Here is a 230686-nt window from a genome sequence, read left to right as displayed (position 1 = left end):
CCTCCGGATCATCGATTCCGCAATCGATTCTGTGGACCTCCCTTGTGGAGATATCCCGCTGCTGTCGAGTGCGGATCATCGCCGCATCGACGGGATTGCCAGTGGTGGAACCGGGTTGGTGCACGGAGCTGTGACACTTGCTTCCGAGTTTCACGCACAGGTCGGGATCAGTCCGGACGCACCCGCGATCACCTCTGGCGATGAGACGCTGAGTTACGCGCAGATGCAGCAGCGGGTGTGCGCGCTGGCGCGGTATCTCGTCGAGCTCGGAGTTGGGCCGGAAACTCAGGTGGCAGTTGCTGTTCGGCGTTCGATCGACCAGGTGATCGCGATGTACGCGGTGGTCGAGGCGGGCGGCGCCTACGTGCCGGTGGAACTCACGCAGCCCACAGAGCGAGTTGCGCTCGTGTTGGACACGGCTGCACCCAGCGTGGTGGTGACCGCAGGTGGTGCGGACGGAGTGGGCAGTGGAAGTTGGGTGGAGGTCGACCTTCATACACTCGATCTGAGCGGTCATTCCACAGGTGCGATGACCGATGTCGAGCGCCGCGCGCCGTTGCGTGGTGATCACCCGGCATACGTGATTTTCACGTCCGGGTCGACGGGTGTACCCAAGGGCGTCGTGGTACCTCATGCCGCGGTGGTCAATCAGTTGCGCGGGATGCAGCAGGAATACCCGATGGACGCGTCGAGTGCTGTGCTCGTCAAGACGTCGGCAGGCTTCGATCTGTCGATCTGGGAGTACTGGTGGGCGCTGCACGTGGGTGCCAGACTCGTGCTGGCACCGCAGGACTCGCAATTCGAACCCGAGGTGTTGCTGTCGGTCATCGAGAAGGAGTCGATCACCGACGTACATCTTGTTCCTTCGATGTTGCTGATGCTTACCGCAGCGGCCGACACCGGATTCCCCGAATGCGTGCGGAATGTGCTGTGCATCGGTGAGGAATTGCCGGTATCACTTGCAGCGAGGTTCGGCGCTATATCCCCTGCGAGCCTGCATAATCTCTACGGTCCCACCGAGGTAGCGGTCAGCGCCACTCGGCATCGGGTGTCCGGCGCCGACACCCGCGCGATACCTATCGGCCTGCCCGAACCGGGTGTGTCTGCGTACGTTCTGGACTCTCGTCTGCACCACGTTCCGGACGGAGTAGCGGGCGAGCTCTACTTGTCGGGAATTCAGTTGGCACGTGGATACCTGGGTCGTTCGGCGCTTACTGCCGAGCGCTTCGTGGCGGATCCGTTCGGTGCCCCGGGCGGTCGGCTCTACCGCACGGGCGACCTTGTCAGTCGTCGCCGCGACGGCTCGCTGACTTATCTGGGCCGCATCGACCTGCAGCTCAAGCTCCGTGGATTCCGCATCGAGTTGGGAGAGATCGAGTCCGCACTGGCCGGCTATCCCGGTGTGGGAGAAGCAGTGGTGAGCGTCTACTCGCCGAACGGTGCCGACGCGCGACTCGTCGCCTACGTGAGCGCACCGAGTTCGGATCTGTTCGATCTCGAGGAGCTGGACAAACACCTTCGGTCCCGGCTGCCGGGATACATGGTGCCTTCCGTCGTCGAGGTGCTCGAGCAGTTGCCGCACAATGCAAACGGCAAAATCGACCGCGGCCGTCTGCCCGAGCCTCGAATCCCGCAGCGGGAGTTTGTTGCGCCCACGAATGCAACGGAACGATTGGTTGCTGCCACGGTTGCCGACGTGCTCGAACTCGAGAGCGTCAGCATGAATGACAACTTCTTCCAGGTCGGCGGAAACTCTTTGCTGGCAACACGAGTGGTTGCACGGCTGCGAGAGTCCGGTTCGGCAGAGATCGCGGTCCGGTCTGTCTTCGACGCGCAGACCATCGCCGAACTGGCGGTTCTCGTCGGCGCCGCGGCGAGCAGTGCCGACCGTGGACCCGATTTGGTGAGGCGTCCGGCGGGCGCGGTAGTACCCCTGGCGCCTGCGCAGGAGCGAATCTGGGCGGCAAATCGCGCCCAGCAGGGCAGTGATTGGAATGTGCCGATTGCGTTGCGTCTACGGGGCAAGATCGACCACACGGTGCTGGCTGCTGCCGCTACCGATCTCTTGACCCGCCACGAATCGCTCCGCACGATCTATCCGCCGACGCCGGACGGACCCGTTCAGGTTGTCGTGCCGGTGGCCGACGTCTCCCTGGATCTGCAGCCGAAGCAGGTGTCGGAGTCGGAGTTGGCTGCGGTGCTGCACGGGTTCCTCTGGTCCGACTTCGACGTGACCACCGACCTTCCGTTCCGAATGCAAGTGCTGCAGTTGGGAACCGAGGAGTTTGTTCTCGCCATCGTTGTGCACCACATTTCCGCGGACGGGTATTCAATGGGGCCGCTGACGCGTGATGTTCTGATCGCGTATGCCTCACGTAGCGCCGGCCTCGAACCCTCGTGGCAGGAATTGCCGGTTCAATTCGGTGACTACTCGGTCTGGAAGCACAAGATTCTGGGTTCGGCGCTCGATCCGGACAGTGAACTGAATCGACAGGTTCGTCACTGGCAGAACGTTATCGGCCGGGAACCGCGTCCTATGCTTCGACTCGATCATCCCAGGCCGGCGGTGTGGCAGACGGCAGGCGAGACCGTCGAGTTCGACGTCGATTCGCAGTTGCATGCTGATTTGACGGCGTATGCGCACGACCGGGGCGTCAGTCTGTTCATGATTCTCCAAGCCGCGTTTGCCGTTCAACTGAGCGCCCTCGCCGAGAATCCCGACGTTCGGGTAGCGACGGCAAACGCCGGTCGTGGCGATCGGCTTCTCGACGACATGGTGGGTAACTTCGCCGAAGACGTACTCATGCGGATACACGTCGACAAGGGGATCGCGTTCGATGATGTTGTCGAGCAGGTTCGTTCGTCGTTGCTCGACGGTTTGGCTCATCCCGACATCTCGGGCCCGCGGTTGATCCATGCGCTGGGCTTGCCGGAGTCGGAGTCGATGAATGTGCTCTTCCCTGCGACGCTGATCCTCCAACGTGCCGAAGCCGGAATCGACATCGACGCCCATGGCCTGTCGGTTCGATCCGAGCCCTTCTCGAACTGGGTGGCGAAGCATGAATTGGAATACGCGATCACCGAACACTTCTCGGATAACGTGCCGAGTGGACTGACTGGAGCCCTGATCTATCCGGTGGCGTTACTGCGTCGCAGTAGTGCCGAACAGATAGTGCGGGACTACATCCGGATAGTGGAGTCGGTACTCTCGGCCGAAGGTCGTACTGTCGAGGAATTGGGGAGACAACTCACATGAGTAGCCATGTGGGGAGAAATTCGGCAAGGTCGGCAGGCTCAGCAGAATCCATCTCGGTGGTGATTGCAGCCTTCCACGCGTTGCCTCTCCTCGACGAGCAGTTGCACGCACTGGCGGGTCAGGACTTCGACGGCCGTTTCGAAGTGGTGATCAGCGACAACGCGGGTGAGTCCGCGCTGCGTACACATGTAGAGGGGCATCCGCTTCGCGATCAACTGGCACTTCGCTGGGTCGATTCCTCGTCGGTGCCGGGAACGTCGTCCGCGCGTAACGTCGGTACGCGGGCGAGCCGGTATCCGTTTGTGGCGTACTGCGATCAGGACGATCGCGTCCATCCGGGGTGGCTCACCGCTATGGCGTCGGCGTCGGCGTCCTTCGATCTTGTTGGTGGCCCACTGGAGAAACACACCCTGAACGACCCGGTTGTGGCACGTTGGCGTGCGTTACCGGAACCTGACGAACTTCAAGTGCTCGGTCGTTTCCTACCGATCACCTTCGGCTGCAACCTCGGCATCTGGCGCGAGGTATTCGACGATATCGGGGGCTGGGACGAGAGCTATCCGGCAGCCGGAAGCGATGTCGAGTTCTGTTGGCGCGCGCAGATAAAGGGCTACACCTTGGGTAACAGCCCCGAAGCGATTGTCGCCTACCGCTTTCGGACGGGTATGCGCGAGTCGTGGCGTCAGGTGGTGAGTTACGCCGAGGAAGAAGCCAGAGTGGCGCGGCAGTACGACGCTCCTGGCCGCGCCTGGTACTGGCCGCTCGTGCATGCCGGTGTCGTGGTGGCATTGCTGCCGGTGTGGCCTTGGGCATGGTCACGTAGTCGTCGGGGCGAATGGGTATGGACCACCGGTAATCTGGTGGGCCGGATCAAAGGCAGTATCAAGTACCGCATCGTCTATCTCTGACTTTCAGAGGTAGTAGACACGGTTTTCGATGCTGCCACGGATGCGTCCGTAGAGATTGGCGAGGTGGAAGAGCCACATTCCCGTGGTGTTTCTCCGGACCTTCCTCGGAATCAAGGGATTTCGGAAGACAATGTAGGCAATCGTGTCAGCCAGCGCAATGGGCGATCGGCGAGGCATTCCGTGGTCGCGGAAACTCGCGTAGAGCTTGGCATCGGCACGTCCGCCCGCCACGTTCTGTCGCCAGTGTTCGAGGTACGAGTCACGCAGGCGGTAAGCGGTCACGGCGTCGGTGGCCTGTCCGAGAGTGAAGCCCCGCAATTGAAGTCGAACGCAGAACTCGAAGTCTTCACCGGAACCGGTGAATTCCTCGTCCCATCCACCGAGCTCGTCGATGAGGGACCGTGGCGCGGCAAAACTGCAGCCTGCAGTGACAGGGAGAAATCCGGGGATGTTCGGCAATGTGCCGCTTGTCGGAAGTGGGCGCCAGGAGGCGACGGCAGCAGAGTTGATCGACGCCGTTTCGAGTGTGCCGCCCACTGCGTCGTAGCGCGTGCATGCTTCCACCATCGCGCTGAGCCACCCGGAGTGGACGCGGTCGTCGGCGTCGGCGAATGCGATCAGCTCGCCTTTGGACTGTGCCACACCGGCATTGCGGGCGTGCGCCGCACCGGGCTTGTCGCTGCTGTCGATCAGCCGTAGCGCGAGCGTGGTCGCGTGGGGATAGTTCTCCAGGTGCCGCCGAAGACCGTCGGTAGAACCGTTGTCGCTGACGATCACCTCGAAGCGGCCTACGTAATCCTGTGCGGCCAGCGCGTCCAGCTGTTCGTCGATCAGTTCGGTGGCGTTGTACGCGGGTATGACAACCGACACCAAGTCCGGGAGTGGGCTGGGCATCTGACCTCCGAATAGTGGGGACCCGAGCAGGTAGAGCCCGAGCGCGCCTCCACTCTATTCGGTTGCCGCGAACTTATGGGCTGTCAGAAAGATGGGCGTTCAGAGAAGCTCGTCCGCCTCGTCGCGTAGGGCGGCGCGCCTCTGGTGGCGTTTTACACCCAGGACGGCAGCCGTGAGTCCGATGAGCGCACCGACTCCACCGCCGGCCCAGGTCGCGATTCCCTCGCCCGGCCGAGCCATCAGTTGTGCGACGACGCCGATCAGTGCGATCACGTAGACGGACCCGGCCACGAGTACTCGGGGCTCGAGACCCCTCATGCTCGCGTAGACATCGACATCGTGAGCCTGTGCGTAGCGCAGCACCACCATCGAACAGACAAACCACCCGATGATCAGTCCGAATGAAATCCACGCGCCGGTTCGTCCGGCAACCCACGGCAGAATCGCGGCGGCGATCAAAGCGATCCAGTACGCCAGTTGGAACCCGACCGCTGAGGCTTCGTTCCACACGTCGCGTTGGCGCTCGTCCTTGTAGAAGTCGTCGTCCAGATCGCCGACGAACCGCAGTGCCTTCATCATCGTGCTCATACTGTCTCCTCGGCATGTTCCGGTAGCGGGAAGAGTGTTTCGACGGTGGTTCCCAGCGCTCCTGCCAGCCGTATTGCCAGGTAGACACTGGGTGCGTAGTCACCGCGTTCGATGGAGACGATGCTCTGCCGACTCACCTGGCCAGCTGAGGCCAGCTGCGCCTGGGTGAGCCCAATGAGGCGTCGGTGCTCACGCACTCGGTTGTCTCCGGCTCTTTCGACCATGGAAAAAGTAAAGGACACTTGTCATTCAATGTCAAGTAGACTTGTCATAGCGCTACACCTCGATCGGCGGATGCAATCTATCCATCGTCCACTGCCGATTGCGCCGGGCGGCAAGCGAACTGGCGGTCAGTGATGCGATCAGAACCCCGCTGAGCACCGCGATGGACACCCAGAGCCTAGAGTCGATTCCGCCTACCGTGAGCTGGCGCAGACCGTTGACGGCGTACGTCATCGGATCGAACGGATGAATGATCTGGAAGGGTTTGGCTGTGGTTTCGACGGGATAGATTCCGCCGGCCGAAACCAGCTGCAACATCAGGAACGCCAGGGTGACAACGCGTCCGACGGACACACCGAATATCGCGTTGAAGGCTTGGATGAGTGCCATGTAGGCGCCCGTGATGAGAATGAGGAATCCGACGGTGCCCGCGATATGCGTGGCATGCAGTCCCACTCCGAAGTGCACCACCACGTACATGACGATCACCTGGCAGACGCCGATCAGCAGCGCCGGCCAGTACGACGCCAACACAACGCGCAGCGCTCCCAGTCCGTTGGCGATCGGGCGGTTCTGTAGTGGCTTGAGCAACATCCACGTGATGATGCCGCCCACGAACAATGCGAGAGGCAGGAAGAACGGAGCGAAACCGGTGCCGAAGGTGGCGGCTCGGTTCTTGTAGGTTTCCTGCAGTTCGACCGGACTGGAGAGCGTTTGCGCTGCCGCGGTGCGCTGCTCGTCAGTCCAACTCGGCACCTGCCCGGAGCCTTCGGTGAGCTTGGTGGCAAGTTCGGACGCGCCGGCCTGCAACTTCGGGGTTCCCTCGGCGAGCTGAGCAGCGCCGTCGGAGAGTTCGATACTGCCGTCGGTGAGCTGTACGAGACCACTGCTCAGTGTTTGGGCGCCGGCATTGACCTGTTGGCCTCCGTCGCGTAGCTGGACGAGTCCGCTGCGCAGTTCGCCGCCGCCGCCGACTGCCGCGCTCAGGCCGGCACGGAAGGTGCTCGACGGATCTCCGAGTTGATACGCGAGTTGCTGTGCGCCGCTTTTGAGCTCGGCCAGTTGTCCCATGGTGGATTCGCCGAACCCTTGGGTGCGCAGGATGTCCTGGGCGGGTGCCAACGCGTTGGCGATCTGCTGCGAAACGGGATCGGGATTCAGGCGCAGTGCTGCCACGGCTTGGCCCACCAACTGTGTTGCCTGAGCTTGCGTGTCGCCCAGAACATTCAGGGTGTCGACAACCTGGGTGACGCCGCCGCTGAGTTCTGTTGCGCCGTTGCCCAGTTGACCGGCACCCACATCGAGTTGTCCCAATCCGTCGGTGAGCGCCAGGATTCCACCGGTTGCGGTGTCGATTCCCGCCGATAGTTGCGCGGTACCGTCGGCAAGGGTGGCGGCGCCGTCGCGGGCGGTCACCATGTTGTCCGCCAAAGTCTTCGAGCCACTGGCAAGTTGGGCTGCGCCGTCGTTTGCGGTTGTCATGCCTGCGGAGAGTTGTTGTGCTCCGTCAGCGGCCTGTTTCAGCCCGGCGCCCGCGTCGGTGAGTCCCAGCAGCACGGTCTCGACGGATTGTGCGCCGATCGTGGCGCCCACCTGGTTGAGAATCTGCTGGGCGGCATTTTGGCCGATGATCGTGGCCAGGTAGTTGTTCACGTCGTTGAAGGCGAACTGCAACTGGGCTTTACGTGGGTTGTCGGACGTGGGCGAGGCGACCGCTTCACTGAAATTCTCGGGCAGTGTCAACGAGAAGTAGTACGTGCCGTCCGAAACGCCCTGCGCTGCTTCGTCAGGGGAGACGAGGTGTAGGTCCAGTTCGCCGGAGTCGAGGAGGGCTTGGCTCACCTGGTCACCCGCGTTGAGTTCTTTCCCTTGAACCATGGCGCCGCGATCGATGTTGACCAGCGCGACCGGAACCTTGTTGACCTCGCCGAACGGATTCCAGAACGCCCACAAGTACATTGCGCCGTACAGCAGTGGCATGAGGATGATGGTGACGAGTGCGATTCGGGGCATGACTCCCCGGGAGAACCGCTTGAGTTCGGTTCCGAGTGACATTCCTGCAAGCATCGCCGCTACCTCGCGCCTTCTTGATCGGGATAGGTGACATCGTCGCGCAGAGTGAGCACATCGACCGGTGACCCTTCGGGCAGCGGATTCACCGTGGAGCAGATGACGGTCTGATATCGCCCGAGGTCGGCGAGTCGCTCCACCAGGTAGGCGCGCTCGTAATCGCGTCGTACCTGCTCGAGGTCGTCGATGACAAGCACCGCGGTCTTCTTGGTGTTCGCGACGGCGATCCGCAGCAGGGTGGCTTCGAGTTCACCGAGATCGCTGACGTATTGACCCAGACGCGGTAGTGGGTGATCGCCGAACACCGGCCCGCAGACGGCGGCGAGTTGCTCGTCACCGGCGCGGCCGATCAATTTGTACCATGGTGCATCCCAACGGATCTGCTCCGTGACGAGGTCGCGAACGGTGACCGACTGTGCCAGTTCGTCGATGTCCTCGAAACCGGCGATGGAGCAGATGTCGAAGATGTCGCGCGGGCGGGTACGTCCGAATACGCTCAGTGACCCGGAACTGGGCTTCAATCGCCCGCTCAGTGCCAGGAGCAGTGAGGTGCGTCCGGATCCGGCCGAGCCTTCGATGACGGTGACGCCGCCGGCCCCGATGTCGAGGTCTACCGGGCCGAATACCGGGCCCCACGGTCCGTCGAGGCGTAATCCCCGCGCTGTTACTGCTGTCTCGCGCGTGTACTCGGGCTGAGATTCGTACGCCTCGTGCGGAGCGGCCACGGCGATCACCTTTTCGGGTTGGAGTCGGCAGTGCTGGTTCAGCCAACCACAGACAACCCGAACTGGTGCCCCGAGTGGGCGGCCGATCGTGAAGGTTTTTGCTCGCTGCGCGAGTAAAAACCTTCACGATCAGCGAACTGAAACGGGTCCGGCCGCCGAGGGAAAACCCTCAGCGGCCGGACCCGTCAGTAAATCAGAATGCAGCTTCGTCGATCTCCATGATGTCGTTCTCCGTGTTGGCGATGATCTCGCGTGACGCGGTGAGCTCCGGCAGTACGTTCTTGGCGAAGAAGGACGCGATGGCGACCTTGCCCTCGTAGAACGCCTTGTCCTTGTCGGAAGCGCCGTTGTCCAGCGCTGCGATAGCGATCTCCGACTGGCGCAGCAGCTGCCAGCCGATGATCAGGTCGCCGACAGCCATCAGGAAGCGCACCGAGCCGAGTCCGACCTTGTACAGCTCGGAAGGCTGCTCCTGAGCGCCCATGAGGAACCCGGTGAGGGTTGCCGCCATGGTCTGGACGTCTTCGAGGGCGGTAGCAAGCAGTGCGCGTTCCGCCTTGAGGCGACCGTTGCCTGCTTCACTGTCGATGAACGTCTTGATCTGTCCGGCAATGTGAGCGAGGGCGACACCGCGGTCACGAGCGATCTTGCGGAAGAAGAAGTCCTGCGCCTGGATGGCGGTGGTTCCTTCGTACAGCGAGTCGATCTTGGAGTCGCGGATGTACTGCTCGATCGGGTAGTCCTGCAGGAATCCCGAGCCGCCGAGGGTCTGGAGGCTGTCGGTCAGGTACTGGTACGCGCGCTCGGAGCCGACGCCCTTGACGATGGGGAGCATGAGGTCGTTGACACGGAACGCGGTGTCCTTGTCGGCGCCCGAGACATGCTTGGCGACGATCTCGTCCTGGTGCGCCGCGGTGTAGAGGTACACCGCACGCAGGCCTTCGGCGTATGCCTTCTGCATCGCGAGGCTACGACGCACGTCGGGGTGGTGCGTGATGGTGACGCGCGGTGCGGCCTTGTTGGTCATCTGGGTGAGATCGGCACCCTGGACGCGCTGCTTTGCGTAGTCGAGAGCGTTGAGGTAGCCGGTGGAAAGGGTGGAGATAGCCTTGGTGCCCACCATCATTCGAGCGTGCTCGATGACGTCGAACATCTGCGCGATGCCGTTGTGAACCTCGCCGACCAGCCAGCCCTGGGCGGGGACGCCGTGGCCACCGAAGGTGAGCTCACACGTGGTGGATGCCTTGAGGCCCATCTTGTGCTCGACGTTGGTGACGAAGACGCCGTTGCGCTCGCCGAGTTCGTTGGTCTCGAAGTTGAAGTGCGTCTTCGGGACGAAGAACAGGCTCAGACCCTTGGTGCCGGGGCCGGCGCCTTCGGGGCGAGCGAGGACGAGGTGGAAGATGTTCTCGAACAGATCATCCGAGGTTGCGGACGTGATGAAGCGCTTGACACCTTCGATGTGCCAGGAGCCGTCGTCCTGCTTGATCGCCTTGGTGCGGCCGGCGCCGACGTCGGAGCCTGCGTCGGGCTCGGTGAGGACCATAGTGGCGCCCCAGCCGCGTTCGACAGCAGTGGCTGCCCAGCTCTTCTGCTCTTCGGTGCCGTTGTTGAACAGCACGTCGGCGAAGGAGGGGCCGGCCTGGTACATGAATGCGGCCGGCTGCGCGCCGAGGAGCATTTCGGCGATCGCCCACACGACCGTGCGGGGGACGGGAACGCCGCCGACCTCTTCACTCAGCCCCATGCGGAACCACTCGGCGTCCCACATGGTGCGGAAGGACTTCTTGAAGGATTCGGGAAGCTTCGCCTCGTGGGTCTCCGGGTCGAAGACAGGCGGGTTACGGTCGGCGTCGGCGAAGGACTCGGCGAGCGGTCCCTCAGCCAGTCGTGCGACCTCGGCCAGCATGCTGCGGACGGTGTCGGCATCGAGATCGCCCCAAGCGCCTTCGCTCAGTGGCTTTTCCAGTCCGAGTACCTCGAAGAGGTTGAACTCGAGGTCCCTGACGTTGCTCTTGTAATGGCCCATGTCTGCTTCTCCCAGTGAGGTGGTGCGGTCCAGCACTCCTAGTACCGCCCGAAGTTTATTACTCGTCGGTAACTTAATACATGTTACTAGTCGTTCTTTCAACTGCCAACATCGAATTTCCGTCCGATGACAAGTGCGTCGATCGCGATTCCCGTTTCGGTGTGTCTGTGCGGATTTCCGGCGATCTCGAAACTGAGCCGGTTTCCGAATTCTTCCATCAAATCCTCTGGCGTGTAGAGGATTTCGGGATCCTGTGGTCCGCCGACGCCGTAATCGACGTTGCTTCGGTCGTGACCCAAAATCATGAGGATTCCGTCAGGTTTCAGAGAATTTATGGCACGGTTCACAACCAACGTGCGCTGTGGTGCCGGCAGATGGAGGTACAGAACGAGCGCAAGATCGTAATTGTGGCCGTACTCGACCGTGGTGACGTCACCGCAGCGGTAGTCCAGTCGATCGACCACGGAGCGTGGGGATCGGGAGGCGATCGTGCGGGCCTTGTCGATCGCGACGGCCGAGTAGTCGATGCCGGTCACTTCCCAGCCTCGTGTTGCCAGCCACAACGCGTTGCGGCCCTCTCCGCAGGCCAGGTCCAATGCCTTGCCGTGGGGGAGGGCCGTCGCGTATTCCACCAGAAGCTCGTTCGGGGGAGCGCCCCAGACGAGTTCCGATCGTTCGTACTTCTTGTCCCAGTCGGCCGCGTCCATAAGTGACGACGGTAGTGGCACTCAGTTCTTGCGCAGTGCCCCCCGCGTCGGGACGGCGATCGACAGGAATCCCAAGGCGGCAGTGACGGCAACGATCGATCCGTAGACCGCCGGCGAGACGGTGGGTACCGGCGCGCCGGAGACGGCTATCGCGATCCCCACCAGCGGAGGTATGGCGATCAGCGTCCCGACCACAATGGCGATACCGACCACCATGACGGATTCGATCCGCATCATTGCGCGAACCTGACTGGTTCTGGCGCCCACGAGTTGCAGTAGGGCAAACTCTCGCGCGCGTTCCGCCGTGGCCGCGACCAAGGTGTTCACAACAGCGACAGCCAGATAACCCAGCAGAACCAGGACCGCGAGGATGCTCACCCAGGACTGCATTCGACGCTCGTCGGCGCCGGCGGCCCCGAACTGGTCCTGGTTCATTGCCGAGATAGAGGAGAAGGACTGCAGTGACTGCTGCACCTCATTGATGCGTCCAGGTTCGGCGCGCACCAGAACCGTGTCGATCAGCGCATCGGTGGAGTGTGTCCGCAGCGTGTCGACCGGCAGAGTGACGTCGCCGAAACCGAGTCCGCGACCGTACTTCGCGACAACCAACGGATGTATCACTGTGCCGTCGCCGAGATGGAGATCGATGCGACCACCGACGCGGGCACCGAGGGCGAAGGCACCGTCGCTGCTCACGGCAACGGTGTCGTCGGTCAGATCGGCCAAATCTCCCTCGACGACATCGAGGTCGAGAGTGGACGCGGCGTGAGCGGCGTCGATTCCTTGCGCGGAGATCGGGGTGACCGCTGCGCCTGCCTCGTCACCACTCGTCACCGGCAGGACCTGACTGCGGACGACGGGGTTGGCGCCGCTCACTCCCGGAATTGCCCTGACGGAATCGACGAGCGCGGGTGCGATGCCGGCCGGAGCGCCCACGATCAGATCTGCGGTCACTCCCTTGATCGACTGATCGGTTGCCTCCGCGGCAACGGTTGACTGGCTGAAGAACTGCACGGAGCCCAGGGCGATGGCCAGAGCGAGCGGCACGATGGCGGAGGAGAGCCGACGCGAATGAGATTCGGCATTTGCGGCAGCCAGAACTCGCGGCGCTCGGGTGCTACGGCGCAGTGGCCCGCCGACGGCCCGGATGATGGCGCGCACGAGCAGAGGACCAAGCAAGGCGACGGAGAAGATCAGCAACAGCGCGCTGCTGCCCGCTCCGGCAGCTGCAGCCTCGCCGGGCAGGAACGCCGGGAGTACGGACATACTCAGACCGAGCACGCCGAGCACGGCTCCGGTGACAATCCGGGGCCTACTCAATTCGGCTGGGCCGCGCTCGGATTCGCGCAGCGCCTCGGTAGGTTCGAGTTTTGCCGGGCGGCGGGCAGCCACCGCCGCTGCGCCCCGCGCGGTCAGAACGCAGATGACAAACGCGCCCAAAGCGGGAATCGGGCTGTATACCAAGGCGAAATCGGGAGGGATGACGCCGGCGCTCGCGAACTGTGCGCCCAGAACTTTCGCGAGCAGGAAGCCGGGGATCAGCCCGAGGGTGGCTGCGGCGGTAGCGACGAGGAGCACCTCGCGTCCGATCATCGTGTGAATCTGGCGCGTGGTCGCGCCGATTGCGCGCAGCAGAGCAAATTCTCGACGGCGTGCGTTGATCGAGAGTGACAGCGTGCTGGACACGACAAACATGGCGACCATCAAAGCGAGACCCGCAAACGACGCGCAGAGCGCGATCAACTGGGTCCGCGCAGCACCGGCGTCGAGGAATTCGATGCCGCCACGCGCGGTGCCGGCCGAGATCTCAGCGTCGGTGCCGGACAGGGCCTCGCTGGCGAGAGCGGCTGCGTTCACGCCTTCGGGTGCGATCACACCGACGGCGGTGACCGAGCCGTGATGCGGCCACAACCGTTGCGCCTCCTGGTCTTCGAGGAAGACGAGTGCCGGACGGTCCGGTGATGCTTCCGAATCCGAATCGGCTGTGCCGACAACGGTGTACTCGTCCACTATCCCGCCGTGCGCCAGCGTGATTCGCTCACCGACGGCAGCGCTGGTAGTGGAGACAACTTCATTGCTGTTCTGCGGTGCGCGTCCTTCGGTCAGCGAATATGGTGCCAATTGCGCTGTACGCCAAGGATGTGCGTCGAGTACGACGCCGTCGGCGGTGCTGACGGGGACGGAGATATCGGGAACGACGGTGGCATCGAGTGCATCGAGCTTGTGAACCACATCGCTATCGAGCAGAACCCGCTCGGCAAAGGGCTGATCGGCGTCTTCCTTGACCGCCAATGCCTGCGGCGCACTGACGACGGCATCGGCTCCGGCGTAGAGGTGCGGCGAGACTCCGCCTCGCACTCCCGATTCCAGCAGAACGCCCAACGCGCAGGTGAGGAGGGCGGCGCAGAACACGGATACGAATACGGCGATGAAGCCGGAGCGATGTGCCTTCAGATGGGCAACGGTATGAGCTTTCACGGTCACCAGTCCCCGAGGTGCGTCATGCGCTCGGCGACCTGCGCCGGAGTGGGCCGGTCGATGTGCCCGACCAGTTTTCCGTCGGCCAGAAACAGCACCCGGTCGGCATACGACGCGGCAACGGGATCGTGGGTGACCATGACAACGGTCTGATCGAACTCGGCAGCGGTGTGGCGCAGAAGTTCCAAAACCTGCTTCGCGCTGCGTGAGTCGAGCGCGCCGGTGGGTTCGTCGGCAAAAAGCGCGTCAGGTCGGGTGATGAGTGCCCTGGCGATGGCAACTCGTTGTTGTTGTCCGCCGGACAGTTCGGCGGGTGCGCGATTGCGCAACGCACCGAGTCCGACGGCCTCCAGAACGAAGGTCAGATAGTTTTTGTCGGCGGTGCGTCCGGCGAGGAGTAGGGGGAGTGTGACGTTCTGTTGCACGGTCAGCGCGCCGAGCAGGTTGTACGCCTGGAAGACAAAACCGACATGATCGCGCCGGAAGATGCTGCGGGCCTTCGGCTTCAGTCGTGATATGTCGGTGCCGCCCAGCCAGGTCGATCCGCTGGTCGGGCTGTCGAGACCGGCAGCGCAGTGCAGGAAGGTGCTCTTGCCCGAACCGGACGGGCCCATGACCGCGGTGAACGTGCTGCGGGGCAGGGTGAGGCTGACATTGTCGAGAGCAGTGACGCCGCCGCCCTTGCCGTAGACCTTGCCGTAGACCTTGCTGACTCCCTCGAGACGAACAGCCGCAGTGGTCGCCGTCGGAGCGGGGGGATTGAGGACCGCGTGTCGATTCTTCATGAATTCAACGCTATGGAGATTCGGCGCGTCCCGACATCCTGCAGAGTCCCGAATCAATGGTGTAGCCAGCTGTAGTGGATCTGCGCGGTGAGTGCGGCATGCTGGGACGGTGAAGCAGAGATTGCGGGCGGTGCGCTACGTACTCGTCGAAGGTTGCGCCGGCGTGGTGTCCCTGGCTTTGGTGATAGCCGGCATGGTCCTGCTCTCGCTGTCGGTGCTGATCGTGGGGTGGGTGCTGGTTCCGTCGTACGTGCGCGTGTTGCGGTGGTGGGCGGATCTTGCCCGTGCTCGTTCGGCTCGCTACTCGGGTTCTGCTGTTCCCCATCGCTATCCGCCCATGCCGGCCAATCCGGGGATCGGGGATCTGCGTCGACTGCTCACCGAACGGTCGACGCGACGCGACGGCGGCTGGTTGGTTCTCCATGCGATGGGAGCACCCGTTGCCGGACTTCTCACCGTCGCGTTGCCACTGGGCGCGCTCAATACCTTTGCGGTTCCGTTCTATTGGCAGGCGATGCCCGCCGACGAGCCGGTGTCCAATCCTTATCCCGTGACGTCGTGGTGGGGCGCGGCCGGCATGCCCGTCATCGGTGCCCTGTATTTGTTGTTGGCGTGGTGGCTGATTCCGGCGATGGCGCGGTGGCTCGCTATGTTGGCGTCGTCTCTCCTTGCGGATGATGCCCGGGCGGATTTGTCGCGGCGGGTGAGCGAATTGACCGCAAGTCGTGCGGCGGCGTTGGACGCACACTCGGCAGAACTCAAACGTATCGAGCGGGATCTGCATGACGGTGCCCAGAATCGTCTGGTGGCGGTGGTGATGATGCTGGGAATGGCCGAGCGGGCCCTGTCGAACAATCCGGATCAGGCGCTTCCGCAGGTGCATCGGGCACAGGCAGCGGCCACGGAAGCGCTGAGCGAGCTACGGGCGCTTGTTCACGACATCTACCCGCCGATTCTCGACGAACTCGGTCTGGACGGTGCGGTGTCCGCTCTTGCGGGACGTTCAACCGTGCCCTGTGTGCTCGAGATCGAGAACCTACGACGCGCTCCGGCCGCGGTGGAGGCCGCTGCCTACTTCGTGGTGGCCGAGGCGCTGACCAACGTCGCCAAACACAGTGGAGCACACGCCGTCACTGTGCGAGCGGCCACGAAATCCGATCCTGAGACCATGACAATCGATGTTCTCGACAACGGACACGGCGGCGCGAGCGAGCGCCTCGGGGGCGGTCTCGCCGGCATCAGGCGTCGGGTCGAAGCATTCGAGGGAACTGTGGTCCTGGACAGTCCGGCCGGTGGGCCGACAACGATGAGGGTGGAACTGCCGTGCGGATACTGATTGCCGAGGACGATGCTTTGCTGCGTGAGGGACTGGCGCTGCTGTTGCGCGGGGAGGGCTACGAGGTCGTCGCGGTGCCGGACGCGGACCAGTTCCTGTCGGTGTTCGAGGAAACGGCCCCAGACGCCGGTGTCCTGGACGTGCGGATGCCGCCCACGTTCACCAACGAGGGTCTGCGGGCCGCGATAGAGGTTCGCAAGGCACGGCCAGGCTTCCCCGTTCTGGTCCTCTCGGCGTACGTGGAGGACCGCTACGCCGGTGAGCTGCTCGCGGGTGGCGCCGGCGGTGTGGGATACCTCCTGAAGGAACGTGTCGGCAAGGTCGCCGAATTTGTCGACGCTCTCGAGCGGGTGATCGGCGGCGGAACCGTCATGGATCCCGAGGTGGTATCCCAACTGATGAGCCGTCGTCGCGCCGACGATCCCATTCGCGCACTCACTCCGCGGGAATCGGAAGTGCTCGGTTTAATGGCAGAAGGGTTGGGAAATCAGGAAATCGCGCACAAACTGGTTGTCAGCGACACTGCTGTGAGCAAGCACATAGGAAATATCTTCGCGAAGCTCGGCCTGTCGACTTCCCAAAGCGGACATCGTCGGGTTCTAGCTGTTCTAGCCCATTTGCGGGCTTGACCGAACATCTGGACGGCGGACGCGCCGCAAGCGTAATGTGAGCCAGCCTCATGTTGTTGTCGTAACCTAACGGTGACCTGAGAGGCGTGGGCGTATGTCCGCTACGTAACGTGTGATCTCGGAAACGAGTCAAGCACCTGAAGCAACGAGGAGATCGATCAATGGGTAAGCCGATTGCCAGTGTGGCCGGAGGTCGGCAGTCCGTCCTTCTCGGGCTCGGCGTTCACCGCCCTGAGCGGGTTGTGACCAACGACGAGATCTGCGAGACGATCGATTCCACGGACGAGTGGATTCAGACCCGCACAGGCATCAAGTCGCGCCGCTTTGCCGGCGACGGCGAAGGCGTCGTCGCGATGTCTCTCGGTGCCGCACGTGGCGCCCTGGCTGCCAGTGGCATCGCTCCCGAGCAGATCGGCGCTGTCATCATCGCCACCTCCACCTACGACCTGCAGACGCCGCAGGCCGCATCGGTGATCGCTCACGAACTCGGTATGAACGGTCCGGCCGCATTCGACCTGGCTGCCGGCTGTGCCGGATTCAGCACCGCACTCGGTGTCGCCAACGACCTGATTCGCGGCGGAACTGCCGACTACGCACTTGTCGTCGGCGTCGACCGCATGAGTGACACCACCGAGCCGACCGACCGCAGTGTGCGCTTCATCTTCGGCGACGGCGCCGGCGCCGTCATCGTCGGTGTCAGTGACACCGTGGGAATCGGCCCCGTCGAGTGGGGTTCGGACGGAAGTCAGTCCGACGCCATCAAGCAGGAGCCGAGCTGGCTCGAGTTCATCGAGAAGCCCGAAGGCGCTCGGCCGTGGATCAAGATGGCCGGCACGGCCGTATTCCGTTGGGCTGCTTTCGAAATGGGCAAGGTTGCCACGCGCACGCTCGAGAAGTCGGGGCTGACCATCGATGACATCGACGCGTTTGTGCCGCACCAGGCCAACCAGCGCATCAACGAGGTCATCGCGCGCAGCATGAAGCTGCCCGAGGGATTCCCGGTCTCCAACGACATTGCCGAGACGGGCAACACGTCCGCCGCTTCGGTGCCGCTGGCCATGGAGCAGATGCTCCGCGACGGCCAGGTCAAGCCGGGCGACAAGGCCCTGTTGGTCGGCTTCGGTGCCGGACTGTCCTACGCCGGCCAGGTTGTCATCCTGCCGCCGCTCGGAACTGATCCGAACGCCTGATCTTCCTCACAGACGAGAGCCCGCGAACCGAACAGGTTCGCGGGCTCTCGTTATGTTTGGTTCGGCTCAGCGGGTCGGCGACGACAGTAGTGGGATCAGTAGTTCGTCCGGTGTGAGGGCGCCGTGCTGACCGGGCAGCCCGGCCAGGCCTGATTCCACCGAGCGGCGCACCACAGCAACATCGTCGGTGGCGATGGCGATGACGTCGCCGATTCGCCCGTGAAACGCGGAATGTACTGAGGGGCCGAATAATCCGGCGACAATGCCCTCGGCCCGTGTGCCGATCCACATCCGGTCGCCGAGTTCGGCTCGCCACCGCGCAGCCACGTCGGCTGCCGCACCTTCGCGGGTGTGGATGTGCCGGCAGCGTGGTTCGCCGGCGAGCGCGAGGACGTCTTTGGACAGGACCGGCGAGTTGTCGTAGTCGATTTTGTTTGCGTCGGTGATCTCGACCATTCCGTGGTCGGCGGTCACGATCAGAGTCACGTCCGGACCGAGAGCAGCGGCGAGTTGTTCGACGACACGATCGACCAGTGACAGTTGCTGGAGCCACGGCTCCGATTCAGGTCCGTACACATGCCCGAGGGCGTCGATCTCGCTGATATAGCAATACGTGAACGTGCGCTCCGCGGATTTTGCGACGGCAACCGTGCGAGCCACCAGATCGCCGTACGCCTGAATGCCGGCAAAAGCTGCCCCGCGCATGCCCGCGCGAGTAAGTCCGCTGCCGTCGAACTTGGACGGGACAACCGTCGTCACAGTGATGCCTGCGGCCTGCGCCCGGTTGAACGTCGTGGCTTCCGGTTGAAGAACCTCGGGGACGATCGAATCGGCGTACGACTCTTTTTTCCCGGTGGGATGCCATCCGAGCCAGTTGAACACCGCATCGGCTTCCTCGACGTACGACTGGTAGCCGGTAATGCCGTGCGCGCCCGACGGGAGGCCGGTTCCCAGGGACACGATGCTGGTGGCCGTCGTCGTGGGAAATCCGGCGCGGATGGGGGAGCCCACCCAAGAGTTCAAGTACGGGGCATGCTCGGCATTGCGCGCCAGGAGATTGGCTCCCATACCGTCGACCAGCAAGATCACCGTTCTCTTGCTGGGTGGCAGATTCAGTCGATTGGCCTCGCCGGCAACTCCCAGCGAGGCGAGAATTGACGGCGCAAGGGTCGACAGTGTCGGTTGTGAGTACACATCGAGGAGAGGTGCGGGGGCGGGCATCCCATGAGATTAGGCGGTGAACGCCGAAAACTGCATACCTTCTGGGCATGCGTTCAAATTGGGGGCGAAGCCCCCGTGCGCCTTTTTGGTAGTCGGCGCTACCGGAAAGGCGCACAGGGCCGCAGGCCCTCAGCCCACGATGGTCGAAATACGGAACGCCGCCCCTAGTGGATCTGCGACACCCGCCAGGCGTCCGAACGGGGTGTCCTCAGGGGCCGCGATGACGCTGCCACCGAACTCGACGACCTTCGCGACCGCGGCATCGGTGTCGTCGGCGCCGAAGTACACCTGCCAGAAGGACGGCACCTCCGTCGGCAGGAACGAACTGGCATCCATGACGCCGGCAATCGCGGGGCCTCCCAGCTTGGCCTGTGAATAGCGGAACTCGTCCGTGTCACCCATCGACTCGAACTGCCAGCCGAACACATCCGCGTAGAACGGCAGAGTCGCCGTGTAATTCTTCGACATCGTCTCGTGCCATACCGGAGCGCCGGGAACTCCGACCACACCGAATCCCTCATGCTGATCGGGCTGCCAGATTCCGATCACCGCACCGGCCGGATCGCCGACAATCGCCATGCTCCCCTGATCGCCGACCTGCATGGACGGCATCATGATCGTGCCGCCGGCAGCCTCCGCTTTGGCGGCCGAGGCAGCCGCGTCGGAGGACGAGATATAGGTGGTCCAGATGTTGCCGTACGGATTGCCCTCCTGCTGGGGGCCGAGACCGGCAATGGGCTGCCCGTCCTTGCTGAAGATGGCGTATCCGCCGTACTGCGGATCGTCGTTGCCGTCGACCTGCCAGCCGAACACGTTGGTGTAGAAGTTCTTCGCGACCTCGGTGTCCGAACTGGTGAGGTCGATCCAACAGGGAGTTCCGTCGAGCATGAGTTCCTCCTGGGCGTCGTTGTGGTGGTTGACGCTACCGAAAAGACTCACGGGGCGGCAGGTCCTTCAAGGAGTCGGGCACGCACCTCCGCATCAGTTGCACAGTCGATCGCCGTCCACGCCAGTCCCAGCGCGCCGTCCAGGACGGCTTTGTCGCCGGTCTCGGAGCGGCAGTACGCAGTGAACTCGGGCTGGTGATTGCCGGCGCCGTTGCATTCGATCCCGATGATGGGATGGATGGTGGGGATGCGGTGCGAGACATTGCCCATGTCCGTCGACCCGGCCGCCGGACCGTTGTAATCGAAGAACGTGCGACCGAGAGCCTCGAGGTTCTCCTGGTAGAGGACGCTCAACTGCTGATCCCACCGTGACTCCGCGTATGCGGGCGACGGTGACGTCATCGCGATGTCGCAACCCGTCGCGATGGCACCGGCGGTGAAGCACTGCTCCACCTTGGGCTGGGCTGCCTCGACGCCGCCCAGCGTTTCGGCTCGGACGGCGTACGTTCCGTGGGAACTACCGGGAATGACATTGGGTGCGACTCCGGCGTCGCTGACGTAGCCGTGAACTTGAACGTCCTTCGGAAGGTGCTGTCGCAGTAGACCGATGCTCACCTGGGCGACGGTGAACGCGTCGGCCGCGTTGACGGCGCCGACGGCAAACGACGCGTGTGAGGACACTCCGGTGTACTCGACGTCGAGGTGCGAGATGGCAAGCATGTTGGGGGCGCGCAGGTCTCCCGCGCCGGGGTGCACCATCATGGCGCAGTGCAGTGAATCGAAGATGCCTTCCTCGAGCATGACGACCTTTCCGCCGCCGCCCTCTTCGGCGGGAGTTCCGAAGACGGTCACGGTGATTCCCAATTCGTCGGCCAACGGTGCGAGGAGCAATCCCGCGGTCACAGCGGCCGAGGCGATGATGTTGTGCCCGCAGGCATGTCCGATGTCCGGGAGCGCGTCGTACTCGGCAAACAGTCCGATCACGAGTTCGCCGTTGCCGTACGTAGCGGCGAGTGCGGTCGGGAGTCCGGCAACACCGCGCTCGACCGCAAAACCGGCACCCTCGAGCATGTCCGCGACGGCGGCCGACGCGTTGTATTCGGCAAACGCGAGTTCGGGATCTTCATGGATCTGGTGACTCAGTGCCAGTGCGGCATCGGAGATGGTGTCGAGGTGCTTGGCCGCGCGATCTTTTGTCGTCATCGTCTGAGACTGCGTTCGCGCTGGGATCTGCGGACCAAAATGCAGTATTTGTGTACTAATTTATTTCTTCATGCAGGATTCGATAGTTTTGGACGAGATCGATCTGCGAATCGTCCACGCGATGCAGGTACAGCCGCGCGCACCGTGGGCGTTGATCGGCAGCGTTGTCGGGGTTGATCCGGTGACCGCTGCGCGTCGGTGGAGATCTCTCACCGACTCGGGCACTGCCTGGATAGCGGCGTACCCGGCCGCCGACGCGGGATCGGTGTTGGCATTCCTCGACATCCGGTGCGAACCTCGATCACGCAAACGGATCGTCGACGAACTCGTGGCGCACGCGCATGTGATGAGCGTGAACGTTCACTCGGGTGGTTGCGCAGTCATGGCGGAAGCGTTGTTTGTCGGCACCGATGCGCTGGCTCGATACGTACTCGACGATCTGCAACTTCAGGACGGGGTGACCGACGTCGTGGTACATCCTGTCACCAGGGTATTCACCGAGGGAAGCCGTTGGCGGCTGGGCACTCTCGAACCGTCCGGTGTTCGGACGCTGCGTGAATCCGGGGTGGCGCCGCCGCCGCTCGGCCGCCGACATCCGTTGGACCGGGCAACGGTCGCCGTGATCGACGTTCTCGGACGCAGACCGCGCGTGTCGGTGACCGAACTGGCTCATGAACTCGAGATCAGCACCTCGACTGCGCGTCGACGGCTGGGCCGCGCTCTGTCGCAGCACACCCTGTTGCGTTGTGAATTGGCGAGATTCGCGACGGGGCGGCCGATCCGGGTACTGTTCACGGCTCGGATTCCAGTGCTCGATGCGGAGCGTGCGGCGCGAATCCTGCGGGCCCGGACGGAGATTCGTCTTGTTGCCTCCGTCGCCGGCTCGAACAACCTCTTCTTTGCCGGGTGGTTTCGTGCACTGCCTGACCTCGCGGCACTCGAAGCGGACTTGGCTGTCCGGGCGCCGACGCTCGAAGTGGTGGACCGGCGAGTTGTTCTGGACACGCCAAAACTGATGGGGCACTTGCTCGATCGGGACGGCCGATCCATCGGTGTGGTTCCGGTGAGTGTCAGGTCGTGATCAGGCTCGTGTGCGAGAGCCATGCCAGGACATGACGGTTGAACTCGTCGGGTAATTCAAGCTGGGGAGTGTGCCCGGTGTCGCCGAGGATGATCGTGGTCCAGTGCGGATGTGCTGCGGCGGCAGATCGTGCCGCCGCTACCGAGACGAGGCGATCACGCTCGCCGTGCAGCAGGAGGGTGGGAGCACTGATGTCGCGCAATGCTTTTCGATACTTCTGTGGACGGGCCAACACGGTGAGCAGTGATCGTGCGGCTTGCAGGAAGTCTGCATCCTGAGTGGCGAATTCACGCCTGATCTTCGCCAGGGCCGCGCCTGCTGTAGCCACCTCGGAGTCGGCGCGGGTGGGGTCCACGAAGCAGAGGTTGGTCATCTGCGTGGCCAACTGCTCGTCCGTCATCGTCCGTCGGCCAAGGCTCATTGCCCGTTCCCCCACATAGGGCAGCGCGTACACGAGGAATTGGGTAGCGATCACGGGGTCGGGGATCCGAATCGGAAGAGGCAGTGCCGGGTCGACCAATACCAGACCGGCCACCGAATCAGGGCGGGCGGCGGTAGCGAGGGCAGATACCATTCCGCCCATCGAGTTGCCGAACAGAATGACCGGTTTCCCGACAACGTTGTCGATAAACCGGTTCAGGAGTGCGGCATTTGCCTGAATGTGTGTAGTGCGACCGAGAGCCTGGGTGAGGCCGAAGCCAGGCAGATCCACCGCGTAGACACGTGTGTGCTTCGCCAGGGTGGGCGCCACCCGGACCCAGTTCAAATGCGAGCCGCCAAGTCCGTGAACCAGGACGATCGGTGTCGAGCCTTCCGGTCCACCGAAGTCTACCCAGTGCATGTCCCCGTCGAGGTCGGCGATGTTGCTGATTCCGCCCCACGGGGCACTGAGCGCAGCGTCGACGGCTTCCACGGCGGAACGGGGCAAAGTCATCCCTCCAGAATGCCCTGTATTTGTTGATCGTGTGAGCGCCCTGTGCCGTCGATCACGCAGTGTGTTGTAGCGGCGCCGAACGCCACTGGTCTATTGGACTGTGGCAGAAACGGTTTCGCAGTTGTCCGGTTTGCCCGATCTCATTCGGGCACTTGTCGCCGCAGGCGCACGGTCGGGCATACTGGCAGCCATGTGGTGGATGGTCGGGTTAATCATTCTGACTGTTCTGAGCCTGTCGTCCGCTTTGGTGGCATTTGTATTTCACCGATCAACGGCTGAGGACAGGACATTGCTGGGTGATCGTAGTAAAAGCACAGTCGAACGGCCCTGAATCGGTAATCGATCCAGGGCCGCTGACAGTTCTGTCATCCCCAGCGGGACTGTCCACCGTCGAGCGGGATTGTGGCACCGGTCAGGTAACCGGCATCGGGTCCGACGAGGAACGCGACGGCAGTGCCGATGTCGTTTTCGCAGTCACCGATGCGGCGCATCGGAATGCTGGCAACGAAGGCCGCTGCTTCCTCGGGGCGAGCCTCGGCCCACCGCTGCAAACCGGGCGACGACGCGTGTGGCGCGACAGCAAGAACACGGATCCCGTCCACACCCCACTCGCAGGCTGCTGCACGCGTGAGCGCACGCACGGACTCCTTGACGGCCGCGTACCCGCCGTAGCCGCTGGCGTCCCACCGAACGGCCACCGAGCTGACCATGTTGATGATCGCGCCGCCGCCACGGGCCTTCATCGACGGGTAGCACGCCTGCATCGTGCGCAGAGTTGCCACGGGCCCGGACTCGAGTCCGGCAGCCAGCTTCTCGGGCGTCAGATCCAGAATGTTGCCCAAGGGGTTCAGGCTCGCGTTGTTGACGAGGATGTCGACGCCGCCGAACAGTTCGACGGTTCGGTCAACAGCAGCGGTGATGGAGTCTCCGTCGCTGACATCGGCCAGCACCGGCTCGGCGCGGCCACCACGGTCGGCGATTTCCTTGCACGTGTCCACGAGCTTCGATTCGGTGCGACCGACAACTGCAATGGACGCACCTTCCTTGGCCAGGGCAAATGCGACTCCCTGCCCAACGCCTTGGCCGGCGCCTGTGATGAGCGCCACTTTTCCGTCCAATTTGCCCACTGTTGTTCTCCTGCTCGTCATTTAGCGGTCCCCGAATGGTTGCCTCCTCCGCGCAGTATTTCTCCTGGCTTCTTACTGGTCGGGATGTGATCTATATCCCACTCAGTGGAACCGCTTTTAAATTCGGCCGTCTTACAGCTAATGTGAGCGCGGTTACACACCGGGCGCGCGGCACGCGTACACATTCCATGATGAGGAGTTAGACATGGGTTCTTCTGACGAGACCTTGGCGGCACTTGAGGTTGCAAAGCCGATCATTCAGGCACTCGCAGGTGTTGCTACCGGCGCAGCTGCACTGATTGGCCTCAACGCCATCATTTCGGGCATGCTCTGATCCCGTAGTTGTTTCTCCGGCCCGCGAACTGGCAACAGGTCGCGGGCCGGAGGTCTATCTGCCGTTCCAATATCTGTGTCTTGCAGACACATTCATTGGATGCGGGCCTGCGGAACTTCCAGACTTTCGGCAGTGTCCGGCCGGGTGTAGTTCTTCTTCGGCGTGAGGTCGAGGACTGCCTCGCTGCCGCGGTAGTGACGGAACCAGAAGAGCGAGCGGTCCGGTGTGATGCGGGTGTCTTCCCCCGTGGTTTGCCAGTACCAGTGAATGTCGGCCTCGAGAACTTCCGACAGGCGAACGATGTTCTTGCAGCCGTACTCTTGCAGCCCTTGGCATGTGAGGCTTCGCAGTTCGCGTGGTTCTCCGCGGCTGGTCCAGCGTGATTCGTAGACCAGTGCGTCGAGTTGGATGCGGTGGCAGTCCTGTTCCGATGCAGCGTGCAGTAGGTCGTCCCAGTTCAATCCCGGTGCGTGCTGGAGGTATTCGTCGGCGTCGATGAAGGCGCTCCAGGCGACAGTGGTGCGAAATCTCGTGATGTAGTCGACGTATGCCTCGACCTGGCCGTGCACTATCCGGCCTTCCGTATTCCGGGGTTGCCATTCGACGACCGTGACCGGGAGGCCCTGCAGTTCGCGGCGAAATGCTGCTTGAACGTCACTGTCGGACAGTGTTTCGGTGTACGCGCCGTAGGAGTTTCCGCGCTTGTCGACGCTTCCTCCGTGCCACCGGTTCAGGCTGAAGGCGCTGCTGCGCCGCGACGATCCAACGGAGCCGGTGTTGTCGTACAACACGATGTCCCATCCCTGTTCGATGTGGTGCACGCACCAATCGCGGATAAAGGGCAGGTGTTCGCGGGGGAGGAGGACTGCGACAACGGTGCGGGTCTTGCTGCTGGAACTGTGCTCCGTGCTCATGGCAACACGATAATGCGGCGGATGCATCCCATGAGCACCAAGCATTGAACACCAAGCATTGACATAATCATGATTCTGTCTCATAGTCGAGGCATGACGTCATCTGTGTCACACTTGCCACGGTTTGTTCCGTCGACGGGGGAATCCTGGCGATCGCCCTGGGCGATGTACGACGCCTTGCGTGAGTACGACCCCGTTCATCATGTGGTCCCCGAGGCGCCCGGCGATGACTATTGGGTTCTCACGCGCCACGAGGATGTCTACAACGCAGCGCGGGATTATCAGACGTACTCGTCCGCCAAGGGTCTGACCACCGTCTACGGCGAGCTGGAACAGATAGGTATGCAGGACAATCCGCCTTTTGTGATGCAGGATCCGCCGGCTCAGTCGGAGTTCCGCCGCATGGTCTCCAAGGGATTCACGCCCCGCCAGGTGTCTGCCGTCGAGCCGATGGTTCGGGAGTTTGTCGTCGAGCGCATCGAGGCACTGAAAGCTCGCGGCGGCGGTGACATCGTCGTCGAACTTTTCAAGCCACTGCCGTCGATGGTTGTTGCGCACTACCTGGGGGTTCCGGAATCCGATCGCGACCAGTTCGACGGGTGGACGGAGGCGATCGTTGCGGCCAATTCTGCCGGGGGTGCGCTCGCCGCAGCAACAACGGCGCAGGCCGCGACCGGTGAGTTGATGATGTACTTCGCGTCGTTGGTCGAGCGACGCAAGGTGGAACCGGGCGACGACACGATTTCACACCTTCTGGCGGCAGGACTCGGCGAGGAGGGGGACATCAGTGGTTTGCTGTCGATCCTGGGATTTGCGTTCACCATGGTGGCAGGCGGAAACGACACCACAACAGGGATGTTGGGCGGTTCGGTGGCGATGCTGACCGAGCGAGTCGACCAGCGTCAGCTTCTGATCGACGATCCGGAACTGATCACCGACGCGGTCGAGGAACTGTTGCGACTCACGTCGCCGGTGCAGGGTCTTGCTCGAACCGTCACCCGCGATGTGAGCTTGGGTGGCAAGACTATTCCGGCCGGGCGCAAGGTCCTGTTGATGTACGGAGCAGCTAATCGTGACCCGTCGAAGTACGGCCCCGATGCCGGTGAACTCGATGTGCTGCGCAAACCGCAGAAGATCTTGACGTTCAGTCACGGAGCACATCACTGTCTGGGTGCGTCGGCTGCTCGTATGCAAGCACGAGTTGCGTTGGAAGAGTTGCTGGCTCGCATTCCCGACTTCCACGTCGACATCGACGCGATGACCTACGCACCGGGAAACTACGTCCGCCGTCCGCTGACGGCTCCGCTGTCGGTGAACGCGTCGTGAGCAGCGACTGGCTGGGGGACGGCCGGGCCATTGCTGCTGCCGAGAAGATTCTCGACAGCGCGGCATTGTTGTTTGTCGAGAAGGGCGTAGGCGCGGTGGGAATGGCTGAGATAGCCTCTGCTGCAGGTTGTTCCCGGGCCACTCTGTACCGCTATTTCGAGAATCGGCAGGCCCTGCACGTTGCGTTTGTTCACCGTGAGGCTCGCACGCTGGGTGCTGCCATTGCCACGACTGTTGCGCCGATCACCGATCCGCGCGAGCGACTCGAAACGGCGATTCTCTCGGCGGTGGCCGCGGTGCGCAGTACCCCGACCCTGGCGGTGTGGTTTTTGCCGGGCGATGCGAGTCTGGCCGGTGAGCTTGCGAATTCGTCGGAGGTCATCAACGGATTGGGCGCCGCGTTCCTCGGCAGCAGTGCCGACGCGGCTCAGGCGAAGTGGACGGTACGAGTCATTCTCTCGCTCCTCATGGTGCCTGGCGTCGACGCGCGTGACGAGCGGGCTCTGGTGAAGGCGTTTGTTGCCAGTGTCCTGATTCCCACCTAGGAGAGCGGATTCAGTTGCGGCACTGAATTTCTCGCGCGACCCCGTTGCCGGTCAGTGCGGCAGCCAGGATCGCGACCGTCACCGCGGCAAACACGACTGCGGCCGCCGTCGCAGAAGCAGCAGTCCCGACGCCGATCGTGATGGCGATGCCAAGCTGAACAGCAAAGCCGGCCAGCGCAATCCATGTTGCCCGCCGCAGTCCTGGGCGGGCGGCCTGATGGGCCTGCTGCCAAGCTTCGGGGCTCGACATTGTTGCTTTGGTGCGTATTCCCATCACGGAGTTCGGCTCGTCGCCGGGAAACTTCGCGATCAGCGATGCAACGGCCACCAGGGTTATGGTGCCGATCGACAATCCGAGTACAGCGCCGACCAGATCCTGAGATTGCGACATGAAATCGAAGCGCTTACTCGAAACGTGACGGGTCGCCGCCGCCGACGCGGACAACCTCCGGTGCACCGGACGAGAAGTCGACGACAGTTGTCGGTTCTGTGCCACAATCGCCCGAGTCGATAACGGCGTCGAGCTGGTTGTCGAGTTCTTCCTTGATCAGCCAACCATCCGTCATGGGTTCTTCTGCACCGGGCAATATCAGGGTGCTCGAGAGCAGCGGTTCGCCGAGTTCGTGCAAAAGGGCACGCACTACCGGATGGTTCGGGATTCGCACGCCGACGGTTTTCTTCTTCGGATGTGCAAGGCGCCGCGGCACTTCCTTGGTTGCGGGCAGGATGAACGTGTATTGCCCTGGCGTGGCAGCTTTTACAGCGCGAAACGCGGCGTTGTTCACATGCACGAAGTGGCCGAGCTGTGAGAAGTCCGCGCACACCAAGGTGAAATGGTGATCGGAGCGCAGCGCCCTGATGTCGCGAATCCGATCAACGCCACCGTGGTTGTCCATCCGGCTGCCCAAGGCGTAGCAGGAATCTGTCGGGTACGCGATGAGGGCATCGTCCCGAAGCATTGCGACGATCTGGCTGATCGCACGCGGCTGCGGGTCGTGCGGGTGGACATCGAAGTATCTGGCCATGTGTCCAGCCTAGTTCAGGGACGCAGTTGTGCCGGGAACTCTGCCGAAATCGGTGCTGCGAGCACTGCCGTCAACTCCTCGGCGTAGGCAAGCTGTTTGCGCAGGTGGTTGCAGCTGTCCTCGGCGCGCGTATGGCAGGCCGAGATGAATTCGGTTGCCGTGGTCCGCGATAGGGGATCAGCGGCGTCGTCGGCCAGGATCGACAAGGATTCGAGCAGCTGTTTCATCTCGTCCAGGGTGAATCCGAGTGGCTTCATCCGCCGAATCACGAGCAGGCGTTCGACGTCGGATTCGGTGTAGAGCCGGAAACCCCCGCCGCTGCGCTCGGATGGCGTCACCAACCCGACATCGTCGTAGTGGCGAATGGTTTTGATCGACAATTCGGTGCGCTCGGCAACCTGGCCGATCCTCATGGGCTTGTTTTCCATGTCAGTGACCTGCTCCCATCCGGCCGGACAAGTGGACGTGACGTTCCGCGGATGCGGCGTCCAGGCCGACGATCTCGACGTTCTTGCCACGAGCTGCATATTTTGTGGTGATCGCGTCCAGCGTAGCGACGGTGGACGCATCCCAGATATGGGCGCCGGAGAGATCGATGATCACGTTCTGCGGGTCGCCGGCGTAGTCGAACTGGTAGATCAGGTCATTGCTCGACGCGAAGAACAGTTCGCCGCGCACCGCGTAGACCCGCGTGTTCTCGTCGGGATGCGCAATGTCGACCACCTCGGTCAGATGAGCGACGCGACGGGCAAATATCACCATGGCTGTGATGACTCCGACGATGACGCCGTACGCGAGGTTTTCCGTCGCTACCGTGACGGCGACGGTCACGAGCATGACGACGGTCTCGCCAAGGGGCATGCGCCGCAGAGTTTTAGGATTGATGCTGTGCCAATCGAGGGTGCCGACGGACACCATGATCATCACTGCGACCAGAACAGCCATGGGGATCAAGGCCACCACATCGCCGAGGCCGACCACCAGGATCAGCAGGAACACTCCGGCCAGAAAGGTGGAAATCCGGGTTCGCGCTCCTGAGACCTTGACGTTGATCATCGTCTGTCCGATCATTGCGCAACCGCCCATGCCGCCGAAGATTCCGGTGACGATGTTGGCAACTCCCTGCCCCCAGCCCTCGCGAGTCTTGTTCGAGTGAGTGTCGGTGATGTCGTCGACAAGCTTTGCAGTCATCAATGATTCGAGAAGTCCGACCAATGCCATGGCCAGAGCAAACGGCGCGATGATCGAGAGCGTGTGCATCGTCAGTGGGACGTCGGGGAACATCAAAGTCGGCAAGCTCGACGGAAGTTCGCCCTCGTCACCGACATTGGGCACGTCGAACGAGAAGACGGCTGTTACCGCGGTCAGCACGACGATGGCCACCAGCGGCGCCGGGACAGCGGTGGTCAGTTTGGGGAGGAATATCAGAATCAGCATGGCGCACACAAGAAGTGGATAGACCAGCCACGGCACACCGATCAGGTGGGGAATCTGGGTGATGAAGATCAGGATCGCGAGTGCGTTGACAAATCCCACCATCACACTGCGCGGAATGAACCGCATCAGTTTTGCCACCCCGAGCAGACTCAGCACGATTTGCAGGACTCCGGCCAGCAGAACAGTGGCAATGAGGTAGTCGATGCCGTAATCCCGCGTCAGGGGCGCTACAACCAGTGCAACTGCGCCCGTGGCTGCCGAGATCATCGCCGGACGGCCACCGACAATCGCGATGGTGACGGCCATGGTGAACGACGCGAACAGACCCACCCGCGGATCCACACCGGCGATGATCGAGAACGAAATCGCCTCGGGGATAAGTGCCAGGGCAACAACGAGGCCGCCGAGCACTTCGGTTTTGAGGCGCCGGGGCGAGCGCAGCGCAGACCGTACGGTGCCGTCGTCGGCGGTGGTGTCGAGTGTGGTTGCAGCCATCAGGGTTCCGTCCTTACGAGATCGTCAGACCCTACCCTCCCGGGAGGGGAGAGTGTGAATCTGCTCGTCAGGGGCCAGGCTGCCGTGCGAGTATCGAACGATGAGCAAGGGAACCGTCTCGATCTGGAACGGCGAGCAAGGTTGGGGCGTGATCGAATCCGCTGATACGCCCGGCGGCTGCTGGGCCTTCTACTCCCATATCTGGGCCGACGCGTTGCCTGAACTGAAGCCCGGCCATTCGCGGATGATCCGTGGCGGATACAGGGAACTGTTTGTCGGTGAAACCGTCGACTTCACCTGGGAGATCACGCAGCAGGACGGCTACTCCTACCGCGCGATCAGCGTCACGCCGCAGCGGGAGCATCCTCAGTGGACGATCGAGGACACACCTGGCTGAGCGTTACTTCCCGCAGGCGGTTACTTCTCGCAGGCCACGCCGTCGCCGTCGCCGTCGAGGTGGGCACCGTAGCCGGGGTCACCGATACGTACGGGAGCTGCGCCCGCAGCTTTGGCCGCCGCGCAGTTCTTGAACGGCGCGGTCACCGCCGCTGCCGGAGCCGAGGTGACAATCGGCTTGGACGTGACAAGTGGCGGGGATGTGGCGGGCTGCACCGGAGCAGTTCCCGTGCAGTCCTGGAGGATTCCGGCGATGGTGTCGTGTTCGGCCTGGGTCACCCACAATCTGTACGCGGCTTTTACCTCGACCTGCGCAGCGACGTACTGGCAGCGGTATCCCCGGTTGGGCGGCAGCCACGACGAGGCGTCGGAATCGGATTTTTGTTGGTTGGCGGGACCGTCGACGGCTCGCAGGTTGCGTGGGTCGTTGGCGAGGTTGGTGCGCGTCTGCGTGTCGAGTTGTTGAGCGCCCTTCTGCCAGGCGTCGGACAGCGCTACGACGTGGTCGATCTGGACTGCTGACGACGTGTCTTGACCACGGGTGAAGGCAATCGTGGTGTTGGTGTACTGATCCTCGAGCGTTCCGGTCTGCACCGTGCACCGGTTGCCGTCCTTGTACGTGAGGGCAGTCAGGTCGCGGGCCAGGATGTCGTTACGGGTGTCGCAGCCGTTGTGGCCGAACTCGACGTCGACATCGTCGGTCCAGGCTGTGCCGAACAACGCGCGGTCGTATCCGGTTTTGGGGGCGCGTCCCTTGATCGGAATTTGCGCCAACAGTGCGGAAGCGGCGGATACAGCAGCATTGTCGCTCGTGAGCACCGACGAGCTGGTGGTGACACCGGATCCGATACCTGAACCGAGACTGCCGGTTTCGGCGGCTGACGAGCTGGAACACCCTCCGAGGATCAGTGCGGCAACAAAGCCGATCGAAACAGCAGCTGCGCTGCGCCTGCTGATTGCCGTGCGTGACATGTGTCGAGAGCTCATTTCTGTTTAGAGACGAACTACAAGTATGTCATTCGCGACATTTCGGTCTGAAGCGGACGAAGTGGACCGAAACAGACCGAGCGAACGCACCTTTCGTCGCCTTGGATGCGCCGAGAGGTACGTTCGCTCTGAAACAGGGAGTCGGGCGGAGCGCCGAAGCAACACAAAGGCCCGGAAGTCGGTATCGACTTCCGGGCCTGTGGAACGAGTTGCTCAGATCTCGATCTTGGGAGTCTGCTCACCCAGCTTGTGGCGAGCCAGTGCCAGGTTCGCGCGCGTGCGTTCGAGGACGAGGTACACGAAGAGTGTGGACATTCCGGGCGTCTCGATCACGCGGATGAGATGGTACTGGGTGGTCAGGGTGATCAGGATGTCTTCGAGGGTGTCGGTAATTCCCAGGTTACTCATCGTGCGGAGCTTTGCGCGCACAACTTCGGAGTTTCCGGCACCGGCGTATTCGAGGCTGAAGGACGGGTTTCCGGCCATGCCGAGAACCATGCCGCTGTCGGCGTCGACGACGGCTGCACCTGTGGCGCCGTCGATACGCATCAGTTCGCCGAGGACCTTGTCGATGTTGCTCATTGCTTCTCCTTTATGGGGTGCGGGGTAGGGCGCAGGCGAGCGCTGCGACTCGAGTTGATGCTTCGGCGGCGAAGTCATCGGTACATTCTTCGGCGGGGATTGAGGGCGGGTGGGATCCAGCGCGCGAGGGGTTTGTCCTGCTTGTGAGTTTTGCGAAATAGGTCCGTAATGCGCAGATAGAGACACATTTATTGTTTCGTCCTCACCGATACGATCGGCGGTCAGCCACTCGCCGGCGGAACCGGAAAGGGGTGGCGGAACCACTGTCGGTGGGTCGAGCGGGGGCGGCTGAAGTTGCGGATAAACCGGGGACGTCAGTGGCCGTTTGTACGGGATAGGTTGGCCCTCCGAATCGGATACGTTCGAGAACCACACGGCATACCCTGGGTCTTCGCGATCGAGGCTCGCCTCACGATCGTCGTCTTCTTCTCGGGATCCGCGCTTACGAAAGAGTCCCACAAGCCTCTACCCCTTTTGAGACGAATCTCTTCTACGGTACATCCCGCTCGAATCGAGTAGGAGACTGCGGAAACCCGCCCCTAGTTACCTTGCAGCTACGTAAGACTATCACGGTGTCGCGATCGGGGCCGGGGCTCTGCGGCTCGGCTGCCCAGTCAGCTCTGGCATTCTGAAGAGATGAAGAAAACGATTGTCGGGTTCATCGGAGCCTGTTCATTGATAGCGCTGGTGGCCTGCGGTTCCGACGGCGGGACGCCGACCGAAGTGGGGACTCTGACGTCCACTGCGCCGGCGACCGATACAGATGGCGTTACCGCTACCGAGGGCACCGCGGTAGCGGGGCTTCCGCGCACGTACGAGCAAGCCTGCAACGACGTCCTCAAGTTTCTCGACGGATATCAGCAGGCGATCGACGAATCAGGCGACGACATCGGACTGACCCGTGAGTCGCTGGCGAACGACATGCTGACGTCGATCCAGGCTTACCCGGAATGGTCGACTCTGTCCGCCGACGAGCAGGCCGAGGTAACGCGCGGATTCGACGCAGCGGTCGCCGGAAGCTGCTGAAGGCAACCTTCACACGACCGTCAGAACAGTGATTCCTGAATTGCGACGCCCGGAGAGTCGAAGTTGCCCACCGTGACGGTACGTCCGACCAGTGCCGAGATGTCTGCGACAAAGTGAGGGGATTCCGGGTCGGTATCGGTACGGAACAGTGCCACCGGCCCGGTCAGGCCTTCGAGGTATAGAGAGTGCTCACCCGATTCGAAGGAATGGGGATACATCAGCGCCGGGGTGGCGTCGAAAACGATCTGCGAGCAGGCCGGTGGTGTCCAGACCTCGGGCTGTTCGAAAATCTCGATGCCCTCGATCCCGGATCCGATGTAGGACAACTCTTCTCGGTTCGAGACAATGAACTGTTGCAACTCGTTGCGCAACGCAGCGGTGTCGATTCTGTTTGTCAGTGCCTCGAGTTTGCGGGATGTGCGGATCGCCTGGCTCAGGTGAAACTGCCTCGACACGTCAGCTTCGAGAGTTCGAATGTTGTAACCGTCCGTCGAACCGGCGACGTACAGGGCGGCTGCGGCGCCTTGCTCCGCGACGCGCGGGTACTTGCGGAACTGCGACGCCGTCCCCACCTTCATCCGGCCACCGGCGAAGATGTCGATATACAGCCATTGTGGCTGGGTGAGGTAGGTGCGCACATTCGGGTGAATGTGCGCACCGTTCACGTGAGCCTGGTGAACGCTTGTGAATCCTTCGCGATTTCTGCACCGGTCACATTGGCGTCCGCTGGTCACCTTCGCGCCTCGATCGCACGGGAGGTAACCGGGTCCGTCGGCCGTCATGTCGCGCCACCCGAGGCACCGCCGTCCCCGGCGCTCGTCCACAGAAAACCGGAATACCGACGTGTGCGTGAAGAACGTGGTGTCGCCGGTTGTGTCGTCGACGAGGCGGATACGAGGAGCTGCCGGATCCGACCATTCGATACCGCGCACGAGCAAGGTCATGATGGAAGTGCCGGTTCCTTTTTTCGGATGTACGAGGAACCACTGATGTTAGTGCGTCGGATATCAGTGCGTCAGCTGCCGGGCAACCCAGGGTAGTAGGTGCCTGCCGACCAACCGCCGTCTACGGCCAGCTCGGCTCCTGACATGTAACTTGCGTCGTCGCTGGCAGCGAAGGCCGTTACCCGGGCCACCTCGTCGGGGAGCCCGATTCGCCGCAGCGGAACCTGACCGTACGGCTTCTGCAGGTCGTCGCCCGTGCGGCCCATCGGGTTGCCCAGCTGGGTATCGACGCCACCGGGATGTACCGAGCAGACGCGGATGCCCGACGGTCCGAGTTCGAGTGCCTGAGTTTTGGTGAGTCCACGGACCGCCCATTTGCTGGCGGTGTAGGCGCTCAGGCCGTTCACTCCGCGCAAGCCGTCGACGGACGAAATGTTGACGATCACGCCACGCGCGGCTTTCTTCATCACGGGAACAACAGTCTTCGCGCCCAGCATTGCGCCGATGACGTTGACGGAGAACAACTTTTCGACGGCAGCGACGTCGATGTCCTCGACAGCGGCAAAGGCAAGCATGCCCGCATTGTTGATCAGGACGTCCACAGTGCCGAACTGGGAAGTCGTGTCTTCGACGAGGCTCACCCAATCGGATTCGCTGCTGACATCAAGATGGTGGAAGACGCCGCCGATATCGGCAGCGACCGCGGCGCCTTTCTCGTCGAGCACGTCGCCGATGACAACCGTCGCGCCTTCCGCTGCGAGGAGTCGGGCGGTTGCTTCTCCCATTCCCTGAGAACCGCCGGTGACGATCGCTACCTTGCCTACAAATCTGTTCATGCACCGATTCTGTGGCGGTAGCGCCGGGTCCGTATCGGGCAGTCCCGCTGGCCGGAAATGTCCCGATGACGTGCGACTGACCTCGGGCCTGCTTGTGATCGCCTAGGCTCGTGGCATGGCTATTGTCTGGACAGTTCCGCGTGGTATCAGCCCCACCCTGCTCGTAGCACCGTTGATCAAGGAGTTTCTCGCCGAGGGCGAAGGCACCCTCGACTCGAGGCTGAGCGCGGTCGGCATTGTGTGTGCCTCGCTCGAGAAGCAGGTCGGTCGCACGTTCACGTCGATCAGTTCGGCGTCGGCAGCCATCTTCTCGGGCGCCGCAGCATCGTCGAGTGTGCCCGATGCGCTCAGGCTCGCGGTGATGCGGACGCTGTCCACCGAGGTGCTCGTCCGTAAGCCGGCTCCGCAACCGTTCTCCGAGAAGGTCGGAAAGCGCTTGGGAGAGTATGTGTTCGCGTTGCGTGACCCGCGTAACAACCAGGTGTTCCATGTCGGCCACGGCACCGGAAACCAGGTATTCGCTTCGGTTTTCGAGGCACTCGGTGAACTCGACAACCTCGAAGGAGCCTCCGGGGCAGCGGATACACCCGGAGTGACCGCTGCAAAAATCTCACGCATTCGTGAGATCTACGACGCCGGTTCGGCAGTCGAGCACTACGTTCTCATCCGCAGCGTATCCGGTGCGGATGCAAGCGGCACGGCAGACGCCGTGGTCAGCGGCATCGTGGAGACGCTGCGGATCAGTGAGGCGGGTGAGAACCTGACCAACCTTGCGGGTGAGGTCACTGACAAGGATCTGCGGGCAACCCGCGTCGAGGAAATCGCCCTCCGCTATTCCGCAGATCCGGCACCGGAATTGCCGACACCCAGTGTGGTGCTGCATGTTCCGGGTTCTGCTCGCGCCGGCGCCACCGCAGAAGAGATCTACGAACTCGCCCGCCAGGAATGGGCGGCCGGCGCCGCAGTGCGTGCCGAAGCCGGGATTCCTGTACTCGTCTTCGCGGACAGCATCATTCGTGGCGCTTTCCGCGCGCAGTCGTGGGAGGTGTCCACTCGTAACGCCGACGGCAGCATGCTGTGGCGCTTCACCGGCGACGTCGACGAGGAGCTGGCGGCCAAGTACGTCGGCACCGAAATCACACCGCACAACGTCGGACTCAAGAAGTGGCCGGTCAGCGGTTGGGTTACCCGACTGACCACCGCTCGCCCCGGTGCGGCGATGCCGGGTCCGCGTAAGAAGTAAGGTCCGCGTAAGAAGTAAGACGAGGTTGGGCTCCGGAGTTTTCGGAGCCCAACTTCGTCTATTTCAGTAGTCCACTGCCGAGGTAGTCGTTTTCCTCGCATCCGGGCGGAATGAGATAGACGGCCGAACCGATCGGCGTTGTCCACTCGTTGAGTGCGTCGAAGTCACTCAGTCGCTGCTGAACGGGCAGATACTGCGCCGCGATGTCCCGCTGGAACGCCGCGAAGATCAGCCCGGAGTTGGACGTTTCCTCGCCTTCCGGTGGGTCGTCGTAGTTGTAGGCACGACGGAAGAACTGCTCTCCCTCGTGCATTCGATGCGAGCGTGCGATGTGTGATCCCGGCGGAATGACCGGGATACCGAACCTGTCGGTAGCGGTGAAATCAGCCTCGTCGAACTCGTCGGTGCCGGTCAACGGAGCGCCGTTCGACAACGTGCGACCCATCGTGAGTTCACGCGCCGGTCGATCCAGTTCGTCCCACGTATCCATTTCCATGCGAATTCTCCGAAGCACCAACGACGTTCCCCCGGCTAACCACGGCTGATCGGCGCCGTCGCTCCATACGAGGGAGTCGAAATCCGTGGTTCCCGGCGCCGGGTTGACGGTACCGTCGACCTGGCCCATGAGGTTACGCATAGTTGTTCCCTCGGGCGCGGTTCCCCGTGCGCTGCGAAACCCTTTCTGCGTCCACCGAATTGAGGTCAGTGAGCGAGCGTTCTTGGTCAGTACCCGTACCGCATGCGCGACGGTGACGGGATCGTCGCTGCAGATCTGAAGGAGAAGATCCGTTGCGCCCCAGCGATCTTCGAGTCGGTCGATCGGGTAGCTCGGTAGCGGAGCGCACCACGCTGGTGCCCGATCCTGTAACCCCAGAGCGGTGAACAGTCCGGGCCCGTAGCCGACGGTGATCGTCAGCCTCGACGGATCAACCGCCAGTTCCTTCTCGGTATCGGCCAGAGCGGGCATTCCCGCAGTGAGGCGAGCAGCGTCGGCTGTCCACATCTTCATGATTCCGATGACGGCGGCCCGGTCGACTCCTGGTCGCAGATCGAAGCCGACAAAGGTGGCGTGTGCTTGCGGCGGGGTGCTGACGCCTCCCTGATGAACGCCATGGAACGGAACGACGGCTTTACCCGGAGACGGTTCATCGGCCTGCGCCAGAGTCGCCGCACCCCACGTTGTTCCCGCGACCGCAAGCGCGGCGGCGCCACCTCCGAGGAGACGCCGCCGGCTCAGTCGCAGGTTGCTGTTCTCAGCCACCGTGATTGGGGTCGTAGTTCTCCTGGTTACCGGAGAAGTCGCGGATCTGGGCTGTGAAGGTGGAACTGGAACCGTCGTCGTAGATCAGGGTGACGTCGGTTTCGGCGCCGGGGAGGAGCGGGCCGGCGAGTTCCATGAACATCAGATGATCGCCGCCTGGCGCAAGGCTGGCGGAACTGTTCGCGGGAACCCGAAAACCACCGTCCTTGGGGCGCATGGTCATTGTCCCGGCGTCTCCGGTCACAACTTCGTGCAGCTCGACGCGAGCGGACGCCGGACTGGTGGCCGAGACGACGCGTACGTCTTTGTCGCTGGAATTAACGAGCTCGGCAAAGGCCGCGCTCATGCCGCCCGGCGCGGCCTTGACCCATTGATCCTCGATCGTGATGGATTGTGCCGCTTCGGTTTCCTTGCCGGACTCCGATGAACAACCGGTCAGCGTCAGGGCTGCTGCCAACGCGGCGGCGGTGAACAGTGTGGTGCGAACAGACATGTGTATCTCCGTAGTTCGAGTATCAGGTGGTTGCGCGGCGTCGGAGTGCCGCGACAGAAAGGTCGATCAGGAGGAATGCGATCAGGCTGAGGCCGAGCAGCGGAACTAACCAGCCGATCAGGGCGGTGCAGGCGATCAGTGCAACAACGCTGATCGGAGCGAGTTTTCGGATGCCACCGCGTGTGGGTGCTCGGCCTACAGCCCACTCGGATCCTCGGATGGGTCGTCGACGCCACCACATGATGTAGCCGCGAATGACGATGCTCGCCAACGCAACGGCGAGTGCGGCGAGCGCGATCTGATTGGCGAGACCGAAGAGAAGTCCCATGTGCAGCTGGATTCCCCAGGCCGAGAGTTTTGCCGCGATAGGCCAATCCGCGAACCACAGCTCGTCGGTGACCTTCTGTGTTGCTCCGTCGATTGCAATGGTGTTGTTGCTCATAACCCAGGGCTGACGCGTCTGGGCGACGGTGAAAGCGGTGTGTGCATCAGCTGGGATCGACACCTCGACGGGGCCGGTGATGCCGCGATACCTGGCGATGCCGAGGACCGCGTCGACCCGTCCGACGTTCGTGTCCGTCAGAGTGCCGGTGGCGATCGGGGCCATGTCGTGACCGTCGTGTCCGCCGGACGGCTGCGCGGGAGCGCCGCCAAGTGTCTTGACCACCGAAGGGGTGGTCCAACTCAGTGCGGTTCTCATGTTGCTGACGTTCTCACCGGCGTATGTCGACCACGTGAGCCCGGTTGCCGAGAGAAACACCAGTGCTACTGCGATCCAGATGCCGACAACTCCGTGCCAGTTCAGGGTTCGGTTACGCCCGGCGGACGTTCGATCCAGGGTGAGCAGACGGGCGTTGCGAGAGGTTCGGTACCGGCGGAACCACAGGTAGACACCGCCGAGGGCAACCACCCACATCCACGACGCGGCCAGCTCGCTGTACAGGCGTCCCGGTTCGCCGAGATGAAGGTTGCGGTGGAGCTGGGAAATCCAGGTTCGGACCGGCAGCGAGCCGCTACTGCCGTACACGGTCAACTCGCCGACCGGTTGAGCGAGCACCGGGTCGACAAATACCGCGAGTCTCTCGGACTCGCCGAGAGACGGATCGGTGAACAGAACTCGGGTGGTTTCGCCGGCGGCAGGAGACGGGCGGACCGCTGAGACCGTCAAGTCCGGGCGGTACTGCTGAGCGGAGCGGATCTGATCGTTCAGTGATGCGAGCTGTCCGGTGCTGTCGGTTTGTAGGTAGTCGCTGTAGACAAATTTCTCGATGGTGGGTGCCACCGCGTAGAGGCCACCGCTCAACGCCGCGATGAGGATGAACGGTCCGATGAGAATTCCGGCGTAGAAATGCAGGCGCAGGATCAGGGGTCTGGCGCCGCCGGCCTTCTTCTTCGGAGGGGAACTGTCGTTGGAAGCGTGCGGCTGCGCGCGCTCCATTTCGGGTGCGGACATGCGTGTACTCGATCCCGCTGTGCGCCTTTCTTAACCGTCGGCGGTTGGTAAAGGCGCACAGCAATGGGGCGCACGGGATTTCGTGCGCAGAAAGGAAAGGGATAGGGAAAGGGAGTTACACGAATGCCGGCGGGCCGCGCGTGCCCAGACCGGAGGTGAGAAGTTGCCGGAGAACAACTTTGGCGCGGTAGCGAGTGCGGACGGTGAGGGGTGAGTGCTGCGGCGCCCAGGGCCGCAGCAGGACTGCAACGATTGTTGCCACCGTGGACGCCGCAACGACGTAGCCGCGTTCGGCGCCGCGGATCGCCGCCGCGCAGACTCCGACCGCAGCGATATGAGCCGCGAGCATCGGGAGCGACGGAACAACGCCGTGCTGGTGGTCTGAGGCAATGGTCAGTGTTGTGTGGCCGATTGCCTGCCCGGCAGCAAGCATGAGAGCCAAGGCCGCGGTGGGCGAGCGACGAGTATCGATGGAAGCAACGACGGCGCCGACGCTCGCGCAGGCGAGGAGCAACAAGACCACCGCACTTTGCGACGGCGCCATGCCTCCGCCGCCGAGTGCGTGGGCGGCGAGGGATACCGCTCCGGACGTGCCGCCGACAAATCCGCCGCGCAACTGCGCGACATCAGCGAGGCGGGAGGTCATAGGTGCAAAGGATACAGGCACCTACTACCACGGTTAGTAGGTGCGCCGAAGTTGGACATTTGTTCGGTTGAGTGCCCGTCTTCTTTGCCCACACATTGCGGCAGGCGATTTCGGATGCGTTCTGGCGCAATACGTACCGGACAACTGGTATGCCGGTTGATTTGCTGGCGGATCGGGAGTTTTGAGGACCAAAGTCATCGAACTGTGTTGTGTAACAAATCGGCCCGCATTTGCGGTATCACCGACGGGCCGATGCGGCCCGGCAGTGATAGCGTCCCGACATGTGATGTCCGAATTGATTCGACCTTGACCTAGGAAAACGGTGCACAGCGATAACAACGGTTCGAATGGTGGATTCAAACAGAACGGTTCCGGAACAGCCGACACGGATGATCTGCTGAGCGGCTCTGACGATACCTACGCGAATTCGGTTCGAACCGTTACCTTTACGCCGCAGTTCGATCTACCGCAGAGCGACGAGGTTCCGGTCAAACCGCTTCCGAGTCAACGGATGCGGCAAGTGCGACGCGACGAGCCGGCCGATTTCCGAACCTCGACGCCACAAGCGATGACCTCCGTCGACGACCTGGACATCATCAAGCGCGCCAAACGTCCGCCCGAACACGGTTTCGGTGCTCTGCTGTTCAAGCTTTCGGGTGGGCGGATCAACACCGGGCAGTCGGCGGTGGAACTCGAACATCAGGCGCTGGTCCGTCGTGCTAATCGGACGGTGCGCGGCGTGTACAAGATCGCCTTCATCTCGCTCAAGGGTGGGGTTGGGAAGACGACGGCGGCAAAGACCGTCGGCTCCACGTTTGCGTCGATCCGTGGTGATCGGATTGTTGCGATCGACGCCAATCCTGATCTCGGTACCCTCGCCGATCGAGAACATCGCGAGCATCACTTGACGGTTCGTGATCTGTTGGCAGACAGTAATATTCGTACGTACAGTGATGTGCGGTACTACACGTCGCAAGGTGACAGCCGGTTGGAAATCCTTGCCAGCGAAGCGGATCCGGAAACATCGGAGTCGTTCAACGAGCAGGACTACCTCGACACGCTACGCATCCTCGAAGTGCACTACAACATTCTCATCACCGACTGTGGCACCGGCATCATGCATTCGGCGATGTACGGAATCCTCGACGAGGCTGACGCCTTGGTAGTAGTCAGTCCGACGGCTCAGGACGGAGCGCGCAGCGCAGCCGCCACGTTGAGTTGGCTGACCAAACACGGTTACGGCGACCTCGTGAGCCGGTCGGTGGTTGCGATCAACGCAACGCGGCCTGGATCGTCGTCGCTCGATCTGGACCAGCTCGAGGAAGTGTTTTCCCAGCGCGGAGTTCGGGCGGTCTGCACCCTCCCGTACGACGACCATCTCGGGGAGGGCGGGCCCATAGATCTGAAGTTGTTGAACAAACGCACTGCGCGTGCCTATCTCGAGTTGGTCGCCGCTATCGCCGACGGCTTCCCGGATTCGCAGGGGCGCCACGCGTCACGGTGACGGAGTACTTCACGGATGCCTCAATATCGCTCCGTATCCGTCTGCGAGAGTAAGGCGTTCGTCTACCTGAATCAGTTCGGCCCCGGTTCGGATCGCTAGATAGGGGAGTAGTCGATTCGCGGGTGCAAAGTGTGAATTACTGGATACTTCCTTGTCATCGGGATCAGTGAAGAGCAGAGTCTCGACCTTGCCCTGTTCCAGCGCATCGAGCACACGGGCAGTGCCGTCGACCGACAGTTCGGTGTCGCGGCCCTGACCGGCCATGAAGCGCTCGGTTTCGGTGTCCATACGCCTCAACCGCTCGGTATCGATGAGTTCGCGTATCGCCTTGGCTACTTCGGTCGGAGAAGAACCTGCTGCGCGTGATCCGCGTTCGATCTCCACAGTGCGTAGTGACGCCGGAAGATACTGCGCGAATGCTGTGCGCGACTGAACTTCGCCGATGATCAGCACCAATTGCACCTTGTGTTCGCGGGCCAGTTCGGCGGTGCGAGTTGCGGCTTGGGTCAAGTTCTTTCGCACGTTCTCCTGCGCCAGGGATTGAGTGTCGATATAGCGGTCGGGGCCACCCACTCGAGCTTTGTGTACCGGGAACCCGTCTCCGTCCACGGATTCGCCGTAGACATCTCGCCCGCGCGCATCGCGCACACACAGATCCGCGCCGGTGTGATCGACCTTGGCGAGGACAAACGGCTCGGTGTCGTGTCCGTGTGCAACGAGCGGAATCAGGTAGGGCAATGAACCAACCGTCACGACGGTCGACGCCGTGGGTTCGAGCATGATGTCGTCGACCAGAACGGCATCGGGCGTGATCACCAGTGCGCGTCCGGCCCGGCCGGAAATTCCGTGATGATTGTCCTTCACACTGTCGAACTGTTCGATCAATGCATCTGGTGCTCCCTGTTTCGACAATTGATTGTGCATCGAACGCCACTCCAACTCGAAGCGCTCACGTGAGTTTTCACGATTGCGGACGTCCTCGAAGTACACCGAGGCAAACGGTCCTTCGCTCGAACCGACCTTCTTCAGTCGCGCAGCATGCATGGCGACTCCTCTCTGTAGTAGTCGTCGAATCTTGTTGCTCGTCTCTTCGCACGCGTACCCGCTCCAGGTTGATTCGACACGAGAGCTGGGTATCCAATGCGATTGGCCGCAGATTCACACGAGAGATTCCAGTGAAGGGAGCAGGTCATGTCGGCCCGGCGCCGTAACGCAGCGATGGATACCGAGAAACGGTGGTCGGATCCGGAGGAGTTCCGCAGGGCGGCGACCTTCACAGGTGTGGTGATCGGGCTCGCGCTTGCGGTCCTGTGTTCGCTGCTGCTGTTCGACCGGTCGTCAGGGCTCGGCACCCTGGCCTTCGCGCCGGCCGCTGTCTTCCTGATCGGTGGGCTGATTGCCTTTGTCCAGACGTATCGGGTGTGGAAACGGGGTGGAGTGTGGCCCATTTGGCAGGGGGCAGGGTGGGGCCTGATGGTGTTGATGCTGATCAGTTCCGGTTTCGGTGCGGGTGCTTATGGCCCGCCGCAATAAACTCCCCATTGGACTCGCACATTTGTTCGATTCTTGCTAGTGTTGCTCCCCGTGGGGATGGTGCAGTGGGAAGCCTGCATCACCCCCACGCCAGAACCCGGTGCCTGGCGCTGACTGCCTTCAGTGTCAGGCACCGCCTTTGGGTTGGCTGGCTTTGGGCGGGTGCGGCACTCGTCAGGAACTAGGTTGCGGCAGAGTGCAATCCGTAACCTTGGGGTTGACGCCGAAGTAGTTCAGGGGCCCCGCCACTACGGTCACGGCGATGGTGCCCACGCCGGCGCAGTTGGATGGAGAGTTGCTGTAGTAGCCTCGCTGGCCGGCCGCGATGGCACCGACAACAAGCCAGATCAACACGATCAAAGTCACGATCCGTCGCATGGAACCGCTCGATTCCTCAGCTGTGTGGCGCGGGGACTATCGAAATACCCGGTCAGGAGGGGTATGAAACGCAAGTGAGCGGGGTATTCGAAGGTAGAGTGCCGTCACTTCGCGTGTATGTGGCGGGCTTGTCGTCGAAAGAGACTGCCATGATTATTCTCGGAATTATCCTGCTGCTGATCGGATTTCTCTTGAATATTCCGATCTTGTGGACGATCGGTGTTGTCCTCTTGGTGATCGGGCTGATCTTGTTCGTGCTGGGCTCGACGGGGCGCGCGGTCGGTGGCCGACGGCACTGGTACTGAGCTGATTTGATCTGATTTGCGCGACCTGATCGATCTTAGCTGGGATATTCGCCAGATCGAGGACAGGCCCCACACCCTGTGGGAGTGCAGGACCTGCCTCCGATTGGTCTTGCCAACATCTCCATGAGCGTCAACGAGTCCCAGCACGCCGGAGCATGCGTCGAAAACAATACGGCGCATCGGACGTGTTTGCCAACGATTTACGGAGAAAATATTTCTGAGTTCATACTTTGGGATTTTGGTCCCTAAAGTGAGGATTGCACCTTACGGGCGCAAGGTTTATCCCCCGATCGCAGTGGAGACTCTACGGCCGAAGCCGGATTTCGACCGGTCGGACGGGAGCCGGTTCGATGGATCTACTGCTCAAAGGGAAGACCGCGATTGTCACCGGTGCCGGCAAGGGCATCGGTCTCGCGATCACCCAGGCATTGGTCGAAGAAGGAGCCCATGTGATCGCGGGTTCACGAACTCGCACGGCAGAAATCGAGAAACTCGAGACCGGCGACGGTGTCACGTTCCTTGCCGTCGACTTGGCGAGTGCGGACGGTCCGCCGGCATTGGCTGCCGCAGCCGCAGAGCGCGGCAGTATCGACATCCTGATCAACAACGTGGGCGCCGTGACGCCGCGGACAGAGGGATTTCTCAGCGTCACGGACGGCGACTGGGATGCGTCGCTGCGCGTGACGTTCATGTCCGCGGTGAGGATGATCCGGGCTGCCCTGCCGTCGATGACGGTCGGCGGTGGGAGCATCGTGACGGTCAGTTCGGTGAATGCGTTCCTTCCGGACCCAGCGGTGATCGACTACAGCGCGGCAAAAGCCGCTTTGAGTAACCTGTGCAAATCGTTGTCGAAAGAGTTGGCTCCACAAGGTATTCGGGTGAACACCGTGAGCCCAGGACCTGTGCGGACGGCGTTGTGGCTCGGGTCGGGCGGGGTAGCGTCGACGCTCGCCGGGGTCTCCGGACTCAGCGCCCAAGACATTGTGGACAGTGCAGCCGCAGGCTCGGAGACGGGCAGATTCACGTACCCGGAGGAAGTCGCGGACCTGGTGGTGTTTCTTGCCGGAGGCCGCGCCGCAAACATCACAGGCGCGGATTTTGTCATAGACGGCGGCTTGATCAAGACGCTCTGAGTCGGCGCTACTTCGTGGCCGTCAGATAGCCTGAGCGTTTCGACAAATCGGCAAGTTCCGGTGGAAGTTCCGGGATCGGTTGGCCGTACTCGTTTGCCAGTTCAAGGGTGTCGCGGCACTGAACCGACCAACCGCGGTCGGTCAACCACTGTTTGGGGTCGGCGCGCTGGTCGTCGTAGAACAATGCGGACAAGTCCAAGCCGCCGAATGGGTCTTTCTTGAAGTACTTTGCTCTGATGTCGGCGAATCGTTTGCCGTCCATTCCGGATGGGAAGTAGTTCAAGGCAAGTCGACTTCCTGGCGAGGAGAGTTCGTCGATTCTTTCGAACAGTGCGTCATGTGCGCTGCCGGGAAGATAGGCCAAAAGTCCCTCTGCCGACCATGCCGATGGCTTGGCGCGATCGAATCCTGACGCTTCGAGAGCGGCGGGCCAGTTTTCTCGCAGATCGACAGCCACCGTGTGACGGTCCGCTTTCGGTTCCGCTCTGTGTTCGGTGAGCACCTGATCTTTGAATTCCAGTACCCGCGGCTGATCGACTTCGAAAACCGCAGTGCCGGTGGGCCAGTTCAGTCGATAGGCCCGTGCATCCAATCCTGCTGCCAGGATGACTGATTGGGCGACTCCTGATCTGGCGGCGTCGAGAAAGAACTCGTCGAAGAATTTACTTCTGATGCCCATGCCAATGCCCATGAATCCGGACAGTGGGAGGTCTTCCAGCGATGACGGGTTGTCCAGTAGCGCGGTGAAGTGTGGTTCGCCCGCGGCCGCGACAAACCACGGCGCGTAGGAATCTTCGATCAGGGCGTGGGGGCGACGTGATTCTATGGCGCGAAATGCGGCCACTCCCAGCGCAGTCAGGCCGACACTGCTGACAATGTCCCAGGTATCGCCGTCGCTGCGCACGTTTTTGATCCTACGCTCGTGGTGGTTCCCAATTCGAGTGTCGGTATTTCTGTTGCAGTTCAAGGGGTTCGGTCTGCTTTAAGATTGCCAGGTGATTGGCAGACTCAGTGGAGGCGGCCGTCAGGGTTCGCGCTTTGACTAGGGAGTGTGGTCCGGGCGCAGTAGACGTAGGCCTAGCGCACAACAATCAGCAAGGAAGGCGATGACGAAGTTGCAACGCCCTGATGCACTCGATGGTCTGGAGGTTGCCGCACGACACGGTGGCGCCGCGTCGAAGGCGAGGCTGTATTGCGCTGTCCGGCCGTTGGCGGTGCGACGTGCTCGCGTCGAACTCGAGCCTCACGCAGCAGAATTAGTAGCCGACGCCGTGTGCCGTTCCGTCGTGAATTCGGTGCCGGGCCGGGCAGCGTCAGATGGTTCGCTCGTGCGTCTGGTGTACTCGACAACTCGTCGATTGATCGACCGAACGGACTCGAAATCCAGGATAGGACTGCCCGCCGATATCGAGGCTCTTCCTGAGCGGCTGCGAGAGGTGTTGATTTTGAGGTTGATCGTTGGCCTCGATGTCGACGACACCGCAGTTGTGCTCGGGCGAACACGCGCTCAGGTTCTGGTGGAACAACATCGGGCGTTGGCGATGCTGAGCGCCGTTGCCGCGGCCGCAGCGAGTTGAGTTGGATCAGCGAGCGGCGAGCATTCGACGCAGATCCTTACGGCTGGTTTTGCCGACGCCGGTCTCCGGGAATTCTTCGAGTACCTGCACCCGGTCTGGGATCTTCCAACTCGCCAGACCGCGCTCGCGAACAAAGGCTCGTATCTGGGCTGTTTTCGGCGGACTCGACGGGTCGGCGGCAAGGAGGAAGGCACACGTGCGTTCGCCGAGGTATTCGTCGGGAATGGCAACAACGATCGCGTCGCGTACCGAGGGGTGCGCCAGGAGGTGTTCTTCGAGTTCTTCGGCAGATACCTTCTCGCCGCCGCGGTTGATTCGGTCGACTGCGCGCCCGCAGACGGTGATGTTGCCGGCCGAATCAACTCGAACCACGTCGCCGGTGCGGTACCACCCGTCGGCGGTGAAGGAACGGGCATTGGCTGCGGGATTGTCGAAGTAGCCGCGAATTGTGTACGGGCCCTTGGTGAGCAGCTGACCTTCGGTGCCCGCGGGTACGTCGTTGTCGTTGTCGTCGACCACCCGGATCTGGTCGAAGGGGGACATGGGGCGGCCCTGCGTGGTGAGGACTACGTCGAGAGGATCTTCGTCGCGGGTGTAACACACCAGACCCTCGGCCATCCCGAACACTTGCTGGAGTCGTGCGCCCAACGCGGGGCCGATGCGGGCCGCCAACTCGTCGGGGCAGCGAGCGCCGCCGACCAGTACAGCTGTCAGAGTCGAGAGGTCGTGTGAGTGGCCACGTTCGGCTGTTTCGGTCCACAACCGGGCGAGCGGCGGAACGAGTCCCGTCATGGTCACTCCGGCGCGCTCGATCATCGCGAAGGCCGTGGTGGGACTTGGGGACGGGGTCAACGCCACAGTTCCACCGGCGGCGAGAGCTCCCAGGATTCCCGGCGAGCTCATCGGGAAGTTATGGGCTACCGGCAATGTCGCCAGATAGACCGTCGATGTTGTGACACCACAGATTTCATTGCTGCGCAGCACGCTGTAGAGGTAGTCGTCGTGGGTGCGGGGGATCAGTTTGGGGATGCCGGTGCTGCCGCCGGACAGCTGCAGAAACGCCACGGATCCCGGGTCTGCGGCGGCAAATTCGCGCGGTACGGCGCTCACCGCGTCGAAGTTCACGGTGCCGGCCGGTGCGTCCGATCCGGGATCTGGCAGGCACACAACGGTATTCAAGCTCGGGGTCGATGAAGCGACCTCGAGTGCCAGAGCGCCGTGGTCGAACCCGTCGATGTGGTGCGAGGTGATGACGGCGACGGCGCGTGAGGCGGCGGCCAGTGCAGTCAATTCCGAGGAACGATGCGCGGGGAGGCAGAACACGGGTACTGCGCCGATCCGGAAAAGCGCGAAGACCACGGCGACGAACTCGGCCTGGTTGGGCAGTTGGACCATCACCGGATGCTGGGCGGTGATGCCGAGATCGGCGAGTCCGGCAGCGAGGGCGTCCACGCGGGCGTCGAGCTCGGCGTACGTCCATGTCTGCTCGGCGTCGACGACTGCGACGGAGTGGGCATGGGCGGCCACGCTCTCGCGCAGAATCTGGTCGAAAGTCTTTCCGGCCCAGATTCCTTCACTGCGGTATCGGGCGGCGTCGTCTGCAGGCCACGGGGTGAAGGAGAGCTGAGGTGGTGACACTTCGGAAAGCATGTCTTCCTTCACTGGTGGTGGCCCGTCGGCGTGAACAATTTCGATAAGGATAGCCTAGGCTCATGGACGTGAAGGGTGTGACTGGGCGATCTGTCGTGATTACCGGTGCCGGCGGCGGTATCGGCGCGGCAACGGCGGCACTGTTCGAAGAGGCCGGAGCCACGGTCGCTCGGTGGGACCTTGCAGCTCCGACGGTACCCGTTGGCGGAATCGCGCTCGCGGTCGACGTGACGGATCGTCAGTCCGTCGAGCAGGCGTTTGCCGCGACAACCGATGCAATCGGAACGGTGTCGGTGCTGGTCCACACTGCGGGCGTGTTGCGGGCGGGTTCTGCGCTGACCGAGGACAACAACGACTGGGATGCGTGCATGGCCGTCAACGCGACGGGAACCATGAACGTCGCCCGCGAAGCGGCTCGCCGCTTTGTCGCTGCCGGTGCCGGCGTGATCACGGCAGTGGGGTCGAACGCGGCATCGACACCGCGCACGAACATGGCTGCCTACGGTGCGTCGAAGGCTGCGGCAACCGCCTACATGCGGAGCCTGGGTCTCGAGATCGCTCCGCACGGAATCCGCTGCAACATCATTTCTCCGGGATCGACGGACACTCCCATGCTTCGCGGAATGTGGGACGGTACAGACCAATCCGCCGGGGTGATCGCCGGTGACGCCGACGCCTATCGCCTCGGGATTCCGCTCGGCCGACTCGCGCAACCGGGTGACATCGCCGCCACGGCGTTGTTCCTCAGCTCGGACGCGGCCAGGCACATCACGATGCACGACCTCCGCGTCGACGGCGGCGCCACGCTCGACATGTGAAGTCCTCATACACAACCGATCGAACCAAATAGGAGCGCCCGATGGCCATCCCCCCCATTGCCGGCTACGTTCTGCCCCGCCGTGACGAGGTAACCGCGGACCGCGTCGACTGGCAACTCGACCCGTCGCGCTGCGCGCTCTTGATCCACGACATGCAGCGTTACTTCATCGACGCCTACAACGCCGGTGAGGAGCCCATCTCCACCGCGACCGCAAACATGGTGGCGATTCGTGACGCGTGTGTTCGGGCCGGGATTCCGGTTGTCTACACGATGCAGCCGGGTGATCAGCATCCGTCCAGGCGAGGCATCCTGGCCGATTTCTGGGGCGAAGGTATGACAACCGGCCGCGATACGGAGGTGATCGACGCGCTCACGCCCGGAGAGTCCGACATCGAGGTGACGAAGTGGCGATACTCGGCATTCCAGCGCACGGATTTGCGTCAGCTCCTCGCCCGTGTCGGCCGCGATCAGTTGATCGTGACCGGCGTGTACGCGCACATGGGCTGCATGCTCAGCGCGGCCGAGGCATTCATGAGTGACGTCGAGCCGTTCATGGTCTCGGATGCCACAGCAGACTTCTCGCGCGACGAGCATCTGATGGGATTGGAATACGTCGCGAAGCGTTGTGGCCGGGTGTTCACCGCGGCCGACGTACTGGGCGCGATCAGCGTGGACGAATCCGTCGCAGAGCTCAGTGGAGTGTAAGACCGTGAACCGCATCATGCTCTCCGGGAAGATTCACCGTGCCACCGTCACTCAGGCGGACCTGCACTACGTCGGATCCGTGACCATCGACCAGGACCTGATGGAAGCTGCCGATCTGCTCGAAGGTGAGCAGGTGCACATCGTCGACATCGACAACGGTGCACGGCTCGAGACCTACGCCATCACCGGCGAACGAGGTTCCGGGGTGATCGGCATCAACGGCGCTGCGGCACATCTGATCTCGCCCGGGCACTTGGTGATCATCATGTCGTACCGCCACATCGACGACCGTGAGGCGAAGTCGCTGGTACCGCGGGTCGTCCATGTCGATACGAAGAACATGATTGTGGAACTGGGCTCGGACCCGGCGCAGCCGGTGCCCGGAGCCCGGGACCAGCTCGCCTCACGCTGACCCCGGTAGCGGGTCAGGCGTGCTCGCGCCTGCGGTTTTCGAGCGACTCCACAGCTTTGTCGCGCAGCGTCCGAACTCGGGCGAGGGGACCGTCGCCGACCTGCACCCGCCAGTAGCCCGATGCGTCGAGGAGATCCTTCGTCACGCCGAGTTGTTTTGCCGTCGCGCGCAATTCGCGCACGATGGATGCTTCACCCGCGATCCACATCCAGCCGGCGCCCGTGCTCGGACCGAGAGTGCGGGCAGCATCCGCCAACAGGCGGGCGTCCGAGATGCCGTCGCGGCGGTGCACCCACGTGACGCCGGGGAGTTCGCGCTGTTCCTCGGCGGGACCGTCGACGAGCACGGCAACGTACAGCGGCACCGAACCGTCGTGTTCCTCGACGTAACGTGCGATCGCCGGTAGCGCAGTCTCGTCACCGGCAAGCAGCCACCAGTCGGCGCCGATGGGCGGAATGGTCGACACCTTCGGGCCGGCCAGGTGCAGGGTGTCGCCGGGCTTCGCGTTGCGCGCCCAGTTACCGGCAATTCCGTGGCCGTGCAGTACGAAGTCGAGATCCAGTTCGCCGGCCTCGGCGTCGAAGCGGCGCACCGTGTAGGAGCGGGCAACCGGTGCCGGGCGCTTCGGCCAGTGCAGATGACCGTCATGCTGCTCGGGCAGCACCGGAGCTGCGGATCCCTCTTCGGGGAGGAAGATCTTCACGTAGTCGTCGGCACCCTCGGTGCGGAACTCGGCGACGGAGAATTCACCGGACTGGAAGGTTCCCAGTTGCTCGCCTCCGACCGTGATTCGGCGCATGCGCGGTGTGACCTCGACAGTTCGGAGGACCGTCAGCTCTCGCAGAACGATCGGCAGGTCGAGCCGTCGGGACGGGGTGGTAACCGGCATGAGCGAATTCCTCTCGCGAATGGACCTATCTATACCCAGGGTGTCAGACGGCGCCAACTCGCTCTCCAGTAGGGTAGGTAACCCTAACCCTTGGTGCGTTCGAGAGAGCGATCAGGGCTTGCAGGACTGCGAGGAGATCCAGTGGTGTCGAGGAAGCGTCTGGCGTTGACGGCTGCGCAGGCAGGGATGTGGTTCGCGCAACAACTCGACCCGCAGAACCCCACTTTTGTCACCGGTCAATGCATCGAGATCGTCGGCCCGCTCGACCCGTCCGTCCTCGCGCGCGCTGTGGATCGTGTGGTCGCGGAAACCCCGTCGCTCATGGCGAGGTTCGCCGTGGACTCCGGCGAGGTGTATCAGGAACTCGGCGCCTGGGAGTACCCCGGGACGGATGTTGTCGCACGTGAGAGCTTTGAGGTCGCGCTCACGGAGATGCGTGAACAGCTCCGGATGCCCCTCGATCCGAGCGCCGGTCCGGGATGCGTGGTCACTATTTTCACGCTAGGACCGTCGCACCACGCGTTGTTCTTCCGCGTCCACCACACGTTGATCGACGTCTACGGGTACAGCTTGCTCGGCCGCAGGATCGCCGCCGTTCACAATGCCGTGGCGCAGGGCAAGGAACCGCCGACCAGTCGCTTCGACCCACTCGAGTTGATCCTCGACCAGGACGCCGCTCGCGCCGATTCCGACGCTCAGAGCCTCGATCGGGAATTCTGGTCTTCCGAACTGCTCGGAGCCAAGGAATCGGTAAGCCTGTCCCGGATCGGGGGCCCGCCCGCGTCGTCGGTCGCACAGACGCTTCTGTCCCACACCACACTGATCTCCGCGGCATCGGCAGAGCGCATCACTGCGGCCGGACGCGTTGTCGAGGGCAGTTGGGCCGACGTCGTCACGGCCGCAGTGGCGGCGTACCTGGCACGCTCGAATGGCAGCCTCGACGTGACGCTCGGATTCCCGTCGATGAATCGTATGGGCACCGTTGCCGCCAAAGTTCTGACCACCGCGGTCAACGTCCTGCCGCTGCGCGTTGCGGTCGACCCGAATTCGAGTCTCATCGACCTCGCTGCGGGTGTCCGCGCTGCGGTCAAGCGCACGGCCCCGCACGCCGCGTATCGCTCCGAGGCAATCCACCGGGACCTGCGACTGCCCGCGAGCAGCGCCGGCCCCGTCGGCCCGACGGTCAACATCAAGCCGTTCGGCGACACCCTGCGTTTCGACGGGGCCGGCGCGACAGTCCACTCATTGGCCCGTGGTCCTGTCCATGACATCGCCTTCATCGTGCGTCGTCTCGACGAGAGCGGCGAGCTCGAAATCCAGATCGACGCCGACGCTGACCGCTACACGGGTGCGGAGCTCGCGCGCCATGCTTCGGCTCTCACCAGATTGCTCGAATCCGTCACCGCCGAGGGGACTGGCGCCGCGATTGCTCAGGTGTCGCTCCTCGAACCGGAAGCCCTGAAGGTCCTCGCCGAATGGGGTGGGAGGGCAGCGGCTTTCGATGACTATTGCCCTGACGTCCTGGACCTGTTCGATGCCCAGGTAGACGAGCGCGGTGACGATCTTGCTCTGGTTGCCGGCGCTGAACGGCTGAGCTATGCCGAATTGGCTGCGCGCGTTGATGCTTTGGCAGCCGAACTGTCCTCTCGCGGCGCCGGCCCGGAGTCGCTGGTCGCGCTGGCTCTGCCACGATCCGCGTCGGCCGTGGTTGCGCTCCTCGCGGTGCTGCGCTGCGGCGGTGCGTACATTCCGCTCGACCCGCAGTTCCCCTCGTCGCGACTCGAATACATGCTTGACGACGCTCGGCCGGCGATCCTGCTGACCACCGCGGGCTTCACCGATCGGATTTCGGTCCCACAAGGTACTGCCGTCGGAACAATCGCCGGTGGCGAGATCAGTTGGTCGGCAGCAGCATCCAGCGCGGCGAGCGGGGCGCGTGTCGCGCCGGCCAACACCGCCTACGTCATCTACACCTCCGGTTCCACGGGAAACCCCAAGGGAGTGATGCTGGACCGCCGCGCCCTGGCACGGTTTGTCCGCTCGGCCACGGATCTCACGAGTATCGGCGCGCACACGCGGTTGCTCGCCCTGACTACTCTGTCCTTCGACATTGCGGTCCTCGAACTGTTTGTCCCGCTCACCGCGGGCGGAGCGGTGATCCTTGCCGATGAGGATCAGGCGAAGGAACCGGCCGCCATTGCGGCACTGGTGAGTTCGGAGTCCGTCACGGCGGTGCAGGCCACTCCCTCGCTGTGGGGGACGGTGCTCGAACACGGCGTAACCGATCTGGCTGGAGTCGACGTCCTGGTGGGCGGTGAAGCCTTGCCCACCCGGACGGCGCAGCAGTTGAGTGAGCTGGCCCGTTCGGTGCAGAACATGTACGGACCCACCGAGGCCACGGTGTGGTGCACCAGCACCCCGGTTTTGCCGAACATCGAATGGACAGGCTCGATCGGCCGACCGTTCGCGGGCACTGCCGCAGTGGTCCTGGATCGCTACCTGCAACCGGTCAACGTGGGCGCGATCGGCGAACTGTACGTTGCGGGAACACAACTCGCGCGCGGCTACCGCGGTCGACCTGACCTGACGGCAACCCGATTTGTGGCCGACCCGTTCGGACGCGGCCGGATGTACCGAACCGGCGACCTGGTGCGGTGGACCGAATCCGGTCAGCTCGAATACCTCGGCCGCGGCGACGATCAGGTGAAGGTGCGTGGGCACCGTATCGAACTCGGCGAGATCGAGACTGTGGCAGGGGAGTTCGACACAGTCGGTGCCTGCGTCGCGGTCGCTCGAAGCGACGGCAGTGGCACCGTTCATCTGGTCGGCTACGTCACGGCCGTGGAGGGCGCTCACGTCGATGTTCCGGCACTGCGAGCATTCATAGCGGATCGTCTACCCGCGTACATGGTGCCGTCGGCGATTGTCGTCATGGACGAGTTCCCGCTTACCCCCAACCTCAAGATCGACCGGAAGGCATTGCCGGCGCCGGACTTCGGGGATGCGGACACGGGGCGTTCAGCCGAGACGGCTGCGGAGATCGCACTGTCCGGCATGTTTGCCGACCTGCTGGGACTCACCGTGGTGGGCGTCGATGCGGACTTCTTCACACTCGGCGGCACGTCGCTCTCCGCGACGAGACTCGTGGCCCGTCTCAAATCCGCCCTCGGAGTGGAACTGTCGCTGCGTGACGTCTTCGATACACCGACGGTGGCCGGACTGGCGCTACGGGTGGAATCCGCTGCGCCGGCTCGTCCTGCCATTGTGGCGCACGAGCGGACCGACATTGTGCCGCTGTCGTCGGCGCAGCAGTCGTTGTGGTTCGTTCACCAAACACAGGGCCCCTCCGCTACCTACAACATTCCGTTTGCGCTGCACCTGAACGGCGCAGTGGACGCGACAGCGCTGAAAAATGCGGTTGCGGCAGTTGTCGCCCGGCATCGGGTGCTGCGCACGGTTGTCGTCGACATCGACGGTGTGGGGTTCGGTCGGGTACTCGATGCGGAGCCGGAGTTCACCGACAGTGAGGTCTCCGAGGCGGACGTGCAGTCCGCGCTGCTGACCGCGGCCTGTGTGCCGTTCGATCTCGAACACGACATTCCGGTACGGGCTCACCTGGTGCGGTCCGGCACCGACACCGCAGTCCTGCTGTTGGTCATTCACCACATCGCGGGTGACGAGTGGTCGGCCGGACCGATGCTCACCGATCTTGCAGCGGTCTACAACGGGGAGCAGCTGCCGGCCGAGCAGCCTCGAATTCAATACTCGGACTTCGCGATCTGGCAGCGCGAGTGCGCAGAAGATCCTGACCTGAGCGCGTCCACCGACCGGCAGCTCGCGTACTGGCGAGACCTGTTCTCCGGTGCCCCCGAGGAATTGCAGCTGCCGTACGACCGTGCTCGCCCAGCAGTTCCGACGTGGTGCGGCGGCGAGGTCTGGACCCACACCGGCGCAGGCGTGGTGCACGGACTGCGATCGGTGACCGAGAAGTCGGGCTCCACGATGTTCATGCTGGCGCAAGCGGCGGTCGCAGTTCTGCTGTCGAAACTCGGTGCCGGTGAGGACATCACGCTCGGTGCCCCGATTGCAGGCCGGGTGGACGGCAGCCTCGAAGATACCGTCGGATTTTTTGTCACTACGGTGGCGCAGCGGGTCGATCTGACCGGGCGCCCCTCGCTGGCCGAGGTGCTCTCACGCGTGCGACGCGGCGCCCTGGACGGGTTTGCGCACCAGGACGTCGCGTTCGAGCAGGTAGTCGACGCGGTGGGCGTGACACGATCTCTCGCCCGGCATCCCTTGTTCCAGACGATGGTTCAGCATCGCACACCGCACTCCGTACCCAGCTTCACCGGACTGGCGGTCAGCCCGTCGTACGTTTCCACGGGCACCGCGAAGTTCGACCTGACCTTCGAGTTCGTGGAACTTGCCGACGGACTCGACGTGCGGATCGAGTACGCGGAGGATCTTTTCGATCGGGTGACGGCAGAGACCATCGCGGTTCGCTTGCGCACGGTCCTCGAGCATTTTGCCACGGATACGGGCGCCGGCCTGCAGAGCGTGGACGTGTTGTTGCCGGCCGAACGAAATGCCCAGTCGGTCGAAGGTCACACAACCCGTCTGTTGCCCGAACTGCTGGACGACGCTGAACATGAGTTCGCCGATCGCGTGGCCTTGATCTGTGGACCGGACGAGTACACGTACCGGGAGCTGGCTGATCGCTCGAACAGGTTGGCGCGGTTACTGATCCAGCGTGGTATCGGCACCGACGTGGTGGTGGGCATCGCCGTCGGGCGGAGCATCGAGTGTGTAGTTGCGCTCCGCGCCGTGATTGCTGCGGGCGCGGCGTACCTGCCGATCGATCCGTCGTATCCGCGTGCGCGCATCGAGTACATGCTCGCCGACGCCGATCCGGCGCTCGTGATCGTCGACGCCGATACCGCGCAGTGGATTCGGCCGGACTCGGAGGATGCGACCATCGCAGAACTCGAGGCTGCCGCTGCCGGCCTTCGCGGCGACCGGGTCGGCAGAGTCGTGTCGCCCGCCGCCGCGGCGTACGTCGTCTACACCTCCGGCTCCACCGGTCAGCCCAAGGGTGTGATGGGAACTGCAGGCGCACTGGCTAATCGTCTGGTCTGGCAGCGTGATCTCGTGCGCGCCGACGGGTGGGCGGACGTTCGGTTGGCAAAGAGTTCGATGAGCTTCATCGACGGCTCCACCGAACTGCTGGCGGGGCTCCTGGCCGGTGCCCGCTTGGTTCTCGCAGATGACGCGGAGTCTCGTGATGCCGGCGCACTCGCAGATCTCATCGACCGGCACGGCGTGCGTCAGCTCACCGCGGTGCCGAGCCTGGCTGCGGCGCTGGCACAGTTCCGAGAAGAATCGGCACACCGGGTCTCGAGTTGGTTCCTCAGTGGTGAACCGCTCACTCGCGCGGTGATCGACTTGTTCGACGAGAAGAACACGCGGGTGATCAACTCGTACGGATCCTCGGAGGTTGCCGGTGATGTGACCTTCTGGACGGCAACATCTTCCGCCAACCGAGTGCTGATCGGCGCTCCCGTTCCCGGAGTGGGTGCGCGGATACTCGACGCATACCTGCGCCCGGTGCCGGACGGGGTGACGGGTGAACTGTATGTCGAGGGCATCCAGGTGGCCCGCGGTTACCTCGGCCGACCGGAGTTGACCGCAACTCGGTTTGTCGCGGATCCGATGGGCAGCGGTGGACGGTTGTTCCGCACCGGAGATCTGGTGCGTCGCACTCGGTCCGGCGAACTCGACTTCGTTTCTCGCGCCGACGCTCAGATGAGTCTGCACGGATTCCGGATCGAACCCGGCGAGGTGGAGGCGGCGTTGGCTTCCCATCCATCCGTCGAACGAGCACTGGTTGTGGTGCGCGCGAGCGCGGCTGGGTCGGATCAGCTTGTCGGGTACGCGGTTCGGGCACCAGGCGCCGCCGTACCGGACGATTCCCAGTTGCGGGCGCATCTTCGGGACCTGCTGCCCGACTATATGATTCCCGCGGTATTCGTCGTTCTCGACGGTCTTCCCGTGCTACCCAACGGCAAGGTAGACCGCGACGCGCTCCCCGCGCCGGTACGCAGCGAGGGACGGCGCGAGGCGGCAACCGAACTGGAGCGGATCTACTGCGAGCTACTCGCCGAACTCCTCGGCATCACTTCCGTCGGTCCCGACGAGGACTTTTTTGCTCTGGGCGGCAACTCGTTGCTCGCCACCCGGTTGGCGTCGGCGATCCGCGCCCGCACCGGTCACGACGTGACGATCCGCGAGGTGTTCGACCTCCGTACCCCTGCCGAACTGGCTCGGGCAGCACAGATCGGGAAGGTCAGGCGGCCTGAACTGGTTCGCCGGGATCACGCCGCAGCCGTGCCGATGTCTGCCGCGCAGGGACGCCTGTGGTTCCTGTTCCAGCTCGAGGGCCCCAGCTCCACCTACAACATCCCGTACACCATGCACCTGCGGGGTTCAGTGGATCTGGATGCGTTGCGGGGTGCGCTGGCGCACGTTCTGAGCGAACACGAAACACTGCGCACGGTATTCACCGCCGAGTCCGGTGACGGCGTGGCTGGGCACATCGGGTACCAGGTGGTTCGTCCGATCAGCGAGTGCGAACTGCCGTTGGGCGTTCTCGACGTGCTTCCAGCCGAACTGGAGTCGACACTCGCGCGGGAAGCCGCCTACACCTTCGACATCGCGCACGAACTGCCCGTGCGCGCTGTTCTGTTGCGCACCGGCACCGACGACGCGCACCTGATGGTGCTGGTGCATCACATCGCGGCCGACGAATGGTCTGCGCGTCCATTGGTGTCCGATCTGACCCGGGCGTACTCACACCTCGTGTCCCGCACAGCGGCGATGCCCGAACCACTGCCGGTGCAGTACCGCGACTTCAGCGCGTGGCAACCCGAAGTCCTCGGCGAGGCAAGCGATCCCGAATCCGTGCTGGCCGGTCAGCTCGAGTATTGGACGGGTGCGCTTGCCGGGCAACCCGAAGAGCTTGCGCTACCCCGTGATCGGGCGCGCCCCGCGGTGTCGACGTACCGGGGATCAGCGGTTGCGTTCGAACTCGAGCCGCAAGTGCGGGTTTCTTTGGCGGCAATCGCCGCTGCCGGTGGGGCAACGATGTTCATGCTCACCCACGCCGCAGTTGCAGTCCTGCTGGCCGAACTCGGTGCCGGGGACGACATCGTTGTCGGTTCACCGGTTGCCGGGCGCTCCGATGCCGCGCTCGAGCGGGTGGTGGGCTTTTTTGTCAACACCTTGGTGCTGCGCACCGATCTGTCGGGAGACCCGACCTTCGCGCAGTTACTGGAGCGAGTTCGCGCCATTGACCTCGATGCCTATGCGCATCAGGATGTTCCGTTCGAGCAGTTGGTCGAGGCGATGGCCCCGGCCCGTTCCCTGTCCCGCCAGCCCCTGTTCCAGATACTGGTGCAGTACCGCGACGCCGTGGACCGGATCGAGATGGCGGGCCTCGACGCGAGTCCGGTATTCCTCGAAACCGGAACGGCCAAATTCGACTTGACGTTCGACCTCGCGGAAACCGCCGACGGCGGGATCCGTGGTCGTATCGAGTACGCCACTGATCTCTTCGATCGGGGCACGGTTGACGCATTTGCCGGGCGATTGGTTCAGGTGCTGCGGCAGTGTGCGGCAAATCCGGAACTGCGGTTGTCCCAGCTTGATCCGATGACTCAGACGGACCGGGCGGCGATCGAGTCTGCCGAGTCGGGCCGTATTGTGCCGCTTGACAGTTCGCTGACCTTGCCGGGCATGTTCGCTCGCCAGGTTGCGCTCACACCGGGTGCCGTCGCCATGATCGTCGACGAGAGCGGAGAGTCGCTGACCTACACCGAATTGGATCGGCGAACCGAGCGTCTCGCCGCGACACTTCGTGATGTGGTGCCGGTCGGTGGCGTTGTCGCCGTGGCGGTACGACGCAGTGCCGCACTGGTAGTCACGCTGCTGGCCATCCACCGCGTCGGTGCCGCCTATCTTCCGCTCGACGACAGCTACCCCGTGGATCGACTCGAGTACATGCTCGCGGACGCACGGCCGTCGTTGCTGGTGGTGGGCCCGGGTATCGAACCGCTGGACTGCCCCGCTTCGATGCTGGAGGTAGACGAGGGCGGCACTGCAACAACACAATCGGACACGGCTACGGCCGTGGACACGGTTGTACATCCCGACAGCGCCGCGTACCTGCTCTACACGTCCGGATCAACCGGGCGGCCGAAGGGTGTTCTGGTCAGCCATCGTGCCGTGGTCAACCGGCTGTCGTGGATGCAAGACGAGTACCACCTCGGCAGCGACGACCGTGTGTTGCAGAAGACGCCGGCCGGGTTCGACGTGTCCGTGTGGGAGTTCTTCTGGCCCTTGATCACCGGAGCAACACTGGTGGTGGCTGCGCCGGAAGGGCATCGCGATCCGCGCTACCTGCGCGACGTCGTCAAGCGACGTTCTGTCACCACAGCACACTTCGTGCCGTCGATGCTGGCTGCTTTCCTCGATCACGTGGCTGTGGAAACGGATCCTCGCCCGAAGTTGTCTCGGGTGCTGTGCAGCGGCGAAGCGCTCACGCCTGATCATCGGGATCGGTTCCACGCGTTGGTCGATGCGGAATTGCACAACCTGTACGGACCCACCGAGGCAGCGGTGGACGTGACGGCTTCGCACATCGTTCCCGCTGTCGACACGAACTGGGTGACAATCGGGCGCCCACTGTGGAATACCCGTGTACTTGTTCTGGACGCCCGGTTGCGGCGCGTTGCACCGGGAGTCGCGGGGGAGTTGTACCTCGGCGGTGTGCAGTTGGCGCGTGGCTACCACGACCGGGCGTCATTGACGTCGGAGCGATTTGTTGCCGATCCGTTCGGAGAGGGCGGCGAAAGGCTTTACCGCACCGGCGATCTGGTGCGGTGGCGCGAGTACGGCGACGATGGCCTCGCCCTCGAATACCTCGGCCGCACGGACGGTCAGGTCAAGTTGCGTGGGCTGCGTGTCGAACTGGGCGAAATCGAGAACGTGCTCACGTCGCATCCGACGCTGGCTCAATGCGCTGTTGTGGCGCGAGGCGGTCAGATCCACGCGTATGTCGTCCCGGTTCCGGACGCGACGGTTGTCCCAGCCGAACTTGCCGCTTTTGCGTCGACGCTGCTGCCGGACTACATGGTTCCGACGGCCATGGTTGTGATCGACACGCTGCCGCTGACGCCGAACGGGAAACTGGATCGTCGGGCTCTCCCGGAGCCGGTTGCTCCCGACGAGTCGCAGCGGCGAGCGCCGGAGGGTCCTGAAGAGACCGCGATGTGCGAATTGTTCGCCGAGGCTCTGCGCGTCGATGCCGTGGGTGCCGACAACGATTTCTTCATGCTCGGCGGCGACAGCATCATCTCGATTCAGGTCGTGAACGCTGCCGGTCGGCGCGGAATTACGTTCGGGCCCAAGGAGATATTCCAATGGCGCACGCCCGCGGCGCTGGCCAAGGTCGTGGATTTCGGCGCGCCAGGCGACGCTGAGACCGCCCACAGCGGGCCGGTGGATCCGAGCGACGTGACGGGTTCGTTGGCATTGACACCGTTGGTGCATCGCGCCCGCGAATCCGGAAGCTCGCCCGCAGGTCTTGGTATCGCGCTGTCTGTCTCGACTCCCGCAGGAACTACCGTCGGCGACGTCGAGCAAGCCATGTCGGCACTACTGCAAGCGCACGATGCGTTGCGGTTACGACTGACGCGGGTTGCGTCGGTTTTGTGGTCCCTCGAGACGGACGCTGATGTGGCTGCAGTCGTGCAGCATGTCGATTGCAGTGACCTCGGCGATTCCGATCTTGCCGTGCGTGCCGCGGCGGAGGCCACGGCGTTGATTGCCGAACTCGACCTGGAAAACGGCCGGACCGTGATGGCACGCTGGCTCGATGCCGGTGAATCCCGCAGTGGAACCCTGGTTGTTGCCGTGCATGCGTTGGCGGCAGATCCGGCGTCGGTGGCGAAGCTGCGAGCGGATCTCGAAACGATATGGCGTGAGGGCGGCGGCGTGATGTCGCTTCGTCGTCCCGCCGCGACCGCGCACGGGTTCGCGGAGCGATTCAACGAGTTGGCGCAGGATCCGGCGTTGATGGGTGAACTGACGCACTGGTCGCAGGTTCTGGCACCGGGAGCTGAGTTGCGCCCCGGAGCGCCCGCGATTCTCACGGGTGGCCCGAGGGGGACATATCGGGCGACGCTGGAGGCGCGACTGGAAGGCGATGTGGAAACGGCTGCGCTGGCTGCCCTCATCTACGGGTTGGCGAGGTGGCGAGCCGCGCCGGCCGAGTTGACCGTCGAACTCGAGCGTGACGCTCGCATTGCCGGTTCGGACGAACCGGATCCGTCGGCGACTGTAGGCCCCTTTGCTGTCGGGGTGCCGGTTCGGTTGCCGGCACTGCCCGTCTCGGTCACTCCAGAAGGTGCGATGGCGGCCGCGGCGGCCGCTCTGAGCGTCGTACCAGGCGGTATAGGCACGGGCTACGGCAAGTTGCGGTATCTCAACGCGCAAACCGCGCCCGTCTTTGCGATGTGGGGACGGCCGGAAGTGAGTCTCCGGGTGATCCGAGATGTCGAAAGTCCGGGTGTGGGAAATTTCGGCGACGAGCGCCGCGTCGACCCGCGCGTTCTCGATGTGACGGCTTACGTCACCGACGACGGGCGACTGGTGGAAATCCGGTTCGACTTCGACGCGACTCTCTTCGGTGAAGACGATGCGCTAGCGGTTGCCGCAGCGTTCGGGCAGGTCGAATTGAGTGCCGTTCCATAGTTTGGATAGGCTAACCAGCAGTTGTCCACGCTGGTGAGCCAACAGTGGATCTTGAAGTCTTGGAGAAAAATACAGTGCAGTCGGAATTCCCGGTGACAGCGGCCCAACGCAGCATCTATTTCGGGCACCAGTTGGACTCGGTGGGTCACCTCTACAACACCGGTATCTACACCGAGACACTTGGTGAGGTCGATATCGATCGAGTGGTCGAGGCCTGTCGCTCTGTGCTGGATCAAGCCGAGACACTGCATGTGAACTTCGACGTGGATGCTCGCGGCGCTCTGGTGCAGATTGCGCGCGAGAGCCGCGACTGGGACTTGCCAGTCATCGACTTCCGCGCCGAGGCCGACCCGCGAGAGGCATCACTGCGGTGGATGCGCGAGCGGATGGAATCGCCGGTGGACCTGGCGACCGACCTGCTGTTCACCTTTGCCGTGCACCTCATCGACGGTGACACGATGCGGCTGTACCAGCAGTACCACCACATCATCAACGACGGCTACGGTATCGCGCTGGTTCTGAACAAGATCATGCGTGCATACGTCGAGGGCGCCGCACCGGATTTGAGCGCGGAATGGGCTCTGGCCAGGTTCGTCGAGACCGATGTCGAGTACACCTCCGGCACCACGATCGACGACGATCGCGACTACTGGATTGCCGAGTTGGGCGATCTTCCGACGTCGCCCCGGTTGATCACCGTCGACCATCCGCCGGCGCCCGGCGTCACGAGTGTGACTCTCACGCTCGACCTCGAACGCCGTCAGCGACTCGAGGAGTACGGGAAAGCGAACGGACTGCGCTTGTCCTGGTTGGTGATTGCGCTGCTCGGCGGTTATGTCGCGCGAGCGACCGGCACCACCGACGTAGTGCTGAGCCTGCCAACCACGGCCCGCGGAACGCGTGAATTGCGGGCCGTGCCCGGCATGGTGGCCAGCGTGCTTCCGATGCGTATCGACGTCGGAGAGCAGGCCCGACTCGCGGATATCGCAACGAGCGCCGAGCAGAAGATGTGGAAACTGCTCAAGCACGGCCGTTACCGGGGCGAGGCGATCGGCCGCGAGTTGGCTGCCAGGAACCCGGATTGGCGGCCGCCGGGCATCGGCATCAACATCATGCCCAACTCGACCTCCCGTTTCACCATCGGTCGAGAGTCCAACGTGGAGATGCTTGCGTCCGGGCCGGTCGGTGAACTCGAGTTCATCGTGTTGCTGCACAAGTCGGGCCAACCGATCGAGATCGGGCTTCGCAGTCACCCGGACAATGCGCAGCGCTGCAACGAGATTGCCGACAGTCTCGGAGATTTCATCGACTCGTTCCTCGAGGCAGTCGACGAGTCCGTGTGGTCGTACGACGTCGACGGGCTGGACGTCGCGGCTGCGGATCGTCCTCACGACGAGGACGGCGCAGGACCACTGACGTTGCTGCCGAGCCTCGCTGCCCGCCGTGACAACGGACAGCCTGTTGCCGGCACCCTGCGTGAGCACCGTATTAACGCTCCTGCGAATCTGACCCGGGAGCAGTTGGTCGACACGGTCGAGGCGATTGCCACTCATCACCACGGGTTGCGAGCGACTCTTACTGCGCCCGTGCCGGTGTTGTGGATGCTTGCGATAGCCGAACCCGATGCGGTGAAGGCGGATTCGCTGATTGGTGATGATGTTGTTCCGGACCCCGCAACCGGTCGAGGGCTGTGTGTTTCCTGCTCGGCCGAGGGCGAGCTGATCCTCACTGCCGCAGCAGGTTTGATCGACGACGTGTCCTGGCAGATTGTCACGCAGGACTTTGCCGCCGCGCTCCGGGCAGTGACGAGGGGGCGCAACGTTGTGCTGCCACCCGTGCCCACGTCTTTGAAGGCACATGCCCGACGGTTTGCCGAGGAAGCGACATCGCCGACGCGTCTGGCCGAGTTGGTCACCTGGACGTCGGTTCTGGCGCCGGGTGCAAATCTTCTGGTGGCAACCGACACCGCGGGTGCAGCGGCAGGCCGGACGGAGCTGCTGACGCCCGCTGAATATGCCATTGCAACTACGCGAGTGCCGGGCCTCGTCAAGGGTGAACCGGCTGATGTATGGGCTGCGGCCACAGCGCTCGCAGTCTCCCGTTGGACGAAGCGCGTCGCCGGTGCCGGTGAACTCACCGTCGACGTGTGGCGCGACGGCCGTCAACCGTGGGGACCCGGCGACGATGTCGACCTGAGCCGTACCGTCGGGCCGCTGGGTTACACGTCTCCGATTCGGTTGGTGTTGACCGACGATGCGCACAGCGCTCTAAGGTCGGCCAAGGAACGAGCAAGGGCGGCAGGAGGTTCCGGTTGGCCGCTGCTGCGCTACGCCAACGTTCAGGCCGGACCTGCGTTGGCAGCCTTGCCGAAGCCTCAGGTACTGGTGCGGACGGGCGGTGACCGTATCGGTCGGTACGCGCTCGACATCGCTGTGCATGCCGACCGATCCGGTGGCGCGAGTGTGGAGTTCGTTTCCGACTTCGGAATCGACGACGCGGAATTGGCAACCCTGGCGGGCTTGTGGCGAGATGCGCTGCGCGAGTTGGTGGCGCTGGCGGAAGGTGGTGCGACGTCCGGGCTCACCCCGTCCGATCTGCGTCACATCGCACTCACCCAGAGCGAGATCGAACTCGTCGAATCCGTCAGCGACGTGGTGATCGAGGACATCTGGCCGCTATCGCCGTTGCAGCGGGGATTGTTCTTCCAGTCGGTGTTCGATTCCGGCCAGGACATCTACACGGCACAGTTCTCACTGGACTTCGGCCATCGCATCGACGTGGCCAGGATGCGCGGCGCTGCAGCCTCGCTTCTGGACGAGAACCCCACGGTCCGAGCTGGATTCACCAACGACGGTCTGGGAGACCCGGTCCAGTTCATCGGAACCGGACTCGAAGTTCCTTTTGTCGAAGCCGACCTGTCGATGCTCTCTCCCGCCGAGCAGAAGACCGGTGCCGAGGAGTTGGCAGCCGCCGACCGCGCACGTCCGTTCGACCTCACCGCACCACCGTTGTGGCGCATGCTGCTCATCCACCTGGGCGACGGCATCGACCGTCTGGTGATCAACCGTGAGTTCATCCTGTGGGACGGCTGGTCGGGCGCACTGTTTGTCGACCAATTGCTGGCCCGTTACGCCGGTGATGCCGTACCAGCCGCCGGCGCTCAGTTCACCGACTATCTGACGTGGCTCGACTCCCGCGACCCAGGCGTTGCAGCGCAGGCGTGGCGACGGAACTTCGAGGGTTTCGAGAATCCGACGCTGATCGCAGCCGGCGCCAAGGGCGGCGCCCCGGTGGTGCCGACCCGTATCGAGTCCTACGTGGACGCGGAACTGACTGCGGCACTGCGTGAGCAGGCCAGGCGCAGCGGAGTCACGCTGAACGCGTTGATGAATGCGGTCATGGGACTACTGCTGTCTGCGGAATCGGGCCGCACCGACGTGGTATTCGGTTCGACGGTGGCGGGTAGGCCGACCGAGATTGCCGGCCTCGAGAGTGTGCTCGGCATGTTCCTCAACACGGTGCCCGTGCGAGTGACGTTGGTTCCAGGGGAAACCGTGTCGCAGCTGCTGCGGCGGATGCAGGACGAGTACGTCGAGCGGATGGAATGCGAGTACCTCGGGCTCGGCGAAATTCAGCGTGCCACCGGCCATACCGAACTGTTCGACACCTTGTTCGTGTTGCAGAACTTCAAGAACGCGACCGAGATGGCGGCGCAGTCGGCACGGCACGACATCGTTGCCGAGGACAGCCTCGACCATACGCATTACCCGCTGGCCGTGGTGGTCTCGCCCGGTGAGCAACTGCATGTCAAGATCGACTACCGTCACGACATCGTGGATGCCACCCGCGCTCAGGCCTTGCACGAGCGGTTCATTTCACTGCTGGAAACTGTTGCACACGACGGTGATCGGTTGGTCGCGGCCGTTCCTGCGCTTACCCCGACCGAATTGGGGCGTGCCGCGTTGTCCTGGGACGCGCCGCTACTCGCTGTCGAAGACGTCACGATCGCCGAGATGCTCATCGAGCGGGCCGCAACCATTCCGGACGAGGTTGCACTGGTATTCGGTGACGAGCGGGTCACCTATCAGGAACTGGCCGGCCGAGTCGAAGCGCTTGCCCGCCAACTGATCATTCGCTGCGGCGGTCCGGAATCGGTAGTAGCGCTTGGCCTCCCGCGCACCGTCGACATGGTGGTTGCACTGTTTGCGGTGCTCCGCGCCGGTGCGGCGTACCTGCCGCTCGAACTCGACCAGCCGGACGACCGCCTCGCGACGGTGATCGAGGATGCTGATCCGGTTCTGTTCGTGACCAATGCAGCTGCGGCGGCGCGATTGAGCCTCCCCGCTGATCGGTCGATTCTCCTTGGTGGAAGCAATGATTGGGATACCAGCCCGCTGACTGCGGCGGAGCTCGGTGCGTTTGCGCCGGGTCGCGTCGGGCGTCTCGATCACCCCGCCTACGTCATCTACACCTCCGGTTCGACCGGTAAGCCCAAGGGCGTTCTCACCCCGTACCGCGGCCTGACCAACATGCAGCGCAACCATCAGGAAAAGATCTTCGAGCCGGTTGTGGCTGCCGAGGGTGGGCGTCGACTTCGGGTGGCGCACACCGTCTCCTTCGCCTTCGACATGTCGTGGGAAGAACTGCTCTGGCTCGTTGAGGGCCACGAGGTGCACATCTGCGACGAGGACCTGCGCCGCGACGCGAATGCCCTGGTCGACTACTGCGACCGGCAGCAGATCGACGTCGTCAACGTGACACCAACCTACGCAACGGCATTGCTCGCCGAGGGCCTGCTCGACCGCGAACCGATTGACGGCAACCGCACCGGGCATCGTCCGCCGCTGGTGCTGCTCGGCGGCGAAGCGGTCCCGGACTCGGTCTGGAACCGCTTGCGCGATAGCGAGGGAACGCTCGGGTACAACCTGTACGGGCCGACCGAGTACACGATCAACACCCTCGGCGCCGGCACTGACGACAGCGTCACACCCACCGTCGGAACTCCGATTCGTGCGACCAGGGGCTACATCCTCGACGCGTGGCTTCGTCCCGTCGTCGACGGAGTTGCCGGCGAGTTGTACATCGCCGGTGTCGGATTGGCGCGCGGCTACCTGGGGCGCACCGATCTCACCGCCGACCGCTTTGTTGCCGATCCGTTCGGCGGCGACCGCATGTACCGGACCGGCGACTTCGTCCGGTTGCGGCGCGACGGAAACCTCGACTACCTCGGTCGCATCGACGACCAGGTCAAGATTCGTGGTTACCGCGTCGAACTGCACGAGATCGAATCGGCCGTCGAATCACATCCTCTGGCCGCATCCGCAGCGGTTGTTGCGGTGGAAGACCCGTTGGTCCTCGGTATGAAACGTCTTGCCGGATACATGGTTGTGACGGATGATTCGGGCCCGGACATCGCCGCCACGGTACTCGCGTACCTGCGAGCAAAGCTGCCCGACTACATGGTGCCAAGCACTCTGCAGATCATCGACGCAATCCCCATGACGGTGAACGGCAAACTCGACGCCAAGGCGCTCCCGATGCCGGAGATTCGCAGCGGGGCGTCGTCGCGGCCGCCGAAGAACGCAACAGAGCAGGCGCTGTGCGACGTCTTCGCAGACCTGTTGGAACTCGATTCGGTCGGTGCCGAGGACGACTTCTTCGAACTTGGTGGGCATTCGATGATCGCGATGCGGGTGGTCTCGCGGGTGCGTGCGGAGTTCGACGTGCAGTTGACGATTCGGGATCTGTTCGAGGCTCGCACGCCGGCGCTGATTGCCGAACTGCTGCCGAGCGCGGCAAGTGCACAACCGTCGATTGTCGTGGGCAACCGGCCCGAGTTCGTGCCGCTGTCTGCAGCGCAGGAACGACTCTGGATGCTCGCGCAGCTTCAGGACGACAGCCTCAGTTACCACTACGCGCACGTGGCCCGGTTGGACGGCGCGCTGGACGAGGCCGCGTTGGCAGCGGCTCTGCAGGACGTGGTGGGGCGACACGAAAGTTTGCGCACCGTCATCGGAATCGTCGACGGAAATCCGTTCCAGCAGATCGTGGATGTCTCGGATGCGACCCGTCTCGAGATTGTCGGCGCCGATGCGGAGACGGCGCAGGGCTTGGTGATCGAGCGGCTGACGGCCAACTTCGATCTCCGCACCGACGTACCGCTGCGTGTCACGCTGGTCCGGATCAGGCCCACCGAATACATCATTGTGTTGGTGCTCCATCACATCGCGACCGACGAATGGTCGGACGCGCCGTTGCTCGGTGACCTCACCCGCGCCTACCTGTCCCGGACACAGGGGCAGGCTCCGGAGTGGGAGCCGCTGCCGGTGCAGTACGCGGATTACTCACTGTGGCAACACGATCTACTGTCGGGCGATCTGTCGGATCGCCAGCTCGGATTCTGGCGTGAGAGCCTTGCCGGACTGCCGGACGAGATAGTCCTGCCGACCAACCGTCTGCGCCCCGCTCAGCCCACTGGCACTGCAGGTAACGTCCAGATCACCCTGGGCTCTGAAGTCGTGCAGAAACTACGCGGCATTGCCGATGACCACCGCGGCACGATGTTCATGGTCCTGCACGCGGCTACAGCAGCGGTGCTCTCGCGACTGGGCGGTGGCAACGATATTGCGGTTGGTAGCCCGGTATCCGGTCGCTCGGACAGCGCGCTCGACAACCTGGTCGGGTTCTTTGTCAACACCGTTGTGCTGCGCACCGACCTGTCGGGAGATCCGACGTTCGGTGAGCTGGTGGACCGCACCCGCGACGCCGACCTCAGCGCGATGGACCACCAGGACATCCCGTTCCAGCGGGTGGTCGAGGAGTTGGCACCGCCACGCGTCGAAGGCCGTAATCCGCTGTTCCAGGTGATGGTGAGCTATCTCCAACGCGCCGGAGTCCTTCCGGACTTCCTCGGTGTGCCCACTCGTTGGGAGCAATTGACCAACGTGCGTGCGAAGTTCGATCTCAACGTCACCTTTGTCGACGCGCCGGATACCGGTGAAGTGACCGTCATCGCCGAGTACGCCGAAGACCTTTTCGATCGGGAGCGGGTGGCGATGATCCTGGCCGTCCTGTCGCGATTTGTCGATCAGGTTGCGGCCGCGCCGTCCTCGCGGGTCGGGGCTGTCGAATTGGTGGACGCCGGTGAGCGGGCGCACCGACTCGCGGTGGGCGTCGGACCACGCGCCGCGGTCGAATCCGTGACGATCGGTGACCTTCTCTCGCGGCAGGCGGCGCTGTCGCCGACAGCCACGGCTCTGTCGGCCTTCGACGATCAGATCGACTACGCCCAGCTCGAGGCACGCTCGAACCGCTTGGCCCGCCTACTGATCGAAGATGGTGCCGGTCCCGGCGACGTGGTGGCCGTTGCGGTACCGCGTTCGGCAGATCTGATCGTGGCAATCCACGCGGTTGTGAAATCCGGTGCGGCGTACCTGCCGATCGACACGGGATTGCCGCCGTCGCGTATCGAGTACATGCTCGATGACGCTCGGCCGGTGCGTGTGCTCGCAACCAGCGCGGTATCCATTCCAGGCGGTGTTGCCCGGACCGATGTCGACGCACCGGTAGTGCAGGCCCGGTTGCAGGCGCTCGGTGGTGACGCGGTGACCGAGCGTCGTAGCACCCTGACTGCGGCTCACCCGGTGTATCTCATCTACACCTCCGGTTCCACCGGAAACCCCAAGGGCGTGTTGGTGTCCCACCAGTCCGTGGTCAACCGTTTGGCCTGGGTGCAGGCGGAATCACCCGTGGTGCCAACGGACCGCGTCGTCCTCAAGACACCGACCACCTTCGACGTGTCTGTCTGGGAGTTGTTCTGGCCCAGTGTGAACGGTGCAACCACCGTGATCGCGGGACCGGATACTCACCGGGATCCGGCGGCGCTGGTGCAGTTACTGCGCGAGAACGACGTGACCATCGCGCACTTCGTTCCGGCCATGCTCGAAGAGGCACTCACCGAGCAGATATCCACAGTGACATCGTTGCGTCGCGTCGTGTGCAGCGGTGAGGCACTGCAGAATCGGACCGTCGCACGATTTGCTGCTGCGCTACCGGGCGTGCGACTCGACAATCTGTACGGGCCGACAGAGGCCGCCGTCGAGGTCACTCTGGCAGCAGACCTTGCTCGTGATTTGGAAGTCGACCCCGCCGGGTCCTCCTCGATCGGTGGCCCGGGATCGAACGTGGAACTCTACGTTCTGGATTCGAGCCTGCAGCCGACTCCTGCCGGTGTGGCAGGCGAGCTGTACATCGGCGGAGTGCAGGTGGCGTACGGCTACCTGGGCCGGTCCGCGCTCACCGCGGATCGTTTTGTGGCCGATCCGTACGGCGATGCTGGTTCACGGCTGTACCGGACCGGTGACTTGGTTCGTTGGACCGAGAACGGAACCATCGAATTCCTCGGCCGCTTGGACGATCAGGTCAAGATCCGCGGTTTGCGCATCGAACTCGGTGAGGTCGAGACGATCCTCGAGGAACATCCCGACGTGACTCGGGCGGTCGCCGCGGTGCATCGAAACCCCGAGGGCGAAGCCGTACTGGTCGGCTACGTCATGACGGCGGTCGGCGTCGTGGTTGACGCGACGACGTTGCGTAACGCTCTGAGCGGTACGGTCCCCGATTACCTGCTCCCGGCAATCGTGATCACGGTCGACGAATTTCCGGTCAGCTTCAACGGAAAGCTGGATCGAAAGGCGCTGCCGCGGCCCAGTTTCGAGAGCGCTGTCTCCTCGCGGAAACCGCGGACGGACTTCGAACGCCAGGTGTGCGAGGTGTTCGCGTCGGCGCTCGGGCTGGAAACGGTGGGAATCGACGACGATTTCTTCTCGCTCGGCGGCCACTCGTTGACGGCCATTCGTCTGGTCAATGCATTGCGCAGTGAACTGGGTGTCGAGCTTGCCGTCCGTAGCGTGTTCGAGGCACCAACGGTCGCGCAGTTGGCCGTGCTGGCTGCCGACGCCGGAAGCAGCACTTCGTCGACGCTCGGACGTCGGGAGCGCCCGGAACGTGTGCCGGTCTCGTTTGCCCAGCGGCGGATGTGGATCCTCGACCAGTTGGGCGTGGACGGCGGCGCGTACAACGTGCCGATCTCGTGGCGGGTGCCGGCATCGGTGGATGTTGCCGCGCTGGCGGCGGCAGTCCAGGACGTCGTTCTTCGACACGAAGCGCTCCGCACGGTGTTTCACTCTGCGCACGGCGAGCCGTACCAGGTGGTTGTGCCGGAGAATGCCGTTGACGTGCAGGTGCACCGGCACGCGGTGTCGGCCGACGACGTCACCGAAGAAGTTGCGCACGCCTCGCGGTACAGCTTCGACCTCGAACGTGAGATTCCCGTGCGAGTGTCGGTGTTCGAGTTCGACAACGCGGGGGAGCCACACACCGTCGTTCTCTTGCTGATCCATCACATCGCGACGGACGAATGGTCGACCCGCGCGTTGCTGGGTGACCTGATGTCGGCCTACGCGTTGCGCCAGCTCGGCCAGAGCCCGGACTGGGCGCCGTTACCGATTCAGTACGCCGACTACACACTGTGGCAGCGGGAGATTCTCGGAGATCGCGAAGATCCGGAGAGTCTTGCCGCAGCACAGGAGATCTACTGGCGCAAGAACCTTGCGGGCTTGCCGGAAGAATTGTCACTGCCCTTCGACCGGACGCGGCCTGCCCGGACGAGCTACACCGGCGGCGCTGTGTACCTGGCCTGGGAACCTGAAGTGGTTGTGGGACTGCGAGCGTTGGCCCGTGAGCACAACGTGAGCATGTTCATGCTGGCGCAGGCAGCAGTGGCCGTACTTCTGCACAAGTCCGGTGCGGGCGTGGATATTCCGCTGGGAACCCCGGTTTCCGGACGCGGGGATGCACAACTCGAGGATCTGGTCGGGTTCTTCCTCAACACGGTGGTGCTGCGCACCGACCTGTCGGGCAATCCGACGCTCGCAGAACTGTTGAATCGAATCCGCGACAGCGATCTCGGTGCTTTCGAGCATCAGGACTTGCCGTTCGAGCAGGTAGTCGACTCGGTGCTGGGCGGCGGCGAACGGTCTCGATCGATGCATCCGCTGTTCCAGACCATGATCGTGTACTTGACGGAGCCCAACCCGGCCGAAAGCCTGGGCGCGGCAATGACGCCGGAGCCGATCGAGGTGGCGACAGCCAAGTTCGACCTGTCGTTCGACTTTGTCGAGTACGCGGGTACCGACGCCGTGGTCGGCATGATCGAGTACAGCTCGGAACTCTTCGACCGCAGCACAGTCCAGCGGTTGGCTGACGGGCTGGCGCAGGTGCTGAAGGAGTTCACGGCGCTGTCCGCCGAGCGCAGGTTGTCCGAGATCGTAGCTGTTCCGGCTGCGGATCAGGAACTGATCGAGGCTGCGTGGGGTGTCAATCCGATTGTGGTGCCGACTCTTACGGCGGCGGATCTGTTCGACACGGCGGTGGCTCGCTACACCGACGAGACCGCATTGCTGGCCGCCGACGTGTCCTGGACCTTCGGAGAACTCGGTGCGCGGGTCAACCGGTTGGCGCGCGTGCTGATCGGACATGGCGTCGGCCCCGAGACTGTGGTGGCGCTGATGCTGCCGCGCTCGGCGGAGAGCGTCGTAGCGATCCTTGCGGTACTCACTGCCGGTGGCGCCTATGTCGCGTGTGATCCTGACGCTCCGGCAGGGCGGGTGGACGCGATCTTCGAAACCGTCTCGCCGGCAGTGACTCTGACGGTGGGAGCCTTTGTCGACCGGATTCCTGCCTCGCTGGTGCTGGCGATGGACAGCCTGGAGTTCGATGAGCTGCCCTCAACGCCGGTCACCAACGCGGATCGACTCGCACCACTGCAAGAGGATCATCCGGCATACATCGTGTTCACCTCCGGATCGACCGGTGTACCGAAAGCCGTTGTCGCGCCGCATCGTGGCCTGGTGACGCTGTTCCACAGTCATCGCGCGGACCTGTATGTCCCGACGCAGGAACGGGCGCAGCGAGATCGACTGCGAGTAGGACACGCGTGGTCGTTTGCGTTCGACGCGTCGTGGCAGCCTCAGCTGTGGCTGCTCGACGGCCATGCCCTGTGCGTTGTCGACGAGACGACACAGCGGGATCCGCGTCGCATGGCCCTGCAAGCGCGAGAGCAGGAGTGGGACTTCGTCGAAGTGACGCCGTCGCACCTGGCTCAGCTGATCGACAACGGTCTGCTGGACGGGACCCGCGTGCCCGCATCACTGGGCTTCGGCGGCGAGGCCGTCTCGCAGCCGCTGTGGAATCTGTTGCGCGAGAAAGACGGAGTTGAGGCGTACAACCTGTACGGACCGAGTGAGAGTACCGTCGACGCGCTGGTTGCGCGGGTGTCGGACAGCACGTCGCCCGTCGCGGGTCGGCCCGTCGGCAATACGCGCGCTCATATTCTCGACCAGTGGTTGCGCCCCGTACCGGTCGGAGTCGAAGGCGAGTTGTACCTGTCGGGTGACGGTGTGGTGCGCGGGTACCTCGGTGCACGCGCACGAACCGCGGAACGGTTTGTGGCAGACCCATTTGCCGCCGACGGAACCCGGATGTACCGCACGGGCGACCGCGCCAAGTGGACGGCGTCGGGGCACATCCAGTATCGCGGTCGCACCGACGACCAGGTGAAGGTTCGTGGCTACCGCATCGAACCCGCGGAGATCGAGGCCGCGCTGCTCGCTACCGAAGGAATCGGTGCCGCACTGGTATTGGTCCGCGATGATATCGGTGCCCGGGCGCTCGTTGCGTACGTGGTGGCGGACGGGATCGAACCCGACAGCGCGGGCTTGCGGCGGTCCTTGAGCGCGGTGTTGCCGGACTACATGATCCCGTCTGCATTTGTGGTTCTCGACGAGATACCGACGTTGCCGAACGGCAAGATCGATCGAGCGGCCCTGCCGCGTCCGGAGATCGCGCCCATCGGGGAGTATCGCGAACCGGTGACTGAGATCGAGAAGATCCTGTGCCGGGTGGTGGCGGAGCATGTCGGGCTCGATCAGGTGGGACTCGGCGACGACATTTTTGCGCTCGGCTGTGACAGCATCGGCGTGATGGCTGTGATGAGCAGGCTGCGTGAGGCGGGCTGCGAGGTGGAGGCCGCCCAGGTCTTTGCCGCCGGTTCGTTGGGCGAACTGGCAGAAGTACTAGCCCCAACTACGAAGGAAGCGGTATGAATTCTCGATGGAATCGCAGGATCGGTGCAGCGCTGGCCGCGGCAACCGTTCTGCTCGGTGTTACGGCGTGCGGGTCCGATTCAGGTACCACCGACGCCGACAAGCCCACCTCGGCGAGCGCCGACGCCGGCCAGTACCCGGTGACGGTGTCCGGCAAGTTCGGTGAGGCGACCATCGAGTCCGCCCCGACCCGCGCGATGCCGCTTTCCCCTCAGGACGCAGACATTCTGCTCTCGCTCGGCGTCACGCCGATCGCGATTCCGGTGGATGCACAGAACCGTGCCGCGACCGGCGGCTCCGGAGTGTGGCCGTGGCAGGTAGAGGCATTCGGCGGAAAGACACCCGAAACCCTCGACATGGAAACGGGTGCCGGATCGATCACCGAGCGGCTGGCTGTGCTCGAGCCCGACATCATTGTCTCCACCGGTTTCTGGGGACTCGACCAGGCTGCGTACGACCAGCTGAGCAAGCAGTTCCCGGTGGTCCACTTCGACACCAAGGCCAACGGCGAGCCGTGGCAGGACTCGACTCGTAAAGTTGCTGCCGCACTCGGTATCCCGGCCAAGGCTGAAGAGGTGATCGCGGCTGCCGAAGCGGATCTGGCCAAGGCACGCGCAGATAACCCGACGATCGCGGGCAAGAGGTACAACGCGATCATCGGCGACACCGGCGGCCAGTTGTCGGTGCTGGCCTCCGACGAACGCGGTATCGGCCAGTTCCTCACCTCGCTCGGATTGGTCCTGAGCCCGTATGCCACGACGCTGCCCGTCGACGCGGACGGTCGCGGCATCCTGTCCTACGAGAATGTCGGAGACATGAACGCGGACGTGCTGTTTGTCGTCTCACCCACCGGAGACCTGGGTTACCTCACCAAGTTCGAGGGCTGGAACGCGTTGCCTGCCGTGCAGGACGGCGCCGTGGTGTCGCTGGCCCGCAACACCGGTCTACCCAACGCCGTCGGATTCCCGTCAGCGCTCTCGCTCGGCTGGGCTACCGACCAGGTCATGCCGCTCATCTCCGACGCGGTCGCGAAGGGCGCAGCGGGCTAGCGATGAGCGAACGCGGAGTGCTACTCGACCTACGGCCGTTGCGCGAAAGCGCGCCGTTCCGGAGAGTTTTCATTGCACGTACCATCTCGATCTTCGGTATCGGGATGCTGATGGTCGGTGTGCCGATCCAGATGTATGCGCTCACGGAATCGTCCTTCATGGTCGGTCTCGTGGCAGCCGTCGAAGGCGGTGCGTCCATCGGCGGCATGGTGGTCGGCGGAATACTTGCCGACAAATACGACCGGAAGACCCTGATTCTGTTTGCGCGCACAGTATCCGGATTGACGTTTGTCGGTTTGGCTCTCAACGCGATGCTCGAGAATCCGTCGACGGTGGCAATCTTTGTGCTTGCCGTTGTCAACGGGCTGATCGGTTCGATCAGTATCGCAGCGCTCTTTGCCGTCATCCCCAGTCTGATCCCCAAGGACCAATTGGTGGGTGTCGGCGCGCTCAACGTGCTCAGTGCGCGGGCGGGCGCCGTGATTTCCCCGGCACTCGGCGGATTGTTGATCGCGGCAACGTCGGTGGCCTGGAACTACTGGGTTGCGGCCGCCGGAACCGTGATCACGATCGTGCTGCTCTCGGGCTTGCCGTCCATGATGCCACCCGGGCACGAGCACGACCACGAGTCCGGGCACGGCGAACCGCCGGTGTCCGTGACGGGCTTCATCTTCGGGCACCGCGTGGTAGGCGGTGTCATGGCAGTTGGTGTGATCGCGATGCTCGGCAGCGGGGTCCTGGTTCTGGTTCCCGGGTTCGTCGACGAACGATTCACGGGTGACTCGCGCGCGGTGGGCATGTTGTACGCCGCCGGCGCCATCGGTGCGGTGCTGGCCACCGTCACCAGCGGTTGGCTTGGCCGCCTTGCACATCCGGGCCGAGTGCTGATGACGGCACTGGTAGCGGCGTTTGCCGTGCAAGCCCTGGTCGGATTGGCCACAGGACTGGTAGTGGCTGTTCTCCTGCTGGTCGTGGTGGGTGCCGTCACCTCCGTTCAGGAAGTGCTCCGGTATTCGATCATCCAGACCCACACGCCGACAGCACTGCTGGGGCGAGTCAACGGATTGTGGGCGGCACAGGAAGTTGCCGGACTCTCGGTCGGTGCATTGATTGCCGGCGCATTCGGAGCAGCCTTCCTGCCGTCGACGGCTGTTGTCGTTTACAGCCTGACCCTCGGCGGCGTCGCTTTACTGTCGACGGTGGTGCTCGGGTCACTACGGCGAGTAACCGGCGGGACCCCAGATCTGCAAACACCAGACCTTGAAACAGAACTCGAAAAGGAACACCGATGACCACTGCATTCACCCGCGATCGCATCATCTCCGATCTTGCCGAGGTCCTCGATCTCCCCGTTGACGAGCTGACCGAAGACGTGAGCCTGATCGACCTTGGCCTGGATTCGGTGCGGTTGATGTCGTTGGTCGAGCGCTGGCGATTCGAGGGAGCGGCAATCGATTTCGTGGATCTGGCATCGGACCCGCAGGTGGGTGCCTGGCTCGAGGTAATGGGTGCCGAATAGCGGCGAGGTCGACCCAGCGTCCACCACGAGTTCCGTGACCGGCGGCCGCCGGATAGTTCGGCGGGCGGTATATCTCGCCGGAGCGGCCGCCGTCGGTGTGGCAGCGCTGGGCGTGATTGTGTTCTATGTCGGGCCTGAGTCCAACACGTTGATCATCGCGTCGTCGTTTGTTCCGCTGATGCTCGGTGTCGGTCTGTTGGGTCTGTTCGTACTGGCAGCAACACGATCCTGGCGGACTCTCGCGGTTGGGGTTGCAGTTGTGTTGGCGGGGGCGTTCACCCAGGCGCCGCTGTTTGTCTCGAACACGCCGGACACGGTTGCCGGAGAGGGAATCCGGGTGATGCAGGCGAATATCCGCCTGGGCGAGGCCGATCCGGATGCGTTGGTGGATCAGGTTCGCTCGCACTCGATCGACGTACTCACCATTCAGGAACTGACGGACTCAGCGGTGCAGCAGTTGGACACGCATGGTCTGGCTGCATTGCTTCCGTACCGGTTCGTCGAGCCGAAGGACGGCGGCGGTGGTACCGGAATCTACAGTCGGTTCCCGCTCACGGAGCAGGAGTCGTTGGGCCGCTTCGCGATGTCCAATCTCGTGGCAACAGCGGATATCGGTGACGGCCGCAGCGTGACGGTGGCCTCTGTGCACCCGATGCCGCCTTATCCGTCCCCTGCCTGGATGTGGGCGTCGGAGATGGGCAAGTTGAACGGATTGCTGCACGAGCAGGCGGCCGACGGCAAGCCGATGATTGTTGGCGGCGACTTCAATTCGACATACTCGCACAGCCGTTTTCGTGCGATCCTGACGGACGGTTTTACCGATGCCGCAGAGCAGACGGGCGCGGGGTTTGTGATGACTTTCCCCGCCGACACGTGGTATCCGGCGTTGATCGGGATCGACCACATCGTGACGAACAGGGCGACAGTGACGCACTTCGAGCGGATCGAGATCGAGGGTTCGGATCACCATGGTCTGGTGGCGACGGTGACACCCCATTTTGACGGAACCTAGGTTATCCTAACTTTCTGTTGGTGTTTTCTATCGAGAGACCTGAGTGATCGGTGAACCGTAACCCTGCCGGTGTGAGTGTGGTTGTGCCGGTGTATCGGTGCTTGCCGTACGTGGAGAATTGCCTTCGTTCGGTGCTCGAGCAGACTCGTCCGATTACGCAGATCGTTCTGGTGGACGATCGCGGTGGGGACGAGTCCATGGCACGCGCGGAGTCCTATCTACGTTCGCGCGGAGTCGATTTCACCTCCGTGGTTCACGAGCGCAATGAGGGGTTGGGGCGCGCACGCAATTCCGGCCTGAGTGCTGTGACCGAGGATCTCGTCTGGTTTCTCGACAGCGACGACGAGGCGGCACCCGATTTTGTCGAGCGACTCGAGTCGGCATTGATCACTGCGTCGGCCGACTTCGCCTGCACCAGAACAACTCGCGTCGACGAATCCGGTACGGCAATCCAGATCGACGAGGCGCCGTTCGACGCGATGGTGGTGTCTGGCAGAGAGTTTGCGCGACGCCTCATTCTCGGGGACGCAAAAGCCTACGCATGCACCAAACTCTTCCGCCGCGAGTTACTGGGGGAGCGCCCATGGGACGAGGGGCAGGGGTACGAGGACATGGCGCCCGTGTTGCGAATGTCGTTGGCTGCCGAGCGAGTTGCCCTGGTTGAGGAGCCGTTGTACCGGTATCTCTACCGTGAGGGCTCGATCAGTACCTCACTCACCCCGCGTACGCTGGACTTGTTCAAAGTCGAACGCGACATCGACAGTGCACTGGGCGACCATTCTCTGAGCACACAGTGGGGCAACGAAATACGTGCCTTCCGCTACCGCGAGGTGCTGACGTCCGTGGCTCACGTGGCCATGCGCGCCCGCCACGCGTCGCCGACACGGCCCGAACTCTACGACGAAGCGATTACCCGTGTGCGTCGGTCGATTTCGACGGACGACGTGATTCCGTTGGTACGCACCGGTCACCGCCGCGAGGCTGTGTTCGCGGTGATGGTGAAGTACACCCCAGGCCTGTACTCCGCGATTCTGAGGCACCGATGAGGGCACCGATGAGCGCACCGCTGGTCACCGTCCTGATCCCCGCCTACAACGCCGGGCCCTACCTGCGCGAGGCGCTGGATTCGGTTCTTACACAGGATTTCCGTGACTTCGAACTACTCGTGATCGACGACGGGTCCACCGACAACACTGGCGCGGTGCTCGCGTCGGTGTCCGATCCGCGACTGCGAGTGGTGCGCCAAGACAACACCGGACTGGTCGGTGCTCTGAACCGAGGTCTCGCGGAAGCGCGGGGGCAGTTCCTGGCGCGGATGGACGCCGACGACAGGATGGGTGTCGGCCGGTTGTCCGCCCAATTGGCAGTGTTGACGGCTGATCCGTCGATAGTGTCGTGCGGTACCGATTACGAACTGTTCGGGGCAATGTCGGGCAGGGTTCGGATGCCGCGTTCGGATGCGGCCTGCCGGCAGAGGTTGTTGGTCGGCAGTTGTCACTGCGGCGCATCGGTCATGATCCGCAAGCCCATCCTGGACCGCAGTGGTCTCGAGTTCCGGACCGAGTTCGCTCACGCGGAGGACTACCGGATGTTCGCGGAACTCTCGGAGTTCGGTCGTCTCGCCAACGTGGCGATGATCGGATACGAGTACCGGATCTACCCCCACCAGGTCAGTGCCGTGCACGGGTCGCAGCAGCGGATTGCGCACCAGCGGATCGCTCGCGAGTACGCGGAGTCGATTGGCGTCCGGCCGCTTTCGGACGAGGCGCTGACTGCGCTGCTGTGGCCGCAGGTACCGGCGGGGCCGTTGCCCGTGGCGGCGGTGCGGGCGTTGGCGGACATCGCGCGCCCGGCTGCCTCTGTGGTGATACGACGCCCGGGCGTCGAGACCGTCCGGTTCACCGGACGAAAAATAGTCGAGACGCTCGCGAAAGTGCGAGCAGCGCACTAGGTTCTTGCAGAATCCAGCACGTCAGGTTCCGGAGCATCGAGTTCGTGAAGGTCGGATGCCGCGACCCCCGGGGTAGCCGAGAAGTCGACGACCGCACGGCGCAGTGGCACCGCGATCACTGCTATGGCGACCAACTGAGCACTCAGCGTTGCCAGTCCGGCCCCGATCAGGCCCAGCCGGGGAATCAAGACCAGTGCCAGCGACACCGTGGTGACGACGATGACGCACTGGACCGCCAACATGAGCCGGAGTCGTCGCAAGATCTGGGAGAGAAGGAAATAGACCACGACAACAGCTCCGGCTATCGAATCGAGCGCCATCACGAGGACGAGTGTTGTTGCCGCGTGGAAGTAGTCGGGACTGATCACGTACAAAACCAGTGGTCCACCGATCGCCAGCCCCGCAGCAGATACCGCGGTCACCACCGCGAGCATTCGCAACAACCGCCTCAGCAGGGCTTTCCGGTCGGCATCGGGGGAGGAGGCTTCGACGATGAACGACGAACCGACTCCGCTACGCAGTAATCCCACTGCCGAGCACATGGTCCAGGCCACGTTGAAATAGGCGTTCTGTTCGGTGCCCAACTGCGACACCACGATCAGTGGCAGCACAAGGGGAGTCACCGTGAGCACAAGCGTCATCGTGAAGAAGACGCCTTGGAATGCCCACAGTTCGCGCACCGGTGGCAGATCAGGCGCGATTGTCGTTCGTCCGCGCACACCGGTGCGCAGAATGTGAACCAGCGCAACCGCGGTGACGCCAAACGCCAGCACGCCCCAAGACCCGGTGAGGGCCAGGGTAGATCCGGTGCCTGCCAGTGCAACGATCGGAACGATCTTGAGTACCGACAGTGCAATGTTCTTGGCCGCAACACTCTTCGCCAGCCGCAGACCCGTCAGGATCGGGTCGGTCAGAGCGTAGATCGCCAGTGTCATCACCAACATCGGGAAGGCGACGCGCTCGGTCGTGTTGGTGAAGAGGCGTTCGTTGGTCGGATTGACCAGCAGGAAACCGCAACCGAGAAGAACGGCCACGGTGGCTGTCAGTGCCAGCCCGCCCAGGACCAGACGCGTCGAGGCGCGTCCGGCGACGGGAAGGAAACGTTGGTATGCACCGCCGAGCGACAGGCAGGACACCGATGCGAGCATGGTTGCCGTGCTGATGACCGCCGACGCGCGACCGACTTCTGCCGTGCTGAAGAAGCGTTCTGCCACTGCCCAATACACGAGGCCGAGTGCACCTGTTGCCACGGACGAGAGCATCAGCGCCGCGGCATTGGACTCGAGTCCAGCGCTCAGGCGACGGGTCGGCAAGCGGCTCATCGGAGAGAATCCGAGTTCACGGCAAAAGCGTCGATCAGCGCCGTCGAGGTCGTGTCGACCTTGCGGGCGAACAGTGCCCGTGACGCACGCAGTGTCGGTTCGTCGTCGATTCCGAGTACCCGCGGGCTCAGCGCAGTTCGATCAGACCAGTCGATGTGATGAAGCGCATGTACCGGGTCGGCGATGAACTTGTCGACGTCGGCGCACTGCTCCACGTCCTGAACGATCCGACGCGCGTGCGGCGCGGCTTTGAGGATCGAATGGAAAACTATCTCGTCGGAACACAGTGTGTGCCGATGGAAGTCGAGCCATCGCGGATGTTCCGCGATGAATCCGGTGACCTGATCCACTGCGCCGGCGGTCAGTGCCCACCACGTTGATCCCTGGTACAGCTCGATAGTCGGATCCACCTTCCGCGGAATGCGCCCGGACAGTCGCGCGCGAAGCGGGGACCTGTCGTCCGGAAAGTGTCGACGGTCCACCAGATGGGCGCGCTGCGCACCGGGGCCGGTCAGCCGCCAGTCAACTCGGATGAACTCGGTGGAACTCTGCCAGGCCGCAAGCACTTCCTCGATCGGCGCGATCATCAGATCGGAACCCGATAACAGGGCGTACCGCTGATACTCGTTGCGGGAGGATCGCGCGTGCTCGATCAATCGAAGAATCACGTGCACGACGCTCAGCCCGCCCCAGTTCACGGAGCGACGGTCGCGCAGATAGGTCACCCCGTCACTTTCCGGCACCACGGCCTCGAACGATGCGAGATCGGCTTTGGCGTCGATGTGGACATAGACGTCGATAGACGGGTGGCGCAGTGAATCAACGAGTGCGGCAAAGACTTCTGGCTGGTGATGCGCGATGACCAGAACTGCGGCCCGGAAGCTCACTTCAGCGCCTCGCGCACGAGTGCGGCAGTGTGCGCGACATACGGCGGCCGGAGCATGCCGACATGATCGCCGGAGACACGCTCCACCGAAACAACGTGGGGTGCAACTCGAGTCCACCACGCGGGGTCATCCGGGTTGTCTTCTGCCATGACAACCGATACTGCGCCGTCCCACGGCCTCAAACGGTGCATGAGCGCGACGCGTCGACCCAGATCGTGGAATAGATCCCACTGCGTCTGCGCCGGGTACTGCCACAGTCCCGCCGTGAGTAACATGGCGCGAGTCTTCCACAGCGTGCGACGATCGGTGGGAGCAGGTTCGGACAAAGGGATCGACTGTTCAGCCGAATCCGGCTCACTGCGAGACAGATCGAGAATTCCCGAACCCAGTGGTCCACTCAGGATCGTGTCGAGGCAGATCACCGCGTTGACGGTTTCGCCCTCGGCTTCGAGTAGACGCGCGACATCCATTGCGATCACACCACCGAGTGAGTGACCGACAAAGGTGTACGGGCCGTGCGGTTGTACCTGGCGGATCTCGCGCAGGTAGCGCTTCGCTGCTGAGCGCACCGTCCAATCGGGGAATCCGCGGCCTTCGAGTCCGTGGGCCTGGAGACCGTGCACCGTCCATTGAGGTCCGAGTTCCCTCGCCAGTGGCAGCAAGGCCAGCGCGGTGGAACCTGCTCCGGCAAAGGCGAATAACGGGTCTCCGGTGCCGCCGGTCTGCAACGGCACCAGCACACGGGTGCGCAGCGTCGTACCTGTAGCGGCCTGCTCGAGATGTGCGGAAAACTGGTGCAGGGTGGGGAAGTTGGCCAAGGTTGCCGACGACAGTTCGGCGCCGAACTTCTGGCCGGCACGGGTGAGCATCTGCTGAGTCTGCAGGGAATCGCCCCCGAGAGAGACGAAGTCGTCGTCACGGCCGATCTGCTCGATCCCGAGGATCTCGGACCACAGTCCTGCCAGTTCGGACTCGACACCCACGGCGGGGGGAATTACGGCGGGCCTGGGGGAGGGCGCTGGAAGAGCGCCGCGGTCCACCTTGCCGCGTTCGTTGCGCGGTAGCGCCGGAAGCAGCATCAGATTGGCAGGAATCATCCAGTCAGGCAGAGTCTTTCGAAGATCTCGTCGCAAGTCTGCCGCAGACGGCGCGCGTGTAGCGGGATCTACGGCAACGTATCCGACCAGCACGGCGCCTGAGTCTGTTTGCCGAGCCAGCACAACGGCATCTTCGACAGCAGGTAGGCGTCGCAGTGCCGACTCCACTTCCGACGGCTCAACCAGGTAGCCGCGCACCTTGACAGCGTCGTCGCTCCGGCCGACCAGATGCAGCAGTCCGTGCTGGTCGAATCGGCCCAGATCGCCCATCCGGAACGATCGTGTGCCGTCTGCTGCCCAGCCGAACTTCGTGATCTCTGCCGTAGCGGTGCCGTCTCGCTCGACAAAATAACCTTCGGAAAGATAGGGCGATTCGACGACGATTTCGCCGACCTCACCCGGCGCCACATCGGCGCCGTCTGGGCCGAGCAACCGCACCACTTTGTTGGCGGCCACAACGCCGACGGGAAGTACCCGGTCGGGAACGTCGCGGCCAGGGGGGAATTCGTTGAACGCGAGATTGCCGGTCTCGGAGGAACCCGACAGATTGCAGTACGACGCAGCCGGACTGAGCAAGGTGCGAAGCCTGGCCACGTCGTCGCCGTGCACTGCCTCACCGCACGTGGTGACCAAGCGGAGACCGGTCAGTGTGGCGGTGCCGGCGCACACCTTCATGACTGCGCGCAGCAGTGAGGGGGTGGCGTGCAGCGTGGTCAGCATGTGGCTCGAAATCCACTGCGGGACTTCCTCGATACCTACTTCGCGGGGATCGAGAAAATGCAGTTCGCCACCGTTGAGTAGTGCGCTGAACACGACGTCGAGTCCGCCGCCGAAGCTGATCGGCAACGCCATTCCCAGCCGATCGCCCGAACCGATGCCGAGCGTGGCGTGAAAATCCGCCGCCTGGTTGAGCCACAGTCGGTGGCCCTGGCGGACTGCCTTCGGTGTACCGGTGGAACCGGATGTGAAAAGCAGTACTGCGCAGTCGCTCTCGCTGACAGCGGGCAGTGGCTGTTCGCGATGTCGGGGCAATGCAGCCAACTCGGCCGGGGAAATGCGAGCAGCACCCGAGCGCGTGAGAATGTTGTGGCGCCGATCCTCGGGCAGTTGCGAGTCGAGCAGCACCAGCGGATGTCCCGAGAGAAGCACGGAGACAAGCGCGACGACGCAGTCGAGGCTGCAGGTGGTGTCGAGCGCAACGGGGCGTCGATCGCTACCGAGATGACCCACCAAGGCCCGAGCGTGGGCATCTGCAAGCGAGTGGAGCTCCCGATAGCTCAGACTGCTACCGCGGCAGACCACCGCGATGTTGTCAGGCACTGCGGTTGCAACGGATTCGAACCGTTCCCGCACCGAGGACCACGGCACCGGGAACGGTTCGTGTCCACGAGGAGCGAGGAAAGACTCGAATGTCGAAATATCAGACACCGGCAGTTGCTCCGAACGCAGCTGTCACGCCGAGCCTGGGGAAAAGCAGTTCGGCCGTGATTTCGGCCTCGCGGATGAGTGGCCACCCGGACAGGATCCAGATGTCGATGCCCACCCGTTCGCTCATCTCGAGCATGCGCGCGGCCACGTTGTCGGCACTGCCCACGAGGTAATTGCCGGTGCCCTTACCGGCGACGTCGAATGGTGGTTCGGCGCCGGACCACGTGGTCAGTCCGGCAGCCATGTTCGGGGCAAACTCGAGTTCCGATCGGGTGGGCAGGCGGCCGGCTCGCAGAGCGTCGATCCGGGCCTGCACCTGTGCGTCGTCGGAGGTGAGTTCCGCCAACGGTGGGAACCCGAAGCTGGTCAGATTGCGGTCTGCGGTGCTGAGCACCGATTCCGGTGAGGTCTGGGACAGCTGCCATTCGAACCGCTCCCAGGCCTCCTCTTCCGTTTCCCGGACGATGACGCTGGCCAATACTCCGAACTTCAGTTCGCGGCCCTTGTCGGATGCTGCTGCCCTGACCTTCGTGAACAGCGTCGACATCGCTTCAGCCGGGCTCATGAACATGAGGTAGGCGTCGAGAACCTCTGCCGCGTGCGAGATTCCGGCAGGGGAGGCCCCGGTACCCCAGACCGGAACCCCGTCAGGCTGACGGGGTCCGGCGATGGCCGGCTTGTATCGCGGACCGAGCTCGAAGTGCTCACCCGAGAACGCCTGCGCCTCATCGAGATAGAGTCGCTTGAACAGCGGCCAGTACTCCTCGGACACGCCGTAGCGTTCGTCCTTGGAGTGAAATCGTCCGTACCGCGCCAACACCGGATCGGCTCCGTTGACCTGGTTGTAGATCAACCGGCCGCCGGAGTACTGATCGAAGACCTGTGCCTCCTCGGCAAGCAGCGCCGGCGGTTTGACTCCGGGATACTCGGGTACGACAAAGCGCAGCCGTTCGGTATCTGCGACAAGCGAAATCGGCTCGCGGGCCGTTGTCAACGCGCCGTAGTAGCCGAGTCGGTCGAGAGTGCGCGCCTGCTCACGCAGAGCGGAAAACGACGGCTCGAATCGGTGCCGCGGATCCCACGGCACCTCTCCGTCGTTTGCTCCGATGTACCAGAGGATCTCGGGAACGGACATCTTTCCTAGCGCTCGTCGCAGAATTCGGTGATCGGCAGGCCGACGTGGCGCGCCTCGGTGGGAACGTAGCCGAGCAGCTTGTCGCCCGGTTCCAGTTCGGTGACGTTGTTGACGCTGCCACCGGGTCCGAGCAGGCGCACGTGCCAATCGTCCTGCGCAATGACGTTGACGTTCTTGCCGTTCGGGGCAACTGCGGTGATCGAGATCAGCGGGCGCTTCTCGATCTTGACGCGGCCGATGCGTACTTCGCGAACACTGCCGTCGGAGCGGACTGCGAGGATCGGCTGGCCGGCCTGAAGTTCGCTCACGTAGCGCGTGCGGTTGTCCGGAGCGAGGACGTAGGAGTGCACCGCGCCGGCGTTCCAGCGGAAGGGACGCGTCGGCATGTACGGCAGCGGGTGGGTCTCGCTGCAGGAGAGGAACATTCCGGTGGAGAACGAACCGATCAGGCAGCCTTCGTCCTTCTCGAGCAACGAGCAGGTGTCGATGCAGGCACGATCGCCCATGCCGATGTGCTCGACCTTCGTGACGACAAGCTCGGAGAGCTCCATCGACTCGATCTGGTGATCGACGATGCGCGCGATGCGGACGACGTCGTCGGCGCTACGAGGTGCGAGCAGGAGTCCGTCGGAGCCGTGCTCGAGGACCAGCTTCACGATTTCGGCGTCTTCGACGTCGGTAACCGTGGTGACCGTGCGTCCGCCGGAGTTCTCGGCTGCGGCGATGACGATCTCGAGGGGGATCTTGGTCGGGTCGGTGAACGTGAGGAGCGTCCACGGCACCTCACGGACAACCTCGCACGCCAGCTGCAGGGTCGGTGCGTCGGAAACGACAACGTGGACGCCGCGGTCAGGGGTGTGGCCGATGTTGGGGGACAACGCGTCCGCGCGGTCGGCGACCACGACGAGGTCAACTCCGTCGTACGGGAAGTCCTCTGCCAGTGGAGCGTCGACGCTCAGGATGCGGCGCACGGTGGGGGGAAGGCCGTCGAAGGTCTCGATCTTGTCCGAGAGGATGCCGTCGATGCGATGGTGCAATGCGGCTTGCACAATTGCCGGCAGCAAGCTCTGCTCGACCGAACGGACGTCGAGCCAGGCGAAGTGGCCTTCGCGGCTGATCGGTGTCCGTCGACTGTCCGTGCCGGCCCCCGTCGCCGGGAGGATCTGGTCGGTGACGATAGTGCTGTCCATAGTTGGACACGTTCCCTTCGTTGGTTGAACAAGCGCGCGTGCGTGCGAGGTGGTGAAAACTGAAGATCAGGCAATCTCGAGTTCGGACCGGGATGCCGATTCCTGTGGGGAGTGCATCATCCGGGCCAGTGCAGAGGCCACCGCGTACGGATTGCGTGCCTCGAATACATTACGGCCGAAGCTCAACCCGGCAACACCTGAGCTCAGTATTTCGGCGCCGAGCGCGAGTGCGTGCGCGTCGACGTCTTCGAGGGGCGGGCCGCCCGCGACGCAGATGGGCAGCGGGCAGGACTCGGCAACCTCACGCATGGATTCGGGGGTGCCGCTGTAGTCGAGCTTGACCAGGTCTGCACCGAGATCGGTAGCGATAGCCGCCAGGTGCTTCAGTTCCGCCGCGTCCGACGGGAGATCACCACGTAGGGGGCCGCGCGCATACATCATGGCCAGCAAGGGAACTCCGAGTGTTTCGCATTCGTGGGAGACCTTGCCGAAATCCTGGAGTTGCTCGCGTTCGGTGGACGATCCGATATTGACGTGCACGCTGACCGCGTCGGCGCCGATGCGTAGCGCGTCCTCGACGCCGCCGACAAGAACCTTCGAGTCGAGGTCCATGCTTCGGGTCGTTCCCGCTGAGAGATGGACTATCAATCCCATACGCGCGAAGTGGGCAGGGTCGACGTGTTTGGCGCGGCCGCGATGGAGAACTACGGCATTGGTTCCGGCCTGCGCAAGAGTGTGGACCAACGAGTTGGCGTGGTCGGCCATGCCGAGTGGACCGACGGTGACCGAGTGATCCAGCGGGACGACGAGAGTGCGCCCGGTAGCGTAGTCGCTGATCCGGGAGAGTCGGATGGACTTACCGCCCGAGGACTGCGACTTCGCATAGTTGGGTGATGTGAACACCGAGGTTCTCCAATCGGGCATCGAACGTGCGGCTGACGTTCTCGAGTGCCTCCGCAATATTAGGGTAGGCTACACAAATGGATTTCATCGGGGTAGAGGCAGTACTGCGATCTACACCACAAACACCGTCGGTAGCACCTCAAATGCGTCATATGCGCCGCGACGCCGACGTGATGTCGAGTGCGGAAATGCACTCTTATCTCCGCAGGGTCGCATTGCCCGACGATAGCCTGACGAGTCCCGTCGACGCGTCCTTGTTGCGACGCATCGCCGACGCTCAGTTGTCCCGAATCCCGTTCGAGAATCTCGACATTCACCGCAAACGCCCGGTCGAGGTCTCGGTAGCTGCGATCGAGGAGAAGCTGCTCCGGCGTGAGCGAGGTGGAATCTGCTACGAACTCAACGGCCTGCTCGCCCGCGCTCTCCGCACCGTCGGATTCGACGCACAGTTGGTCGGCGCAGCCGTCGTCACTCCGAACGGGCCGGGGCTTCCACTAGGCCACGTCGCAATCGTTGTCGGCTTCGCAGGCGAGACGTGGCTAGTCGACGTCGGGTTCGGCGGCGACGCGATAGTGCACCAGGTCGACGCCGGCGCAGTCGCCGGATGGGACGTGCGCTTTCCTTCCGGCGCGTCGTACCTGACGGACGCGACCACGAGGCCACTCGCAGATTTCGCGGCAATGGCGTGGTGGCACAGCACCTCCCCGCTGGCCCGCTTCACCAGCGGAATCGTGTGCTCCCTGACCGAGGGCAGTGTGCGAAAGACACTCTCCTGCAGGCCTGACGAGCAGTACCAGCTAGCCGTCACGGACGGGGCGCTACGCAGCGCCCGCGACCTGGACGGCGACGAAGCACTTGCCGTACTGGCCGCGGAGTTCGGCATCCGGTTGCCCGAACTTCCGCGACCGGCTCGATTCTGAAATACCTGATCCGGTAACTGCTGTTATGCCGGATACTGCCAGGGACTGGGGAATGGCAGGCCCAGGTAGACCTCGCCCAGCGCGGACTGCTCGTGCTCCGACTCCACCCACCTGGTCAGGCGAGCGCGTCGCAGCTGCCAATCCAATGGATCTGCGGACAGCGAGTGCAGTGTTTCGGTAAGCATTGCGGAGAAGTGCTGTGCCTTCCAGATACGTGGAAGGCAGGTGCTCGAGTATGCGTCGAGGTGCTCACTGCCGCCGGTCAGGTAAAACGCACCGAGTGCATAGGACAGCGTGACTGCGTCGGACACTGCAAGATTGAGACCCTTTGCGCCGGTGGGGGGAACAATGTGGGCGGCGTCGCCGAGTAGGAAAAGCCTTCCGTGTTGCATGGTTTCGCACACGTACGAGCGCAACGGGGCCAGTGATTTGTCGAAGATCTCGCCGCGCTCGAGTACCGGGAAATCGTCACTGGCGCTGCGGAGTGTCAGTTCGTCCCAGATGCGTTCGTCAGACCAGTCGCCCAGGTCGGTGTCCGCGGGAACCTGCAGGTACTGGCGGGTGATGTTCGGCCCGCGCATGCTGTGCACCGAGATGCCGTTCTCATGCGCGCAGTACATGCCCTCGGGGGTGGTGGGGGTGGTGTGCGCCAGGATGCCCAGCCACGCAACGGGATAGGTCCTCTCGAACTCTCGGACCGAGTCTGCGGGAAGGTGTGCGCGGCTCACCCCGTGGAATCCGTCGCAGCCGGCGACGAAGTCCGCGGTGATCTCGAGCAGTCCCTCTGGTGTCTGGACCTGCAGGCGGGCGCCGTCGGTGCTGGTGTCGATCGAACGTACCGAGGCCTCGAAGAGTAGAGGCTCGCCGCCCCCGACCCGGTCCGCAACGAGGTCGGCAACCAGCTTCTGCTGCGGATAGACGGTGGCGTGGCCGCCGACGAGCCTGGTGAAGTCGAGATGATGTGTGGTTCGGTCGAACCGAACATAGAACCCGTTGTGCACCATGCCTTCGCGAGTGATTCCGTCACCCACGCCGATTTCGTGCATGAGATCGACGGTGGGTTGCTCGAGGATTCCCGCTCGGGTTCGTGTCTCGATGTATGTGCGGTCGTGACGTTCGAGGACGATGGAGGAAATACCCTGTCGGTGAAGCAGAGCGGCGAGAGTCAGTCCGGCGGGTCCGGCACCGATGATCGCAACCTGAGTGTGCACGTGTAAGTTCCTTTGTTTGTCTTCGAGCGTATTCGTTGTTGCAATACCGGATCACCCGCACCTCGGCCACTGGATATTATGTGACTGTCGACACACAAGGCCTCTAGGGCTTTGCTAAGGCTTGCCTATCTTCTACTCTAAGGCATGCAGTTCGACGAACTGCATGACCTCCCGAATCCAGTTCTTGGAGAGGGACATTGTCTGGGTGTGAGCCAGTGGCCAACACATTCTCCAGGCATCGGACTGTCAATATGAGTGGAGACGATCGTCGTGAGTACTTCGATACCGACAGGTGGCCCGGCTGCCGACATCACCGGAGCGACACCGTCCGAACCGGCATCCGGTAAGGGCGGGAACCGTCCGACCGTCTCCGTCATCGTCCCGGCCATGAACGAGGCAAAAAATTTGCCGTTCGTTGCGTCGCGGATGCCTACGGATATCGATCAGATCGTCTTCGTCGACGGACATTCCACTGACGACACCGTAGCTGTGGCGCGTGAATTGTGGCCGGATGCAACATTTGTCGTGCAGACCCGTTCTGGTAAGGGCAACGCCCTGGCCTGTGGATTCGAGGCATCGACCGGCGACATCATCGTCACCATCGACGCCGACGGTTCGACCGACCCAGCTGAGATTCCCTTCTTCGTCGAGGCACTGGTCGGCGGGGCCGACCTCGCCAAGGGAAGCCGATTTGTCGGCCGCGGTGGAAGTTCCGACATCACCGGATTGCGCAACGTCGGTAACAAGGGCCTCAACGGCTTGGTCAACCTCATCTTCCGAACAAAGTTCTCCGATCTCTGCTACGGCTACAACGCCTTCTGGCGCAAGCACATCCCGCTGCTCGAACTGGCGCCGGTCGAGTACCAGCGCGCGCAGTGGGGCGACGGTTTCGAGATCGAAACCGTCATCAACGTCCGTCTTGCGACGAGCGGCCTCAACATCGTCGAGGTCGGCAGCTTCGAGGGTCCCCGGATCCACGGACGCAGCAACCTCAACGCCTACAGCGACGGCATGCGAGTGCTGCGCACCATCGGTCAGGAATGGCAGCACTGGCGCGAGACCAAGACCATCCAGAAGAAGACCGCACAGGCTGACGTCCGCGAACTGACGCTGTGACCGCCCCCTCCGGCGACACCGTCGTATCGCCGGAGGCGGCAATCGCAGGTGACCCCAGCACGGAGGGTCTCAGCACGGAAGGTCCCAGTGCTGAAGGCCACAGCCTCGAACGAAACAGTCTGGCGCTCACCGTTTCAGCGCTCTTGACCGGTGTTGTGGGTCTTGTCTACTGGGCGATTCTCGGACGCCTCTACCCGGCGCGTGAGGTCGGTGCTGCCGCGGCGGTGATCACCACGGCAACCATGCTCTCCGCTTTTGGCAACTTCGGTATCGGTGGACTCTTCGAACGTTTTCTTCCGCTTGCCGGGCAGCGCTCCAAGTCGCTTGTCGGGGCGGGATTTGCCGTCGGTGCGGTGGGCGGTCTTCTCCTGGGCGGCGGATTCCTGCTGCTTGGCCCGACGTCGGAGATGTTCCTCCATCCGTTCGAGTACTGGCTTTTCCCAGTGGTTGTGGTTGTGTTCTCCACGTTTGCCATGCTCGACCACACCGCGGTGGCGTTCCGCGAAGCCGGTTGGGCCGCAGGGAAGAACGTCGCGCACGCGATTGTGAAGCTGGTGCTTGCCGCAGCATTGGCGTTTACCGCTTCACACCTCGCCATCATCTGGACGTGGACGGTCCCGGCGCTGATCGCCGCACTTGTTCTGGGCGTGATGGTTGCCCGGCGGCTACGCACGCCCGACTACCAGAGCGCGGCGTCGCAGTTGCCGCCTCGGCGGGAGATCGGTAACTACCTGGCCGGTTCCTACGGCATCTACGTGGTCAGTGCGCTTGCGCCACTGCTGCTCCCGCTGATCGTCGTATCGCGAATGGGTGCCGACGCCAACGCGTACTTTGCAATCTCCTGGTCCCTGGTCACCGCCGTACTGGTCTTGATGACCATGCTGCTGGGGCCGTACGTTGCCGCGTCGGCAAGTAGTGATCCGACGCGCCTGTACGGTCTGACCCTTCGATTCTTTGCGATACTCGGTGCTGTCGCGTTGAGCGGTGTTCTGCTGTTTGCCGTAATCGCGCCCGTGATGTTGGAGATTGTCGGTAAGCCATACGCGGAGCAGGGAACTCCGCTGCTCCGCCTTGCTGCACTTGCGCTGATTCCCGCGACCATAGTGGCCGCGTACACCGCGGTTGCCCGAGTGCGTCGCCGCTTGCGGCTTGCCGTGGCAGTGCAGATCTGCAATGCGGCACTGATTCTCGGACTCAGTCTGGCATTGATCGACGAGCACGGACTTGTCGCGTTGGGCTGGGCGTACATCGTGGCTGAGTCTGTGTCTGCCGTGATCCTTGTTGTGCCACTTACCCGTGCTGTTCTTGTTATGCGGAGTGAATCTCAGTCTGTGAACTGAATGGCATCCGGTGACGGATCGTAGTAACCGGATTTCTGCATCTTCTCCAACGCGTCGGAGTCTGCCGCATACACAGTGACCCAGTCCACCTGTACGGCAACGTTGTCCGGGCGCTGCTCCGAGAAGTCGGAGCACGGCGTCATGCCCCAGTCCTCACGACGTTCACACGCTCCGGCCTCGGCTTGCAGGCCGAGCCACATGGGGACGTCCGGAACCATTGTCTCCGAATGTGCTTCGGCCCAGACTTTGCCGTCGAGCAGATAGCGGACGATGCCAGGTCCCCACTCGACCCCAACGGTGTGCCACTCGGAAAAATCTCCGCCCGAAGATACACCCTTTTTGTCGTTGCTGCCTTTGTCGTCGACCCAGTGCAGGAAGGCGGACATCTCGTCGCGGGTGCCGCTGACGCTTTCCGCGAAATCGATCTCCGGTGGCCACTTCTCGTTCTGTGGCCAGAGCAGCATGTGGTACGAGATGTCGTCGCTGTTGTCGGCGCGCATGCGGATCTCCCAGCGCCCGTACTGCTGGGTGACCGGATAATTCGACACCCCGCCGGTGATCCATCCCGAATCGGTTCGTTGCGAATTCAGGTTGAGCAGACCGTCGTCGACCTGAACCATCGACGCATCCCACGTGCTGTTCGGATTGCCGCCTGGCTGGCCGCTGTAGGTACCCCAGTCGGAACCGAGATCACAATCGTCGAAATCATCGCTGAAGATCTGCTTCCAACCTTGCAGGTCACCGCGAGGAAGTGACACGCCACCAGGTGCGGATTCCGGCGCGCACGGGTTTTCGGCCGGCGAATCGGTCGCGATCGTGCACGAGGTACAGGACGCGATGAGGGCGAGTGCCGCGATAGTTCCGGCAGCGCGCCGCCGTCGACGGCTCATACAGCCATTGCGATCAGTCGCACGAAAGTCAGAGTCGCAGCGGTGATCACACAGACGGCAAGCGCAAGGCTGATCAGTTGGGCCGCGTGTCCGCGGCCGATGCTGCCGGTGGCAGGAACCTCACGTTCACGCAGGATCACACCGGCGACAAGGAGAACGCCGGCGGCCAGGAAGAAGAAGATCGCAACACTCATGGGGACTCGAATTCGATAGCGGGTGCGTCGACCCGGCGAAGGATCGTGATGCTCGGCTTTTCGATCATCGGGACGTAGAGGCCGCTGTCGATGATAGCGGCCAGTTCGGCGTCGAGGTACTCCTGTGTCATGCCCTGCTGCAGCAACGCCATTCCGATGCCCTGGCTCGTGACGTACACGTACATGGGGTTACGTGCCAGAGCGCAACCGCTGAGGTCGTTGGCGCAGTCGTAGCTGTCCACGAACATCATTCGCGGCCCGAGCGGGTCCAGCGTCCGTCGCACACCGTTCGTGTGAGACGCGTGGCTCCACGTCATGATCGTCGTAGACGGCGGAACCGCCGCGATGAACTGGTCCGATACCGTGACCTGATCGGTTGTCGACGCTTCGAATGCGGTGTTCAGTCCGCGGTTTGTGGTCAAGAGCAATCCCAGCGAGACCAATGCCAAGGTTGCAGCGGCCGCCCGAACCCCGTAGGACGGTCGTGTCTTGCGAGGCCGCGTGTGATTTGCCGACGAGACCGGGTTGAGTGCTTTGCGGATCTGGTTGCCCGCATGCGCGAGGGCGACGGCGGCAAAGGGAGCCAGGACCGGGGAGGCGAGAACGAAGCAACGGATGATCATCTCGCCGCCGTAGCTTTGCAGCAGGACAAGCGAGAACGGCGCTGCGGCAACGGCTCCTGCCACGAGCCAGGTTCGTCGGTGGCGTGAGAGCACCCAACCTGCAAAGGCCACCACCGCGAGTATCCCGGACGCACCCATACGCAGGTACTGCATCTGCTGGTACGTCGGATCTCCGGTGATGCGCTCGCCCACGCCGCGGCCCACGGAATTGCCGACCTGCCCGATCTCGCTGAAGATCGACTGGAGGTGGCCGATCCAGAAGTCGGTGGCGCCGTAGCTGAACCATGCGGCGAACACCAGACCCGCTGCCAGCCACATGGTCCGGTAGCGCGTTGCTCCGAACAGTGAGAATGATGCGAGGACCACGATGACCAGGATCGGGGTGATCTGGTGACTGACGGTGGTGGCGACGATGAGGAGCAGCAATACCGCGCCCACCGCGAGTGTGCGGAGTGAATCGAAACCGGGAACGAACCCGGGGGTGCGCCGAGGCGCCGAGACGATGAATCGGCCGATCCCGGAACCGATTACCGGAAGTGGTGAGCGTCGAAGCTGCCACAACAGGGTCGCCAGGATAGTGGTGTAGAAGATCGTCGCGACAGCCTGCGGGGCGAAGTAATCTTGCTGGTACCAGTTGAAGAGTTGGTAGATCACCACCGCCAGCCAGGCGAGCCGAACGCGGCCGGTGATGGCAATCGCGATGGCGTACAGCGGAAACGCCAGTAGCGCACCCATGTACAGCGGCGCCCACAGAAGTAGCACGGTCGCGTCGGGAACATCGGCGACGGTGATCAGATGTGCCCCGGCGGAGAAGAATCCGGCCCAACTGAATCGTGCGTCGATCGAGTTCGGGAGGGTGCCGCTCTGGGCAAGAATGTTGATGAAACCACGATGTACAAACGCGACCGGCACGGTGGTCTCGCCGGCGGCAACCGGCACGAGCATCGTGGTGTAGAGAATCAGAATGACGGTGTTTGCCGCCATCAACACGTGGTCGATCAGGCGTCGACGCAGGGTGTACACGATTGTGCCGCAGAGCGTTAGGAGTCCGAGCACGTAGATCGGCCCGATTTCGGTGATGATGCCGAAGTGGCCGGCAGCCGCGATGTCCAACCTCGCAGCGGCGACCAGGAACAGGATCAGGGCGATCAGTAGCGCACCGAAACCGATTGCCCGACTGCGGTCGACATAGCGCAGTCGCTGGCGTTCGCCGTTCGGCAGTCGGAAGTCAGACGGCACAGTGCGCGAGGCGCCGGCGCAGAGTGCGAGTGCGAGGAGCGCCAAGATGAACTGAGTGCGCAGCGGACTCCACCACGAGGCCACCATCGTCAGTTGACTGGCCAGGATGGTGACGGCCAACGACACCGACACGATCAGGGCAGCCGAGAGCGCGCGGCCTGGAATGCGCAGCGCAACAACGACGGGCAGTCCGGGAACCAGGGTCATACCGGCAAGCGCGATGAGCAGGCGGATCGGCGCGGGCACGAAGTCGGCGATGTCGGTAGCCACGGCGAGGTTGAGCACGAACATGGCAACCGCAACTGCCATGCCGATTCTCAGGCAGATGCGGGGATTCCACCCGTAGTGGGGGAGCGGTGATGCAGGCTTGCCCGGCCGGAGATTGATGATGTCTGTGTCGGTGTCTATTTCGGTGCTCATCGGCCGGCACCGACCCGGCGCGCATTCAGGTGGCTACGGACGAAGAGGACCGGACCCGCAAGGTAACCCAGCGCTTCGAGGATTCGTAGGTGCAGAGGCCAATCGGACGGGAAGTCGATGTTCTTCGTCGACGTCGGCGAGATCAGCATGTGGACACCCCGCGGGATGCGCGTGAGGATCGGTCGCGGTGATCCAGACAGGACGAACTTGGTCAACGATGCCGCCATGCCGGTGCCGTAGCCGTAGCTTTGCACCCGAAGTTCCGGCATGTTGTCACGGTGGTAGTGCCGCACAACGGCGTTCGGATTGTAGGCAATAGCCCAACCGTCGAGGAGTGCGGCGCGGAAAGCGTCGAGGTCCTCACCGCCGTGGGTGGGGGTGCCGGTGCCGAGGCGCTCGTCGAATCCGCCGATCGAGTGCAGGGCAGTCGATCGGAACGCCATGTTGTTGCCCGATCCGCACTCGCCCGCTGTGTAGGGGAAGAACGGACCGTGGGGACCGTACTCGCCGAGTGTGCCGTCTGTGCCGAGCGCAGTCTCTTCGCGAGAGTTCATCGCCCAGAGCGTTGCAACCTCACCCTTGTCGAAGACCTTTGCTTCCTCGAACCAGGCTTGCTCCCTGGTGTTGGATTCTGTACCGAGCACCCGGCCGGTCACGACTCCGACTGAACTGGTGTTGTCGGCGTGGAAGCTGGTGACAATGCCCGAGATCCACCCGGGATCGGGGACTGCGTCGTCGTCGGTGAAGGCGACGATGCGGCCCCTGGCGCTCTGATGTCCTTTGTTTCGGGCCGCCGAGACACCGGGGATGGGCTGTTCCAGGATCGACAGGCGGGGGTCGTCGATGTCGGCCAGAATCCGCGCGGCCTCACTTCGGTGGGGACGGTTGTCGACTACCAGCAGTTCGATATTGCGATGATCCTGCGCCAGCACGGTACGCACGGTGTTGAGCAACGAATCGCGACCGACAGTGGGAATCACAACGGTGATCAACTCGTCGGCGGCGACGGGTGCTTCGGCCGGTTTTTCCACTGGCGCTTGTACTTCCGAGCTGGTGGTGCGACGGCCTTGGCGAATGGCCGCGGCCGCAGTGGCTGATGCGGTGACAAACAATCCGAGGATCATGACAAGAATCCGGGACACCGCGCTGATGCCGTTGCCCGTTACCGCGCCGCGGAGATAGCGGAGAACCCCGGTGGTCAGAGTGCGAATGACAAAACTTCGTTCGGCTGCGAGCCCGGCCTTGCCGCCCACCATGTCGGACAGCACAGCCTTGGAGCGGCCCTCGTGGCGGCAGCGACTGATGAAGTAGCGCAGGGTACTACGGGTGCGGGGAACAAAGTGGTCGACGGCAAACTCCTCGATCCGCACAACCTTGGATCCCGGGAATTGCTGTCGTAGTTCAATTCCCATGAGGGTTTCCTCGCAGCCGGCCGGCACTGTTCCGACGCGGCCCAGACGGTCGGAGAAACCGCCGATCTTCTGCAATTCGGCACGGCGGACAGCCATGGCGGCGCCGATCGGATTGCGGATCTCGGCGCCGTCGGAGGCAAGCCCGCGGTAGTCGCAGCCCACGACCCACCCGAATTCGTCCGGGAACCACGACGGTGGTGCTCCCGCTTCCCATTTGGCGTGTACTGCACCGCCGACGGCGATAACGGAAGCGTCAGAGAAGGCGCTGCGAACGCTGTCCAGGGCCCCGGGTCGGAGCACCGCGTCGTCGTCGACGAACGCGACCAACTCAGTCCGCGCTGCCGCGACACCGGTGTTGCGGGCGCCGGACAGGCCGCGAGTCGCCGCGTTCGGAATCACGGTGATGCCACTCGGGAAGGCGGAAATCAGATCTGCGCGGAGTGCGTCGTTGTGGTCCACGATCACAATCAGTTCGTCCGAGTCCGGGCGAAGCTGCGCCTGGGCGCTGCGGATGCCGGTGGACAGCTGATCCAGACGGTCGTGGGTGTAGCAGCAGATCAATACGGTGATCCCGGGGACCAGGTGGGTCTGCGCTGTCAAGACGTACTCCGACGGGGTCTAGGCGGGGTGCAACACCACCCCTGGAAGGGCAGCCTTACCTATGTTATCGGACGTCCATGGGCTCGGGGCACATCGGGTCAGTTAACAGAAGACAAATAGGCAATCGGATCGGTGGCAGCGCACTCCAGGGCCGACGTCACCACCGCCTGCGCAAACACGTTTCCGTGGAACGACGCCGTCGTCGCGAGCGCACCTTCCACGATTGCCCACGTGAGCGTTATGCCCTCTGGGCCGACAGGGTCGTTGTGCGCCGAGTAGAACGGTGACGCGTCGGTGAGCCACGGAACCTGACCTTGTCGCGGCACCGGGCCGATGCTCGAAAACAGCAGCTGGGCCTGGGGATCTCGAGGGCGACTGATCGGATATGCGCCGGAATTGTTGATTCGCAAGCCGATTCGGGTCCGCATCATGTTCAGGGCGAGATTCGCAACGGGCCGGCCCGTTGCCACCGCCTCGGACGTGGCCTCGTGGATGCGGCCGGGCGTGGGGTTCGGCCCCAGGTCGAATTCGAGTCCGGAGACGAAGTTTCCCAACGGAACTCGACCTGCCGCAAGGTAGCGTCTGGCATCGAGGGTCACAGTTGCAACGGGATTGATGATGAGCCCGGCGTCGGCCAGCGCGCGGTGCAGCACCGAAGCGGTCAGGGCATACATCGACACCGACGGAAGGTTCTGGTCTCGCCACGCGCGCAACGACCGAACGGTGTCGGGATCAGTGGTGACCACGGCAGCAGTGCGGGCGGGCGTCCACGGTTCCACCGGCCCGGACTGTGCGGGACGCGGCGTCCGATCGAGTGATCGACGCAGCGCCCAGCCGCGCCGTGGATCCGAACCGTAGGTGCGTAGCGCGGCAGTGGTGATCCCCGAGAGCGAGGCACGCGACGGTTGCCACACCTGAGGATCGGCGGGGTCGATCATGCCGAGGATGACCTCGTTCATCATGAGCGTCAGAGCGACCTCACCGAGACCGTGGTTGTGGTCGGTGCGGAGATAGTTCCCGGCCACTGTGACGGTTGTGGGGTGATCCTCTCGTGAGACGTTCGACGCCATATCGAGCAGGTCCATCGGGGAGGTCGGCGGATCGAGCCGAACTACTTCGGGGGCACACGATTCGGGATCGAATGTCCACCGATTGCCGTGCGCTGACGGTCTGAGTCCGAGGCGTGTGTGTGGCCCTGCTTCGGCCATCGTGCGAAGTCGAGCGGCAATGGTGGCGTCGTCAGGGAGATGTACGGGGCCGATGACGGACGTGATCCGCGTCCGGCTGTGCATCACGTCCAGATGGCTGACGCGAAGAGATGCTTTGGGGGATGCCGGCATTTTTCAGACGAGCGTCGACGGTGCTGTATCGGAAGACGGTGCTGTATCGGACGACGTTGCTGTATCGGACGACGCTGTATCAAGTTTTCGGAAGAAGTCGACGGTGCGGGCGATCCCCTCCGACAGTGACGTCAACGGGGTCCATCCCAATTCCGTGCGTGCCAGTGCGGCGTCGAGCGCGGACCGGCGAACATCCCCGAGTCGCGCCGGCATCCACGTGGGTTCTGCCGCGACGCCGGTGGCGTGCGCAAGCAATGCGTGTAGTTCGCGGTCGGACGTCTCGACTCCGGTTCCGATATTGAAGCGTTGTCCCGAGCCCGCGGTGCCCGATGCTGCGATCAGCGCCGTCACCACGTCCTCGACGAAGACGTAGTCCCGCGTATTTCCACCGTCGCCGAACAGGAAAGTGTTTCCGCCGGAAAGCATTTCGCGCGCGAAGATTGCGACGACGCCAGCCTCGCCGTGTGGATCCTGGCGGGGTCCGTACACGTTGGCCGGGGCGATGTGTGAGCAATCCAGACCGTGGAGTTGCCGGAAGCAGTTGAGGTAGTTCTCGGCGCTGATCTTGCTGCATGCGTAGGGCGAGAGCGGGTTGACCGGAGCGTGCTCGGAGACGGGCAGGTGTTCCGGTGATCCGTAGATGGAACCGCCGGAAGACATGAACACGATCTTGCGAGCTTGTGCCGCGATCGCCGCGGATCCGATTTTCACAGTGCCGAGGATATTGGCGTCGGCGTCGTTGATCGGGTCGGCGACGCTGTGCCGCACGTCGATTTGCGCTGCGAGATGGAAAACCACTTCGGGAGCGAACGTCTCGAACAGCGGACCGATCTTGTCGTCCCGAATGTCGAGAACTTCGAGGTCGACATCTGCGGTCGCGAGCGCCGCGTCGAGGTTGTCTACCCGACCGCGGCTCAAGTCGTCTATGACGAGCACTTGGTGACCGTCCTTGCGCAGGCGATCCACAAGCGTCGAGCCGATGAATCCGGCTCCTCCGGTAACCGCGGTGCGCACAGGTTTGCCTTCCCTTACTTTCGATGACTTTTGGGAGTCTAGGCAATCGGGTCCGAAAACGGGAATCTAAGCCCATTGGGCTGGTCGAGGCACAGCTTTGTGCCTCGACCAGCTGTCAGGAAATTGTTACGCGCCGTCCCACGCGTGCACGGTCACCCAGTCGACGAGGAAATTGCCGCCGCCGATAGCCGGGTACAGGCTGGACTCGAGCTGGAGCTGCCAACGCATCGCGGTATCCGGGATTCCCCGCGTGGACTCGAGCAGGACCTTGTCGTCGAGCATGAATCGAACAACCGACGGAGTCCACTCGATCGTGACAACACGCCAATCCGCGTAGGTAGAGGTGTCGACATCGGAGAGTGCCTGGGAGTTCGCGTCCGCGCCGTCCTCGGCGTAGTGGTGGAAGCCGTAGATGGGTCCCGTCAGCGGGCCCTCCGGGAAGTTGATCTCGCCTTCTTCCGGCCATCCTTCGGAGTCCGGCCACAGCAGCATCGCCAACCGGTAACCGGTGATCGCCGGATGGCTTACCTTGACTCGCGCCGAGTAGCGTCCGTAGACCTGGGCCTGGCTGCCGCCGTTGATGACGGGGGACATGTTGGCCCCGGCGCGGCGGCCGTCGACGTCATGGAGGTAGTAGTCGAGCACGCCGTCGTGGGCACTGACTACCTCGTCTGCGCGGTAAGGATTCTTGTTGTACGTGTCGAGGTAGCACTCGGGGTACGTCCGCCAGCGCGTGTTCTCGGTTCCGGTGTAGACGATCTTGCCGGGGTTGTTGCACTCGTCGTTTGCGAAGGTGCCGATCGGAGCATCGGTAGTGAAGTCGTCGACAAAGATCTCACGCCACCCGGGCAACGCTGCTCGGGGCGCTGCCTGCGTCCCGCTGACGCCACCACCGGACGAGCCGGCCGATCCGGTGAGTTGCGCTTGAGCGGTCGAGGGCAAGAAGATCCCGAGCACAGTCGCGGCGACCAGCGCCGCTGCGGCAGTGCTGCGGCGGCGAGACCGCTGGGTGGGCAAACGCATCTGACTTCTCCAAAGGGTTGAATGAGCGGCACGACGCACGGGTCGAACGACCAGTTTGCCGATCGCAGACCGTGGGTACTTTACTTACTCTTGGTCAGGAATGGGCACCTACCTCGAGCGCCTGCATGTTCTGGGAAATACCGAGACAGCCCCGGCTGCACTCAGAAGACTCTCAGAAACCCTGCGTAGGTTGGGTTTCGGCTCGTTGACGCCTCTGGGATGTTGACGTGACGGATGCTGCAGATATATCGCAGCGAAGAAATACGAAAGCCGCCGCTACCCCATGGGGTACCGGCGGCTTTCGCAATGTGTCGGTGTCGGTTCAGTGAGCCGCTGCGGGTTCCGCGGGTACGTAGTCGGGAACGTCGCGGGCCGGGTTACGGAACTTCGGCAGGAATGCTGCCAGGAAAAGTGCGATGAGGGCCGATCCCGCGGCCAGGGCCATGATGACGCGGAACGCGTTCTCGGTCGGCAGCGTGGTGTCGCCGAGAGTCATTGTCATCTGAGCCAGGACGACGCCGGCGATTGCGCTGGCAAACGATGTGCCGAGTGCGCGCATCAGGGTGTTCAAGCTGTTGGCCGCACCGGTTTCCGAGGCGGGAACCGCACCCATGATGAGGGCTGGCATCGCGCCGTAAGCCATACCCGTTCCTGCGCCGATGATGAGGGCGATCATGACGAGTTGCCAGATGGAGTGCAGCGCGAAGATGCCGATGAGATATCCGATCGCAACGACGACTGCACCGATCATGAGTGTGATCTTGGGGCCGTGGGTGTTGGTGATCTTGGAGGAGACCGGCGCGATGAGCATCATGATGATGCCGGATGGGGCCATGACCAGACCGGCGATGAGCATCGACCCGCCGAGTCCGAAGCCGGTGGCTTCCGGCAGTTGGACAACCTGGGGGAACACCATGCTGGAGGCGAACATCGCGAATCCGAAGACGACGGAAGCGAGGTTGGTCAGTAGTACTTGGCGACGTGCTGACACGCGCAGGTTGACCAGTGGCTTCGGGTTGCGCAGTTCCCACCAGGCGAAGATGGCGAATGCGATGACGGCGGCAGCGAGCATCGAGACTGTGAGTGCGCTCGCCCATCCCCAGGAATTGCCCTTGGAAATCGCCAGAAGCAGGGTGATGAGTGCGACCGAGAGTGTGAGGGCTCCGACGAAGTCGAATTTGCCGCCGGTGCGGACAGTCGATTCAGGCACGATGACCAGGATCAGACCCGTCACGATGGCGCCGAGGACTGCCGATGCCCAGAACAGAACGTGCCAGTTGGCGTATTCGGCGATCATAGCTGCGATCGGAAGTCCCAGTGCGCCACCGACTCCCATGGCTGCGCTCATCATCGCGACGGCGCCGGCCAGCTTCTTGGGCGGAAGCACGTCACGCATGATGCTGATACCTAGAGGGATGACACCAGCGGCGAGTCCCTGGAGGACGCGCCCAAAGACGAGTGGGACAACGCTCGAACTCATGGCACCCACAATCGAGCCGACCACCAGAAGTGCCAAGCTGATCAGGAGTAGGCGGCGTTTGCCGAACATGTCGCCCAACCGGCCCATCGTCGGGACGGCAACGGCTGAAGCGAGGAGGGTGGCGGTCACTACCCAGGCTGTGTCCGAGGCGGACGCGTTCAGGTATTCCGGAAGGTGCGGAATGATCGGGATGACCAGCGTTTGCATCAGCGAGACCACGATGCCGGCAAACGCCAGAATTGCTACTACGGCAGTAGTTGACGGCGGTGCGGCTTTACTGGAATCGGAAGTGGATATCGACATTGGGAAGCTCCATCGGAGAAAAGTAAAGAAGTCTTGAATTAAGTCAACTGATTGAATAAAGTTAAAGCAGCTGACTGACTTCGCGCAAGCGCTGCGAGGTCGATGGTGATCAACGTCTCGGTGCGCACATAGTGCCGAGCACCTGACTGTGGCGGTAGATGTGGCAGCAAGAACTGAAGATGCGATCAGCGATTCGGGTACCCCAGCGGGCTCTCTTCGTTCCGTTGCGACTCGGGAGCGGATACTCGAGGTCGCGGAGCGGTTGTTTGCCGAGCACGGGATCTTTGCCGTCTCGAATCGTCAGGTGAGCGAGGCTGCTGGGCAGGGCAACAACGCCGCCGTCGGATATCACTTCGGCACAAAAATCGATCTACTCCGTGCAATCGTGAACAAACATGCCGCGCCGATCGAGCAGAAGCGCAAGGAGTTGCTGGCCGACGTCAAAGGTTCGACAGATCTCCGTGACTGGATCACATGTCTGGTTCGAGCGTCCACTGATCATTACAACGAATTGACCGGACCCGCGTGGTATGCGCGGTTCAGTGTTCAGCTGATGGCCGATCCCACGCTGCGGGCCGTTGTCTACGAAGATGTTTCGTCATCGGAGCTCTTGCAAAAGATGCTCGGCGCGCTCGCCGCTTGTCTGCCCGACATGCCGGACGACGTTCGGCGCGCCCGCGGTGAAATGGCGCGGTATGTGATGCTGCACATGTGTGCCGAACGCGAAAGGCTCCTTGCCGGCGACGAATCGGTAGAGGTCTCGAACTGGGATGACTTCACGACAGATATCGTCGACGCGCTCGTCGGGCTCTGGAGTGCGCCGGTGACGCGCTGAAATGTGTTTCTCCTGGATCTGATTGATCAATGTCCCTGGTTGGCAATCTCTTTCGTCAGAGGGGGAACGTTGTGATCGTTCCTGTCTGCGCGTGGGGCGGCAGTCCGCCGAGACTGAATCCTGTTCTGCCGGAACTGCATACCGCGTGAGAGCTTCGCATGACCAGTCAGACGGTGGAAGCCCACACGTATGTGCCAAGAATCCACTCACGAGTTTAGGGCTGTATGAGCATGGCTACCCCTAAAGCTCAGGATGCCCTACGCGTAGGAGGAGTTTGTGACCGCCGACGGATCCCAACCGCCTCGCCAACCGAGTTCAGCCGATTTTGATGCGCTGTATCGCGGCGACTTCGATGCCTTTGCGCGCAATACGGAGTTGCCTGACGCTGCACAGCGCAACGAACTCGACTTCGACCGAGTGCCATGGGATATCGGCGAAGCTCAACCGGTGGTTCGGAAACTCGAAGCTGACGGCCAGTTAGCGAGCGAAGTCCTTGATATTGGTTGTGGTCTGGGTGAAAACGCTCTGTTTCTTGCCGACCGTGGGTACCAGGTGTGTGCACTCGACGCCTCACCTACGGCGATTGGGATCGCACGCGAACGCGCCGGTCTGCGGGGACTCGAGAAGGCAGTGGATTTTGATGTTGCCGACGCCATGACGCTTGATGGATACGAGAATCGGTTCACCACTGTTCTCGACAGCGCGCTGTACCACTGCTTCCCGGAAGATCAGCGCCAACCGTATGCCGAGGCAGTACTACGAGCCTGCCGACCCCAAGCCCGGCTTCACCTGGTGTGCTTCTCGGATGAGGTTCCAGAGGAATTTCCTGGTCCTTATCGAATCAGTGAGGACAATCTGCGTCGAACGTTAGCCGACGCTGGTTGGATCGTCCGGCACCTCGAACGTACCACTTACACCACGGCGTTCACCCGCGGAGAGTTTGCGCGCCAAGCTAACTCGCCCTTGGCTGCTATCGTCGAAGGGCTGGGCTTCGATTCCCGCGACCGGCTTCTGGCTCCGGCGTGGCTGGCGACAGCAGAACATTCCTGAAAACTTATTTGTCGGCAAGAAATGGTCCGAGGGGGCCGAGATCGATGTTGAGGTCTTCGGGCGTCGGATCAAAATGCTCGCGCAACTCTTCCATCTTCTCCTCGAGCAACATCAGTGTGGTACCGATGCGTTCGACCTGCGCGTCGGACAGGTCGCCGACATCTTCTGGTGACACTGCTTGTGTTGCAAACAAATCCGACCGCACCGCGTCGTAGGGGCGGTCGGGGTGTGGTGTGAATTTGCGGCGCCGGTAGATCACGGCAAGGAAGGCCGTACCGGACGGTTGTCTGAGTGGCGTTGACGCATTGCCTCGCGTTTGACCCACACCCATCTACAGAAGAAATCGCCGTAAAGCACTCAAATCGCAACGTGGAAACTGCTATTGACGTCGATGAATCTGCCGTCTAAATTAATCGAATCAAATTCGATTAATGCATGGAGGTGCGGTAGGTGGAGGCCGAACTACTTTTTGTCGGAGGCACGATACGCACGGGGGATTCGGTGCAGACGGTCAGCGACGCGCTCGCTGTGGTCGGCGGTCGCGTGGTTGGACTGGGGGAGCAGGCTCGTGCATTGAAGTCGACGCGAACCGAAGTCATCGATTTGGAGGGTGGGGCACTACTGCCCTCGTTCGGCGACGGTCATGTTCACCCGTTGATGGGTGGCCTGGAAATGCGTGGTGCCAAGATTCGCGACTGCAACAGCATCGATGAGGTCTTGCAGGAGGTGCGTCGCTGGGCAGATGAGAACCCCGACGCCGAGTGCATCTTCGGTGAGGGCGTGTCGCCTACCCTCGCTCCGGGCGGTCGGTTCGATGCTCGCTGGCTCGACAGCGTGGTCGAGGACAGGCCCGTCGTCCTGCGCACGATGGACTATCACACCGCGTGGGTCAACAGCGCTGCACTGCGAAGCGCCGGGTTGACGCGCGATACGCCGGATCCGGTCGGCGGAGAGATCGTGCGAACGTCAGACGGTGAGTTGCTCGGGACCCTACGTGAATGGGGAGCGATCAACCCGGTACTGGCATTATTGCCCGCCGTAACCCTCGATGCGGGAGTTGATTCGCTTGCGGCAGCATCGAAAATGCTTGCCGCAGCAGGTATCACCTGGGTGCAGGACGCGTGGACCGAACCAGGCGATGTCGAGATCTGGCTGGCCACCGCTGAAAGTGGGCGCCTGTCCACCCGGGTAAATCTTGCATTCCGAGCGACACCTGAGAGTTGGCAGGGCGACCTGCCGGCGTTTGTCGAAGCCCGGCAGAAGGTCGCAGAACGGGGTGGCGACGCAGTCAAGGCAGGAACGGTGAAGTTCTTTGCCGACGGTGTCATCGAGGCCGGAACGGCAGCGCTCCTCGCGCCGTACACGGATTGCCCGCATTCCCACGGAATCAGCAATTGGACAACCGATGAACTCGGTCGAGCTGCCGCTGAAGTGGACCGGTTAGGTTTTCAGATTCATATCCATGCCATCGGCGATGCAGGTGTACGCATGGCCCTCGATGCAATCGAATACGTCGATCGATGCAACGGCCCGCGTGATCGACGCGCCACTATCGCGCATCTCCAATTGGTTGATGGCAACGACCTGGACCGATTCACGTCATTGGGAGTGATCGCCAACTTTCAGCCGCTATGGGCCCAGCTCGACCCGCTGATGACGGAGCTGACCATTCCGCGGATCGGCGCCGACCGTGGTGACCGCCAATATCGCATCGGAACCCTCGCTGAGCGCGGCGCGCGGGTGGCATTCGGCAGCGATTGGCCCATCACCGCCTTCGAACCGATCAAGGGAATTGCCACTGCGATTCACCGCCAGACGCCGGCTGGTATCCCGAGTGAAGGATGGCTGCCTCGCGAACGCGTCGGCCTCGATTGGGCCCTGGCAACATACTCGGCGGGCGTCGCCTATCAGGGATTCGAAGAGGACATGTGGGGTTGCCTTCGGCCGGGAATGCGAGCCGACATGATCCAGCTTCCGGTCGATCCCGGCCAACTTGGCTCCGCCAAGGAGCTCAGCGACCTGGTTGTCTCCCGAACGTGGTTGGGAGGTAAGCAAGTTCACTGAGCACTGCCTGTCATCGTGCATTGCCTGGATCTGCCACAGCGGCTCACGAGGAGGACGCTGGGCGCGCCGATACCTCGTGCACTTCCTCGAGGAGACGTCGAAAGCCTGACAGCAGAGCCATCCAACCGAGTTCGAAGGCTTGTTCGGCTCTGGCTGGACCCCGCGGCGCCGCAGCAAGCGCCAGAGTCAGAGCGTCGTCGGGTGTTGTCGAGTCCGCTTCGATCATGACTTCCGGTGCCGCTGCATCCAGTGCGGCGCCGAGGAGAAAGTTCTCGGCAGCGGTGATGACCGCCAAGATGTGGTCGTCCGGGAATCCGGCTTTCCGGAGGCCTTCTGCGGGAGCGTAGTAGACCGATAGCGACGTGGGATCACGCACCGTCTCCGTAGCGAGGAGGCGGATCGAGGTGGGGTGTCTACTGAACGCGGATCGATACGATCGAGCCCATGCAGTAAACGCGTCGTCCCAGGTTAGGCGCTCGAACGCCGACCCGTCGATTTCCCGTACGACGCGGTTTCGAACGAGTTCCACCACGGCCGCGCGACCCTTTGCATGGTGATAGATGGATGACACCTGCACATTCAGGTGTTTTGCAAGATCAGGCATTTTGAAGTCGCCGTCACGATCGACGAGCGCGAGCGCTGCCTCCGCAATTCGTTCGCGGTCCAGACGTGCGATACGCGGTCTTCCCATCGTCCCCCCACCTCTCAAATCGAAGTTCATTCGATTATGCCCTTGTGGCGCCGGTCACAACGATCTACCATAATCGAAACTGATTCGATTAATTCTGGTTGCACCCATATCTGCCTGTTTCGGATATTCGCCCCTCGCCCTGACTGGAGAAGTTGCTCATGAAGAAAACTGCACCCGAACCCGCTCTGAAGCTGGAAGGAGGCGTCCTCGGCACCGCCGGCATCGTCTTCTTTGTCGTGGCGGCGGCGGCGCCATTACTGGTGATGGCAGGGGTTGCGCCTCTGGCCTTGAACATTGCCGGCATCGGGGCCCCCGGCGGATACATTTTGGCCGGGCTCGCACTAGGAGTGTTTGCAATCGGCTTCACTGCGATGAGCAAGTACATCCACAATGCAGGCGCCTTCTACGCCTATATCTCCGTCGGGCTCGGCCCTCGGTGGGGCCTGGCCGCAGCGGTCCTTGCGCTGGTGTCCTACAACGCCCTCGAGATCGGAATCTTCGGGGCCCTAGGCTATTTCGCGCAGTCAACCATGGCGGACTTGGTTGGGCTGGATCTGCCGTGGGGAGTGTGGTCGTTACTCGGGGTTGCGTTGGTCTGGTTCCTCGGATCTCGATCGGTACATCTGGGCGCTCGGTTCCTGATCCTGTTGCTGACCGCGGAGACGGGGATTCTGGTGCTGCTCGCAGCCGCCGTTCTTTTTCAAGGCGGCGCCGTGGGAATTGATCTCGACTCCTTTGCGCCGTCTAACGTATTCAGCCCCGGTCTCGGTGGGGTGCTGACCCTGGCCTTTGCTGCGTTCATCGGATTCGAAGCGACTGCCCTGTACCGGGAAGAAGCAAAAGATCCCGCTCGGACGGTTCCGCGGGCGACATACATCGCGGTGGCATTCCTGGGTCTCTTCTACGCATTCATGGTGTGGATCATCATCCAGGCGTACGGACCGGATCAGGCTCTCGAGCTAGCGGCTAACGATCCCGCCGGTATGTACTTCAACGCCATCGAGCACTACGTCGGAGGTTGGGCGAGCACCCTCATGGAGCTGTTGATCATCACGAGCATTCTCGCCAGCCTGCTCGCGTTCCACAACGCAATCACCCGCTACGTCTTTGCGCTTTCGCGCGAACGTGTATTGCCCCAGTTCCTGGGCAAACTACACCCGGTCTACAAGTCCCCCTATGTGGCCAGCGCGGTACAGAGTCTCCTGGCGATGGTGGTAATCGTCGTGTTCGTAGTCGTCGGCGCCGACCCTTACCTCGAGCTCCTGCTGTGGGTGAACTCGCCCGGTATCGTCGGCATCGTCGTGCTTCAGGTCATGGCGGCCGCAGCAGTTATCGCATTCTTCTGGAACGATCGTCGCGGGCATTCGGCCTGGAGGGTGCTCGTAGCTCCCGTATCCGCTCTTCTGATGTTGACCTACGCAACGTATTTGATCGTGGACCAGATGGAGTTGATTACTGCCGCTGGAACCGCAGTGAACGTGGTGCTCGTCGCCGTCACGCCTGTGAGCCTGGCTGTCGGTTGGCTTCTCGGTATCCGGCTTTCACGACGCGACCCGGCGCAACTCTCGAGGCTGGGTACCACTGACGTCGACGCCGAACCGACGACGGAGTCTGACGGCGCGAGCAATTCTTCCACCTCGCCTGGTCAAGTAACGTAGAGCCGTCCGAGCAATTGTCTCCGAGTAATTGTCAAGGGCGGCAAAGTCTCTGCCGAGTTCCCCAGGAAGCAGTGTTTGGCCGCCGCGAGCAGATGGAGCGTACGAACCATGATCCTCCCGAAGGTCCGGGATCCGCGCTTCGTGACGATCCGTCGTGGTGGGACCCTCACAGATTCCGATCACCATCTCCTCGCTCTCTGGGCGGCATCGTGCGCCGAGCACGTCCTTCACCTTTTCGAGGCGGTTCAGCCGCAGGATCCGCGGCCGCGTGAAGCGATCGAGGGTGCGCGAGCCTGGGTGCGGGGTGAGGTCACGATGATGCAAGCTCGCGCTGCGGGCGGTCATGCAATGGGCGCGGCTCGGGACCTGCGTGGGCCGGCGCGGCATGCTGCGTACGCTGCCGGACAGGCCGGAGCCGTCGCACACGTCGCCGCGCACGAACTTGGTGCTGCCGCCTACGCGATCAAGGCCGCACGTGCTGTTGCGACGGAAGACGAGGAGGCTGCGGGCCGACTCGAGTGCCAGTGGCAGCGCGACCAGCTCCCGGTATCGATTCGTGAGTTGGTACTTGATGACCAGCGGCTACGGAATGACATCTGCTGGTCGGTGTTCGGCTGATGAGGCACCGGCCTTGCGTTCCGCGCTTCCTCGTGTCACTCTCGATAACTATGACTACAGGAAAGGCCGACACCGCCACCATCGCGTGAGCGCCGCGCCGATGTACTCGGTGTCGCGACACCGAGCATCATTCACCAGCAACGTCGATGCTGTGCGAAACGAGTGGCTGGAACACGGTCTCTGCACACACCCCTCCGACCGTGACACTGCAGAATGGGCTGTTGCGCAACTGTATCGGCGATCAGGATTTCCGGAACCGGAGTTCCTCTGGGTTCCTTCGCCCCCAGCTGGATCAGATCTGATTGTGGCCGAGGGCTTGTCGACGTCGATGTCGCCTGACAGCAACCGACTTCACTGCGTTTCCGCCCGTATAGCGAGCATGTTTTCGGATTCACGCAGCCGTATGGACGCGCGCATCGAGCGTCGAAGATCGGACTGGCCGAACGAGCGCTGGGGGATCGACACTGCACGTACTCAGTCTCCCGAGGATGCGGTTCGGCTGGGAATCAGCCCCGATCGGATCATGAGAGCAGCTGTCTGGGACTCGTTGCACACCACACTATTCGACGGGGTTGCGGCTGCGATACGGACGATGTCGACTCCCGTCCCGGGAAGCGTGACGTGGTACGGACAGCAGGAAGCTCATCGAATCGCCTACTACGACGCGTACCGTCGATGTGGTCTTGCTTCTTTCCGTTCCGACGATGACGAACTACTCGACATTCACACCGCTCTGGCTGGTGCAACCGGATGGTGGTGGGCGTTCGACACCATATGCGTCATGTCGGAAAGGCCTACCGTCCTGCGGGTCGAACCCATACCGGGCCGAGTGCACAACGAACGTCGGTTGCACGATTCAGATTCTCCAGCAATTGAATTCGGCGACGGGCACGGCGTGTATGTTCAGCACGGGACGATTGTTCCCAGCTGGGTAGTTCTGGATCCGACGGCCGAACGCATTGCAGCCGAACGGAATATCGAGATCCGCCGCTGTGCGATCGAGCGCATCGGATGGGACACCTACATCGATACTGCTGGCCTTGCACAGGTCGACCAAGCTGATGATCCCGGCAATGCCGGGCACACGCTTCAACTCTATGCTTCGCCCGACGGCTGGGGACGTAGTGGTCGAATCCTGCTTGCAGTCAACGGCTCTCCTGAACGCGACGGACGTCGTCGTCGTTACGGGCTCTACGTCCCTGGATGGTTCTCATCAGCCCTGGACGCTGCAGGATGGACCTACGGCATAGCCGGCGTCGACTACGCCCGACTCGTTCGTCGGACCTGACCCAACCCCTGAACTTCAATTCCGAACGTCAATCCATGAACTCCCAGGTGGCTCATATGAATTCGACCATGACTTTGTCCGCGCTCACTGCCCTCACGGGCCTCGATGTCTTCGACTATCTCGACCGAGAAGTATCCATACCCGTCGTCGACGGCTTGCAGGCACAAGGTGATCTCATCGTGGTCCCGTATTCGCTTGTCTCCGATATCGTCACGCCCGCAGCGTGGACGAGGTCCGTGAACGTACCACTCTCCGGAGTGGAGTTGCTACGCAGTGCGGCGGGCGGGAATCCGCACAGCCTGGTCGCCGACGAAGGTGTGTGCACGTGGTCGTCGCCGGTGAGAGATTCCCGGGGTCTTGCTCTGGGCATTCTCGACGCCCACGGGACTGCTTATCTCATCCACCCAGAGCATGGCGCCACTGGAATCGCGCCAGGCCGCTATGTCATCGGACGGCAGCGAGAGCGGGGCGCCGGACGGGCGATCAACGGGATGCAACTCGTCGCAGATTGACGCCCTGGACCATGTCCGAGCAAGCTGAGGTCAGTGATATTCGAGGATGCCCGTGAACACTCGATGGTGGAGAAGGGAATTGCGGCCATGAAACTGACGACCATCACTAATGTCTCCCTCGACGGCGTTATGCAGGGGCTCGGCGGGGCGGATGAAGACCGCAGAGGCGGATTCGAGCGCGGTGGATGGGCACTGCCACTGTTCGGCAAAGACATCGAGGGTACGACGTTCGTCAAGGACGTCTACCAACGTGCCGACGCCTTCCTGTTCGGCCGGCGGACCTACGAGATCTTCGCCGGGTACTGGGGAGTGATGGAAGATTCGGGTAACCCCATCGCAACGGCATTGAACACGCGGCCCAAGTACGTGGCATCGACCACGCTCACCGAACCGGGTTGGGCGAATACGACCGTACTCTCCGGCAACCTTGCGACGGCTATCCGCGAGCTGAAAGCCAAGCCTGGGGGTGAGTTGCAGGTACACGGCAGCGGCAACCTCGTTCGCTGGCTGTTCGACAACCGGCTCGTCGACGAGATCACCCTGCTCATCTATCCCCTGATCATCGGCCAGGGCACACGGCTATTCCCCGAGTCGGGACCGGATATCGCACTGGACCTGGTCGACTCGCGAGTCACGTCAAAGGGCGTGACAATTCAGGTTTACCGGCCCACCGGGCGACCGGAGTATGCCACCTCTATCGCCGACTGAAGCACGCTCCATTGGTGTTGAAGCGTCAGTTGCCGTTGTGAGACATGCGGGCGCGGAGAACATCAACGCCGTCGCCTTCAAGATCGTCGAGCACCGATGCCCTCCCGACCATTGCGAGGGCCAGCGCCTCCGCTCGCCCGTGGACTTCTGGTCCGGTGCCGTGTTCCCAGGGGAGATCGGAAGCAGTGAACCGGAGGCCCTTGGTGAATCGACGCGGCTGTGCAAAGGGATCGGGTCGATCGAGTACGAGTCGTAGGCGCTCCGGATCGATCGTTCGAGGTAACCCGAGCGGTCGCCGGATGTCTTGCTGGTGCACAACATGGTCGGAAAGGGTGAGGCGTGGGGCATATCTTGCGAACCAACTCGTGGTCGCGGAAGCTGCGAGACGATCGACGAGGATGTCTGTCGGCACGTCATTCTGCGCGGTGACGTAGCGTTCGTTGACACGGTTAGCGGATAGATTGTGCAGCGCTGCAAGGAAATAGCGAGGCATCGTAACGGAATCCATCGACACATGTATCGCAACGTCGCGCACCGACCAGTGTCCGCAGAGTGACGGCGTTGACCATTGATCAGGGCTCAGGGTCTCGAGTAGTGTGACCAGCTCCCGACGTTCAGCGAGGATGTGAGCCTTTACGTTCATCTCCGCACGGTAGCTCGATCTCTAGGATTATGGCGACGAAGACATGTTTCTGGCGCGGGACATGCGTGTGGGCTTCGCATCGGCTAGCTGGTGATGCGAAGCTCTCACACGGTATGCAGTTCCGGCAGAGCCGGATTCAGTCTCGATGCACTGGGCCTTGGCGGGTGGTGGAGCGGCGGCGTCGTTGTTTTGGGTCAATCGCAGCTGGTGGGATGAACCACGGTTTGTGATCGGTGCCCATTTTGATTTCCCAGATTCCGCGGAACCCACTGGTGCTGTGGATCAATCGGTGGTGATTTCGGCAGAGGAGGGTGAGGTTGTCCATCACCGTCGGACCGCCCACTGACCAGGGTTTTATATGGTGGGCATCGCACCAAGCGGGTACGGCATCGCAGTTGGGGAAGGCGCAGCCTTTGTCCCGGGCGATCAGCGCCGTGCGTTGTTCCGGTGTGACGAGGCGTTTGTGCGGCGTCGCATCGAGCGGTGCCCCGTTGCCGTCCATCAGGACGGTGGAGAGCATGCAGTCGCAGGCGAGCATCCGGGTCAGGCTCACACTGAGTGGTCCCATCCAGGGCATGTATCCCACATCGAGATCCTCGACATCAGGCTCGTCGTCATCGAACGCACTGCCATAGAACTCACCATCATCCGATGCGCCTTCGCTGCGCATGGTGGCGCATTCGCGATGCTCGGCAAGGTCTTTCGCGGTGATGTGCACGTTCACATGCGGACGCTGACCACCGTCAACCCCGGTGACGGCGTTGTCGAGGTACCGGCGGATCAACTCCGTGAACGCGTCGGCGGTTCGTTTGGCAGCTGATCGTTGATCCGGGGTTCCGTCCGCGGCTGGTTTCGGCATCGACAAACCCGAGAGAGCCGATAACAGCATTTCGCCTGTCAACGCGTCGAAATCGCCCTTGATCGCGACCCGTCCGTTGAGCGTCGGCGAAATCCGCAAGACGTTGAGGTCGTCGTCCTCACCGGGCGGGGTGTCGTCGGATTCGAATATCCGCTCCAGAACTGCAATCGCATAGCGGAGTTTGATGGTGGTCGCCTCCACGCCGGATGCGGCAGCAAGTAGAGTCTTCATACAGGACGGTAACGCCCTGTCCGGCATACCTTTTGGTGGAGATTCACAGAACGCGACGATTATTGCCGCATGATCGAGCGAGAGATCACCGGCCTCGAACTGCGCAGCAATATCCGGGAACGCCCGCAACGCGGCACCGAGGGCAGCGATCTTGTTACCGGCCGCGTTCTGCAGCATCGTGTTCGCCGCCAACCACCGCCCCACACCGCGGTAGCAGAGCACCTGCTCGTCCGGATTGAGCGCCAACTCATCCACTGCGGCAACCCGAATCGCCTCCAGTCGAAGAATTTCCGCAGAAACGGAAACAGCAACGTCGCGAACCTCGGCCGGTCGCAATCGCCACAACCTGCCACGCACACCCGTCGCGGAACCGGCTACAACATCCTCCACCGAAACAAAATCGTTCACCGTAGTCATCAACGCCTCCCCACCCTTGACCCAATTATACTCGAACGTCTATTCGAATCAATAGGCATATCGGGCACATTCGATTTGCATCGAGTGCGGCTCGGGGAACTCGAGTAAGTCTGCAGGGGAATAGGTTTGAGATTCGGTCAGATCAGGATGTCGGTTGCTCGGTGGTTTTGGTTTACGCCTTCGAAAAAGGCCACGGTGCCAGTCGAGTTATTGATTCGAAGCGGAGCGATAGCTTGGTAGGCGTCCGATGTATACCAGTGTTGGGCCGCAGCGGACGTGGGGAATCGGAGGATGATGAGATCGCCTGACCACTGTCCCTCGCGGACGTCAGGCAAGCCTCCGTGGATGATGAAGCGGCCCTCGAACGGTGTGAGGGTGCTGTCGATGCGTTGGAGGTATTCGGTGATGTCGTCTCCCATGGCGACGTTGTTGAGGATGCCAACTACGTAGCTTTCAGTCATGTCTGGTTCCTGCCTCTCGGAGGAGCGCGTGTATAACTAATCGTTTGTCTCTCAGTAACGTTCAGCTGGGTTCGCTCTGGAATCGAGTGTTGCAGGAGCAACGGCGCCGCGTCGATTACCTCAGGGGTAATGTGCTGTCCTACGTATGAGTGTGTCGCCGTGTTCGTCAGTGATGCGTCAGGTCCTGCAATCCGGCGACACGAAGCAGATCAAGCTTGGCTGCGTCGGCGGATCCGGGCGCGACTGTGTAGACGACGATCCGCAGGTCGCCGCTACCGGGCGCGCTGAGAACATCGCAGTCAACGGTGATGTCGCCAACAGTGCGGGTATGCACTGTCTTTCGGCTGGACCGGTGCAGGGCTACGTGTGCTTGCTCCCAATGCGCTGCAAACTCGTCGGATTCGGAAAGGAGGCGGTCGACGAGGTCCCTGAGCGGTGCGTCGTCGGGATAGCGCCCCACTGCGGATCTCAAGTCCGCGACCAGATCCGCTCTGAATTCGTCTTCTCCGACGGCGGTATGAGTGACACGTGTGTTCTCCTCGGTGAAAACCCGCCAGACAAGATTGTGCTGAAACCCGGCCAACAGTGAGGGATCGCCGAGCAGTGCTGCCCAGAGCGGATTCCACAACAGGAGGTCATGCGCGGCGCTGAAGACGCCGACCGGCACGTCGCCGAGACGGTCCACGATCCGCTGGACGCTCGGACCCACGTGGCGCGGCAATGAGGCAGGCGTCGGAGTAGCGACTCCGGCGACTCGATACAGGTGGTCGCGCTCTTCGTCGGTCAGGCGCAATGCCCGCGCGAGCGCGCCGAGCAGTTGCGCCGAGGGATTGGTTGCCCGGCCTTGCTCGAGGCGCACGATGTAGTCGACGCTGACTCCGGCGAGCATCGCGAGCTCTTCCCGGCGAAGCCCTCGGGCACGCCGACCTGTACCTGGTGGCAGACCGACGTGCTCAGGCTGCACACGGTCACGCCAGGCGCGCAGCACACTTGCGAACTCGTCCATGCCCTCATCCTGCTCGCTGTGGGCGCGCAGTGGGTAGTACTGCTGGTCCCACCGTCGATCGGTGCCTGGTGCGCGCACCGAAGTTGAGCGAGCGTTGTGGACATGACTACGACACTTATTTCAGGAGCCAACCGCAGCCTCGGACTGGAGACCGCGCGACGGCTCATCGACGCCGGCCACACCGTCTATGCCGGGATGCGGGACCTGGCTTCAGCTGCCGAGGTGCAGAACCTCGGCGCTCACCCCGTCCAACTCGACGTCACGGATCAGCGCAGCATCGATGCGGCGCTCGCGCAGCTGCCCGAGCTCGACGTTCTGGTAAACAACGCTGGCGTCCTCGGCAGGTCTTTCAGCGTCGACGACCTCGACGTCGACGCCATGCAGGAAGTATTCGACACGAATGTCCTTGGTGTCGTGCGTCTTACGCAGGCCGCGCTTCCGTTGTTGCGACGCTCGTCGAATCCGGTGATCGTCAATGTCGCATCCGGAGTCGGCTTCGCCCGCTCGCTGGCCACCCCCGGTACCGATGAGCACTTTGTGCGGGCCGTGCCGTACGCGAGCTCGAAGGCGGCTGTGATCGCTTTGACTCTCCAATACGCGAAGAACCTGCCGGAATTTCGGATCAATGCCAGCGATCCGGGCTACACCAGTACCGACTTCAACGGCCACCGTGGACACCAGACCATCACCGAAGGCACTGATGCGACGGTGATGTTGGCCCAACTAGGCACCGGTGGACCCACCGGAAAGTTCTTCAACCGCAACGGCGATATCGACTACTGAACTATGCCGTTGAGCGCCCTACGGTCAGCTCGGGAACACGGCACTCCAGTCGTTCTCGATGCTCGCTATGGTCCAACCCCGGGCATCCGCGAGATCGAATGCCTGCTCGGCGCCCTCCCGATATGCGAACTCGCGACGTGAATCATCGTGCTGTACAAGTATTTGCAACGATGGGAGGTCCGCTCGCTCCGAGAACTGCAACATCGGGATATCGCCGTTGCTGTTCCCCGCGGCGAGGAGCGGCCGTCTCCCGATACGGCTCCAGATTCGGACCGGCTTCTCGGGGCCGTCGACCAATACGTCCAATGCGGGTTTATGGACGAGCGTGCCGCCGCGGCCGTCGGCCTTCCATACCAGCGACGCGCTGCTACCGATGACTCGCTGACGGGGCACCCCGTACACGTCCAGGCTGATCGGCCGCATGAAGTCACGCCCACCACCGGAGACGATGTAGTTGTGGAACTCGTTCGTCTCGAGGTACCGGAGCAACTCGATCATCGGCACGTAGCCACACGTCAGATAGGTACGTCCTAGGGTGGGATGGTCTGTCGTGCGCAAGAATTGGTCAGCCAGCTTCTCGAATTCTTCCACGGTGATGTCGGTGTACGCCATCAGCACCCCTTTGGCGAACACCTTCACCCCACTGTTGTCGCCGTGGTAGTGACCGGTGATGACACTGCTGAACCAGCCGTAGTCGCGGGTGACGGCGGCGAGCCACGGTTGGCGGGTGCCCAGAGCGGGATCCACCTCAGTCATGACCACGAGGCGGCGCAGGATGAAGTCGAGCTGAATGGGCATCGGTTTCTCACACCACAGCGTTCCGTCGTTGTCGAACACCGCGATTCGCTCTTCGGCGGGGACGGCCCCCGGACCTCCGGGATCCGTCACCCGCCCGACGAACTCCAGGATTGCTTGCTTACTCGGACCCTCGTGCCAGCTGGGGAGCGGATCACCGATCTGTCCGCCGGTGTCCAGATCGGATCGAACGTGTTCGGGCATAACCTGATTCCTCCTCGATGTTGCCACCACACGATGGTCCTGCTATTCGCGGGAAAGCATGGCCGCGGCTTCGCGTTCGAGGTCGACGTAGGGTTCTCCACTGACGTCTACGACGATCCGGTTCAGGGAGCCGCCGGTGAACGCCCACGGTGCGGTGCCCGGGTAGTCGTCGGTGACGGGTTCCCCGATGGCGCGGCCGGCACTGAGACCTTCGCCTGCGATGCTGAACTTGCCTGGCTGAGTTCGGATTCGGCCCTCGCCGACCTTCCGGTCACCGTAGAACAGGCCGAGGGTGCCGTGGGCCGTGCCGGGCGGATCCTCACCGTCTTTGTCGAAGGTGGCGGCCAGGATCAGGTTCTCGCCGGTCGGCAGATCCTCGCCGGCGACAATCCGCTGCTGTTCGCTGCCGAGGAAGTTGTAGACGTAGTGCAGGCGGTTGTCCTTGACATAGAGGGAGTGGCCGCCGAAGCGGCTGCCGTGCGAGAAGAGCACCCCGGATGCCCCTGGGTTCGGGAGATCGACCAACGCGCCGATCGAGTAGGAGCGATTGCGAATGTTGACGGCAACGGACTCGGGGACCTCGGCGCCACCCGCCCGGTAGATGTAGCGGTTACGCGGAGCCGCAAGCTGCGGGCGAGGGGTGGTGAGGATCTCGACAGCCGAGCGGTCGTCGAGCGGAAATGCCTGGTTGGCGCCGGCTTCGTGGAACCACAGGCCCACCAGCTCGGCGAGCCTCCCGGGCTCCTCGGCGGCGAGGTCGTGCAGCTCGGATCTGTCGATCTGGGTGTGGTAGAGCTCCCAAGTGTCCTCGGGGAACCGGCCCCAGCCACTGATCGCCGGGTGGGTGGTGACGGCCTTCCAGCCGTCGTGCCAGATGCCTCGGGTGCCGAGCATCGAGTAGAACTGAGTGTGTTTGGCTGTCGGGATGGTGGCAGCGTCGAAGCTGTAGCGCATGCTCACGCCCTGCAACGGATGCTGGGTGTAACCCTTCACGGCGTCGGGCAGTTCGAGTCCGAGGCAGTCCAACACGGTCGGAACCAGATCGATGGCGTGGTGGTACTGATCACGGGTTTCCCCTCGGGCGGCAATCCCGGCCGGCCACGAGATGATGCACGGGTCGCAGGTTCCGCCGTTGAACGAGTATCGCTTCCACATCTTGAACGGGGCATTGAAGCCCATCGCCCACCCGTTCGGGTAGTGGTTGTAGGTCTTGGTACTCCCGAGTTCGTCCAGCATGGAGAGGTTTTCAGCAAGATCGTCCGGCACGCCATTAGCGATTTTGTTCTCGTTTACCGAGCCGTTCGGACCCCCCTCGCCACTGGCGCCGTTGTCGGAGACCAGCATGATGATGGTGTTGTCGAGTTGCTCGACCTGTTCGAGGTAGTCCAGTAGTCGGCCGATCTGGTTGTCGCAGTGGGACAAGAAACCCGCATATACCTCTGCCATCCGGGCGAACAGTCGCTTCTCGTCGGCGGAGAGGGTATCCCAGGGGCGTGTGAAATCCAGTGGTGGGAATGGCTGTCCGTCTGGGCCGGTGCGCGAGTCGGGAGTGCCGATCGGATTGAGGGGCGGTAGCTCGGTGTCGGCGGGGACAAGGCCCATTTCCTTCTGCCGGGCCAGGATCTGCTCGCGCATCGCCTCGTAGCCGTCGTCGAACCGGCCCCGATAGCGGTCGGCCCACTCACGCGGTACTTGGTGCGGGGCGTGCGCGCACCCCGGGGCGTAGTAGAGGAAAACCGGCCGTTCGGGAGCGATTGCCTTGACGTCGTCGAAGTACTGAATAGCTTTGTCGGTGATGTCGACGCTGAAGTGGTAGCCCTCCTCCGGTGTGGCCGGTTGCTGGACGGGGTGGTTGTCGTGGATCAGGTCGGGATACCACTGGTTGGTCTCGGCGCCGAGGAAGCCGTAGAAGCGGTCGAAGCCGCGGCCGATCGGCCAATTATGTTTGGTGGAAGCGAGATTCATCTCGTCCTCGGCGCACAGGTGCCACTTGCCTACCATTGCAGTGCTGAAACCCTGCTCGACGAGGACCTCGGCGAGGGTGGCGCACTGCGGTGGAATGTGCCCGTTTGCGCTCGGAAATCCGATGGCCGCTTCACTGATGCAGGCCATCCCGTTGGTTGTGTGATTACGGCCCGTCAGTAGGCAGGACCGAGTCGGCGAGCACAGGGCTGTGGTGTGCCACTGCCCGTAGCGCAGTCCGCGTGCTGCGATCTTGTCGATCTTCGGCGTCTCAATCGGGCCTCCGTAACAGCCGAGCGCGCCGAATCCGACGTCGTCGAGGACGATGTACAGCACGTTCGGTGAGCCTGGCGGTGCTTTAGGCTGCTCGTACGGGCCCCAGTCCGGGACGGAGTCTCGTATGTCGAGGTTGACCACGCCCCTGAATGCCTTGGCCATTGTCTGCTCCTCATGTCGGGTTCCCCCACCTATCCACTACACCACCATCACCCCGACGTGAACAGGGCTTGTAATCTCCCGTTACTTGAACAGCCTGCCCGCCGTGAGTCGCGTGGAGCGAGACGGATCTTCGTCAGCCGCGATTCATGCTGGGCTGCATGAGAATTGGTCAAGCCACTAGGGATGCTGGTTTCGCTTTCTCGGCTGACGATGAAACCTGCGCCGCGCAGGCTTCCCAGGCGCGCGTGAAGTTCGCGATTGGACCATGCTTCTGTGGACTGGCCGAAGTGTTCGATATCCGGGCGCATGCAATAACCCTGATTCGGGCCGGGGCCAGAGCCACGAACTCGAGGTGGGTCATCTTCCGTTTCTATTCGTCTGTGCGCCAGTAGGTTTGCGATGCACCCGCAACGCCAGGCTTGCGTAAGAGTCGACGGAAGCCCTCCCGGGCAGCAGTTCCGAACACCGTTCGCGGGAATGGGGGTTCGGGGTGCGCAGTCCTGATCTGGGACGCCAGCGGGCGTGCCGTCCAGTTCGCGGGCCACGGTGCGGCTGTGAATTCTGTAGGTTCGTCGAGATTCTGGACCGTGCTGCCTCGGGTACCAAAGGATGTGCGAACTGAGGAGTAATTACCGGCAACGTCGACGTGGAGCGAGCCGTCGACGACAGACAGCACCCATGTGTCGATTTCCTCGAGCAGTGTGGCGGACCCGCTGTCACACCCGTCGCAGGCACAGTCGGGAATCGATGCCAAGCACACCGCCGGATCGCCTGCGCTGATCGAGATGTTGAACGGATGGTTGGAGTCCACCGGAGTGTGCGTAGTCAAAATCAGTGGGACGGCGCCGTCGGCGGTAGGTTCGAGAACGGTGTCGGCTCCGCCGGAATCGAAAGGGCGAAGCGCCCACTGCACAGGTGATGCTTCTCGCGCCCAGCCCCGGTCGAGGAGAACCGTTGTCCACGCCTGCACTCTCGCGACCACGATCAGGTACTTCTCCGGGTTGGTGGAACGCTCGTAGTCTGCCTCGGCCCGATCGGGACCATCCTTGTACGGGTTCGGCCACTCAGGAGTGTGTGCGCCGGTGAGGGCGAATTGCTCGTCGACATCGTCGAGTAGTTCGCAGATCTCTCGCGAGAGCACCGAAGTGTTCTCGCCCCAGCCGGTTTCGTGCATGCTGCGGACGCCGTCGTTGCATCGCTCCCACCATGACCTTGCCGGATCTGTAGCCATCGCATGGACATTACCCGTCGACAGGCTTTTCACGCGCCCGCTCAGCGCGGTGCCAGTCATTGTGGCGACGCTATCTTTGACAGCCGAGAATTTTGATCAGTTGCCGGCTCGGGCAAGCAGGTCGCGCGCGGGAGAACTTCCGTCGAGTAGCCGGGTCGTGCGCTGCTTGATCTTCCACTCGCCCTCCGTCTTGACGAGATCGAACCGGTTCGCCGCGACACGCCACACGCGGAAGGAATCCTCGCCTTCGTTGCGCCGTAGCAATTGGGAATGGCCCGTCGCAGTAGCCTTGTCTCCGTCGACGACGATGTTGAGCGGGGCGAGAATATGGCCGCAACCGGTGTTGATGTAGTCCTGGTGGGGTGTGGTGCGGACCATCTCGGCGATCTCGGCGCGACCGTTCAGGGTACGAATATCGATGTCGTACACCGCATCCTCAGTCCACATCGCACCGACCTTGTCCGCCTCTCCGGCGTCGACGGCGGGACCGTATGCCGTCACGAGTTTCTGGATCGCAATCTCGTCTTCGAGTATTTGCACTCGTTCGAGGAGTGAGTGGACCAGCGCGGTGATATCGGTCATCGGGTCTCCTTGGTGTGGTTAGTGTTGCGGCCGACCTCGGGTAGTACATGCACGCGTGTCAGCGAATTCGATGTTGCGGTCCGGACAGTAGCAAGGCAGCGCTCGACTGTGGGGTCGATGTCGGAGACCGGGACGGGGTCGGAGTCGATGGCCTATCTCGACGAGTATTTGTCTTTCTACGTCCCGGTGAATGGACAAGGTATTACCGAGCCGCCGAGTTCGGTGTACGTCGGAGCTATCCACTTGGTAGGGAACATCATTGAGAACATCAGTGGTCCTGCCTGCGGATAGAGCTGGGCGCCTGATCAATGTGATCGATCAGGCGCCCAGATTGTTGCGGCACAACCCGCCGTTCTTACGCGGAGCTAGTCCCCACCGAGGACTGCGAGCCTGCGGCAATTCCGTGTCGGAGGCGAGTGATCTCGTTGCGTGCTTCGACAACTTCGGGACTGTCGAGACCCTTGCTGACAGCGAGGTCCCCACACAGATCCAATGCAGCGCGAACGATATGACGTCGTTGGCGTCGCTCGGCACGGGTCTGTGCAGCTCTGACGTAAGCGCGCTGTTGTCGCCACCCACCGGCAGCAGTAACTTCGTCGTCGGTCAACACTCCGGATTCGATTTCCGGAGCGAGAACATCACGGACGAAATGGGACTCGCGTGGGTGCGCCCAGACAAATGCGATCCACAATGCCGTCAAGGCGAAGATGATGTCGCCGACCATGACGACCAACACGATGGATGAGTTGCCGCCGGCGAGTGCCAGCATCGAGTCCCATACGCCGTGAATCAGAATCGGGGCCACGATCAACGCCAACCCGCGTCTGATTCTGCGAGGTTGTGCCGGGGTGCCGATCAGATAAATGACTCCGGCACAGAACAGTGCGGTGAAGAGAGGATGCGAAACGATGTCGGAGTATGCGCGAAGCGCAATGGAACCGATCAGCCCGTCGGTCTGGTGCGCGCCGAAACCTTGCGTCGCACCGACAACCGAGTACAAGAAGTCCTCGCTGGTTTGAAATCCCAGGCCGATGAACGCGCCGAGTAGCAGTCCGTCGGTTGCGGTGCGGACCAGTCGCGGCGCAAGAGCGAGGAGGACAACAATGCCGATGCCTTTCGCGGTTTCCTCCACGAACGGCGCCGAGAGTCCGGCATGCCAATCCTCCGCCCAAACCTGTCCGAACAGCTTCGAGTAGAGCGAACCGAGTGCGGAGTTACCGGAGATCGCGATGGTGAACGTCGCCGCGGAGGCTCCCCAGACGAAGCCGGTGAGTACCAATCCCACGGGTTGGCGTTCGTACCGGTCGATGTGCCGGAACCACCATGTCCACACCGCAGCACTGATGACGGAGACGACGCCGGCGACAAGGAGTGCTTGCCCGAAGTATCCCGAATAGGGCGCGAACATCTGCCAGGCTTTGACCACGCCGACGCCGCACATCCACAGGTATATCCAGAACACGACGTTGCGCGGCTGGATAAACCGGAACTTCTCGCCCCACGCCGTCGCCTCTAGTGCTTGGGAGCGTGTCTCGAGCAGGTCGGCGCTCACTTGGTATCTCCCTCAGTGGTGCCGAATGACGCGATCATATCGGCGATTTCTTGACTGTGACTTGCAATCTGGTCGGGCGGACCGACCACTTGCACCCGAATTCCCTTGTCACCGACGACAAAAGTCGCCATCGAACCCGCGGCGCGGGGCGTATCGAAGCGAATCTGGACGCCGGTCAAGCCACCATCGGTGGTGACTGGCTGCGGTGGGCTGGAGATGGCGAGTACAGAGCTTCCGTTTGTCGCAAGACTTACGGCGTCGACCTGTGAGAGAAGTTCGTCGGCGGTGCCGGTGAAGTCGTCAGCGTCGACGACGAAACTCACGCTGCCACCGGTCAATTCCACCCTCGGCACGGAACCGGACGCACTGCGTTGGTCGATGAGGAAGCCGCTATTGATATTCCAGCCCGCGGGCACAGTGAACGACACCGACTCGGTCACAGCCAGGCGGTCGCCGGCAACTGTCGGATCTTCCGACGACACAGCGGAATCGATGGCCGGAACGATCACAACCCACAGCAGCCACACGGCCAGAATTGCGACTGCGTGCGGAAACACGCGTGTGTCGAACCCGAGGAAGCGGTGATCGACTGGTGGCCGTCGTCGATGCGTTCTGTGTTCGTGTTTCGACGGGATACTCCCGATAATGCTCAAAATTCCTCGTTCCCATTGTGCCGAATGTGTATTGACTATCCCAGAAATGGGACGAATGGCGGGAACGGAGTGCGTGCCGTCACCTACCGCCCACCGAGAACGGCGGCACAGCGGGCAGTCCGGGTTATGCGATCGCGCATCTTGCGTGAGTCGACGTGCTCCTTGACGACGTGGTCCTTGACACAGCGTCAGTTACGGCGTTTGACTGAGATGCGCGCTCGTGTTGAATCGCCCGACAGTGTTCTGGGAGGTCGCCGCATGTATGGCATAGGTTTGACGAGTTCGGGACATCGATGCGGAGTGCGAGCCCGCCGCAAGGGCGTCTCGGTGCTGGCACTGGTCGGAGCCTGCCTCGTTTCTCTGGCAGTTCCCCAGACTGCCAGCAGCGAACCGGCCGCAGGAACCGTCGACACCGGGTTCGCGATCCCGTTTTCCGGGGCCCCTGGCTACGAGCACCTGGCACCGCCGCAGATGACCAGCCCGGATCAGCTCAACCAGCCACTCGGTCAGCAAGCGGCGGACGAGATTGCCGCCCAGATCGGGCTCGACAGCGAGGATGCGTTGTCGGAGCAGCAGTATCGCGACCTCGTCACGGGCGGTGGGGTCGGCGGCAGTCGCGAGGCCGCCGAGATTATCGACGAATGCGCCCGGATCCTCACCAATACAAACGGGCGTCCCCTCTATTCCACAAACGACGGCAACGTCACGTCGTCGGTTCTGGCCAGCTACGGGCTGTACGTGAATTCCATTGGGCTGCTGGAGAGTCCGGCCAACGCGGACGCGCCGACGAGGCAGGTGAACTCCTTGATCGCTCCAGGCGGATTTGTGGGCACATGGATGAGGAACAACGGCGCAACACAAACCCTGGTTGCGCTCTATCAGTCGGCGTACACAGTGCAAGCGGTCTATGGCTTTGCATCGCAACAGATGTCGGGCACAGCGCAACTGGTGACCAACACCAAGGGAGGTGCGAGTTCAGAGGTCGGTATGTCGATGGCGCCGCCGCTTTGGATAGTGAACTTTGCGCTGCTCTACATATTGAAGCCCTCCCTGGCGGCTGCGATGCCTGCCCAGTGGGCTCCCATTCCTTCGGCGGTTGCCGACGCGATAACGTCGAGCCCTACCGGCCAGGTTCCTTTCAGCGACTATGCGTCCTATTTCGAGTGAACGCCAACTTTTTCCGACGTTCCGAGTCGCCCTCAGGATTCGACAGTTACCTTGACGACGTTGTCGTCGCCGTTGAATCGGACCGCCGGCCAGTATCCGTCCATGAAGTGTGAACCGCACGTATCTGCCAGATCAAGGACGACTTCGTTGTCGGGAAATACCTCCACTGCGTCGAGTGCCAGGTCTCGTAGTGCGTCGTCGAGTTCTTCCGTGGAAGTAGGGTCCTCGCTGAACTCGTAGACGACCGCTTCGGCGGCCTGGCGATGGAGGCGTTGGAGTTGATCGAAGACATGGTGCAAGCGGGGGAGCATGCCGCGTACGGCGTCGGAGTCGACGGAGTGGGCGATGAATCCAACGTCCCGCCCGTCGATGTTGCGGGTCAGACTGAAGTAGTCGTCGTCCAATCGCACGCCGTCGGACAAGATGTGATGCCCGCGGACAAAAGTGCCGAGCGTTTCGTCAACGATTGCGGAGCCGGAGTGTGTCGTCACGAGATCAGCTTAAAGTGCCCGTGTCGCAGTGAGGCCGATCGATTCGGTACCCGAGCCTTCCGGTATTGGCGCGGGTGGAATCGACGCCGCCGGCACCTTAATTCGAACTTGGTGGACTCGGGGTTTTCCCGGATGAAACGCAGGTGGTGAACCTCTACGCTACCGCCATGGACTTGATCGTCTGGATTATCGCGACGCCGATTCTTGCCGCAGCACTCGCGGTCGCCATGCGACGAACGCTGGGGGCGAAAGTCGGGTGGCCGCGAACACTGGTGGTCTCGGTGATAGCGCTCTCGGTGGGTGTTTCGCTGGCGAGCTACGTCGCAACGCTCGACGGAATTGCGAGCCCGGACGGTCAACTACTGGTGAGCGAGGGAATTGCGCTCACCTTCTTCGGAGTCGCCGCGCTCTGGGTTTTCGCGGCGTGCCTGGCCGCGTTGGTCTTCCTTGAAGTTGTCATTCCTACGGGGTCCGTACCCGGTGTGCCAGAAGCACTGCGGCGCAGCCGAAAATCGTGGCGCCGAACAAAGCGGTACGCCCAGATCGTGGGTATCTTCATGCGAGCGGGAGGTGGGTCGGCTCTCCGCGCCGGACCGTCCGCACCTCAGTTCGGGGACGCGCTGGTGGAGATCGTCAACCGATGCGGAGTCACTTTCGTCAAGTTGGGACAGATCCTCGGCACACGAGACGACCTCGTGCCACCCGAGCTCGCTCGCGCTCTCTCGACGCTCCAAAGTTCGGCTCGGCCGGCCGATCCTGACCGCATTGCAGGGCTGCTGGCATCGGAACTCGGCGACGTCCCCGAAGCGGTGTTCGCGTCGTTCGAAGTGGAACCATTCGCCGCTGCCTCTGTCGCACAGGTACATTCCGCGCGCTCCACTGAAGGCGTCGACGTCGTGGTGAAGGTTCAACGCCCCGATGCGAGCGCACAAGTGAGCGTGGATTGCGATATCTTCCTTCGCGTTTCATCCCTCGCGGAGACCCGTTTTCCCTGGGCACGCGATATCGGCGTTCACCGACTCGCCGGCGGGCTCGTCACGTCGCTGCTCGAAGAGCTCGACTACCGTACCGAGGCAGCGAATACCGGCGCGATTGCCTCCACCATGGCGAACCGCCCGGAAATCGTCGTTCCGCACGTCTACCTCGACCTCAGTAGCGGACGGGTGCTCGTGATGGAACGTCTTCACGGCACACCGCTTTCCGACGGTGAAGCCGCGCTCACCGGCCTCGATCGCGACACCCGCAGCAGCATTGCCAACGAACTTCTTGCGTCACTACTCGACGGGATCTTTGTCCACGGGGTGTTCCACGCGGACCTGCACCCCGGAAACATCATGATCCTCGATGACGGCCGGGTCGGGCTCCTCGACTTCGGCGCAGTGGGTGTTCTGGACGGCGAGACACGGATCTTGTTCGCCGTGCTCCTCAACGCCGCCCTCGCAGGTGATCCGGTGGCAACTGTCGACGCGATGTTGATGGCATTCGACGTACCGGCCGATGTGGAACGCGGAGCGCTGCGACACCAGGTGGGCCGCGAGATCACCCTGCTCAGTGTTCAACCCAATGTTTCCATGGCATCGTTCGCGCGAATGTTCACCGTGCTTCGAGATCATCGAATAGGAGTGCCGGGAGACGTTGCCGCCGCATTCCGTTCACTCGCGTCATTGGAGCGCGCCCTCCGGCTCCTGGATCCGCAGATCGACCTCGTCGCTGCTGTTCGAGCCGAAGTACCCCGACTGTTGACCCAGGTCGCCAGCCCGACTGCAGCCGCGCAGGCAATCCTGTCGACGACGGCGGTCACAACCGCGGTGGTCAGGCGTCTTCCTGGTCAGCTCGACCAGATCGCAACCTCCCTCGCGTCGGGAAGTTTCACTCTCCGCACCCGTTCTGTCGCACACCCCGACGACAGACGATGGCTCCGACGGTCGGCGAACAACGCCCTGGGAATGGCGGCTGGAGTTACCGCGCTGATTGTCGCGGCGATCCTGCTGTTCGTACCTGGCGGACCACAACTCACACCTCAGCTGTCGGGCTACGCACTCGTGAGTGCGGTACTGGGCTTCGTAGGAGTCGTTCTGTGCATGCGGACCGTGTTCCGTTTGTTCACACTCGACGGCAGGCGGTGAAACCTCACCTCCCGGGTTAACGTTGCCCAATTTCCCCGCAGGGCGAATGTGTTGCGGTGGAGTCAGTCCGGTGCCTTGTCGTCGGGATCGGTCCGTGTCGTGCGTTTCCGTTCGGCGGCATTGCCGGGCACCGCCGCCGCCTCGCGCTCGGCGGCGATACGTTCTTCGAGACCGTCCACCAATTCGGACAGTTCACGGTCACGTTTGGTGGGCGTGATTACCTCGCCGGATGAATGTTCGTCAGCGGGATTATGCGACTGTGACTCGTTGTCGGGATTGGTCGTCGTCTCGTCATCGAACTGTGCGCTCAACGTCATCGCCTCCTTGATCTCTGCCCGCGACTCTACGACTCCTACGACGCGTGAGCATCGGTGCTGGTCGGTGCTAGCGCGAAGGGATCGGGTAATGCCGCCGACCGAACTCTTCGACACATCCGAGCGGTTGTTCCGCTGCAGAATGGGTACGTTCGCGCACGAGACGTATACACCTTCGAGGCAGTCTCACTGATCGGAATGGAAAAGTTGTATCAAGAGTCACATTGTTACCGTTTTCGAGCGATATCGACCCAAGAGGAGCATGAATGCGGACAACGGTGAGACCAACTAGGCCGCTGGCAGGCTACGCCGAACGTCGATACGAACGGTCCCGACCGGTTTGGCTCATACTGACCGTGCTGATCACGGTCGAGGTGATCAGCGCATTCGAGACTTCGATGATGTATGCGGCGCTGCCGACTTTCGCCGAGATCTTCGACGCCGACGCTTCGGCTGTGGGATGGTCCGTCACCGCGTTCCTGCTGGTCGCGGCATCCTCTGCTGCAGTATGCGGCAGGCTCGGAGATATGTACGGGCGCGAACGCGTGCTGATGGTCGTACTGGCATTCGCCACAGTCGGCTCGATTGTGAGCATGGCGGTCGGAACGCTCGAGGGCATCATTATCGGGCGTGCCATCCAGGGCGTCGCGGGGGCGATTCTGCCGCTGTGCATCGGTTTGGCCCGCGAGCATCTGCCCGTGGAGAAGGTTGCGATGGCTGTTGCGCTGATCGCCGGATCCGCTATCGCCGCCGGTGCGGCATCGCTGGTCGTTGCGGGTGTGATCATCGACCTCGGCGATTGGCGGTACATCTTTGTCGTCACTGCCGCCTACGCCGTCGTCTGCATCATCTTGGTCGAAGTTGTATTGCCGTGGCGCCGTCGGACTTACCATCGACAGCCCGTTGATTTCGCTGGGGCAGTGGCGCTAGCCGTCGCAGTGGCGTCCATCTTGTTGGGGCTCACGCAAGGAAAGTCGTGGGGCTGGGACGATCTTCGGGTACTCAGCCTCCTGCTCGTCGGCGCCGTCATCTTTGCCTGGTGGGTGAGGTGGGAGTTGAACTGCGCATCCCCAATTGTCAACTTGCGCTTGCTTGCTGAACGCAACATTGCTTTGACCATGCTCAGCACGATCGCTCTCGGGCTCGGTCCCATCGGTGTGGTCACCATGCTCATTCCGATCATCATGCAATCTCCGAAAACCTCACCGTTCGGGCTCGGGCTTTCACCCACCACCGCCGGTCTCCTGTCGTTCATCGGCGCAATGGTCGGCATGTTGTTCACACCGCTCGCCGGAAAATTGACAGCGTCGGTCGGCGCCCGCACCGCGTTGCTGATCGGAACCGCATTGTTCCTCGGGGCATGTTCCGGTTTTCTCGTGTTCCACGGTTCAGTGGTCGGAATGACAATGCTGATCGTGGTCGTCTCGATAGCAACGGCATTTGCATACACGGCGTTGTCGAATCTCCTCGTGGAATTCGTTCCCGAACACAGCACCAGCGAGACCGTCGGTAGTCAGTCGGTTGTGCGAACTGCAGCGATGGCCGTCGGAACGTCGATTACGACAGTTCTGCTCGCATCTCTCGTGGTTCCCGGAACGTCGACACCGACAGTTGCCGCGCTCGGTGCTGTCTGCGCGATGCTCGTGGCTATGTGTGTCGTCACGATCATTCTTGCTCTCGGAATCAGGTACGAAAAGCGCTGACATGCAGGTCATGATTCGGCTGTGACGGCCGCAACGCACCAACAATCCGCGCAAAAAATCCCGCTGACTGGGCATCCGGACCATCTTGCGCTGCGCCTGCCCTAGCGTTCTACCTCGATAAACCACGTGAAGGGATTTGTTCAATGGCTAAGAATCAGGCACCCCCCGCGACACGGGCCGACGACATCACAGTCGACCTGCTGGTAATCGGGTCCGGTACCGGCATGGCTGCCGCCCTCACCGCAAACGAGCTCGGCTTGTCCACGCTGATCGTGGAGAAGACGCAGTACGTGGGCGGTTCGACGGCGCGGTCCGGTGGGGCGTTCTGGATGCCTGCCAACCCGGTACTTGCAGCTGCCAATGCGGGCGACACCGTTGAGCGCGCGAAGACGTATGTGCGTGCGGTGGTCGGTGATACGGCACCAGCCGAACGTGGCGAGGCATTTGTCGACCATGGTGGCGCCACGATCGACATGCTCTCCCGCACGACGCCCATGAAGTTCTTCTGGGCCAAGGAATACTCCGACTACCACCCCGAACTGCCGGGCGGTAGCGCTGCAGGCCGCACCTGCGAGTGCCAGCCGTTCGACGCTTCGGTGCTGGGAGAGGAACGCGGCCGCCTGCGCCCCGGTTTGATGGAAGCCGGACTGCCGATGCCGGTGACCGGTGCGGACTACAAGTGGATGAACCTGATGGCGAAGAAGCCCACCAAGGCTTTCCCGCGCATCATCCGCCGCTTGTCGCAGGGCGTTTTCGGTAAGTACGTCCTCAAGCGTGAATACATTGCGGGCGGTCAGGCGCTGGCCGCCGGCCTGTTTGCCGGTGTGGTTCAGGCAGGCATTCCGGTGTGGACGGAAACGTCGTTGGTTCGGCTGATCACCGAAGGTGACCGCGTAACCGGTGCAGTAGTCGTGCAAGACGGACGTGAGGTGACTGTGACGGCCCGGCGCGGTGTCGTGCTGGCCGCCGGCGGCTTCGATCACAACATGGAGTGGCGCCACAAGTACCAGTCGGAGAGCCTCGGTGAGCACGAGAGCCTCGGCGCCGAGGGCAACACCGGCGAGGCTATCGAGGTCGCGCAGGAACTGGGCGCAGACATCGGCTTGATGGACCAGTCGTGGTGGTTCCCGGCGGTCGCGAGCATCAAGGGACGCCCACCGATGGTGATGCTCGCCGAGCGTGCGCTGCCTGGCTCGTTCATCGTCGACCACACCGGTCGACGCTTCGTCAACGAGGCCACCGACTACATGACGTTCGGTCAGTGTGTGCTCGACCGGGAGAAGGCGGGCGACCCCGCAGAATCCATGTGGATCGTCTTCGACCAGGAGTACCGCAACAGCTACGTGTTCGCCGGCGGCATCTTCCCGCGCCAGCCCCTTCCGCCGTCGTTCTTCGAGGAGGGTATCGCGCATCAGGCGAGCAGCCCGACCGAACTCGCCCGTAAGGCCGGTCTGCCCGAAGATGCGTTCGCTGAGGCGTTCCAGAAGTTCAACGATGCCGCAGCAGCCGGTAGTGACGGCGAATTCGGCCGCGGCGGAAGCGCATACGACCGGTACTACGGCGACCCGACAGTGTCCCCGAACCCGAACCTGAGGCCGCTCGACAAGAACGCTCTCTACGCGGTGAAGATGACATTGAGTGACCTCGGCACGTGCGGCGGCGTGCGCGCCGACGACCACGCTCGAGTCCTCCGCGAGGACGGCAGCTCCATCGACGGGCTGTACGCGATCGGCAACACCGCTGCGAATGCGTTCGGCCACTCCTACCCGGGCGCGGGCGCGACGATCGGCCAGGGACTGGTTTACGGCTACATCGCAGCGCATCACGCAGCGAAGCGGTAGTTCAGCCAAGCAATAGAACCACCGAACGGGAGATCAGCGCACGTTTCCGACGCCGGAACGTGCCCTGGTCTCCCGTTCGGCATGCAAGGCTCCGAGCACCGTCATCTTCTCGATTATTGCTTCGATTACTGCTTTGGCCGACGCCCGATTGGGTACGTATGTGGTGGTCCAGTGCACTCACCGATTTCGGCAGCATCGACAGGGCCCGCTTCGCCAGGCAACCCGGTGACGACCGAATCGGAAAGCGTCTGTACCCCTGCCATACATACATACGGATCGGAAGGGCAACCTTTGCCCTCCGCTCCGGTCGAGGAGATGAATCACATGTCATCATCTACCCACGCACCGATGCACACTCACCCTGACATCATTGCACTGCGCGAGCGCTACGATCAGGCCGCCGAACAACCAACCGCCCAAGTTGTCGAAGGGCTGATGTTGTTGTCCGGACTGTACGCAGCGGCGTCCGCGTGGATCATCGGTTTCACCGCTCAAACCAACCTCAGTGTCACCAACTTGATCTGTGGTGCTGCGATCGGGTTGCTTGCGGTGGCTTTCGGATCCGCTTACGGCCGCACCCACGGCATGACATTCGTTGCACCGTTACTCGGGATTTGGCTGATCGTCTCGCCTTGGATCGTTGCGGGTGTCGATACCAGCACTTCCATGATCTGGTCCAATGTGGTTGTGGGAGCGCTTGTCTGCGTTCTAGGTCTCGCCACAGCTGCACTGGGAATGGGGCGCGGTCCTGCGCGACGCGAACCGAAACCGCAGTGACTACCGAGACTGTTGTTCCAGGGCGAAAGTCACGAAGTGCGGTGTCGTCGATTGGTTGAACGACGAACACGGGTTCGGGTCTATTTCGCACACCCACCACATGCTCGGAATGTCCGTATCACTGACGTTGCCGGCTCGGGTAATGGTCGTCACCCGAGTCGGGAGCGCAGGATCGAAGGGAGTACGGGTGTAGGTCGTCCAGGTGTCGGAAGTGATCTCTCTGGGCGTTGAGGCAAGCGACACGTCGAAATGCCAAGGGGCCGTTGCTGTTGATCGGGCAAGCACGTCTACCGATGTGGTGGCCGGATGTGATGTTCAGGCAGGCGTCGCGAGTGCCCATCTGACCTTCTCGCCGGCCCTGGCGTCGGGCATCGAGCTGTTCAGTCGGGCATAAGCTGTCCATAGCGATGAACGACCGTACGTTGCACCCCGGAGGTCGGATATTATTGGTGCACAGTCTGATTGGTGGGTAGTTCGTCTGATTGGTGGGTAGTTCGGTCTCGCGGTCGCTGGTTATGTGCCGTCGACATCGACGGACGTGGGAGTAGGCATGAATCCAGACCCTTTCTCAATTTTCCACGCCCCTCTGAACCCGACAACTTAATGCGGTGGTTCCCTGTTTCCGAGATGATTCGGTGATGATCGCCGGGATCGCACAGGATGAACACAATTTGTGGAAATCGTGTGGGCAAGCCTACGGAAGGTGCATCAGCTGCCTCGCAAGAGTGAAGAGTCGGCGACCGAGTCTGATGACGGGGATCCCCAGAGGAATCAGAATCACCGTCACGCACAGTACGGCACCGACAAGCCACACCACAGTCGCAAGGATTCCGAGCACTGTGCCGAGCACAGCCATGACGATCCCTAGCAGCGCGTCGAACAAACCACGGAGCACACGCATGATGACCTCCTGTCTCCAGTCTCCGCTTTTCCGGACCTGGACGCACTGTCGCCGCAGGTTCTTTTGTCAGCCAACTGGATTGGACACGATCTCGCCGCGAAGTCACCCCAATCGCGTATGTAAGCGCGGACCTTCGAGCGGTCGGGCCGTTGTCATTCGCTCGTGTCGGGAGCTTCTCACCTATGGTCCACCGTTCTCGGTTCATTGCTTCGATCTACGGTGTTGACGCGCAACGGAATGCCGCGTTGACTGGGCATTACTCTCTGGCCGGGAGGCCAACATGATCATCGTCTTCATGTACGTTCCGGCGGAGGCGCCTGGCGAAACCCGTTCGACCGACGATCATCGAGAAGAAGGAACCGCCATGAGCATCGTGAAGAGAATCAGGCACAAGGCAGAAACCGCCGAGGGGGTCATCAAGAAGACCGTCGGCAAGAGTTTGGGAAACGAAAAGATGGAGGCCAAGGGGAGGTCTGAACAGGCCAAAGGCCAGGCAAAACAAACCGGCGACAAGCTCAAACAGGCGGGACGAAAGTTCAGGGACGCCTTCAAACATTGACCCACCCCTCTTTCGAAGTTTGCTACCGGGGTACATCAGTGGTGCGAAGGTGAGGCGACTGGTGCGAGTACCTGTGAGTGGGCGAAAAGCATGAGTGGGCAGCAGAATACGAGCAGCCGAATCGCCACCAGTGCAACACGTGACGCACCTCCTCGTTCAGCGGTGCGGTCTCGCGACAAACGCGACATGTGCAACGGAGAGATGCACATCCGTTGCGGCGCGGACTGAGCGCAAAAAACGAAAGTCACTCTCATCGTCCTGCTTGTCCTTGCGCTCCTCCTCGGGCCAGTGCTGCTCGTCGTCCTCTTGCTGGCACTCATTGTTGCGGGGTTGGTCGCGGCGGTTCGCGCCGATGGAAAAGGGTGATGTTCGAGATCCATGGGCGGAGGTGATCGCCGATGCCAACACCCCTGCTGCAAAGCGATACCGGACATCAATCCTGTCGTGGGTGCAAGGCCTCGTTCATGTTCTCCACCCCGCGCGCATGCGTCGACAGATCCGCCCGTGCGGTACGCACCGTAGTGCCGCGACTTCGCGATCCTGGCCCCGTGAAGTCCTCATCCGACCGCGATACGTCGCGGTCGAGACCCTCCTGAGACGCTTCGAACTCCTCCCTGTCCAACTGGGTGCGGAGCAAGGAGTCGGATTTCGGGGTATTTCGCATAGGAGCATTGTTCCAGACGCCACTGGAAAATTTCTGTAGCGACGAGGGTAGACATTTGGTTCAAGTCGTTGTAAGTTTTCTCTTGCAAGAAAGAAAGAACCAAGAAGTGCGGGAGAAATGAACTACCCGCAAGCGGTACCGCAGGGCAGGGTCGCGTCGAGGCCGTTGGTTGTGTTGTCAGTGTGTACGACCTCGGCAGCCCCTTGAGAGCGGCTACCGGACAGCATGTTTGGGTCCGGGAGCTCGAAAGAGTGCAGTTGTGTAATGGAAGTTCAACCCCGACCCCCGGCGGCCACTACGGCGCCGGGGGTCCCGTCCGTTAACAGAAAGAGGCCACTCATTCCGGCTGAGCTCCCTGACAGTGCGCTGTCCGACAAGTTCGACGACGAGGACTATCCGGCCTACAGCATGGGCCAGGCCGCAGATATCCTCGGTGTCAGGCAAGCTTTCCTACGCAGTCTCGACGCCGCTAAGCTCCTCGCTCCGCAACGGTCCGAGGGAGGGCATCGCCGTTACTCTCGCTACCAACTCCGGATCGCTGCGCGCGCTCACGAGCTTGTCGCCAATGGCACTGCTCTGGACTCGGCGTGCCGCATCATCATCCTCGAAGATCAACTTGCCGAAGCGCGTCGTATCAATGCCGAACTCCAGCAAGCCCGCCACACCGAGAACGACGCCGGCACCGCGCCCGAATAACACCGCGCCGGACTGCCGCCGGTCAGCTCGCGGCGATGTCCGAGATCTGGCCGTGCCGTGGTTGCCGGTCGCTCACGTGGATGTGTTCACGCCCACTCTGCTACAGCTTTTGTGTCGAGGTCGGGAGCGTTGCGCTGCCGTCGATTCGTTCTTTGTCCCCGTCCTCTGACGTTCATCCACGCATTCCGTCACGTTGGTGCAGGGTTTCAGGAATTGTGGGATGGGTAACAGTGGGGAAGGTGGGTTGAATAATAGGAGTGACATGGATCCAGTTGTTTGGACGGAATCCGACGAACGCGAGTCCTGGTGGCGTGAAGTTCTGGGAATCGACAGATATGGACAGGATTAAGCGATCACGGGCGGTGTCCAGCGACCGGCGCGTGGCACACGACCTTTAGCTGGAGACCGCGCACGAACCGTGCCTCTGCGTCCCAGTCGTGCGAGATAAGTGCAGTTGACAGCACTATTCGAGAAAAAACCGATTGTCCGCACTGGTTCCTCCATGGCCGTGCAACCCGCATCGGCAAAACTGAAAACGGGTACCGAAACAGGTAATTCAACCGGTACGGGTAGGTACCCGGTGCTGCGGTGAAGTGGCAACGAAACCAAACAGCGGGTTTTAATCGGCGTCTTCGCTTGACTTCCGAACTCGGGGCACTCGCCGAGCCTTCCGAGGGTGCAGTCTTTGGAGCAGAACGCGTTGCTCGCCGCGAGTAGCATCTATGTCGCGGCGTCGCTGCCCGGTGTCATCCGAATTGAATTGGCACGCATCAGATTTGGATTCTGTTATGAACGAGCCCAGCTGATGGAGCTTTCGTTATCGGATTGGTATCACGGTGAGCTGGAGCAGTGGTAAAGGCCTCCCGGCATTGCGTATTCCGATCGCACGGATTTGCCTAGAAATCGTGCTCAGTTCGAGGTCGTGAGCGATCGTTGAGTCGCGATATCGACCGGTCGGGTCGAAATCACCAAGTCAGGTATGCGCCTGGGTAATTCAGCCGTCGCACGCAGCTTCTGGACGCGGCATCGTATGAAGTGCTTCAGTCCGCAACGCAAGGATCTGCATGTTTCACCCCGTGATTCCCGACAACTTGGGTAGGCACCCGCCCCGTTGAACAAGCGTCGAAAAGCTATCGGTTCGGTGACGAAAAGCTATCGGTTCGGTGACGTAGCTTCGACGCCCCCCGACGAGGGTTCGCGGTATCGCAAAGCGTCCACAGGATGGGCGCACCACTGGGCGAGGCCTGCGCCAATTCGGCGCATCTTTACAAGTTCATTCCAACGGGGTTGGTGCTGAAAGCCACGCGGCTCAGCACGCACTGAGTGCCGCCTGCATGCACCTGCTCCGACCACATCAGTCAAGGAAAATATGAGTAAGCACAACAAACGCAAGACCTCCACCACAATTCGTTTCATCGCCGTAACTGCAGGAGTGGGCTCTCTCGTGGGCGCCGGGGCAGTCGTGAATTCCGGTATGGCCGGTGCACAAAGCTGGTCGGCGAGCTGTAACTGGGAGTGGCCGGTAAATGGCTCACTCTCGCAGGGCTACCACGGCGGGCACGACGGCGTCGACTTTGCCGTTAACGTCGGCACGGTGCTCCATGCGCCTACGTCGGGCACGATCTCTGTTGCCGGACCGAACGATCCGGGTGGATACGGCACGTACATCCAGTTGGAAGCAGATTCGGGCGAGCAGATCCAGATGGGTCACCTCTCCGAAACGTGGGTCGGTGTCGGACAGCGCGTTGCGGTCGGCGACCAGATCGGCGCAACGGGCAACACCGGTAGCTCCACCGGTCCACACTTGCATCTCCGCATTCACAGTGGCGGGGCCGTCGATCCCATGTCCTTCCTGAGTTCGGTCGGCGCGTGTGACACCGGTCTGAGCAGTGCGCCTGCACCTGCACCCGAACCTGAACTTGCGCCTGCACCCGCACCAGAACCGGAACCGGAACTCGCGGCCGCGCCTGCACCGGAACTCGCGGCCGCGCCTGCACCGGAACTCGCGCCTGCACCGGAACCCGTGCCCGCCGCGGATCCGGCTCCGGTTGTCGAGTCTGAGGTATCCGAACCAGCACCGGTAGAAAGCATTCCGGAGGTAGAGGCTCCCGTATCGGGCGAATCGGTGGTTGTTGCAGCCGGCGATACTTTGTTCGAGATCGGTGCAGAGCGAGGCCTCACCTGGCAGGCGGTCTGGGACATGAACCCCCAGATCGTTGATCCTGACCAGATCTTCGTTGGTGACGTAATCAACCTGTAAGTTCATCGCGTCCATCTGGTTCAGCAGCGAGGCGAATTCAGAGTTCCAGTCGATGCGCGTGAGTGCTGCAGCCGGGCCGTACATTACGGCCCGGCTGCTGTCGTGCTCGGCGGCGAAACGTAGTTCAGATATTGCTGAAATCGGAGATCACTTGATCAAATGCACCCGTGCGCCCGGGTGTCACGACTTTTTCGAAAATCGTCAGTACGCACTCGTCGAGAGCATCCACTACCGCGAGCGATTTTCGGGTGACGGTGTTTCTGCGGGACCAGCGTCCACGTTCCATGCGCGCCAAAGGGATTCCGTCACGCAGCGCCGTTGCCTTTCGGCCTGATGTGTGTGCGAAGAGATACGTCCGGTCTGCGATCGCGACTTCACATCGTTTGTTTCTCCGGCGCATCGCCTTTGGCTTCTGATCGAGGAATGTGCCGATCGTGCCGTCGGGCAAGCGGAGTACAGCAGGATGGCCTTTGCGGGGCGTCAGCGTGTCGCGATCGATCCCGTCGACAGGGGTCGGAAACAACTCGCCACGCAGGATCCCCGCGGGGTCGAATATCGTTATTGTCGAGTCTTCTTCGGCAACTTTGACGAACCACCCGGTTTCTGTGGGCCTGTAATTCCAATTCATGCGGGGGATTATTCCTTCTCCCTTCAGGCCTGCCCCGGGTTGGTGACGTTGCCGAAACCGTACGTCGTTTGACGGGCGTTGTGGCAGCGTGTGACTGTGCCTACTTATCACGACTATTTATGGCTTCAGCCGTACCTGGACAAGCGATTCGCCTTCGGATACTGCGCTGCTGTCATCCCCGGTCGCTCTCCGGCAGAGGTATTGAGTCTTCTTGGTGCCGCGAGTTCGCACTCGGACTCGGACGTGCACTTGGAGGCAGTTGGCGTTGCCGAGGTCGGCGAGGTGGAGCTAGACCTCGCGGATCAGGCCGTCGCAAGCGGACTCGGCAGTCTGCATGTGATCGCGGTTGCAGCGATAGACGGCGATGACACGTTGTTGATCCAGCTCAACGGCGGGTCCTTCGCTGTCACCGAAGCGCTGATGCGGCCGCTGCTACCCGATCGCGAGGTGGTAGCGCACTCTCTCAGCGTCAATGCCGACAGTCAGTTCATCTGGTGGTCGAACTGCGAACGTGTGGCCGCGTTCGAACTGTTTGGATCCGGCCCGGTGATCGGGGACGAGCGAGTCGTGGATCTGATCTGGGAAGTCGGTGGAATCGGAATCGACGACGATGCGCTCAACGAACCGGGCGAGCATGCCATGGAAGGCGCTTTTGCTTTGGCCGAGCGGATCACCGGTGTGGCTGTAACCGCCGAATTGTTTGAGGCAGGACCATTTACGGTCGCAGTTGTACCCGGCGAGGGGCGGACCCTCCAGGTGGATCGTCCCGCTGCCCCGATACAGAACCCACCCTCGCAGTGGCGCGAGGTAGCGCGACGCTACAAGGCTGCGGAGCGGATTCCGCTGCACGGAATGATGTTCAAGGAGCGGCCTCCTGGCGGTCGCCCCAGCGCGGAACTCGAATTCTGGTTCAAACCTCGCACCTGTATCCGTCTGGCTGACGACGAAGGAGTGCTCTTTCTGCAGAACCGGCAGAAGCAAACATGGTTCCGCACCGATGGTGTGCTCGAAGTACGAAGCGGTGGTTACAGTCTCGATATTCACATCACGCAACTTCTCCAGATACACAGGACTTGGCCGGACGCTCGATTCGCCGACCTTCTTCCGCCGGATACGGCCGGCCGGGCAGTAGAGGTCAATGGGCGGCGCGCGTGGGAGTTCGAGATGCCGCCGGACTGGGCCGGTCTTGATTCCACTGTTGCGTTCGACGAGGAAACCGGAATTCCGTTGCGGTGGAAAAATAAAACGTGCACCCATGAGATATCGGAGCTGGAAACCGGGATCGACATGGGCGACGGCTTTTTCACCGGTCCGTGACAGCATATGTTGGGGAGCATGGAGGGCGAGGGACGTATACCGTGTCTGGCGAGCAATCAACAACTGAACCGGTGCCGACCTGGTTTCGGTCGGCACCGGTACGGAATCGGAAAACCGATCCGATTGTCGCCCTGTGTTATTGGGATATCAGCTTGTCGCGGACTCGCGCCCTTGGATGGCCGAGACCACCAGGTTGCTCTTGGGTAGACTCGTCCCGGAATGTACGGCGTCGGCCCACTCGGTTGTCGTCGTGACCGCTGCGAAGTTCGATTGCAAAAGAACCATGAGTGTCTCGTGCAGTGACTGGGCCGACACCTGCCCCGCCTCGTTTGCCAGATGGATCGATCCGCTGGCGTCGGAAAGAATCTCTGCGGAGAACCCGAGAGCCTCAGCCTCCACGGCGGTGCCGAGGTCGCAGTTGTTGGTCATGTAACCGACGATCGTGATGGTGTCGATGTCTTTCGCGCGCAGCCATTCCGCTACATCGGTGCCGGCGAATACGCTCGCGTACTGCTTGTGCACTCGCTTGGTCGCCGGGTCGATCTGCCCCTCGAGTTCCGGGTGAAGTGACCATCCGGGTGTCCCTTCGACAAAGACCGGGGCGCCTTCGGGCATCTGGTGCTGAACGACGACGACGGGAACGTCGTTGGCACCGGCAACCTTGACCGCGCTGAGGATGTTGGCCAGCGATTCTTCACGCGGCGGGTACTGGATCTGCAGAGGCCCGTCGAAGTACTCCTGCTGGACGTCGACGACAATAAGGGCACGGCGGGGTGTAGGCACGGTTCATCACTCCTGAAGGCGGGTCGATTTCAGTTCCGGATCGGTTATCCGTGGTGTTCGTCTTCCATTCTTCGGTAGGTTCGTATGCACCGTGAGTGGCACGGGTGCATACTTTCGATGATTTTGCGCCAACGTTGGGAGATCCATGCGAATCGCGGTGTACGCGTTTGACGATGTCACGATGTTTCACCTTGCTGCACCGCTGATGGTGTTCGGTGAGGTGGGTCGTCTCGGACTTGCACCTGGCTGGGAAACTCGGCTTTGGTCCGACCGAGCGGGCGCGGTTCGCACTGCCGAAGGCTACTCGATCGGAGAGGTAGCGGGACCGCGGACGCTCGACTGGGCTGACATCGTGATCATTCCCTCATGGCCGCTACCACTTTCGCCGATCAGCAAGCTCTTGCGAGCCGAACTTTCCCGAGCGCACTCCCGCGGCAAGCCGATCGTAGGGCTGTGCCTCGGCGCTTTTGCTCTCGCTGACGCCGGACTCCTCGACGGTCGCTCGGCTGTCACGCACTGGGACATGATGCCCACGCTTGCCGAACGCCACCCCAGCATCCGCTTGGACGAATCGGTGCTTTACATCGATCATGGCGACGTGATGACGTCCGCTGGGACGGTGTCCTCGGTCGATGCATGCCTGCATCTTGTGCGGAAACACCTCGGATCCGCAGCGGCCACCCGCGTGGCGCGAAACCTTGTTGTTGCACCGCATCGAGAGGGTGGCCAGGCTCAGTACATCGAGCGACCACTTGCGGAATCCGCTGGCGACACAGCTGTTGCAGACGTGCTGGAATGGGCGCTCGGTCGGCTTGGTGAGCCGCTATCCGTCGAACGCCTCGCGGGTCAGGCGCGGATGAGTCGGCGAAACTTCATCCGTCAGTTTCGTCTTGCCACAGGGACTACGCCGGCACGGTGGGTTCAAGAACAACGACTGGGTGAGGCTCGAGTTCTCCTGGAGACGACAGACTGGAGTATCGATGCCATTGCAGGCGCGTGTGGGTTCGGGAGCGCTGTCACCTTCCGGCAGAACTTCGTATCCGCGTTCGCAACCACTCCTTCCTCGTACCGGAAGCAGTTCGCCGACCACTCTGGCAATGGTCGTGTCGACGCACTCTCGACGTCGGCTAGGCGAAATGAGTAACTGTCGCGGTCAACGACGACAGCTGTCACGGACAGGCTGGAACTGCGCCGGTAAAACAGTTTCAGTTCCTGGTACGCGTTGTCGGCGCATAGCTCGGATGTGAACTAGACCACTCTGCGTTTACGTTCAGGCACGGTGGGGCGGTTACGGTTTGGTCCGCCGACGAGATGTTCACACCTGAGGTCGGCGGACCATCTGAGTTGCGCACTGGCGTATGTTCCCTGCAGTCCGCTCGCTCGAATGTCTGAACGCTTTCGGCCTATATGCGGGACCAAGGTCTTCAACTCGGGTTGGTTGTGGCACACTTCCAGCTATGTGGTGGATTGTCGGAATTGTCGCAGTTTGGATCGTCCTGGGAGCATTAGTGGGGCTCTGGATAGGTCGGTCGATCAGCCACACCGATCTCGAGGAATCGGCCGCCGAACTGCGCCGTACAGCGAATCACGACAAGCAACCGAATCGTTGCGGGGACTAGAGGGGCAGGTGAGTGCGAACGACGGCGGTCGTCAGGTAAGTGGCTTACCGCCGGTAACTCCGATGACTTCACCTGTGGTGTAACTGGATTCGCCGGACGCGAGGAACACGTAGGCCGGTGCGAGTTCGGCCGGCTGGCCGGCTCGCCCGAGCGGTACGTCGTCCCCGAATGTCTCGAACTTCTCCTTGGGCATCGTGGCCGGAATCAACGGGGTCCAGATCGGCCCTGGAGCAACGGCATTGACTCTGATCCCTTTCTTGGCGACGTCGGCGGCCAGTCCTTTCGTGAAGTCGATGATGCCGGCTTTGGTGGTGGCGTAGTCAAGGAGCTCAGGCGAGGGAGCGGCGCCTTGGATGGATGATGTATTGACGATCGTTGATCCTGGCTTCATCACGGCAATCGCATTTTTGCAAAGCCAGAAGAGTGCGTAGAGGTTCGTTTTCATCACGCGATCGAATTGTTCGGTCGTGATGTCGGCGATCCCGCCGAGCTGCACCATCTGAAAGGCCGCATTGTTCACCAGGATATCGAGGCCGCCGAGTTCGCGGACGGCAGTCTCCACAAGTGCAGCGCAGTGCTCTTCGGATCGGAGATCGCCTGGGACTCCCACCGCTTTCCGGCCCGCCCGCTCGACCCAGTGGGCTGTTTCCTGCGCATCTGCTTCTTCCTGGTCGAGATAACTCAGCACCACATCTGCACCTTCACGAGCGAAGGCGATCGCTACTGCTCGCCCGATTCCGGAATCTGACCCCGTAATGATCGCGCGGCGCCCCTCGAGACGTCCGGTACCGCGGTAGGTGTGTTCGCCGTGGTCGGGGGTAGTGACCACCTCAGCCGTGAGGCCGGGGTGCGTTATCTCCGGCTGCCGGTCGCGTATCGGCGCGGGATATTGAGTGGTGGGATCCTGCATTGCGTACTGGTCAGGCATGTTGAACCTCCGCGTGCTTTCCGGTTAATCAGGCTCTGGATCGAGAGCCCTGCCTTTCGTCGATGTCGTCGGATGGTCGTTCGCCCGTCATGCATTGACGGCGAGGTCGTGTTCGGTGTCGGTGAGATCGCGGACGGTGCCATTGGCCGCAGAATCTGTGAGCGTAGTGAGAAATGAGTGGGCCCACCTGTGGACGTCGTGGGACATGACTTGACGGTGCAGGGCGGACATGCGGCGTCGTCCTGATTCTGCATCTTGGTGGAGCGCCGTCATGATCATATTCTTCACACCGTCGAGATCATGAGGGTTTACCATGTAGGATTGCCGCAATTCCATTGCAGCGCCGGTGAACTCACTCAAAACGAGTGCACCGCCAAGGTCGCCGCGGCAGGCTACGTACTCCTTGGCAACCAAGTTCATTCCGTCGCGTTTCGGCGTGACAAGCATGACGTCGGCAGCCACGAACAATGCGATCAGCTCGTCTCGTGAGACCGGTTGATACAGATAGTGCACGATCGGGTGACCGATCTGAGCATGGTCACCGTTGATATGCCCCACGTGTTCCTCGATGACACCGCGGAGATCGATGTAATGCTGCACGCGTTCGCGACTGGGGGTGGCCAGTTGCACCATGACCGTGTGCTCGGCATCGAGACGTCCTTCGTCGAGTAGTTCTTTGATCGCTTCGAGTCGAAGGTCGATGCCTTTGGTGTAGTCCAGCCGGTCCACGCCGAGAAGGATTTTGTCGGGGTTTCCGAGTTCCCGCCGGAGCTCGATGGCGCGAGCAACAATCGTGTCTTCCTTGGCTGCGGCTTCGAGTTCGTGTGAATCCACGGAGATGGGGAAGGCGCCTATATTGACGATTCGATCGTCTGTGTGGACCTGTCCCAGAACGCTCCCTACTTCCGTTCGGGTGGTCTCCAATTCGAGAAGTCGGTGTGCGAGAAAAAGGAAGTTGTTGGCGCCGCCGGGTAGATGAAAACCGATGAGGTCGGCACCGAGCATGCCTTCGATAATTTCTCGGCGCCACGGCAGCTGCATGAACAGTTCGACTGGTGGAAAGGGGATGTGCAGGAAGAACCCGATCTCGAGATCGGGGCGCAATTCGCGCAGTATCTTCGGTACGAGTTGCAGCTGATAATCCTGTATCCAGACCGTCGCTCCGGGAGCGGCGCATCGCGCAGCTTCCTCGGCAAATCTGCGGTTGACTGCAGAGTACGAACCCCACCAGTCTCGATCGTAGGTAGGCGGTACCAACACGTCGTGATACAGAGGCCAAAGGGTGTCATTCGAGAAACCTTCGTAGTATTCCGCAACCTCCTGCGACGACAACGAGACTGGGTACAGCGCCAAGCCGTCTTCCGTGAAGTGCTCGACGTGTTCGTCCGGCACTCCGGGCCAGCCCACCCACGCACCACTTTTTGCTCGCAAAATCGGTTCCAAAGCCGTCACCAAACCGCCAGGACTTCGTCTCCATGATGTGGTGCCGTCGGGACGGCGTTCCAAATCGACAGGTAGGCGGTTGGCGACCACGACGAAGTCCGCGTGGCCCTCGCCATTTTGGCGAATGTTGTTCATGAGGAGGTTCTTTCCGTTGCGGAAGCGGATACGAAAGCTCCAGCTTCCGATAGGGAGCTGAAGACATCGATCCTGGTATCGAATTCCATCAGTTCGAGTAACCGTATGGTCCTGTGATCGGTTGCGAGCGCCCAGGTGATGCCGAGTCTGTTCACGCGCGCTGCCAGAGCGCTCAGGATGGACAGTTCAGCAGTGCTGCGAAAGTGGCAGTTGGTGCAGTCGATGACAAAGGGGCGTCCTTCATCGCTGATGTCTTGCAGGTGAGCGCCTAACGAAGCCAGAGACGTTGCGTCGATTTCGCCGCGAACACAGAGGGCGGTGACCCCGTTGATCTCGGACAAACTGGCAAACAACACGTCAGAGGGGTATGCCGGGTCATGTGAATTTCCAAGCGCACCGGCAAGGCTTGTCAGCTCTGGGCGATGCGTAGCATCAGCTCGATCGTCCGAGGCTCGGCTTGCGGTGTCGCGCCCGCCATCGTGTCCGGATGAATTGTCTGTGGTTGTCATGCTGCCCCCGAGGTGAGAGTGTGTCACCGCATTCGTGTGCATTTCACCCCTGCGGTGGCATCGACGCTTCAGTTCTGTTCACTCTTCTCTTGCCATTCTTCGACGGGAACGCCGAGATGGTCGGCTAGACGGTTCATCGTTGCGGCAATCTGCTCCTCCGTGACCCTTGGGAATTGCGCCGCTTGGCGAAACTCCGCGTCCTTGACGCCGGACCAGTCGTATACCTGGGTGAGGCCGGTACTGCCTTCCGATACGACGTCGAGCCGCCACGACCAACGCGTGCCGCGAGGCTCCATGCCTTGGCGGTTCGGAATCCAGCCGATCTCTTCGTTGACTCGGTATACGAATACGGTGTTCTCCATGACGTACTCACCGAGTGCCGGTTGATACATCTGCATCGTGAACGTGTCGCCGACACCGTTCAGCGGCTTCGGATCGATTGCTCCTCTGAGCATGTCGGAGCCATCGATCGTTGCCTGTACCTCGGGGTTCGCCAGCGCGGCGAATATAGACGAGGTGGGTGCGCCGATGACGCGCCGGACGATGAGTTCGTCGGGCATGTGGGACTCGCTTTCATTGATAGACAAAGGTTTTCGTGCTCTATCGCCAGCCGAGGCGTACGGCTCCCTCGTGAAGTGGGTGCCGATTTTTTCGCGGTCGTGTCCTCCAGCTTCCCGCCACCCGCACGCGTCGTCTTTCTGTCTGTCTGTCAACTACCAAAATCTATACCAGCACGCATAGATAATTGGCAATACTGCGATCGTAAATGACCATCTGAACTGGCCTCGGAACGCCGAACTGGGCGGAAAATGTCGACTGGAACGCCCAGTGACGGCTCGACTGCCCAACTTCTTCGCACAAAATCTGTATTGTGGCGGTTAGATTTACTGTGCGCGACGAACCGAGCGGTCGACGACGAGAGCCTGGCGAGTACGTAGTCGGATCGAACTCTTTCGTTGATCGCTGTGGTGAATTACGAATCTATATCGGGAGGCTTGAAACATGTTGGTACGCAGAATCGCTCGTCCGTTGCTCTCTACGTTTTTCATCGCAGGAGGAATCGATGCGCTGCGTGATCCTGCCCAGCGAGCAGTTCAAGCGGCGCCATTGATCGACAAATGTGTCGCGACGTTACCCGAAGCGGTCAAGCAGAAGATCCCTGCTGATCCGGAAACGCTCGTCAAGATCAACTCTGCAATCCAGATCGGAGGTGGTGTGTTGCTGGCCAGCGGCAAAGCGCCCCGCCTTGCGTCGATAGCCCTCGCTGGCAGCCTGGTGCCCACCACGCTCGTCGGTCACGATTTTTGGAACGAGACCGATCCCTCGGTGCGCGCGATGCAGCGTACGCAGTTTCTCAAGAATGTCAGCTTGCTCGGTGGGTTGATAATCGCGTCCGTCGACACCGAAGGAAAACCATCTCTGGGGTGGCGCGGACGTCGCGCCGCAAAAAAAGCGCGGGCATCGGTTTCCGCCGCACTTCCGCTGGTCGCGGCGCAGGGCCATAACGCTGGTTCTCGTGTCGAACATGCAATGGCTGTGGCATCGGAGCGTGGCTCCGAACTCGGCGACACTGCCAAAGCGCACGGTACGGATTGGATCGAACTGGCCAAGGAACGGGGTTCGGGGATTGCGGAGATCGCAAGCAAACGAGCAGCGGAACTTGGCGAAGCTACAAAGGAGCGTGGGCCGGATCTCTTGGAGGTCGCGCAGAAGCGTGGCTCCGAACTGGCAGAGATGGCGCGCGAGCGAGGCTCCGAACTCGCCGATTCGGCTTTGGAGCGTGGCACCGAACTCGCCGAGACCGCGCGCGAGCGTCGGGCTGAACTGGCAGACTTGACGCGCAAACACAGTGCCGAGATCGCAGAACTTGCACGCGCGAAGAGCAACGACTGGGCCGAGGTTGTATCCGAACAAACCGAGGTGCAGGGAAAGCGCGCACGTAAACGTGCGGAGGCAGCACTCGAAAAGGTTCGCGCCAAGAAGGACGAATTGGCACACTGAATATGTTGAAGAATAGGTCAGGCCACCTTCGGCCGGCCTGACCTATTCAGGGTGCATGTGGCGGTCAGTGTGCGAATGCCTTCCTCGCAGGTCGGTCGGCTGCGCTGTTCCTGAGTTGTTGGACGACTTCGTTGATCGCGGTTACCAGTTTGTATGCGAGGTCTTGACTGAAGCCTTCGCGTAACACGATGCGCAGGACGGCGACATCTTCGGCATCTGCGGGCATCGTGTACGCGGGAACTTGGAAGCCGCGTGCTCGCAGTTCGTGAGAGATGTCGAAGACGGTGAAGCCCGGGTCGTCGACGACTTCGAAGGACAAGACCGGGATGGCGGTGCCGTCGGTGATGATGTGCATGTTGTCTATTTTCGAGATCGCCGCGGACAGCATCAGTGCGGTATCGCGTAGAGATTCCATGATCTGGGTGTAACCAGCTACTCCGAGGCGGATGAAGTTGTAATACTGCCCGACGACCTGATTACCTGATCGGGAGAAGTTCAGGGTGAAGGTCGGCATGTCTCCGCCAAGGTAGTTGACGCGGAACACCAGATCTTCGGGTAGATATTCCTTCGAGCGCCAGACCACGAACCCGATGCCCGGATAGGTCATGCCGTACTTGTGGCCGCTGACGTTGATCGATACAACACGTGGAATCTTGAAGTCCCACTTCAGTTCCGGGTGCAGGAACGGGACCACGAAGCCGCCACTTGCCGCGTCGACATGCAGCGGTACGTCTGGGCCGCCGTTGGCCGCGATGTCGTCGAGTGCTGCGGCGATCTCGGCAACGGGTTCGAGTTCGCCGGTAAACGTGGTGCCGAGAATCGCGACCACACCGATGGTGTTCTCGTCGACAGCGTCGCGGACCTGTTCGGGGGTGATCACGTAGCGGCCCTTGGCCATTGGCAGGTATTTCGGTTCGACGTCGAAGTAGCGGCAGAATTTTTCCCACACGACCTGGACGTTGCTACCGAGGATGAGATTCGGTTTCGTAGCGTCTTTGCCTTCCTGCTCGCGGCGTTGGCGCCACCGCCACTTGAGGGCGAGTCCACCGAGCATGACGGCCTCGGAGGAGCCGACCGTGGAGACCCCGGTCGCGGAGGCAGGGTCGGATGTCAGTCCTTCTGCGTGGAAGAGGTCGGCAACCATGTTGACGCAACGAGTTTCGATTTCCGCCGTTGCTGGATACTCGTCCTTGTCGATCATGTTCTTGTCGAACGTTTCAGCCATCAGACGATCAGCCTGAGGGTCCATCCACGTGGTGACAAAAGTGGCGAGATTCAGTCGTGAACTACCGTCGAGCATCAACTCGTCGTGGATGAACCGGTATGTCGCTTCGGGATCGGATTCGGCTTTGGGTAGTCGTAGCGCGGGAATCGGATCCGTGCCGAGCCTGCCGGTGTACGCAGGTGCGAGGGTTTCGGTGGGAGCTGCAAAAATATCTGACATCTTTCTCCTCCAATAGTCGAACGAGCGATTGCGGATCAGTCGGACAGTCCAGAATCGAGTCGGAAGTTGTAGCGCCGCAGCGCTCTACACTTCGATCGACGGGTACAGACGTTCCATCGTGTAGCGGCGATTGCGGCGTACCGAGAGTGCGCTGATGCTCATCGATACGAGCAGAATGCCGGAAAGGACGGCGATTGCTGTCCAGAGTCGCGAATCGACGTGTTCGGCGGTGATGAGTTGCCGGAGTCCGTTGACGGTATACGTCATCGGGTCGAACGGATGGATGTATTGAAATGGCGTAGCTGTCGTCGGTACCGGATAGATTCCGCCGGCGGAGACCAACTGCAGCATCAGGAAGGCCAAGGTCACCACTCGGCCGACTGCAACTCCGAAGAGAGCATTGAACATCTGAATCATCGCCAGATAGGTCGCCGAGACCAGCATCAGGAACAGGATCGTTCCGGGAACGTGTTTGACGTCCAGGCCCACTCCGATGTGTACCACTGCGTACATCGTGATCACTTGGAGGATACCGATGAGCAGCGCCGGCCAGTACGAGGCCAGAACTGTTCGATACAGGCCAAGATTGCTGATAGTTGCGCGGGATTGTAACGGGGTCAACAACATCCAGGTGATAATGCAGCCGACGAACAGGGCCAACGACAGGAAGAAGGGTGCGAATCCCGTACCGAACGTTGGCGCCTCGTTCGTGTAGTCCTGCTTGAGTGCGACTGGAGTGGACAGGGTGTCCGCGGTAGCTGTGCGTTGATCGTCAGTCCAACTCGGTACCTGCCCGGCGCCCTTTGCGAGTGCGTCGGCCAGTTCATCCGAGCCCGATTGCAGTTCCACCATTCCCGAAGCGAGCTGATCGGCTCCGCTCGCGAGCGCGATACTGCCATCGGTCAACTGGATCAGTCCGGAGTTCAGAGTCGTGGCTCCGGAACTGAGCTGGTCGGCGCCGTCGCGTAGTTGCCGCACGTCTGAAGCCAGTCCACCGTTTTGCAGGAGTGCGAGTCCGGATTGCAGGGGACTGGTTGGATCCGTCAACTGGTATTCGAGTGCGCGTGCGTCTTCGCTGAGCCGACTGATTTCCGCTTGTAGTGCGGCAGTGTCACTTTGGGGTTGTGCTGCGGTGAATGGGGTGAGTGCTGCAACGGCCTGTTGGGCGAGAGGGTCGCTGCTGGGCCCGAGAAGGTCGACAACTCGCTGCAGCACGGGGGAGATGGTCACTTGCGGCGGCTGGGGGAGGCGATCGCCGAGAGCAGTGAGGGACTGCCTCAGCTGTGCCGCTTGGGCTCCGAGGTCGGGCACGTTGCTGGAGTCGAGGGCGTTGAGCAATGGATCCGCGACACCGTCGATCGCCGTGGCGAGTTGCCCGGCGCCTGCTGCGAGCTGCGCAGACCCATCGCGTGCGGTGACCATGTTCGTGGAGAGCTCATCGGCACCGGAGCTGAGTTGATCCGCTCCGGCCTTGGCTGTGTCGATACCGTTCGCGAGGGTCTTTGCTCCGTCGGCAGCCTGGCCCAGGCCCGAACCGGCGGTCTGCAGACCTGTCAGGACCTGGCCGACGCCTTGGGCGCCGATGGTCGAGTTGACCTGGTTGATGACCTGTTCGGAGGCGTCTTGACCGATGATGGTGGCCAGATAATTATTGGCATCGTTGAAGGTGAAGGTGAGATCGGCCTTCTCGGGGTTGTCACCGTTGGGTGATTCGACAGCGTCGCTGAAGTTCTCGGGCAAGGTGATCGTGAAATAGTACTTGCCACTGGAGAGCCCGGCTTGGGCTTCTTGATCCGAGACCTCCGCCAAATCAAGTTGTCCGGAGGCGATGAGCGATTTGACGACTTGATCGCCGGCGTCGACTTGTTGTCCTGTCGATGTTCGTCCCGAGTCGTTGTTGACAATCGCCGCGGGGATTTTGTTCACCTCGCCGAAGGGGTTCCAGAAGGCCCACAAGTACATCGCGCCGTACAGCAGCGGCAACAAGATGATGGTGACGATCGCGATTCGTGGCAGGGTGCCGCGGGAATAGCGTTTGACATCGCTGCCCAGAGATATACCTGCGAGCATCAGTCACCTTCCTTCGGTCATAACGCCGATATCGCCGGCTCCGAGCAATCCGTGCATGTTCACCACGGCGTGGACGCCGGTATCAGGCGGGAGTGCGTTGACATCTGCAGTGATCACCGACTGGTGCTCGCCGAGTGCAACAAGCCGTTGCAGCAAGGCGGCTCTCTCGAGGTCGTCGGCGATTTTGTCGATGCGCCCGACAACGAGCAATGGCGGGCGTTTGGTGTTCGCGACGGCGATCCGCAACAACAATTGTTGGATTTCGGGAAGGTCGTCGACGAAGGCATTGAGCGGGGGTAATTCGATGTCACCGAACGTGTCTGCGCACATGTTCGCGACTTCCACCTCGCTCGCGCGGGGAACGATTTTGTACCACGGAGAATTCCATCGCAGTTGTTCGGTCACCATGTCACGTACGGTCACCGACGGTCGGACGTCGTCGAGTTCGTTCAGACATGCGATCGCCGAGATGGCCAAGATTCTTGTCGGATTGTCGTAGCCGAGTACGGCTAATGTCCCCGCGGACAATCGCATTCGTCCGCACAGTGTCATCAGCAAGGCGGTTCGCGCGGCGCCGGCCTGCGCAGCCAGCACCGTCACACCGCCTGCGTCGATATCCATATCGAGTGGACCGAACACGTGGCCCCACGGTCCGTGTAATTCGATGCCCCGAGCGGAGACCAATGTCCCCGCCGCTGCTTCGGCGGGTAATTGCCAACTCTCTGAACTGGTTTCAACCAATTTGAGGCCTCCCGACCTTGGTGCGGCACGGCGGCGCGGAGCTACGCGAGAGGTCCCCGGTGGGTTCTTCTCGTGGAGGATCACGCATCGACGAGAGATGTCACAAAGTGTCTTTCACTACCTGGCCGTTCTTGACGATGACCCTTAGGCTCTTGCCTGGATCTGCGAGCAGGTTGAGGTCCTCGAGTGGATTTCCGTCGACGAGTAGGACATCCGCCCACGCGCCCTCGGTGATCACTCCGAGTGGTGCCTGCCTGTAGGGATCCCGCTCGCCGGCGAGCCGGAAGAGTTCGGCATTTCCGGAGGTGAGCATCCGAAGGGCGTCGACATTGCTGTAATGGTCGCCGAGTCGGGCGGCCATCTCGCTCTGCCGGGGCGCGATCTGCGGTTCGAGCAAAAGATCTGTGCCCCAGGCTGTTTTGACGCCGTGTTTGCGGGCCCAGCTGTATACGTCATCGGTACCGGTGCAGATCTCGCGGTCCTTTTCTGCACGGCTAGGGTCGGGGTAGTGATGATCGCCCAAGGCGAAGGGCTGCATCGAAAGCCAAATGTCCTTCTCGGCCATCAGAGCGATCGTCGCCTCGTCGGCGAGATGGCCGTGTTCGATGGACTTCACGCCGGCATCGATCGCGCGGCGAATGCCGGTGACGTTGTAGACATGGGTAGCGACGTAGGTTCCGTAGTCGGTGGCGGCATTCACCGCTGCACGAAGTTCGGGATCGGTGAACTGGACTGTGTAGAGAGGGTCGTACATCGACGCTGCGCCGCCGCCGACCATCATCTTGATTTGTGAGGCACCCTTTTTGAGTTGTTCGCGAACTGCGGCCAATACCCGCTCCGGACCGTCTGCGACGCGCATGAAGCCGATTTCTTCGGCCCGACTTTGCTTTCCGCCCAAAGCGGTGGGGCATTCGTAGACGAATCCGAAGTCGCCGTGCCCGCTGGTCTGCGAAATAGCGGCCTGGGAGGGATAGATTCGAGGCCCCTCGAACAGTCCCCGGTCGATCACCGATTTGATGCTGCTGGTGTCGCCGGCCATGTCCCGGACCGTGGTGAACCCGCGGTGGAGCATGTTCTTTGCCTCGGCGAGGCCATTGAGCGCGATATGCGCTTCGCTGCCCATCACCATATCCATGTATGAATTGGCGTTGCCGACCAGATGCACGTGAGCGTCGCTCATACCCGGCATCAAGACTCGATTTCCACCGTCGATGACGGTGGTCTCTCGGCTCGGGTCGTCTCCGATCGGGGATTGCGAGACTCCCGCAATCGTCTCTCCGTCAATCAGCACGTCACCCGAAACTACCGTCGCAGCGACGCCGTCGAAGATACGAACATTGCGGAACAGTAAACGATGTCCAGCTTTTGAAGGGGCTGTCATAACTCGCACGCTAACAGTGAAATTCGGACATTGAGGGCAAATAACGAAAAATCACCCTATTGATTCGGTAACGATCAGACCTGGCGAACCGATCCGGAGATGCCGTCGTAGACGGGGGGTATGCGCAAAATCTCGGATCCTCGAAATAATATGTCGGAGTTGAACTACACTGCGGCGCATGCTGATTCACCCGACATTACGGATGCAGTCCTGGGGCTTCGTGATCGGATCGACTCTCTTCGCGCTCGGTTCGGCACCCTTCCTTTCGTCGCTCTTCGGTGCCGCCCTCGCGAACGTTTTCTTTTTCGCCGGGTCCTGGTTTTTCACCGGCGCCGCGTTTATCCAGTTGATACTCAGTGGATCGGCCACTACTTCCGACTCCGGTAAGCCTGCAATCCGTGCCGTGTGGTTATCGGCAGCAGTGCAGCTTCTCGGCACGATACTGTTCAACATCAGTACCGGTTCAGCTCTGCACGACCTCAACGTGCAAGGAGAAATGCACCTCGTCTGGAATCCCAACGCGGAGGGCTCTATCGCATTCCTCGTTTCGAGCGGTCTTGCTGTGCTTATCCTGTGGCGCGCGAAGACGTACTGGGCGCCGCGATCGACGGAATGGCAAAGCGTCTGGCTCAACACATTCGGATCCATTGCTTTCGGCGTATCTGCCGTCGGATCGTTCATACTCCGTGACGGAAATACACTTGATCCCAATATGGCCAATATCGGCACCTTCGTCGGTGCGTTGTTCTTCCTGTTCGCCTCCGCGGTATTCCTGGGAAAAAGCACCCGGCCAGTGTCGGCAATGGCAGAAGCGGTCTGAGTGCACCAGTTTCATCATCGTGAGGAAACAGCGGTGCGTACGTGAGGAATCGTGAGACACGATCGAGCAATGTTTATCGCGCGATATAGTCGCGCGAATACCGGCGGTTATGTGCGCTGCCCATATCTTGCAAGCGCATATAACCACCGATAATTCGGGTACCGATCAGGACGGAAGGGCGAGGAACTTCAAAGGTGCGGTCTCATCGAAGCGGCCGGTGACATTTCCGGCCAGCCCACCTTCGAGAGCGGTGTCCCCGATCAGGTCGAGCTTGCCGGCGGGAGAGCCCTCCTCGAAGTTCAATTCACTCAATTCGACCCAGACGACATTGGGTCGAGTTGTCGACTCGAAGACGTATCGCTTGTTGGTGAGGTCGGAGACGGTCTGCCAAATCGTCTGCGACGCGTTCGGCTTGTCGGGATCAGGGATGCGGAACGGTTGCGCGGTGTTACGGATGACGCTGAACATGCCGGCGATTGCCTCGAGTTCGGTCTTGGGTTCGGGAAGGCGTCCGACGTAATACGCTGCGCGCGCGAACCTATCGGAGGCCACTGTGGTTCCGGGAAGTGGCCTGTCTCCACCGAACCCTTGGACCTGCTTCAATAGTTCGATCTGCTTGTCGTAGGTGGGGGAGTTGGTCATCACGCGGTAGTCACGGCTGTGCCACACGTTGGGCTTTCCGTCGATGTACTCGATGACTACGGAGTCGCCGTTCCCATCGTCCAACGCGAGGTGCACCGCGGGTACTTCACCGGTGCTCGGGTCTCCCAGTGGGACGACTTGGACACTGGTGTCCTCGATCCAGGCCACTGCTTCGTCGACGGTTGCGAAGTTGTCGAGGAAGTACTGCATCCAGACCGCCATGCTCAAGGCGGGTTTGCTTTTGTCGTGCTCGCCGTACGTTGATTCGGAGAGCCAGAGGATATGCCCGGCGAGGCCGACTTCGTTCATCCCGTCGACGGTCATCATGTCGTACGCGCCTGCCACGACGCTGCCGTATCGGGCTACCCAGGACAGTTGGCCGCCGACGCCGTCGTCTCGTTTGATCCCCCGAGGCATAACCCACAGGTTCGTGGCGGTATCCCGGTGGTAGTCCATGTTTCGACCGACGAGAACCGCTCCGCCGGGTTCATTCCAGATGACGCGAGTGCACATACTTTCACCTTTCCAGGATCAGATGTGGGACGAATCAACTGCTCAGGCAATGGTTATTGGAATGCCCTCCGATTATGGCGCACGAGGTCCGCAACTCGGCAGGCGAGCGCACGATTCATCTGCGTTATCGGTGGATAGTCCGTAGTCGCTGTGAACAATCGAGTCCAATGACCAGCAGCGCGAATTACCCCGCCGGTCTTCATGAGGTATCTGCTTTTCACCTCCGTGTACAGGCGCCTCGCTGCCGTTTTCGACGTATGTCGCGGATCAACGCGTTCCAAGAATTGCCGTCTGACAAAGGGTCTGAAAGAAGATGTGTGCAGGCAACTCTCCTTTGTTTTGTATCACGAGTCACGTGTTTGCATGGGCATACGGCACATTGGCTAGGGGTGAAATCGTGGGTGAATTTCGCGATTTAGTGCGTGATGTACACGCATGATGTGTCAGGCGAACGGCACCTGCCGCATGTAGCAAGTGGTCGATCGGCCGGCCGGACAAAGGCAGTGACAAGGAGGGTGGTTAGTCTAAGAATTCGCCCTAATCGACCATCGCGCTGCGTCTCACGTGTTAGATTTCGATTGTTCCAATCTTTGTCGTAGCGCCCGCCGAGTCCGGCTCGGATTTCTCGGGCAAGTTTTTGTGACTGTGCCGACCAGCCGTCCTCGTAGACACGGATGTCTGGATCAATTCCTCAATGGTCGGCGAACCGTAACCGCGGGCAGTCTCACGCACGCGAAGTTTCCCGCTCGGAAAGCACGCATCCTCGCAGACCGATTACTCACCGACTGCGGCGACGAAAGGTAGCTCCCATGAGTTCAGGCGCCCAGATCGACTCCGCCCCATCGTTACTCACCCGCGTAACATCCTCGCTGCGGTGTTGGTGGTTCTGACCCTGATCTTCATCTTCCAGAACCGGAGCGAAACCACGATCAAACTGTTCTGGGTATCCGTGCAGTCACCGCTCTGGCTCACCCTCGTCGTGATCCTCCTACTCGGCTGGATCGCCGGCCTTCTCACCCGCCGTAAAAAGCCAACCAACTGAATTCGCAAACGAATAGCTGTCGGTGGCCGGGATCGGCTGTCGCGGAAAGGTCTTCATAGTTCAGGTGCGTAGCAGAAGAATATCGGCAAACACTGGTTCTCTCGAAATCTACAGAAGGTGAAACGATGTGTACCAGAGTAATTTGGCCTGATGCTGCAGGGGCAGTTCTCGTCGGCCGCAACATGGATTATCACCGCGACACCGGGACAAATCTGTGGTTGCTTCCCCAGGGGATTGAACGCAACGACGGCGTCGGCGGTTCCCTTAGTTGGACAGCCGAATACGGCAGCGTCGTGGCCGGCGCATTCGACATGATGTCGGTGGACGGTATGAACGAGGCTGGACTGGCGGGCCATATCTTGTGGCTCGCGGAATCGGATTACGGTAGTCGTGACACATCGAGGCCAGGTCTGAGCATGGCGATCTGGCTGCAGTACTTCCTGGACAACTTTGCCACTGTTGCGGATGCCGCCGCCTGGATCGTCGATTCCGATGTCCAGGTTGTACCGCTGGGCGATCCGGCGACTGGCGAGGTGCCCGCCGTTCACCTTGCGTTGGACGACGCGACCGGCGATTCGGCGATCATCGAGTACCTCGACGGCAAGGCGACCGTCTGGCACGACCGTGACTACCTCGTGATGACCAATTCCCCGTCCTTCGACAAGCAAATCGAACTTCTCAAAGAGGTCGACGGGTTCGGTGGCACCAAGCCGCTGCCGGGGACCACGCTTGCGGCCGACCGGTTCGCTCGCGCTGCATATTACGTGGGCCGGCTGCCTGAGCCGAAGAGCGAGGTCGAGGCGGTGGCGGGAATGTTCAGCGTCATCCGCAATGCTGCGCAACCCTTCAGGATTCCTGATCCCGACAAACCCTATGCCTCGCAGACGATTTGGCAGACCGTCTCCGATTTGACCAACAAGCGGTACGTCTTCGACTCGACCACGCGACCCAATGTCGTGTGGGTGGACTTCGACAAGCTGGACTTCAACGAGGGCGCGCCGGCGGGCAAGGTCGACCTGATGGGCGACACGTCCCTCGAAGGCGGACTCGCCGGTAACGTCTCTCGCCGCTTCGAGGAAACGCCGCCAATGCAATTTCTGACTCTGCCGGCCTGATCGACAGCAGCAGGCTCACGGCGAGAGGGAGAGGCCACCCTGCGTCGGTGGTCACTCTCGCCGCCGCACCATCGCCGATCCCCGAGAGGTGTACGTATATGGATACTGCGGATCAGCTGCCTTCCGTCCCTGTGGCAACCGAGCGAGCGGTCGACGCTCAAGTCAGCGCGAGTTGGTTACCGCTCGTGCTCGTGTGCTTCACCGGTTTGGTCTCGGTGTTCAACGCCACGGTGTTGCCAGTGGCGATCAGTGGGATCGTCGACGGGCTGGACACCACGATCTCAAACGTGCAGTTGGCCATCGTCGCGTACGGCGTGTTCGTCGCAGCCTTCACGATCACGGGCGGCAAGATCAGCGGGGTGCTGGGTGCTAGAAACACTCAGCTGCTCGGCTTGAGTGTCTACGCCGCGGGAATGCTGTCTTGCGTTCTGGCACAGAATGTCTCGGTTCTTATCGCAGGTGAGGCGATCGCCGGACTCGGTGGTGCTCTTCTTGTGCCCAACGCGCTGGCGATTCTCGGTCAGACATATTCCGGCACGCAGCGCACCGTTGCGGTGTCGGTGCTGGCGGGTACAACCGGAATCGGTGCGGCGCTCGCTTTGCTGGTCGGTGGATTCCTCGTGCAGGCCTGGGGTTGGCGAGCACCCTTCGTGCTGCTGCTCGTCGTAATTGCAGGAACGAGCGTCGTCGCGTCCCGTCTACGGCTTCCCCGGACTACGTTCCGAGGGACCATCGACAAGACGAGTATCGCGCTTTCGGCCGTGGGCGTGCTGATGTTGGTCGCCGCCATCAATCAGATCGGATCGTGGGGGCTTGTCCTCGCCGCCGAGGGTGCTCCCTTGAGTGTGCTCGGCCTCTCTCCCGTGCTCGCGTTGGTAGTGATCGGCGGCCTGGTGCTCCACACGTTTGTCGCGCGCCAACACGAGTTGCTCGACGCTGACAGGACACCCCTGCTTGCCCCTCAGGTGTTCGGCTCTGGGCTCAACCGTGCGTGCCTGAGTGGGCTGGTCGCGGTGAACCTGTTGATGGCCGGCGTGAGCTACCTGCTGCCGCTCTATACGCAGATGGTGCTGGGCAAGAGTCCACTGGGGACGGCACTGATGCTGATACCGATCTCCCTTGCCGCACTCGCCTCCGCTGCTGCCACACCAGTTCTGATGCGACTGTTTGCGTGCCGATGGTTGTTGACAGCAGCCCACGTGCTGGCTGCCGCGTCGGTGATACTGCTGGCAATGACCATCTCCAACCAATGGTCAGGTGCGTGGACTTTGATCAGTGAGGTCGCCTTGGGCCTCGGTATCGGAGTGGGACTGAGTGCGGGCAGTGCATTGCTCATGGAGACCAGCCCACCGTCTCTCTCCGGAGAGATCGGCAGCGCTCGGGGAATGGCGAACTTTCTCGGCCTGTGCACGGGTACCGCCGTCGCGGGGGCCGTGCTGATGTCCGTGCTTGCGCAGTCTGCCTCGGTCCGTGTCGCCGAAAGCTCGGATCTACTGTCCAACAGTAGAATCGAAGTAACAACCAGTTCGGTTAGCTTCGTCGAGAACGACGACCTCCGAAGCCGCCTCGCGGGAATGGAGTTGACCTCGGCGCAGCTCGACCGGGCGGTGGAGATCAATGTCGAATCCAGGTTGGTTGCGCTGCGTGCGAGCCTCTGCGTGCTCGGGTTGGCGGCGTTACTCCCGATCGTGACGTTCAGGCACCTGCCATCCCGGCGGGAAGGGTGACGATCGCGACTCTGCGGTCGAGAGATTTCGAGAGCAAGCGTTGTCGAAGCGATGCCCGCGACGAACCAGAAGAACAGCTCCGCAACGAAATTGGTCGAAGACCAGTGAATACAATCGTCAGGCCGCGCCGAGTCGAGCTATTCACTGAGACAGCGCACTTCAGCGAGGTTCGCTTCGACAACCATGAGACCGTCGACCGCAGCTCCGACGTTTGTCAGGGATGAGTACGACGGTCTCCTGGCGGCGTGAGTGCGACTCTCGGACCAATTTCAAATTGTTTGTGGGAGCTGCTCAGTCGCTGCTGTGAGCTGTCTTGGGAGGATCTTCTGTCTTGACCTGCGAAAACAGCTCGCTTGGGGAGGGTATTCTCGGTTTTCGGGGTATGCACAGGCAGGCAACGAGGGCGGCAGCCAGGACACCGGCGCTCGACAGGAACGCTACGGGGGCGCCGGCCGCATCCAGGAGAGCACCTGTTGTGTACGGTCCCAGAATCGCGCCAACGTCGAACGCGATCCAAAAGGCGGCCAACGCTAGACCGCTGTCGCCACCATCCACCTCTCCGAGGAGCGATGGTGCCGTGGTGGAAGTCAGTCCGTGAGCCAGCCCGAGTCCGACGAAGGCAGCAACGATCAACTGTATTTCCTCGAGCTCACCAAATAGAGCGGTCACGACCAGCGCTACAACGAGAGCTGTGACAGTGACCGTTCGAAAACTCAGCCGTCCGGTTACAGCGCCCAAGCTGCTTGCGGCAATTTGGGCGACGGCCGCGACTGTCAACAACATGCCGATTACCCCAATACCGAACCCGAGGTCATCAAGCCGGACCGGCATGACCACGGTGCGCACGCCGTACAACACCCATCCCGTCGCAAACTGAAGCAGCACTACCGCTACGAACGTGCGGCTGCGAAATAGTTGTCGGAGGAGATTCCAGGTCGAGACGGGCACAACATCTTCGGCACTAATGCCGTCACTCGTGCGGAGTCCTCGCACGCTGCGCAGCGCGACCAAAGCAACCAGCGACCCCACGCCGAGAAGCACGCCGTAGATGATCAGCGGCAGGCGCGGGTCGATCGTTGCCATCAACCCGCCAATCGCCGGTCCTGAGATCATTCCCAACGATGTGGCTGTGAAGTAAACGCTCATCGAGCGGGCGCGTTGCGCCGAAGTCGTGACGATGAGCAACAATCCGGTACCTGCGACGGTGAAACCGGCGCTGCCTATGCCGCTTATCGACCGAAATGCAACAAAGAGTTCAAAGGTCGGCGATAAGCCGGCGACGACACTGCATACAGCTTGAATGGCGAGTCCGAGTACGAGGACGTTCCGCAGACGGAATTTTTTCAACAAGCCCGTCAGGGAGACGTTTGCGATCAGTCGGCCCGCCGCGAGTCCACTGACGGCAAGACTTACGCTCGCTGCTCCGACGGAGTAAAGGTCAGCCAGCGCCGGCAGTGCCGGCCCTAGCATTCCGTAGCCGAGACCGGACGCGACAGCGATAAACGAGAGGACCCACACGGTTGACGGCACACGAGCGTTCTCGGTGACTTCTGTCGCAGGATCACTTACGGTGCGCGTCATCGGTAGAGCGCTTTCGGCTGGGCTACTGCTCGACTGCCGATGACCACGCGATTATTTTCTCCCGCAACGGAAATCGTCGACCTGACGCCGAAATGTATCTCCCTGCCGAACGGACGCGAACGTGACAATATCTTCATTGGTACTCCTGGCAACATGGCTGGTAAGGCAGGGACACATGAGATGGCCGACGCGGGTGTGGTCAACCGTGGTGAGCGCAACAAACAGATAGCGTTGCCGGACTGAGTGACAGCGAGCTTCGCTATCTAGTGGAAAGTTTGGTCAGTATCCGCGGTTCTGGTCTCAGTTCCCAAGTCGGAGGGAGCGTGCTGACAGCTGCTGCTCCGATACTTCGCCCTGATCCCGTGCAGATCGCTTCGCTGCTCGCGGGAGATCCCATGATGTTGTTGTCCGCCTGATTGTTTCGGAAATGATGTGTGTCTTACGGTCACACGATGGTGGCGGTGCCCTGGTCGATGACGGGTGTACCTGCTGCATCTGTTGTCTGGAATCGCACGACCGTGCCGTCGATCCACATCGAGACAGTGAGGCTCTCGCCGGGGAGAATGGGTTTCGTGAAACGACCCTGCATCGCGCGGAATCGCTTCGGCTCCGAGTTGGCAGCAGCATGTAACAGCGCACGGCCGGTGAACCCGTACGCGCACATACCGTGCAGGATTGGTCGTGGAAATCCGCCTCGGGACGCGAACGAAGGGTCCGTGTGCAGAGGATTTCGGTCACCAGTCAGTCGGTATAAAAGTGCCTGGTCCGTGCGAGTGCGGTAGGTGACCTGATGATCGGGTTTGCCAGCGGGTTTCTCCCATTCCGAGGCCGGTCCCCGGCTGCCACCCCACCCTCCGGATCCACGGAAGAACATAGCGGATCGAACGACGCTCAGCAGACGTCCCGTATCGTCGCGGGCTTCGGATTCGACCTCGACGAGTGTTCCGGAACCCTTGTCGTAGACGCCCGCGATGGCACTGGACGTGGTTACCTCACCCTCGACGGGGAGTGCGTCGTCGATGATGAATCCCTGCTCGGCGTGGAGCATTTTCGACAGGTCCACACCGTCTGGCAACGGAATGAGGCCACCGGAGAGGGCGACATTCGCGAATGTCGGCAACACCTTCTGCGGCTTTGCCTCGCTGTTTTCGGTGGTGAACTCGAGTTCTTCCAACGGGTGGCCCTGCCCGGCACCCACTGCAAGTGCATACAGCAACGCATCCTTGGACGACCAACTGCGTGTGATCGTCTCACTTCGCCGACCCACCCACGACTCGTCGAACATCTAGTACCTCGTCTTATCTCGAGAGGTCAGCGGTATCGGTCCGCGACCTGGCGTGCTGCCTGGGGTGTCCTGCGGCGCCGACAGTAGGGCGCAGCACTCCACAGGTTCAGGGAAGACCCGTTTGCCTAATCGGATCCTGTTCTCTTTATACCTGAGCATATCGAGTGAATATTTTCAACAGGAGCTTCATTTCTTCGCCTGATCGAAAGATTGCGATTCGATCGCACTGGCCGGTGAAGTAGTGAGGGGGACTTGACAATACGTGGAGCGAGGTCCACGCTAGCTAAGCGTAACACGTTCCGATTGTTGGACGATGATCCAGGTTTAGCGGACAGGACTCACCCGATGTGAGCCACGTTCGAGGTCTTTCCTGTGCCGAGACGGTTGGTTTGTGTAGTCAGAAAGGAGCACCCCGTCCGGCCTAGTTCCACAAACAACACCCGACGCGAAGAGGGGCTACGCATTCGGTTCTGGGCCGTGGGTACCGAGTGCTTGTTCTGCCCGCGCAATCTGTCCTCTCTGCGGGTCCGATGACGCGCAGTGGAGCAGTGAAACAGGGAATGCGAAGGAGGACTGCGGATGGTGTCGAATATCGTGCTGTTGCAGACCTGTTCAGCCGCGCCATCTGCTGCGTCGTCATGTGTAGGCGTCCTAGGCTCGAACGCGTCCTCGTAGTGGCAGGGGAACTCGCGCCAGTCGGCTGCTACGAAGGTGTTCACATTCGAGAAGTGGCAATGCCGGCTCAGCGGCGCCTGTGTCGAGGACCGGCTCCGCGTCGCTGCCCGACGGTTGATCGAGCCGGTCGGTACTCACAGCGAAATTGGAACGTCACCAAGAAAATCGTCCAGCGTCGCTTCGGTGTGACTTTTGTCGAGGTTGACGAGGGATCGGCGGCATGCAAGAAAGAGCGTTCGGTGTCTGTCACTGTGGGCCAACCCGATGGTCAACAGCGAAAGCTTTTTTCCTGAAGGACAATTGGAGCCGAAGAGCATAGAGCCGGCGGTGGTCACCCGTACTTCGGCGCGCACACCGGATGCTGAGTTGTCTATGACATCGAGGGTTGCAACAACGACGCGTTCAGATCGTTCATTGGATGCCGCTACGCTCAATTGCCCCTGCACCCCGGTCAAACGAACCTGGGGATCGGCGATGACGATATCCAGAAGTCCGTCGTGTGCCCGGAGATGGATCCGGCCACGGTACTGGGCAATCCGAGTTCCGTCGGGCTTATGATGATCGGTGACGAGTGGCCAGGCCAGTTCGTTGCCCCGTTCGACGATGGCAGAATCATATGAAATCTCGCCAAGTGCTCGAACGTATTGCAGCAATGACTCTTTCACTGACCATCTCAGTGACGTGGAGGTATCGATCTATGGCATTTCCATAGTGATCTCGTTTCTCTACCTACGCGCATCAGGAAGTCGCGATCCGATTGAACGCAACCAAGGATCGGACCCGTCGCTGCCGACCATCGTCGGCCAGGTCCGTCGGTTATAGACGCTCGATGTATATGTACGTCAACAACTTTCGCCTAAACAGGCTAGTCGGTCGTTCAATGGCTCAGCCTGCCGGTGCACCGCGAGAACAGAAGTTGAGCGCTTGATTCCCGGTTGGTCGACAGGTGATACTCGTGATTACTTGTCGGCAGAATTACTGTGGCAGTTGAGGCCCGCGAGAACGAGGTCGACGACTGATTCGATGTATTTCTCGGCCCCGGCTTCGAACTCTTTGAGTTTCGACATCGGGGTCATCAAATAATGGTGCTCGATTGTTCCTGTGACAGCATCGAGTACCAGGGCTGGCGACGTACCCTCTATGATTTCACCGCGTTCGATTGCGCGAAAGATAATTCCACGACCGTTGGCAATAGTTTCACTGCGCAAATCGGCTATTTCGCCCTCGAATAGTTCGGGATAAATCTTTGCATCAATCATGGCTCGCATTCGCACTAAGCCGTAATCGCCTAGTAGCCAATCTGCCGTCGCTCGGCCAAGAGTAAGAAGGTCGCCACGAAACGTTCCGGTATCGAAGTCGACCTGGGGACCTTGGTGGGATCGCAACGCGGCTGACATTATCTGTTCTTTCGTTTGCCATCGCCGGTAGAGGGCCGCTTTTCCAACCTTGGCGTGTCGCGCAATGAGATCGAGATTCAGTCTTGCCCACCCCAGATCTCCGTACAATTCCAGCGTAGTGGACAGAAGACGTGCTTCTATGTCTGGATCGATCGGGCGCCCGCGGCCGGATGGTTGCTGGATGGCGCGTGACATTGGCCCATCATGCCACGCGCCATCCGGCAATTTCTTCAGGGCATCTCGTCAGTTCTGGTCAAGCCCGATGCAGTAGCGAGGTACGGCCCGCTCACTGCTCAAAACTGGTGTTCGAAAGATCTCGTACGCAGTCTCACGATGATTCTCGGACCGGATGATTGATCACTTGCTCCGGCGACTCGGGTTGGTAGGCCTTTCCGCCTAGCTTGTTAAGGAACGGGACGAGCATGAAAATTAGAACTCCCGCTCCGATACAGCCGGACCAAACTGTGATGAATGCACCTTCGTTTGGTATTTTCGACCCACTGATCAACATCCCGGACATGATCGCGGCGCATATCGCTCCAGCGGTTGCCCCAGCCACCGTTCGCGCGGTGTTATATAGAGCGCCCGCGATTGCGGAGTCTTCCGGACGTGCGCGAGAAATCACGAGTGCGGGAAGGATTGCGACGAATAGACCAATTCCGGTGCCGCCAACGAATCCCATTGAAATGAAGGCGGACAGTGTGTGTCGAAATGCAATTAACCCACCAAACCAAGTGGAAATCAATGCAGCAGAAATCTGCAGTGCCGTTCGTGTACCGAATCGTCGCGCGAATCTGTCGGCGAGCGCCGCCGAAATCATGAGGGCAATGGGTACTGGGGTTATCGCGAACGCGATGCCCATCGAATCGAGACCAAATCCGTATCCGACGATGTCAGGTTTGGATGAATAATACAGTGTAGAAACTGTAACGGCTCCGTAAAACTGCAATCCGAATACTAATGTCAAAACTAACAGGAATCCGACTCCTCCCTTCGTCAACAAGTTGAAGTCGACTAGGGGGGTGCTGATTCTTTTTTCCATCATGACAAAGGCGACAAGTAATGCCACGCCGCCGCCAACTGTCATCAGGGTTGTAGTAGAAATCCACCCTAGGTTGCTTCCATTGCTTATCCCGATGAGAAAGGCCCCGAGGCCGGTGCCCAGCAGTGCAGCACCCGTCCAGTCGATGGACCCTGTTGCACGAGTGGAGGTTTCGGGCACGAAATATGCAATGCAAACAAGGCTTGTCAGTGTGAGTGCGGCGGGAATGAAGAGGGCGAGAGTCAGGTCGACTGTAGTTCCGAGTATCCCGACCAAAAGTGTCCCCGCCGCGCCTCCGGCGCCAAGGCACCCTACAAGTATTCCGATTGCGCGTCCTGCGTCAGCGCCAGCTCGTTCTCGGAGAATTGCCAACTCGAGAGGGAGAAGCGCGCCCAGCGTTCCTTGGATGATTCTGCCCAACAAGAAGATCCCGAATGAGGGTGCCATCGCGGTAAGGATCGTTCCGACGGTTACGGTGCCAAGCACGATCAATACCATGCGACGGTGGCCGTATTTGTCTCCCAGTTTGGCCAGCAAAGGCACGCAAATTACGGTCGAGAGGAGGTAGGAAGCCAACACCCAGTTGAGTTGTGCCGGGTTGACACTGAGTTGCTGTCCAATGTGCGGTAAGAGCGGGATGTACCACGACTGCAGCATTCCGCTGATGACTTCGGAAAAAGCCAGGAATCCAACGGCTGCGAGTCCTCCGGCTTGATGTGGAGACATCGCAAGATTTGACTGAATGCTTGGTTCGGTCACTGGCACGCCCCGTTGGAATATTCATCATGAGTTGAGTTGTCAGGCATGGGTTCTCGTGTCCTTCTCGTCAAGGGTTACGGGTCGACCGAATAAGAGACGACTATCGTCCGCTGAACTGTATGGAGTGACGAATAACTGTGTCAAGGGTCACATTTCTTTGCTGGAGGATTGCCGCCGTCGGACGAAACCGGTTGCGGCCCAACGTCCACGTCCTACATTGTCAAGTTGCCTGCCGCTTCGAAGGCGGGGGCTGCGGACCGTTGATCTCGAATCCGAACCGGTGGAGTTCTGCCCAGCTGACTGCAATCGCATTTCCAATCGGGTCTTCGGCAGCCACCGCCAGTTTCTGCCGATGTAAGCGATACGATCGGGGCTGTGAAGAGGTCGGAGATCAGCGCTCTGCGCCGCCGTTGGTCAGTAGAGGACGTCGAGAATCTACGGGCGCAGCTGCTCGATCAGTCGCGAATCACCAAGCCGCCTCACACGCTCACCTCCCCGTGGCCCGCGACCGAGAATGCGCTGCTGGATTTGTGTGGTCTGACGGTGGGTCGCTATGGATTGGACATCAGATTCGTCACGCTGGAACGTATCGATCTGAGTTTCGTGCGCGGTGCGCTCACGGCGTTCGAAGCCGAATTGTTCGACTGCCGCTTCGATTTCGCCGCATTGACCGGCCAACCACGCTTGAACCGCAGATTCGAACGATGCAGTTTCCGCGGCGCCACCCTCTCTCGTCTGGCGCTCGGGCCGAAGGTTGTCGATTGCGATTTCACTGGAGCGAAAGCCCACAAGCTACGTTCCGTGCCCAATACCGTGTTCGATCGGTGCACGTTCGACGACTCGGACCTCGCAGGTGCGCAGTTCTCCGACACCTCGTTCGTCGATTGCACCTTCGGTGCCGTGCGGTTCTCCGCGTCGACGAGCTTCGTGCGGTGCTCGTTCACCCGTACCATCATCGATTTCGGCATGGCACAGGTCTCGCGAACGACGAGCGACGGCACAGCTGTGCCTGACCAATGGAAAGGTGAAGACGAGGCAAGCGTCGCACTGGAGCGGTATGCCGCACGCTACGCCCGAGCCATTGTCGCGGAGGATGAGGATGAGGATGGGCCGGCCGTCAAGTCCGAAACTCGAGTGAAGAGCTAGCTGACGTTGACCTCGGCTGCTTCGTCCGCCTGCCCGTCCGGCGGCGACGGTCAGGCGCGTAGTGAACGCGGAGACGCTCGAGGCTCTGCACTCCGCTATCTGCTCTCGAATGTCGTTGTACGTCGACGCGTCAGGGGCTACCAGTCGTACAGCGTCGTTGATGCCCTCGATTCGCTGCGCCTCAACTGTTTCGAGTTCACCTCGGCTGATTCGGCCAAGAAATCGGAAGTCGACGAACAATTGGATCTTTTACAAAGGCCGGCACCGCCGAAAATCGCAAACGGATTGTTCGTCGTGAAGGACGGACGTGTCGCTGTTCGACAGCTTCGAGCCTCTGGATCGGCATCTCGATGCGGGCGTAGCCTTCGTCCCGGTGGAGTTCGACTCGTTGATCGATCCACGGTTTCCCAATGGGGATTCAGTTTCTGACCACGGCGATCTGTGTTCGGTGGTGCGTCGGATTGTCGATTTCGTCAACCGTCGCGACAGCGAGGTCGGTATAGGTGAATGCGGGATCGGATGAATGCAAGAGTTCCGGGCCGGCGCTGACTAGCAGTGGGCCGGTTTCGGCGTGCTCTGCGATGACCACAGGAGGGGGAGTGATTACCACCCAGTCGAGTTCGCTCGGGCTCTGCTGGAGAAGTTCGAGTTCGAGGGCATGACCGACGGTGAACGGCTTCGCTTCGTCGGGGAAGTCAGGGGTATCCACCAGTCGTATTCCCGGGGTCGGTTCGAGGGTTGTTCCGATCCCGATCACGAGTAGACGCCTGGTCTGCAGTCCTCCAATCAATGCATGCGTGGATGCGGAAAAGAACTGGTCCGGTGGTACATCCATGCTAGCGCCGGCATTGATCACCGCATCGGCCCCTGCCGTGAGTCGGCGTACGTCAGCGACATCGGTGACGTCGCCCGTGACGCCGTCCATGTCGGGGTGCGCATGTGGGTGGCGCATCACGGCTAGTACGTCGTGGCCCCGGGCGCGGGCCTGTGCCAAGATTCGACGACCCGCGCGGCCGCCAGCTCCGAACAACACAATCCGGCTCATGCTTTCCTCCGTTCACTGCGTCACCGAGATGGCGACGGGGACGAGTTCACGGTAGAACGTGCCCCCTCGGTTACCGCAACGTAAGCAACTCGACATCCGTAGTGTGGATTCCATGACTGGACCTCTGGATTCAGAACTATTCGCCTCGTGCGGGACGGTTCGTCCTCCGGTGCAGGTAGGCGGTAAATGGGATGCTCAGATCATCTTCTGCCTCCTCGGTGGGGCCCGGCGGTTCTCCGAGATACAAGTCCCGATGCGGCACGTTGCGCCGAAAGTCCTCACCGAATCTCTGCGAACTATGGAGCGTGACGGGTTCGTCAGTCGGACAGTACATTCGGAATCTCCGCGCCACGTTACCTACGCTTTGACCGCACTCGGATACACGCTCACGCAGCCGCTGCAGGCTGCTTGTGAGTGGTCTCAAAAACACCTTCCGGAGGTGATCGAGTCGCGTCGTCAGCACGAAGCTGGGCTCGCTTGACGGGTCGCGCGGCGGGGTTTCGTGTCAGCGAATAACTAGGTCATGGTCGGTGGCGCTGAGGGTGATCGCGGCAATGTGGTTGCCGCGCATCCAGTCTCGGATAAACACGTCCAGTGCGGGGTTCGATTCCCGAGTCGCGTACGCGTCCGCCGGGATTTCGATTGCCCCGACGAGGTGGCGGGGGTTGGCGTCGAGGCCCGGCCCGCGAGGTGTCATTCGGAGTCCGTCGGCGGTGTGCAGGATGACTGGAATGCAGGTGCCGTCCGGTGCGGTGACTGTTGCGGTCCGAGTGGTGGCGACGGGGTCGAAGTGGTCCACGTCCAACCGGTAGCCAGAAGGCTGTGCGTGCTGGCCGATCGCGTCGAGCATACGCGGGTCCACCACGGTGTACGGAAAACCGATGTCGATCAGTGTCTGACCGTCGATGGCGCCGTTGCGCGCAGGCAGCGTTGTGGACAGGTCCCAAGGGGCCGCGGGGGCCAGGGTATCTGCCGAGCGGTCGATCGGTGTGTTCTCGATCGGCGAGCCGAGGAGGTCCGCGCCCGTCGGTGTGAACTCCCACATGCCGCCTACGAGATCCTTGTGCCAGAAGCCGGATTCGGTGCCGTTACGGCCCTCTACGCGCAACTCGCGCCGATTCGGGCCGGGGCCGAGGGAGTGCACACTGATCGCGGATGTGATCTCGCCGGGAATCTTGGGTTGGTGCACCCAGTCCGGAGCCGGCAGTTGGATTGCGGCGGTGCTGCGGTCGAGTGTTTCGACGACGAGGTTGGGCGCGGACGGTTTATCCGACTGGTCGTCCCAGCTGTAGCGGAAGAAGATCGAGTCCGATCCCGACGAGTCGAAATCGAATGTGCGGGTGTACATGTCGCCGTACTTGTTCATCACGAAGGTGGTGGATCCGGCCGCCGACAACGAGTCGGCCTGGAACCGCCCGCCGAGCGGCCCGCCGATCTCGTAGCTGTCGTCGTTGGGGAGCCACGGGTCCGCGTACGTGATGCGGCTGCCGTCCCCGGTCAGCGCGGGGAGCATTGTCATCTTGCCAAATCCGACGAAGTGGATTCGTCCGGCGATGTCGGTGAAGGTTTGGTTGTCCCACGGCGACGACACGCTCAGCGCCCATCCGTTCGGCCGGTCTCCTGGTAGTTGGCGGCCGGGGGCGCTCCACAGGGGTGCGCCCCACGCGGAGGTCCAGTTCCAAGCGAGCGGGTGCTGGGACGCGTTGTCCATCGTGTAGATCCAGCCGTTGTCGTCGACCGCGACGAGTTCGTCGTCGTCCAGCGATATCCCGACCAGTCGGCCGCGCAGGCACTCGGGCATCGGTACGAATCGCCAGGGTTCGGTGGTAGACGCGTCGGCTTCCCGTGGCCGAGTGAGCAGGTCGTGGCCGACAAGCGCGAAGTCCCAGAATCGGTTGAATTGCGTTGTCGGCGTGCGAACCTCGATAGATTCCGGGGCGGTCGAGCCGGTGAACGTCGGCAATTCGGCCAGCCCGATGCGCCCTCCGCCCGATGGAGCGCCCGGCGGCAGCTGGGCGGTCCCGAACGGTACGCAGCTCGCTGGTCCGGCCTCGGCGGGTGCGGCCGCGGCGAGGGGAGTGGGCCACAGCAAGCCTGCGGCGAAGAGGACGCCGACACACAGAAGTCGCGTTGGGCGCGGGTGCAACACTCTACGGCTGGTGTCGATCATTGTCCGATTCTCGCATGCATCGACATGTCCACCGCGTTGCTAGTGAGGACGGTCCATCCGTGTCGAATGCGGCGCAGCGTGCTGATTGTGGCCTTGGACGTAGGTAGCGGATGCGTCGCTGCTCCACAGTGACCAGGAGCCCGTCCAGTCAGGCGGCCGGGTGCTCGGAAGGCGTCATCGCGGTCAGTAGCGCGAGGAAGTTCCGGAATGCGGCAGGCATGTCCACCTCGTCCGGCGCCAAGAGCCACTGGATCTGTATGCCGTCGATGACAGCTATGAGTAGTGGTGCAGCTTGCTCGGGTGTGAGCCCGCCGGCCAATCGGTCCCCGAGCTCCGCGCGCAGCAATTCGGCCATGCCCTCTCGCACGGACGCATAGCGCTCGGTGAAGAACTCACGCGCTGGGTGCTGCCCGGTCGCGCTTTCGGCGGCGAGTGCGGTGAAGGTCTGGACGACTCCGGGCCGGTCGGCATTGAATTCCACGATTTGTTCGAGGTGCGACAGGCGCACATCCGTCGAGTTCGCGAGAAGGGCTGCGGCGTCCCATCGGTCGCGAGCGTCGAGCACTCCGATCAGGAGGTGCTCCTTGCTGGGAAAGTGGTGCAGCAGTCCGGGTTGCGTCAGGCCGACGCGCTCGGCGACGGCAGCGAGAGTGGTGCCGCGGTATCCGCGCTCCGCGATCTCGGCCATCGTCGCATCGAGAATGGCCTCGCGCCGGGCCTCGGCCTTGACCGCCCGGCCACCCCGTTGTCGCTCAGTCATGCAGTGAGCCTATCGACGGAAGCGTTTCTCATCGCGCCTGGGTGAGGATGACGGCCATCAGTCCCGCGTCCTGGCTCTGGGTCGGCGCGAGAGCATTGCCAAGGTGACGGCCCCCGCGATGACGCGAACGGTGTTCAAGGACTTCAATTTCGAGTCTCGATGCGCAGGGTGAGAGGGCAGTTGGCCGACGAGGCACCGACGTGGAGATCATACGAACCGGGTCGGTAGCACCAACTACGGCTCTGCTCGTCCCAGACCTCGAACGCACGACGCGGCAGAGTGATTGTTGCCGTTGCGGTTTCGCCGGCCTCTGCCACCACGCTCGCGAAGCCGGCAAGCGCACGGGCGGGTCTGGACGGGTCGATGTCGGCGGTAGCGAGATACACCTGCACAACCTCGCGTCCCTGCCTAGATCCAGTGTTGTGGATACGAACCATGACGGTGTCGCCTTGCCATTCGACGCTCTCGTATTCCCACGTGGTGTAGCCGAGACCGTGTCCGAACGCGAACGCGGGTGCGACATCTGTTCGGTCCCAGGCGCGGTAGCCGATGAACAGGCCCTCGGTGTACGTGAGCTTGCCATCGACGGGTGTGACATCCGTGACCGGGCAATCTGCAAGTGTTGCGGGCCAGGTGGTCGGTAGCCGGCCACCCGGCTCAGTCAGTCCGACCAGAACATCGGCCAGTGCGGCGCCGGCTTCCTGGCCGGGGAACCAGCTCAACAATACCGCCGAGACATCGTTCCGCCAGGGCATCTCCACCGGCGAACCCGAGTTCACGACAACGACAGTTCGCGGGAGCTTTCCAAGGGTTGGTCACCGTCGAACAGAGTTTCACCGCCGACTGTCAGGGTGAACATGCCGAGTCCCTTGGTGCCGAATCGATGCGAACCGCTCTCACTGGGTGTGAAAGTGCCGAGGACCTCGACAGTGTGCAGCGCTTGGAAGTCGAGGCCTTCCGGGAGGATTCCCATCCACGTGATCATTCCGTTGGGTAGGTCCAGTTCTCGAAGCAGGGTTCCCGCAGCGTCGTAGCACCGGGCGCGCAATTCGAATCCTCTTTCGGCCGTGCCCATCTGGTCGGTCAACGTTGTGCCGATGCTGTAGCTGAGCGCGCCGTCGGGAAGGGCTGCCGTCAGTCCGTCGAGTGGGGACACGACGGACTCGGGAAAGACCATTGCGGAGCCGCCACCGAGGACGCGGGCGTCGCGGGCGGCCAGTCCGATCAGTGCGACGGTGGTAGTGCTCGGGTCGATCGGCAGGATCGTCTCACCGCCGATGGGAGCATTGCGGGTCAGTACGAAGGAACGGCTGGCGATCTCGTGGGCCAGAGCGCGGCCGTCGACCGGCGCGGGGAGTTCGGTCACCGCAGGATTGGCGTCCTCGAGGAGGCCCGCGCGCGCCGCGAGCAGTAGGACTCGGCGCACTGCGTCGTCGACTACCGACTCGTCGACCTCGTCCTTCCTGACTGCCTCGGCCAGTAGCTCTCCGTAGACGGAGCGCGGGCCGGGCATCGCGATGTCGAGGCCACCCAGAATCGCGCCAAGGGTCGAGCGCGTTCCCATCCAATCCGAGACTACGCAGCCGTCAAATCCCCACTCGCCCCGCAATACTCCGTTCAGAAGTTCGTTGTGCTCGCTCATGGTGGTGCCGTTGACGCTGTTGTACGCGGACATGATTGCCCAGGGTCGGGAGTTCTTCACGATGTCCTCGAAGGGCGCAAGGTAGATCTCGCGCAGCGCCTTCGGGGACACAATGTTGTCGACGGACATGCGGTCCGTCTCGGCGTCATTGGCTACAAAATGCTTGACGGTGGCGCCGACGCCACCGGACTGCACCCCGCGGACGTAGCCGGAACCGATTGCGCCGGTGAGCAAAGGGTCCTCGGAGTAGGCCTCGAAGTGTCGGCCGCCAACCGGGGTGCGGTGCATGTTCACGGTCGGAGCGAGCAACAGGTGCACGCCCTTGCGCCGGGCTTCCTGCGCGAGCAGAACTCCAGCACGCGCGATCAGGTCAGGATCCCAGGTCGCGGCCATTGCGGTGGGCGACGGCAGCAGAATTGACGGATCGTCCGGTCCCCAGAAGACGCCTCGCACACCTACCGGTCCGTCGGACATCACCAGCGACCCGAGCCCGATTTGCGGAAGGGCAGGAAGGGTCCACATGTCCTGGCCCTGGAGGAGCCGTGCCTTCGCATCCAGGTCGAGCTTGGCGAGTGCTGATTCGACGGCCTCGTAAGTTGCTTCGTCCCGCAATGTGCACTCCTTCGACATGGTGTGGGTTGGTTGCCCGTCCGATGGAAACTCATCGTGCCATCAAACTTAATAAATGATAGGTGTTGTTACTAAAACGTTATATATTGGCTTGGCCATGCCGAAGGTGCTTCTCCGGCAGGCGAACTCGAAGTCGTAACGATTAGATTACAAAGCCTTAGTTGGATTAGGTCTCGTCGTTAGGGTGCATCACATGAAAAGTCTGATGAGCAAAAGTGTCGTGCTCCTCGCCGCTGCAACTCTGGTTCTGCTGGGATCCGGCGCCACAGCGCAGGCGGGTGGAACCAGAGAGCCTGTCGCGAACGGCAGAACCGTCGATGGCACGTACTCCGAGCGAGGTCCGTGGGAGGTGACCAGTCAGCAAGGTTTCGGTTGCTGCGACTCCTCTGGTAACAAGTTCGACGTCTGGTATCCCACTGACCTGGGTGCGAACGGAGATCGGCACCCGATCATCACTTGGGGCAACGGGACGTGGGCACACCCCTTCCAATACGACTATCTGCTCTCGCACCTGGCATCGTGGGGGTTCGTGGTGATCGCGGCCGACAACACCAATACGGGCACGGGTCAGGAAATGCTGGAGGCAGTGGATTTCCTCCGACATGAGGACAGCGATCCGTCGAGCATTTTCTATCAGAGTTTGGATACCGGCAATGTCGGTGCGATGGGGCACTCTCAGGGGGCGGTCGGTGCCCTCAACGCGGCGATCAGCTCCGGCGGCGAACTGAAAACCGCTGTCCCCATAGAGCTTCCGGGCCAGTACATGTGTGGTCTGCCCAAGGCTGATGCGGCGATGAACGTCTGCACGGATCCGCGGGCGCTGACCACAGGTTCTGTGCTGTACGTGAACGGCTCCAACAGCCCCATTTCGCAGTCGATCCAGCCGTTGCCGTGGGACTTGATCGGAGCGCAGTCCGCGGAGGGCTATTTCGGCGCCACCCCGGACTCTGTTCCGAAGGTGCGCGCGACTCTGAACGGTCCTAACCACAACGACATTCAAGGTCAACCCGGTTGCCCGGCAAACGATCCGGGCTGCGTCGACGGAGTGCAGGGGTTCCTTGGTGTTCTCACTGCGTGGAACATGGACAATTTGCGCGGAGACGCGCATGCGCACAGTGCCTTCATCTCCGGGGCCGGTGAGCTGTTCAGCCTGCCGGCGTGGAGTAACCAAGCTAGCAACATCATCAGCTGACGCCGAGGACCTGCACGAGCGAAAGTCAGCGAGTGGCAGTTGCGGTGATCTGGCTCAACACGCACAGCCAGCGGCCATTCCGTCGAACGAAGACATCGGTAGTCCACTCGTCGGCGTCGAATTGTCGGCCGCGGTAGTGCGCCGTGTTCGTCAACCGCGCTGTCAGAACCGCGGTGTCACCGTAGGTGCGGACTCTGGCGTCGTTGACCCGGTCGAACGTCGAGTGGGTAAGCTCGCCAGACTGGATGATAGACAGGAATTGTTCTTTGGACGTGATGCCCGAATCGGACACGATCACCCAGTCGTCCGCCATGAATCTGCCGATTCGTTCGGCATCGTTCGAGACGATCGCCGTGGACCACTGCTCGTGGATCGCGAGTATGTCTGCCTGCACGTCATCACCCGTGCCTGTTGTGACGTCCTTGCCCATCATCGCTCCTCGGCTCCTCTAATTGATCGTGGCCGTCACGGCGTTGCGCGCCGCAGTGTCGCCCAGGCGCCGGCGATGCACGCGATGGTCAGGACGAGAGGGAGCAGCGCCATCGGCACCACCCGTGGGACATCGACAAACCACGAACCGATCGCCGGCCACCAGCGGGCCCAGGTGATTACGATCGCTGACAGGCCGAGCGCGCCGAAGAGTCCGGTGAGGGAGGCAAGCAGACCGGTGATCCGCCACCGCTGGTAGATCGCACCCGTCAGCATCGCGATCGAACTGGTCAGCAGCAGCGTTGCGAACAGCGCCGACAGCTGCACGGCCGTGCTGTCGGTGAAATAGCGTGCGATGCCGAACATACGCATGTGCACACCCCAGCCGTTGGTAGCGGACTCCACCACTGACAGCAGCTGCAGCGCGATTGCGAAGACCGCGGACTGTGCAAGCGCCATCACCGTTATGGCGGTGAAGAACTCGCGGCGAGTCACGCTCAGTCCGAGTGCGAACGGGAATGTCTGGGCCATCGACTGGAGGTAGAAAGCGAGCACGAAACCGTAGACGGAGAACACGCTGCCGGTGAAGCCCTCGCCCTGCTCGTTCCCGACGATCGCGTAGATGGTGAAGCTGATCAGGAACGAGACCAGCAGAATGCCGACCGGCCAGGCGATCAGCAGCGGCCATGCGACCGTATGCAATTGGAGGACGGAACCGATCCGGGACCGGGTGGGCGCCTTCGGAATCGTCCGGGGCGCGGTCGTTGTGATGCTCATACGGTGGTCTCCCTGCGCTGTGTGGTGGTCGCGATGACAAGTTCCTGCAAAGATGCCGGCTCCAGTTCGACCCCCGCCTCCCGTAAACGGTTCCGCTCGGTATCGGTCACGCCGGCCTGCACCGTGATTCGGGCGTGGGTGCCGAGGGACTCACGGTGCAGAACCGTGCCGGACGCGGCAAAAGCATCTACAGCAGCGAGGGGACCGGTTGCCACTACTGCGCGGCTGCGCAGTGTGTCCGCGTCCTCGTCGAGCACGATTCGGCCGTGGTCGACGACGATCACGTGCTCGAGCAGATTGGCTACCTCGTCGATCAGGTGAGTCGAAAGCACTACGGTACGTGGATGTTCGGCGTAGTCGGCAAGAAGTCGGTCGTAAAACAGTTGGCGTGCAACGGCATCGAGACCGAGGTACGGCTCGTCGAAGAGCGTCAGCGGCGCGCGGGATGCGAGCCCGATTATTACCCCCAGTGCCGACCGCATACCGCGCGAAAGCTTCTTTACCTTGCGGCCCAGAGGAAGTTGGAAGTCGTCGAGCAGTGCCTCGGCGAACGTGTGGTCCCACTTCGGCAACAGATGGCTCGCGGCGGTGAGTACGTGCTTGACCCGGAGGTCTTCGGGGTATGTCTGGCTTTCCTTGACGAAGCACACGTTCGCCAGCACGTCAGAATTTTCGAACGGGGCGGCGCCGAATGCCTCGACCTCGCCGCTGGTGTGCAGGTCCTGCCCGGTCAGGATCTGCATGATCGTCGTCTTGCCCGCGCCGTTACGGCCGAGCAGGCCATAGATCTTGTTGTGCTCGATCTCGAACGTGACGTCGGAGAGCGCGTCGACATCCCCGTATCTTCTGTTCACCGAGCGCATCGAGGCGACGAGTTCTGATTCGGTGAAACGCCTGACGTCGGTCCCGGTCGTTGTCATGCTCGCGTTCATCGGGCCACCTTCCTGTCGTCCAGCATGGATTTGAGTTCGTCGAGGGGAATCTGGAGTCGTTCGGCTTCTGCGACGAGCGGTTCGATGTACTGACGTGAGAATGCTTCTCGGCGTCTGAACCTGAGTGCGTCGCGCGCACCGAGAGTGACGAACATTCCGATTCCTCGTTTCTTGTAGAGGATCCCCTCGGATACGAGCTGATTGAGGCCCTTGGCTGCCGTCGCCGGGTTGATCCGGTGGAACGCCGCAAGTTCATTGGTCGAGGGCACCTGCCCGTCCTCGGGTAGTGAGCCGTCGATGATCGAGCTTTCGATCTGCTCGGCGATCTGCTGGAACAGTGGTCGTCCGTCGTCGATCACGATGATCGGCGCCCGGGGCTCACTGGTTCATTACTCATGTAATGAACCATAGAACTTGGGGAGGTGTGTTGGCAACCCCGAGGCCTCATGCCCGACCAGTTCGGTGAAGCGGCACGAGCGTCATCGCGTCGAAGAATCCGGTGGTGCTGCATAGTGAGTCGAATCGGTACGCGATTTCTCGGGAGGTTGGCTGTGAGTCTTCGGATTGTCCCGGCACTGGCCGGAATGGTCGTCGTTCTCGCCGGACTTGTTGCGGTTGCATGCACTCCTGACCAGAATTCGCGCGATGTCGCCGGAATCGAGCAGACGCCGAATCCCCGATACTTTGCCGAACGGCCCTCCGATGCACCGATGAACCCATCCGTACATTGCCTCGATGCAGACTTCGCGAACGTGAGCGTCGACGAATCGGTTATCTATTGGCAGAACATTTTCGACGACCAACGCATCCACTACCCGGAGCAGTCGTTTCCCTCTCGCGAGGACCTGGAGAATCAGAAGCGGGCCGAATGGTCACACGTGGTGAACGACTCGGTGCCGACTGGGGGTGACGCAGCCTTTGCTCGGGACGTGTGTGGGTTACCGCAATTGGACGGCGCCCTGTACAACGGGATCGCTCTGAGGGAGCTTCGTGGTCACGCCGCCGAATTAGGCCGCCGGGCGTGTACCTCGATCGCGGAGCAGGGAACCGCCGGACTGTGGCAATCAGTGCAGGCTCTGGAATTCGATCGTTCGGACATCGCCGCCCACGAATACTTGATCCATTCCGCGATTGTCCATGTGTGTCCGCAGCTTTCGGATTTCGCAACGGGATCGGCTGGTATCGAGCAGTGTGCCGACTTGATTCCCGATCTGTCAGCGCGGCCTGAGGAGGGTGTTTTCTGCGTCAACTAGTGATACCCCCGCTCCGGCCGGAATCCACAGAGCATCAAAGTTGGGCGACAACATCCGACGGACACCGTAGGGGAAAGGAATCGACCGTCGAGGTCATGATCCATGGAATGGATGTCGGCACCGGCAGAATTCGATCAACCCCGTGTAGTAGTCCATGACGACGATCTCGGCGCACCGAGCGGGCTGCGGTTTGAGTTTGAGGCAGCGTTCGATCAACCCTCGTCCCAGGGAGGGAGAGGGGTGAGTGCAGTTTGCACATTGACCGGGGCGATCCGCGACGCGGACGGCGGCTGGGTGTATCGCAGGCATAGAGCCATGGTGACAACACGCGGTTATGCGAACAATGATTTGACTCTTGCGGAAATTATGTGATGGTCGTTGCAGTGCCCGCTGAACGTTCCTTCGCGTTGTTCGATCTTCGCCCGCATCCTCGAACGCGCCAACTGCGCCAATACTTTCGGTTCATCAAGGCGACCACTAGGCCGGGCGGAGACGACATCCCCTATGCCGCAGGTAGATCGAGGTGCTCGCGGAGTGTGTCGGTCGTGTATTCGGTGCGGTACACGCCACGGTCCTGTAGCGCAGGGACGAGCTTGTCGACCAGGTCGTCGATCGAATCCGTCAGATGGTAGGGGTTGATGTTGAATCCGTCGACCACTCGGTGTCGGACCCAGTACGCCCAGCGGTCTGCGATCTCGCCGGCGGTCCCGGCGAGGTACCGAGAGTTCGGGGCGACCTCGAGGACCAGTTGCCGGATGGAGAGGCCCTTCTCGTCGGCGAGCGCACGCCAACGGGAGATCTGGTCGAGCTTGCCGGTGCGGTCCGCGATCTGAATCGTGCCGCGAGACGGATCGAGTTCACCGTCGATAGGGTCGATGTCCGGCAGGGGGCCGTCGGGGTCGTACGCCGAGAGGTCTTGCCCCCAATAGTGTTCGAGGTAGGCGATGGCACGATGCGGGTTGTACGCGTTCTCGCGGAGCCAGCGGGCCTTCTCATCGGCTTCCTCCGGGGTGTCGCCGATGATCACGGTGACGCCGGGCAGGATGCGGAGCGAATCCGCGGACCGGCCGTGTGCGGCGAGCCGCGACCGCAGATCGCGGGCGTAAGCGGCGGCGTCGTCGAAGTCGCTGTTTGCCGAGAACACGACGTCGGCGTGGCGCGCCGCCAGTTCCCGGCCACCGTCCGAGTCGCCGGCCTGGAACAGCACCGGCCGCCCCTGCTTACTACCCGGAACGGTTGATATTGCGCTGGCGCGCAACAGGTCGGAAGTCCGGGTGAGATTCCCGGCGTGGCCGTCCGGCAGCCATGCGTCGGAGGCGGCGCTCGATGCGACGTCGCCGAGAGACCATGTGGCCCAGTACTCCTTGGCCAGTTCTACGAGTTCGGTGGCCCTTTCGTAGCGGCGCTCGTGGGGGAGCCACCCGCCTCGCCGGAAGTTCTCACCGGTCCAGGCGTTGTCGGTCGTGACGATGTTCCAGCCGGCTCGTCCGTCGGACAGGAAATCCAGGCTTGCGAGCCTGCGAATCAGATCGATCGGCAGACTGTATGTGGTGTTCTGGGTGGCGACCAGGCCGATCCTGTCGGTTGCGCCCGCGAGCGCAGCCAGTTGTGTGATGGCGTCGGGTCGGCCGGCGATGTCGGTGGACAGCACCGCACCCCGGTTCTCCCGTACTCGCTGGCCGTCCCCGAGGAAAAAGGCGTCGAACAGCCCGCGCTCGAGAGTCTGGGCGACCTTCAGGAAAGTGTCGGGGGAGACTTGATCTGCGGCCTTCGGGTCCTCCCATACGGTCTGCGGTCCGATCCCCGGATAGAACACACCGAGGTGAACCTGCGCCTCGGCGTCGTAGGGCGCTCCGGTGTTCGGAGTGGTCATGGCGAAACTCCTCTGGCTCTGAACTAGCGGGTTGTGGACGATGCGTAGCGGCTGACGGGACGCTCGAGCCCGAGCGTTTCGCGCAGGGTTGCGCCGATCCGAGGGGCGCGGTGCACCGATAATTCCTGCAGCGTAGGAACGACGCTCTCGCGCAGGACTTTCAGATCGGTTGTGACGACGGCGGGGTGGATCCGGACGCCATCGACGATGCCGGCAAGGGAACTCAGCAGATCGACGAGGTCGGGTGCCGAACCGGTGAAACGGAGCCGTCCACGGTCGGGCCACGGCGAATGCTCGTCGAGCGCGGCGAGCCGCGACTGTGCCGTCTGGTCGGGGGTGTCGAGAACTACCTCGATGTCGGCGAAGGTGAGACCCTGTTGCCGGGCCGCCTCTTCGGCGATCGCGGACGTGTCATGGCCCGACACCAGCACGACGTCGAGGAGGTCCGACACGCCGAGATCGGCGTCTCCCACGACGACTATCTGGCCCTGCGGGGACCGTGGAGTGATCAGGGGGCCGACGACGTCGAAGAACTCGCCGGAGAACCGGACGTGGTGGACCTTGTCCGGATCGAGGTAGCGGCCGGTCGCGGGGTCGCGGACGACAGCGTCGTCCTCCCACGAATCCCACAGTCGGCGTGCAAGGTCCACGACGTCCCGGACCTCGCGGCTCGCGGCCTCGGCGCTTCGGGGCTCGAAGCCGACGGCTTCGTTGACGTCGACGGAGTTGTCCGCACCGACCACCCAGGCAGCGCGGCCTCTTGACGCGTGGTCGAGGCTGGCGAGTTGGGTGGCGAGGTGGAACGGTTCGGTTGTCAGGGCCTGCACTGTCGGGGCGAGCCCAACCTGCCCTGTCGTCGAGGCGAGGTACGCCGCGCGAGCCCCAGCATCCAACCTGCCCACCGGGTGCAGTGTGCCCTCCGGCACCACCCTGTCGTCGAAGGTGACAAATGAGAATCCGGCTGCCTCTGCGGTCGCTGCGCTCGACCGAAGAATCCGAGGCGATAGTAGCTCGGCGGGTGGGTGACCCCACACCCGCCATGCAGCGGGATGGCTTCCCGCGCCGTCCAACTCGATTGCAAAGTGCAAGAAACCAGGTGATCCAACCACGACCGGGGACCTTTCGAATGAGTGCGGACACGCGCCGGGCTCTACCCTCACCCTGCGCGCTTGCGGAATCAATTGCAGATGCCGCCGGGTCGTCACCTGGAGCACCCCACCGCGCGGGAGGGTTGCCGACCAGCAAGCCAGGGCTTGATGCTGGTGCTCATGACCGTGGCTCAAATCTAACACGGACAATCATCGCCGAAAACCTTTGCACCCCAACATGGAACGCTGCTTATCCGGTTTTGCGGGTGGTGTCCAGCATTGAGATCCGGCTGATTCGAAGATGTGCGGTGCTCGGGTCTTCCTGGTTGCGTATCTGGCTCGACGGTTCGACCTCGTCCACCGGTACCAGCTCGAACTGGAAACGCATCATGACTCGATGTAACTCTATCGCCGCATATTCCGTCCACAGGCTTTCGCGCGAGAGCATCTGAGAAGGTGGGTATCTCGGTGGTCGGCATCGAGGGATAATGAAGGCGAAGTCGGTTTATGCGCAGACCTGGATCATTCTGCACCGACGGAAAAGCGCTCCCGGACAGAACGATTCCCTAAGCGGGTACGTGTAGCACTCCGTTTAGGGGTTTCGCTCCGTCGTTGAGATCTACAAACTTCGACAGCTCAGCTCAAGTCCGCGATGATTCGCTCCGCGAGAGGCTTGGACGACGCCGGGTTTTGTCCGGTGTACAGCTTGCGGTCCACTACGACGTAGGGGGACCACGCCTCGGCGTTCGAGAACCTGCCGCCCTGCTCGCGTAGCTTCGTTTCGAGCAGCCACGGCGCCTTGTCCGCCAAACCTGCCTGGGTCTCCTCTTCGTTGGTGAAGGAGGTCAGGTTGTAACCGTCGAACAGCCAGCTTCCATCGGATCTGCGCGCGGGGAGCAACGCTGCCGGTGCGTGACAGACTGCCGAGACAACCTTGCCTGCGTCCAAGAATTTCACGAGAAGCTCGCCGAAGGCTTTGGACACTGCGAGATCCTCCATCGGCCCGTGTCCGCCTGGAACAAAGACCACGTCGTAGGTATCGGAGTCGATTTCTTCGAGAACGTGGGGTGAGTTCAGCGCCGGCTGCAGATCGGCAATGTACTTGCGCATGCGATCAGCGCCCTCCTGACCTCCATTGACCTCGGGGGCAAGGCTTCCCTCATCGACAACCGGGACCTTGCCTCCGGGTGTTGCGATCACGATGTCATATCCGGCATCGACGAACGCCCGATGAGATTCGACCAGCTCCTCGGCCCAGTATCCGGTGGGGTGGGCGGTCCCGTCGTTGAGCGTCCAGTGATCTGCAGAGGTGACGGCAAACAGCAACTTGGTCATTGCATAACCTTTCGTCGGAGACAGGACCCGAAGACAGGCCCAATCGGTGAAACAGCGTCAGTCAATGCAACACACTGGTCCGGAGAGAATTCCGCATCGGCCGCCTCGGGTGAGATGAGTCATGTCTACTCCGCAGTTGCGGAGCAGCTTTGTGTGTAGAGAATTTTTAATGTTTTTCTGCTGCAATATGTTTGATCGGCAAGCGATCCCACGATGGCCGAATGTTACAGTCGGGTCTCAATTTCAACCGGCGGAAAGCGCGTATACCTGCGCAAACCCCGAGGTGAACACTGTTAGGCATCGAAACTTCAGTTCACAGCGGCCGCCATTCGTGATTGCATGGGTCGTGATCCAAGGAACGCAATAGAGGTACACAGCAATAGAGGTACACCGGTGCCTCGACAAATGCGCAAGTGCAAGGAAACGAAGAGAGCGAACGCGATCGAAATGACCACGCCGCAAAAAAGTATCGACCCCGACCTCGAAGTCGATTGGGTATGGGAAGACGGGCAACTACGAGGCGTGGCGGCCGACGGCGCCGTGAGGCTGACTGCGAATCTCCAACGTGCCCAATGGTCATGGGGTTCGTACACACTCTTTGCCGAGCAATTGGGAGACCAAGTGTGGCTCACATTCGACAAGGTTGTCGATGAAATCGGACGCCTCGGTATCGCGGACACGACTGCTGTCGAGGTATTCGCCCCGTGGATGGGGCAAGCCGCGACACCACTTCGGGCACTCAATTCTCCGTTGACGAAGGAAAAGCTGTCAGCCCTGCCGGCTGAAGCTGAAGTTCCGGATTTTGCCTACGCCGTTGTTGCAGAAGCTGTTCGGATTTTCGAGAATCCCCAAAACCCAAATCTCACTGCAAGGTTCTGAGCGGAAACTCGTGGGTAGTGGCGGCCCACTGCGTCTGACTCAAAGCGGTGCTCGATCGTCTTATGGCGCTCACGGGTGTGAGACCTGTTGCTGTATAACGCTTGCTGAACTCAGTCGCGGAAGTAGAGGCGAAATGCATTGCGCGCAAGACGGATTCTCCGCGAAGGGGTGAAGCGCCGGAACCTGGTCGTCGTGTTGATACGTGCGCGTAGACCGACTCGTACGCGTGGTACCTATTCAAAGGATGAAAAGTACTCGCGAAGTACGTCGTGCGACTCGGCCAGGACCGTCTCGTCGCCGGACGGGTTGGTCCGGAAGGCGTACTGAGCAAGTCGCTCGATAATTTCGACGGCAATGGCGCACTGCAGGTGTGACAAGCGGTTGAAGCGTGGCGCGTGAGTTTCGAACTGCTCGAAGACGAGAACAGCTATCTCGTCGCACCAGATCTGGTCGAGACTACGGATGCTCGCATTCAGATGTTGCCCGACCCACAGTTCGCGAATCAGTGGAATTGCGTACTGCTGTCTGTAGTGACCGACCAGGATGTCGACAATCTCGGTCCACGTCGTTCGCGAACGATTGGTGAACTGACGGGTGATCAGCCCGTACGAGTCGATCATGCATCTCCGTGCGAGTTCGTCCAGAACCCGCTCAGGAGAGTCGAAGAACGGTAGCGGATTTCGGTGTCGTTCTGTTGTCTTCCGTTTTGCGACGGCGACGCCGACGAGTGCTGCGATGGGGAAGATCCCGAGCAATGTGTACTGCCTCTTCGAATCTCTACCGCGGCGCCTGTACGTGACTGGGAACCGAGTCGCGTCACGCTAATCGGCGATGCGATCCACGCGATGAGTCCGGTACTGGCGATGGGAGCAAACACTGCGATGCGGGACGCGTCCGAGTTGACCCGGACGCTCTGTGAAGCCAGGAGCCCTCACGCGTCGCTGGTTGAAGCGGTCGCTGATTATCAAGCCGAAATGGCAGCATATGCGTTTCCGCTTGTGGCCAACTCCCGGGAAACGGGCCGAACCCGCGTCGGGCAAGCATGATTTGCCTTCGCTGCCGACTTGACTCAGGTTCGCTGTACGAGAATCTGCGGGCTACGGCGTCAACCATATCGAGGAAGGGCTGGAAAGACCTGCGCCGTAAACAAATACCTCCGGATAGGATCTCTAGTCGCGTTGTCGGTTTACCCAGATACCACGCAGGAGCATGAGCACGCTTAGGCAAGCGCCCCATCCAAGCGCGGACAGCACCACGCCTACGCCTGCTTGGCCGGTGGCATCAGTACTGGCTGCAACGCTGAATGCAGTCGTGAATCCTGCTGTCGTACCTACAGCGGCGGCGAAACCACCTGCCGTGGTCCAACGCGAGAAATGTGCAGCGACGAAACATGCCAGAATCACAGTTATTCCGCAGGCGACCACCTGCCAAGTGGGGAACTGGGTCGGTGCCGGCAGGCCGGGCCGACGGAACTCGCCCCGATAGTCGACGGACCAGCTCAGCCAGCCCACACAGGACAGAAGTCCCAGCAAGAACGCGACCAGGCCGGTAGTCCACAGCCCCAGCGGACCCCCGCCGGCTGGCTGCGTAGCTGCGGATCGGTTCGACGATTGCTCGGGTCTAGTTCGCTCTGATCGCCAGATTGACGAGATGATGCCTGTACTGATCATCGTGGGCACTCCGACGAAGATGAGCAGCATCCAAAGAAACTGCGGTAGAGCAAATTCGGAATCGACGCTCATTATAGGAGTATGCACCTGGCATGGTTATTGTCGTGGGAACGTGACCCCGATGCGTACGTGAAGTTCTCTTGATGCGTTAGTCGATCTGCATGACAATTGTGCGAGCGCGTCCTGCGACATTCAGCGGGTTCATGCCGACGACGCTACCCAGTGCCCGCCCCGGCCTGTTACTGCCTGGATCTCTCTGTGTTGGGCGGAGTCTGCAGAACTCTAGGCTTTAGTTTGTGGCCGCGCACGAAGGGGCCCGTTGTGTGCAACGGTAGCGATCAGTGCGGGAACCACAATGGCTGATACCGCGAGGACTGCACAGAGAAGCGATCCAAGTAGGGGCCGATCGAACCAAAGTTCTTGTGCCAGTATCAATGCACCTAGTATCGAAACACCGGCACCGACGCCTCGAAGAGCGGACACACGCAGAGGCGGCCTGATGGGGTATTGCCCCGTGACGATCGGCAGCCGACGCCCGGCATTGATCGTCGACAACCGCACTGCGTACAGCCAGTTCAAACCTGTTGCAACGATCAGTAAGATCACACCAAGCACTATCATCTCTGGACCATACCGAATGGCGCGCTGGGGCAGCCGACTTCACCTGATCTGCGATTGTTCCGACTCTGGGCTGTCCGCCCGTCTTGGTCTATGGAGGCGGGCAATAACATGGTTCGATGCGACATGGCCGGAATGCCAGCGTGTCCACGCTAAAGTGTCGTCCATGACGGAGACCGGTACAACTGACCGATGGGAATATTTCACTCGCAGCGACTCCGCCCGGTACTGCTGGCGCTCATCGCTGTTGTGGTAGTCGTCTTCGGACTTCTATGGTGGACAAAGGCGATCACCTTCACGAAGACCGCGTTCGTAGAGTTCAGTGTTCCTCCTCCGTCTGCGCATGTAGTCGATACGTATCAATCCAGATACATTGCCTACGAGAGCTTCGACTCTTCGGAACTGGTTGGGATGATGAGTAATCGGCTCGCGGCCGCACACGGTGGCACAGTATCCGACTACTCGAGAGCATTGACCGTGACTCGGGCACCTGATCGCTCTGGAATGACCTTGACAGCTCGCGGGCGAACACCCGATGCCGCAGAATTGCTGTTGATTGACGCTACCGACACACTCAATGGGATTCTCCGCCAACTCGCTGTTCGAGTGCCCACACTCACGGTCGATCCCGACAACTGAATTGAGCAGCGAGACGGTTTTCGAGATCGGGCGGTGTACTCGCGTAGGCACTTCAGGCCTCACTGGAGGTGGCGGAGGAAGAACCGGCCAGCATCGTCCCCCGCGAACTGCGGGACGCCAGTATGCCCACCCATGTTGGCCTGCAGCGTTTTCTCTTGGGATCCGAAGGCGTCGAACAAGTCCAGTGCCAACTGTCGGTCGTTTCCTTCGTCGTCCCACTGCAACAGAACGTGCAGCGGAATCGTGACCTGACGGGCCTCGTCGAACATGACGCGGGGCACGAAACTCCCGGCGAAGAGACCGGCGGCCACGATTCGCGGTTCGACCACCGCCAGCCGGATACCGATAGCGATCACCCCACCCGAGTACCCGACCGGGCCACTGATCTCGGGTAGTGCAAGCAGGGCGTCCAGGGTGGTCTGCCACTCCGGGACCGCCTTCTCGACCAGCGGGAGGACCAGTCGGTCGATGATCTTCTCGTCAACCGGCTCGCCGGCCGTCAGCGCCCGATGTAGATCGGCGCGGGCCTGCTCGGCTTCGGTTGATCGGGGCCGGGCACCGCTCCCGGGGAGCTCGATGGTGGCCGCGGCGAAGCCGTTCGCCACGCAGTGCTGGGCTCGTCCCGCCAGCCGGGGGTACATTTTGCGGAGTCCGCCGGGGTGTCCGAGCAGGATCAGTGGCGCCGGCGAAGAGGTGGGCGTCCACAGGGTGCCGGGGATCTCGCCGAGGGTGAAATCGCGTTCGAGGCTGCCGTTTTCGAGGCGCCGTTCGGTAGTGAAGTGCATGGTCGTGCCTTTCGGGAGTACTCGTTGAACGGCGCTCCCGGACGACCTATCGCCCGACCGTGACCCTGAGAAGGAGCACCCACGTCGATACGTTCACGGGTACCACCTCCTCGTTCTCTCGCACGGCTTCGAGGAGAGAATAGCAGTGGCCGTCGTCTTCGCCAACAGATTTATCGGTGTTCACCGAGGCCGAGATTTCCACTCGGGGCGACGAGCAGCATCAGACCGAAGGCGAGCGGGTATCCGAACGTCCAGTGCAGCTCTGGCATGGTGTCGAAGTTCATGCAGTAGATGGCGCAGATCAAGGTGGGTGTGAATAGTATTGCGGCCCAAGCATCCAGGATTTCAGGTGGTACCCGTTGCCACTCGGACCCGACCAACCGATCAGAGAGGACGAGGTCAAGCTTTTCGCCGTGCACATTCCACATCTACCCATCGATGCCGAACTCGACTTGCACTCACAGGTATTCACCACGGTCGCAGCCGAGGAGTTCGATTGACACGCAAAGCGATTCGAGGCAGAAACCTCGGTTTGCACTCTGTCCTTGGGACGGTGCTCGTTCGGTCGAGTGGAATAGACGACATCCAGCCGCCGGCGTCCCCTTGTGCCCAAGCCGGAACCGCCTAAATCGTTTGCAAAAGGTTCTTAATACATTTACCTTTGGGACGTGCATTTGTACTTTCTCTAAGACGGCTGAGTAAGGCCTTCCGCGCTCGTCGAGTCATCCGAGCTTGCGGCGGCCGCTCGTTATCGACCCCTGCGTGGGGTCGCCGTCTTCGGCGTACCTGTTTGCCATTGGCAGCCGGTGGGCCTTCTCTAAGGATCCGAATGCTCACTTCTACGAACCCTCAATCCATGCGCCAACGCGCCCAGCTGATCGCTTCCGACGTATCGGTGATGCGCGGTGCGAACCCGGTCTTGAACCACGTCGACCTCAATGTCACTCCTACATCGCGTATCGCCATTGTGGGAGAGAACGGGCGAGGGAAATCCACCCTCCTCCACGTGCTCGACGGAACCCTCACTCCTGACTCCGGCACGGTGCAACGCATCGGAACACTTGGTGTCGCGGAGCAGGAGATGCCGGCACACGACGATCGAACAGTCGGTCAAGCCGTCGCGGAGGCGATAGCCGAATCGATCGCGGCGCTGGCGTCACTCGACGCCGCCATACTCGCGATATCCGATGGAACCGCCGACGGCGCGCAGCGATACTCGGCCGCATTGGAATATGCCGAAGTGCTGAACGCTTGGGATGCCGAGCGACGGGTGCACATAGCCCTCGAAGCGCTCGACGCAGAAACCGATCCTGACCGGTTGCTTGACACTCTCTCCGTTGGGCAGCGATACCGCGTACGTTTGGCCTGCCTTCTGGGTGCCGATGACGATTTTCTGCTACTCGACGAGCCCACAAACCACCTCGACCGAAGTGGTCTCGAATTCCTGACTGTACGGCTCCGAGAGCGCCAGGGAGGCGTCGTTGTCGTCACCCACGATCGCGCACTGCTCTCCGATGTTGCGGAGACCATCGTGGACCTCGACCCCTCACCCGATGACCGGATCTGCCTGTACGGCAACGGCTACGCCGGCTACCGCGAGGGCCGCCTCGCCGAACGTACACTCTGGGAACAGAAGTACGACCACCAACAAGCCGAACATGCCCGACTGAAAGACAGTCTCAGCTCAGCGCAGAACCGTCTCCAATCTGGATGGCGACCGGAGAAGGGAACGAACAAGCACGGTCGCGCGACGCGCGCGGGCGGGCTCGTGCAGAGCGTTCATCGCCGCCAGGAGCAGCTCGAAGCGCACGCGGTGACGGTGCCGGAACCACCCCAGCAATTTCGGTTCCCTGAACTAGCAGCAACAGCCGGTCAGGTGTTGGTGAGTGCGGATCGGGTCTGCGTAGCGGCGCGCTTGGGCTGCCAGGTTTCCTTTACACTCTCTCGCCGCGATCGCCTCGTCGTAGCCGGCCCCAACGGTGCCGGGAAGTCGACGCTGTTGAGCGTGATAGCCGGTGAACTGCAACCGAGTACGGGTTCCGTCCGGAGGTCGCAGGGCACCCGTCTCGGGTACCTCCGTCAGGAAACCGATCTGCCCCTGCACAGGCGGGCGGGTGAGGTATATGCCGCTCACCTCGACGCGCTCATTGCAGCGGGGACACTCGAGCCGTCCGATGCAATCGGGCTTTCGCACCTCGGCCTCCTGCGCGCGCGTGAGTCGAGCAAGCGGATCGGTGAACTGTCGATGGGACAACAACGTCGTCTCGACCTCGCGATGGTACTAGCCGGCAAGCCGCATGTGCTCCTACTCGACGAGCCGACGAACCACCTCTCAGTCGCCCTCGTCGACGAACTCACCGAGGCATTGGCCGCGACCTACGCCGCGGTCGTTCTCTCCACCCACGATCGCCAACTTCTTCGCGACGTCGACGACTGGCCCCCACTGCAATTGACTGAAACGGCCCTGAGCGGGGAATCGGTATGAGCAAACAATTCCGATACCAGCGATCTTCATCGTTGCGGGGCTGATCCCACCGTGTCGCAATGGGAAAGCTGATGTGTACGAATGCCTCTCGATGTTCTGAGATTGCTTCCCGTATGGAGATCCCGAACGTCCTGAACGTTCGCGGTGCCACCGCCCAACAACCGACCCCGCCCGCCACCCGCAAAACCGAACGCGCATCGAACCGCCGAGGCCGATCAATACCGACCCGATCGAGTCGAATGAGGCATTCTCGCACGTATCTACTTGGCCTCAGGCGATCCTCCATTGTGGCCGTTCGGCGATTAAGGAAAGCACGTCAAGCGTGGCTATCGTCTTGTCGAGTGACGTCAATCGGGCCGCGAAGCCATCGGCGCCGATCCCTTGACTGACACCGATGTTTGTCAGATCTAGCTTCGGGTAGTGCCTTGAGTGTATGAATCGCAACATATGTCTCCGTACCGCAACTGGAGGATTCACATGCCGGAGGACAGGAGCAGTCCCTGCGTAGGCGTAAAAGGCGTCAAGGGCAAGGCGAAGGAAGCTTCTGGTGTGGTCAGCGGTAACGACAGCTTGTCTCGGGAAGGACGAGCCTAGCGGGACAAGGCCGAGAGCCAGCGGAAGTCGCCGAGAAAGAAGCAGCAGCCGAGAAAGCTCGCGCGGAAGCAGTCGCGGACGAAGCACGACAACGGTCCGAGCAATAGTCGAGGCCCACTCGTCACCCTCGGTTCGGGGCGTACCTGAGCCGAAGTGCTCGGTTGCTCGATCCATCCTGTAATCAAGAGGAGTTGTTCAATGCCGTCACCTGAATCCGTCCCAGGCGCACCATCCTCGCAAACGCCGGACCTGCGCGAGCCTGTCAAGCCCCGCCAACCGCTGCCTCCCAAGGACGACCAGAGACAGCCTGAGGTGCGCACTGTTGCGGGCGCAGAAGAGAAGGTGAAGGGTAACGGCCGCGGGCAGAGGGGTGAATATCTCACTACCGCAACGGGGACACGACTGTACGAGACCGACCACTCACTCACTGCAGGTGAGCGGGGGCCGACCCTCCTTCAAGACCACCACCTTCGCGAGAAGATCACTCACTTCGATCACGAGAGAATTCCTGAGAGGGTTGTGCATGCACGTGGTGCCGCTGCACACGGAACGTTCCTGGCTAATGGGGCAGCCGAAAGTATTTGCAAAGCAGCCATGTTCGCATCGGGCGCAAGGACCCCGGTATTCGTGAGATTCTCGACGGTGCTGGGTTCTCGAGGTTCTGCGGACACCGTGCGAGACACACGCGGCTTTGCCACTAAGTTCTACACCGACGAAGGTGTTTTCGACTTGGTAGGCAACAACATTCCGGTTTTCTTCATTCAAGACGGAATCAAGTTTCCCGACATCATTCATGCTGCGAAACCTCACCCGGATCGTGAGATCCCGCAAGCACAGAGCGCGCACGATACGTTCTGGGATTTCGTTTCCCTTCACACCGAGGCGACCGCTCACACGTTGTGGAATATGTCCGATCGAGGCATCCCCCGCTCGTATCGCATGATGGAGGGCTTCGGCATCCACACGTTCCGACTCGTGAACCCCGACGGTGAAACGAATTTGGTCAAGTTCCATTGGAAACCGGCGGCAGGCGTTCACTCGCTGGTGTGGGAGGAAGCTCAGATAGCAGGTGGGGTAGACCCGGACTTCCATCGCCGCGACCTCGCGGATGCCATCGAAGCCGGCGCGTATCCGTCCTGGGATCTCGGGGTTCAGGTGTTTCCGGATACCGAAGACGAAATGTTCGAAGGCATCGATCTGCTGGACCCCACGAAGATCGTTCCGGAGGAGATTGCGCCGGTTCAGATCATCGGAACGATGACACTCGACGCCAACCCCACCAATTTCTTCGCCGAGACCGAACAAGTTGCATTCCATCCGGGCCATTTGGTGCCAGGTATCGACATCACCAATGATTCTCTGCTGCAGGCACGTTTATTCTCGTATCTCGATACTCAGATCACGCGTCTCGGCGGTCCCAACTTCGATCAGATCCCGATCAACCGTCCTCATGTACCCGTCAACGACATGCTTCGCGACGGCTTCCACCAGGACGGGGTCCACACCGGGGTAGCGCCGTACCATCCCAATTCGCTCGATGGGGGTTGCCCGTTTCTGGCCTCGGCAGAGAGCGCCGCCTACATCGAAGTGCCCGAAGAAGTTTCAGGCCGTAAGGTGCGTCAGGCACCGGCGACGTTCGACGATCACTTCTCGCAGGCGCGTCTGTTCTACCGCAGTCTGTCTCCGATCGAGCAGGAGCACGTCGCAGGGGCATATACCTTCGAATTGGGGAAGTGCTTCGAGGAGAACATCAAGATTCGGAATCTGGAGATTTTGGCGAACATCGACCCAGTGCTCGCCAAGACGGTGGCGAGGGGGCTCGGGCTCGAGGTCCCCGAACCTACAGAGCCACTGGAGGATTCGGAGCCGAGCCCAGCGCTCTCGCAAGTGGGCGCGGAATGGCCCGTCGACGGCAGGATTATCGCGCTGGCCGTCGACGAGAACTCCGATCTGGATACCGTCGCCTCTGTGCGCGAGAAGATCGTCGACGCCGGTATGGTGCCGCTTGTCCTCGGACCGCACGGAGGGACGATCGGAGAGGGGAAGAACGCGGTGACCGTGCAGAGGACGTATCTCACAGCGCGTTCGATCGAGTTCGACGCAATCCTGTTGGGCGGTGACGCGTTCAGGATCGACGAAGACAAGCTGGATCCCCGTGTTGACACGCTTCTCAACGAAATGTACAGACATTGCAAGGCGATTGGCGTTTGGGGTGAGAACACGGGTGTGCTCGCTGCTGCCGGTATCGACGAGGCTGCACCAGGCGTCGGAGTTGATGCGGATGCAGAAGAAGCTCTGGCCGCAGTCGCCCAGCTCTTGAAGACGCACCGGGTATGGGAGCGCTTCGAGGTACCACCGACCGCCTGACACGGGACGGTCCGTCGAAGCGGGATGATACTGGTCAGCCTATCCAGGAAAGCAGTCGAACCCATATATACGTTGTGACGCATGGTTTAGCTGCTTCCTGGGTTTACCGGGGCGCCGGGCGGGGGACCTCTCGTTGTGAAGCCACCGAGACGTACGGCGAGCGCAGCCCCTGTCAGGATCGACAATCCGCCCGGTGCAGGGGTCGACAACATCATCGTGAAGATCCTGTCGCAATGTCGAGGTGCATGCCGGCACCTTCCGGAAACGCCGCAGGTATTTCGCGACTAGATTGATATCATATTGTAGTGCAGTAACTTTCGCGTCTCATGCTGGTGTACGCTCCTGAGGCCGGAAACGCCCCACCGGGTGAGTCTGTGAGGCGGGCGAATGCCGCACACAGTGACCACCTACTGCGCGGCCTATCTCGACGCGCGTCCGCCGCGGGCGCGTTCCGGATCGCGCGTACGGAAGCTGTGAGCACTCGCGGCGGAGATGGGAGAACCCGAAACCTTTCGTCTGGACCAAGACTTCCGAGGCGATCCTCGCTGCGTTCGCAAAATGTAGCGAACGAATTTCACGCGTAGCAAACTTGGGGCGCTTCATACGGAGGGTCCGCGCATTGTTGCGCGCTCCGGACAAATGACGGAATCGCGCTGCTGATCAACGTAATTGAGTGACCTGGTGTCGCGGACGGTTCACCCCGGGGCCATCAGCGAGACCTACGGTGTTGACGCGCTGCAGAATGCGGCGTTGACTAGGCATTACGCCATGGCCGGGAGGCCGTCATGCTCATCGTCTTCGGACTGGTCGTCCTGGTTTTCGCGGCGACCGCTGCAGTCGCGCGCCCGTTGAGCAACTGCAGTCATGCACATCCGATAGCGGGCAACTTCGGAGTCTGCAGTTACGACGTCGATCACCATGGGCGATCCAGGGGAAGACGACTGGGCAAAACCGTTCGGCCGCCGATCGCCGTAGAGAAAGAAACGCCATGAGCATCGTGAAGAAGATCCGACACAAGGCCGAAACTGCCGGGGGCGCTACCAAGAAGACTGTCGGCAAAAGCCTGGGAAATGAAAGGATGGAGGCCGAGGGAAGCGCAGACCAGGCCAAGGGCCAGGCCAAACAAGCCGGCGACAAGCTCAAGGAGGCGGGCCAGAAGGTCAAACACATCTTCAAGCACTGACTTGGTCCCGCACCGTCATTAGTTGGGGTAATAAGCAATCAATCCTGGTGCACGTCAGGATCGCGCTGCGAGGTGCCTGTGCACGCGAGAGTAGGCGAGAAGTATGAGTGCACAACAGAATACGAGAGGACGGGCTGCACCGGCCACGACGCGACGTACGGGCGCGACACCCACTACAGGCACGGCACGCAGCAGTAGAGCCGGTGGCAGTGCCACGCGAGGTGTGTCCGCCACGTCGCGTTCGGCGCGGACGTCGAAGGCTTCACCAAGGTTGGGGTGGGGATCTTCGCAAGCCCTGGCGGCGCGGCAGGCGACTGCGGATTCGACCACCGTCGCATCTCGTCGCGGCTTACCACGGCGCGAAGAGCCGACACGACGATCAAAGCGCGCGGAGCCGACACGACGATCAAAGCCGCGGCAATCACAGCAAGGTGCCACGGTTGCCCCCGAACGCGTCTCCACCGGCACCGCTCGCGGTCCGGTGTGGCGATCGGTCGAGGCCGCCCTCGAGTGGTTGAAAACCCACACTCACCTTGCTGATTCGGTGCAGGATCGGGTAGGGGCGGTGAGGAGCAAGCTCCAGGAGAGGATGAAGACCTTTGTCGAAGGGGCCACACCCCACGGGCCGGGCGTATCAGCGGGGCTGGCAGGCGTCCGGGCAGTTCTGACGGGGAAGAATCCTGTATTGCCCGCGGTCAAAGGCATGGTGTCAGGACTGAGTGGAAAAACGAAAGTCATGCTCGTCCTCCTGTTTGCCCTTGCGCTCCTGCTCGGGCCGGTGCTGCTCGTCGTCCTCGTGCTGGCGCTCATTGTCGCGGGGGTGATCGCAGCGGTGCGAGCCGCCGCCAAATAGGCCACAACCGTCGAAAGCTGTTGAACAACAACGCGCACGTCAGTCCCATCGACACGGTCGCGGAGGTGATCACGCACGACCCACATACTCGGCGATGGCCGCCTGGTGCAAAGCGGGAACCAACACTCGGCCGAATCAAGTGTTCTGCTGATGATTGAGTGCCCTACGGGCAGGGTAGTCGAAATGCGCACCCTTACCGCACACGGTTGTGCGGCCCACCTCCGAGAACCGTCCTGCGACACATTGCCGACGTTTGGCAAGAGGTGCGCTATGACTACTCGGCGAAGGGGTTCGACAATGAAAGCAAAAGGTCAAGTGGCGTTGGCAGTCGGCGCGGGCTACATGCTGGGACGCACCCGCAGAATGAAGATGGCGTTGATGCTCGCGGCCGCGGGCGCGACTGGCCGCTTCCCCGGCGGACCGCGTGACTTGCTGGAACGCGGCACCAAGATGCTGGCAAAATCGCCGGAGGCCGCCAAGATCGGCGACGTGGTCAAGGAAGAATTGGTCAGCGCAGCGAAGGCCGCAGCAGTCACCGCCGCCAGTCAACGCATCGATTCTCTGAGTAACCGGTTGTTGGCGGGTGGTCACTCCGTATCGGGCACTGTCGATGACGTCTCAGACGCCGTCGGTGACGTCGCAGGGGTCCGGAGGCTCGGCCGCAAGAAAAGCGCTCACTCGCAGGACGACAAGCGCGACGATGAGGAACGCGACGAGGAGGAAGACGACGCACCTGAGGAAGAGGAGTCGACTCCACGCAAGCGTCCGGCGCCGCGCCGCCGCACCTCGAGCACCAGCAGCACCCGATCCAGTAGTTCGGCGCGGAAGACCAAGTCCGACAAGGGTGAGGGAGAAGAGGCTACCGAAAGCAGCCACAGAACACGAGCTAAAGCCGCAACGGACTCTGCGCCAGTCCGACGCTCACGGAGATGATGACGATGACGAACGCCGCGAAGAAACTACAAGAAGCTATACCGGGTGACGGACACAGTTCGTCGAGCGTGTTACAGGACTCGTTCCAAAAGCTACTCGGTGCGGTGGCTGAACGTGCCTTGTCGTCGGTCTCGGAAACTGTGTCGAACACCTCGGAAAGGCTCAACGACTACGCCGAGGGTGGCGGCGGCGGGTTGCTCGCCGCTGTTACCGGTTCCGAGAAATCGGATGACGGTGAGTCGCCCCTCAAGTCAGCCGTGAGCGGTGGCTGGGAGGGCGCCAAGCAGATGGTCAAGGACAGGGCTTCCGACGTCAAGGACGCGGTCACCGGCGGCGGTGACGGTGGAGGCAAGGGCGGGGGTAAGGGCAAGAAGCTCAAGTTGACCAACATCATCGAATCGATCGATGTCGGGGTCCCTATTGAACTGGCTTACAACCAATGGACTCAGTTCACCGACTTTCCGTCGTTCATGAAGAAGGTCGAACGAGTGGAGCAGGAATCGGACGAGAAACTCGAGTGGAAGGCCCAGGTCTTCCTGTCGCACCGAACGTGGGAATCGACGATCCTCGAACAGGTTCCCGATGAACGGATCGTGTGGCGTTCGAAGGGTGCCAAAGGTTACGTCGACGGTGCGGTGACGTTCCACGAGGTAACGCCCGATCTCACCCGCATCCTCGTGATCCTCGAATATCAACCGAAGGGTTTCTTCGAGAAGACGGGAAATCTGTGGCGCGCACCTGGACGGCGAGCACGGTTGGAACTCAAGCACTTTCAACGTCACGTCATGACGCAGGCCATTCTCCATCCCGATGATATCGAGGGCTGGCGCGGAGAAATCCGGGACGGCCAGGTCGTGGAGGCCGAGGAGGACGAAACACAACTGGATGAGGGCGAGGAGCCCGACGAAACAGACGAGTACGAGGAGCCCGAGGAAACAGACGAGGACGAGGAACCTGAGGAAGAGCCCGAGGACGAGGAACCTGAGGAAACAGACGAGGACGAGGAAGCTGAGGAAGAGCCCGAGGAGGAGCCACCGCCTCCGCCGGTACGCCGAGGACGCCCCCGCAAAACTGCGCCCGCGAGTGAGGACAAGGCGCCGGCACGTAGAGGCCGCCCACGCAAGACCGCGGCAGCAAAGTCCGCGGGTTCGAAGCAGGGAGCACGACGATGACGTCGATACAACCCGCGGGAGGTGGTGGCGGCGCAGTCGGCGGCGGGCCTAGTTCGAGTAGCCTCGCCGATGTCATCGACACCATCCTCGACAAGGGCCTGGTCATCGACGCCTACGTGCGTGTCTCCCTGGTCGGTATCGAACTGCTGACCATCGATGCACGCGTAGTCGTCGCCAGTGTCGATACCTATCTGCGGTTCGCGGAGGCCGTGAACCGGCTCGAGATCGGCGATGAACCCAAGGGACTGACGGATTTGGTTGGGGATGTCACCGAGAGCGGTGCCAAATCGAAAACCAAGGGCGCGCTCGAAGCAGCTGGCGAGAAGCTCGGCGGAATCCTCGGGGGTGGCGAGGAAGAGCCTGAGCGCGAACGAGTTTCACGCAAGTCGAGCCGAGGTGACCGATGATGTCCACGTCGAATACGTCTACGTCGAACCAAGCAGCCGACGCGCGCCAGGAGCCTCGAACCAGCGGGATCTACGTGTACGGCATCGTGCCTGCAGATGTGGAGGCCGGAGAGGACGCGGTCGGCGTGTGTGACGAAGCGGTCAGCATAGTCACACACGGCGACATTGCCGCGCTCGTCAGCGAAATCTCGGTAGACAGACGGCTGGGTAAGCCTGAGGACCTACAAGCCCACGCGAATCTGTTGAACGGAACTGCTCGCGTGGCACCCGTTCTTCCCCTGAGGTTCGGGGCGGTCCTCACCGACACTGACGCCGTGAAGGACGAATTACTCACAGCACACGCCGACGAGTTCGCCGCAGCATTGGCAGAACTCGAAGGACTCGCGCAGTACATCGTGAAGGGGCGCTACGTCGAAAAGGCGATCCTACGGGAAGTTATCGAAGAGAACGAACAGGCGAGCAGGCTGCGGGACACTATCCGTGATCAGCCCGAAGAGGTCACTCGTGACGCGCGGATGGCCCTCGGTGAGATCGTGAGCAACGCCATCGTGGCCAAGCGAGAGGAAGACACTCGCGCGGTGGTCGATGCGCTCACAGCGCTGACCGACTTCCTCAATGTGCGGGAACCCACGCACGAGGAGGAAGCTGCGCAAGTGGCGGTGCTCGTCGAGGTCGCACGACAAGACGAACTCGAGAACATTGTCGGCGAGTTGGCGCAGCAATGGGACGGCCGGGTCGAGATGCGGTTGCTCGGCCCGCTCGCGGCCTACGACTTTGTGGTGACACAGAAACCGGAGGGCTGACCGATGGGTTTGCTTTCCTTCATCGTCACGCTGCCACTCGCCCCGGTGCGCGGGGTGATCTCGCTGGCCGAGTTGATTCAACAACAGGTCGAGGACGAACTGCACAATCCCGCCAGCGCACGCCGCGCCCTCGAGGAGTTGGAGGAAGCGCGGGCTGCGGGCGAGATCACGGCGGAAGAGGAACAACAAGCGCAGCAGGTCATCCTCGACGACATGGCTGCAACACGACAGACGATCACTCAGGAGGAGGAGTGATGCGCCATGGTGGAAGAGGAGCCACCGCCCCTGCCTGCACATGACGTCGCCGAACTCGCATTGCGCGACATCACGCAGTTGACTGGAAAGAAGCCGTTGGGTGCGACGTCGGTGATGCCGACCGACGAAGGCTGGACTGTGGAAGTGGAGGTGATCGAGGATCGGCGCGTCCCGTCGTCGACGGACATGCTCGCACTATATGAGGTGGTGTTGGATATGGACGGAGAGTTGCTGTCCTATCGCAGAACCCGCCGCTATGCCCGCGGTGCGGGTGACGGTATGGGCGGACGGTCATGACCGTCGCCGGCGGCGGTTCGAGCAACCTGCCACAGGTCTCAGGTGGCGGCATGGGCGGTGGGCGCGAGTCGACCAACCTTGGGGACATTCTCGAACGGGTGCTCGACAAAGGTCTGGTGATCGCCGGGGACATTCAGGTAAACCTGCTCGACATCGAATTACTGACGATCAAGGTGCGACTTGTGATCGCTTCGCTGGAAACGGCGAAGGAGGTGGGCATCGATTGGTGGGAGCACGATCCCTGGCTTACCGGAAAGAACAACAACGTCGAACTGGAGAACACACGCCTGCGGGAACGGATCGCCGAACTCGAGGCCGACAGGTCGGTGAACTCTGCGCTTACCTCGGACGAACCGATCGAGGTGGAGACGCGGCGCTGGGACGAAGACGATGACAGGAAATGAAGGCGTGTGGCTCTACGCCATCACGTCCGAGAGTCTCGACGGCGTGTCCCTGAGCGGGGTCCTCGGCGTGGCGGGTGAGGCTGTCCGGGTGGTGCATTCGACCGACCTGGCGGCGGTAGTGGGCTCGGTTGATCTCGACGAATTCGGTGAGGTTCCACTGCGACGGCACCTCGACGATCTCGACTGGCTGGCAGCAACCGCGCGAGCCCATGAGCGCGTCGTATCTGCCGTGCTGCGCTGCGGTCCTACGATTCCGCTGCGCTTGGCCACCCTGTACCTAGACGACGACCGAATTCGCAGTTTGCTCGAGGTCGGGCGTGAAAAGTTCTGCGCCGCATTACGTTCCGTGGCCGGGCGAAGCGAATGGGGAGTCAAGGGTTATGGCGATGCACGTGCGCTGGCGCAGACATCACCCGAGAAACAACCCGAGCCCAGTCCGACTGGAAAGGGAACAGCTTATCTGCTTCGACGCCGGGCCGAGTTGACTGCGCAACAGAACGTGGAACGCCGCGCAGCGGCCGAGGCAGACGACTTACATGCTGCGCTACTCCAACGCGCCGTCGACGGTCTCCGGCGGCCTGTCACCGATCCTGTCCTGTCCGGAAAACGCGCCTGGATGATCTTCAACGGTACCTACCTTGTGGACGACGATCGGGTCGACGACTTCACAACCTTCGTTGCGACGCTCGACGCCGAACGTGAGGGCATCACAGTGGAACTGACCGGACCGTGGCCCCCGTACTCATTTTCCGGGATCGACATGGTGACTCGATGAGCGAGATGGTCCCGGCCGACGATACTCGTCGCATCGCTCTCGTAGACCTGCTCGACCGGGTGCTCGGCGGGGGAGTTGTCGTCACCGGCGAGATCACTCTCTCGCTGGCAGACGTCGACATGGTGCGGATCTCGCTACGAACCCTGATCGCGTCGGTTAGCGCGCTCGTTCCTGATCCAACAGAACCGGACATCACCGATGACTGAACCGGGGGACTTCAACTCGGATGCGAACCCAGACCTCGGCCGCCGCGTTCTACCACAGCGGATCGACGCAGACCCCGAATCAGTCGAACGTGGTTTGGTCACCCTGGTTCTCACGCTCGTCGAACTCCTACGTCAACTCATGGAGCGCCAGGCGCTGCGCCGTGTCGAACACGGAGATCTCAGCGACGAACAGATCGAGCGCATCGGCACGACTTTGATGCTGCTCGAGGATCGAATGGCCGAATTGAGGGAGCATTTCGGTCTCACACCCGAAGACCTCAACATCGACCTCGGACCGCTGGGACCGCTGCTGTCCAACGAATAGCCAGTCCAACGACACCTGAGGTCAGGAGTCATAGGACAGGAATTCCGATGCGCGGGCCGCGCATCGAACCACTGTCGATTAATTGGTATCTGTCCGTCCTTCCGGGGAGGTCAGTGTGGAGGTCAGACCGGAGAAGAGGATATCGAGGCCCCGTTCGAGTTCGGCGGCGCCGTCGTAGGACGCAAGAACCGGTGCGAGTGCACGCACCAACGGGAATTCCCCGATCGGTAGCCGATTCAGCCCCAGGCGAAGTAAGTTGTCGGTTTCGTCGGGTCGTTCGACGAGCTCCTGCAGCTCTTGGAGGATATGTCCGAAAAGGAAACCGAACAACGCCCGGTAGACGCGTAACGCGTCGGTAGCGCTGAAACCCGCTCGGCTGAGCAAACTCAGGATGTCTTCGAATGGACGCAGGGTTCCTGGCGGTCGCATTCCCAGAGGTGTCGCAAGGGGCAGGGTGACCAGTAAGGGGACCACGTGAGGATGCGCGAGCGCCAAGCGACGAAAGTGCCGGGCGATCGAGCGAAGCTGGGTCATCCAGTCGTTGTCGTCGGTGTCGACGACAAGCTGTTCGAGGACCTTCTCGGCAACCCCGTCGAGGAGTGCTGCTTTGTTGGGTGCATGTCGGTACAGAGTCATCGGATCCCGTCCGAGTGCCTTTCCGAGGCGTCGCATCGAAAGTCCGTCGATGCCGTCACGATCGAGAATTTCGAGTGCCGACACCAGGATTCGCTCTTTGGTGAGTGCGCTACCGTCTGAGCCGTCGTCGACGGAACGGCTGCTGCCACGTGCAGGGGACTTCGCCATCGCCGTCTCCTTTCGACTACCTAACACTGTAGGCCGGAAGCGTAGATATACAGCGTTGACAGCTGGGGAAACGCGGCGTTCACTGGACATTGAACGTAGTGGCCAGGAGGGCCCCGGTGAGCCTTGAAAGACCACCTGTGGTCTCTTTCGACCGTCGAATTCCTTTTGGCCGTCGAACATCTGGGGCTACGGCTAGGCGCAGCATCACACAATGATCGGACGGCACGTCATCGAATCATCGACAACGCGCTGTGTCGGCACCGACGAAGCGCCCTAGAGGAAGAAGATTCCCGCCGTGCATGTCGTGCAGAGCACCGTACCTTCCTTCAACTCCGAAATCAGGTAATCATCATGATTATTCTCGGTATCATCCTCGCCATCGTCGGCGTGGTGATCAGCGTCCCTGTCCTGTTGTATGTCGGGATCGCACTCGTCGTCATCGGAGCGGTGCTGGAGATTATGGGCTCGATGGGCCACGCAGTGGCCGGTCGGCGCCACTACTACTGACAGCCTCCCCGTATGCGGCTGTGTCACGACAGCAACACCCGCGGGAACCACTGCAGGAACACACTGATGGCCATTTCCGACATCAAGGAATACGCGCACCTCGCCGCAGCAGACGTCGAGTCGCTCAGCGACGAACTGAACGACATCCGCCGAGCAGTCGCCGAATCGCTCGGCGGAGCGGACGCCTCATACATCCGCCGCACCATCGCGTTTCAGCGAGTACTCGATGTCATTGCACGGCTGTTGATCCACGGCACCAGAACCACGCCGGCGTGGGTAATCGGGGCAACGGCTCTCGGGGTGGCCAAGAGCGTCGAGAACATGGAGATCGGGCACAACGTCTCCCACGGTCAATGGGACTGGATGAACGACCCTGAAATTCACTCCGGCACATGGGAGTGGGACATGGTTGGGCTCTCCTCGCAGTGGCGCTATTCCCACAACTATCGCCACCACGTGTTCAGCAACGTCGTGGGGATGGACGATGACCTCGGCTACGGCGTGCTTCGCATCACCCGGGACCAGCCGTGGCGTCCGGGGAATCTCTTTCAGCCGCTGCGGAATCTGTTGCTAGCGGCGACGTTCGAATGGGGTATCGCCCTGCACAGCCTGTATTCCGAACAGGACCACGCCGACACCGACTCCGAAAAATCTGCCGATACACGGGCCTTGGTCGGCAAGATCGCCCGGCAAATGGGCAAGGACTATTTGTTCTTCCCCGCCCTCAGCGGACGTCGGTGGCGACGGACTTTGACGGCGAATCTGGCCGCGAATCTGCTTAGGAACGTATGGGCATATGTGGTGATTTTCTGCGGGCATTTCCCCGACGGCGCCGAGAAGTTCACCGTCGCCGAACTCGAGAACGAGACTCGCGGGGAATGGTACCTGCGACAGATGCTCGGCTCAGCTAACTTCCGTGCCGGGACGGTGATGGCGTTCCTGAGCGGCAACCTCTGCTACCAGATCGAACATCACCTATTTCCAGACCTGCCCAGCAACCGCTACGCGGAAATCTCCACCCAGGTCCGTGCGCTGTGCGAAAAATATGATCTGCCCTACACCACGGGTTCCCTTGCACGGCAGTATCTTCTAACCCTACGCACCATTCACAAACTGTCTCTGCCCGACCGATTTCTCCGTGCGACAGCCGACGACGCCCCTGAGACTGCTTCCGAACTGAAATTCCGCACCATCTTGTCCAAGTCCGAGACGTCGGCCCCACGACTGCGGACCGGGCTTCGAACGGCGCTACGATCGATGCCCAGCAGCCGCCATAGGCAGAGAAACGCACTATTCGAACGGCGCGATTACCACGCCTGATCAACCCACTCCGGGCGCTCAACGAATTCTTCGTGGGAGTTGTACGACAACTCGACGATCAATCATGTACCTCGCATTTTCGCGCGCGACATCGGTTACAGTCGACGGTTCGCTGGGCACCGACTCAGGAACAGTCCTGATCCAAAGCGATTGATCAATCAGGACTATGACTGACGCTTTTTCTTTTCATCAGTTGAGTTCGGAGCAGACTCCGCGGCTTGCTCGCGCGTAGCCATACCACCGCCCTCGCCCTTGTCTTTGGGGCCGGGATGTCCAGCCTTCGGGGTTTTATCGCTGCGATCCGTCTTCGCCATTTAAACTCCTCGGTCGGAATATTCGTCGTTCCTGTAGTTGCCAGGACCCGCTACACCAATCTAGCCTCCTCGTGGGAGCGCGGCGGTAGCAGAAAACTCGTCCTATGGTTACGCGTTGGAGCTCGTTGTGTCATTTTTCGTGGCGCGGTGTGAGAGGGCGTAGAGAACTATCCCGACCGCCAGTAGCGCTGCGGCGCGTAGCCAAGTCGCCGCGCTCTGCTGCGTGAGCAACGCGACGCAGGTGAGAAGAGCAAGGATCGGGAAGATGGTCGGCGCTCGGAAGTGGCTGTGCTTCACCACATCACGACGCAAAACGAGTACGGCGATATTTGTGCTGATAAAGACGACCAGCAATAGCAACACCACCGTCTCAGCCAATGCAGACAGCGACCCGGTCAGACACAAACCCATGGCGACAACAGTGGTGGCGACAATTGCCAACCATGGGGTGCGTCGCTGCGGAAGTACTTTCGCAAACGATGAGGGAAGCAACCCTTCGGATGCCATTCCATAAGTGAGCCGACTAGCCATGATCATCGTCAGCAGCGCACCGTTGGCGACGGCGACGAGCGCTATCAGGCTGAACAGTCGAGGTGGAAAACCGACGTCGGCCGCCGACACTACTGCCAGCAGCGGACCGGACGACTCGGCGAGTTCATCGGCGGGCAGAACTACCGAAGCCGAGAATCCCACGAGCACGTAGGCGACGCCTGCCGTCACCAAAGCTCCGAACAGGGCACGGGGGTAGACCTTGCTCACGTTCTTCACCTCTTCGGCAACGTTCGCGGACGTCTCGAAGCCGACAAACGAGTAGTAAGCAAGCAGCGCAGCAGCCAGCACCCCTAATGCCGGGGAACGGCTGTCGTCGAACTCGACGAGGCGAGTCAAGTTTCCGTCACCGCGCCCCAGCACGACGCACGCGAGGACGACGACCAGCACCAGACCGGTGACCTCGACGACTGTCATGACAACATTTGCGCGCATCGACTCCTTGATGCCTCGCGCGTTGAGAAGGCCCACGAGTAACAGGAACACGAGTGCAGCCGGAACAGTGGGCACGTCGACGAAGGCTTCGAGATAGTCGCCGGAGAATGCCAGTGCAAGTCCCGCTGCGCTCGTCACTCCCGCTGCCAACATCGAGAAGCCGACGAGAAACGAGACGAGCGGTTTACGGAACGCTCGTTGTGCGAACACCGCGGCACCGCCGGCGCGCGGATACTTCGTCACCAATTCGGCGTACGACGTCGCCGTCAGCAACGCCATCGCCAGGGCTACCAGGAGCGGCACCCAGACCGCGCCCCCGACCTCACCGGCGATGACACCGACCAATGCATAGATTCCGGCGCCCAGAACGTCGCCGAGTATGAAGATGAAAAGAAGTGGCCCAGTTATGGCCCGGGCGAGAATGTTTCGCCGTCCGCTCTTGTCGGACTGTTCAGTCTCGTCCAGGTTCACCGACTGTGAGGCGCGTCGTTTCTGCAAGGGTCATCCTGTCTTCACTGTGGCTGTGCCGCTACTCAGAACTGTGGCTGTGCCGCTACTCAGATTCAGTCACCTCACCGGCGTTGCTCAGAGGCGACTCCAGACTCGATGCGATGCGAGCAGCGTCACTACCTGTTCGAGCGCCGACGGTCCGTCCTCCCCGGTCACGACGCCGTCCGAATCAGCGATGCCAGCGTTGCTGAGGAGTGTTATCCCGTCGTTCCACCCCCCGATGGCCTTGCCGTGCCGGAACATTTCCGACAGGAGGATATTCACTCGTGGGTCTGCAGGTGCCCCGGCGAGCAGGAGAGCGTCGAATTCGATCGATCGTGCGGTATCGAAGGTGCGCGAGACGGGAACAGTGACCGAGTCCGAGACCAATTCACCGCCGTGGGGGCCGATCACCAATGGCACCATTGCGTCGGCTGCTATAGCTGACACCGCTGCGGTGACCGCGGCGAGATCGGAGTTCTCATCGGCCACGATGCCGATCACCCGGCCGGCAACCGGCCACTGCGCACCGATCTGGGACAGGGCAGAGCTAGGCATCGGTGCGTCGTCGAACGGGACGGACGGCTTCGGGGCCGGGAGGCCAAGGCCCGCGGCGACCTTCGCGCACAGGTCGGGATCGATGTTGGCGATCACACCGAGGGCTCGTTCTTTGATCGTTTGTTCGTAGCACTTTCCCAGTTCAAAGGTGTACGCCTGTGCCACATGGTCTTGTTCGATGACAGTGAGACTGCTGTAAAACAGACGCGCCTGCGAGTAATGGTCGTCAAAAGTGGCTGGCGCGCCGCGAAGTTTTGTACCGGCCTCGAGCGCTACCGGTACTTCGACGAACGCCCCGGCCTCTGCGCCGGCCATGAAGGGGCAACCCCCGTCGAGGGAGTTCGGCTTGTAGGGGGCGACACCGGAATATACTGCGCTCTGGTGCATTCCGTCCCGGAACATGTCGTTGACCGGTGCGTGTGGGCGGTTGATCGGGATCTGACCGAAGTTGGGTCCACCCAGTCGGCTGATCTGGGTGTCCAGGTAAGAGAACAGGCGGGCCTGCAGTAGCGGATCGTCGGTGACGTCGATACCGGGCACGAGGTGCCCTGGGTGGAAGGCGATCTGTTCGGTTTCGGCGAAGAAATTGGTCGGGTTCGCGTTGAGCGTCATCACCCCGATCGGTTGAACCGGGGCCAGTTCCTCGGGAACGAACTTGGTGGGATCGAGGAGGTCGATGCCCTCGAACATCTGCTCGGGGGTGTCGGGGAAGATTTGGATGCCCAGTTCCCATTCCGGGTACGCACCGGCTTCGATGGCGTCGGCGAGATCGCGGCGGTGGAAGTCGGGATCGAATCCGTTGATCAGTTGTGCTTCTTCCCATACCACCGAGTGCACGCCCAGGCGGGGCTTCCAGTGGAACTTCACCAGTGACGTTTCTCCGTCGTCGTTGAGAAGCCGGAAGGTGTGAACGCCGAATCCTTCCATCATTCGATACGACCGGGGGATACCGCGGTCGGACATGTTCCAGAGGGTGTGCGCGGTGGCTTCGGTGTGGAGGGAGACGAAATCCCAGAATGTGTCGTGTGCGCTCTGGGCTTGCGGGATCTCGCGGTCGGGATGTGGTTTCGCGGCATGGATGATGTCGGGGAATTTGATTCCGTCTTGGATGAAGAAGACCGGGATGTTGTTGCCGACCAGGTCGAATGTTCCGTCGGCTGTGTAGAACTTGGTGGCGAAGCCGCGAGTGTCTCGGACCGCGTCTGCCGAGCCGCGTGAGCCGAGCACTGTGGAGAAGCGAACGAATACGGGGGTTTCGACTCCTCTGCGGAGGAAGCCTGCTTTAGTCACTTTTTCAGCGGCACCGAAGGCGCGGAACACTCCATGGGCGCCGGCGCCGCGGGCGTGAACGACGCGCTCGGGGATCCGCTCGTGATCGAAGTGGGTGATCTTTTCCCGTAAGTGGTGGTCCTGGAGCAGAGTTGGGCCGCGTTCCCCGGCTTTGAGAGAGTGGTCTGTGTCGTAAAGGCGGGCGCCCTGTGCGGTGGTCAGATATTCACCCTGCTGTCCACGCGCGTAGTCAGGGCCGTCGACGACTTCGGCTGTCGCCGTGCGCAGTTGAGGGGAGCGTTGATCGGCCTTCGGGGGCAACGGAGCGCTGGGCTCGGTTGGTTCTTCCAGAGGCGGTGTTACTGGGCCTGGTACCCCGGGGATCTGGGGGTTCTTTGTGGGCGTCTTCTTGGGCACTGTGCCTCCTCGATTTCTTTTCCGAAAGTTGACTTCGAGTCAGAAGGTGGTGGGAAGTGTGGGCTGAACTTCGATGTGGCGCAAAGGTGTTATGTCATTGGACGGGCAAGTGTTGCCGATCGGGCCAGGCCTATCGCCAATCCGCCATGTGATGCGCGTGCAGTCGTCCATCCTCGGGGCATTCGGTTCGTACATGTGAGTCCGAATCGAAGGCCACGGGCGGGGGACTGTAGTTTGTCGGCGACGGTACTTCCGTGCTGGTGGGCCCCATCTCTGCCTGTGCTCGGCGGGCCAGGGTGCGGTCACCGAGAATGGTCCCCGCTGTACCGTCGATCGATTCGAGCATCTGTTGGTACGTGAGCCGACATGGCGCATCGGTGTCGAATGCGCGTACGACCAGGCGCCCCAGAAGTGTCAGCGGAAACCGAATTACCGTGTATTGCAAGCGCAATACGTCCCATGGCAGGGAAACCCACTTGCCCATTGGTTATCCTCACTCGCCGGCGTAGAACTGGATAAGAGATTCAGGTGTGGCTGCCCCGGGAGCTCAACGAGGCCCTCGTGAGCTTCGTTGAGTGAGTTCGGCGGCGGGCAGTCGAGCCGCCAGCGCGTGTCGTGCCGCTCTCAGCGGATGTAATGCCGATCATCGTCATTGTCCAGCTCCCGAGGTGTTGGGGTGCCAGGAGAATTTTCCCGACGTCATGCTCTGCGCCTGGCAGCACCTGATCTGATTTTTGTCCATCGGTATGTGCATCTCTTGCTACCTCAAATCTATACCATCTGATATAGATAATCGGCAACAGTGAGAATGGGTTGCTGTGCAATAAGGACATCGCAGTTAGCTGTCCCTCCCGTAGGGGTAGCTAGCGGAGTGAAGGGAGCAACGATGCAGGATTCGAGTGAGAACCTTCAGTCGCCGGACAGTGGTGCCTTCGAGCGGATCGTGGGGGCACTGAATTATCCGATGTTCGTCGTAACCACTCAGGTGGGAGACCAGCGGGCGGGGTGCCTCGTCGGTTTCGCCTCGCAGATCAGTATTTCGCCTCCGCGTTTCCTCATCGGTCTGTCGAACAAGAACCACACCTACCGACTCGCTGCCGCCGCCGAGCATCTGGCCGTACACCTCATCCCCCGCAGAAACGACGCGATAGCGAAGCTGTTCGGGGAGTCGACGGGCGACGATATCGACAAGTTCACACGCTGCGAGTGGAGCCATGGGCCTTTCGGGCTTCCAATTCTCGAAGAAGCCGAGGCCTGGTTCGCTGGGCGCATCCTCGAACAGGTGGACACGGGTGACCATGTTGCTTTCCTGCTCGAACCCGAAACCGGTTACGCACCTGAAGAACTCGACGAGTACATCACGTTCGCGGACGTTCGAGCGCTCGAACCCGGACACGACGCATGACAGTGCATCGGTGGCGATCGTTATTTCCCATAGACGCCCAAGGCCGCACCCTTCACGACTTCTACGCCGACGCCCCCGAAGGGGTTCGAGTGAACATGGTTTCGAGCCTCGACGGGGCCGCTGCATTCGACGGTCGAGTACGCCCAATCTCCAACACTGCTGATCATCAGTTGCTGAGGTCCCTGCGCGCCTACTGCGATGTGCTCCTAGTCGGCGCCGGAACGATACGCGCGGAACGGTACGGACCTGTAACGCTCGATGCGGAACTCCGTCGATACCGCCGCGACGCGTGCGGGCAAGTGTCGTTGCCGCCCGTTGCGGTTGTCACGCACAGCGGTGACCTTCCCTGGAAATCCGCGCTGTTCACCGCCGATGGGCCACGCCCAATCGTCGTCACCAGTGCACAGGTGGCCGCCACATTCGGTCCCGATGTGCGGTCCCGTGTCGAGATCATGGTGGCTGGGGACGACTATGTCGATCCGGTCGCGATGATCGCGGGCCTACGCGATCGCGGGTTGATGCGTGTGCTCTGCGAAGGAGGCCCAGCCCTTCTGTCTACCCTCGTGGCCCACGATCTCGTTGACGACATGTGCTTTACTCTCTCCCCGAAACTGGCGGGACCCCAACCAGTCTCCGGGCCGATCGCTGCCCCGCCACTCGAGGTTCCCCAGGCGTTGCAGCTCCGGCACGTCTTGCTCGAAGCCGAATACTTGTACATGCGCTACCAGCGCCCTCGCTCTGCGTGTTGATCACTTTGAGGTTCCTCGGGCGGCCTTTTGGCGCGCGTACGCCGGGTGACGGTGCCTGCGTCGTCGTGTCCGAGAGTCTGCGGCAGCGTGTAGGGCAGGATCTGTTTGAACTCACCGTCGGCGACATCGCGAAGTTCGAGTGGACCATGATTTGACGGTCACGCAGGTTTCAGGGAACGAAGAAGGTGCCGAAGCCAGGTGTTCCGATCGCCTGGGGGTCGACGTATGCGACGACCTGACCCGAGCCCGGACGAATGGTGACGGGTTGAGCGTCCAGCGTCGGAAATGATGCGGATCCATATGCTCCGGTGCCGAGACTCAGCCAGTGGACGACTGCGGAGTGCGGGTTTCCGTCCCCGGGTGCGCGGCGCACGTGCAACACGGCGGCGCCCGGTTCTTCGCCGACGATCGCGGCAAGGCGGGGCGTGGGTAGATCGACGAGCGGAATGAAGGGGTCGACCTGGAACGGAACCGTGCTCGGCGCCGCTGCCGCGGTTCCCGATATCAGGAAGCCGGAGATCGCGAGCGTCGCAAGGGCAGTGGCGCCGATACGTCCGATGGCGTTGAGTGCAGTCATACGGGTCGACTCTAGTCATGTGACCGGCGACGCGGTGTCGGTTCGCGTTTCAGGCCTTCACCGAGACGGGTCTGCAGATGCCGTACCAACGTGGCGACCTCGTGTGGGAGGAGTCCTCTTTCCGAAGTCGGTATCGAGAGTCTCTTGGCCGATCTGAAGAACAACCGGATGGCGATGCACCGCGGCTTTTTTCGTGAGTTGGGAATCCGCCGCTACACACTCCCGATCGGATTAACGAGCGCCAAGGACGATCAACGGCCACAGCCCCCGACCGATAGCTACCCTGCATCGGCAGCGAAATCCACGGATTCCGCCTTCGTCTCTGCCGAGGTTAAGAGAACCCGCAGCACTCGTCGAAGATCCGTCGAAACCGGCCTCACGACGCTTGGCCAAGCAGAATTCGTAAATGGGAAGGATCTGCGGATCGAAGCGGCACCGAGGCTCCGCTCCGGCCGTGGCGCGTTATCGATAGCATCCCGCCGATATCGTATCCGGGATTGCATTGCCTGATCTCGGCCGCGCATCGTCATCGATGTCCAGGGCACCGGCGTCAGCCAGAATGTGGGATCGGGATCCCATCCACCCAGAAGCGTCGCACATTTGTTGCCGGACAGAGAGATTGCTATTCCGGCGTGGTGAGGTATCCGTGAAGGCTCAGGTGTGCTGCGTCGTAGTCCTCGGCGACCGCAGCCCAATCGGGGATCAACCAGTTGCAGTGCGTTCCGGTGGTGTCGAACCAGACGGAACGCCTCGACTCGGGCACGGGAGACCCTTGAGACAGGATTCTTCGCGCGGGAGATCACCCGGTCACCCTGCCTGACGGCACCGTTGTTTCCACCGACGACTACCCTGCCGGTGTTCCGTCCGGAAGGCACTGTCACCGCCGGCAACGCGCGCCCCTTGAATGACTGCGCCGCCGCTCTGGTCATCATGTCCGATACCGAGTGTCATCGGGAGTTCCATCTCGCGTTTGTGATGCGATGTATCGCCGGGCCAGCCGGCCGCGCCGACCCGGCGGAAACGGACCCTCCTACTCCTGTCCCGAGTCCTTTGTCAGGCAGATGAGTTCAATCGTCGTCTCGGGTAATTCGTTGTGGCAGCGCGCGAATCGGAACGCCATTGTGCCTTCGTTGTGCCCGAGCGTCTCTATCCAGGTCGCGCCAGGAATCTTGGGATCATCATGCGCCAGAACTAATTCGATCCGCCCGGTTTCGTCAGATTCGGTATCGAAACTGGTGGCGAAGACGCGGTTGCCGAAGCGCCATTCGAGGGACTCCATCCAGTAGTTCATCGGGACGAAGCTCCAGTAGGCTCCCGTAGATGGTGTGAACGAGATACGTAGCGCATACCCCTCCGGCACCGCCCAGTAGCCGTTCATGTATTTGTGTCCGGCCGGGGTAAAGATGTCGCCCGAATCGTGCATGGGGCTGAGGGCGTTGAACTTCTCGGTCTTGGTTGTCCCCACCCACTGTGCCCAAGTTCGGGTGTTGAACCACGCGAACTGCGCGGCGCGCTCGAGTCCGGTGGCCAAGGCATCAGCGGTGAGGGGAGGTGGATTTACGGGCCCGCCGATTCTTCGAATGGACAATGGCCGCGGCCTGTCGACGCGAGGATCACGGAGATATCGCCTAACCGAAAGGACACTGGCGTCTGTATCGAGTTTTACCCCGTTGCGTCCTTCATGCCCGGCGGCAACTGTGAGCGTGAAGCTGCCGTCCGTCGTGGTGTCGATCTCGGCTTCTGTGATCGCATCGATGAGACGTCGCGGTGTTTTGTTGGCGCCACTCAAATCGCCTGAGTAGACGGTGAGTTCGATGAGTTCCGTCTCGGCCATGCTTCCCGTGACGATGTACTGGTACTTCGACGACACGGGGCTCGAGTCGTATAGCTGAGCAGGGCTGTCTCCCGCGAACTTTCGCACTCCGGCTCGGGTTTTCTGCTGGAAGTCCGGGTAGGCGGGGTCGGTGTACTCGATGAATTGCTCGATCCCGATCGTCAGATATCGCAGGAACAGTCGGTTGCCCTCGGCGGCGTCGATCGCATTGTCGGGCATCGGCAGTTGTGCGAATTTTTCGGGGAAGTCCCTGATCATGTCGGCGAGGTAGGTGAATGCTTCTGCAGGAACGCTAGCCTGCCCAGGCAGCGTCATGACGCAGTCCGGTATTGGGCGCGCGGCGAGGCGCAATTACCGAACATCGAAGCCGGCATTGTGCTGTTGGCCTCCAACCGGATCACTCCTTCCATGCTTCGTCGAAGAACATGATTCCGTCGATGCTCTGCTGGAGGCCGTGCACGTTCTTGTTCCACACGTCCAGCGTGGGGACATTGCCCCAAATCTGCCAGGGGACAGTGTCTGTGGCGCGTTGCTGGATCTCGGCGAGGACGGTTTTCTTGTCCTCGTCGGTGGTAGCGACTCCGAGTTCATCGAGTAGGACATCCATTTGGGGATCCGAGTAACCGGTGGCGTTATTGCGGCCACCTGTCTTGAGATTGGTATACAGGCGTTCAAAAGGATCGGCCTCGGACAGGCTGAGCGCGCCGGTTCCCATGTCGTAGTCGTGATCCACCAAGACGCGTTTAGTGACGTCGCTTGCACTGGTGACGTATTCGATTTGTACATCGAATCCGACTGCGTTGAGCATTGCCTGCACAGCAAGGGCTGTTGCCTGTGAGGACGGCTCCTGGATGGAGAGGAAGGTGACCTTGCCGTCGTAGCCGTCTGCCTTGGCCTGATCGAGCAGTTCCTTGGCCTTGGCCGGATCCACACCGATTGGGGCGACGTCGTTGTGCCAGCGGGAGGTGTCCTGGAAGATCACCTGTCCGGGAAGGCCCTTGCCGTTGTTGACACGGGTGTTGAGGGTTTCGGGGTCGATCGCCATTGCCATTGCCTGGCGCACACGAAGATCCGAACCGGGGCGACCTTCGGCCATGTTGACGTTCGCGATGTAGCCGAGCGACGGGATGTCGATGAAGCCCGGGTAGCCGGACTCGATCAGATCGAGGATCGGGGTGAGTGTGCGCATGTATGCCGCGTCGATGCCACCGGTCTTGAGGGCCTCGGCGGTGGGCTGAGCTCCGACGATGCTGATGAGCTTGAGCTTGTCGATATTCGGTGCGCCGCCGTGGTAGTCAGGACGCGCTGCGAGCAGCAGTTCCTCGTTGGGAGTGAACTTTTCGAGGGTGAATGCGCCGGCGCCGATCGGGGTGAACTGATCACCCTGTTGCGCGGTCGGGGCGACGATCATTCCGGGGCCGGCGGAGAGCATCGACTGAATGCCGGTCCACGGATCGATGAGGTTGAAGATGACCGTCGACGCGTCCGGAGCGTCCATGGAGGCGACCTTCGCTGCCCAGAGGCTGGACTGCGGTCCCTTGTTGTTGACGTAGCGGTTGATGCTGTCGACAACTGCCTTGGAGTCGAGTGTCGTTCCGTCGCTGAACTTGACGCCGTCACGAAGCTTCAGCGTCCAGGTCTTGCTGTCGCTGCTGGGATCGAGGGACTGTGCCAACTGCGGAACGAATGTCTTCTCGATAGGGTCGTAGCGCATCAGCGAGTCGTAGATCGCTCCGAGTTCACTGCCACCGACGGCTCCGGCAACCTGAGACTTCGCCGGATCAAGTGTCGTCACCGAGGAGAAGCCGCTGAACGTCAAGGTTCCACCCTTGTTGGGCGTGCCGGGCTCTGTTTGTTCGTTGACCATGCCGATCTCGAGCGTGGAACCTGAATCTGCGGATTCCCCTGCACCGCGGTTTGATTCGCTGTTTGCGCACGAAGCGAGCAACATGCTTGCGGTGATCGCCAGGGTAGCCGCCGTCAATCTGCGCGGACGGCGAAGGGAGCTACGAGTCATTGGGACGCCTCCAAATGGAAGGATGAGTGAAATCTTCAGCGAAGATTCCCTATTGTGTGATGTGCACCATGGTGGCGGTTGAGTTGTCCCGCTGACCGGAACCTGGCGGACAGCCGGGTTCTGTTGCGAGCACGCAAATTTCGGGCTGCACTCGTGTATCGCCTGTGAGACAAGTTCTGTTGCCCGCTGCAGTTGTTGATCATGAGATCTATGTGACGATCAAGGAATGTGTTTGTGGAAGTGATCGGCCAATATACGCAGTTCCCAAGGCGGGGAACGACAATAGCTCAACGGTCCACTTCGACCGACACATCGATGTCGGACGTGTCGCTCATAGTGAGGAACGTTCCATCGAAATCGATATCGCTCGATCTTGGGCTATTTTCCTTAGCCTGCAAGTGCGTTAGTCGGTGTATCGACGCAAGAAGTTGCTGGCTCTGAAGGTCTGCTGGTGTTCACGCTGCTGCGCGGTGATGAAGGAAGTACCTGCCGGTAGACGCTCTCTGAGTTGATCCAGTTTGACAACTTCGGAGCGCCGGATGGCCAACTCGACGGGGGCGTTGACTGGCAGGGATTGCCAGCGGACTGCAACCATTCCCGAGTTGTGCCCTTCGGGGTCGAGCCAATTGTAGGCGCCGGGATCCTCACGGGAAATGACAAACGAGTACGTACCATTCGGATTAGGCTCTGCCTGAACGGTATTCAAGCTACTTGTTCGATCGATGTACTCGTACGCCACTCCCCACGGGTCGGAGAGTTGAATGCCGAGGGACGCAGCACCCAGTGGATCGACGGTGACAACCAACGCTTCTCCATCGTTCACGTCGAACCATCCCCCCGTCGAGAGTCCGCGACCTGCGGGACGCTGACGCGCCGGGCGCACGTAATTTGTTGCCTCGCTATAGAAATACTTGTTGAAGTAGTCGAGCCAGAACGGCGCCATCTGCGTCAGCAACTCTACCGAACGTGTAGTGAGCTGTTCCAAGCTTCGCGGTTCGCGAGCCGCAGGACCTGAAGTCCGAACCAGATCGAGGCGGACAACATTCTCCGTTGACCAGTCGTCGAGGAGGTCCCGGATAATCAAGAACGAATCTTGCTTTGCAGGGATCCGGATGTGGTTGGTCCGCCCGTTGGCGGGCTGGGCGTCCAGAGTGATGACAAAAGACCCGTCCGCTTCGACCGCGATGTCGTCGCTGTGCAACCCTGCGAGTTGTATGCCGCCTTCGGCGGTGAGGGAGGTGGTCCCAGGGATGGCGTCGCGCAGCTCGAAGTGTTGCTCAGTAGGTCTCGGGTAGTTGATCTTCCCGCGGATCTCATATGTCGAGGACCCTGATACCGCTGTGTGCCGGTAAACGTTGTCCGGGTTCTCGATTCCGAAACCGGACCTGGGGGAACTCAGTCCTTGAAACTCGTGTGGAGCGGTTACGCCCCACATGAGCATCGGAATTTCCGGGTCCGAGCAGATGGCATATTGGGTCGCTGCGGTGGCCAGTGAATGGGCAGCTCTGCCGATCGTCGCTTTTCCAGCCGGTGTCGAGCCCTGCGGGTCGGCCGCGTAGAGCATTTCGACGCTTCTCATCGCTGTGCGGTAGGTGTCTGTTTCCAAAATCCTTCGGGTCAGTTCTTCGCCGTCGCGTTGTACTGGTGTAGCGAGGGCGCCTACATAATTGACGTCAATTGATGTTTCCATTCGTTCCATCTGGAATTCACCTCTTTCCGGCTGTTGTCTGGCAGCACATTTGGCTTAAATCTGTTGCAGCTCACGGACGTCGACCTGTTCCCGGCAGGCTCGTGACCGGTGGTTTACAAGTTCGGACGATATCTCGGGGCAAGGTGTACCGTGCATCTCGGCACGGTCCGACCTCGCGCCCGCAATTGAGACATTGTGCGGTGTCCGCCTGAAAGGGTGAATCGTTGTCAGGCGAAGGTTCCTTCAAACAAGGGGTCTGACGCTCCGTCAGGGCGGTAGAAGGGCCGCCCTCCTTCGACCGTGCAGCGGCGCATCAGCCGGTACTGAGGGTAGTGATCCGAAAGCGCGCGGTGATTCGTGCAGCGCTCATCCCAAATCGCGACGTCGCCCGCTCGCCAACGCCACCGAACCGCATAATTCGGATTATTGACGAGATTGCCCAGGTAACCGAGAAGTGCATCGCTCTCCGGCCTGTGCATGCCCACAAGGTGATCGATGAAGGAGCTCAGGAATAAGGCTTGACGCCCAGTCTCTTCGTGGGTACGGACGAACGGAAGAACCGCGCCCTGAAGATTCTGCCGGATCACCTGCTCGGATTCAGCTCCGTACATGGCCACATTTGCCTGAATAAAGTGGTCGGAGGGCTTATGCAATGCGCGCAAGTCCTGGCACACTCGCTTCATTTCCTCAGACAGACTGTCGTAGACCGCGTACAGACTGGCCCAGAGGGTATCGCCTCCCACTGCGGGGATATCGAGCGCGTAGAGGATGGCCAGGTTAGGTGGCTCCGGCCAGTAGGTGAGATCGGTATGGAATCCGTCTGCAAGCGGCGGCTTCTTCGCGTTGTTTTCGACGGAATGTAGGACTGTTTCGTCGCCGTGGAGTTTCGCTACCGGGTTAGCCATCGGAGTGCCCCACCGATTTGCGAGGCCGATGTGATCCGCTTCCGACAAGTTTTGATCGCGGAGAAAGATCACGTGATGCTTCAGTAAGGTCTGGTGCAGTTCGTCGAACTCGTCTTCGTTGAGGGCGTTGAGGCTGACCCCTTCTACGAGTGCTCCGATGTTGGCACTTAGTGGTGTGATGCGCATGCGCCGGCTCTCGTGTACATCGGGGGTTTGAGAATCGACGGCAAGATTAGATGAACCCATTTCTTTACCTCTCTTGGGGATCGGCCGAATTCAGGTGCTGAGTTACAGCGTCCGCGTCTGGTGATACATGCGGTTGATCAGAAATTGGATCACTTTGGCGCGCAGTCCTTTTCGTGGCGACGCGCATCGGTACATAGGTCATTGCCGGCGCTCGCTCTGTGGCAAGCCAGGCAGTGACCAAGTCTGTAGTGTCGGCGCCCTTCAGGCACGTTGTGTGGGGTTGTCCTGAAGTTGTGGAGGCCTCGACTACGTGAAAATCATAAGTCAACTACCAAATGTTAGTCAACTACCACTTTTTTATTCACTCTCAAACCGCGCCACTGGTCCGCGAAATTGGCTGATGCTGTCTGTGACGCCGCGTGTGTGGCAGGTCCGGGGCAGTCCACCGTACGCTGAGGTCACTATGGGTTTACGAGAACGCAAGAAGCTTGCAACGCGGCATCGCATTGTTGATGTCGCCTTAGAGCGGTTCGCTGAAAATGGTTACGACGTAACCACGGTCGAGGAAATCGCCAACGACGCCGAGGTGTCGGTAACCACCTTCTTTCGCTACTTTCGGTCGAAGGAGGAAGTCCTTTTCATCGACGCCGAATGGACGGTCCCTGACTTCTGTGCCGCGCTCGAGGCGCGCCCGACGCACGAGCCGGACCTCGAGGCGATCCACCAGGTGTTACGCATGTTTCGTGTGCGCGAGGTGCACGGGGATGAGCGTCAGCGCCGCCTGCGTCAGCACCGCGTGGTTGCTGGCACTCCCGTGTTGCGTGGGCGTGCCCACTTGGTCGCTCAACGATGGCAGCGCGAGGTCGCAGCTGTCCTGGCGAAACGACCAGGTACCTTCTCTGACAACCGGAACGTTCGACTCACTGCCGCAATTGCTTTCACCATCGTGAGCTTTGCCGACGACGAGTGGTGCGCGCACGAGGGAGCTGTCAACTGGCTCACCATCCTCGACGAAGCCTTCGACTCCCACGCGGCACTCACTCCGAGCGGCCTCGACCCTTGATCGCGCACATACTTCGACTCGCGCGGCGGCATACACCATCATCAGCCGCTGTGGCGTGCGGCGATCATCGCACATTGCCGCTGGCGTGGCGCCGCGTCGCAATGCGCATCGCCCGCGAAACGGGCCGTTGACCTTTGCACACCGTCACCGATCCGTGGTTTTCACAGTTGGGCCAGTGCGCCAACGTTATTGCGCGTTCTGCGCGTCGTTTGGCGAGATGGTTTCGCGGGCAGAGTGATTCGATCGAGCACGTGGCTATGTCGGCTACAGCAGCATAGGAATCGGTGCCCACACCTTCGAGGGTGACTCCTGAATTCAGTGGTGCGTCTGAAATACTGGCAGCGAAGCGGCGGGGTGGCTGCCACCGCCGTTACGACACTGACTACGAGGGGGCTGCGAGAGTATGTCGGGGATTGACAGGAGTTTGCATCTGATGCGGCGCAAAGAAACTACGTTCTCACGGCGCAGTCGATTCGTGACTCTTGCCGTCGGCGTCACCGCGGTGATCTCCGTCGGAGTCGCACCCACCGCCGCCGCGGAGCCGGCACCGAGTGGAGATCTTCATTGGGAGTCCTGCCCGGCCGAATACGAGCTTGATCCGGCATCCGATCAGTGTGCTTCGGTCACCGTTCCCCGCAACTACGCAGAACCTGACGCCGGCACGATCGACGTGCTCGTAACCCGTCACCGCGCCGAAGATCCGGGCTCGCGCAAAGGCGTGCTGTTCACCAATCCCGGAGGACCTGGTGGAGACGCGATCGGCTCGAACAGAATGTTCGTCGACGTTCTGCCCGACGCGATTCGCGCACAGTGGGACGTGATCGGAGTTCAACCGCGCGGACTCCCGTACGCCGGCGCGCTTTCGTGCGCAGTGGGCCCTGAGCTGGCGACGGCGGCAGGCTTCGGTTTCGGTGGGGCTGCGGCACGAAATGCGTGCGAGGCAGGTGCGCCGGGCACCACTGCGCACCTGACTACCGAGAACACGGCGAGGGACTGGGAGCAGGTCCGCGTTGCGCTCGGCGAGGATGTCATCGATATTTACGGTCTGTCCTACGGCACAATTCTCGGATCCACGTACGCGACGCTTTTCCCGCAGCACACCGGTCGCATGGTTCTCGATTCCGCGGTCGACCAAAATTGGTTGTGGAACGACGTGTTGTGGCAGCAGAACGACGGCTACAAAGCTCGCTTCTACGACCTCATGGATTGGATCGCCGCCAACAACGACACCTACGGGCTTGGTGAGACTCCGCTCAAGGTCTACCAGCGATGGTCAGACCGGATTGTCGCGGAGGCCGGTGGTAACCCGACGCTTGCGCCGCCGCCTGCGCAAATCGGTGACGTACCGCCCGGTCTCGAAGCACTCGCGAATGCCTACCGCAGCGGGGTCGATCTGACTGGGCCGGCGCGCGTTCAGTTCGAGGCATTCATTCGGGGACTCGCCGATCCGTCGCACACGCAAATGTCGTCGAGTATCTACGTGATGACGCGGCAGGTGCTTCCAGCTCGGAACAGTTGGCCGCTCATGGCCCGGGTAGTCCGCGACGGTGTCGACGCGATTCCCAGTGGTGCTGGGATGAACGACATATCGGAGCTGGAGCTGGAGCGAATTGCTCAGTCCCAGATGATGCAATCACTGATGTTGTGTAACGAGAACAGTGTCGCGGATCGGCCGGACCGTATCCCGGGTTGGCTCTTCTCGACCTTCATCACCGGAGATCTCTTCGAGCTCATCGGGTATGGCTACAGTGCCGGGACCTTCTGCGCCGGTGCGCCGCCCGTAACCGCGTTGCCCGAGCTGAGCAACCGGGGGCTGGCGACGGCGCCGCTCGTTCTGCAGGGGCTGCGCGACCCGCAGACGCCGTATCAGGGTGGGGTGCAGCTAGCCCGCGACATGGGGGCGAACCTGGTCACCGTGGAAGGCGGCGATCACGGCGCCGGCATCCAGGGCGGTAACGCCGTGATCGATCAGGCCGTCACCGAATACCTCGAGACGGGGCGTACCTCCGTCACGCATGCGCCCGAGGCCCCGATCACTGCACCCCTGTAGGTAGGTAGCCGGAAGAAGTGGCGCCTCCGACCGGCACCGAACATGTCCTCAGGTCAGGCCCTCGCTGGAAGGCGAGGGCCTGACCTGTCCAACGAGAAAATGACATGTCGACTGTTCCGGGTTCGTTGGACCTTGGGCCGCAACGCAACATCGCGGAGATCGGTGTCCGGAACGGACACGGGGGCATGTCGCCCCCGGAGACTGCCGTCGACTTGTTTGTTGCGTTCAGGACTCAGCTGTTGTTGCTGTTGCTACTGGTGCTGTTCGATGGCATTCGGGTGCGGAGCCAGTCGACGAGGTCTGTTGCGCTGCGGGTTTGCATCCAAATTCGGCCTGGCCCGGTGAATTCGGTGACGATGCCCTCGCCGCCGAGGATCATCGATTTCCAGCCGCCGGCTTTGCGGATGCGGTACTGGACGGATTCGTCGAATGCGACGACATGGCCGGAATCGAGTGTCATGGTTTCCCCCGTGGTGAGGGTAATCGGGCGGATGGCGCCGTAGCTGGAGAGCAGGATCTCGCCTGTTCCGCTGCATCGCAGCAGGACAAGTCCGGCTCCGCTGAAGAATCCCTTGCTGCCGCCCCATTTGGAGTCGACGTCGACGGTTGGGTCTGATGCAAGCCAGCAGCCGGATTGGACGAGCAGCGGTGTCTCTTCGTTGATGGTGGTTTCGACTATGTCGCCTGGTAGTGCGCCGGCGACGCCGACGACACCTCCTTGGTCGCTGCCGAAATCGTTGACGAAGAAGCTCGACCCACCCAGGGAGCGGCGGAGTCCCTTCATGAAGCCGCCTCGGGTCGAGGTGGTGATCGAGATGTCGCCCCGCATCATCGCCATTGCTCCTGCTTCGACACGGACGGATCCGCCGGCGGGGACGCTGATTTCGGCCAGCGCGAATGCGGGCCCGCAACTGATTTCTGTCTTCATGGGTTCCTTTCGATGACATTTTTTTCGTGGTCGATGATGAGCACCATGTTTGGCTGAAATCACTGTCCGGTACTGGTCCTCGAAACGAATTATTGCTTGTGGTGACGATTTGGTTCGGATCCTCGGGGGTTCGCTATCTGATCGTTGTAGTGCCTTGGATGGATGCCGGTGATGCGCTCGGCGCGTGAGGCGCCGTAAATGGGGTGCCGGATGGTCGGGCCCGCGGAATGCGCGAGTTCGGTGGGGAGGGGATTGGCGCACGCCAAGTCCAGGGCGATATTCAGGTCTGGAAGCAGAGGCCTCTGCGGGCGCTAGTTCCAGAATTATTCCCACATCCTTTGTCTAACAAGGACTTCGGATTAAGTGTCACCCATCGATCTGAGAACGCACTGAGCACCTGAGCTCGTGAGGGCGCTGGGTAGGTCATCATTGTGCCCTCGACCGGACGGAGCTGACCAGACTCGACCGAGGCTGTGACAGTTGCTGCGTCAAGCCTGGGTTGGGGTGCTCTACCGCCGGAGGATACCCAGCATTTCCAGGCTTCGGCCACCTCTTGTGATCGACGCCAGATCGGTACCGAGTTCGGTCGTGTTCCGAAAACCCGGAACCGCGCCACATGTTGTGCGCAGTCCGTTGCGCCCCGTCCGACTAGGGCGACATCAGGGCCCGCCACTGCGTTTTTGCAGCGGCCCAGTCCGTGGATCGCGTATTCGTGCACGGTTGGATAAGAGCTGTTGTTTTCCAACATGTTTGGGTATGTGTTGCTCGCGGTGTTATAAACGAAAGACCTTTCGACGCACGGTAGATGCAAGTTTTGAAAGTGCGCACGTGTGTGTTGCGCCGCATCTGCTGTCGTCGCGGTTCGAGCAACGAGTAGGAGAATTCACACTGATGGTTGTCACTGTTGATCGTTACGCCACACGGATCTCGACCGTCCCGACCGAGTTGGACCGTGTCGACCCGATTGTGTGGAGCGAGCAGATGCGAGTGAAGCATCGCGATGTCGAGGAGAACGGGTTCACGGTTCGTCGTGGTGTCCTTGATGCGAGCTCAGTGCAACGGTGCCTGAGTGAAGTCCAACGTTTGGGAACCGCACCCGAACTTGTCGGCGACGAGCGGATCGTGCGGGAAAAAACTTCCTCGGCGGTCAGATCGATCTTCGATATCGTGAATTTGAGTCCGGTGGTGCGCGCGGCAGTAGACGAGTCCGGGGCAGCAGCCCTCGCACGCGAGATCCTCGGTTCGGAGGTCTACGTTCATCAGAGCAGGTTGAATTACAAGCCCGGTTTCCGCGGCGGAGCGTTCTACTGGCATGCCGATTTCGAGACGTGGCACGCAGAGGACGGGATGCCGGCTCCCCGGGCGGTGAGCGCGTCAATTGCGTTGACCGATAATCATTTTTTCAATGGGCCTTTGATGGTGATGCCCGGATCGCATCGAACTTTCCTGCAGTGCGCGGGGGCGACGCCGGACCGCTACTTCGAGGAGTCCTTGGTCGAGGAAGTGCCTCGGGTCGGTGTTCCTTCCGAGCAGATGATCACCACGCTCTACGCCCGCCACGGAATAGAGGTGTTGACGGGGGATGCGGGTTCGATGACTGTGTTCGACAGCAACCTTCTACATGCATCGTCAGGAAACATCTCCCCGGTGCCGAGGGCGAACATCTTCGTGGTTTTCAACAGTGTCGAGAATTCGCTCGGGAAGCCGTTCTCGGGAACGGCGCCGCGGCCGGAGTTCCTAGCATTTCGGCCGTGACGCGCTAAGGCGGCGGTAGCCATGCTGGCATCTCACCACCGCGCGGACCGCTACGTGCCACATTTGTCGGCTGGTTTGCGGTCCGCCGTTTGGATTATCTTCGAAGGGAATTGGCCCAATGGAGTGAGCATGGTCGATCTTTTGTGCGTCGGGTCTGATGCGGTACGTGCGAATAGCGTTCCGGCTCAAGGTAGTAAGGCGACTTTGTAGTATTCGCCGTGTCAGGGAACGAAGAAGGTCCCGAATCCCGGTGTTCCGGTCGTCTGGGGGTCGACGTATGCGATGACCTGACCCGAGCCCGGACGAATAGTGACGGGTTGAGCATCGAGCGCCGGAAATGATGCGGTTCCGTATGTTCCGGTGCCGAGACTCACCCAGTGGACTACCGCGGAGTGCGGGTTTCCGTCCCCGGGCGCGCGGCGCACGTGCAACACAGCGACGCCCGGTTGTTCGCCGACAATCGCGGCGAGGCGGGGAGTGGGCAGCTCGCTCGGAGAAGCGGACGGCAAGGGCCGCGATGGCGGCGGCTTCGCCCGCACGAATCAGGTCGCCTACTCCGGAACTGATTGATCCGTAGGCGTACATTTCGCGCGCTGGTCGCAGTTCTCGTTCGGTGGCTCGGCTGTCCCTGCAGATTGCGTCGACCAGGATCTCGCGAACCTCTTTCTCGTCTTGGGCGTGGGCGATCGCATCGGTGTAAGTGTGTCGGCGCTGGTGCGTACGTTTGTACGTACATTCAGGTGGGAGGGTAATGGTGCAGGGCATGGAACTTCAGGAGCGAGCTGCAGCCCGCACAACGGAACTGCCGGGCGCGGAGCTGACGTATCCGTTCGGTGAGGACTGGAAGGTGTGGAAAGTATGCGGGAAGGTGTTCATGTTGCAGACCGAGGTGACCGGGGAGCCGATCGTGATCGTCAAGGCAGCACCCGCGGACGGGGAAACACTCCGGCAGTCGCACACGGATATCACCGCGGGCTATCACATGAACAAGCAGCACTGGATCACCGTTCACCCGGGAGGTTCTGTCGATGCCGGGCTTGTCGACGATTTGGTCGTAGAGTCGTATCTGTTGGTTGTCGAGAAGTTACCCAAGCGGGAGCGGCCGGTCGACCCCGACACGTTCGGACGACACGGGTGAGTCTGACTGGGCCCCGGTTACAGCGGCTCGCCTGCACTACCGCCCAGGGGCTGCCGGGGGTGTCGGAGGGATACCCGTTCACCGAGCAACTGCTGGTTTTCAAAGTCGCCGGACGCGTGTTCCTTGTCGTCACGCAGGATCCGGGCGAGCCGATCATCACTGTGAAGGTCGATCCTGCTCATGGGGCGGCACTGATCGGTGAACACGACACTATCGAGCGAGGACGTTATTTCGACAAACGTCATTGGGTGTCCGTTGGGTCTGGAGAATCGGTGACCGCCTCGCTGGCCGAGAGACTCGTCCACAACTCCTACGAATTGGTGACCGAGCAGCTTCCAGCCTCCCAGCGAACGTTATTGCGCCAGAGCATCGAAGACCTGAAGCAAACCGGAATCAGATCGGCGGGCGCGGCCGACAGCCAGAGAAAAGAGGACAGCGATGACGAAAGATCCTGACGCGGCGTCGCTGTTCGAGGTCGATGACACCTCACGCCCGCTCGCAGATCGGCTCCGTCCCACGCAACTCGAGGATGTCGTCGGACAGGGGCATGTGCTTGGCCCGGACGCCCCGATCGGGCGAATGATCGAACAGGGAAAACTGTCTTCCACGATTTTGTGGGGGCCGCCCGGATGTGGGAAGACCACAATCGCAAGGCTTCTCGCCGAACGCACAGATCTGATGTTCGAGCCGTTGTCGGCGACGTTCTCCGGGGTTGCGGACCTTCGTAAGGTGTTCACAGCGGCCAGCAAGCGGCGAGAGATCGGGCAGGGCACCCTGCTGTTCGTCGACGAGATTCACCGTTTCAATCGCGCTCAGCAGGATTCGTTTCTTCCGCACGTCGAGGACGGGACGATTGTGTTGGTCGGAGCGACGACCGAAAATCCCAGCTTCGAGCTCAACGGCGCTTTGCTCTCTCGGTGCCAGGTTTTCGTCCTCAAACGGCTCGACGAGTCGGCGTTGCGCACCCTCGTAGATCGCGCCGAGCAGCTCACCGGCCGTACGCTCCCGGTGGATACGGGGGCTGCGGAGGCCTTGATCGCTATGGCCGACGGTGATGGTCGTTACCTGCTGAACCTCGTCGAACAACTCCTCACCCTGCCACCGGAGAGCGCGCCGCTGGACACCGCCGGCCTGGCACAGGTGGTGCACAAACGAGCGCCACTGTACGACAAGTCGCAAGAAGGGCACTACAACCTCATCTCCGCCCTCCACAAAGCCATGCGCGGATCAGACCCTGATGCTGCGTTGTATTGGCTGGCGCGCATGCTCGACGGCGGTGAGGACCCGCTCTACATCGCGCGGCGACTCGTGCGGTTCGCCAATGAAGACATCGCGATCGCAGATCCGCACGCAGTGCATCAGACGCTTGCGGCATGGGATGTCTATGAGAGGCTCGGCTCTCCCGAAGGGGAACTCGCCATTGCACAAGCCGTCGTATATCTTGCGACCGCGCCGAAGTCGATCGCGGTATACCGGGGCCTTAACCGGGCGATGCGAGCGGCGAAGGGGTCCGGATCGCTCCCGCCGCCCGCGCATATCCTCAACGCCCCTACAGGTCTGATGAAGTCCCTCGGATACGGAGCGGGTTACGAGTACGACCCCGAGACCGCAACAGGATTCTCGGGCCAAAACTATTTCCCTGACGGCATGGCGCGTCAACGGTTCTACGAACCCACCGACAACGGTTACGAACACATCATCGCCGACCGGCTCCGCCAGTGGGAACAACTCCGCGAAAACCCGGATCGGGAGGACCGTACTACATAGCGCGACAACAAGGTTCGTGGACCGATCTATCGAAGGAGATGTCGAAAGTATCGCCATGGCGAACATCGTTTAACCGCTCTGCGTCCCGGCCAACCCGATTGTTTGAAGCTTTTCTCCCGTCTGCGTTGTCTCGAACCGATCAGCATGTGGGCACATGTCACGTTCCGTCGAAATTTTCGACGATCACCGGGATACATATCAATCGCTTTGCGCGACAACAGCTACGACCCCGTCGCTGAGCTACAGCTCTGGCCAGGAACGGTTCAGCGTCAAACATGTCGGAATTTGTGACGCGATTGCGTTCGAGCGCAGCAAGGGTGAGTTTCAAGTTCTTCCAGGGATGTCAGATTAAGAGCTCGACAATCAGCTGACGCAGTCATTCTGGTCGGTTGGGCATATGCTCCGTGGCACTTGTGACGCCGAGGTAGGGGAAGAAATCATGGCTAAGAGGTTTGTGTTCGCCGGTGTTCTGTCTTTTGCGCTGCTTACCGTTGGCTGCAGTGGAGAATCAACGCCGACTGCGGCCGAAGATCCGGTGGGCGCACTGCAGTCTGCTGCTGAAGAGTGGGCTACCAGTTTCTACTCGGGCGATGCGTCGGACGCTTACGCTCTCTTCATACGAGAATGTCAAGAGAAGTTCTCAGAGGAGGAGTTCAAAGCCTTTTCCGACGTCGCTCAGGCGACGCCCCGGACAGTGACCGAAGTGACCGCCGAAGTGGACAGCGGTAAGGGAACTGTCGGCATCTCGTTCGCTGAAGAAACCGACTTCGATACGAACATGCCCTGGGTTTTGGTGGACGGGGACTGGAAAACCTCGGACTGCGCTATGCGGGAATAGCTGTAGTACCGATAGAGCGTCGAGTTGTTGTCAGTCACGCGAGTGCCGACTCGGCACGCCGTGTAGTTGCGGTCGTACCGTCATTTGCGGGACGCGGATTACCCGCTACGCCACCCGAATCGAAATCTGGGATTGCGTTGCCTGATATCGGACGCACACAAAGGATTGGGCTCCGGCGGACCGCAGTGTCGAATTCGTTTTGCCGGCGTCGGAACCACGTCCGGTTCTACTTGGGCATGTTCGACCGCCTACCGGTCATCTACTCCCAAGCACGTCGTCAACCACTCTCATCATGTTCTCTCCAAAGGCCTTCCGTGAGAAGCCTTCGGCCCATGCGCGAATTACCTTTGCGTCGAAATCATTTGGATCGAATGCTTCCATTGCTTCTGCGAGACCGCTGACCACCTTTGCATCGTCGCCAGGGGACACGAGAACACCGGACTTGCCTGGGATAACTGTGTCGAGCGCGCCGCCTTCGCCTAAAGCGATCACGGGGGTTCCGGTGGCCATCGCCTCGACCGGGACGATGCCGAAGTCCTCGACACCGGGCATCAGCAGGGCTCGGGCCCGCCGGTAAAGATCCAGGAGTTGATCGTGGGGGACTCGCCCGACAAAGACGGTGTCCTCGGCTGCTAACTCCTTGCAGACGTCCATCCATCGGCCATCGCCCACAACGACGAGTTTCTTGCCCGCCTGCCGTGCGGCTCTAATTGCAAGGTCTGGCCGTTTGTAAGGCACCAAGCGGCCGGCAAGAAGGAAGAAATCTTCCCGTTCGATCGAGAAATCAGGGGTGAATCCATGGGTGTCCACGGGTGGATGCACCACCACGGCTTCTCTGCCCCACCAGCGTTGAATCCTGTCGGCAACCTCGGTCGAGTTCGCGACTACCTGGTCGAGCCGACTCACAGCTTTCAACTCGCCCCGACGCGCCACTTGCGCCAGTGCTGCGAGCACGGCTGCGCCAGCCGGGCCACCCGACTCCTGCGCGCGAAAGGCGGGATCCCAGGCCCAGCGCGCCGGGCTATGAACATATGCGATCACGGGCGCATCGGTGGAGAAGGCCGCTTGTGTGGCGAATGCGTGATGGCTCACCACCACCGCATCGACCTCTCCCAGCTTCATGCCGCGAAAAGCGCTGGGCAGCAGCGGCATCAGCGGTGCGTAAGAAGACCTTCCCAGCATCCGGTAGGCACCGTCGACCCATGTCGTGACAGGAGGGGACGAAAGTCCTGCAGGTATGCCTGCAGGCCGGGCAAGAGGCACGTGGACGGCGGCGTGCGGCCAGGTCAAGGACAGTTGCTCGACCACATGTTCGGAACCCGCGATCTCAGTGAATCGCTCGTGCACTATCGCTAATTTGGGTTCGTTCATGTTTGCTTCGAGACTCCCGCAACGTGTGACAGTTATTTGGTGTGTGCCCTTTTATCTGACGATCCGGCTGATCGAGCTTTGTTGATACCCAGCCGAAGTCGCCATTTGCTGCCGTGAATGCACCTGAAACTACCGGTGATCCGACAAGATCAGTTCCTTCGTGCCGAAGGTACCATTTCATCTGCAACGTCGGACATTTGACAGGGCATCATTATCTCCATCAAATTGACGGACCTGCAACAATTCACTTATGGATACTCCCCGTGCCGGTCAGGCGAGCCGAGATGGCGAGTCGGTTGATCTGTTGTTCGATGCCCGACATATTCGTCAGAGTGGTATCGGCACCTACATCAGGACCCAAATTCCTGTGCTCGAGCAGGTGCTGAAAGAACGTGGATTCCGGCTGGCCATCCTCGCCGACCGAAATGCGGCACCTGACACCAGCGAAGAAACTCGTGTGATTTTTGCGGATCCCGCCGAGGCCCGAATGTATTCAATGGGTGAACAACGTGTGTGGCGTCGCGCATTGTCGGCAACCCGTCCGCAGGCACTGTGGGTTCCGCACTACCCCTTTCCTTTTGCACTAACGTCTCCTCGTAATCGGGACGTTCGATACTTCTCCACGGTGCATGACACCCTCCATATCGAAGACAAAAAGCTGAGCGACCAGAATCGCGCAAAGAACGCGTACGCGTGGACGATGCTGAAACTCAGCGCACGACGGGCCGCAACGATTTTCACCCCGTCCCAGGCCACCGCCCGTTCAATGGCTGCAATCGCACCCTCATCCGAGGTGCTGGTGACGCCGATCCCAGTAGACGACGTGTGGTTCTCTGAAGCCGACCCGGCGTCGTCGCCAATTCAACGCCCCTACATTTTGTATGTCGGCAATATCAAGCGGCACAAGAACTTGCCGGTACTTCTGGACGCATTTGCGACGATCTCGGATTCCATCCCACACACACTGGTGATAGCTGGTGGCGATGAGTCACTCAGGACACTCGACGACCGAATCAACCAGCTTGTGGCAGGCCTGGGTGAACGTGTGCAGTTAACGGGCAGACTTCCGTTCGGCAGTCTGCGTGCTCTGGTGGCTCAGGCGGACTTATTGGTTATGCCTTCACTTTTCGAAGGTGCCGGTCTTCCGCCGCTGGAGGCAATGGCGTCCGGTACCGCGGTTCTGGCGTCCGACATCGCGGTGTTGAGGGAAACGTGCGGCGACGGAGCCGAGTATTTTGATGCGCACGATTCCGAAGCCTTGGCCGAACTCGTGAAGAAGTACTGTGACAACGAAGACGCCAGGGCGTCGTTGAGTCATCGCGGAGAGTTGCATGTCAAGCGGCGCCAGTCCGAGATCGTGTCAACAGCTACTGCCGAGAAGATATGTTCCTTCCTGAGTGAGGTACCCATTGGCTAACTGGTCGTCGGCGCTGTCGCGCCGCAAATTTCTCGGGATGTTCCCGGCAGCGTTGGCTCTGCCTGCCGCTCTGCCTGAATCCTTCAACGCCGTTCGCCGCGTCGAGGGCGGCGGTGACGTCATCGATGTTCGCGATTTCGGTGCGGTTGGTGATGGGACACAGGATGACTCGATTGCCATTCGCAATGCCGTCGCCGAACTGAAATCTGGAGACGTCTTACTTTTTCCGTCCGGCCAGTACCGCTTTACTCAGCGTCATCCAGCAGGCGGCGCTGCTATCTCGATAGTGGGGATCTCTGACGTTTCGATCGACTTCGACACCGGTGCCGAACTTCTGATGGACAACCTGGACGACAACGGCGCCGGCACGAGCCACGGCATCGTGCTGCGTGGTCCGCTGGAGCGTGTGTCTCTTCACAACGTGGCAGTGCGGTGGGCAAGCCAGCCGGCGCTGCGGTCGATGGGCGACGGAATCCGAGTTGTGGGATATGCATCGGACACGTCGGCAGTGCCAGATGGATGGACCGGACCCGGCAGGCCGGTTAGTTGGGTGACGTTGAGCGACTGCAGAGTCGAGTCGAGCCCGCAGGCAGGTGTGATCATGATGGGCGTTTCCGACATCACTGTTGACGGACTTCACGTCGAGAACACCATGGCCGACGGACTCCATTTCAACGCGTGCCGACGTGGAACCGTCGAAAGGTATTCAGCAACGAACACTGGTGACGACGGTTTGGCACTGGTGACTTACTACTCTCCAGAAGCCCAGTTCGACAGCGCTTCCGAGACCTTTTCCTTCCCGGCGTTGACCGAGTGGTCGAACACCGACTTCGATGTCACCGACGTCCAAGTGTCGGGCGGTGCGGCAAACGGAGTGCGTCTGGCGGGGGTCAATCGATCAACGGTAGCTGCAGTAGTGGTCGACGGAGTATCGAACGGAGCAGGTGTCATGGTCGACTCGGCATCGCCGGACTCGGGCGCCGGGTGGCACTATGTGGCGTCGCGCGGTGTGCAGCTGGATGGGATCACCGTTGAGGACTCTCACACAGGGCTGCACGTACTGGCAAGACCGAACGGGTCGACTGGCGACGCTTTCAGCCGGTTCGACCTAGAGGTAACGGGCGTTGCCGTTAACAACTGTCTTTACTGGTCGGTTCTCGTGGAATCTATTGCAACCCCGCCTGTTACCGGGATTTCGCTGATCGATTGCACGGTGATCGACACCGAAATAGGTCCAGGTACCGGAGCTGTCGGGCTGCAGAGGACCCAAGATGTTTCACTGGGAACCGTCTCCATCACGACGGCGAAGTCTGCGGTGGCATTCTCAGCTGACAACTCGGCACAGTTCACGATAGATCAGCTCAACGTGACTGTGACGGGTCCGCCGCTCGGTTCCGAAGCCGGCGGACCATTCGCCGTGTTCCAGGGCTCATCCGGGACAGTGGTTGCTGCGGATTTGGTTTGGGAGCAAGCCCCCTCGTCGTGGCTACCTGTTTTGATCTTCAGTGACAGTTGTGTCGGTGGCACGCCTACGAACCCGGAAGTGAGCGTGGGTACCGTGACAACCACCCCGCCGAAGGGAGAGCCGGTTTTCGTCGCCTGCCGATGACGAATTCGATGCCGATCGGTTTTCTGTCAGACGTTTGTTTTGATCGGGCGGGACTCGCGCGCGAGCAGCGTTGCCGCTGACAATCGTGCGCTGCGTTTGCGTGCGCTGCGTGCCAGTGGCCTCGGGGAGTCATTGAGTACAACGCCCCAGACTCGTAATTCGGCCAAGGACAAACGTTCGATGACAGCACCCAGTTCGGCGTACCTCGTATGGTCAGATCGCGCCACCAGCAGGACCCCGTCGGCCCAGCGTCCCAGCACAAGGGCGTCGGATCGGTCAGCCATCGGTGCGGTATCGACGATGACGTAGTTTGCGCGAGCAGCAAGATCTGCGAGTCCGTTGCGCATCCGAGTGCTCCCGAGTAGTTCGGACTTGCCGGGCGCAGTGCGTCCCGCCGGGATGAACGAAAGCTTCGGATGCCAACTCGCAGAGATGTATCGGTCGATGTCGTCACCATTGAGTAGGTAATCGATCAACCCGGCTGGTGATGGGTTCTTTTCATGATCAGAACCATGGCGTCCGGAGCGCACGTTCGCTTCGTCTCTTCCTGCGGCATCGACGAATACGACCTCATTGCCGCTCTCAGCGAGAGCGATTGCGAGGTTCAGCGCGACCGCTGTCTTGCCGTCGCCGGTGACTGCACTCGAAACGATGATGGTTCGGCATTCGCCCCGACCGGGTTCGTGGTCGGCGATCACGGTGCGGAGACGGCGGAATGCCTCTGCGGCAGGGCTCTCTCTCGAGAAGTCGACAACACCGGTTTCCAGCGCTTTGTCCGCAGGAATGGCGGCCAGCACCGGCCCGGACAGAAACTTGCCGAGTGCGGCGACATCCTGAACTTTCCGGCTCATTTGACTGCGCAGATATGCGTAGAGCAACCCCACCAAAAGCCCGGCGATCACACCGAGTGCGGTATTGCGCACATACTGCGGTCCGCCCTCAGCGTCGTCGGGCACCGCCGGGCTGATCACCGACAATCGCACTGGGTCCGGAACCACGGTTTCCGACTGATCCGGTGCCGGTTGTGCAGGTGTGCTCCCGTCCAAAACAGCAACGGCACCGGGAAGTGCTTGCGCTAGAGCATTAGCGAGCTCCGCCGAGGTATCGGCGTCCTCCGCGCGCACGGTCACTGTCAGGATCGCGCTTCCGACATTGGCACTGGCCGTGGCCATTTCGCGCACGTCAGAGTTCGACATCTCCAATCCGGTGTTTGCCAGAGCGGTTTCGATGAGGAAGTCGGAGCTCAGCAACTTCGTGTACGCCTCAGTACGCTGACGACTTGTACCGTCGGTGTCGCCGAAGTGAGGCGTCTGGTAGATCACCGCGGAAGATTCGTAGCTCGGCGACTGCACACTGGTCAAGATCGCTCCCAGGAAGCCCCCGAACAGTGCGCACACAAGCAGGATGATCCATCGATTGCGAACTGCGCCAACCGCTGAGCGGAGCCATTCGTTGCCAGCATTGCCCGGCCGGTATGTCGTCCCTGCAAACTTGTCAGTCACTTGACTTCACATTTCCTCTCGAAACCATGTCTTCCAGTTTGGTGGGAGACTGCCCTCGTGCCGCCACGAACACGCAGACGAGCGTCAGGAGGACCAGGAAAACGGTAATTCCTTGCGTAAGCAGCTGAATCCGCCATACCTCGGCAAAACAGTAGGCGATAACTCCTGCCGATCCGGCGATCACTGGACCGTATGTCAGGAACCGACCGAAAACGTAACCGGCCAGCGGGAACAGCAGGAGCGTGTACAGCCAC

Annotated in this window: 205 protein-coding genes, 3 pseudogenes and 1 riboswitch (2 of these 209 running past the window's edge); of the genes and pseudogenes, 95 read left to right on the top strand and 113 right to left on the bottom strand. The window is 61.7% G+C overall.

What is annotated here, in order from left to right; all coding sequences use genetic code 11:
- Positions 1-3256, top strand: partial view of a non-ribosomal peptide synthetase gene (locus EEB13_RS08500; protein WP_141485038.1) — the end only. The gene continues 14012 nt to the left of window position 1, outside the view; 3256 of the gene's 17268 nt are visible here — the last part of the coding sequence; its start codon lies off the left edge, out of view; its stop codon occupies positions 3254-3256.
- Complete coding sequence (locus EEB13_RS08495) at positions 3253-4164, top strand: glycosyltransferase family 2 protein (protein WP_045064592.1); 912 nt, start codon at positions 3253-3255, stop codon at positions 4162-4164. The genes EEB13_RS08500 and EEB13_RS08495 overlap by 4 nt, the downstream gene beginning before the upstream one ends.
- Before the next feature lie 3 nt (positions 4165-4167).
- On the opposite strand, the gene EEB13_RS08490 is transcribed toward EEB13_RS08495, so the two are convergent.
- From EEB13_RS08490 to EEB13_RS08450, 9 genes are all read right to left on the bottom strand, one after another.
- Entirely contained in the window at positions 4168-5058 is an 891-nt protein-coding gene (locus tag EEB13_RS08490; protein ID WP_141485037.1) for a glycosyltransferase, read from the bottom strand.
- Positions 5059-5157: 99 nt separating this feature from the next.
- Complete coding sequence (locus tag EEB13_RS08485) at positions 5158-5646, bottom strand: hypothetical protein (RefSeq protein WP_033231688.1); 489 nt, start codon at positions 5644-5646, stop codon at positions 5158-5160.
- Positions 5643-5870, bottom strand: a complete 228-nt coding sequence (locus tag EEB13_RS08480; RefSeq protein ID WP_033231687.1) for a helix-turn-helix transcriptional regulator — start codon at positions 5868-5870, stop codon at positions 5643-5645. The genes EEB13_RS08485 and EEB13_RS08480 overlap by 4 nt, the downstream gene beginning before the upstream one ends.
- Positions 5871-5922: 52 nt before the next feature.
- A complete protein-coding gene (locus EEB13_RS08475; RefSeq protein ID WP_033231686.1) occupies positions 5923-7935 on the bottom strand; it encodes a YhgE/Pip domain-containing protein in 2013 nt (670 codons plus the stop codon).
- A 5-nt stretch (positions 7936-7940) separates the two neighbouring features.
- Entirely contained in the window at positions 7941-8672 is a 732-nt protein-coding gene (locus EEB13_RS08470; protein ID WP_033231685.1) for an ATP-binding cassette domain-containing protein, read from the bottom strand.
- 184 nt (positions 8673-8856) lie between these two features.
- Entirely contained in the window at positions 8857-10692 is a 1836-nt protein-coding gene (locus EEB13_RS08465) for an acyl-CoA dehydrogenase (RefSeq protein ID WP_033231684.1), read from the bottom strand.
- A 98-nt stretch (positions 10693-10790) separates the two neighbouring features.
- The gene (locus tag EEB13_RS08460) at positions 10791-11399 is read right to left on the bottom strand and encodes a class I SAM-dependent methyltransferase (RefSeq protein ID WP_033231683.1); all 609 of its coding nucleotides are present in this window, start codon (positions 11397-11399) and stop codon (positions 10791-10793) included.
- Positions 11400-11420: 21 nt separating this feature from the next.
- On the bottom strand, positions 11421-13877 hold the full coding sequence (locus EEB13_RS08455) for an FtsX-like permease family protein (RefSeq protein ID WP_261984475.1): 2457 nt from the start codon (positions 13875-13877) through the stop codon (positions 11421-11423).
- Between the two features lie 2 nt (positions 13878-13879).
- Positions 13880-14662, bottom strand: a complete 783-nt coding sequence (locus EEB13_RS08450) for an ABC transporter ATP-binding protein (protein WP_095886994.1) — start codon at positions 14660-14662, stop codon at positions 13880-13882.
- Between the two features lie 109 nt (positions 14663-14771).
- On the opposite strand from EEB13_RS08450, the gene EEB13_RS08445 reads away from it, so the two are divergent.
- From EEB13_RS08445 to EEB13_RS08435, 3 genes are all read left to right on the top strand, one after another.
- Positions 14772-15998, top strand: a complete 1227-nt coding sequence (locus tag EEB13_RS08445) for a sensor histidine kinase (RefSeq protein WP_141485035.1) — start codon at positions 14772-14774, stop codon at positions 15996-15998.
- The gene (locus tag EEB13_RS08440; RefSeq protein ID WP_141485034.1) at positions 15986-16627 is read left to right on the top strand and encodes a response regulator transcription factor; all 642 of its coding nucleotides are present in this window, start codon (positions 15986-15988) and stop codon (positions 16625-16627) included. Before EEB13_RS08445 ends, EEB13_RS08440 begins: the two co-directional genes overlap by 13 nt.
- A gap of 161 nt (positions 16628-16788) precedes the next feature.
- Positions 16789-17817 carry a beta-ketoacyl-ACP synthase III gene (locus EEB13_RS08435; protein ID WP_033231678.1) on the top strand — a complete coding sequence of 343 codons (1029 nt, stop codon included), beginning with the start codon at positions 16789-16791 and terminating at the stop codon, positions 17815-17817.
- 66 nt (positions 17818-17883) lie between these two features.
- Here the strand turns inward: EEB13_RS08435 and EEB13_RS08430 are convergent, their stop codons facing one another.
- From EEB13_RS08430 to EEB13_RS08420, 3 genes are all read right to left on the bottom strand, one after another.
- Positions 17884-19038: an alkaline phosphatase family protein gene (locus EEB13_RS08430; protein ID WP_141485033.1), complete on the bottom strand. Its 1155-nt coding sequence runs from the start codon at positions 19036-19038 to the stop codon at positions 17884-17886.
- Between the two features lie 129 nt (positions 19039-19167).
- On the bottom strand, positions 19168-19926 hold the full coding sequence (locus tag EEB13_RS08425) for a VOC family protein (protein WP_141485569.1): 759 nt from the start codon (positions 19924-19926) through the stop codon (positions 19168-19170).
- Between the two features lie 47 nt (positions 19927-19973).
- Positions 19974-21128 (bottom strand): M20 family metallopeptidase, encoded by a 1155-nt coding sequence (locus EEB13_RS08420; RefSeq protein WP_116103577.1) that lies wholly within the window; start codon positions 21126-21128, stop codon positions 19974-19976.
- A 70-nt stretch (positions 21129-21198) separates the two neighbouring features.
- Here EEB13_RS08420 and EEB13_RS08415 point away from each other — a divergent pair, with 70 nt between their 5' ends.
- Complete coding sequence (locus EEB13_RS08415; protein ID WP_141485032.1) at positions 21199-22209, top strand: Lrp/AsnC family transcriptional regulator; 1011 nt, start codon at positions 21199-21201, stop codon at positions 22207-22209.
- On the opposite strand, the gene EEB13_RS08410 is transcribed toward EEB13_RS08415, so the two are convergent.
- Complete coding sequence (locus EEB13_RS08410; protein WP_141485031.1) at positions 22199-23143, bottom strand: alpha/beta fold hydrolase; 945 nt, start codon at positions 23141-23143, stop codon at positions 22199-22201. The genes EEB13_RS08415 and EEB13_RS08410 overlap by 11 nt on opposite strands.
- 365 nt (positions 23144-23508) lie before the next feature.
- Positions 23509-24270, bottom strand: coding sequence for an SDR family NAD(P)-dependent oxidoreductase (locus EEB13_RS08400; protein WP_033231674.1), 762 nt, complete (start codon positions 24268-24270; stop codon positions 23509-23511).
- 205 nt (positions 24271-24475) lie between these two features.
- Here EEB13_RS08400 and EEB13_RS31975 point away from each other — a divergent pair, with 205 nt between their 5' ends.
- Entirely contained in the window at positions 24476-24604 is a 129-nt protein-coding gene (locus tag EEB13_RS31975; protein ID WP_261984474.1) for a hypothetical protein, read from the top strand.
- A gap of 92 nt (positions 24605-24696) precedes the next feature.
- Here the strand turns inward: EEB13_RS31975 and EEB13_RS08395 are convergent, their stop codons facing one another.
- Entirely contained in the window at positions 24697-25518 is an 822-nt protein-coding gene (locus EEB13_RS08395) for a glycosyltransferase family 92 protein (RefSeq protein WP_141485029.1), read from the bottom strand.
- A 93-nt stretch (positions 25519-25611) separates the two neighbouring features.
- On the opposite strand from EEB13_RS08395, the gene EEB13_RS08390 reads away from it, so the two are divergent.
- Positions 25612-26844, top strand: a complete 1233-nt coding sequence (locus EEB13_RS08390; RefSeq protein WP_033231673.1) for a cytochrome P450 — start codon at positions 25612-25614, stop codon at positions 26842-26844.
- Positions 26841-27389 carry a TetR/AcrR family transcriptional regulator gene (locus EEB13_RS08385; protein ID WP_033231672.1) on the top strand — a complete coding sequence of 183 codons (549 nt, stop codon included), beginning with the start codon at positions 26841-26843 and terminating at the stop codon, positions 27387-27389. The genes EEB13_RS08390 and EEB13_RS08385 overlap by 4 nt, the downstream gene beginning before the upstream one ends.
- 10 nt (positions 27390-27399) lie before the next feature.
- Here the strand turns inward: EEB13_RS08385 and EEB13_RS08380 are convergent, their stop codons facing one another.
- The 4 genes from EEB13_RS08380 to EEB13_RS08365 are packed head-to-tail and all read right to left on the bottom strand — an operon-like array spanning position 27400 to position 30346.
- The gene (locus EEB13_RS08380; RefSeq protein WP_116103568.1) at positions 27400-27780 is read right to left on the bottom strand and encodes an SdpI family protein; all 381 of its coding nucleotides are present in this window, start codon (positions 27778-27780) and stop codon (positions 27400-27402) included.
- Between the two features lie 13 nt (positions 27781-27793).
- Positions 27794-28414 (bottom strand): L-threonylcarbamoyladenylate synthase, encoded by a 621-nt coding sequence (locus EEB13_RS08375; RefSeq protein ID WP_033231670.1) that lies wholly within the window; start codon positions 28412-28414, stop codon positions 27794-27796.
- Between the two features lie 14 nt (positions 28415-28428).
- Positions 28429-28827, bottom strand: coding sequence for a MerR family transcriptional regulator (locus tag EEB13_RS08370; protein ID WP_033231837.1), 399 nt, complete (start codon positions 28825-28827; stop codon positions 28429-28431).
- 16 nt (positions 28828-28843) lie between these two features.
- Complete coding sequence (locus EEB13_RS08365) at positions 28844-30346, bottom strand: SulP family inorganic anion transporter (protein ID WP_095886989.1); 1503 nt, start codon at positions 30344-30346, stop codon at positions 28844-28846.
- A gap of 100 nt (positions 30347-30446) precedes the next feature.
- Here EEB13_RS08365 and EEB13_RS08360 point away from each other — a divergent pair, with 100 nt between their 5' ends.
- Entirely contained in the window at positions 30447-30743 is a 297-nt protein-coding gene (locus EEB13_RS08360; protein ID WP_045064566.1) for a hypothetical protein, read from the top strand.
- A 20-nt stretch (positions 30744-30763) separates the two neighbouring features.
- Here the strand turns inward: EEB13_RS08360 and EEB13_RS08355 are convergent, their stop codons facing one another.
- Positions 30764-31714, bottom strand: coding sequence for a DUF1524 domain-containing protein (locus EEB13_RS08355; protein WP_187328517.1), 951 nt, complete (start codon positions 31712-31714; stop codon positions 30764-30766).
- A gap of 228 nt (positions 31715-31942) precedes the next feature.
- Positions 31943-32311: a hypothetical protein gene (locus tag EEB13_RS31970; protein WP_204368951.1), complete on the bottom strand. Its 369-nt coding sequence runs from the start codon at positions 32309-32311 to the stop codon at positions 31943-31945.
- Positions 32312-32947: 636 nt separating this feature from the next.
- Between EEB13_RS31970 and EEB13_RS08345 the strand changes: the two genes are divergently transcribed.
- Positions 32948-33337 (top strand): hypothetical protein, encoded by a 390-nt coding sequence (locus EEB13_RS08345; RefSeq protein ID WP_141485027.1) that lies wholly within the window; start codon positions 32948-32950, stop codon positions 33335-33337.
- Positions 33338-33357: 20 nt separating this feature from the next.
- Here EEB13_RS08345 and EEB13_RS08340 read toward each other — a convergent pair whose 3' ends face one another.
- Positions 33358-34281, bottom strand: coding sequence for a DUF2797 domain-containing protein (locus EEB13_RS08340; RefSeq protein ID WP_092803060.1), 924 nt, complete (start codon positions 34279-34281; stop codon positions 33358-33360).
- A 71-nt stretch (positions 34282-34352) separates the two neighbouring features.
- Positions 34353-35117 carry an SDR family NAD(P)-dependent oxidoreductase gene (locus EEB13_RS08335; protein ID WP_033231664.1) on the bottom strand — a complete coding sequence of 255 codons (765 nt, stop codon included), beginning with the start codon at positions 35115-35117 and terminating at the stop codon, positions 34353-34355.
- A gap of 115 nt (positions 35118-35232) precedes the next feature.
- On the opposite strand from EEB13_RS08335, the gene EEB13_RS08330 reads away from it, so the two are divergent.
- Positions 35233-36360, top strand: coding sequence for a GIY-YIG nuclease family protein (locus tag EEB13_RS08330; protein WP_095886984.1), 1128 nt, complete (start codon positions 35233-35235; stop codon positions 36358-36360).
- 58 nt (positions 36361-36418) lie between these two features.
- Here the strand turns inward: EEB13_RS08330 and EEB13_RS08325 are convergent, their stop codons facing one another.
- The 4 genes from EEB13_RS08325 to EEB13_RS08310 all read right to left on the bottom strand — a co-directional run bounded on the left by EEB13_RS08325 (position 36419) and on the right by EEB13_RS08310 (position 40213).
- Complete coding sequence (locus EEB13_RS08325) at positions 36419-37621, bottom strand: Dyp-type peroxidase (RefSeq protein ID WP_045064553.1); 1203 nt, start codon at positions 37619-37621, stop codon at positions 36419-36421.
- Positions 37614-38114: a copper chaperone PCu(A)C gene (locus EEB13_RS08320; protein ID WP_033231661.1), complete on the bottom strand. Its 501-nt coding sequence runs from the start codon at positions 38112-38114 to the stop codon at positions 37614-37616. The genes EEB13_RS08325 and EEB13_RS08320 overlap by 8 nt, the downstream gene beginning before the upstream one ends.
- A 22-nt stretch (positions 38115-38136) precedes the next feature.
- Positions 38137-39567, bottom strand: coding sequence for a PepSY-associated TM helix domain-containing protein (locus EEB13_RS08315; protein WP_141485026.1), 1431 nt, complete (start codon positions 39565-39567; stop codon positions 38137-38139).
- Between the two features lie 115 nt (positions 39568-39682).
- A complete protein-coding gene (locus EEB13_RS08310; protein ID WP_033231659.1) occupies positions 39683-40213 on the bottom strand; it encodes a hypothetical protein in 531 nt (176 codons plus the stop codon).
- Positions 40214-40535: 322 nt separating this feature from the next.
- Between EEB13_RS08310 and EEB13_RS08305 the strand changes: the two genes are divergently transcribed.
- Complete coding sequence (locus EEB13_RS08305; protein WP_033231658.1) at positions 40536-41717, top strand: MinD/ParA family protein; 1182 nt, start codon at positions 40536-40538, stop codon at positions 41715-41717.
- A gap of 9 nt (positions 41718-41726) precedes the next feature.
- Here EEB13_RS08305 and EEB13_RS08300 read toward each other — a convergent pair whose 3' ends face one another.
- Positions 41727-42761: a hypothetical protein gene (locus EEB13_RS08300; RefSeq protein WP_033231657.1), complete on the bottom strand. Its 1035-nt coding sequence runs from the start codon at positions 42759-42761 to the stop codon at positions 41727-41729.
- A 147-nt stretch (positions 42762-42908) separates the two neighbouring features.
- Between EEB13_RS08300 and EEB13_RS08295 the strand changes: the two genes are divergently transcribed.
- The gene (locus EEB13_RS08295; protein WP_052683353.1) at positions 42909-43250 is read left to right on the top strand and encodes a hypothetical protein; all 342 of its coding nucleotides are present in this window, start codon (positions 42909-42911) and stop codon (positions 43248-43250) included.
- Between the two features lie 174 nt (positions 43251-43424).
- Here EEB13_RS08295 and EEB13_RS08290 read toward each other — a convergent pair whose 3' ends face one another.
- On the bottom strand, positions 43425-43628 hold the full coding sequence (locus EEB13_RS08290; RefSeq protein WP_033231655.1) for a hypothetical protein: 204 nt from the start codon (positions 43626-43628) through the stop codon (positions 43425-43427).
- 149 nt (positions 43629-43777) lie between these two features.
- Between EEB13_RS08290 and EEB13_RS31475 the strand changes: the two genes are divergently transcribed.
- Both EEB13_RS31475 and EEB13_RS08285 read left to right on the top strand, forming a co-directional pair.
- The gene (locus EEB13_RS31475) at positions 43778-43933 is read left to right on the top strand and encodes a DUF6131 family protein (RefSeq protein WP_092803415.1); all 156 of its coding nucleotides are present in this window, start codon (positions 43778-43780) and stop codon (positions 43931-43933) included.
- Positions 43934-44283: 350 nt separating this feature from the next.
- Complete coding sequence (locus EEB13_RS08285; RefSeq protein ID WP_141485025.1) at positions 44284-45066, top strand: SDR family NAD(P)-dependent oxidoreductase; 783 nt, start codon at positions 44284-44286, stop codon at positions 45064-45066.
- Between the two features lie 7 nt (positions 45067-45073).
- Here EEB13_RS08285 and EEB13_RS08280 read toward each other — a convergent pair whose 3' ends face one another.
- A complete protein-coding gene (locus EEB13_RS08280; protein ID WP_033231652.1) occupies positions 45074-45970 on the bottom strand; it encodes a class I SAM-dependent methyltransferase in 897 nt (298 codons plus the stop codon).
- Positions 45971-46172: 202 nt separating this feature from the next.
- Between EEB13_RS08280 and EEB13_RS08275 the strand changes: the two genes are divergently transcribed.
- A complete protein-coding gene (locus tag EEB13_RS08275) occupies positions 46173-46643 on the top strand; it encodes a sigma factor-like helix-turn-helix DNA-binding protein (protein WP_051730273.1) in 471 nt (156 codons plus the stop codon).
- A 6-nt stretch (positions 46644-46649) separates the two neighbouring features.
- Here EEB13_RS08275 and EEB13_RS08270 read toward each other — a convergent pair whose 3' ends face one another.
- Positions 46650-48293, bottom strand: a complete 1644-nt coding sequence (locus EEB13_RS08270; RefSeq protein WP_051730300.1) for a (2,3-dihydroxybenzoyl)adenylate synthase — start codon at positions 48291-48293, stop codon at positions 46650-46652.
- A gap of 62 nt (positions 48294-48355) precedes the next feature.
- On the opposite strand from EEB13_RS08270, the gene EEB13_RS08265 reads away from it, so the two are divergent.
- From EEB13_RS08265 to panD, 3 genes are read left to right on the top strand one after another with little or no spacing between them, the layout of a single operon-like run.
- Positions 48356-49111: a 2,3-dihydro-2,3-dihydroxybenzoate dehydrogenase gene (locus EEB13_RS08265; protein ID WP_033231651.1), complete on the top strand. Its 756-nt coding sequence runs from the start codon at positions 48356-48358 to the stop codon at positions 49109-49111.
- Between the two features lie 41 nt (positions 49112-49152).
- A complete protein-coding gene (locus tag EEB13_RS08260; RefSeq protein WP_033231650.1) occupies positions 49153-49818 on the top strand; it encodes an isochorismatase family protein in 666 nt (221 codons plus the stop codon).
- A gap of 4 nt (positions 49819-49822) precedes the next feature.
- A complete protein-coding gene (gene panD, locus EEB13_RS08255; protein WP_141485024.1) occupies positions 49823-50230 on the top strand; it encodes an aspartate 1-decarboxylase in 408 nt (135 codons plus the stop codon).
- Positions 50231-50243: 13 nt separating this feature from the next.
- Here the strand turns inward: panD and EEB13_RS08250 are convergent, their stop codons facing one another.
- Positions 50244-51119, bottom strand: coding sequence for a siderophore-interacting protein (locus EEB13_RS08250; protein ID WP_033231648.1), 876 nt, complete (start codon positions 51117-51119; stop codon positions 50244-50246).
- A 144-nt stretch (positions 51120-51263) separates the two neighbouring features.
- Here EEB13_RS08250 and EEB13_RS08245 point away from each other — a divergent pair, with 144 nt between their 5' ends.
- From EEB13_RS08245 to EEB13_RS08210, 8 genes are all read left to right on the top strand, one after another.
- Positions 51264-61928 carry a non-ribosomal peptide synthetase gene (locus EEB13_RS08245; RefSeq protein ID WP_141485023.1) on the top strand — a complete coding sequence of 3555 codons (10665 nt, stop codon included), beginning with the start codon at positions 51264-51266 and terminating at the stop codon, positions 61926-61928.
- 44 nt (positions 61929-61972) lie between these two features.
- Positions 61973-74092, top strand: coding sequence for a non-ribosomal peptide synthetase (locus tag EEB13_RS08240; RefSeq protein WP_315985017.1), 12120 nt, complete (start codon positions 61973-61975; stop codon positions 74090-74092).
- Positions 74089-75141, top strand: a complete 1053-nt coding sequence (locus tag EEB13_RS08235; RefSeq protein WP_141485021.1) for an ABC transporter substrate-binding protein — start codon at positions 74089-74091, stop codon at positions 75139-75141. The genes EEB13_RS08240 and EEB13_RS08235 overlap by 4 nt, the downstream gene beginning before the upstream one ends.
- A gap of 2 nt (positions 75142-75143) precedes the next feature.
- Positions 75144-76433, top strand: coding sequence for an enterobactin transporter EntS (gene entS, locus EEB13_RS08230; RefSeq protein ID WP_141485020.1), 1290 nt, complete (start codon positions 75144-75146; stop codon positions 76431-76433).
- Complete coding sequence (locus tag EEB13_RS08225) at positions 76430-76660, top strand: phosphopantetheine-binding protein (protein WP_095886977.1); 231 nt, start codon at positions 76430-76432, stop codon at positions 76658-76660. The genes entS and EEB13_RS08225 overlap by 4 nt, the downstream gene beginning before the upstream one ends.
- Positions 76650-77672 carry an endonuclease/exonuclease/phosphatase family protein gene (locus tag EEB13_RS08220; RefSeq protein WP_245006109.1) on the top strand — a complete coding sequence of 341 codons (1023 nt, stop codon included), beginning with the start codon at positions 76650-76652 and terminating at the stop codon, positions 77670-77672. Before EEB13_RS08225 ends, EEB13_RS08220 begins: the two co-directional genes overlap by 11 nt.
- A 71-nt stretch (positions 77673-77743) precedes the next feature.
- A complete protein-coding gene (locus EEB13_RS08215; protein ID WP_141485019.1) occupies positions 77744-78718 on the top strand; it encodes a glycosyltransferase family 2 protein in 975 nt (324 codons plus the stop codon).
- 8 nt (positions 78719-78726) lie between these two features.
- Complete coding sequence (locus EEB13_RS08210) at positions 78727-79623, top strand: glycosyltransferase family 2 protein (RefSeq protein WP_141485018.1); 897 nt, start codon at positions 78727-78729, stop codon at positions 79621-79623.
- On the opposite strand, the gene EEB13_RS08205 is transcribed toward EEB13_RS08210, so the two are convergent.
- The 6 genes from EEB13_RS08205 to EEB13_RS08180 form a co-directional block, all read right to left on the bottom strand.
- The gene (locus EEB13_RS08205; RefSeq protein ID WP_187328515.1) at positions 79620-80945 is read right to left on the bottom strand and encodes a lipopolysaccharide biosynthesis protein; all 1326 of its coding nucleotides are present in this window, start codon (positions 80943-80945) and stop codon (positions 79620-79622) included. The genes EEB13_RS08210 and EEB13_RS08205 overlap by 4 nt on opposite strands.
- Positions 80942-81832 carry a beta-1,6-N-acetylglucosaminyltransferase gene (locus tag EEB13_RS08200; RefSeq protein ID WP_187328514.1) on the bottom strand — a complete coding sequence of 297 codons (891 nt, stop codon included), beginning with the start codon at positions 81830-81832 and terminating at the stop codon, positions 80942-80944. The genes EEB13_RS08205 and EEB13_RS08200 overlap by 4 nt, the downstream gene beginning before the upstream one ends.
- A complete protein-coding gene (locus EEB13_RS08195) occupies positions 81829-84357 on the bottom strand; it encodes a non-ribosomal peptide synthetase (RefSeq protein WP_141485016.1) in 2529 nt (842 codons plus the stop codon). Before EEB13_RS08195 ends, EEB13_RS08200 begins: the two co-directional genes overlap by 4 nt.
- Complete coding sequence (locus EEB13_RS08190; RefSeq protein WP_116103552.1) at positions 84350-85492, bottom strand: LLM class flavin-dependent oxidoreductase; 1143 nt, start codon at positions 85490-85492, stop codon at positions 84350-84352. Before EEB13_RS08190 ends, EEB13_RS08195 begins: the two co-directional genes overlap by 8 nt.
- 5 nt (positions 85493-85497) lie before the next feature.
- Positions 85498-86682 (bottom strand): 3-dehydroquinate synthase II family protein, encoded by a 1185-nt coding sequence (locus tag EEB13_RS08185; RefSeq protein ID WP_033231641.1) that lies wholly within the window; start codon positions 86680-86682, stop codon positions 85498-85500.
- Positions 86683-86748: 66 nt separating this feature from the next.
- Positions 86749-87585 carry a 2-amino-3,7-dideoxy-D-threo-hept-6-ulosonate synthase gene (locus EEB13_RS08180; RefSeq protein WP_033231827.1) on the bottom strand — a complete coding sequence of 279 codons (837 nt, stop codon included), beginning with the start codon at positions 87583-87585 and terminating at the stop codon, positions 86749-86751.
- 77 nt (positions 87586-87662) lie between these two features.
- Between EEB13_RS08180 and EEB13_RS08175 the strand changes: the two genes are divergently transcribed.
- Positions 87663-88505, top strand: a complete 843-nt coding sequence (locus EEB13_RS08175; protein WP_141485015.1) for an arylamine N-acetyltransferase family protein — start codon at positions 87663-87665, stop codon at positions 88503-88505.
- A gap of 23 nt (positions 88506-88528) precedes the next feature.
- Here EEB13_RS08175 and EEB13_RS08170 read toward each other — a convergent pair whose 3' ends face one another.
- Positions 88529-89716, bottom strand: a complete 1188-nt coding sequence (locus tag EEB13_RS08170) for a 4-hydroxybenzoate 3-monooxygenase (RefSeq protein WP_141485014.1) — start codon at positions 89714-89716, stop codon at positions 88529-88531.
- A gap of 309 nt (positions 89717-90025) precedes the next feature.
- On the opposite strand from EEB13_RS08170, the gene EEB13_RS08165 reads away from it, so the two are divergent.
- Positions 90026-90832 carry a glycosyltransferase family 2 protein gene (locus EEB13_RS08165; RefSeq protein WP_230590013.1) on the top strand — a complete coding sequence of 269 codons (807 nt, stop codon included), beginning with the start codon at positions 90026-90028 and terminating at the stop codon, positions 90830-90832.
- Entirely contained in the window at positions 90829-92172 is a 1344-nt protein-coding gene (locus tag EEB13_RS08160) for a lipopolysaccharide biosynthesis protein (protein ID WP_261984473.1), read from the top strand. Before EEB13_RS08165 ends, EEB13_RS08160 begins: the two co-directional genes overlap by 4 nt.
- Here EEB13_RS08160 and EEB13_RS08155 read toward each other — a convergent pair.
- The 8 genes from EEB13_RS08155 to EEB13_RS08120 all read right to left on the bottom strand — a co-directional run bounded on the left by EEB13_RS08155 (position 92157) and on the right by EEB13_RS08120 (position 102710).
- Positions 92157-93062 (bottom strand): family 16 glycosylhydrolase, encoded by a 906-nt coding sequence (locus EEB13_RS08155; protein ID WP_141485013.1) that lies wholly within the window; start codon positions 93060-93062, stop codon positions 92157-92159. The two genes, EEB13_RS08160 and EEB13_RS08155, sit on opposite strands and share 16 nt — an antisense overlap.
- Positions 93059-93256 (bottom strand): hypothetical protein, encoded by a 198-nt coding sequence (locus tag EEB13_RS08150; RefSeq protein WP_033231638.1) that lies wholly within the window; start codon positions 93254-93256, stop codon positions 93059-93061. Before EEB13_RS08150 ends, EEB13_RS08155 begins: the two co-directional genes overlap by 4 nt.
- Positions 93253-95538 (bottom strand): hypothetical protein, encoded by a 2286-nt coding sequence (locus EEB13_RS08145; protein WP_261984472.1) that lies wholly within the window; start codon positions 95536-95538, stop codon positions 93253-93255. The genes EEB13_RS08150 and EEB13_RS08145 overlap by 4 nt, the downstream gene beginning before the upstream one ends.
- Positions 95535-97550, bottom strand: coding sequence for a glycosyltransferase family 2 protein (locus tag EEB13_RS08140; protein ID WP_261984471.1), 2016 nt, complete (start codon positions 97548-97550; stop codon positions 95535-95537). The genes EEB13_RS08145 and EEB13_RS08140 overlap by 4 nt, the downstream gene beginning before the upstream one ends.
- Before the next feature lie 98 nt (positions 97551-97648).
- Complete coding sequence (locus tag EEB13_RS08135; protein ID WP_141485012.1) at positions 97649-98890, bottom strand: hypothetical protein; 1242 nt, start codon at positions 98888-98890, stop codon at positions 97649-97651.
- 3 nt (positions 98891-98893) lie between these two features.
- Positions 98894-99904: an NAD-dependent epimerase/dehydratase family protein gene (locus EEB13_RS08130; protein WP_141485011.1), complete on the bottom strand. Its 1011-nt coding sequence runs from the start codon at positions 99902-99904 to the stop codon at positions 98894-98896.
- Positions 99905-100030: 126 nt separating this feature from the next.
- Positions 100031-100927: a glycoside hydrolase family 16 protein gene (locus EEB13_RS08125; protein ID WP_141485010.1), complete on the bottom strand. Its 897-nt coding sequence runs from the start codon at positions 100925-100927 to the stop codon at positions 100031-100033.
- 322 nt (positions 100928-101249) lie between these two features.
- A complete protein-coding gene (locus tag EEB13_RS08120) occupies positions 101250-102710 on the bottom strand; it encodes an MFS transporter (RefSeq protein WP_141485009.1) in 1461 nt (486 codons plus the stop codon).
- Between the two features lie 160 nt (positions 102711-102870).
- On the opposite strand from EEB13_RS08120, the gene EEB13_RS08115 reads away from it, so the two are divergent.
- Together EEB13_RS08115 and EEB13_RS08110 are read left to right on the top strand one after the other, a co-directional pair.
- Entirely contained in the window at positions 102871-103545 is a 675-nt protein-coding gene (locus EEB13_RS08115; protein WP_095887978.1) for a TetR/AcrR family transcriptional regulator, read from the top strand.
- 276 nt (positions 103546-103821) lie between these two features.
- On the top strand, positions 103822-104595 hold the full coding sequence (locus EEB13_RS08110; protein ID WP_141485008.1) for a class I SAM-dependent methyltransferase: 774 nt from the start codon (positions 103822-103824) through the stop codon (positions 104593-104595).
- Between the two features lie 4 nt (positions 104596-104599).
- Here the strand turns inward: EEB13_RS08110 and EEB13_RS08105 are convergent, their stop codons facing one another.
- Positions 104600-104926 (bottom strand): gas vesicle protein K, encoded by a 327-nt coding sequence (locus tag EEB13_RS08105; RefSeq protein WP_080711607.1) that lies wholly within the window; start codon positions 104924-104926, stop codon positions 104600-104602.
- 119 nt (positions 104927-105045) lie between these two features.
- Between EEB13_RS08105 and EEB13_RS08100 the strand changes: the two genes are divergently transcribed.
- Positions 105046-106659 carry an amidohydrolase gene (locus EEB13_RS08100; RefSeq protein WP_033231632.1) on the top strand — a complete coding sequence of 538 codons (1614 nt, stop codon included), beginning with the start codon at positions 105046-105048 and terminating at the stop codon, positions 106657-106659.
- A gap of 43 nt (positions 106660-106702) precedes the next feature.
- Here EEB13_RS08100 and EEB13_RS08095 read toward each other — a convergent pair whose 3' ends face one another.
- Complete coding sequence (locus EEB13_RS08095; RefSeq protein ID WP_092802970.1) at positions 106703-107350, bottom strand: TetR/AcrR family transcriptional regulator; 648 nt, start codon at positions 107348-107350, stop codon at positions 106703-106705.
- Between the two features lie 158 nt (positions 107351-107508).
- Between EEB13_RS08095 and EEB13_RS08090 the strand changes: the two genes are divergently transcribed.
- From EEB13_RS08090 to EEB13_RS08070, 5 genes are all read left to right on the top strand, one after another.
- Complete coding sequence (locus tag EEB13_RS08090; RefSeq protein ID WP_141485007.1) at positions 107509-109008, top strand: APC family permease; 1500 nt, start codon at positions 107509-107511, stop codon at positions 109006-109008.
- 108 nt (positions 109009-109116) lie between these two features.
- Positions 109117-109626, top strand: a complete 510-nt coding sequence (locus EEB13_RS08085; RefSeq protein WP_141485006.1) for a putative immunity protein — start codon at positions 109117-109119, stop codon at positions 109624-109626.
- Between the two features lie 85 nt (positions 109627-109711).
- Positions 109712-110914, top strand: a complete 1203-nt coding sequence (locus EEB13_RS08080) for a DUF6745 domain-containing protein (RefSeq protein WP_141485005.1) — start codon at positions 109712-109714, stop codon at positions 110912-110914.
- A gap of 56 nt (positions 110915-110970) precedes the next feature.
- Positions 110971-111426 (top strand): hypothetical protein, encoded by a 456-nt coding sequence (locus tag EEB13_RS08075; RefSeq protein ID WP_141485565.1) that lies wholly within the window; start codon positions 110971-110973, stop codon positions 111424-111426.
- A gap of 33 nt (positions 111427-111459) precedes the next feature.
- Positions 111460-112134, top strand: coding sequence for a dihydrofolate reductase family protein (locus EEB13_RS08070; protein ID WP_261984470.1), 675 nt, complete (start codon positions 111460-111462; stop codon positions 112132-112134).
- A 25-nt stretch (positions 112135-112159) separates the two neighbouring features.
- Here the strand turns inward: EEB13_RS08070 and EEB13_RS08065 are convergent, their stop codons facing one another.
- From EEB13_RS08065 to EEB13_RS08050, 4 genes are all read right to left on the bottom strand, one after another.
- Positions 112160-112777, bottom strand: a complete 618-nt coding sequence (locus tag EEB13_RS08065) for a maleylpyruvate isomerase family mycothiol-dependent enzyme (RefSeq protein WP_261984469.1) — start codon at positions 112775-112777, stop codon at positions 112160-112162.
- 136 nt (positions 112778-112913) lie between these two features.
- Positions 112914-114284, bottom strand: coding sequence for an HNH endonuclease signature motif containing protein (locus EEB13_RS08060; protein ID WP_141485003.1), 1371 nt, complete (start codon positions 114282-114284; stop codon positions 112914-112916).
- Between the two features lie 137 nt (positions 114285-114421).
- Complete coding sequence (locus EEB13_RS08055) at positions 114422-114745, bottom strand: DUF1330 domain-containing protein (RefSeq protein WP_033231625.1); 324 nt, start codon at positions 114743-114745, stop codon at positions 114422-114424.
- Between the two features lie 166 nt (positions 114746-114911).
- On the bottom strand, positions 114912-115751 hold the full coding sequence (locus EEB13_RS08050) for a helix-turn-helix domain-containing protein (RefSeq protein WP_045064449.1): 840 nt from the start codon (positions 115749-115751) through the stop codon (positions 114912-114914).
- 102 nt (positions 115752-115853) lie between these two features.
- On the opposite strand from EEB13_RS08050, the gene EEB13_RS08045 reads away from it, so the two are divergent.
- Entirely contained in the window at positions 115854-116534 is a 681-nt protein-coding gene (locus tag EEB13_RS08045) for an SDR family NAD(P)-dependent oxidoreductase (RefSeq protein WP_045066654.1), read from the top strand.
- Positions 116535-116558: 24 nt separating this feature from the next.
- On the opposite strand, the gene EEB13_RS08040 is transcribed toward EEB13_RS08045, so the two are convergent.
- The 4 genes from EEB13_RS08040 to EEB13_RS08025 all read right to left on the bottom strand — a co-directional run bounded on the left by EEB13_RS08040 (position 116559) and on the right by EEB13_RS08025 (position 121746).
- Positions 116559-117533 (bottom strand): HAD family hydrolase, encoded by a 975-nt coding sequence (locus EEB13_RS08040; protein ID WP_045064448.1) that lies wholly within the window; start codon positions 117531-117533, stop codon positions 116559-116561.
- A 42-nt stretch (positions 117534-117575) separates the two neighbouring features.
- Complete coding sequence (locus tag EEB13_RS08035; protein ID WP_045064446.1) at positions 117576-119933, bottom strand: arylsulfatase; 2358 nt, start codon at positions 119931-119933, stop codon at positions 117576-117578.
- A gap of 370 nt (positions 119934-120303) precedes the next feature.
- A complete protein-coding gene (locus EEB13_RS08030; RefSeq protein WP_239654615.1) occupies positions 120304-121224 on the bottom strand; it encodes a DUF6226 family protein in 921 nt (306 codons plus the stop codon).
- 36 nt (positions 121225-121260) lie between these two features.
- Positions 121261-121746 (bottom strand): nuclear transport factor 2 family protein, encoded by a 486-nt coding sequence (locus tag EEB13_RS08025; protein ID WP_033231622.1) that lies wholly within the window; start codon positions 121744-121746, stop codon positions 121261-121263.
- Positions 121747-121863: 117 nt separating this feature from the next.
- On the opposite strand from EEB13_RS08025, the gene EEB13_RS31470 reads away from it, so the two are divergent.
- Positions 121864-122037 carry a hypothetical protein gene (locus EEB13_RS31470; protein WP_187328513.1) on the top strand — a complete coding sequence of 58 codons (174 nt, stop codon included), beginning with the start codon at positions 121864-121866 and terminating at the stop codon, positions 122035-122037.
- 64 nt (positions 122038-122101) lie between these two features.
- Here the strand turns inward: EEB13_RS31470 and EEB13_RS08020 are convergent, their stop codons facing one another.
- Positions 122102-123298, bottom strand: a complete 1197-nt coding sequence (locus tag EEB13_RS08020) for a PrsW family intramembrane metalloprotease (protein WP_045064445.1) — start codon at positions 123296-123298, stop codon at positions 122102-122104.
- Complete coding sequence (locus EEB13_RS08015; RefSeq protein ID WP_239654614.1) at positions 123295-123855, bottom strand: hypothetical protein; 561 nt, start codon at positions 123853-123855, stop codon at positions 123295-123297. Before EEB13_RS08015 ends, EEB13_RS08020 begins: the two co-directional genes overlap by 4 nt.
- 354 nt (positions 123856-124209) lie before the next feature.
- Here EEB13_RS08015 and EEB13_RS08010 point away from each other — a divergent pair, with 354 nt between their 5' ends.
- Positions 124210-125118: a hypothetical protein gene (locus EEB13_RS08010; RefSeq protein WP_141485002.1), complete on the top strand. Its 909-nt coding sequence runs from the start codon at positions 124210-124212 to the stop codon at positions 125116-125118.
- A gap of 32 nt (positions 125119-125150) precedes the next feature.
- Here EEB13_RS08010 and EEB13_RS08005 read toward each other — a convergent pair whose 3' ends face one another.
- Positions 125151-125609, bottom strand: a complete 459-nt coding sequence (locus EEB13_RS08005) for a hypothetical protein (protein WP_052683332.1) — start codon at positions 125607-125609, stop codon at positions 125151-125153.
- A 167-nt stretch (positions 125610-125776) separates the two neighbouring features.
- On the opposite strand from EEB13_RS08005, the gene EEB13_RS08000 reads away from it, so the two are divergent.
- Positions 125777-127735 (top strand): ABC1 kinase family protein, encoded by a 1959-nt coding sequence (locus EEB13_RS08000; RefSeq protein WP_245006101.1) that lies wholly within the window; start codon positions 125777-125779, stop codon positions 127733-127735.
- Between the two features lie 62 nt (positions 127736-127797).
- Here the strand turns inward: EEB13_RS08000 and EEB13_RS07995 are convergent, their stop codons facing one another.
- Positions 127798-128052 carry a hypothetical protein gene (locus EEB13_RS07995; RefSeq protein ID WP_106939700.1) on the bottom strand — a complete coding sequence of 85 codons (255 nt, stop codon included), beginning with the start codon at positions 128050-128052 and terminating at the stop codon, positions 127798-127800.
- Between the two features lie 263 nt (positions 128053-128315).
- Here EEB13_RS07995 and EEB13_RS07990 point away from each other — a divergent pair, with 263 nt between their 5' ends.
- Together EEB13_RS07990 and EEB13_RS07985 are read left to right on the top strand one after the other, a co-directional pair.
- Positions 128316-129752 (top strand): MFS transporter, encoded by a 1437-nt coding sequence (locus EEB13_RS07990; protein WP_141485001.1) that lies wholly within the window; start codon positions 128316-128318, stop codon positions 129750-129752.
- A 143-nt stretch (positions 129753-129895) separates the two neighbouring features.
- Positions 129896-131593, top strand: a complete 1698-nt coding sequence (locus EEB13_RS07985; RefSeq protein WP_033231617.1) for a 3-ketosteroid-delta-1-dehydrogenase — start codon at positions 129896-129898, stop codon at positions 131591-131593.
- A 33-nt stretch (positions 131594-131626) separates the two neighbouring features.
- On the opposite strand, the gene EEB13_RS31465 is transcribed toward EEB13_RS07985, so the two are convergent.
- Complete coding sequence (locus EEB13_RS31465; protein ID WP_181933062.1) at positions 131627-131770, bottom strand: hypothetical protein; 144 nt, start codon at positions 131768-131770, stop codon at positions 131627-131629.
- Positions 131771-131917: 147 nt separating this feature from the next.
- On the opposite strand from EEB13_RS31465, the gene EEB13_RS07980 reads away from it, so the two are divergent.
- Complete coding sequence (locus EEB13_RS07980; RefSeq protein ID WP_172936529.1) at positions 131918-132370, top strand: SPW repeat protein; 453 nt, start codon at positions 131918-131920, stop codon at positions 132368-132370.
- A gap of 211 nt (positions 132371-132581) precedes the next feature.
- Positions 132582-132764 (top strand): hypothetical protein, encoded by a 183-nt coding sequence (locus tag EEB13_RS07975; protein WP_141485000.1) that lies wholly within the window; start codon positions 132582-132584, stop codon positions 132762-132764.
- 300 nt (positions 132765-133064) lie between these two features.
- Here EEB13_RS07975 and EEB13_RS07970 read toward each other — a convergent pair whose 3' ends face one another.
- On the bottom strand, positions 133065-133271 hold the full coding sequence (locus tag EEB13_RS07970) for a hypothetical protein (protein WP_033231614.1): 207 nt from the start codon (positions 133269-133271) through the stop codon (positions 133065-133067).
- A 364-nt stretch (positions 133272-133635) separates the two neighbouring features.
- On the opposite strand from EEB13_RS07970, the gene EEB13_RS07965 reads away from it, so the two are divergent.
- The 3 genes from EEB13_RS07965 (at position 133636) to EEB13_RS07955 (ending at position 137450) form a co-directional block, all read left to right on the top strand.
- Complete coding sequence (locus tag EEB13_RS07965) at positions 133636-133830, top strand: CsbD family protein (protein WP_141485563.1); 195 nt, start codon at positions 133636-133638, stop codon at positions 133828-133830.
- Positions 133831-134758: 928 nt separating this feature from the next.
- On the top strand, positions 134759-135190 hold the full coding sequence (locus tag EEB13_RS07960; protein ID WP_410055746.1) for a MerR family transcriptional regulator: 432 nt from the start codon (positions 134759-134761) through the stop codon (positions 135188-135190).
- 1369 nt (positions 135191-136559) lie between these two features.
- Positions 136560-137450, top strand: a complete 891-nt coding sequence (locus tag EEB13_RS07955) for a peptidoglycan DD-metalloendopeptidase family protein (protein WP_202026118.1) — start codon at positions 136560-136562, stop codon at positions 137448-137450.
- 124 nt (positions 137451-137574) lie between these two features.
- Here the strand turns inward: EEB13_RS07955 and EEB13_RS07950 are convergent, their stop codons facing one another.
- Complete coding sequence (locus tag EEB13_RS07950) at positions 137575-138078, bottom strand: hypothetical protein (protein WP_045064432.1); 504 nt, start codon at positions 138076-138078, stop codon at positions 137575-137577.
- Positions 138079-138174: 96 nt separating this feature from the next.
- On the opposite strand from EEB13_RS07950, the gene EEB13_RS07945 reads away from it, so the two are divergent.
- Positions 138175-139395 (top strand): DUF6461 domain-containing protein, encoded by a 1221-nt coding sequence (locus EEB13_RS07945; RefSeq protein ID WP_141484999.1) that lies wholly within the window; start codon positions 138175-138177, stop codon positions 139393-139395.
- 147 nt (positions 139396-139542) lie between these two features.
- Here EEB13_RS07945 and EEB13_RS07940 read toward each other — a convergent pair whose 3' ends face one another.
- On the bottom strand, positions 139543-140178 hold the full coding sequence (locus tag EEB13_RS07940; RefSeq protein WP_045064427.1) for a cysteine hydrolase family protein: 636 nt from the start codon (positions 140176-140178) through the stop codon (positions 139543-139545).
- A gap of 145 nt (positions 140179-140323) precedes the next feature.
- Here EEB13_RS07940 and EEB13_RS07935 point away from each other — a divergent pair, with 145 nt between their 5' ends.
- Positions 140324-141322 carry a GlxA family transcriptional regulator gene (locus EEB13_RS07935; protein ID WP_141484998.1) on the top strand — a complete coding sequence of 333 codons (999 nt, stop codon included), beginning with the start codon at positions 140324-140326 and terminating at the stop codon, positions 141320-141322.
- Between the two features lie 506 nt (positions 141323-141828).
- Here the strand turns inward: EEB13_RS07935 and EEB13_RS07930 are convergent.
- The 4 genes from EEB13_RS07930 to EEB13_RS07915 all read right to left on the bottom strand — a co-directional run bounded on the left by EEB13_RS07930 (position 141829) and on the right by EEB13_RS07915 (position 145372).
- A complete protein-coding gene (locus EEB13_RS07930; RefSeq protein ID WP_141484997.1) occupies positions 141829-142725 on the bottom strand; it encodes an SDR family oxidoreductase in 897 nt (298 codons plus the stop codon).
- 87 nt (positions 142726-142812) lie between these two features.
- The gene (locus tag EEB13_RS07925) at positions 142813-144303 is read right to left on the bottom strand and encodes a trehalose-6-phosphate synthase (protein WP_141484996.1); all 1491 of its coding nucleotides are present in this window, start codon (positions 144301-144303) and stop codon (positions 142813-142815) included.
- Positions 144300-144659 carry an STAS domain-containing protein gene (locus EEB13_RS31460; RefSeq protein WP_033231605.1) on the bottom strand — a complete coding sequence of 120 codons (360 nt, stop codon included), beginning with the start codon at positions 144657-144659 and terminating at the stop codon, positions 144300-144302. Before EEB13_RS31460 ends, EEB13_RS07925 begins: the two co-directional genes overlap by 4 nt.
- Positions 144660-144880: 221 nt before the next feature.
- Positions 144881-145372 carry a hypothetical protein gene (locus tag EEB13_RS07915; protein WP_045064420.1) on the bottom strand — a complete coding sequence of 164 codons (492 nt, stop codon included), beginning with the start codon at positions 145370-145372 and terminating at the stop codon, positions 144881-144883.
- Between the two features lie 442 nt (positions 145373-145814).
- Between EEB13_RS07915 and EEB13_RS07910 the strand changes: the two genes are divergently transcribed.
- On the top strand, positions 145815-146813 hold the full coding sequence (locus EEB13_RS07910) for a DoxX family protein (protein WP_141484995.1): 999 nt from the start codon (positions 145815-145817) through the stop codon (positions 146811-146813).
- 64 nt (positions 146814-146877) lie between these two features.
- Here the strand turns inward: EEB13_RS07910 and EEB13_RS07905 are convergent, their stop codons facing one another.
- The 4 genes from EEB13_RS07905 to EEB13_RS07890 all read right to left on the bottom strand — a co-directional run bounded on the left by EEB13_RS07905 (position 146878) and on the right by EEB13_RS07890 (position 152449).
- On the bottom strand, positions 146878-148257 hold the full coding sequence (locus tag EEB13_RS07905) for a glutamate decarboxylase (RefSeq protein WP_141484994.1): 1380 nt from the start codon (positions 148255-148257) through the stop codon (positions 146878-146880).
- An 84-nt stretch (positions 148258-148341) separates the two neighbouring features.
- Entirely contained in the window at positions 148342-150327 is a 1986-nt protein-coding gene (locus EEB13_RS07900) for a YhgE/Pip domain-containing protein (protein WP_095886953.1), read from the bottom strand.
- A gap of 3 nt (positions 150328-150330) precedes the next feature.
- The gene (locus EEB13_RS07895; protein ID WP_230589996.1) at positions 150331-151068 is read right to left on the bottom strand and encodes a hypothetical protein; all 738 of its coding nucleotides are present in this window, start codon (positions 151066-151068) and stop codon (positions 150331-150333) included.
- Between the two features lie 100 nt (positions 151069-151168).
- Positions 151169-152449 (bottom strand): metal-dependent hydrolase family protein, encoded by a 1281-nt coding sequence (locus EEB13_RS07890; RefSeq protein ID WP_045064413.1) that lies wholly within the window; start codon positions 152447-152449, stop codon positions 151169-151171.
- Positions 152450-152627: 178 nt separating this feature from the next.
- Between EEB13_RS07890 and EEB13_RS07885 the strand changes: the two genes are divergently transcribed.
- Positions 152628-153269 (top strand): hypothetical protein, encoded by a 642-nt coding sequence (locus tag EEB13_RS07885; protein ID WP_033231599.1) that lies wholly within the window; start codon positions 152628-152630, stop codon positions 153267-153269.
- Between the two features lie 165 nt (positions 153270-153434).
- Here the strand turns inward: EEB13_RS07885 and EEB13_RS07880 are convergent, their stop codons facing one another.
- Positions 153435-154424, bottom strand: a complete 990-nt coding sequence (locus EEB13_RS07880; protein ID WP_141484993.1) for a linear amide C-N hydrolase — start codon at positions 154422-154424, stop codon at positions 153435-153437.
- A gap of 874 nt (positions 154425-155298) precedes the next feature.
- On the opposite strand from EEB13_RS07880, the gene EEB13_RS07875 reads away from it, so the two are divergent.
- From EEB13_RS07875 to EEB13_RS07865, 3 genes are all read left to right on the top strand, one after another.
- Positions 155299-155466, top strand: coding sequence for a DUF1049 domain-containing protein (locus EEB13_RS07875; RefSeq protein WP_230589995.1), 168 nt, complete (start codon positions 155299-155301; stop codon positions 155464-155466).
- A gap of 125 nt (positions 155467-155591) precedes the next feature.
- Positions 155592-156581 (top strand): linear amide C-N hydrolase, encoded by a 990-nt coding sequence (locus EEB13_RS07870; RefSeq protein ID WP_141484992.1) that lies wholly within the window; start codon positions 155592-155594, stop codon positions 156579-156581.
- A gap of 98 nt (positions 156582-156679) precedes the next feature.
- Positions 156680-158308: an MFS transporter gene (locus EEB13_RS07865; protein WP_141484991.1), complete on the top strand. Its 1629-nt coding sequence runs from the start codon at positions 156680-156682 to the stop codon at positions 158306-158308.
- 291 nt (positions 158309-158599) lie between these two features.
- Here the strand turns inward: EEB13_RS07865 and EEB13_RS07860 are convergent, their stop codons facing one another.
- The gene (locus EEB13_RS07860; RefSeq protein WP_116103492.1) at positions 158600-159889 is read right to left on the bottom strand and encodes an MFS transporter; all 1290 of its coding nucleotides are present in this window, start codon (positions 159887-159889) and stop codon (positions 158600-158602) included.
- 39 nt (positions 159890-159928) lie between these two features.
- Between EEB13_RS07860 and EEB13_RS07855 the strand changes: the two genes are divergently transcribed.
- Entirely contained in the window at positions 159929-160132 is a 204-nt protein-coding gene (locus EEB13_RS07855; protein WP_141484990.1) for a hypothetical protein, read from the top strand.
- Positions 160133-160334: 202 nt separating this feature from the next.
- On the opposite strand, the gene EEB13_RS07850 is transcribed toward EEB13_RS07855, so the two are convergent.
- The 5 genes from EEB13_RS07850 to EEB13_RS07835 form a co-directional block, all read right to left on the bottom strand.
- Complete coding sequence (locus EEB13_RS07850) at positions 160335-161174, bottom strand: MaoC/PaaZ C-terminal domain-containing protein (RefSeq protein ID WP_095886949.1); 840 nt, start codon at positions 161172-161174, stop codon at positions 160335-160337.
- Between the two features lie 651 nt (positions 161175-161825).
- Positions 161826-161987 carry a hypothetical protein gene (locus tag EEB13_RS31455; protein ID WP_155276675.1) on the bottom strand — a complete coding sequence of 54 codons (162 nt, stop codon included), beginning with the start codon at positions 161985-161987 and terminating at the stop codon, positions 161826-161828.
- Entirely contained in the window at positions 161984-162526 is a 543-nt protein-coding gene (locus EEB13_RS07845) for an HtaA domain-containing protein (RefSeq protein ID WP_261984538.1), read from the bottom strand. Before EEB13_RS07845 ends, EEB13_RS31455 begins: the two co-directional genes overlap by 4 nt.
- Before the next feature lie 282 nt (positions 162527-162808).
- Positions 162809-163441, bottom strand: a complete 633-nt coding sequence (locus tag EEB13_RS07840) for a TetR/AcrR family transcriptional regulator (RefSeq protein WP_141484988.1) — start codon at positions 163439-163441, stop codon at positions 162809-162811.
- Between the two features lie 133 nt (positions 163442-163574).
- Positions 163575-165047, bottom strand: a complete 1473-nt coding sequence (locus tag EEB13_RS07835) for an MFS transporter (protein WP_141484987.1) — start codon at positions 165045-165047, stop codon at positions 163575-163577.
- Positions 165048-165422: 375 nt separating this feature from the next.
- Here EEB13_RS07835 and EEB13_RS07830 point away from each other — a divergent pair, with 375 nt between their 5' ends.
- On the top strand, positions 165423-166193 hold the full coding sequence (locus tag EEB13_RS07830; RefSeq protein WP_141484986.1) for a pentapeptide repeat-containing protein: 771 nt from the start codon (positions 165423-165425) through the stop codon (positions 166191-166193).
- A gap of 418 nt (positions 166194-166611) precedes the next feature.
- Here EEB13_RS07830 and EEB13_RS07825 read toward each other — a convergent pair whose 3' ends face one another.
- Positions 166612-167238, bottom strand: a complete 627-nt coding sequence (locus EEB13_RS07825; RefSeq protein ID WP_187328511.1) for an NAD(P)-dependent oxidoreductase — start codon at positions 167236-167238, stop codon at positions 166612-166614.
- A gap of 112 nt (positions 167239-167350) precedes the next feature.
- On the opposite strand from EEB13_RS07825, the gene EEB13_RS07820 reads away from it, so the two are divergent.
- Positions 167351-167719, top strand: a complete 369-nt coding sequence (locus EEB13_RS07820) for a winged helix-turn-helix transcriptional regulator (RefSeq protein WP_141484985.1) — start codon at positions 167351-167353, stop codon at positions 167717-167719.
- 24 nt (positions 167720-167743) lie between these two features.
- Here EEB13_RS07820 and EEB13_RS07815 read toward each other — a convergent pair whose 3' ends face one another.
- From EEB13_RS07815 to EEB13_RS07805, 4 genes are all read right to left on the bottom strand, one after another.
- Complete coding sequence (locus EEB13_RS07815; protein ID WP_261984468.1) at positions 167744-169408, bottom strand: hypothetical protein; 1665 nt, start codon at positions 169406-169408, stop codon at positions 167744-167746.
- Positions 169409-169556: 148 nt separating this feature from the next.
- Positions 169557-170168 carry a TetR/AcrR family transcriptional regulator gene (locus EEB13_RS07810; protein ID WP_141484984.1) on the bottom strand — a complete coding sequence of 204 codons (612 nt, stop codon included), beginning with the start codon at positions 170166-170168 and terminating at the stop codon, positions 169557-169559.
- A 143-nt stretch (positions 170169-170311) separates the two neighbouring features.
- The gene (locus tag EEB13_RS31965) at positions 170312-170947 is read right to left on the bottom strand and encodes a glycoside hydrolase family 3 C-terminal domain-containing protein (protein ID WP_261984467.1); all 636 of its coding nucleotides are present in this window, start codon (positions 170945-170947) and stop codon (positions 170312-170314) included.
- Entirely contained in the window at positions 170944-172422 is a 1479-nt protein-coding gene (locus EEB13_RS07805; protein ID WP_261984466.1) for a glycoside hydrolase family 3 protein, read from the bottom strand. The genes EEB13_RS31965 and EEB13_RS07805 overlap by 4 nt, the downstream gene beginning before the upstream one ends.
- A 211-nt stretch (positions 172423-172633) precedes the next feature.
- Here EEB13_RS07805 and EEB13_RS07800 point away from each other — a divergent pair, with 211 nt between their 5' ends.
- Positions 172634-173632 (top strand): hypothetical protein, encoded by a 999-nt coding sequence (locus tag EEB13_RS07800; protein ID WP_095886943.1) that lies wholly within the window; start codon positions 172634-172636, stop codon positions 173630-173632.
- 25 nt (positions 173633-173657) lie between these two features.
- Here the strand turns inward: EEB13_RS07800 and EEB13_RS07795 are convergent, their stop codons facing one another.
- The 4 genes from EEB13_RS07795 to EEB13_RS07780 are packed head-to-tail and all read right to left on the bottom strand — an operon-like array spanning position 173658 to position 176129.
- Complete coding sequence (locus EEB13_RS07795) at positions 173658-174062, bottom strand: nuclear transport factor 2 family protein (protein WP_141484983.1); 405 nt, start codon at positions 174060-174062, stop codon at positions 173658-173660.
- 35 nt (positions 174063-174097) lie between these two features.
- Entirely contained in the window at positions 174098-174838 is a 741-nt protein-coding gene (locus EEB13_RS07790; protein ID WP_141484982.1) for an ABC transporter permease, read from the bottom strand.
- Positions 174835-175770, bottom strand: a complete 936-nt coding sequence (locus tag EEB13_RS07785) for an ABC transporter ATP-binding protein (RefSeq protein ID WP_141484981.1) — start codon at positions 175768-175770, stop codon at positions 174835-174837. The genes EEB13_RS07790 and EEB13_RS07785 overlap by 4 nt, the downstream gene beginning before the upstream one ends.
- Positions 175767-176129, bottom strand: a complete 363-nt coding sequence (locus EEB13_RS07780; protein WP_095886940.1) for a GntR family transcriptional regulator — start codon at positions 176127-176129, stop codon at positions 175767-175769. The genes EEB13_RS07785 and EEB13_RS07780 overlap by 4 nt, the downstream gene beginning before the upstream one ends.
- Before the next feature lie 192 nt (positions 176130-176321).
- Here EEB13_RS07780 and EEB13_RS07775 point away from each other — a divergent pair, with 192 nt between their 5' ends.
- A complete protein-coding gene (locus EEB13_RS07775) occupies positions 176322-177023 on the top strand; it encodes a hypothetical protein (RefSeq protein ID WP_141484980.1) in 702 nt (233 codons plus the stop codon).
- Between the two features lie 502 nt (positions 177024-177525).
- Here the strand turns inward: EEB13_RS07775 and EEB13_RS07770 are convergent.
- The 3 genes from EEB13_RS07770 to EEB13_RS07760 form a co-directional block, all read right to left on the bottom strand.
- Entirely contained in the window at positions 177526-178896 is a 1371-nt protein-coding gene (locus tag EEB13_RS07770; protein WP_141484979.1) for an NtaA/DmoA family FMN-dependent monooxygenase, read from the bottom strand.
- Between the two features lie 23 nt (positions 178897-178919).
- The gene (locus EEB13_RS07765) at positions 178920-179984 is read right to left on the bottom strand and encodes an LLM class flavin-dependent oxidoreductase (protein WP_187328510.1); all 1065 of its coding nucleotides are present in this window, start codon (positions 179982-179984) and stop codon (positions 178920-178922) included.
- A gap of 72 nt (positions 179985-180056) precedes the next feature.
- Positions 180057-180170: riboswitch (SAM riboswitch) on the bottom strand.
- Between the two features lie 450 nt (positions 180171-180620).
- A complete protein-coding gene (locus EEB13_RS07760; protein ID WP_141484978.1) occupies positions 180621-181319 on the bottom strand; it encodes a type 1 glutamine amidotransferase domain-containing protein in 699 nt (232 codons plus the stop codon).
- A gap of 447 nt (positions 181320-181766) precedes the next feature.
- Between EEB13_RS07760 and EEB13_RS07755 the strand changes: the two genes are divergently transcribed.
- Complete coding sequence (locus tag EEB13_RS07755; RefSeq protein WP_141484977.1) at positions 181767-182198, top strand: hypothetical protein; 432 nt, start codon at positions 181767-181769, stop codon at positions 182196-182198.
- A gap of 233 nt (positions 182199-182431) precedes the next feature.
- On the opposite strand, the gene EEB13_RS07750 is transcribed toward EEB13_RS07755, so the two are convergent.
- Positions 182432-182818 (bottom strand): hypothetical protein, encoded by a 387-nt coding sequence (locus EEB13_RS07750; protein ID WP_141484976.1) that lies wholly within the window; start codon positions 182816-182818, stop codon positions 182432-182434.
- Positions 182819-182881: 63 nt separating this feature from the next.
- On the opposite strand from EEB13_RS07750, the gene EEB13_RS07745 reads away from it, so the two are divergent.
- On the top strand, positions 182882-183244 hold the full coding sequence (locus tag EEB13_RS07745) for an FAD-dependent oxidoreductase (protein WP_261984465.1): 363 nt from the start codon (positions 182882-182884) through the stop codon (positions 183242-183244).
- Positions 183245-183367: 123 nt separating this feature from the next.
- Here the strand turns inward: EEB13_RS07745 and EEB13_RS07740 are convergent, their stop codons facing one another.
- Positions 183368-183940 carry a hypothetical protein gene (locus EEB13_RS07740; RefSeq protein ID WP_141484975.1) on the bottom strand — a complete coding sequence of 191 codons (573 nt, stop codon included), beginning with the start codon at positions 183938-183940 and terminating at the stop codon, positions 183368-183370.
- Between the two features lie 738 nt (positions 183941-184678).
- Between EEB13_RS07740 and EEB13_RS07735 the strand changes: the two genes are divergently transcribed.
- Positions 184679-185125, top strand: a complete 447-nt coding sequence (locus EEB13_RS07735; protein WP_045064373.1) for a hypothetical protein — start codon at positions 184679-184681, stop codon at positions 185123-185125.
- A gap of 59 nt (positions 185126-185184) precedes the next feature.
- Here EEB13_RS07735 and EEB13_RS07730 read toward each other — a convergent pair whose 3' ends face one another.
- A complete protein-coding gene (locus EEB13_RS07730) occupies positions 185185-185910 on the bottom strand; it encodes an alpha/beta hydrolase (protein WP_141484974.1) in 726 nt (241 codons plus the stop codon).
- A 170-nt stretch (positions 185911-186080) separates the two neighbouring features.
- Positions 186081-186251 (bottom strand): annotated as a pseudogene (locus EEB13_RS31960) (CorA family divalent cation transporter); the annotation flags it as partial.
- Positions 186252-186269: 18 nt separating this feature from the next.
- Between EEB13_RS31960 and EEB13_RS31450 the strand changes: the two are divergent.
- The 4 genes and pseudogenes from EEB13_RS31450 (at position 186270) to EEB13_RS07710 (ending at position 191356) form a co-directional block, all read left to right on the top strand.
- On the top strand, positions 186270-186410 hold the full coding sequence (locus tag EEB13_RS31450) for a hypothetical protein (RefSeq protein WP_162487717.1): 141 nt from the start codon (positions 186270-186272) through the stop codon (positions 186408-186410).
- A 329-nt stretch (positions 186411-186739) separates the two neighbouring features.
- On the top strand, positions 186740-188395 hold the full coding sequence (locus EEB13_RS07720) for an ABC-F family ATP-binding cassette domain-containing protein (RefSeq protein WP_141484973.1): 1656 nt from the start codon (positions 186740-186742) through the stop codon (positions 188393-188395).
- A 477-nt stretch (positions 188396-188872) separates the two neighbouring features.
- Positions 188873-189096: pseudogene (locus tag EEB13_RS31955) on the top strand (CsbD family protein).
- A gap of 91 nt (positions 189097-189187) precedes the next feature.
- Positions 189188-191356 (top strand): catalase, encoded by a 2169-nt coding sequence (locus EEB13_RS07710; protein WP_141484972.1) that lies wholly within the window; start codon positions 189188-189190, stop codon positions 191354-191356.
- 761 nt (positions 191357-192117) lie between these two features.
- Here the strand turns inward: EEB13_RS07710 and EEB13_RS31445 are convergent.
- Positions 192118-192276: a hypothetical protein gene (locus tag EEB13_RS31445; RefSeq protein ID WP_155276674.1), complete on the bottom strand. Its 159-nt coding sequence runs from the start codon at positions 192274-192276 to the stop codon at positions 192118-192120.
- A 68-nt stretch (positions 192277-192344) separates the two neighbouring features.
- On the opposite strand from EEB13_RS31445, the gene EEB13_RS07705 reads away from it, so the two are divergent.
- The 12 genes from EEB13_RS07705 (at position 192345) to EEB13_RS07650 (ending at position 198969) form a co-directional block, all read left to right on the top strand.
- The gene (locus tag EEB13_RS07705) at positions 192345-192539 is read left to right on the top strand and encodes a CsbD family protein (RefSeq protein WP_033231564.1); all 195 of its coding nucleotides are present in this window, start codon (positions 192345-192347) and stop codon (positions 192537-192539) included.
- Between the two features lie 103 nt (positions 192540-192642).
- Positions 192643-193392 (top strand): hypothetical protein, encoded by a 750-nt coding sequence (locus EEB13_RS31950; protein ID WP_261984464.1) that lies wholly within the window; start codon positions 192643-192645, stop codon positions 193390-193392.
- A 297-nt stretch (positions 193393-193689) separates the two neighbouring features.
- On the top strand, positions 193690-194325 hold the full coding sequence (locus EEB13_RS07695; RefSeq protein ID WP_141484971.1) for a hypothetical protein: 636 nt from the start codon (positions 193690-193692) through the stop codon (positions 194323-194325).
- On the top strand, positions 194325-195497 hold the full coding sequence (locus tag EEB13_RS07690) for an SRPBCC family protein (protein WP_410055760.1): 1173 nt from the start codon (positions 194325-194327) through the stop codon (positions 195495-195497). The genes EEB13_RS07695 and EEB13_RS07690 overlap by 1 nt, the downstream gene beginning before the upstream one ends.
- Positions 195494-195904 (top strand): gas vesicle protein GvpJ, encoded by a 411-nt coding sequence (gene gvpJ, locus EEB13_RS07685; protein WP_033231560.1) that lies wholly within the window; start codon positions 195494-195496, stop codon positions 195902-195904. The genes EEB13_RS07690 and gvpJ (EEB13_RS07685) overlap by 4 nt, the downstream gene beginning before the upstream one ends.
- A complete protein-coding gene (locus EEB13_RS07680; RefSeq protein WP_033231559.1) occupies positions 195904-196707 on the top strand; it encodes a GvpL/GvpF family gas vesicle protein in 804 nt (267 codons plus the stop codon). The genes gvpJ (EEB13_RS07685) and EEB13_RS07680 overlap by 1 nt, the downstream gene beginning before the upstream one ends.
- Before the next feature lie 3 nt (positions 196708-196710).
- A complete protein-coding gene (locus tag EEB13_RS07675; RefSeq protein WP_033231558.1) occupies positions 196711-196962 on the top strand; it encodes a gas vesicle protein GvpG in 252 nt (83 codons plus the stop codon).
- 6 nt (positions 196963-196968) lie between these two features.
- Positions 196969-197259 carry a gas vesicle protein gene (locus EEB13_RS07670; protein ID WP_033231557.1) on the top strand — a complete coding sequence of 97 codons (291 nt, stop codon included), beginning with the start codon at positions 196969-196971 and terminating at the stop codon, positions 197257-197259.
- Positions 197256-197663 carry a gas vesicle protein gene (gene gvpJ, locus EEB13_RS07665; RefSeq protein ID WP_141484969.1) on the top strand — a complete coding sequence of 136 codons (408 nt, stop codon included), beginning with the start codon at positions 197256-197258 and terminating at the stop codon, positions 197661-197663. Before EEB13_RS07670 ends, gvpJ (EEB13_RS07665) begins: the two co-directional genes overlap by 4 nt.
- Positions 197650-198438 (top strand): GvpL/GvpF family gas vesicle protein, encoded by a 789-nt coding sequence (locus EEB13_RS07660; RefSeq protein WP_033231555.1) that lies wholly within the window; start codon positions 197650-197652, stop codon positions 198436-198438. Before gvpJ (EEB13_RS07665) ends, EEB13_RS07660 begins: the two co-directional genes overlap by 14 nt.
- A complete protein-coding gene (gene gvpJ / locus EEB13_RS07655; RefSeq protein WP_033231554.1) occupies positions 198435-198644 on the top strand; it encodes a gas vesicle protein GvpJ in 210 nt (69 codons plus the stop codon). The genes EEB13_RS07660 and gvpJ (EEB13_RS07655) overlap by 4 nt, the downstream gene beginning before the upstream one ends.
- On the top strand, positions 198637-198969 hold the full coding sequence (locus EEB13_RS07650; protein WP_051730249.1) for a gas vesicle protein K: 333 nt from the start codon (positions 198637-198639) through the stop codon (positions 198967-198969). Before gvpJ (EEB13_RS07655) ends, EEB13_RS07650 begins: the two co-directional genes overlap by 8 nt.
- Before the next feature lie 78 nt (positions 198970-199047).
- Here EEB13_RS07650 and EEB13_RS07645 read toward each other — a convergent pair whose 3' ends face one another.
- Positions 199048-199773: a TetR/AcrR family transcriptional regulator C-terminal domain-containing protein gene (locus EEB13_RS07645; protein WP_141484968.1), complete on the bottom strand. Its 726-nt coding sequence runs from the start codon at positions 199771-199773 to the stop codon at positions 199048-199050.
- 351 nt (positions 199774-200124) lie between these two features.
- Here EEB13_RS07645 and EEB13_RS31440 point away from each other — a divergent pair, with 351 nt between their 5' ends.
- Positions 200125-200280 (top strand): DUF6131 family protein, encoded by a 156-nt coding sequence (locus EEB13_RS31440; protein WP_092802765.1) that lies wholly within the window; start codon positions 200125-200127, stop codon positions 200278-200280.
- Between the two features lie 66 nt (positions 200281-200346).
- Positions 200347-201600: a fatty acid desaturase family protein gene (locus tag EEB13_RS07640; RefSeq protein ID WP_033231552.1), complete on the top strand. Its 1254-nt coding sequence runs from the start codon at positions 200347-200349 to the stop codon at positions 201598-201600.
- 164 nt (positions 201601-201764) lie between these two features.
- On the opposite strand, the gene EEB13_RS31435 is transcribed toward EEB13_RS07640, so the two are convergent.
- The 4 genes from EEB13_RS31435 to EEB13_RS07625 form a co-directional block, all read right to left on the bottom strand.
- On the bottom strand, positions 201765-201914 hold the full coding sequence (locus tag EEB13_RS31435) for a hypothetical protein (RefSeq protein ID WP_165826239.1): 150 nt from the start codon (positions 201912-201914) through the stop codon (positions 201765-201767).
- Between the two features lie 108 nt (positions 201915-202022).
- A complete protein-coding gene (locus EEB13_RS07635; RefSeq protein ID WP_410055759.1) occupies positions 202023-203369 on the bottom strand; it encodes an APC family permease in 1347 nt (448 codons plus the stop codon).
- 114 nt (positions 203370-203483) lie between these two features.
- Positions 203484-205631, bottom strand: a complete 2148-nt coding sequence (locus EEB13_RS07630; protein ID WP_222839790.1) for a catalase — start codon at positions 205629-205631, stop codon at positions 203484-203486.
- A 130-nt stretch (positions 205632-205761) separates the two neighbouring features.
- The gene (locus EEB13_RS07625) at positions 205762-206115 is read right to left on the bottom strand and encodes a hypothetical protein (RefSeq protein WP_141484966.1); all 354 of its coding nucleotides are present in this window, start codon (positions 206113-206115) and stop codon (positions 205762-205764) included.
- A gap of 402 nt (positions 206116-206517) precedes the next feature.
- Between EEB13_RS07625 and EEB13_RS07620 the strand changes: the two genes are divergently transcribed.
- Positions 206518-207036 carry a flavin reductase family protein gene (locus tag EEB13_RS07620; RefSeq protein WP_045064341.1) on the top strand — a complete coding sequence of 173 codons (519 nt, stop codon included), beginning with the start codon at positions 206518-206520 and terminating at the stop codon, positions 207034-207036.
- Positions 207033-207785 carry a pyrimidine reductase family protein gene (locus tag EEB13_RS07615; protein WP_051730856.1) on the top strand — a complete coding sequence of 251 codons (753 nt, stop codon included), beginning with the start codon at positions 207033-207035 and terminating at the stop codon, positions 207783-207785. Before EEB13_RS07620 ends, EEB13_RS07615 begins: the two co-directional genes overlap by 4 nt.
- A gap of 169 nt (positions 207786-207954) precedes the next feature.
- On the opposite strand, the gene EEB13_RS07610 is transcribed toward EEB13_RS07615, so the two are convergent.
- Complete coding sequence (locus EEB13_RS07610; protein ID WP_141484965.1) at positions 207955-208362, bottom strand: hypothetical protein; 408 nt, start codon at positions 208360-208362, stop codon at positions 207955-207957.
- A gap of 622 nt (positions 208363-208984) precedes the next feature.
- Positions 208985-209125 (bottom strand): hypothetical protein, encoded by a 141-nt coding sequence (locus tag EEB13_RS31945; protein ID WP_162487716.1) that lies wholly within the window; start codon positions 209123-209125, stop codon positions 208985-208987.
- Between EEB13_RS31945 and EEB13_RS31940 the strand changes: the two are divergent.
- Positions 209086-209307 (top strand): annotated as a pseudogene (locus tag EEB13_RS31940) (acetyl-CoA C-acyltransferase); the annotation flags it as partial. The gene EEB13_RS31945 and the pseudogene EEB13_RS31940 sit on opposite strands and share 40 nt — an antisense overlap.
- A gap of 85 nt (positions 209308-209392) precedes the next feature.
- Here EEB13_RS31940 and EEB13_RS07600 read toward each other — a convergent pair.
- From EEB13_RS07600 to EEB13_RS07585, 4 genes are all read right to left on the bottom strand, one after another.
- Complete coding sequence (locus EEB13_RS07600; protein ID WP_141484964.1) at positions 209393-210511, bottom strand: hypothetical protein; 1119 nt, start codon at positions 210509-210511, stop codon at positions 209393-209395.
- An 82-nt stretch (positions 210512-210593) separates the two neighbouring features.
- On the bottom strand, positions 210594-212213 hold the full coding sequence (locus EEB13_RS07595) for an ABC transporter substrate-binding protein (protein ID WP_141484963.1): 1620 nt from the start codon (positions 212211-212213) through the stop codon (positions 210594-210596).
- 403 nt (positions 212214-212616) lie between these two features.
- The gene (locus tag EEB13_RS07590; RefSeq protein ID WP_181933141.1) at positions 212617-213792 is read right to left on the bottom strand and encodes a DUF1214 domain-containing protein; all 1176 of its coding nucleotides are present in this window, start codon (positions 213790-213792) and stop codon (positions 212617-212619) included.
- Positions 213793-214130: 338 nt separating this feature from the next.
- Positions 214131-215054: a TauD/TfdA dioxygenase family protein gene (locus EEB13_RS07585; RefSeq protein ID WP_141484962.1), complete on the bottom strand. Its 924-nt coding sequence runs from the start codon at positions 215052-215054 to the stop codon at positions 214131-214133.
- Positions 215055-215457: 403 nt separating this feature from the next.
- On the opposite strand from EEB13_RS07585, the gene EEB13_RS07580 reads away from it, so the two are divergent.
- Positions 215458-216057 (top strand): TetR family transcriptional regulator, encoded by a 600-nt coding sequence (locus EEB13_RS07580; RefSeq protein ID WP_187328509.1) that lies wholly within the window; start codon positions 215458-215460, stop codon positions 216055-216057.
- Positions 216058-216460: 403 nt separating this feature from the next.
- Positions 216461-218107 carry an alpha/beta fold hydrolase gene (locus EEB13_RS07575; RefSeq protein WP_141484960.1) on the top strand — a complete coding sequence of 549 codons (1647 nt, stop codon included), beginning with the start codon at positions 216461-216463 and terminating at the stop codon, positions 218105-218107.
- Between the two features lie 232 nt (positions 218108-218339).
- Here EEB13_RS07575 and EEB13_RS07570 read toward each other — a convergent pair whose 3' ends face one another.
- The gene (locus EEB13_RS07570; protein WP_033235854.1) at positions 218340-219035 is read right to left on the bottom strand and encodes a TIGR00266 family protein; all 696 of its coding nucleotides are present in this window, start codon (positions 219033-219035) and stop codon (positions 218340-218342) included.
- Positions 219036-219926: 891 nt separating this feature from the next.
- Between EEB13_RS07570 and EEB13_RS07565 the strand changes: the two genes are divergently transcribed.
- Positions 219927-220790, top strand: a complete 864-nt coding sequence (locus EEB13_RS07565; RefSeq protein WP_095887967.1) for a phytanoyl-CoA dioxygenase family protein — start codon at positions 219927-219929, stop codon at positions 220788-220790.
- A 221-nt stretch (positions 220791-221011) separates the two neighbouring features.
- Here EEB13_RS07565 and EEB13_RS07560 read toward each other — a convergent pair whose 3' ends face one another.
- Positions 221012-221329, bottom strand: coding sequence for a hypothetical protein (locus EEB13_RS07560; RefSeq protein ID WP_261984463.1), 318 nt, complete (start codon positions 221327-221329; stop codon positions 221012-221014).
- Between the two features lie 224 nt (positions 221330-221553).
- On the opposite strand from EEB13_RS07560, the gene EEB13_RS07555 reads away from it, so the two are divergent.
- From EEB13_RS07555 to EEB13_RS07540, 4 genes are all read left to right on the top strand, one after another.
- The gene (locus EEB13_RS07555; RefSeq protein WP_230590280.1) at positions 221554-221928 is read left to right on the top strand and encodes an MmcQ/YjbR family DNA-binding protein; all 375 of its coding nucleotides are present in this window, start codon (positions 221554-221556) and stop codon (positions 221926-221928) included.
- A gap of 59 nt (positions 221929-221987) precedes the next feature.
- Positions 221988-222383 carry an MmcQ/YjbR family DNA-binding protein gene (locus EEB13_RS07550; RefSeq protein WP_222839789.1) on the top strand — a complete coding sequence of 132 codons (396 nt, stop codon included), beginning with the start codon at positions 221988-221990 and terminating at the stop codon, positions 222381-222383.
- Positions 222367-223695 (top strand): replication-associated recombination protein A, encoded by a 1329-nt coding sequence (locus EEB13_RS07545; protein ID WP_141484958.1) that lies wholly within the window; start codon positions 222367-222369, stop codon positions 223693-223695. The genes EEB13_RS07550 and EEB13_RS07545 overlap by 17 nt, the downstream gene beginning before the upstream one ends.
- Positions 223696-224134: 439 nt before the next feature.
- Positions 224135-224533, top strand: a complete 399-nt coding sequence (locus EEB13_RS07540; protein ID WP_141484957.1) for a hypothetical protein — start codon at positions 224135-224137, stop codon at positions 224531-224533.
- 255 nt (positions 224534-224788) lie between these two features.
- Here the strand turns inward: EEB13_RS07540 and EEB13_RS07535 are convergent, their stop codons facing one another.
- On the bottom strand, positions 224789-225904 hold the full coding sequence (locus EEB13_RS07535) for a glycosyltransferase (protein ID WP_141484956.1): 1116 nt from the start codon (positions 225902-225904) through the stop codon (positions 224789-224791).
- Between the two features lie 250 nt (positions 225905-226154).
- On the opposite strand from EEB13_RS07535, the gene EEB13_RS07530 reads away from it, so the two are divergent.
- Both EEB13_RS07530 and EEB13_RS07525 read left to right on the top strand, forming a co-directional pair.
- Entirely contained in the window at positions 226155-227321 is a 1167-nt protein-coding gene (locus EEB13_RS07530) for a glycosyltransferase family 4 protein (RefSeq protein ID WP_141484955.1), read from the top strand.
- On the top strand, positions 227302-228930 hold the full coding sequence (locus EEB13_RS07525) for a glycosyl hydrolase family 28-related protein (RefSeq protein ID WP_141484954.1): 1629 nt from the start codon (positions 227302-227304) through the stop codon (positions 228928-228930). Before EEB13_RS07530 ends, EEB13_RS07525 begins: the two co-directional genes overlap by 20 nt.
- 26 nt (positions 228931-228956) lie before the next feature.
- Here the strand turns inward: EEB13_RS07525 and EEB13_RS07520 are convergent, their stop codons facing one another.
- Complete coding sequence (locus tag EEB13_RS07520) at positions 228957-230432, bottom strand: polysaccharide biosynthesis tyrosine autokinase (protein ID WP_141484953.1); 1476 nt, start codon at positions 230430-230432, stop codon at positions 228957-228959.
- Positions 230425-230686: the end of a hypothetical protein gene (locus EEB13_RS07515; RefSeq protein WP_141484952.1), read on the bottom strand. The gene runs 878 nt beyond the window's last position; 262 of the gene's 1140 nt are visible here — the last part of the coding sequence; its start codon lies off the right edge, out of view; it ends in the stop codon at positions 230425-230427. The genes EEB13_RS07520 and EEB13_RS07515 overlap by 8 nt, the downstream gene beginning before the upstream one ends.

The sequence above is a fragment of the Rhodococcus sp. WS3 genome (genome assembly GCF_003797085.1).
Taxonomy (GTDB): domain Bacteria; phylum Actinomycetota; class Actinomycetes; order Mycobacteriales; family Mycobacteriaceae; genus Rhodococcus_F; species Rhodococcus_F globerula.
Note: the sequence above shows the minus strand (reverse complement) of the source record. Positions and strands in the feature narration are given on the sequence as shown.

What these genes read in the sequence shown, in the direction of transcription:
- EEB13_RS07800 (WP_095886943.1), top strand. Translation starts at nt 172,634, where the DNA reads ATGAAAAGTCTGATGAGCAAAAGTGTCGTGCTCCTCGCCGCTGCAACT.
- EEB13_RS07610 (WP_141484965.1), bottom strand. Translation starts at nt 208,362, where the DNA reads ATGACTGCACTCAACGCCATCGGACGTATCGGCGCCACTGCCCTTGCG.
- EEB13_RS07925 (WP_141484996.1), bottom strand. Translation starts at nt 144,303, where the DNA reads ATGAACAACATTCGCCAAAATGGCGAGGGCCACGCGGACTTCGTCGTG.
- EEB13_RS07675 (WP_033231558.1), top strand. Translation starts at nt 196,711, where the DNA reads ATGGGTTTGCTTTCCTTCATCGTCACGCTGCCACTCGCCCCGGTGCGC.
- EEB13_RS07900 (WP_095886953.1), bottom strand. Translation starts at nt 150,327, where the DNA reads ATGCTCGCAGGTATATCTCTGGGCAGCGATGTCAAACGCTATTCCCGC.
- EEB13_RS08380 (WP_116103568.1), bottom strand. Translation starts at nt 27,780, where the DNA reads ATGTCGCAATCTCAGGATCTGGTCGGCGCTGTACTCGGATTGTCGATC.
- EEB13_RS08090 (WP_141485007.1), top strand. Translation starts at nt 107,509, where the DNA reads ATGAAGAAAACTGCACCCGAACCCGCTCTGAAGCTGGAAGGAGGCGTC.
- EEB13_RS08345 (WP_141485027.1), top strand. Translation starts at nt 32,948, where the DNA reads ATGAAGAAAACGATTGTCGGGTTCATCGGAGCCTGTTCATTGATAGCG.
- EEB13_RS07660 (WP_033231555.1), top strand. Translation starts at nt 197,650, where the DNA reads ATGACAGGAAATGAAGGCGTGTGGCTCTACGCCATCACGTCCGAGAGT.
- EEB13_RS08275 (WP_051730273.1), top strand. Translation starts at nt 46,173, where the DNA reads ATGACGAAGTTGCAACGCCCTGATGCACTCGATGGTCTGGAGGTTGCC.
- EEB13_RS08270 (WP_051730300.1), bottom strand. Translation starts at nt 48,293, where the DNA reads ATGCTTTCCGAAGTGTCACCACCTCAGCTCTCCTTCACCCCGTGGCCT.
- EEB13_RS07955 (WP_202026118.1), top strand. Translation starts at nt 136,560, where the DNA reads ATGAGTAAGCACAACAAACGCAAGACCTCCACCACAATTCGTTTCATC.
- EEB13_RS08430 (WP_141485033.1), bottom strand. Translation starts at nt 19,038, where the DNA reads ATGCCCGCCCCCGCACCTCTCCTCGATGTGTACTCACAACCGACACTG.
- EEB13_RS07785 (WP_141484981.1), bottom strand. Translation starts at nt 175,770, where the DNA reads ATGAACGCGAGCATGACAACGACCGGGACCGACGTCAGGCGTTTCACC.
- EEB13_RS07670 (WP_033231557.1), top strand. Translation starts at nt 196,969, where the DNA reads ATGGTGGAAGAGGAGCCACCGCCCCTGCCTGCACATGACGTCGCCGAA.
- EEB13_RS31975 (WP_261984474.1), top strand. Translation starts at nt 24,476, where the DNA reads ATGGGTTCTTCTGACGAGACCTTGGCGGCACTTGAGGTTGCAAAGCCG.
- EEB13_RS07720 (WP_141484973.1), top strand. Translation starts at nt 186,740, where the DNA reads ATGCTCACTTCTACGAACCCTCAATCCATGCGCCAACGCGCCCAGCTG.
- EEB13_RS08450 (WP_095886994.1), bottom strand. Translation starts at nt 14,662, where the DNA reads ATGAAGAATCGACACGCGGTCCTCAATCCCCCCGCTCCGACGGCGACC.
- EEB13_RS07990 (WP_141485001.1), top strand. Translation starts at nt 128,316, where the DNA reads ATGCGGACAACGGTGAGACCAACTAGGCCGCTGGCAGGCTACGCCGAA.
- EEB13_RS08375 (WP_033231670.1), bottom strand. Translation starts at nt 28,414, where the DNA reads ATGGCCAGATACTTCGATGTCCACCCGCACGACCCGCAGCCGCGTGCG.
- EEB13_RS07545 (WP_141484958.1), top strand. Translation starts at nt 222,367, where the DNA reads ATGACGAAAGATCCTGACGCGGCGTCGCTGTTCGAGGTCGATGACACC.
- EEB13_RS08145 (WP_261984472.1), bottom strand. Translation starts at nt 95,538, where the DNA reads ATGAGCACCGAAATAGACACCGACACAGACATCATCAATCTCCGGCCG.
- EEB13_RS08225 (WP_095886977.1), top strand. Translation starts at nt 76,430, where the DNA reads ATGACCACTGCATTCACCCGCGATCGCATCATCTCCGATCTTGCCGAG.
- EEB13_RS07565 (WP_095887967.1), top strand. Translation starts at nt 219,927, where the DNA reads ATGGTTGTCACTGTTGATCGTTACGCCACACGGATCTCGACCGTCCCG.
- EEB13_RS07710 (WP_141484972.1), top strand. Translation starts at nt 189,188, where the DNA reads ATGCCGTCACCTGAATCCGTCCCAGGCGCACCATCCTCGCAAACGCCG.
- EEB13_RS07795 (WP_141484983.1), bottom strand. Translation starts at nt 174,062, where the DNA reads ATGGGCAAGGACGTCACAACAGGCACGGGTGATGACGTGCAGGCAGAC.
- EEB13_RS08035 (WP_045064446.1), bottom strand. Translation starts at nt 119,933, where the DNA reads ATGGCCAAGGCATTCAGGGGCGTGGTCAACCTCGACATACGAGACTCC.
- EEB13_RS07540 (WP_141484957.1), top strand. Translation starts at nt 224,135, where the DNA reads ATGGCTAAGAGGTTTGTGTTCGCCGGTGTTCTGTCTTTTGCGCTGCTT.
- EEB13_RS07820 (WP_141484985.1), top strand. Translation starts at nt 167,351, where the DNA reads ATGACTGGACCTCTGGATTCAGAACTATTCGCCTCGTGCGGGACGGTT.
- EEB13_RS07865 (WP_141484991.1), top strand. Translation starts at nt 156,680, where the DNA reads ATGGATACTGCGGATCAGCTGCCTTCCGTCCCTGTGGCAACCGAGCGA.
- EEB13_RS31475 (WP_092803415.1), top strand. Translation starts at nt 43,778, where the DNA reads ATGATTATTCTCGGAATTATCCTGCTGCTGATCGGATTTCTCTTGAAT.
- EEB13_RS07580 (WP_187328509.1), top strand. Translation starts at nt 215,458, where the DNA reads ATGGGTTTACGAGAACGCAAGAAGCTTGCAACGCGGCATCGCATTGTT.
- gvpJ (WP_033231554.1), top strand. Translation starts at nt 198,435, where the DNA reads ATGAGCGAGATGGTCCCGGCCGACGATACTCGTCGCATCGCTCTCGTA.
- EEB13_RS08045 (WP_045066654.1), top strand. Translation starts at nt 115,854, where the DNA reads ATGACTACGACACTTATTTCAGGAGCCAACCGCAGCCTCGGACTGGAG.
- EEB13_RS07760 (WP_141484978.1), bottom strand. Translation starts at nt 181,319, where the DNA reads ATGACCAAGTTGCTGTTTGCCGTCACCTCTGCAGATCACTGGACGCTC.
- EEB13_RS08155 (WP_141485013.1), bottom strand. Translation starts at nt 93,062, where the DNA reads ATGAGCCGTCGACGGCGGCGCGCTGCCGGAACTATCGCGGCACTCGCC.
- EEB13_RS31440 (WP_092802765.1), top strand. Translation starts at nt 200,125, where the DNA reads ATGATTATTCTCGGTATCATCCTCGCCATCGTCGGCGTGGTGATCAGC.
- EEB13_RS08490 (WP_141485037.1), bottom strand. Translation starts at nt 5,058, where the DNA reads ATGCCCAGCCCACTCCCGGACTTGGTGTCGGTTGTCATACCCGCGTAC.
- EEB13_RS08315 (WP_141485026.1), bottom strand. Translation starts at nt 39,567, where the DNA reads ATGTCCGCACCCGAAATGGAGCGCGCGCAGCCGCACGCTTCCAACGAC.
- EEB13_RS08025 (WP_033231622.1), bottom strand. Translation starts at nt 121,746, where the DNA reads ATGACCGATATCACCGCGCTGGTCCACTCACTCCTCGAACGAGTGCAA.
- EEB13_RS08105 (WP_080711607.1), bottom strand. Translation starts at nt 104,926, where the DNA reads ATGGGTGTGGGTCAAACGCGAGGCAATGCGTCAACGCCACTCAGACAA.
- EEB13_RS08335 (WP_033231664.1), bottom strand. Translation starts at nt 35,117, where the DNA reads ATGAACAGATTTGTAGGCAAGGTAGCGATCGTCACCGGCGGTTCTCAG.
- EEB13_RS07855 (WP_141484990.1), top strand. Translation starts at nt 159,929, where the DNA reads ATGACCACGCGATTATTTTCTCCCGCAACGGAAATCGTCGACCTGACG.
- EEB13_RS31950 (WP_261984464.1), top strand. Translation starts at nt 192,643, where the DNA reads ATGAGTGCACAACAGAATACGAGAGGACGGGCTGCACCGGCCACGACG.
- EEB13_RS08480 (WP_033231687.1), bottom strand. Translation starts at nt 5,870, where the DNA reads ATGGTCGAAAGAGCCGGAGACAACCGAGTGCGTGAGCACCGACGCCTC.
- EEB13_RS08320 (WP_033231661.1), bottom strand. Translation starts at nt 38,114, where the DNA reads ATGTCTGTTCGCACCACACTGTTCACCGCCGCCGCGTTGGCAGCAGCC.
- EEB13_RS08295 (WP_052683353.1), top strand. Translation starts at nt 42,909, where the DNA reads ATGTCGGCCCGGCGCCGTAACGCAGCGATGGATACCGAGAAACGGTGG.
- EEB13_RS08190 (WP_116103552.1), bottom strand. Translation starts at nt 85,492, where the DNA reads ATGTCCGTTCCCGAGATCCTCTGGTACATCGGAGCAAACGACGGAGAG.
- EEB13_RS08065 (WP_261984469.1), bottom strand. Translation starts at nt 112,777, where the DNA reads ATGAACGTAAAGGCTCACATCCTCGCTGAACGTCGGGAGCTGGTCACA.
- EEB13_RS08150 (WP_033231638.1), bottom strand. Translation starts at nt 93,256, where the DNA reads ATGAGTGTTGCGATCTTCTTCTTCCTGGCCGCCGGCGTTCTCCTTGTC.
- EEB13_RS08435 (WP_033231678.1), top strand. Translation starts at nt 16,789, where the DNA reads ATGGGTAAGCCGATTGCCAGTGTGGCCGGAGGTCGGCAGTCCGTCCTT.
- EEB13_RS07755 (WP_141484977.1), top strand. Translation starts at nt 181,767, where the DNA reads ATGACCACGCCGCAAAAAAGTATCGACCCCGACCTCGAAGTCGATTGG.
- EEB13_RS08290 (WP_033231655.1), bottom strand. Translation starts at nt 43,628, where the DNA reads ATGCGACGGATCGTGACTTTGATCGTGTTGATCTGGCTTGTTGTCGGT.
- EEB13_RS07985 (WP_033231617.1), top strand. Translation starts at nt 129,896, where the DNA reads ATGGCTAAGAATCAGGCACCCCCCGCGACACGGGCCGACGACATCACA.
- EEB13_RS07970 (WP_033231614.1), bottom strand. Translation starts at nt 133,271, where the DNA reads ATGCGTGTGCTCCGTGGTTTGTTCGACGCGCTGCTAGGGATCGTCATG.
- EEB13_RS08485 (WP_033231688.1), bottom strand. Translation starts at nt 5,646, where the DNA reads ATGAGCACGATGATGAAGGCACTGCGGTTCGTCGGCGATCTGGACGAC.
- EEB13_RS08135 (WP_141485012.1), bottom strand. Translation starts at nt 98,890, where the DNA reads ATGCCGGCATCCCCCAAAGCATCTCTTCGCGTCAGCCATCTGGACGTG.
- EEB13_RS07570 (WP_033235854.1), bottom strand. Translation starts at nt 219,035, where the DNA reads ATGAAGACAGAAATCAGTTGCGGGCCCGCATTCGCGCTGGCCGAAATC.
- EEB13_RS08250 (WP_033231648.1), bottom strand. Translation starts at nt 51,119, where the DNA reads ATGCCGGTTACCACCCCGTCCCGACGGCTCGACCTGCCGATCGTTCTG.
- EEB13_RS07850 (WP_095886949.1), bottom strand. Translation starts at nt 161,174, where the DNA reads ATGTTCGACGAGTCGTGGGTGGGTCGGCGAAGTGAGACGATCACACGC.
- EEB13_RS08060 (WP_141485003.1), bottom strand. Translation starts at nt 114,284, where the DNA reads ATGACTACGGTGAACGATTTTGTTTCGGTGGAGGATGTTGTAGCCGGT.
- EEB13_RS08360 (WP_045064566.1), top strand. Translation starts at nt 30,447, where the DNA reads ATGAGCAAGGGAACCGTCTCGATCTGGAACGGCGAGCAAGGTTGGGGC.
- EEB13_RS07735 (WP_045064373.1), top strand. Translation starts at nt 184,679, where the DNA reads ATGGGAATATTTCACTCGCAGCGACTCCGCCCGGTACTGCTGGCGCTC.
- EEB13_RS08285 (WP_141485025.1), top strand. Translation starts at nt 44,284, where the DNA reads ATGGATCTACTGCTCAAAGGGAAGACCGCGATTGTCACCGGTGCCGGC.
- EEB13_RS08175 (WP_141485015.1), top strand. Translation starts at nt 87,663, where the DNA reads ATGGATTTCATCGGGGTAGAGGCAGTACTGCGATCTACACCACAAACA.
- EEB13_RS08365 (WP_095886989.1), bottom strand. Translation starts at nt 30,346, where the DNA reads ATGGCTGCAACCACACTCGACACCACCGCCGACGACGGCACCGTACGG.
- EEB13_RS07810 (WP_141484984.1), bottom strand. Translation starts at nt 170,168, where the DNA reads ATGACTGAGCGACAACGGGGTGGCCGGGCGGTCAAGGCCGAGGCCCGG.
- EEB13_RS07960 (WP_410055746.1), top strand. Translation starts at nt 134,759, where the DNA reads ATGGAAGTTCAACCCCGACCCCCGGCGGCCACTACGGCGCCGGGGGTC.
- EEB13_RS08040 (WP_045064448.1), bottom strand. Translation starts at nt 117,533, where the DNA reads ATGCCCGAACACGTTCGATCCGATCTGGACACCGGCGGACAGATCGGT.
- EEB13_RS08125 (WP_141485010.1), bottom strand. Translation starts at nt 100,927, where the DNA reads ATGCGTTTGCCCACCCAGCGGTCTCGCCGCCGCAGCACTGCCGCAGCG.
- EEB13_RS08055 (WP_033231625.1), bottom strand. Translation starts at nt 114,745, where the DNA reads ATGACTGAAAGCTACGTAGTTGGCATCCTCAACAACGTCGCCATGGGA.
- EEB13_RS07555 (WP_230590280.1), top strand. Translation starts at nt 221,554, where the DNA reads ATGGAACTTCAGGAGCGAGCTGCAGCCCGCACAACGGAACTGCCGGGC.
- EEB13_RS08000 (WP_245006101.1), top strand. Translation starts at nt 125,777, where the DNA reads ATGGACTTGATCGTCTGGATTATCGCGACGCCGATTCTTGCCGCAGCA.
- EEB13_RS07645 (WP_141484968.1), bottom strand. Translation starts at nt 199,773, where the DNA reads ATGGCGAAGTCCCCTGCACGTGGCAGCAGCCGTTCCGTCGACGACGGC.
- EEB13_RS08370 (WP_033231837.1), bottom strand. Translation starts at nt 28,827, where the DNA reads ATGAGGATCGGCCAGGTTGCCGAGCGCACCGAATTGTCGATCAAAACC.
- EEB13_RS08425 (WP_141485569.1), bottom strand. Translation starts at nt 19,926, where the DNA reads ATGCTCGACGGAACTCCCTGTTGGATCGACCTCACCAGTTCGGACACC.
- EEB13_RS07640 (WP_033231552.1), top strand. Translation starts at nt 200,347, where the DNA reads ATGGCCATTTCCGACATCAAGGAATACGCGCACCTCGCCGCAGCAGAC.
- EEB13_RS07615 (WP_051730856.1), top strand. Translation starts at nt 207,033, where the DNA reads ATGACAGTGCATCGGTGGCGATCGTTATTTCCCATAGACGCCCAAGGC.
- EEB13_RS07885 (WP_033231599.1), top strand. Translation starts at nt 152,628, where the DNA reads ATGCTGATTCACCCGACATTACGGATGCAGTCCTGGGGCTTCGTGATC.
- EEB13_RS08205 (WP_187328515.1), bottom strand. Translation starts at nt 80,945, where the DNA reads ATGAGCCGCTTGCCGACCCGTCGCCTGAGCGCTGGACTCGAGTCCAAT.
- EEB13_RS07535 (WP_141484956.1), bottom strand. Translation starts at nt 225,904, where the DNA reads ATGAACGAACCCAAATTAGCGATAGTGCACGAGCGATTCACTGAGATC.
- EEB13_RS08390 (WP_033231673.1), top strand. Translation starts at nt 25,612, where the DNA reads ATGACGTCATCTGTGTCACACTTGCCACGGTTTGTTCCGTCGACGGGG.
- EEB13_RS08495 (WP_045064592.1), top strand. Translation starts at nt 3,253, where the DNA reads ATGAGTAGCCATGTGGGGAGAAATTCGGCAAGGTCGGCAGGCTCAGCA.
- entS (WP_141485020.1), top strand. Translation starts at nt 75,144, where the DNA reads ATGAGCGAACGCGGAGTGCTACTCGACCTACGGCCGTTGCGCGAAAGC.
- EEB13_RS08330 (WP_095886984.1), top strand. Translation starts at nt 35,233, where the DNA reads ATGGCTATTGTCTGGACAGTTCCGCGTGGTATCAGCCCCACCCTGCTC.
- EEB13_RS31970 (WP_204368951.1), bottom strand. Translation starts at nt 32,311, where the DNA reads ATGAGCAACATCGACAAGGTCCTCGGCGAACTGATGCGTATCGACGGC.
- EEB13_RS08340 (WP_092803060.1), bottom strand. Translation starts at nt 34,281, where the DNA reads ATGACCTTGCTCGTGCGCGGTATCGAATGGTCGGATCCGGCAGCTCCT.
- gvpJ (WP_141484969.1), top strand. Translation starts at nt 197,256, where the DNA reads ATGACCGTCGCCGGCGGCGGTTCGAGCAACCTGCCACAGGTCTCAGGT.
- EEB13_RS31435 (WP_165826239.1), bottom strand. Translation starts at nt 201,914, where the DNA reads ATGGCGAAGACGGATCGCAGCGATAAAACCCCGAAGGCTGGACATCCC.
- EEB13_RS07915 (WP_045064420.1), bottom strand. Translation starts at nt 145,372, where the DNA reads ATGCCCGACGAACTCATCGTCCGGCGCGTCATCGGCGCACCCACCTCG.
- EEB13_RS07880 (WP_141484993.1), bottom strand. Translation starts at nt 154,424, where the DNA reads ATGTGCACTCGCGTCATCTGGAATGAACCCGGCGGAGCGGTTCTCGTC.
- EEB13_RS08010 (WP_141485002.1), top strand. Translation starts at nt 124,210, where the DNA reads ATGTATGGCATAGGTTTGACGAGTTCGGGACATCGATGCGGAGTGCGA.
- EEB13_RS07815 (WP_261984468.1), bottom strand. Translation starts at nt 169,408, where the DNA reads ATGATCGACACCAGCCGTAGAGTGTTGCACCCGCGCCCAACGCGACTT.
- EEB13_RS07650 (WP_051730249.1), top strand. Translation starts at nt 198,637, where the DNA reads ATGACTGAACCGGGGGACTTCAACTCGGATGCGAACCCAGACCTCGGC.
- EEB13_RS07600 (WP_141484964.1), bottom strand. Translation starts at nt 210,511, where the DNA reads ATGACGCTGCCTGGGCAGGCTAGCGTTCCTGCAGAAGCATTCACCTAC.
- EEB13_RS07750 (WP_141484976.1), bottom strand. Translation starts at nt 182,818, where the DNA reads ATGATCGACTCGTACGGGCTGATCACCCGTCAGTTCACCAATCGTTCG.
- EEB13_RS08460 (WP_033231683.1), bottom strand. Translation starts at nt 11,399, where the DNA reads ATGGACGCGGCCGACTGGGACAAGAAGTACGAACGATCGGAACTCGTC.
- EEB13_RS07530 (WP_141484955.1), top strand. Translation starts at nt 226,155, where the DNA reads ATGGATACTCCCCGTGCCGGTCAGGCGAGCCGAGATGGCGAGTCGGTT.
- EEB13_RS07825 (WP_187328511.1), bottom strand. Translation starts at nt 167,238, where the DNA reads ATGAGCCGGATTGTGTTGTTCGGAGCTGGCGGCCGCGCGGGTCGTCGA.
- EEB13_RS08030 (WP_239654615.1), bottom strand. Translation starts at nt 121,224, where the DNA reads ATGACTGGCACCGCGCTGAGCGGGCGCGTGAAAAGCCTGTCGACGGGT.
- EEB13_RS07690 (WP_410055760.1), top strand. Translation starts at nt 194,325, where the DNA reads ATGACGATGACGAACGCCGCGAAGAAACTACAAGAAGCTATACCGGGT.
- EEB13_RS07585 (WP_141484962.1), bottom strand. Translation starts at nt 215,054, where the DNA reads ATGGGTTCATCTAATCTTGCCGTCGATTCTCAAACCCCCGATGTACAC.
- EEB13_RS08395 (WP_141485029.1), bottom strand. Translation starts at nt 25,518, where the DNA reads ATGAGCACGGAGCACAGTTCCAGCAGCAAGACCCGCACCGTTGTCGCA.
- EEB13_RS07620 (WP_045064341.1), top strand. Translation starts at nt 206,518, where the DNA reads ATGCAGGATTCGAGTGAGAACCTTCAGTCGCCGGACAGTGGTGCCTTC.
- EEB13_RS07790 (WP_141484982.1), bottom strand. Translation starts at nt 174,838, where the DNA reads ATGAGCATCACAACGACCGCGCCCCGGACGATTCCGAAGGCGCCCACC.
- EEB13_RS07890 (WP_045064413.1), bottom strand. Translation starts at nt 152,449, where the DNA reads ATGACAGCCCCTTCAAAAGCTGGACATCGTTTACTGTTCCGCAATGTT.
- EEB13_RS08185 (WP_033231641.1), bottom strand. Translation starts at nt 86,682, where the DNA reads ATGGACAGCACTATCGTCACCGACCAGATCCTCCCGGCGACGGGGGCC.
- EEB13_RS08120 (WP_141485009.1), bottom strand. Translation starts at nt 102,710, where the DNA reads ATGTCGATATCCACTTCCGATTCCAGTAAAGCCGCACCGCCGTCAACT.
- EEB13_RS07740 (WP_141484975.1), bottom strand. Translation starts at nt 183,940, where the DNA reads ATGAGCGTCGATTCCGAATTTGCTCTACCGCAGTTTCTTTGGATGCTG.
- EEB13_RS07770 (WP_141484979.1), bottom strand. Translation starts at nt 178,896, where the DNA reads ATGACCACTCCGAACACCGGAGCGCCCTACGACGCCGAGGCGCAGGTT.
- EEB13_RS07590 (WP_181933141.1), bottom strand. Translation starts at nt 213,792, where the DNA reads ATGAGAAGCGTCGAAATGCTCTACGCGGCCGACCCGCAGGGCTCGACA.
- EEB13_RS07930 (WP_141484997.1), bottom strand. Translation starts at nt 142,725, where the DNA reads ATGCCTGACCAGTACGCAATGCAGGATCCCACCACTCAATATCCCGCG.
- EEB13_RS07680 (WP_033231559.1), top strand. Translation starts at nt 195,904, where the DNA reads ATGTCCACGTCGAATACGTCTACGTCGAACCAAGCAGCCGACGCGCGC.
- EEB13_RS08260 (WP_033231650.1), top strand. Translation starts at nt 49,153, where the DNA reads ATGGCCATCCCCCCCATTGCCGGCTACGTTCTGCCCCGCCGTGACGAG.
- EEB13_RS08410 (WP_141485031.1), bottom strand. Translation starts at nt 23,143, where the DNA reads ATGACTTTGCCCCGTTCCGCCGTGGAAGCCGTCGACGCTGCGCTCAGT.
- EEB13_RS08465 (WP_033231684.1), bottom strand. Translation starts at nt 10,692, where the DNA reads ATGGGCCATTACAAGAGCAACGTCAGGGACCTCGAGTTCAACCTCTTC.
- EEB13_RS07575 (WP_141484960.1), top strand. Translation starts at nt 216,461, where the DNA reads ATGTCGGGGATTGACAGGAGTTTGCATCTGATGCGGCGCAAAGAAACT.
- EEB13_RS07910 (WP_141484995.1), top strand. Translation starts at nt 145,815, where the DNA reads ATGTTGGTACGCAGAATCGCTCGTCCGTTGCTCTCTACGTTTTTCATC.
- EEB13_RS08210 (WP_141485018.1), top strand. Translation starts at nt 78,727, where the DNA reads ATGAGCGCACCGCTGGTCACCGTCCTGATCCCCGCCTACAACGCCGGG.
- EEB13_RS07950 (WP_045064432.1), bottom strand. Translation starts at nt 138,078, where the DNA reads ATGAATTGGAATTACAGGCCCACAGAAACCGGGTGGTTCGTCAAAGTT.
- EEB13_RS07935 (WP_141484998.1), top strand. Translation starts at nt 140,324, where the DNA reads ATGCGAATCGCGGTGTACGCGTTTGACGATGTCACGATGTTTCACCTT.
- EEB13_RS08265 (WP_033231651.1), top strand. Translation starts at nt 48,356, where the DNA reads ATGGACGTGAAGGGTGTGACTGGGCGATCTGTCGTGATTACCGGTGCC.
- EEB13_RS08415 (WP_141485032.1), top strand. Translation starts at nt 21,199, where the DNA reads ATGCAGGATTCGATAGTTTTGGACGAGATCGATCTGCGAATCGTCCAC.
- EEB13_RS07860 (WP_116103492.1), bottom strand. Translation starts at nt 159,889, where the DNA reads ATGACGCGCACCGTAAGTGATCCTGCGACAGAAGTCACCGAGAACGCT.
- EEB13_RS07595 (WP_141484963.1), bottom strand. Translation starts at nt 212,213, where the DNA reads ATGACTCGTAGCTCCCTTCGCCGTCCGCGCAGATTGACGGCGGCTACC.
- EEB13_RS08355 (WP_187328517.1), bottom strand. Translation starts at nt 31,714, where the DNA reads ATGTCACGCACGGCAATCAGCAGGCGCAGCGCAGCTGCTGTTTCGATC.
- EEB13_RS07870 (WP_141484992.1), top strand. Translation starts at nt 155,592, where the DNA reads ATGTGTACCAGAGTAATTTGGCCTGATGCTGCAGGGGCAGTTCTCGTC.
- EEB13_RS07730 (WP_141484974.1), bottom strand. Translation starts at nt 185,910, where the DNA reads ATGCACTTCACTACCGAACGGCGCCTCGAAAACGGCAGCCTCGAACGC.
- EEB13_RS08075 (WP_141485565.1), top strand. Translation starts at nt 110,971, where the DNA reads ATGAATTCGACCATGACTTTGTCCGCGCTCACTGCCCTCACGGGCCTC.
- EEB13_RS08300 (WP_033231657.1), bottom strand. Translation starts at nt 42,761, where the DNA reads ATGCATGCTGCGCGACTGAAGAAGGTCGGTTCGAGCGAAGGACCGTTT.
- EEB13_RS08095 (WP_092802970.1), bottom strand. Translation starts at nt 107,350, where the DNA reads ATGGGAAGACCGCGTATCGCACGTCTGGACCGCGAACGAATTGCGGAG.
- EEB13_RS08235 (WP_141485021.1), top strand. Translation starts at nt 74,089, where the DNA reads ATGAATTCTCGATGGAATCGCAGGATCGGTGCAGCGCTGGCCGCGGCA.
- EEB13_RS08310 (WP_033231659.1), bottom strand. Translation starts at nt 40,213, where the DNA reads ATGACCTCCCGCCTCGCTGATGTCGCGCAGTTGCGCGGCGGATTTGTC.
- EEB13_RS07705 (WP_033231564.1), top strand. Translation starts at nt 192,345, where the DNA reads ATGAGCATCGTGAAGAAGATCCGACACAAGGCCGAAACTGCCGGGGGC.
- EEB13_RS08475 (WP_033231686.1), bottom strand. Translation starts at nt 7,935, where the DNA reads ATGCTTGCAGGAATGTCACTCGGAACCGAACTCAAGCGGTTCTCCCGG.
- EEB13_RS08050 (WP_045064449.1), bottom strand. Translation starts at nt 115,751, where the DNA reads ATGGACGAGTTCGCAAGTGTGCTGCGCGCCTGGCGTGACCGTGTGCAG.
- EEB13_RS07695 (WP_141484971.1), top strand. Translation starts at nt 193,690, where the DNA reads ATGAAAGCAAAAGGTCAAGTGGCGTTGGCAGTCGGCGCGGGCTACATG.
- gvpJ (WP_033231560.1), top strand. Translation starts at nt 195,494, where the DNA reads ATGACGTCGATACAACCCGCGGGAGGTGGTGGCGGCGCAGTCGGCGGC.
- EEB13_RS07995 (WP_106939700.1), bottom strand. Translation starts at nt 128,052, where the DNA reads ATGACGTTGAGCGCACAGTTCGATGACGAGACGACGACCAATCCCGAC.
- EEB13_RS07965 (WP_141485563.1), top strand. Translation starts at nt 133,636, where the DNA reads ATGAGCATCGTGAAGAGAATCAGGCACAAGGCAGAAACCGCCGAGGGG.
- EEB13_RS31470 (WP_187328513.1), top strand. Translation starts at nt 121,864, where the DNA reads ATGTCGGAGACCGGGACGGGGTCGGAGTCGATGGCCTATCTCGACGAG.
- EEB13_RS31445 (WP_155276674.1), bottom strand. Translation starts at nt 192,276, where the DNA reads ATGGTGATCGACGTCGTAACTGCAGACTCCGAAGTTGCCCGCTATCGG.
- EEB13_RS08420 (WP_116103577.1), bottom strand. Translation starts at nt 21,128, where the DNA reads ATGACGACAAAAGATCGCGCGGCCAAGCACCTCGACACCATCTCCGAT.
- EEB13_RS07625 (WP_141484966.1), bottom strand. Translation starts at nt 206,115, where the DNA reads ATGGGCAAGTGGGTTTCCCTGCCATGGGACGTATTGCGCTTGCAATAC.
- EEB13_RS07980 (WP_172936529.1), top strand. Translation starts at nt 131,918, where the DNA reads ATGTCATCATCTACCCACGCACCGATGCACACTCACCCTGACATCATT.
- EEB13_RS07840 (WP_141484988.1), bottom strand. Translation starts at nt 163,441, where the DNA reads ATGTCACGCGCCATCCAGCAACCATCCGGCCGCGGGCGCCCGATCGAT.
- EEB13_RS08085 (WP_141485006.1), top strand. Translation starts at nt 109,117, where the DNA reads ATGATCCTCCCGAAGGTCCGGGATCCGCGCTTCGTGACGATCCGTCGT.
- EEB13_RS07905 (WP_141484994.1), bottom strand. Translation starts at nt 148,257, where the DNA reads ATGTCAGATATTTTTGCAGCTCCCACCGAAACCCTCGCACCTGCGTAC.